The organism is Bacteroides sp. AM44-19, from assembly GCF_003603395.1.
Classification (GTDB): Bacteria; Bacteroidota; Bacteroidia; order Bacteroidales; family Bacteroidaceae; genus Bacteroides; species Bacteroides uniformis.
Genome location: NZ_QTNB01000008.1, coordinates 1 through 218,397 on the forward strand (window position 1 = coordinate 1; position 218,397 = coordinate 218,397).

The window sequence follows — 218,397 nt, forward strand, 5'->3', positions numbered from 1 at the left end:
ACGCGGACGATTGGCGGGTGGAAAATAGCTAAAGCGGATTAGAAGAAGAAACTGTTTTGATTTTATTTCCTTCTTTCTCAAGTCATTTTCCCTTTTCCTTTATATTATTACTTAATTTTGGCGCTATTAAGGAGATGCCTTTTCGAGTGCATGGGCAGAAATGAATAAGATACAGAAGTGAAAAAGAAGATGAAACGCCGTAATAAGATTACTGTAATATGGACATGTGCCATTGTAGTAGTGGCACTGTTTTGGGGAGTAGCATTGTATAATAATGCCCGGAAGGGACAAGCTGTGGCCAAAGAGGTCGCGTTGCAAACTTTGCGGAAGGTTGCGGAGCTGGTGGTGAATCGGGAGTTTGACAACCTGGGGACTTATCATGTATCATCCGGTAGTAATGGAAAGAAGTATACCAAGAGACAAGTAATAACAGAAGAAGGCGAATTTGAAGTGACGATAGATTCACTGAAAGAGGCACAAGGGTTATATTTGTTGGAAGTTGTAGGGTATAAAGCCGATATTCTGAATTGCTATGGGAAATTTCCATTGGGAAAGATTAGGTCCGAATGGCAAGAGGAAATGGATGCGCGGTACCGTGGCACAGTGTGTGTGCTTTCTTTGAAGATTACCCCATTAGGGAAAGATGTTTTTCAAGAAACATTTGCTGGAAATGAAACAATTTGTACTTCACAAAACAATTTGGGTACCTACTATCTGGACAACATGTATACGATGAGTCTGACTGCATACATGCAACCCGTTTTTTTGTATTGCATTGATTGGAAAGATAATGTACTGCTGATACTATCCTGCTTTTTGTGTATTTTACTGTTCGGATTGTTTTTTTATGTAAGGATTCAACTGCATAAAAAGGAAAAGGCAACCGATGTATCGGAGAAGAACATCTACCTAATCGGAGAATCCAGTTTCGATGCCATAAACCATACTCTAACCAATAAAGAAGAAGTGAAATTTTGCCCTCCCCAAGCCGCAAAACTATTGCTTGCTTTTATAGCTACATCCGATTATTTCCTGACGTACGATGAAATAGCCGTAGTTTGCTGTTGGGCCTTATCTGATACGGGATTGAAAGAACGTCGCAGAAAAGCAATTAACTCATTGCGCAAACTATTTGAAACGGATAAATCTGTCAAAATACTCGCTGTATCAGAAAAGCAGGGGTATCAAATTGTTATCTCTAAGTAGCTGAAATGTTAACCAAATAGGTGTTAAGGGGCGTGAAATTTTTTTCACGCCCCTTTTTGGTATGTTTGTTTATTATTTAGTTGCTGTTTTCCAATTTTTCCTTTTACCTTTATTGGCATAACAAAAAACAAAAATGCTATGAAACGCAAAATGAAGTTATTGGGAATTTTGGTTGTTAGTGCCATCGCGATTTTAGGTTATGCTGAAACTACTCATTCAGAAAGCTTGGATAATTTATTGTTGGAGAATATAGAGGCATTGGCGGCCGGTGAGACAGGATCTGGTGGTGCGTGTGTCGGAAGAGGTTCAGTTGTTTGTCCGCTTACCAAGGAAGGAGTCGAACATGTGTACATTTATTATAGCCTGCCTCATTAGCCTATCCGCACTATCCCTTTCCTCTTGTACGCAGAAAAAAGTAGCAACTTCTGTCGCCTACATGGATTTTCCGCAAACAATCGAGCTGAAAGCGAGGGTGCAGCCATTGGACACCGCTTTGTTCCGTTATCCGTTCCGCGTTCGGGTGCAGGGTGATAAGGCTGTGGTAATGGATTTGCATGGCACGGACTACTTTTGCCATGTTTTCCACTATCCGGGTTTCCGCTATTTTGCTTCGTTCGGCAAGCGGGGCGAGGCTCCCGAAGAGATGCTTTCTGCTGAAAATATCCGATGGCATGGTCAATCTCTGTGGGGACTTGATGCTGGTAAGTCCGTATTAACCAAGTATGATTTTACTTCGTCGGGTTGCTCAATCGTTCCTCAGAAAGTGATAAATATGGATGCTGACATGCTTCGCGTTTTAGACTTTGTGATGGTTGACGACTTTACCTTCATTGTTCCGGACGGATCTGGCAGTAGCCGCTTTTGCTGGGTAAACTATCAAGGGAAATTATTGCGCAGAACCGGTCAAATACCGTCAGCCAACGCGGAGGCTTTACAGAATGCCCGTCCTGCATTGGCTCAGGCATGGCGTAGCTTCATCGACTATAATCCCCGAAATGGAGTGCTGGCAGCAGTAACCCAGTTGGGCGAAGTACTTGAAGTCTTTAATTTGAAAGATAGTACGCATGTGGTACGCATTGGTCCGCACGGTGAACCGGAGTTTAAGATTTCTCAGGGTTATGGTATTCCTACGGGTATCATGGGATTTAGCGATGTCCAAGTGGCAGACAGTGCTATCTATGCGGTTTTTCATGGGCGCTCTTTTAAGGAAATTGCGCAAAATGTACAGCAAGGTGTCTATTTGCCGGATGGAGGACGGTATATCTATGTTTTTAGTCTGACCGGCGAACCTCTCTGCAGGTATGTGTTAGATCATTATGTTTATGGCATATCGGTAGATGAACAAAAAGGAATAATCTTGGCAACGGATGTGAATAAGGATGAGCCGATAATAGAATATAGCATGAAATAAAGTAAACTATAATATGGATGGAGAGGAACGGACGGTTCACGTTTTGTTGGTGCATCTCGTACCGTCCGTTCCATAACCCACCAAGAAAGGAGGTCGAGGCAAAGATAGTAATTTGAATTGAAAACAGAGTGTGTTTTCTGCCATTTCGATAGGTATGGCAAGAAAAGAGTTCTCCAAGATTTTTATATCTTGATTCTGGTACGCAAGCATTATGCTTGTGGTAAATGATAAAAAAAAGAATAATCTTATACTAATAAAACTGAAGAGTAGTATGAAGAAAATGATTAAGATAGCTTTTGTTGCAGCATTTGCAGCGATTGCAGGATATGGAGTTTATGCAAATCAGAAATCTGAAGTATTATCTGATTTGACATTGGCTAATGTGGAAGCATTGGCAGGTAGTGGTGAAACAACTATAGAATGTTGTTTGGCACTTTGGGGCACTTGTAAGGGGGATATTAAAGCCCCATATGTGTGTGCTTCAAGATGATTTGAGGTATGATGAATTAGTGTTATCTAATTTGTATTGTTGATTTTCGTTGTAGTCATCTATGACATTCTTGAATATAGATTAGATATACTTATGAGATAGGTAAGGAATCATTGTCATGTAATTAGGACGTACTTAATAAATGCTTTGATTCCTTATTTTAAAAATCATTGCAGATGTATTTAATGCTTTGAATGCAGCGTTTTTATTAGTGATTATTTTGATGTTGATTGTTTTACGTTAAGTGAAAATATTATGAAAATAAAATTTCTTTTATTATTGATTGTAATGTGCTCTTGTGAAAATAAGCCTCAAACATTCTTGGACTTGTTTTCAAATAGCATAAGTAAAGAAATGGTGGTTCAAGACTACGTTCCAACTGATTCATTAAGCATGCCAGAAGCTATATTGTCGGATGGTGATTATCTTGTGTTTTTAGAACCGGCGTTACCTCAACTGCTGACTTTTTATGATTGCGAAAAGAAAATATTTTCTCATGGATTGAATAAAGGGCAGGGACGAGATGAAGCCATAAGTGTTCAGACTATAGGTGTTGGCAAGAGTGCAGGAGAAGTGTATGCTTCGGATTTAGCAACTCAGTCTGTTTTTCTATTATCGCTTAATAATAAAATAAAGAAAGTAAGGAAAGATTCTATCAGTATCGATACTCGATTCTGTGAAGTTGCCTATGATAATGAATTGGCTTTCTTCTTATTGGTGGGCGATGAAAAACGTTTTCTGATGAAAGCAAACGGACAATATAGAAAAATTGGTGAAAACATCGTGATTCCTAATATCTCTCCGGAGATTGTTTCCCAAACATTGCAGGGCCCTTGTACTATTTCGAGTGAGAAAAAACGGATTGCTTGGTTTTCCGTCTACGGTGATGTTATGGAGATATATGATTACAGCGACTTAAACAATGTTGCTCTTGTAAAATCACATATTTGCACTCTTCCAGTGTTTAATAGTAGCGATGGATCATTGGGCTTTCAGACAAAGCTGAGTGTCTCATCGGTTACCTCGGACGATAATTATATATATGCTCTTTATAATGAGAGAAATTTGGAACAAGCCGCACAAAATAGAGCACAAGCTTTCTTCTCAAAGAAAGTTCTGTTATTTGATTGGAATGGTACTCCCCGTTTTATTGTTGAGCTGGATAGGCCGATAAAAAGTATAACGTATGATAAAAAGAGAAACATGGTATTGTGTTTAGGATTAAATAATGATTTGGAATATGCCGTTTTCGGCTTTCCTGTAGATGTGTAATTTTGCTCTTTTTGAAGTGATAGAATATGAATTTGAGAAAATGTGGTTAATGAAATAATTTGGTGATGAAGGATGGGTATTTATTTATAATATTGTCGATTATTGTATTGTTCTTTTTTGCTTGTACGAGAAGAAAAAATGATGATATGACACATTTAGTAAAAGAGTGGGAAAAAAAAGAAATTATTTTCCCAAATAATCTATATTTTACATTATATGGAAAGGATACTGTTCAATATCCGGCTCATTTGCAATATACAATTCTTAGCTATGTGGATTCGGCTGGATGTTTCAGTTGTAAATTGCAACTGCCTATGTGGAGGGAGTTTATACATCGGTTGGATTCAACTTATCCAGGAAAGGTTTCTGTATTACTGTTTTTACATTCAAAAAGTGAAATAGAATTATTGTATGCTTTAAAAAAGAATGGCTTTGACTATCCAGTTTGTATAGATGAAAATGATAAACTTAATCGCTTAAATCATTTTCCATCTGATATGGCTTTCCAAACTTTTTTGCTGGATAAGGATAATAAAGTGTTAGCGATGGGGAATCCAATTCTTAATCCTAAAATAAAAGAATTGTATCTGAAAATTATTCGTGGGAATGATATTGTATCAACTGCTGGAAAAGGCATTACCCAGACTAAAGTCCATATAGATGTCTCATTTTTGCATTTAGGTAACTTTGATTGGCAGGAGGAACAAAAAGCAACTTTTATATTGAAGAATGTGGGTGACAAACCATTGGTTATACAAGATGTTGCCACTTCTTGTGGTTGTACTACCGTAGCTTATTCAAAGGAACCGGCATTACCGGGTAAGGAAATAGCTTTGGAAGTGGTTTATAAAGCCGAACATCCGGAGCACTTCGACAAGACGATAACGGTATATTGCAATACAGAAAATTCTCCGTTGGTTTTGAAGATTAGTGGGGATGCAAAATAACTGATTGATGGGATGAAGGAGCGGCTGCAATTGAAAAAATGGTTGAATGGAATAACAAACGTATTATTCTGTCTGTGCCTGCTTGTTGTGATACTGATAGTATTGCAGGTGTTTGTGGTGACCTCCTTCAAGATACCGTCGGACTCGATGGAACCGTCGTTGCTGGCGGGTGATTATATTCTGGTGGATAAATGTTCGGGTGGAGCACGCCTATTCAATGTGCTTGATGCCGTGGAGAAAAAGGAGGTGAGGATGCACCGTATGTCCGGATGGAGAAATTTTCAGCGGAATGATGTACTAGTGTTCAATTTTCCTTATCCGGGCAGGTGGGACAGCATTGCGCTGGACGTGATGTTGTATTACGTGAAGCGCTGTATCGCCGTGCCGGGTGATACGTTGGAGATAAGGAATACACATTATCGTGTGTCCGGATTTGATGGTATCGCAGGAAATGTGCAGGCGCAGGAGGAATTAGGTAAATTGATATCTTCGGGCATGATGGAGGAACGGGGCCTTGTTCTTAAGAGCTTTCCCGATGGTGGCTGTAATGGGTGGACTATCAGCGAGTTTGGGCCTCTTTATATACCGGCCAAAGGCAGCGTGGTAGGAATGAATCCGGAAACACGGTTGCTGTATCGGAACGTGATAGAGTGGGAACAGAAAAAGAAACTGACATTGCATGGAGATTCGGTTCTGCTGGGGGACAGTGTGATACACAATTACCGCTTCTGTGAGAACTATTATTTTGTTTCGGGTGACAAGATGGTGAATTCAAAAGATTCCCGCTACTGGGGATTACTGCCGGAACCATTTATAGTGGGAAGGGCATGGCTGGTATGGAAGTCCGTCAGCCCGAATACTGGAAAAATGAGATGGAAACGTATCTTTAAAAGAATAGACTAAGATGAAAGTTCTGTTTAAATTGCTCTGGATATTATTGATTGCCGGGATATTGGAGGCTTGCAATGCTTCCGGCAGATTGGAGTACGCACTGGAGTGTGCTGCAACCAACAAAGGCGAACTGGAAAAGGTACTGGAACATTATAAAGATGAGCCTGAAAAATATAAAGCCGCTTGTTTCTTGATAGAAAATATGCCTTATCACTATGCCCTTGAAGGTGAAGAACTGGATTCTTTGAAAACAGTGCTGGCTTCGGCAGATGCTTATGGGGTGATGCTGAAGGATACTGCCGTACCGGATTGGGATTATTATACCCCTTCCGGATTGCAGAGAAAACCGGATGTACTGAATATAAGGGCTGAATTCTTGATAAATAACATTGATTTGGCTTTTGATGGTTGGAAAAAGCGTCCGTGGAATGCTTCCCTTTCTTTTGCAGATTTCTGTGAATGGCTGCTTCCCTATCGTATCGGAAATGAGACTCCGGACAACTGGCGGCAGATATACCATGACCGTTATTCCTTTTTGCTGGACGAGGTTTATACGGGTAGCGATGTGGTGGAGGCGGTCAGTGTGGTATGGGAGTATTTGCAGAAGGAAGACCCTTACCGGTTTACGTGGGTCTTTAACTATCCGCATTTGGGAGGAGAGTACTTGCTGCATAATCGTATCGGCAAGTGTCAGGATGCTTGTGATTTTATGATTTATGTGATGCGGGCCATCGGCGTCCCGGTAGCCTATGATTTCTATACTTTCAATGCGGAAACACGAAAAGGGCATGTGTGGAATGTGGTGAGGGATGTAACGGGTGTCTGCCTTCCTTTTACTTTCCCTTCCCGGAAGCCGGAACGGGGAAGTTTCTATATTGACAGTCGGCGCCCGAGCGTGGTTTACCGCCGGTGTTTTGGCAGACAATGGGACATGGATGGTGATTTTATGCGGAACCAGTCCGTACCGGCTGCTTTTAAGGATGTGTTTGCAAGAAAAGTGTCGGATAATTATTTTGATTCGAATCTGGAACTGCCGGTAGAAGGGATGGACGGGAATTATGTTTATGTGGGGTTGTTCAGTGCTTATGGGTGGCGGGGAATAGATTTTACTAAGGTAGAAAGTGGAAAAGCGCTTTTCAGGAATTTGGCTTCGAGGCAGGTTTATATATTGTTGGCATTCGCAAACGGGCAGTATCGCCCTATTGGAAATCCTTTTTATTTTGATGGCAAGGATATACATCCTTATGTTGCAGATACCTCCAAGTGCTATTCTGCTGAATTGTATCGGAAATACCCTCTTTCGGAACGTATCAGGAACTATATGGGAGGGATAAAAGACGGGCATTTTGAGGCGGCTTGTGATAAGGATTTTAAAAATGCGGAGTTGTTGTGTACTGTGAAAGATACGCCCGGTATCAATTATAATCACGTTATTCTTGAGAAACCGGTAAGGGGTCGCTATGCCCGTTTTTGTTCTTCGGCAGAGGGATATGCGGAAGTTGCCGAAATGCATTTTTATAAAGGAGAGGAAGAGATTGTCCCTATAGACAGTTGGGGAGATGCTCCGGCTACAGTGGGTACTTTTGCCCATCAGGTCTATGATAATGAGCCGTTGTCGTATTTCATTTCATCAAAACCCGGTGCAAGTGTAACGGTGGATTTTGGAAAGGTTGTTACTATAGACAATTTTATGTATATGCCCCGTAACGATGATAACTTTGTCAGGATAGGGGATTGTTATGAACTCTTCTATTGGGGAGAGGGCTGTTGGAACTCATTGGGGAAGAAAATGGCAGAAAAACCTTTTCTGCCATATGACGGGATACCATCGGGAGCTTTGCTCTATTTGCATGACAGTACCCGTGGAGAAGAAGAACTGATATTTCATATGGAAGATGGTAAGCAGGTATTTGTATCGGATTGTAAGGATTGATTGGATTGTCTTTCAGATTGGAATAGAAAAAAATGGAATAGTGATATGAAACATTGGTGTGTATGGGTATGGTTTACAGCAGGTCTGTTTATGGCTTGTTCTTCGGAAAATCAGTGGTTGGACACAGCTTTGAATCTTGCCGGTGATAACCGTGCGGAGTTGCAAAAGGTACTGGACCGTTACAAGGAAGAGGACGGTGACAAATATCGTGCTGCTTGTTTTCTGATAGAGAATATGCCTTTTCATGGTGCTTACGAGGGAAAGGCCTTGGAGAATTACAGGAAGTATTTCAGTGAATACGTTTCATTTCCTTATTCCAGGCATGTGCAAGAGTTGATTGATTCCTTGAAAAGAGCAGATGGAGAATTTTCTATAAATCAATTGACTTATAAGAGGGACATTATGACGGTGGATTCCGCTTTTTTGGTCAATCATATAGAATGGGCATTCAAAGTCTGGCGGGAGCAACCTTGGGGAAAGCATGTTGATTTTGATACTTTCTGCGAATATATATTGCCTTATAGAATAGGGGATGAGCCGCTTTCTCTCTGGCGCAAAGAAATTTATGAGTGCTATAGCCCGATTTTGGATGAATTCAGGAAGACAGATGAGGCTGATAATCCTAAGGTTGCCGCCCAGTTGTTGATGGATACGTTGCGGAAAGCGAACTACCGGAATACGGCTCTTTTTCCGGTGGGGCCTCATTTGGGACCGGATGTACTGAAATGGCATACGGGCAGTTGCCGAGAGTTTACGGATGCCATGATATATGTGTTGCGGGCATTGGGCATTCCGTGCGGAGTAGATAGGGTGATGGTATTAGGAGACAACAATGCCTCTCATTTCTGGAATTTTGTTTTGGATAAGGAAGGAAAGACATACATTGCAAATCTTCCTTATGAAGAAGTATGGAGCAAAGCGGAAGAATATAGCATTTCGAGGGGAAAAATGTACCGGGCAACCTATAGTATTGATAAGGAGGCGGTACGGAAACTGGGGAAATATTCCGATGTTTACCCGGCATTCCGACGTCCGTTCTTCCGCGATGTCACTGCACTTTATACCGGTAGCAGGAATTGGACTGTAGCTCTTCCGGATTCTTTGCTTTCCGGACAGTTTCGTGAGGGGGATATGGTGTATTTGTGCCTTGCCAACAGACTACAATGGCAACCTATAGGATATACTTTCTTTAAAAAGCGGGAGGCTCGTTTTGAGGATGTGGGAGGCGGGGCGGTCTTTACGCTGGCTGCCTGGAACGGAAAGGAATACGCTGCAGTATCTTCTCCTTTTCTTCTGGAGCGTGAAACCGGAAAGATACGGTTCATTGTTCCGGAAGCTGAAAAGCAGGAATTGGTCTTGTATAGGAAGTGCCATCTTACTTTGAGTGTTCTTTTCAATGACCGGATGATTGGGGGAGTAGTGGAAGGAAGCGACCGGGCAGACTTTGGGCGGAAGGATACTCTACTTTTGATAAAGGAGGCTCCGTATCGGCTATATACTGTGGCCCGGTTGAAGTCTGATAAACCGTATCGGTATATGCGCTATAAGGGTGCTGACGGATGTTTCTGTAATATCTCGGAACTGGCTTTTTATGAGAATACGGAAGATACCATACCTCTATATGGGGAAATCATAGGTACTCCGGGAAGTTTTGAAGACAATACACATGAATATTTGAACGCATTTGACGGTAATCCGGATACTTCATTTGATTATATACATCCGGATGGAGGATGGACCGGGATGGACTTTGGAAGTCCCCATCGTGTGGAGAAGGTGGTGTATACTCCTCGTAATGAGGTGAATTTTATTTATAAAGGTAATTTGTATGAATTGTTTTATTGGGGTGGAGGAAAATGGAATTCTGTCGGGCGGCAAATGGCTGTGTCAGATTCTATTGTCTATTCAGGGTTTCAAGGTGCTTTATTTTATCTGAAGAATCACACAGCCGGTAAAGATGAACGGATTTTTGAATATAAAGACGGGAAACAAATCTTTTGGTGAATTAAGAATACTATTGAATATTTGATAGATAGAATGAATAATGTACGTAATCTATTGACTGGAAGTTTGGTCTACATTGCTTGTATAGTTTTATTGTCTTTGGCATGTAACGTTTCTTCCGGACTTCCTGTAGCTGATGTTATAGGGCAATGGCTCTATTTCGATAAAAGTGCATTGGTAGTTGCAGGATGTCTGTTGATGGCTGGATTGATGATGGAAAAAAGGTATTTTCTTTTTATACCGGTTTCGTGGGTATTGGTAATGCTGGGGGGCATTGAGGCTGTTTGGGGATTGAGGCAGCTTTATGGTTATGCTGTGTCCAACCATTCCTTGTATGTATTGACAGGTTCTTTCTTCAATCCGGGGCCTTATTCCGGCTATTTGGCCATGATACTTCCGGTCTGTCTGCATCAATGGCTGACCAAGAGGGGGGAGATTCTCTGCTCTGACCGGAATGACGGGAAAGGATGGAAAAAGGTGATGGATAAAGTTGGAGCTATGATTGCCGGTGGTGTGATGCTGCTTATCCTTTGTGTGCTTCCGGCAGGAATGAGCCGTTCGGCATGGTTGGCGGCAGGAGTTTCCTGTTTGTGTGTATATGCTTGGCATATGGATTGGACGGATAAGTTCAGATTATTATGGCAGCAGCAAAGGCAGCGTGTGCTGATGGCAGTGGTCGGTGGGTTCTGTGTCCTGCTATTGGCGGGCTATTTACTGTTTGTCTTGAAACCCGATTCTGCACGTGGCCGTCTTTTCATGTGGAAGATAACTTGTCGTGCCATTGCAGAAAAGCCGTTGACCGGATATGGGATTCATAATTTCGCAGCAGCCTACGGAAATGCGCAGGAAACTTATTTTGCAGCAGGTGATTATGAACCGTGGGAGGAACGTGTGGCGGGAAGTCCGGAATATGCATTCAATGAATATCTGCAGGCTGCGGTCGAACTGGGCATTCCTTTGGCGGTATGTCTATTGGTTGTGGTCGTGCTGTGTTTGTATAGGGGAGTCCGTAAAGGACGTTATGGTATCTGTGGGGCTATTCTTTCTTTGATGATATTCTCTTTTTCCTCCTATCCGCTACAACTTCCGGTATTTATCGTTACATTTGGAGGATTGCTTGTGGCGTGCTTGTCCGGTGCCGACCGTTGGCAATGGTTGGGGCTGGCTGTATCAGTAGGCATCATTGGCGGTTTTCGCCTGAAGAATGACTTGCAAGTGGAGCAGGCCTGTCGGGAGTGGATGAATGCGCGGGTGCTGTATAATGCAGGTGCGTATCAATCGGCAGAGAAAGAGTACGGGCGCCTTTATCCTCTGTTGAGAGACCGGGCATCTTTCTTGTTCGAATATGGGCATGGATTGCACAAGCAGCAGCAGTTCAGTAAATCCAACCGTATTTTGAAAGAAGCTTTACAGCGTAGTTGTGACCCCATGATACTGAATGTGATAGGCAAGAACTATCAGCAGATGGGTGATTGCTTGTCAGCGGAAGACTGGTTTATCCGTTCCACCCATCGTTTGCCGGGACGTATTTATCCCTATTATCTGCTTGCGAAGCTTTATGCGGAACCAAGCTTCAGGCAACCGGACAAGTTTGAAAAAATGAAGCGGATGGTATTGACGAAAGAGCCGAAAGTGCATTCTACGGCAATACGACAGATGAGGGAGGAAATAAAAAAGATTCAGCTTATTTTTGTCCATATCAAAAAAGATGAATAAAAACGGAAAGTGTTAATAATGAGCGAACTAATTGCTAAAGTGCTATGAAAAAAGTGTCCACATGCAAATATCGGTTCGTTTTTTTGAAACGATTAATTTTATCAATTTATAATTGAGTATGAATATGAAGACACAGAACTATCGATACCTGCTATGCATGGCCGTTGCCCTGCTTGCCGCCTGCTCCGATGCCGGAAAGGGAAAAGAGTCCGAGGAAGGGGTGGCAACCGTCCTGCCAAGTGAAAGCAATGAAGTGACCGTGAAAGTCCTGAAGCGGGCGACCTTTGAGCATGAACTGGTGAGCAACGGAAAAGTAACCGCCGGTGCCATGGCGGATTTGCGTTTTGAGACCACCGGTGTAGTGGCACACATCTACGTGAAGAACGGTGACCCGGTGCGCAAAGGGCAGAAACTTGCCGAACTGGATAAGTTCCGCCTGAAGAACAAGACCGCGCAGGCCAAGGATGCCTTGGAAAAAGCGGAACTTGAGTTGCAGGATGTATTGATAGGGCAAGGCTATCCGGTGGGGGATGCCTCCAAAGTACCTGCTGACATCATGAAGCTGGCCCGCGTGAGGAGCGGTTACGACCAGAGCCTCGCCCAGTATGAGCTTGCCGCGTATGAAGAGGAACACGCCACGCTGGTTGCGCCTTTTGACGGGGTAGTGGCGAACCTGTTCTCCAAACCGTTCAACGAGGCAAGTACCTCGGAAGCCTTCTGCTCCATTATCGGCACTCAAGGTATGGAGGTGGACTTCACGGTGCTGGAAAGCGAACTGCCGTTGATAAAGAGTGGCGACAAGGTGATTGTTACCCCTTATTCGGATGCCGGCTTTAGGCAGGAGGGGCGCATCACCCAAATCAATCCTCTGGTGGATGACAAGGGGATGGTTAAGGTGAAGGCTGCCGTCAATGGCAAGGGACGGCTGTTCAGTGGGATGAACGTGAGGGTGAACGTGCACCGCTCTCTGGGCGGACAGCTTGTAATCCCGAAGAGTGCCGTGGTGTTGCGTTCGGGCAAGCAGGTGGTGTTTACCCTGAAAGACGGAAAGGCGCAGTGGAACTATGTGCAGACCGGTCTGGAGAATGCGGAAAGCTATAGTATGGCCGACGATGCCCTGAAAGAAGGCGATACGGTCATTGTGACGGGAAATGTGAATCTGGCACATGAAGCATCGGTGAAGGTGGTTGATAGATAATGAGTGATAAGTGGTAATTCAAAATTCATAGTTCAATTGATAAAGTTTTTGATACAGCGGCCTATTGCCGTACTGATGGCATTTACAGCATGCTTCATTGTCGGGCTGGTGACTTACTTCACCCTGCCGGTATCCTTGCTGCCCGATATTGCCATCCCGGAAATTACAGTGCAGGTGTCGGCGCAGAATACCTCGGCGCGTGAATTAGAGAATACGGTGGTGAAACCTCTGCGGCAGCAGCTCATCCAGGTGGCGAAACTGAAGGACATGGACAGCGAGACGCGCGATGGTGCAGGCATCATCCGCCTGGGCTTCGACTTCGGTACGAATACCGACCTTGCCTTCATAGAAGTGAACGAGAAGATTGACGCCGCCATGAACTATCTGCCCAAGGATGCCGAACGCCCGAAGGTGATAAAGGCAAGTGCGACGGACATTCCTGTCTTCTACCTCAACCTGACCCTAAAAAACGACAGTGCATACGGCAAGACGGACGAACGTGCGTTTCTTGATTTGTGCGAGTTTGCCGAAAATGTCATAAAGCGTCGCATCGAGCAGTTGGCAGAAGTGGCAATGGTGGATGTCACGGGTTTGGTCGAACGCCAGTTACAGATTGTGCCCGACCCGGATAAGCTTGCTGTGTTGGGGCTCTCCATTGAAGACATAGAAAACGTGCTGGCGCAAAACAACGTGGAGCCGGGCAGCATGACTGTGCGCGACGGCTACTACGAATACAACATCAAGTTCTCCACCCTGCTGCGGACAGAGGAGGACGTGAAGGGCATCCTGCTGCGAAAGGAAGGACGTATCATCCGCTTGGGAGACTTCTGCCGGGTAGAGATTGTTCCTGCCAAGGAGAAAGGTGTCTCCATGAGCAATGGCAAGCGTGCCGTTACCCTTGCCGTCATCAAGCAGGCGGACGAGAATATGGAAGACATGAAGCTTGCCATCAACAGCACGATGGACTACTTCAAGAAAGTATATCCCGACATTGATTTTAGCATCAGCCGTAACCAGACGGAGTTGCTGGACTATACCATCTCCAATCTGCAGCAGAACTTGTCGTTGGGTTTCTTGTTCATCTGCATTGTGGCGGTACTCTTCTTGGGGGATGTCAAGTCGCCGTTCATCATCGGCCTGAGCATGGTGGTGTCCATTGTAATCTGTTTCTTGTTCTTCTATCTGTTCAGGATGTCGCTCAATATAATTTCTCTGTCCGGATTGATTCTGGCGTTGGGTATGATGATTGACAGCAGCATCATTGTCACGGAAAATATTTCGCAGTACCGCGAACGGGGTTATTCGTTGAGGCGGGCTTGCGTGGCGGGTACGGGTGAGGTGGTGACGCCGATGCTGAGCTCATCCCTGACCACGGTTGCCGTGTTTGTGCCGCTGATATTTATGAGCGGCATTGCGGGAGCGCTTTTCTATGACCAGGCATTCTCTGTTACGGTGGGGCTGCTGGTTTCCTACTTCACGGGTATCATGCTGCTGCCGGTCCTCTATATGCTGGTCTACCGGACGGGGTTGCGCGGCAGGTCGTGGTTCTCCCGCATCCGCATCAACAATCCGTTGAAGGAACATACGCTGGACCGTTTTTATGATGTGGGCATCGACTGGGTATTTTCCCACAAGACGGTAAGTATCATATTCTGTGTGGTTTCTATTCCTCTTTGTGTCTTTCTGTTTTATTCCATAGCCAAGGAGCGTATGCCGCAGATAGACCAGAATGAACTGATAGTCCACGTGGAATGGAACGAAAATATACATGTGGACGAGAACCGGCATCGTGTGAATGTGCTGTTCGGACAGTTGTTGGACAAGACTGTGGAACAGACGGCTGCCATAGGCCAGCAGGACTATCTGCTGAACCGTGAGCAGGCTCTCTCTTCTTCGGAGGCAGAATTGTATTTCAAGACTTCCTCGCCTGACGGGATTGCTCCCTTGCAGAAGCAGGCGGGCGAGTGGTTGATGCGGGAATATCCGTTGGCGACAGTCTCCTTTTCTCCACCCGAAACCGTGTTCGAGAAGCTTTTCGTGACCGGGGAGGCCGATGTGGTGGCGGAACTTTATGCCCGTAACAAGGAGAAGGCGCCGGCGGCGGAAGAATTGCGCGGACTGGAACAACAGTTTGCGGAGCTTACGGGGACAGCGCCCGTAGGTATCGCTTTCGAGAACCAGCTTGACATAAGCATCCTGCAGGAAAAGCTGTTGCTCTATGACGTTTCGTATGACGAGCTTTACCGTACGCTGCGGACAGCGTTCAAGGAGAACAGCGTAGCTATGCTCCATTCCTACCAGCAATACCTGCCTATCAGCATTGTGGGCGAGGAGCGGACAGTGAACGAGGTGCTGCAGCAGACATTGATACAGACCCGTCCGGACAGTAAGGGCGAAGTGGAGCATATTCCGCTTCGGGAGCTGGTAAAGGTGCGTCCGGCCGAGGATTTGAAAACGATTACGGCAGGACGCAACGGTGAATATATACCGTTCCGTTTCTATGAAGTGGACGATGCTCCGGAGTTGATGGAAAAGGTGAAGCGGGAGGCAGATGCCACGGGTGACTGGGATACGGCCTTCTCCGGCAGTTTCTTCTCCAACCGCCAGATGCTGGACGAGTTGGTGGTGATTCTTTTCATCTCTATCCTGCTGATGTATTTCATTCTTGCCGCCCAGTTCGAAAGCTTCGTGCAGCCGCTCATCGTGCTGCTGGAAATTCCGATAGATGTGGCGTTTGCCCTGCTTCTGTTGTGGATATGCGGGCATACCCTGAACCTGATGTCCGCCATCGGACTGATTGTGACGTGCGGTATCATCATCAACGACTCCATCTTGAAGCTGGATGCCATTAATGAATTACGGAGGGCTGGTATGCCGTTGCTCGAGGCCATCCACGAGGCGGGGCGCAGAAGGCTCCGGCCCATCATCATGACATCGCTCACCACCATTTTCGCTATGGTTCCGCTGCTGTTCTCGTTCGACATGGGCTCGGAGTTGCAGAAGCCGCTTTCCATAGCGATGATTGGGGCGATGTTCGTGGGGACACTGGTCAGTCTGTTCATCATCCCGTTGATATATTGGTTTATTTATAGAAAAGAAAGAGCATGAAGAAATTAAGTCTTATACTTTTGTTCAGTCTGGGAGCCCTTTCCGCTTTTGCCCAGCAGCGGATAACGCTCGATTTGCAGCAGACCATTGCCCTGGCGAATGACAGTTCGCTGGAAGCCTTCCGCACCAAGAACATGTATCTGGCCGGTTATTGGGAATACCGCACCTATAAGGCAAACCGCCTTCCCAGCTTGACGCTGAACATGACTCCGGCACAGTACAACCGCGATATCACCAAGCGTTACGACTCCGAACAGGACCTTGACATCTATCGCAGCCAGCAATCCTTCTATGCATACGGCAATCTTGCCGTCAGACAGAATTTCGACTTGACGGGCGGTACGTTCTATCTGGATACGGAGCTGGGCTATATGCGGAGCTTCGGTGGAAACAAGTATACCCAGTTCACCAGTGTTCCGGTTCGTTTGGGCTACTCGCAGAGTCTGGTCGGTTACAATCCTTTCCGTTGGGAACGCAGGATTGAGCCGCTGAAGTACGAAAAGGTGAAGAAGGAGTATATTTACAATGCAGAGCGAGTATCCGAGCAGGCCACTACCTATTTCTTTGCGCTTGCCATGGCACAGGCGGAATATGACTTGGCCAAGGACAATGCCGTCTCCACCGATACCCTCTACCGCATCGGCATGCAGCGCTTGAAAATAGCCGCCATCAGCCGTGCCGACCTGCTGACGCTGAAACTCGACGTGGTGAACGCCCGCAATACTTTGCAGAATGCCGCCAGTGCCTTGAAGCGCGCCATGTTTTCGTTGGCATCTTTCCTGAATATGGAGAAGAACACGGATATCAGGGTGTCGCTTCCGGGACGTCCGAGGGCGCTGACCATACCGGTTGATGAGGCTTTGCTGGCCGCTCAAGCAAACAATCCGGAATTTCTGGGGCTTCGTCAGGAAGTGCTGGAAGCCGAGCAGACAGTAGACAAGACGAAGAAGGAATCGCGCTTCAACGCCAGCATCAACGCCAGCGTCGGCTTCAACCAGGTGGCGGAGAAATTCGGTGAAGCATACAGGCATCCCATGCAGCAGGAGATGGTGTCGGTCAGTGTCTCCATTCCACTGGTGGACTGGGGCGTGAGGAAAGGCAAATACAACATGGCGAGGAACAATCTGAACGTGGTGAAGACTTCTGCCCGGCAGAGTGAAATCAGCATTGAGGAGGAGGTTATCATGACCGTCAGTGACTTCAACGTCCAGCAAGCCCTCGTCGCCAGTGCCGAAGAGGCCCTCGACCTTGCCATCCTGGCGTATAACGAAACCCGCCAGCGCTTCATTATCGGCAAGGCAGACATCAACAGCCTGACCCTCTCGCTGAACCGCCAGCAGGAAGCGCAACGCAATTACATCTCCGCCTTGCAGGACTACTGGCTGAATTATTACAAGATACGGAAACTGACGTTGCACGACTTTGCCAGCGGATTTTCGCTGTCGGAAAAATTTGATTATAATAACTGATGAAACGAGTTTCTTCCTTCACCGTCATAGTGGCGTTTGTCTGCCTTGCTTTGGTAGGGGTGGCGTTGATACCGCTGCTCCCCGTCAAGCTGAATCCGTCACGCAGCCTGCCCGGCTTCACGGTGGGTTTCAGCATGCCTGGCACTTCGTCGCGGGTGGTGGAGATGGAAGTGACCAGCAAGCTGGAATCCATGCTGGCGCGTATCCGCGGAGTGAAGCGGCTGAACTCCACTTCGGGCAACGGCTACGGCAACATTACTGTGGAGCTGGACAAGCATGCCGATGTCGAGGCAGTCCGCTTCGAAGCTTCCACCATCATCCGGCAGACGTGGCCCCAATTGCCCGAAGGTGTCAGCTATCCCACCATTCACATGAAAGTGCCCGACGAGAACGCCTCACGCCCTTTCATGTCCTTCACACTGAATGCCCCTTCCACTCCGATATTGATTCAGCAGTATGCCGAGGAGCATATCAAGCCGCGGCTGGCAAATATTCCGGGTATCTATAAGGTGGAACTCAGCGGTGCCACGCCCATGGAGTGGAGACTGGAATATGACAGTGAACAGTTGCGCTTGCTGGGTGTGACCCTATCGGACATCAGCGAGGCAGTACAGCGGCATTACCGGAAGGAATTTCTGGGTACGCACAATGTGGATACAGGTAACGGTAGCCGGGAATGGATACGCCTGACACTGGTGCCGGAGAGCAACTCCCTTGGTTTTAATCCTGCTGCCATCACCGTGACGGCTACCGACGGGAAACTGCTCCGCTTGGACGAACTGGTGTCGGCTGTCCGTATGGAGGAGGAGCCGCAAAGCTATTACCGCATCAATGGGCTGAATTCCGTCTATCTATCCATTACTGCGGAAGAAACTGCCAACCAGTTGCAACTGAACCGTGCCGTGATGGACGAGATGGAAGCTGTTCGGCAGGTACTTCCTGTCGGATATGAAGTGCATACCAGCTATGATGCGACCGAGTACATACGGGAAGAACTGGACAAGATTTACTTCCGTACCGGTTTGACGGTACTCATCCTGCTTGTATTTGTATGGCTCATTACTCGTAAGTTGAAATATCTTTTTCTGATAGTTACCAGCCTGGCTGTAAATATAGCGGTGGCACTTATCTTCTACTACCTCTTCGGACTTGAGATGCAGCTTTATTCGCTGGCGGGTATCACTGTCTCGCTGAATCTGGTGATAGACAGCACCATTGTCATGACCGACCACATTCTGCATCGGCGTAATCTCAAGGCCTTCCTGTCGGTGTTGGCGGCAACCCTCACTACGATGGGTGCGCTTGTCATCATTTTCTTCCTTGACGAGAAGATACGGCTCAACCTGCAGGACTTTGCAGCGGTAGTGATCATCAATCTGGCTGTTTCCTTGATGGTGGCATTGTTCTTTGTTCCGTCGATGATTGAGAAGATAGGACTGGTGAGGCGGATTACGGGGAAGAAGAGGCGTCTTGTCTTGCCGGGGCTGACGCAAACATTCAAAACAAGGTTGGGACGGATTTTCAGACGTTTCCCCGTTTATTTCTCCTGCTGCTATTCTGCTCTCATCCGTTTTCTGTGCCGTTGGCGCTGGGCTGTATGCCTGCTGTTACTGTTGGGTTTCGGTCTGCCCGTTTTTCTGTTGCCCGGCAAACTGGAAGGAGGGGGAAAATGGGAAGCTGCTTACAATAAGGTATTCGGTTCGGATACCTATAAGGAGTCGGTGAAACCCGTTGTGGACAAGGCGCTGGGCGGCAGCTTGCGGCTTTTCATACAGAAGGTGTACGAAGGCAGTTACTTCACCCGTAATGAGGAGGTGGTGCTCTATGCCAACGCCAACCTTCCCAATGGCAGCACCCTTGAGCAGATGAACACTTTGATGAAACGTATGGAGACCTACCTCAGCCGGTTCAAGGAAATCAGGCAGTTTCATACTTCCATCTACAGCCCCCGGCGTGCCAGTATGCAGATTTATTTCAAGAAGGAAGCCCGGAACAGCGGTTTCCCCTATACACTGAAAGCCAATATGATAAGCAAGGCGCTGGAACTGGGAGGCGGCAGCTGGGGCATCTACGGATTGCAGGACCAGGGATTCAGCAACGATGTCCGTGAAAGTGCGGGTTCCTATCGCATCAGGATGTACGGCTACAACTACGACGAACTCTATGAGTGGGCGGAGAAGCTGAAGGCCAAGCTGCTGACGCACCGGCGTATCAAGGAAGTGCTCATCAATTCGGAGTTCTCCTGGTGGAAGGATGACTATCAGGAATTCTACTTCAACCTGAACAAGGAGCGCATGGCGCAAGAGGGCATCGACGCGCAAGTGCTTTTCTCTGCGGTGCGCCCCATCTTTGGCAAGAATCTGGAGATTGGTTCGGTAGCGGCCGAGCAGGGGATGGAGAAAATCAAGCTCTCTTCCCGCCAGTCTGCCGAATATGACATCTGGGCGATGCAGTTCTTCCCCTATGGAGTAGGAAACGGCAAGCATTACAAGCTTTCCGAACTGACTACTGTGGAAAAGGGACAGATGCCGCAGGAGATTGCCAAAGAAAACCAGCAGTACCGCCTCTGCCTGCAATACGAATATATCGGCTCCAATGAGATGGGCAACAAGATACAGAAACGTGACCTGGAGGAGTTCAACAAACTGTTGCCGATGGGTTATACAGCCGAGTCGGACAGCAACAGTTGGTCATGGGGCGAGAAGGACAACCGCCAATACCTGCTTCTGCTGGTGGTGATAGCCATCATCTTCTTTACGACCAGCGTTCTGTTCAACTCCCTGAAGCAGCCGCTTGCCATCATCTTTGTGATTCCGGTTTCTTATATCGGGGTATTTCTTACTTTCTATTGGTTCCGGCTGAACTTCGACCAGGGCGGTTTTGCCTCGTTCGTCCTGCTGTGCGGCATCACGGTGAATGCCAGCATCTATGTCCTGAACGAGTACAACAGCATCCGACGTCGTTTCCCCCGTCTTTCCGCTCTTCGTGCCTACGTCAAGGCGTGGAATGCGAAGGTCGTTCCTATTTTCCTCACGGTAGTTTCTACCATTCTGGGATTTATCCCTTTCATGATAGGTGAGGACAAGGAGGCTTTCTGGTTTCCATTGGCGGCGGGTACCATTGGCGGACTGGTGATGTCCGTCATCGGTATCTTCTTTTTCCTGCCGGTTTTTGTGCTGAAACAGCGTGATTTTCTTAGGAAATGATTACTTTTGCTCGATTTTGTTACCTGAATGGATACTTGAATTTTAAATATGGAAAGTGCGGAGTACTCTTTGGATGAGTTATTATGTCAGTCTCTTCTGTTGTTTCGTCAGTATCGGTTTTATGATGCTCCAGAATGTGGAGAAAAGGCATTCCGGATATTGGAGGAAGCCCATGTATGGATGGGGCGTACGCAAGAGTGTGTGGATATGGCGAAATGGGGGTGCGTGATAGAGTGTCTTGCGCAGAAATACTACATAGAAGATGATACGGATGCGATTCTGGAAGAAATTGATGCTGCCTTGGTTGCGCATTGGAAGAGGATAGAGAAAATCCATGCAGAAGTCACCACCGTTTATTTATGGCTGGGGTACTATTTCCTGCTACGTTTCAGAAACCGGGAATCCCGTTCCCATTCCCGTTGTAAACAGATAATGTCCAGCTTGTTGTGTGCTTTGGTCGAAATCTTCCGTAAGGTGGAGAAGGGGGGAGCCCCGACAGAAGTCTTGTCACATCTTTCGGTAGATGTTTGGGGAGAGACCGTCTGCTGGATGGAGCAGGTACATGATTCCCGTCTTTGCGAGAAGCAGTCGTCAGCTTTGCTGGCACAACTCTATAACCTGAAAAGTGTGGAGTTGGAAAAAGGTCTGGGAAAGCAGGATGCTTTGCTCCAGCAGATTCTGGAGTTTTATTGCTTTTAAGGGAAAATTATCTCTGCTTAGTTTTATCATTTCTGCTTCCACACTTCCACCTACTTCCTGCATCCCTTTATTCATCGGCATTACAAGTGCTGTGGAAGCAACTCAAAAAGGTGGAAGCAACTTTTGCTTCCACAGCGGAAATACGCCGAAAAGTAAGTTAATATCTTGTTTGTTAGTGTATTAATAGAATGTACAGCATTTTGCAAATATCTTGTTTACACGATATGCGTTTCGTGTAAACACGGTATTAACTTCGTAAAAGACCGTTTACCGATAGACTGCAGCTGGGCTCATAATAGGAATAAGATAGGTGCACAGTATGGGGAAACTATGAGTATAATAGGTGTTCAACGGTTATGAAGCACCTTGTTGACGGTCGTTAGTCGAGTGGTTGACGGCCGTTGGCAGAGCGCATCACGGCCGATAGGCGCTGATAACTCCGTACAGAAAATGGAAAGGAAGCCTATGTAAGGGGAAACAAGCTCTGAGCTATTTGTTTTGTTTGTCACATTTATCTTGTTTTTGTACATTGTTGAAGCGGTTTTTTGTATCTTTGAAGGGAGAGGCCGTAAAAAAGCTTATTCTCATCCAAAGTTTAATTATATATACATGGATTATGAAGCGATGTATAGTACTGTTCATAACATTCTGCTGTGCAGTTGTTTCTAATGCGCAGACAAATGGCATTGTGACTGATGGGGAAAAAGGATTGCCGTTGGCTGGTGTGAATATTTATCTCCAAAAGGATTCTGTGTATACGCAATGATAATCTGGTAAAGAACATGTTCATATGAAAAAACTGTTATATCTTGGGCTTTTGTCCGTTTGTGTACTGTTAGGTTCTTGCGTAGAGAAGAACGTATCCAATGTTTTTGATAAGGTAGAGAGGTATATGGATGTATATCCTGACAGTGCATTGCTGCTGTTGGAGCAAATTCCTCATCCGGAGGAGCTTCGTGGGAAGTAGCGGGCGGACTATGCATTGCTGCTAACGCAAGCACGTGATAAAAACTATCTGGATAGTTTGCAGTCGGATTCGTTGATAAAAATTGCGGTAGATTATTATAAGGATGATGGTGTAAAAGCAGGAAAGGCATTGTTTTATTATGGTAAAGTGGCAGCTTTGCAAGATAATGATACATTGGCTATACAAGCTTATTTGAGCGCTTTGGCTAAATTGGAGAAGACGGAAGAATATAAGTTGCAGGGATTTGTACATGAATATATCGGTGTTTTGAATACGGACAGAAAGCTATATAAAGATGCTCTCGACAATTATCAAAGTTCAGCGTATTGTTTTCAAAAGGCTGTTGATACTTTAGGAGTTATATATGTTTATCGGGATATTGCTCGTATTTATTATGTAGAACAGAAATATGACAGTGTTTATAATTACATTAATCGTGCTTTGTCCTTGTGTGAGAAAAAGAAAGGATGTATCAGTTTTGAACGGGTAATCCCTTCTTTATTACAAGTAAAAGGGATTGCCAAAAGAAATGAAGGGGATTTGGGAGATGCAATAGCCCTGTTGAAAACTGCGGTAGAGACTGAACAAGATAGGCATTCTATGCATCACTGTTCAATGTCATTGGGGAATATTTATTTGAATCTAAATAAGTTGGATGAGGCTGGAAGATGTTTCGCTTTAGCTTTGAATTCTGAAAATCCTCGTACTCTGGCGGGTGCATATCACTATTTGTATCTGTTGGAAAAGAAACAGAAAAAGTATGCAATGGCTCTCTATTTCAAAGAAAAGTCTGATTCGTTGTTAGTCATTGAACGGGATGCTAAACAAACATCTCAAATTTTGACTTTGCAACGTAAATATGAAAGAGGAAAACTTCTTTTAGAAAAGCAACAGGTTGAACGTGAAAAGCAAATACAGCTTTATTTTTGGATAGCAGTAGTCTTGTTTATTATACTGCTATGCATTGTTTTGTATTTTCTTTTGAGAAAGAGATATGAAGGACTGTTCCGGAAGAATATGCAAATAATAGAAGAAAATGAGTGCATGATTAAACGATATGTTTATGAACTTGATGTGTTGAAACAAAGGGCAGGTGAGATGGCAGAAACAAATAGAGAGAAGATTGCTAAATTGAACCAAAAGATTTTGCTATTGGAGAGTGAGAATAAAAAAATAAGTGAAAATGTATGTGTAAATGGCGTTTATCTCTTGGAACAATTGAAGAAGGAAAAGCTGATTGTGAAGAATATGACCAACCAGGAGAAAGAACAACTCCTTGAATATATAGATTTAATATATGGTAATTTTATTTCTCGGTTAAAGAAAGATTTTAAATTAACTAGTGGCAACTTGATGTTGTTGGCTTTGCTTAAAGTCGGTTTCACTTCCAGTGAATTGATGTTCACTTTTGACTGTGAGATGAATTCCATTTTTACGAAGAAACGGAGGTTGAGGGGAATCTTAAGTTTGGATACAAATGATAAATTGGAAGAATTTGTAGCTCTTTACTAGAATAATCGCTTGATTTTCGTCCACTAATTTAGAAATGTTTTTACTGTCATCTTATTGGTGTATAGAGTATTGACTTGTCTTGTGTTGTCCACTCGTATTTTCTCTAAGAAGTGATTGAATGGCTATCTTTGTAACATTCAAAACTAAAGATACTATGAAATCATTTTTTATTTTGTTAAGTTTATACTACTTTCTTGTAGTAAATGTAGTAAGTGCAGATTCAGTTACTTTTCCTTCGAGAGTAGAAATCGTCATGGATGAGGATTTTGATTTACCGGGTGGTCCGGGGAATGCTCATCGTTCTATTCCTTCAGCTACTCCTTTTTTAGCATTTTTGAATGATGACCATTCCATTGATTTGGAATTCTATCAATCGATAGGTGAAGTGGAAATTGCAATTTCTCAGAATGGGAATGTTGTTTACTCCTCTGCTGAGAATATAGACTCTCCTATATTAAGAAAAGTACAGTTACAGCAAGGTTTAGGTGGTGATTTTTTACTTGAGATAAAGGGCGCGGATGGGGCTTATGCATTCGGTAGATTTACTGTTCATTGATTTGATAATGAATATATAACACTATGAAACAAATCTCATTTTGCATCACTTGCATGAACCGGCTTATTATCGACGAAGTCATAGTGGGAATATGGTTTTTAGGTTAGCGAGTCGGTATGTAATCTGGATGCAGATAATTATCTGGGGAAAGGCTTTGCAGAGTTCGTGATGAAGAAGTTTGAGAATGAAGAAAATATATTCTATATCAGTACTCTTTGTAAACGTGATGTTTTTGGACGAATATGTTTGAAGAAGCGAGGCTTTATTGCAATGAAAGGTTATAATGAGGCTTTGGTAGGCTATGGATTTGAGGATGCAGAATTTTATGATGGTCTGGAGTCGTAATCAGGATATGAAGTCGGGTGAAACTTGTTCGTTTTTAGCTAAAGAAAAGATTGTATAACGCTTCTTTTTAGTAAGAAGCATAATAATTATTTACGTATGAAAAAAAAATTGTAGTGTATGTCTTGATGGCTTTTATAGCTCTATTTTTAATATTTAGATTCGTGTCTATATCAAATAACATAAGTCTGCAAAGAGGAATTGTTAGAAGTGTATCTGCTACAGAGCATAATGATATTGTAATAGAGTTGGAGAATGATTCTTTTTATTATATAAATAGAGGTATGGAAAGTGAAATAAATTATGAATGGTTTCAGAATTATTTGCCAGGCCATGAAATAGAGTTGTATATTCAAAATGAACATTTATTTGGGTCAAATAGTAATCGTATTGTTGAAGTAAGCATAAATGATTCTTGCATATATAAGAAGTGATTTATATTTATTCGCAAGAAAACAGTTGTATGCCAAGAAGGTGATAACTTGTTTGATAAAGAGAACAATCAGCATATTCAAATTCGGGGAGTTAGTTCGGATGGATGTTTTTTTGCTTTATTACAACCGGATGAACTTAGCGATGATAATCAACAGAGAATGGGAGTTGAAGAAGAAGGTAACCCCATAATAGCTGTTCTTTATTAAGAAGTTGATATAAAGATGAAACTGTTTTCCCATGAAGTGTGAAAAATATATCTATGAATAGTTCGTAATTCATTTGTTTTTAGTATGTTTGTGCTATTCGTATATATAGTATGAAATACTAAGGAAGAGAATGTTCTTAATGAAAGTATGAAAAGAAGAGTTAAAGCATTGACTGTTGTTTTGGCAATATGTCTTATAACTGTTTTTATTCGATGTCAGTCGAATGAAACTCCTATTCAGCAACTTGTAGTTGTTGTGAATGGGGATTCTATTGAGATGGTTTTTGTGAAAGGAGGTACATTTATGATGGGATGTACAGATGAGCAGGGATGTGACTGTGAGGATAACGAGAAACCAGCACGTAAGGAGTCGGTATCTGATTTTTACATAGGAAAATATGAAGTTACTCAAAGGCTGTGGAGGGCGGTTATGGATACTGATTCCATTTTGCCGTTTAATGGGGGATGCGGAGATTGCCCGATGGAAAATGTAAGCTGGAAAAATGCGCAGGAGTTTATCGGTAGATTAAATGCTATGACCGGTAAAACATTTCGTCTTCCGACTGAGGCCGAATGGGAATACGCAGCGCGTGGTGGACACAAAAGTAAGCACTATAAATACAGTGGCAGCAATCAGGTAAGTGAGGTGGCTTGGTATGTTGGGAATTCCTCTGGCGGACAATATGGAGAAGCTGGAACTACCCGTCCGGTAGGTCTGAAAAAAAGCAATGAATTGGGATTGTATGATATGAGTGGCAATGTTTGGGAGTGGTGCGGTGATTTGTACACTAAAGAATACAAGCAAGGTGGTAAGTCTATCCATCCGGGATGGCCTTTTGAGGGTACTTATCTTTTTTTCCGCCGAATATTGCGAGGTGGAAGTTGGGGAGGAACAGCAAAGGGGTGTCGGGTGTCGTACATTGATTACGACATTGAGAATTATAGTGACGAGTATGGAGGTTTTCGCCTTGTGATGGAGCCGGAATCGATTAAATAATGTAATTAATGATGATAAGTGATATTTTACTACTTTCAGAGTAATGAATAGAAATGGTATGAGATATATGTGGAAATTCTTTTTATTATTGATGTTGGTTGTAACTTCGTGTTCCGAAAAGCAGATTGATGGCAATGTAATTAATGTTGCGGAAGCAATGAGTAGATTGTCAGAAGGACAATCTGTACAAAATTTGTTTTCCAGCATAAGTTATATTCCTTTGGAGACTAATGAGCAGGCTATTATAGGAAAATATCCGGAGTGCATAATTATGGATAGTGCGATATTGGTATCTTCTGTCCATCAGAATCTGAAGCTTTTTGACCGTACTAACGGGAAGTATATTCGGGATATTGGACACGTAGGTACTGATCCGGAAGGATATGCAAAGGATTCATGGGGGAAAGTGAGCTTTTGGGCTGATACGGTTCGGAGAACCGTTTATCTATTGGGATGGAATAATGATTTCCTACTATATGGATTTGATGGGAAATATAAGGATAGAATTCGATTGCAAGATACAGTCAATTGTATTCTGTCCCAAAATTACTATTTGATGGATGCGGACAGAATTTGGGGACATAATAAAATGAAACTCTCTCCGGAGACGCCATCAGTCTTTTATATGGATAGAAATACGATGTCATTGACCGGTATTGCTACATGGAATTCAGCCCTGCTTCCCATGGATGAGGTTTTGTCGGTTTCAAATTTGTTGGGGGGCAATGTTGCTTATGGAGGTGACTTGGCAATGGCAGAATTTGTTGGTGACCGGAAATATTATACGGCAATCAATAGCCCTTCGTTATGGAAATCTAAGGATGCCATCCGAGTGAAACAAGCTTTTAATGATACTATCTATACTATTTCAGAGCAGGGACTTACTCCATATCTGGTTTTTGAACTGGGTGAGTGGCACTGGAATGAGCAGCAGCAATTGGATGTAGAAGGATGTGATAAAAAAATAGCCATAGACTATATTCTGGAGAATGCAGAGTACATCTATTTCCATTTTCATACAAGCTTATATTTAGAAGAAAGTCAGTCATATTGTGGATTTTACCATAAGGAAAAGAAAACTGTTGTTTGCCAAAAGGGTGATAGCTTATTTGATAAAATGAATAATCAGCATATCCAAATCAGGGGAGTCACTTCGGATGGACATTTTTTTGCTTTGTTACAACCGGATGAACTCAGTGATGATAATCAACGGAGAATGGGAGTAGAAGAGGAAGGTAACCCTATTATGGTCATGCTTTATTAAGTACTTATTCCGTCGTCTTCCCCCTTGCATCCAAATACCCTCTTTTAAACATATCCACGAACAGAAAGAATAGTGACAAGAGCAGTGGCCCGAAGATGACACCCATGAATCCGAAAAGGGACAAGCCGATTACAACTCCGAAGACAGTGATAAGCGGATGAATGTCTGCCATTTTCTTCTGGATGATGAAGCGTATCAGGTTGTCGAGCTGTGAAATGACTGCACCGCCATAGATAGCCAGGCCGATAGCTTGAACCCAGTTGCCTATCAATGCCATGTAGACAGCTATCGGAAACCATACCAGCGCTGTTCCTACCATTGGGATGATGCTGGCGAAGCAGGTCAGGAAACCGGCGAACAAGATGTTGGGAGCACCGAAAATCCAGTAGCCTATCATGGCTACTCCTCCTTGTATGACGGCGAGTAAGGGGATGCCGATGGCATTGGAGCGGACAATCATGTTGATTTCGTGGATGACGTTTTGTGTATTGTCATCGTTGAACGGTAGTAGGTCGTTGACGTACTGTTCCATCTTTTTGCCCCCTATCAGCATGAAGTAGAGTACAAAGACCAGTACGAAGATGTTGACGGCAAAACTGCTGATACCTCCCATGATGGCTTGCCCGATGCGGGGAAGAATTGAAATGACGTATGCCACCGTGTCTTTCCCCAAGATATAGTAGCCGGTTTTGGCTTTAATGATGTTGGCCGCTTCTTCGAAAGGAGCTATAATGGCTTGCGGGTCCAGATTGATGTTTTGAAGATTGACCACAGCCAGCCATACCACCAGCCCAAGCGGAACCAGAAAGCAGAGAATGGCCTCTGCCGTAATGAGGGTGGCAGCTATGCTGCGCTTCATTTTCCGCTTGTCGGAAAGATACATCATCTGCTTTCTCACCAGGATATAGATAGTCAAGGCTCCCAGCAGACCGCCCATGAATGGGGCTATTTGTCTGAAAAGAATGATTCCCAGCCCGATAATGATAGCTATCAGCGAATATTTCCAATATTGCTCTTTTGTGCTCATGAGATTCAATGTTTTAATTAAAAACATTGAAGTGGCAGAAAAGGTTTGTTGGTAAGATGCTTAAAAGTCAGATTTTATCCTTCGTCCAGCCAGCCTAACCCCTGGCGTATGATTTCCGGCTCCCCATTGGTGCAATCCACTACGGTAGAGCCTTCCGTACCGCCGATACCGCCGTCTATTACCAAATCGACAATATCACCGAATTTCTCGTCAATCAGTTCCGGGTCTGTGCAGTATTCAATGTCCTCATTGTCATCATGCGGCAATGTAGTTGTCATGATGGGAGCATCCAGCAGGCGGGCTATTTCCTGAATGATGGAATTGTCCGGCATACGGATGCCGACCTCCTTACGGTTACGGAATATCTTGGGCAGGCGGGTGGTGCCGTTCAGAATGAAGGTGAAAGCTCCGGGCAGATTACGCTTCATCAACTTGAAGGTGCTGTTGTCCACTTTGGCATATTCGCTGACCTTGCTCAAGTCGTAGCAGATGATGGAAAGATTGTTCTTCTTGGGGTCGATATTTTTAAGACGGCAGATGCGCTCGATGGCGCGCTCCTTCAGTCCGTGGCAGCCGATGGCATACATGGTGTCGGTAGGGTAGATAAGGATACCTCCGTCATTCAGTAGGTCGACCACCTGCTGCAGGTCGGCGGGATTGTTATTTTTTTCATAAAGTTTCAGAAGCATGGCAGAAATGGATTTGAGTTTTATATTACATGCAAAAATAGATAATAATCGGCTTATAAACAAGCGATTCACCTTTTTAGCATCTCTTTCTCCAGTTTCTTTATCTTCTTCCAGGCCTCTTTGAATTTGGGACAGAGGGTGACGGCTTTCTCATAGTTTTTCATGGCTGCCTCCTTCATGTCATGCTTCAGGCATTCGTCACCCATAAGGATGTATTCGCGGGCATACTTTACAAGGGCTTTCTCTTTCTCCAATGCTGCTTGTTTCAGTGCACGGTTTTCCTCTTTCAGACGGTTGATGATGTTCAGCTTCCGGCGGATGAGGCGCTGCACGTTGGGCTTCTCGATGTCGTAGCGGGAATGGATGGCTTTGAAAAACTCATCCAGGAAAGTGCCGAAATCCCCTTTGTCGAAGGCTTTGGCGGCGGCAACGTATTGAACGTCTGCCTGTGCTTGCTTCAAGGCACGGTCGATGGCGGTGCGGTTGTTGAAGCGTTCGGAGAAACTGACAATCTCCGGACGCACGAATACATCGGCACGGCTGATGGGCTTTTTCAGCTGGATGCCTTCCAGCGAGGTGCAGCGGCTGAGGGCTACGTATGCCTGCCCACCGGCAAACACGCCGCCGGTAAAGTCGATGACTACCCGGCTGAAGGTCAGCCCTTGGCTCTTGTGGACGGTGATGGCCCATGCCAGGCGCACGGGATATTGTGTAAAGGTACCCAGCTCTTCCTCTTCAATCTGTTTCTTTTCTTCGTTGTATTTGTAGCGGATGTTTCGCCACGACTCTCGTTTGACGTCACATTCCTTGCCGTCGTCGGTGATGACGTAGAGGGTCTCTTCAATAGGGTCGAAGCCGCTGATGACGCCGATGGTGCCGTTCACCCAGCGGCGGTCGAAGTCATTCTTGATGAAGATGATTTGTGCGCCCGGTTTCAGTACCAGTTCCTGCGAGGTGGGGAGGCTGCTTTCGGGAAAGTCTCCCATGATTTCGCCGTAGAAGGTGACCGGGTCACCGGGAAGTTCCGCCAGTTTCTTGTCGTTGATGTAGTCCACATTATCACGGCGGGTGGCGAGGGTGATGTACATGTCGGCTTCCGATTGCTCTATTTGGGTGCCATAGCGGGTGTTGAGCAGCTGAAGTTCGGTAGAGCCGACGGTATTGTTGCGGATGTGATCCAGCACATGGATGAACTTGCTGTCTGTTTGCCGGTATACTTTCTGCAGTTCGATGGAGACAAGGTCTATCTGGCCGAATACCCTGGCAGAGAAGAAATAAGGGGTAGGGTAGAATCGGTTCAGTATCTCCCGTTCATCTCCTTTGACGACGGGTTCCAACTGGAACACATCGCCCACCAATAATATCTGTTTGCCACCGAAGGGTTCGCGCAGGTTGCGGGAATAGACGCGCAGGATGCGGTCTACGGCGTCGATGATGTCGGCGCGTACCATGGAAATCTCGTCGATGATGACCAATTCCAGCTCTTCCAGCAGTTTGCGGTGGGGTTTGGTGTATTTGAAAAATTCGTGGATGCGTCCCCGTTGCAGACTGAAGTTCGGGTCGTCGGGCAGCAGGGGGTAGAAGGGCAGTTTGAAGAAGCTGTGCAGGGTACTGCCTCCGGCATTGATGGCGGCTATGCCGGTCGGTGCAAGCACCACGTGCTTTTTCTTTGTATTCGCGCAGATGTACTTCAGGAAGGTCGATTTGCCCGTACCTGCTTTGCCCGTCAGGAATACGGACTGACGGGTATACTGGATGAGGTTCAAGGCGTCTTGAAACTCTTTGTTTTGGGTATCGGGAACGAAGCTCAAAAGATTTCAGATTTATGATGGATTCCCGACTATGCCGAAATATTTCAGGGCGTTGGCGATACCGTCTTCATCAACAGAAGTGGTTGTGTAGTTACTGGCAGCTTTCACGTCATCATTGGCATTGCCCATGGCTACACCGATACCGGCATGGCGCAACATGCTGATGTCATTTCCTCCGTCGCCGAAGGCCATGGTTTCTTCCAGCTTGATGCCGAAGTGGCGGATAATCTGGTCGATACCGTTCTGCTTGGTGTTTCCTTTGGCTGTCACGTCTACGAAGGCGGGATGCCAGCGGCCCATCTCGCAGTGGGGGACGGCGGGCAGGATGATTGCTTCTTCCTCGGCGTTGATAAAGGGAGTCAGCTGGAAGAAGGCTTTGTCGGCATGGCTGTCGGTATAGGGCTTTGCTTCGATGGGGTCCACTTTGAGTTGGCGGTGGAAGATTTCCTCCACTACTTCGCCGGGCTGGTTCACGCAGATGTCGTGCTCTCCCACCAGGATGCATGGGATGTTGCGTTCGTGGCAGAAAGCTGTCAAGGCATCCACTTCCGCTGTCGGTATGGGGCTTTTGTAGATAACGGTGTCTTCTACAAAGCAATAGGCGCCGTTCATCGTGATGTAGCCGTCTATCAGATTCCGTTCCTGCAAGGCAGACAAGTTGTTGATGATGACGCGTGGACGTCCGGTAGAAATGAAGATATGTATGCCTTTGGCCTTGGCGGCAGTCAACGCTTCAATAGTGGAAACGGGAATTTCGTGGGTCTTGAAGCTGACCAAGGTTCCGTCGATGTCAAAAAACAGAGCTTTTATCATAAGGGGTTCTTTTATCTTGTGCGCGAAATTACTTAAAAAAGCGAAGATATTTCGTACTTTTGCGCACAAATAAATGATAAATAACAAATGAAGAAACATTCTTTGAAAGATTGGATGATAGCGGTGCGTCCGTGGTCATTCCCCGCCTCTTCGATGCCGGTGGTGGTGACGTTGGCATATCTGTATTGGATGCGGCAGGACATAAACTGGGTGAACGGCATCTGGGCATTGCTGAACATCGTCGTGTTTCACGCTGCCGGGAATACCTGGAGCGATTATTTTGACTATAAGCATAAGGTCGATGCAAGGGATACCTTTGGCGCCAAGACCTTGACCGACGGGATGTTTGCTCCGCGCGAGATATATGGCTTGTCGATGGCATTGCTGGCAGTTGCCCTTGTTGCGGGTGTCGGCCTGCTGTGGCGTACGGGGTTGCCGTTGCTGTACATCGGTATAGGCGGCGCGGCTTGCTCGTTGCTTTATCCGCCGCTCAAGTATCGTGCGTTGGGCGATGTCGTCATCTTTTTGGCGTATGCCTTGCTGCCGACGTTGGGCACCTGCTATGTGGCTACGGGAGTAGTTGACTGGAATGTCTTGTGGATAGCTCTGCCGGTGGGACTGATTACGGTGGCCATTCTGCATGCCAATAATACACGGGATATGCGTACCGATGCCCGTGCCGAGATTCAGACACTGGCCATGAAGCTGGGAGGAAAGGCGTCGATGTACGTTTATTGTGCCGAAGTCCTTTTTCCTTTTGGCTGGATAGCCGGCTTGATAGCTGCGGGAACTCTTCCTTTATGGACCCTGCTGGTGATGTCGGCACTGGTTCCTGCCATAGGCAATGTACGGGTGGTGTCCCGTTTTCCCGGAAAGGGAGAAAGTGCCATAGCCGGTCTGGATGAGATGACTGCAAAACTCCAGTTGTTGTTCAGTCTGCTGTTCACGTTGTCGTTCGTTGTAGCCGGTCTGCTGTCATGAAGAAGCTGATTTTTACCATTCTGCTGGCTGCCGTGCTGTGGACGGTCATGTTTTCGCCTTGGACGGCTCCTTTCGTGAATTTCTGGTGGATGATGACCGGTTCTGCGCTCACACTGTCCGTGTTTGCCACTTTGTTCAATCCCGGCTGGTGGCGGGAGGTGAAGTGGAGCTTGCCGAATGTCTTGCTGGGAATTGGCATTGCTGTTGCTTTGTGGGGCGTTTTCTGGTTGGGAGACAAGGTGTCATCTTGGATGTTCGATTTTGCCCGTCCGCAGGTGGACTCCATTTATGGGATGAAAGAGGGAGAGTCTCCTTGGCTGCTGGCAGCATTGCTGCTGTTGCTGATAGGGCCGGCGGAAGAGATTTTCTGGCGCGGCTATGTGCAACGCACGCTTTCCAAACGCTGGAATCCGAATGCGGGTTTTGTGGTGGCTACTTTGATTTATGCACTGGTGCATGCCGGTTCCTGTAACTTCATGCTGGTCATGGCGGCTCTGGTGGTGGGGGCGGCATGGGGGGCGCTTTACCGTTTCTTTCCGAACCGCTTTGCCGCTATTATCTTGTCTCATGCAGTGTGGGATGTGGCGGTATTTATATTTTTCCCGATATGATTATTATTTACAAAAATAAGGTGGCGGTAATGGATTGTATACTGAGCCCTATTCAGTCGTATACTGAACCTATTTCAGTATACGACTGAATAGGGCTCAGTATACGACAGAAATAGGATGTATTTATACATGTTGATAATCAGATAGTTGTAAATTCTCTTTCGGGCGGTATAAAAACAAGACAAATTGATGCGTTGAATTAGTGAAACTACAATAAAAAGACAAGCAAATGACTTACAATTTTGATGAAGTAATAGAGCGCCGTGGTACCGACTCCGTGAAATGGGACGGTGTGAAGAGTGTATGGGGACGCGATGACCTCCTCCCCATGTGGGTGGCGGATATGGATTTCCGCACGCCCCCGTTTGTGATGGAAGCCTTGCGGAAGCGTCTTGAACATGAAGTGCTGGGCTATACGTCTGCGTGTGAGGAATGGTATACTTCCATTTGTAGCTGGCTCAGTCGTCGCCACGGTTGGGACGTCACTCGCGAGATGCTGACTTTTGTACCCGGCATTGTCCGCGGTCAAGCCTTCGCATTGCAATGCTTCACCAATCCCGGCGACCGGGTAATGGTGATGACTCCCGTTTATCATCCCTTCTTCCTGGTGACGCAACGCATGAAGCGCGAAGTGGTTTACTCTCCGCTCGACCTGAAAGACGGACAGTATCAGATTGACTTTGAGCGTTTCCGTAAGGATATACAAGGATGCAAAGTATTGATTCTCTGCAATCCCCATAACCCGGGCGGGCGTGTATGGACGATGGACGAATTACGCCGGATTGCTGATATTTGTACGGAAAGCCATACGTTTGTCATCTCCGATGAAATTCATGCCGACTTGACTCTGCCACCTTACAAACACCATCCTTTTGCTACTGTTTCGGGGGCTGCCGCGCAGAATTCCCTCACCTTCATGGCACCCAGCAAAACATTCAATATGCCGGGATTGGGAAGTTCGTACGCCATTATCCTCAATGAGGACATCCGCCACCGTTTTCAGGAGTTCATGGAAGCGGGCGAGTTCAGCGAAGGGCACATGTTGGCCTATATCGGTGCGGCTGCTGCCTATATGCATGGTGAGGAATGGTTGGAACAGCTGCTGGACTATATAAAGGGCAATATCGATTTCACGGAGAACTACCTGCGCGAGCATATTCCGGGCATCGGCATGATACGTCCGCAAGCTTCTTACCTGATTTATCTGGACTGCCGGGGATTGGGGCTGACTCAGGAGGAACTGGTGAGATTATTTGTAGACCAGGCACACCTGGCGCTGAATGACGGTACCATGTTCGGTGAACCGGGCAAGGGATTTATGCGGCTGAATATCGGCTGCCCGCGTTCGGTGTTGGAGCAGGCGCTGAAGCAACTGGAAACTGCGGTTGCAGACAAATGATAGAAAAAACTATATCTCCTATATTATGAATAGATTACCTTTCCTTGGACTATTGTTTGCGTTGCTGTGCCTTGTTGCCTGCCGGCAGATGAATGAGGCACATCTGTTACATCTGGCAGAAAAGCAGGTGAATATGAATGTGGACAGCGTGTATGCCTTGCTGGTACAGATAGAGAGGCCATCGCAACTTTCGGATGAGGAGAGGCTGTTGTATGGATGGCTGAATGCTTATGTGCACTATAAGCGGCACAACTCGATGGCGGAAGATTCCTTGATATTGCCTGCTTCCGATTATTACGTCTTCCGCAACGACACGGCGAAGAATCTGTTTTCCTATCAGTTGAAAGCCTGGTACTGGTATTGGCTGAAAGAGCACGAACGGTGTATAGCTGCCATTGACAGCGGCGTAGCTTTGGCCAAGGCGCTGCAGGACACGGGAAGAATGGCTGATATGCTGATTGATAAGGCATACTGGTATGTGTATGTCTGGAAAGATTATGAGAAAGCGATAGAAACTTTCCGTACTGCCATAGCCTTGGATGCAAGAGCCGAAAGCTTCTTCTCTATGGGAATTGCCCTGGGGCTGAACAAGAATGATTCTGCACCTTACTACATGGAGCGTAGCATAGAACTGGCTGTGCAGGCAGGAGATACCAGTAAGATAGTGCATTATTTGCGTAACTATGCCCAGATGCAGGCTTACCTTTTTGATGAACCTTCCGGTGCGATAGCTACTATTCGTCGTATGGAGCAGTATGTCATCGATCCGGTGCAGTTGCGTATGGGAGATCTGGTGAAAGTGGAAGTGTTCTTGAAAGAAGGGCTGCTTGATTCGGCGGAATACTATTTGAATAAGGAGAGGAAACGTGGCGAGGGCCGGAACCGGTTTCTGACGGAAGAGAATATGGTGGCAGTATATAGGGCATTGATAGATTATACACGTCACCGTACGTTTGATGTGCTGGACGTGGCGCGCTATAATGATTCTGTTGCCAATGCTCTTGCTGCGCTGCAGAGTACCGTCCGGCGTAAGGACGAGTCGAAGGAGACGCTTTCGCAAGCCAACTTGATTCTGACGGTGGAACGGAAGCAGGCACAGTTGAATTTGTTGCTGGCACTGTTGGTACTGGTGCTTGCAGGTGGCGGTGTGTCCCTTTATGTCCGTAACCGGCGTAACCGGTTGATTGAAGCGGAAGAACGGGCGGAAACACTGACCCGGCTGTTGGAAGATGCGACCAAGAACCAGTCGAAGGAGGAAGACGGACAGTTTTTCCGGAAAATACTGTTGCAGCAATTAGGCATGATACGGCTGGTGGCTAAACAACCTACCTCGCAGAATCAGGAGCTGCTTCGCCGCATTTCGGGTATTACCAGCCATGAACTGCCGGTAGAGAGTTTGCTGGTATGGGAGGACTTGTACCCTATCATAGACCGGATGTATGATAATTTCTACACAAAGATGGACAGCCGTTTTGGAGATGTGCTCATTGACAAAGAAAAGCAGCTTTGCTGCCTGCTCTGTGCGGACTTCTCGACGAAGGAGATTAGTGTGGTGACACAACAAAGCATTCCTACCATTTACCAGCGAAAGACGAATATCCGCAAGAAACTGGGGATGGGGGAGAAGGAAGGCATTGTAGAGTTTATAGGCAGCATATAGACCGGAAAAGGCATAATATAGACTTTTGTAAAATTAAAGTGTTGATATGTAGTGATTTGTAGTCTTGGGGTATAGACTTTTTATTCCCCGATATAGACCGTTTGAGGCATGTTTTACCCCTATCTTTGTTTCAGCGAAATACAAAGAGTAAAACATTGAAATCAAACGCATAATGAAAGAAAATCTACTGAACAACGTTAGAAAAAGAGTGATGGTATGGATGGCCTTGGCAAGTATGGCCACTTTCCTTTCCGCCCAGACTTACCGGCTTTCCGGTTGTGTGCAGGACGAGAACCGCCAACCGGTAGAGGTGGCGAATGTGCTGCTGAAGCAGGCAAAAGACAGTACCTATATTACCGGTATGCTGACCGACACACAAGGTTGTTTTTCCTTTGACCAGCCACTGGGAGAATACTTGTTGCATATTACCCTTATCGGCAGCGAAGACCTCTACGTTCCCGTTGTGCTGCAAGGAAACAAAAACGTTGGCGAATTGACATTGAAATCTTCTTCCGCCTTGCTGGACGAAGTGACCGTTACGGCCGCGCGTCCCGTTATCAAGCGTCTGGTGGATAGGGTAGTGTTCGATGCACATAATACCATAGCCTCTGCCGGAGGCAGTGCACTCGACCTTCTGCGTGAAGTGCCCGGTCTGCAGGTTGGACAAAACAGTATTGGTATTATAGGTAAAGGGGGTATCAAGGTTTATATCAACGACCGTGAGACGAAGCTGTCGGGAGATGAACTGATAGATTACCTCCGTTCCTATGACGCCTCCCAGATACTGAAGGTGGAGGTGATTACCACGCCTCCGTCCAAGTACGATGCCGCCGGAAATGCAGGCATCATCAATATCCGCTTGAAGTCACGTCCCAAAGATTACGTGGGTGGTACGGCTTCCGCTTCCTACAGCGCTGGTGAAAAGGACAATTACGGATATGGCGGGGTAAGCCTGAATCTCAGCAAGGGGCGCGTGTCATCCTTCCTCAACGGGGGTACTACGCAGGGCAACTATGAGACGTGTGAGAAGAATTACCGCTATTTTCCGCAGAACACCTGGAACAGCCGTGCCGACTACACCAATTACATGAATAGCTTCTACCTTCAGGGAGGTGTGGACGTATCGTTGGAACGGGACTGGACTGTAGGTATGCAGGCCATCTATAATCACAGTGCTCCCAAACCGGGCAACGCCCTTTCATGGACGGAAGTTTACGATGCCTCTACCGCCGTATTGGATTCTTTGCTGTACTCCAACAGTGACAAGGATACCAGTTCCGACCGCCTCAATCTGAATTTTCATACCGATAAGGTCTGGGATGACAAAGGCAAGAAAATGACTTGGGATGTGGATTACCTGCGTGACAACCGGGACGAAAATATGGGCTTTCTCTCGAAAACCCTCCTGCCTGACGGTACGGAGATTCCGGGCACAAACTTCGATTACAACTATCTGCAACATCGCAAGGTAGATGTAGTCTCCTCCGCTCTTGATTTCATCCTTCCTTTTGAAAAGTACAAGATAACGGCAGGTGCCAAGGTCTCCTTTACCAACACTCGCAACGGTATCAATTACGATACGTCGGACCCTACGCTGGTGCAGGATGATTATTTCCGTTACAAGGAGCAAATCTATGCCTTATATGCTGATTATAGCCGTGAATTTTCCGAACGTTTTTCCATGCAGTTGGGCTTGCGTATGGAGCACACCCGCACTACCGGTATTTCCGAAGCGAAGGATACGGAGGACAAGCACGACTATACGCGCTTATTCCCTACTGTCTATCTGCTTTATTCGCCTACTGACGGGCATGCGCTGAACTTCAGTTTCTCCAACCGCATCTCCCGTCCGTCACAGAATATGGTCAATCCTTTTCCGTTCTATCAGAACAAGTACACTTACGCTTGTGGTCGTGAAGACTTGAAACCTAGTTATACTTACAATGTCGAGCTGGGATATACGTTGAAGAATAACTTCAATGTTTCTGCCTATTATTCTTATTCGGACGATGTATTCTTCCAGGTTGTGGACTTGGATGCCGAAACGAATGTGACCTCTTTTCTCTGGGAGAATTTCATGCAGACGCATGCTTTCGGGCTTAACAATTCGTACACTTTCCGTACCAAATGGCTGCAAGCTTACGCCCAGCATGGAGTGAGCTATCGCCGGACCACCTCCAGCGCTGCCACCACCTCTCCCGAGGAGAAAGGGTGGGCTTATGACGCCAGTCTGCGCAACACTTTCTTCTTCAATGAAAAGAAGACTCTTCTGGCTACGTTGTCCGGTTCCTATTCTTCCCGTCAGTATCAGGGCATCTATCTGATGAGCCCCACTTACAGTATCAGTGCAGGTATGCTTTACCGGTTGTTGGACAATAAGCTCAGCCTCAGCCTGAATGTCAACAATTTGTTTGTCAGCCATTCCAAATTGGAAACCATGTCCAACAGGCTGAAGATAATTGCCGACAATCAGTTTGCCTTTACCAGTTTCCATATCGGTGTATCCTATACTTTCGGTGGTGATATACGTAGCAAGGGTCAGCGGAACAGTAACGAGGATATTCAGAGGAGGCTATAACGCGGAAAGGGTGCTACCCGGTTTCCCCCTTTTGTTGCTAAGTGAGAGATTGTCGAACTTTCATTGTGGAGCGTTATTGTATAGGCTTTCTAATGTATATGAAGGGTCATTGGAGAAATACCCTTTGGTCATGACATCTATCACATCCTTTCCATTGTTGACATAAGTTCCTGTGGTGTGATTCATCAGCCCGGAACATTCCCGTCCGGCGCCGGCATTGCCGTTGTCCCAATAGAATACGGCCATGCCATTGGTGCGTGCAGCTTTGCATACATATTCCAGGTAGTATTTGCGGAATGCTTCAGAACGGTTGTTGTTGCGGTGTACGCACCCCATTTCTCCAATGTATACGGGAATCCCTTTTTCTACGTAAGCGGTTCTTAATGCTGCAAAGACTTTCTTAAGATGCTCTTCGTCTCCCCAGCTCTCTTTTTTACTGGGGGCGCCGGTGTGTCCCCACTCTGCAAATTTATCTTCCAATGCGAAGGTGGCAGGGTCGTAGTAGTGTACTGATATTAACAGACGGTCTTGTGCCGGGTCTGTCGGGAGCTGCAAGTGTTTTATAGTAAGATTAGGGCTTGTGCAATAGCCGCTGATACCCAAGTAGCGGGTTGCATTGTTGCCGCCGGTGGCACGGACGGCATCTACAAAAACTTGTTGCCATTCGTTGAGTATGGCATATTGTTTGCCTCCGTCGGTGGTATTGGTGCCAGAGCCCCATCTTCCGTCATGGATTTCATTGAGGCCTTCAAAAATGAGGAACTCGCCTTTGTTCTCGAAACGTTGGGCTATTTGTGTCCACATGGATTTGAGTTGCTCTTTGATAGCGGTATTCATGTCCTTGTTTTGTGCTGCTCCTACGATGTCAAGCCAGCGATGCTCGTCAAAACCGTCTTCGTGGATGTGGCGGTGTCCGTCATGATGGATGTTGATAATGGCTTTCAGTCCGGCTTTTTCAGCATATTCCACTACTTCTGCCACGCGGTTCATCCAGTCCGTGTCGATGTGATAGTGTGGGGCCTCGCCTACTTTTCCCAACCAGGTAACGGGGATGCGGACTGATGTAAATCCGGCTTGTTTTACTTTCAAGAGTGTTTCTTGTGTAACTTTGCCGTTGCCCCATGAGGTTTCGTCGGCTATTTCGTTTACATGGGCATCAAGCTGGTTACCCAGATTCCATCCGAGCCCCAACTCCTTTGCCACTTTTACAGCAGGGAGATTCTCGTCTATGGCAGGTTTGCTCTCTTGTTCATTATTTGCAGCCTGGGTGATGATGATGATGGTTTCTTTTTCACCGGCCGTGATAGTTATGCCGGCTTCACGGGCATTCCCTTTATTGGCTTTTGCTGTAAATGTAAATGACGTAAGGCTATCGGAAGAAGTATTTGATTTCAGTGTTATCCACCCGGCATCGGATTGGGCTGTTGCGATGGGATAGGATGAAACACGGATGGTTATTTCGCCACCGGCAGCTGCGAGATTCTGAGGGGATACACTTTTCACGGTGAGATAGGGCAACTCCTCTATGGAGGAATTGGAGCTGGAACAGGACAAAATGTTTATGGACAATAGTATTGCCATTACATTCTTCAAGCAGATGAATTTTGTGCTCATAAAATCAGTTTTATAGGTTTATGGCGACAAAGGTAGTGGCAATGGGGTTATGTATAGTTTGAAATCCTGCATATAGAGGTTTGAAATCCTACAAATCAGCCTATATTCATTCTTTGCCCGGTGTATCGGCTGGGTTGGACACCGAAATATTTCTTGAATAAGGTGCTGAAATATTTGGAGTTTACAAATCCCGTTTGTATGGAAACATCGGTCACCGGTATTCCTTGTTGCAGTAGGGCGGCAGCTTGCTCAAGGCGGATAATACGGATGAAGTCTTGCGGGGTATGCCCGGTAAGAGCTTTCAGCCGTTCGTGGAAGAGAGTCCGGCACATAGCCATGTGCCGGCAGAGCCGGTCAATGTCGAATTCAAAATCGCTTATGTTATCTTTCACGATTTGGGTTGCTTTTTCCACAAAGGCACTGTCCGCATTATTGGGCACGGCAGATTGTACAGGCATTTCCTTGATGGTCTTGTCTGTTGAAAGGGTATGTTGCAGAGCAATTTGCGTATAGTATTGCCGCAGGCGTCTGCGATTCTCTATTTGTGCCTGAATTTTGGCTTTCAGTATATCTATGTCGAAAGGTTTGGCTATGTAGTCATCGGCTCCTTTCTGCAATCCTTCTATGATGGATGTCCTGAAGGTCTTGGCGGTAAGTAGTATGACCGGTATACCTGAAGTGGCAGGAGTGCTTTTTATACGGTGGCACATTTCGTCACCCGGCATACCGGGCATCATTATATCAGATAACACTAAACTGGGATATTGCGTTTCCATATATTCCAGCGCTTCTTGCGCATTGGATTTGTCTATGACCCGGTAAACCGGTTCAAATATACGGCGCATATAGAGGCGGAGTTCATCATTGTCTTCTACAATGAGCAATGTATCCTTGTCCGAGTCACAAAGTGTGGTGTTTTCGGTGGTAGTGAAATCTTTCGTGATTGGAGTGGTAGTGGGCACGGCAGAGGCTGTGACTGCAGCCTTGTTGAGTATGAGCATGAACTCCGAACCTTGGTTTACGATGGAGTTGACTTTGATGTCCCCTTTCAGTAAAGTGGCAAACCGCTTGGCTTGTAATAGTCCCAAGCCGATGCCCGGAGTGCCGGAACTGATGGCATTGCTGGCACGGAAAAAACTTGTAAACAGTTTCTTTTGTTCTTTGGGGGAGATGCCGATACCTGTATCGCTGACGATAATCTGTACTTTGTCAGCTTCGGCTTTCACGTCGATGCTGATTTTCCCTCCAGCAGGAGTGTATTTAAGAGCGTTGGATAGAAGGTTGGTAAGTATCCGGTCCAGTAATTTACTGTCGGCCCACACCCCCAACTGGCAGTTAATGCTGCTTGCCTGCAATGTTTTCTGTTGCTGCTGGCAGAGCGGTTGAAAGATAGTGAAGAGGTTGTCGATATTCTGTTTTAGTGGCACAGCCTCCATTTTGGGGTTCATACTGGAATGGTCTATTCGTTCAAAATCAAGTAGCTGTGATAATATGTCCAGTAGCTTGTTGAGATTGGAATGTGCCAGCCCTATAGACCGGATGGCGTCTGCATGAAGTGTGGAATCCTGACGCAATTCGTCCAAAGGAGCTTTGACAAGCGTAAGTGGGGTACGGATGTCGTGGGCTATGCTTACGAAGAAGGCAATCTTTTCGTTCATATAGTGGCGCACCAACTGTTGCTGTTTGCTTTTGATAATCACTCCTATAATACCGCATAGGGTTATGGTATATAATAGCCAAGCCCACCAAGTGTTCCACCATGGCTGGCAGATGGTGATGCTTGTTGTCCGGTTGCTTAATATAAGCCCGCTGTTGAGGCTGTATGACCGTATGCAAAGTTGGTATTTGCCTGGTGATACATTCGTGTAGCGCAGTTGCTCATTGTTTTCCAACTTGTTCCAGTCACGGTCAAACCCTTCAAGCATGTATTCGTATGCAATGTCTTCCTGATAACGGAAACTTACTGATTCAAATCCTATTGTGAATGAATTGTGTCGGTATGATAAAGTGATGGTGCTATCTGCCAGCATTTGCATGAGCTCTGGACGCATGTCTGTGGATTCTCTGCTGTCTATATTGTCTATCCGGAAGTTGGTGAGCTGTAAAGACGGGGCCTGATAGGAAGTGAGTGAAATGTGGGGTTTGAAAATCAGTACTCCGGTGGTGCTTCCCAGTGCTACACGTCCATCTGCCAATAGGATAGCGGCGGAACGGTTGTAGAATCTCGACATCACATGCTCAAAGTTTTGGTTGTATATCTGCATGGACGGCTGTGGGGGAAGGCAGGCCAGTCCGTGGTCGGTAGTTATCCATAACATCTTGCTGTGGTCGATGAGCAAGGCACTTACACGATTGGAGGGCAGACGTTGCTCGGTAGAGAAAGCCCTTTTTTCAAGAGTTTGCAGATTGCACAAATAAAGGCCTCCGCCATCACTTCCCAGCCATGCTTGTTCATCGTCTATAAATGCTATGGATTGAATGAAAGCATTGAAATCCTCCCCTTTGTTGTCGGTGCTCTTAAATATATGTGCCTGTTTCCCAGTTTGTTTGTTTATCAGTACCAGCCCGTCCACTGTGCCTACAGCAATGGTATGTGCATCCTTTTGTGCTATGCAACGTGCTTTAATTACGTTGTACGATTTCCACTGCCGGGTAGGGTGCTCCAGTTGCAACAACTGGTTGTCCATTGTCCCTATCCATAAATCTCTGTCTGTATCAAACTGTACTGTAGAGAGGTAGTCGGAAGGCAAACTGCTGTTGGTGCTTAAGTAATGATGTAAAATTTCTCCCTGGCTGTTGAGAAGAAAGACTCCATTGCCATAAGTGCCTGCAGCGATGATATCCTGGGAATCGATGGAGATACTTAATACCACATTGCCTGGAAGTATCTGCCTGCATCGGTTATTTGGGGGATTGTATATGCTGATACCATTATCGGTGGCAATCCACAATTCACCGTTGCTTTGTTCGCAGAATGCATTTACATTGTCATCGGCTAAGGATGGTTCTTCTCCTTTGCGATGTCTCAGTAAAGTTGTACTGGTTTCCTCGGGCATCATGAGAAATGCCCCGCCGGTATAAGTCCCTATCCATATATTGTCTTCGCAATCTCGGCATAGGGAATACACTCCCATGGCAGTAAGCATCCGGTTGGTGCGCGTGAAGAGTGGCTCCGCTTCGCCGCTGGATAAGTTGTAGGTGTACACTCCATCTCCATCAAAACCCAATAAAACGGTGGACGGTGTCATTTCTATCATGGAACGGATAGGAGTGTGAGGGAGAGAACCGTTTTTGACAGGCTGCTCTTGCCATGAACTGAGACTGATACTTTTCACTCCACAGTTGAAAGTACCTATTAATAATATCTCCTTGTTTGGAAGTGGTAGGAGACTTTGTACATAGGTGTCCGGGCAGAGTTTTTGTAATAAATTCCTATCCTTGGAATAGATACGTAAGTCACATGTGGTACCTATGGCCATACTTTGAGGTAATTCTGTGATATAGGTCACATGGCAGTCGGAATCAATAAGTTGGGGCGTTTCACCTAATAGACAACAGTAGAGACCGCTATTGAGCCCTATCCACAACTGTTCCTGAGAGTCAATAAAAAGGTAATGGAGAACCAGGCCCATATAAATATGTTCGGCTAAATCAAGGTAGAGCTCAAATTGATCGGTAAGCAGGTTATATCTGTAAATCCGTCCTACGTTATTATAAGCATAAAGTGAATTGTTGGGGCTTATGGTTAACATGGTAGTACTTCCTGAGGCATCGGAAAACCTTTGGTTGGTCCCTAATTTATAGCTTTTCATCGAGCGCCCGTTGAAACGGTTGATTCCATCAAGTGTGCCCATCCATATAGCTCCTGACTTGTCTGTTGCGATGGAAAAGACCCGTAGGCTGTTCAACCCCTCTTCTGTACCAAATTGTAGGCTGGAAAAACGCTGGATATGCTTGTCTGCATGGGCTGTGATTGAGAACAGCATGAAGAAAAGCAAGACCAGAGTCTGTAGAGTTTGTTTAGTGCAGATATACATTTGCTATGCAATGTTGGTTAACGAGTACAAAAGTACATTAACTCTGTGAATGTTCAAAACAATAATCCAATAAGTTCGAATTGTTGAAAGTATTTGTATTGAAAATCAGTGCCTTGTGATAAAATGCAAGAATTCAAACCTGATATGTGGGGATTCAAACCTGATGAATGGATACTTTAATGAACTTTGCGGCCTAACCGAGAATCTGGTTTACAAATTTTATTATTAATATTATGAAAGTAAAGAAATGTAAAAACACGTTACTCTGCGGCACACTTACTCTCTGTTTGTGGGGAGGTTTTTCGCAAGTGAGGGCTGCTTCATTTGAAAATTTTGCAATAGAACAGCAAAGCAACAAAGTAACAGGTATTGTGAATGATGAGTTTGGTCCGGTGATAGGAGCCTCTGTTGTTGAAAAAGGAACCAGCAATGGTGTAGTTACTGACCTGGATGGTAAATTCAGTCTGAATGTTAAACCTGGAGCAACATTAATCATCAGTTTTGTAGGATACAAACAGCAAGAAGTAAAGGCTGGTAATGCTCCATTGAACATTGTACTTGAAGAAGACAGCAAGATGCTGAGTGAAGTGGTCGTAACTGCTTTAGGTATTAAGCGCGAGCGTAAGGCTCTGGGATATGGTGTGGCTGAAGTGCAGGGTGAAGCGTTGACCAAGGCCAAAGAAACGAATGTCATCAATTCAATGGCGGGCCGTGTTCCAGGTTTGGTAGTGACCCAGACTGCAGGTGGAGCTTCCGGTTCTTCCCGTGTGATATTACGTGGTAGTACAGAGATGACTGGTAATAATCAGCCTTTGTATGTGATAGACGGTGTACCTTTGGATAATACCAATTTTGGTAGTGCCGGTACTTACGGCGGTTTTGACCTTGGTGACGGTATTTCCAGTGTCAATCCTGATGACATTGAAAGCATGTCGGTGCTGAAAGGACCTGCTGCCTCGGCTCTTTATGGTAGTCGTGCCAGCCACGGTGTGATTCTTATCACGACCAAAAAGGCCAATAAGGATAAGGTTAGCGTGGAATACAACGGAACGCTGACTTTTGATACTCAGTTGGCTAAATGGGATGATGTTCAGCAGGTCTACGGTATGGGTGCCAACGGAACTTATCCCATTAACGCGGTGTCTAATACGAACATGAGCTGGGGTGCCAAAGCTGACGGTACCAATATGCTTAAGTATTTTGATGGTGTGGAACGTCCTTACCTGATAGTTCCTGACAATACTTCCCAGTTCTTCCGCACAGGCTTTACTGCAACTAACAGTGCTATCATCGGGGTGAATAATGGCAAGACCGGTATTCGTTTCACCTATACTGATATGCGCAATAAGGATATTGTGCCAAAGACTCACATGAGCAGGGACATCTTCAATTTGCGCGCCAATACCAGTGCCGGGAAGTTTGACTTGGATTTCAGTGTTAACTATACCCGTGAAGATGTGAAAAATCGTCCTGCATTGGGAGACAGCAAATCGAATATTGGAAAGAATTTAATGACTTTGGCCACCACTTATGACCAGGCATGGCTCAAGTCTTATCAGGATGCCAGTGGTGAATATGCCAACTGGAATGGTATGGACCCTTATAATGTGAATCCTTATTGGGATGTTTACAAGAACTCAAACAGCTCTAAGAAAGACCAATTCCGTTTCAATGGTAAGGTTGTCTGGAACATCACTCAACACCTGAAGGTACAAGGAACAGCAGGAGCTGAGCTTAATTGGTTTACTTTTGAAGACTACAAGGCTCCTACCACGCCGGGATATGAATCCGGTTACTTGCAGAATAATAATTTCCGTAATCGCATGTATAACTTCGAGCTTCTGGCCCTCTATAATAACTCTTGGGGGAATTTCGACTTTAATGCGACATTGGGAGGTAACTTGTACAAAGTGAATAACCAGACTATAGTCACTACTGCCAAGGACATGAAGATTCGCGATGTGGTGGCTTTGATGAGCTTCAATGAAGTAAGTGTAGAGCCTTACAGTTATCGTAAGCAGATTAACTCTATTTATGGTGCCGTTAACTTGGGTTGGAAGCACATGCTTTACTTTGATGCAACCCTTCGTGGCGACCAGTCTTCCACATTACCCATCAGTAATAACATGTATATCTATCCTTCTTTCTCCGGTAGCTTTGTATTCTCCGAGTTGCTGAAGTTGGGTGACAAACTTCCTTATGGTAAAGTGCGTATGTCATGGGCGCAAGTTGGTAGTGATACCGATCCATATCAGCTCGGATTGGTGTATACCAAGTCTAAGTTTGCTTATCCCGGTTATACTATTGGTTATATCAGTAACGGTACTATCCCCAATAAGGATTTGAAACCTACCAAGACCAATTCATTCGAAATGGGTCTGGAACTGAAATTCTTGAAGAACCGTATCGGCTTGGACTTCACTTATTACAGCCAGCTTAGCAAGAATCAGATTATGGGTATGGCCAGCTCCTCGACTTCCGGCTACGGCTATCGTTTGATTAATGCGGGTGAAATTGAGAATAAAGGTGTGGAAATAGCTTTGAACACTCGTCCGATTCAAACGAAAGACTTCTCTTGGGATTTGAATTTCAACTTCTCGAAGAATAGTAATAAGGTGAAGAAACTGGTGGACGACATGGATATGTTTGAACTGGAAAAGGCTACATGGCTTGACGTACAAGTGGCTGCCAAGGTAGGTGAGAATTTCGGCTCTATCGTAGGTCCCGACTTCCAGCGTAACGAAAATGGTGATATTCTTATCGATCCCTCAACCGGATTGCCTATGTACGACAAGAGCAACCATGTGCTGGGAAATGCATCTTGGGACTGGACCGGCGGTGTTTATACCAACTTCTCCTACAAGAATATTTCACTTTCTGCCGTGTTTGATGTGAAGGTAGGTGCTGACCTTTATTCTATGTCAGCTCGGGCCGCGCATGAAACAGGCAAGAGCATGGCCACTTTGGAAGGCCGCGAAGCATGGTATAAGTCCGAAGAGGCTCGTCAGGCAGCAGGCTATGCCAAGGATTCTCCTGACTGGATACCGACCGGTGGTTTCATTGCTCCGGGTGTGATTGACAATGGTGACGGCACCTATCGTGAAAACGACATTATAATTAATCCAGAAAAGTACTGGATGAATGTTTGCCGCAATGCGCCTTCTATGTTCATCTATGATAACTCTTATGTAAAGTGCCGCGAAATCACGCTGAGCTACACCTTACCTAAAACCTGGTTGAAGAATGTAATAGACGGACTGACAGTATCGTTTGTAGCCCGTAATCCGTTCATTGTCTGGAAAAATATTCCAAACATTGACCCGGACTCCAACTACAACAATACCACCGGTATGGGTATGGAGTATGGTTCACTGCCTTCACGCAAGAGCTACGGCTTCAATATTAATGTAAAATTCTAAGAGACCCCATACAATTTATCCAATACATTATTAAAAAAGATATATACAATGAGACACTATAAATCATATATCACAATGGCGTTGGCAGCATGTACTTTGTCTTTTGCTTCTTGCAGCGATGAGTACATGGAGAACATGAATACCGATCCCTCAAAGGCTGCAACCATTGACCCCAACGCACAGCTCACGACTGCCCAACTCCATACTTATGGTGACCTGGAGGTGAGTGAAACTTACCGTAGCTACATTTATGCCTTTAATCAGCAACTGATGGGCTGCTGGAATACTACGAATTATGGTGGCCGCCATACACTTGACCTTAACGAGATGGGGCATATCTGGCAGAACTACTATTTGAAAAATATCAAGGACCTTACCGATGCGCAGGCACGCACTACGGATGATGACGAGAAGGTGAACATCAATGCGGCTGTCCGCATCTATCGTGTCTATCTCATGTCTCATCTTACTGATATTTATGGTGATGTACCTTACTTTGAAGCGGGAAAAGGCTTTATTGATGGTAAGTTCACGCCTAGATATGACACGCAAGAAGAGATATACAATGACTTTTTTGCGGAACTCGACGCTGCCGTAACAGCTTTTGATGGTACCAAGGACCGCATCACCGGAGATGTCATTTATAACGGTGATATAAACAAATGGAAGAAGTTTGCCAATTCACTCCGCCTGCGTTATGCTATGCGTATCTCGGATGCCAACCCACAGAAGGCCCAGGAAGAGTTTGAAAAAGCTTTGGCTGCAGATGGTGGTATCATTGTCTCTGGTGCTGATGACGCACTGATTCCTTATTTGGATATTGCTTTTGACTTTGGTGGCGAAAGCTATTCCGACTATCGTCGCAACGCTTTGTCACAACGTCTGTATGGTAACGACCCTCGCAATAACCCCAGTTTTATCTGCTCTACTTTTTATAATCAGCTGTTCAATACTGGTGACCCTCGTTTCCTTGCTATCATACGGTTCTACTTTGACCAGATAATGAGCACAACCAGTACCGAAGGCCGCATTGATATCACTGAAGAGGTATTGGCTAAAAATATGGCGCATCCGCGCGATCCAGGTGCATTCTTCTATGAACCTTGGCCCGAAGCGTACGAGAGCGACCTTATAAAAGAATTGCAGGAAAGCAATCCTGCCATTGAAAAGATTTCCATGGATACAGAAACGGAACCCAAGTTGGCAAGTAACTTTCTTGAGGGCGAAAACCCGGGAGTGGTTATAACCTCGGCCGAAGTGGACTTCCTGCTGGCAGAAGCTGCTCTGAAAGGATGGAATGTGGCTGGCTCCGTAGAAGAGCATTATAGAAAAGGTGTACGTGCGGCTATGGACTTCTTGACGGACAATTACGGATGTGATAAAATAACTGATGAAGAGTTCGACAACTATATGGTCAATAACATCATTGGTTACACGGTAGAGCAGAAAAAGGCATCTATCAATACGCAGGCATGGATTCTGCATTTCACCAATCCGTTGGAGTGTTGGGCTAATTTGCGCCGTTCCAACTACCCACAGCTAAAGTCTCCTGCAGAGTATGGCTTCAGCCAGGTTCTTACTGGGGGGGCAGCTATCCCGGTCCGTCTGTGCTATCCTGTGCTGGAATCTTCATACAATAAGAAAAACTATGAGGAAGCGCTGGAGCGTATGGGAGGTAATAATAGCTGGAATACCCCTGTGTGGTGGGATAAAAATAATGTTCAATAATTTCTGTTCAACATCAAATTAACTATCAATATGAAAAAGATATATGTTATGCTGTTTGCCATATTGGCATTCAACGCCTTCTTGACAAGCTGCAGCGACGAAGAGCCGTTCTCTACGGCTACGCCCAATGATGAGCCTCGTATACTCGACCCTACCTTTCCGGACCGGGTCAATGGAAATCTGGCCACATTTGCCAATTTCAGTCGTGACGGCAAATTTTCGATGAAACTCACGGTGACTCCCGCGGACTATACTACCGTAACCTGGTTTGTGGATGGAGAAGAAGTGGCTACCGGTACTGAAATAGAAAAGGAATTTATGGCAGGAACTTATCACCTTAAAATAACAGCTACCACCACTGTTGGGAAATCCACTTACCGTGAGGGGCTTATCCAGGTAAATCCTTTAGCGGATGACCCCAGTGCCACTGAAGTGGCATTCGAACGTATTGTGGCTCCCGGTAATAAAGCTTGTCTTTACGGCGATAACCTGGATAAAGTGGAAAGCATTCTTATTGGTGGGATGGCTGCCACGGATATTACTTATGTGGAGTCGGAAGATGGCAATTATGTGGAATATACTGTGCCTGCCGGCTTGTCGGAGGGAGACTACCGGGCTATTTTTATCGATGCCGAAGGAAATGAATATGGCGCCAATAAAGTGAAAGTGACTAAAGGGGCTATGATTACAATGGGAGCCAACCGTGCTACCGTTGGTACGGCATGGATAATGACCGGTATTAATCTTGATGCTGTTGCCTCGGTTGCGGTAGCTGATGTGGAGGTAGTGGAATTTGCAGAGCAAACTACCACTTCTCTCACGCTGATTTGCCCGGAACTGGCAGAAGGGGAATATACAGTGACTGGTAAGACCAAGACTGGTGAGAGTATACAGTTCTATGCCAATGGTGAAGTTACTACAGAACAGAAAGTTACTATCTCTTCTGAGAAAGCCCTATGGGAAGGCCATCATTATGTGTCTTGGGACAAAGCGGACGGTGATCCGAACAAATCGTTCAACCTAATTCCTCAAGAAGTGATGACTGCCCTTAAGCCGGGAACTATTTTGCGGGTGTATTATTCGATAGAGCCTACAGCAGAATATCATCAGATGCAACTTGCTACCGGTTGGTGGACAGGGCTGATGGATAAGATAGAATTCAGTGAAGATGGTGTTTACGAACTGATTATCACCCAAGAGGTTATTGACAAGATAAATGCTGAGGCCGGATTCCTTTGTGTGGGACACGGTTACTATGTTGACTTGGTAACAGTTCAATAATTTCTAATAAAGAGTGAAAAAATGCATACTTACATTTTACGATTTTTTCTGCTGTTTGCTGCATCTGCCACAAATCTTAGTGCACAGATACCCATATATCAAAATCCTGATATGCCTATCGAAGTGCGCGTTGAGGATGCGTTAAGCCGTATGACACTTGAAGAAAAGGTGGCACTTTGCCATGCGCAGAGCAAGTTCTCATCGGCAGGGGTGCCCCGTTTGGGTATTCCAGAGTTGTGGATGAGTGATGGACCTCATGGAGTTCGCCATGAGTTTGAATGGAATACTTGGAATTATGCGGGTTGGACCAACGACTCTATTACGGCTTTTCCTGCTCTTACGGCTCTTGCCGCCACTTGGAATCCGGATATGGCTGCACGCTATGGCAAGGCTATTGGCGAGGAGGCACGTTATCGTAAGAAAGACGTATTGTTAGGTCCCGGTGTCAATATCTACCGTACTCCCCTTAATGGGCGTAACTTTGAGTATATGGGTGAAGACCCTTATCTTGCCGGTGTGATGGCGGTTCCTTATGTCAAGGAATTGCAAAAGAACGGTGTTGCTGCTTGTGTGAAGCATTTTGCATTGAACAACCAGGAGCTGTGGCGTGGTACCGTTGACGTTGAAGTGAGTGACCGTGCTCTTTACGAAATCTATTTGCCTGCTTTCAAGCAGGCAATAGTGGAAGGGGGGGCATGGAGCGTCATGGGAGCTTATAACAAGTATCGTGGCCAGCATTGTTGCCATAATGCCCGTCTGCTCAATGATATTCTACGTGATGAATGGGGTTTTGACGGTTGTGTCATTACGGATTGGGGAGGAGCTCACGACACCAAAGAGGCTGCTCTTAATGGTCTTGACATTGAAATGGGGTCTTATACCAACGGTTTGACTTCGGATAATAGCTTGGGGTATAATCTCTATTATTTGGCAGACCCCTATCTGGAGATGTTGAAGAAGGGGGAATTGCCGATGGCGTCAGTGGATGCGAAAGCGAGAAATATACTGCGTCTGATTTTCCGGACTTCATTGAATCAGAATAAGCCGTATGGCTCACTCTGTACCAAAGAACATTATGATGTGGCTAAAGTAATAGGTGACGAGTCCATCGTACTGTTGCGGAACAATGGCATTCTTCCATTACAAGCTGATAAGTATAATCGGATATTGGTGGTTGGTGACAATGCTGTCCGTAGACTTACGGATGGTGGCGGTTCGTCGGAATTGAAACCAAAAGATATGATTTCTCCACTTGATGCACTGCGTGCCCTATATGGTGATAAGATAGAATACACCCAGGGTTATGCATGTGGCCGTCCCTTTTTTGGATATGAGGAGGAAATGCAACAGACGGTGATAGACTCTTTGCGTGTTGAGGCTGTGGCAAAGGCACGGCAGGCAGATGTTGTTATCTATGTGGGAGGTTTGAATAAAAATGCTTTTCAGGATTGTGAATCTACTGACCGTAAGTCGTATAATTTACCTTTTTCTCAAAATGAATTGATAGAAGAGCTTGTTGCTGTCAATCCAAATCTTGTGATAGCCAATATCAGTGGCAATGCTTATGCTATGCCGTGGTTGAAGAAAGTGCCTGCAATCCTGCATATTTCTTATTTGGGGACCATGGGAGGAGCGTCGATTGCAGATGTTATCAGTGGTAAAGTGAATCCATCGGGTAAACTGCCTTATTCTTTCCCGGTGAAGTTAAGCGATTGTTCGGCGCACTCTTTTGGTGAAGGGGCTTATCCGGGTATCGATACTGGCAAGGAAGATGTGTCTTTGACGGATTATCAGCGCAATGTCGGTGTCAACCCTAAAGAAGAGTATAAAGATGATATTTTAGTAGGTTATCGTTGGCACGATACAAAGAAGATTCCGGCTCTTTTTAGTTTTGGCCATGGATTGAGTTATACTTCTTTCAAATACGGCAAGTCTCGGCTGTCATCGAAGACGATGGATGAAAAAGGAAGTATCAAGGTGACAGTACCCTTGACTAATACGGGTACGAGGATTGGTAAAGAAGTGGTACAACTTTATCTTGGAGATCCGGTGTGTAGCGTTATCCGTCCATTGAAAGAGTTGAAGCATTTTACAAAAGTAGAGGTCGAACCTGATGAAACTGTTCAAGTGGAATTTGTTATCACTCCTGATGATTTGAAGTTTTTTGATGAGGCAAGCCATCGATGGGTAGCTGAATCGGGAGTGTTCAATGTGTATGTCGGGACTTCATCTGCAGATATTCGTTGCATGCACTCCTTTAAATATATATGTGATTGACGTAATAATTCAATGGCAATTAAACATATATGTGAAGAAAACGTACTGCCTTTTAGGCAGTACGTTGCATAATGAATCATTCTTTTGAAGCTTGAAATTTAATCAATATCCATTATCTTTGTATATTTGGATAGATAATTGCTAATATAAAACCATGATGAAACAGAAACTTCTTTGCCTTTTGCCATTCTTCCTATTGTCGGGATGTGGACAGGCTACTTACAAGAATGCATCTCTGCCGGCAGAAGAGCGTGCCGGACTTTTGCTGAAGGAACTGACGCTCGAAGAGAAGGTGTCCTTGATGATGGACAGCTCCAAACCAGTGGAACGTCTGGGCATCAAGCCCTATAACTGGTGGAATGAAGCGTTGCATGGAGTGGCGCGTGCCGGGCTGGCCACAGTGTTTCCCCAACCGATTGGTATGGCGGCATCCTTCTCGCCGGAGACTGTATACGAGGTATTTACTGCTGTTTCTGATGAGGCCCGTGCCAAGAATGCCTACTATACATCCCAGGAAAGCCATGAACGCTATCAAGGATTGACGATGTGGACGCCTACAGTGAATATCTATCGCGACCCCCGCTGGGGAAGGGGTATAGAGACTTATGGGGAAGACCCTTATCTGACCAGCCGTATGGGTGTGATGGTTGTAAAAGGTTTGCAGGGTACGAACGATGGAAAATATGACAAGCTGCATGCTTGTGCCAAGCACTTTGCCGTACACTCCGGTCCGGAATGGAACCGCCATGAGTTTAATGCGGAAAATATCAAGCCCCGTGATTTGTATGAAACTTATCTTCCTCCTTTCGAAGCTTTGGTGAAAGAAGGAAAAGTGAAGGAGGTGATGTGTGCCTACAACCGTTTTGAGGGCGATCCTTGTTGCGGTAGCGACCGCCTGCTGATGCAGATTTTGCGCGATGAGTGGGGATTTGACGGTATTGTCCTTTCGGACTGTGGAGCTATTGCCGATTTTTACAGAGATTATGGTCATAAGACGCATCCTGATGCAGAGTCCGCTTCGGCGGCTGCGGTGCTGAGTGGGACTGACTTGGAATGCGGTTCGAGTTACGAGGCCCTGGTAGAAGCGGTGAAGCAGGGAAAGATTGATGAAAAGGCAGTGGATGTAGCAGTCAAGCGCCTTTTGACGGCTCGCTTTGCCTTGGGTGAAATGGACGAGCCGGAGAAGGTGTCCTGGACCGGCATTCCTTTTTCTGTGGTGGCTTCTGCCGGACACGACTCTCTGGCGCTCGACATGGCTCGCAAGTCAATGACACTGCTTATGAACAAGGATAATACCTTGCCGTTGAAGCGTGGAGGGCTGACTGTAGCCGTGATGGGTCCGAACGCCAATGATTCTGTGATGCAGTGGGGAAATTATAACGGTATGCCTCCGCACACAGTCACCATTCTGGACGGAATTAGAAAAGCCTTGGGGACTGATGACCGGCTTATTTATGAACAAGGCTGCGGATGGGTGGAGAGAGCTCAGATACAGAGCGTCTTCAACCGTTGCAAGACTGCCGACGGGAAACCCGGATTCAGTGCACGCTACTGGAATAACGTGACTCGTGACGGTGAGCCAGTCACTACTGCCCAAGTGACCACTCCTTTCCATTTCTGTACATCCGGTGCCACGGTTTTTGCTCCGGGTGTGAACCTTACCGACTTCTCGGCTACCTACAACAGCGTATTCACTCCCGACCAGTCGGGAGAGGTGGTCTTTGACATCTATGCTTATGGCTCAGGGAGATTGCGGATAAATGGGGAGGAAGTGAGAGGATTCTCCAATCAGCACGGTGGGCAGAAGAGTGCTTATACTTTGCAGGTACAAGCAGGAAAAACGTATGACGTTGAATTGGATTTTGAATATTTCCGTAGCGATGCACAGCTGAACTTTGACCTTGGATTTAAGAATGAAGTGGATGTGAGGAAATCTGTGGAGCGTGTAAAGGATGCTGATGTCGTGGTCTTTGTGGGAGGAGTCTCTCCGAACCTCGAAGGCGAGGAGATGGGTGTTGAGCTTCCCGGATTCAGAGGAGGCGACCGTACTGATATAGAGTTGCCTGCTGTCCAGCGGGAACTGATTGCCGCTTTGCACCGTGCCGGTAAAAAGGTGGTGTTGGTGAACTGTTCAGGTTCTCCTATCGGCTTGGAGCCGGAAGCCGGGAGGTGTGGAGCTATCTTGCAGGCATGGTACCCCGGTCAGGCAGGTGGTACGGCTGTAGCCGAAGTCTTGTTCGGTGATTACAATCCGGCAGGACGCTTGCCGGTAACCTTCTACCGTAATGTGTCACAGCTTCCTGATTTTGAGGATTATAATATGACCGGCCGGACTTACCGTTACATGACCCAGGAACCGCTTTTCCCCTTCGGTCATGGATTGAGCTATACCTCTTTCAGCTATGGTGCTGTGGTGCTTGGTTCGGATAATATAAAGTCCGGTGAGAAATTGAGATTGAGTGTCCCCGTAACCAATACCGGCAAATGTGACGGTGAAGAGGTTGTGCAGGTCTATTTGAAGAAAAACGATGATGTAGAAGGACCGAGCAAGGCATTGCGTGCTTTCAAGCGGGTACATATCCCGGCAGGAAAGACGGTCGATGTAGAGTTTGATTTGGGTGATAAAGAGTTGGTGTGGTGGAATCCGCAAAGCAATACCATGTGCGTTTCCGAAGGCAGTTATGAACTGATGGTGGGCGGTAGCTCGCAAACTGCTGATTTGCTGCGCCGGTCTTTTGTCATTCAGCCTTGATACATCACTGACAGAGTCAAAAAAAGTTTTCCGCTTGAGGGTGAGTTATGACCCTCAAGCGGAATTTTTATATACTGGGAATACATGTTCTTAATAATCCTTAATACTATATGTTAACTCCCTTGTTTCTTTGTACTTCTCTAATTTTAATTGATATATTTGTGATATCATTATGATATCAATTAAATTTATAGAATATGGAAACAAAAGAGTGTGGTTTCAGTGGTTTCAAGATGAATGGCTTTCTGGCCTTGTTCCTTCATTTGGTAGTGCTTACGGCGGTGATAATCTTTGGATTTCTCATTTCTGTGCCTACCTTGATCCTTTCGGTGTGTTTGTGTTTGGTATGGTTCATTCTGTTTGCCGGCTATATGGAGCTGGAGCCGAACGAGGCGCGTGCCATGGTGTTCTTTGGCAAATATAAAGGGACGTTCAAGGAGACCGGCTTTTTCTGGGTAAACCCTTTTCTTAATAAGAAGAAGCTTTCGCTTCGTGCACGCAATCTGGATGTGGAGCCGATAAAGGTGAATGATAAGATTGGCAATCCCATACTTATAGGATTGGTATTGGTGTGGAAGTTGAAAGATACTTATAAAGCCATGTTTGAGATTGACTCGCAGACGATGGCTGCATCCACTCCCACAGCAGGCAATGCCAACCAGGTGAGCCTTGGTAATGCGGTGGCCAACCGTATGAATGCGTTCGAGAACTTTGTGAAGATACAGAGTGATGCCGCCCTTCGTCAAGTTGCCGGTCAGTATGCCTATGATGATAATGAGGCTGATACGGAGGAACTGACGCTTCGCTCCGGTGGCGAGGAAATCAATGAGCAGTTGGAACAGAAGTTGAACGAGCGTCTGGCCATGGCGGGTATGGAAGTGGTGGAAGCCCGCATCAACTATCTGGCGTATGCACCCGAAATTGCTGCTGTGATGCTGCGTCGCCAGCAAGCATCCGCCATCATTACGGCACGCGAGAAGATTGTGGAAGGGGCAGTCTCTATGGTAAAAATGGCGCTCCATAAACTTTCTGAAGAAGAAATTGTTGAACTGGACGAAGACAAGAAAGCGGCAATGGTCAGCAATCTGTTGGTTGTGCTTTGTGCGGATGAGGCTGCACAACCGGTAGTCAATACGGGAACGTTGAACCATTGATAAAGGATACGGATGAAAGAGATGGGGGTTATAGGACGATGGGCTCTTATACTGCTCTTGCTGGGCAATGTATATGGGGGCTTTGCACAAGATGCGAATACTGCGCGCGCGCAGCACATTTATGAATTGTTTGTGGCAGGGCAAGGTGACAGTATCCATGCGGCATTGAACCGGGAGTTGCAGAAGAAACTAGCTCCGGCACTCTTCAATGATTCTTTCCGGCAAGCAGAGAAAATGTTTGGTAAATCCATATCAAAAGGAGAATGGAAGACCGATTCTGCCCAGGGAATTACTATCTATTATTCCGATGTGGAATTTGAACGTTATAATCTCCGTTTTCTGGTGGCTTTTGATGCTGACGGGGCACTGAATACAATCCGGCTGGTCCCTGCACCTGCTGTTAGCACTGCCCAACCGGTAGCCTATGATAAGACAAAAATGGATGAAAGGGATATTACGCTGGGAGCCGACGGCTACAAGCTTCCCGGAACGTTGACTTTGCCCAAGTGGGCAGTCGGTCCGGATGCATGCAGGGTTCCTTGTGTTATTTTGGTACATGGTTCCGGTCCTCACGACCGTGACGAGACGATAGGTCCCAACAAGCCTTTCCGTGACCTTGCCTGGGGATTGGCGAAACGCGGCATTGCTGTCGTCCGCTATGAAAAACGGACAAAGGCATATGGTGCGGCTTGCGTTCCTGCCGGTCGCGAACTCGATTATGATACTGAGGCCGTGGACGATGCCGTTGCCATAGTGGAGCAGGTAAGGGCTTTGCCCGAGCTGGCTCCTGACAGTGTGTATGTGTTGGGGCACAGCCTGGGAGGTACATTGGCTCCCCGTATTGCCGGGCGTTCGAAAGGTTTGGCAGGTATCATTATCCTTGCCGGACTGGCAAGATCGCTTGAAGATGCTCTTGAGGAACAGTTTTATTATACCTCTTCTTTGACGGATTCTTCAGTCAATGTAAAGGTTCAACTTGATGAGCTGAAACAACAGTTGGCTAATGTCAAAAAGCTTGGTACGGAAGAGTTTGATGAAACGATTTCCTTGCCATTGGGGCAGCCCCGCTCATATTGGCTGTTTGCCAATGCTTACAAACCGGTGGAAGTTGCCGCTAAACTAAAGCTGCCTATATTTGTTCTTCAAGGGGAGAGAGATTATCAGGTGACTATGGAAGACTTCGGTTTATGGCGTTCCGGTTTGTTGCGCTGCAAGAATGCATATTTCAAATCTTATCCGAAATTGAATCACTTGTTGCAGGAAGGCAGCGGCAAGGCGACTCCGTTTGAGTATAGCCATGCTTCGCCCGTCCCAGCATATGTTATGGATGACATTGCCTCCTTCGTGCGGGGCAAGCAGAATACTCTTTGATTGGTACTTGGTTATATCAAAGTAACTTCAATCGTAAATCGTAAATTGTTAAATAGTAAATAAATAGTGGCTAAAAAAGAAACTTCAACCAAAAGCTTTGTCCTCCGTGTGGATGCTGCAACGATGGATGCCATTGAAAAATGGGCAGCCGACGAGTTCCGTAGTACCAATGGACAGCTTCAGTGGATTATCGCTGAAGCATTGCGGAAGAGTGGGCGGATGAAGAAGTCCAAGAATCCTCCTCCGTCTGAAGAGAAAGCAGAGGAGGATTCGTAATAACAGATTCTAAATCGCAGATAGTATGATTAATCTTGGTCCTTATTCCGGCAAGAATTGCCCTAATGTCCGTTTTCAACCCACTGTGATTGACCGTATTCTGGAAGGTACGGCCCTGCTTATCGTGCTCGTTACGTGGATTAGCATTTACTGGCTGTATACCCAAAGAGAAGGTGCCCTGCTGCCCGCCGTCTGGGTGATGGGTGGCTGTTCCATTTTCTGTTTCCTTTTGATGGGGGGATTGGCGTATCTTCCCGTCCGTTTCATCAATTTCCCTATTCGGGTCACCGAGCGCAATGCGGCTGTTCAATATTTGTTTGCCATACGCCTTACCCGGGTGATGAACATCATTCTGTTATTAGTGCTTTTGGGCAGTGTTTGGGGCTTGTATTATGCATTCGGCAAACTCCTGCTCCTTGTCTCGTTTGTTTTGTTGGGGGTGGCATTTATAGGATACTATATACTGGCGTTTAAATATAAGTAGCCTTACAGTCTGTTTAATAGTCCTTTTTACCACTTACCCTCCTTTCTCATCTTTATTTGTTGTTATAAATCTGCCATTACCTACTAATGGTTACTCTTTCTCTTCTTTTCGTAATTTTTAGGTATTGTTCTCCTTTTTAACTACCTCTACCTTTGCCCCAATAAAATTTAAGATAAAAGATGAGAAAATTAACAGGCTTATTCGTTTTATGTTTTCTGCTTTCTGCCAATGCTTTGCAGGCTGCTGAACCTGAAAAAGTTACTTCTGCAGCAGAGAGTACGGAAATTTCAACGGACAAAGAGAAAAAGGAAAAAGTAGCGAATGATGGCGACAACTACAAGAAATTCCGTTTCGGTGGATACGGAGAAATGGTTGCAAGTTTTAAGGATTATGGTATTAACCGTTTCTATGGTGCGCCTGAAGGCAATCCAGACAAACATAGGAATACAATTTCTATACCCCGTTTCGTGTTGGCTCTGGATTACAAGTTCAATTCCAAATGGATACTCGGTGCTGAAATCGAGTTTGAATCCGGTGGTACGGGTACTGCTTATGAACTTGAGAATATGGAAAACGGTGAGTATGAAACGGAGGTGGAAAAGGGTGGCGAAGTGGCTATCGAGCAATTCCACATTACCCGTTTAATTGTTCCACAATTCAACATACGTGCCGGTCACGTCATTGTCCCGGTAGGATTGACCAACGCCCATCATGAACCAATCAATTTCTTTGGAACTTATCGGCCGGAAGGAGAGACAACCATCCTTCCTTCTACGTGGCATGAAAACGGACTCGAGTTTTTTGGTTCTTTTGGAAAAGGATATGCCAGCTTTGATTATCAAGCCATGATAGTGGCCGGTCTGAATGCCAATGGTTTTGACCGTAACACCTGGATAGCAAGTGGCAAACAAGGCATCTTTGAAGAAGACAACTTTACTTCACCGGGCTATGTGGCTCGTCTGGACTACAAGGGGGTTCCGGGGTTGCGTATAGGCGCTTCGTTTTATTACTGCGCTGATGCCGGTTCCAATTCTGACAAAGCGGATACTTATTCGTCTACCGGTAAGATTCCGGTAAGAATCTACACGGCAGATGCCCAATACCGTAATAAATATGTGATTGCCCGTGCCAATATGGTATACGGAAATTTGGGCAATTCAGCGAAGCTTAGTGAGGCAAATACCAAATTGTCGAATAAATCTCCTTACAGCCGTATAACCCCCATTGCAAAGAATGTAGTCAGTTATGCAGCCGAGGCCGGTTTGAATATCAGCGCTTTCTTCAAAGGAAACAAGAAAGTTCCGGTTATCTACCCCTTTGCACGTTATGAATATTACAATCCGCAAGAAAAGGGAGAGGCTAGCCAGATAATGGAGAAACGTTGTCAAGTAAGCATGTGGACTGCTGGATTGAATTGGTATGCCTTGCCTAATCTGGTGGTAAAGGCTGATTACACCACCCGCCAAATCGGAACAAACAAGGTTTTTGGAACTGGCAAGTATAATAGTGAAAATGAGTTTTCGATCGGTATTGCCTATATCGGTTGGTTTGTCAAGAAGTAGATGAATAGTAATCAATTAATTTTATACAGATGAAGAAAAATTTCTTTTATGCGACAGCTTTGGTATTAGGGCTGGCATTTACGGCTACTGCTTGTAGCGATGATGATGACAACAGTACAGTTAATCCTGCTGACATTGAGTATAATTCGGAGAATGCGGCAAGTTGGCACAACTACATGAGAAATGTGGCGGCTTTGTTGAAGACAGATGCCACCAATCTTTATGATTCTTGGAATACGAGTTATAAGGGTGGGGCAAGTTTTGCAACTTCCTTCAAAGCTCATAATGGTGCCTATAACTTTTCAAGTGCCTGGAACTGTATAGAGCAGGTTATCGACGGTTGTGTTGAAATCTCCAATGAGGTAGGTGAGACGAAGATTGGTGATCCATATAATAAATATATGGCAAACAATGTTACAGAGGCCCTCTATGCTGTTGAGTCATGGTATAGCTGGCATTCCCGTGATGATTATACCAATAATATTTACTCAATCCGCAATGCCTATTACGGCTCTTTGGACGGTAAGGTGAGCGACAAGTCTATTTCAAAATTGGTGGCTGGAGCCAATGCGGAGTTGGATACGAAAGTGTCGGCAGCTATCACTACGGCAGCATCGGCTATTCAGGCTATTCCCCAACCTTTCCGTAATAATATCAACAGTCAGGAAACGGTAGCTGCTATCAAGGCTTGTGAAGAACTGGAAAGTGCATTGGATAAGGAGTTGAAACCTTATATCAGGGACAATAGCACCATTAACAGCAATGAAGCACTTGACCCGATTGTTGAAAATTATGTCAATGTTGTGGTTTTGCCTACCTATAAGGATTTGAAGGAGAAGAATAGTACGCTGTATGACGCTGTGGTGGCTCTTGCCAACAATCCCTCTAACAGTGCTTTTGAGACGGCATGCAATGCTTGGATAACAGCCCGTGAACCTTGGGAGGAAAGTGAGGCGTTCCTATTTGGGCCGGTGGATGAGCTGGGGCTTGACCCGAATATGGATAGTTGGCCTTTGGACCAGAACGCCATTGTCCAGATTCTGAATTCCCAGAAATGGGGCGATTTGGAATGGAGCGAGGGTGATGATGATGCAAAAGTTGAATCTGCCCAAAATGTACGCGGATTCCATACTTTAGAATTCCTGCTTTTCAAGGATGGCAAGCCTCGTACAGTTAAATAAGAATTATTTATAAACAATACTCAAGAAGTAAAGGGGGGGATTTGGAGAATCCTGCCTTTACTTCTTTGGCATGTTTGGATATGCCATTATTAAAAAGTAGATAAAGATGATGAATCATTTAATGAGATATTCATGTCTTCTCCTTTGTTTGTCGGCAGGTTTGACTGCTTGTGATGATGATGGGATTGACGTGTTGGATATAGAGATTCCTGAAGGATACGCTCTGTCTGCCGGAACGTCCACAATCTTCATGAATTCATCCAAGGCCTATGATTCACCGGCAGATTGGGTGTCGGGTGTTTACAACAGTCGCTTTAATGATGGTGACGGGCTTTACGATGATGTGCGTACGAGTAGCAATGGCATGGGAGGGGGGCTTGGCCCGGTCTATGCGGGGTATTCTTGTGGCAGTTGTCATCGTAATGCCGGCCGTACCAAACCGACGCTGTGGAGTGAAGGCGGATCGGGTAGTTACGGGTTTTCCTCGATGCTGGTTTATATAAGCCGCAAGAATGGTGCGTTTTTTCAGGATTATGGCCGTGTTCTCCATGACCAGGCCATTTATGGAGTGAAACCGGAGGGAAAGCTTTCTGTGGAGTATACTTATGAGACTTTTACCTTTCCCGACGGAGAGAAGTATGAACTTTGCAGACCGGCTTATTCCATATCCGAATGGTATGCTGACAGTATAAAGCCTGAAGATATGTTCTGTACGGTGCGTATCCCGTTGAGACATGTCGGTATGGGGCAAATGATGGCTTTGGAACCTACGGAGATTGAAGCGCTTGCTGCAAAAAGTAATTATCCGGAGTATGGTATAAGTGGCCGTTGCAATTACATTACCGAACGTGGTGTGAGAAGCTTGGGGCTGTCGGGAAATAAGGCTCAACATGCGGATTTGACTGTTGAACTTGGTTTTTCAAGTGATATGGGTGTTACCAATAGCCGCTATCCGGAAGAGATATGCGAGGGGCAGGCCCAGGTGAATCAAGGCAGCATGATGGGGCTTTCTTATGCCCAGTTGGATGTTTCTACAGAAGATATGGAAGATGTTGACTTGTATATGCAGAGTCTTGGTGTTCCTGCACGGCGTAATGTGAATGACCCGCAGGTGATAAGGGGAGAACAGAATTTCTATAAAGCCAAGTGCCATCTTTGCCATGTCACCACGTTGCATACCAAGCCTCGGGGCTCCGTGCTGTTGAACGGTACCCGTTTGCCATGGTTGGGAAGTCAGACAATTCACCCCTATTCGGATTTTTTGCTGCATGATATGGGCTCCGAAATTATGGGAGTCGGTCTGAATGATAACTATGTAAGTGGGTTGGCGCGTGGCAATGAATGGCGCACTACTCCGCTTTGGGGTATCGGGCTTCAGGAAAAGGTAAACGGACATACCTACTTCTTGCACGATGGCCGTGCCCGCAATCTTGTTGAAGCCATAATGTGGCATGGGGGAGAGGGAGAAGCATCGAAAAATCTCTTTAAGAACATGAGCAAGGATGACCGTGATGCCCTGATTGCATTTTTAAATTCACTTTAGAACTAATAAGCTTTATATAAAAAGTAATTATGAAGAAATTTTTATATGTCGCCATGCTGGCTGTTTTGCCTTTGACCGCTATGGCGCAACATGAGGAAGATACGGAGAATGGTGTAGTGTCATTGGCCGGAAGAGAAGGTTTTACCATTGAAACAAAGAAAGGTGACTTTGTTTTCAAGCCTTATCTGTTGGTACAAACGAGTGCTAATTTCAATTGGTATGATGATGAAGGCTTGGATAAGGCTTATAACCAAGATAATATTGCCAATTCGGGTTTTTCCATTCCTTATGCCGTACTTGGCTTTACTGGCAAGGCTTTTGGAAAAGTAGCTTTCAATCTGTCCATCAATGCTGCTGCAAGTGGAGGAGCGCTGTTACAGCAGGCGTGGTTTGATGTACAGCTGAAAAAACAATTTGCGATTCGTGTCGGAAAGTTCAAGACTCCATTCTCGCATGCCTATCTGACAACTCTTGGCGAAACACTGCTTCCCCAGTTGCCGGTTTCTCTGACGTCTTCTGTAATTTTGCCTTATTCGTTGAATGCCGTGACGCCTAATATCGGTACGGGATTTGACCTGGGTGTTGAAATTCACGGTCTGGTGGCAGATAAGTTCGGTTATGAAGTCGGCTTGTTCAATGGAACCGGAGCTTCCGTGAATACAGCTTCAAAGACGATGAGTGATGACTGGCATATCCCTTCATTGCTGTATGCCGGACGTCTGACTTATATGCCCAAGGGGGTGATGCCTTCCACACAAGGTAATCCTAACCGTTTGAACGAGGATAAGATATTATTCGGTCTTTCGGGTTCTATCAATGTGGAGAGTGAAAATGAGAGTACCAATGATACCCGTGTGGGGTTGGAATTTGCCATGTTGAAGAACAAGCTCTATCTGGCGGCTGAAGCTTATTATATGAATGTAGGTTTCACCAAACGGCAAAAGATAAATGAATCGTATAGCTTTTTAGGCGGTTATGTGCAAGGTGGTTACTTTGTCGCTCCCCGCCTACAGCTTGCCGCACGCTACGATATCTTCAATCGTAACGGTACGGATGACGACGGTTTCCTGAATATGCCTGCTGTAGGTATGAATTACTTTTTCAGAGGATGCAACTTGAAATTGCAGGCAATGTATCAGTATGTAGCCCGTTGGGGACACGACACGCAGCTCGACCGTGATAATGATAATTTAGGTCTGGCCACTCACTCTGCCACGGTGATGCTTCAATATACATTCTAAATGAAGTCAGGAAAGGATTCGTCTATGAAAAAATACATTCTTTTCTTTTTTCTGCCCGTGCTTCTTATAGGTCTGCATGCATGCGATGAGGGGAGAATTTATGAGAATGCCGTAGTGGCCACGGGTGAAGGACGCACAGTGAAGATGACAGGCCGGATTAGTGGTGTGGATAAGTGGTCGGGCGACTATAGTGTGGTAGTGGCAGGATTTGATGATGAAAGCGATTATGCCATTGTTTCAAAGGTTGTTCCGGCATCCGAATCGGATAATGATGAAATCCAGTTGACAATGTCCGGCATAACGGATGAGGTGACAACTGTCGAGCTATGTGTAATCAATAAGTTGAGGAAGCGCATTGTCAGTTTGGTGGCAATGGAATGTACTGAAATCGCTGATACTATACTTATGGATGCAGGAACAGTTGATGCAAGTATGTACAATGCCATTCAACAAAAAATATTCAATGCCACTTGTACGGCTTGCCATGGTCTTAGCACCACTCCGGGTGGTGGCTTGAATCTGCTGGAAGGACATAGCCATGCTGATCTGGTCAACCGGGCTTCAACGACGGTGGACGGTAAAATGAGGGTTATGCCCGGTAATGCGTCAGAAAGTGTCTTGCATCTCATATTGGGTACGGACATCAGCTCGGATTGGCGTATAGACCATTCTCAGATGATAACCTCATCTGATATGCAGTCTTTGATTGGCAACTGGATTGACGATGGTGCACAGCAGTAATAATGATGGGCCTTACTGGTAATACCGGTACTTTTTTGAACAACAACGACTAATTGATATTTAATATGAAAAATAAACAACAACAAACTAATCAATTGGAGAATACCTTAACCGAAATCTTTAAATATGAGGTAGAAGCGGGTGTTTCAGAATATCATGTAATGATTCATGCCACCAGACCGGAAGCGACTTATGAAGAACAGCTGAATGCGGTGGTCGACACTTACTGCCAACTGCGTGAAAGTGAACTACAAGGTGCTGTTGCCATCTTTAAACGCTACTTTCTAAGTGACGCCGCCAATCAAGCAGATATGCTACTGGCGCTTTCGGCAGAATGTTCGGATTGTGCACTCTCCGTGGTAGAGCAGCCGCCGTTGAACGGTACAAAGATTGCACTGTGGGTCTATCTGCAGAAAGGTGTAGAAACACAGGTGCTTCATAACGGATTGTTCGAAGTGAGACATGGCGCCTACCGTCACCTTTGGGGAGGCGGCTCTTTCAATCGTGCTGCCAATTCGGAATACCAGACCCGTCTGCTGTTGAATGACTATGTGATGCAGCTGATGGAACAGGGCTGTAAGCTGGCTGATAATTGCATACGTACCTGGTTCTTTGTACAGAACGTGGATGTGAATTATGCCGGAGTGGTGAAGGCGCGTAATGAGGTGTTTGTTACCCAGGACTTGACGGAGAAGACTCATTATATTTCCAGTACCGGTATCGGTGGCCGTCATGCCGACCCCAAAGTGACGGTTCAGATGGATACTTATGCTGTAGATGGTTTGAAATCTGAACAAATTCACTACCTTTACGCACCGACACATCTGAATCCCACATACGAATACGGTGTGAGTTTCGAGCGAGGTACGTATGTGGATTATGGCGACCGTCGCCAGGTGTTTATTTCGGGTACTGCGAGCATCAATAATAAAGGTGAGGTGGTATGTCCCGGAGACATTCGCAAGCAGACGGAACGTATGTGGGAGAATGTGGAGGCTTTGTTGAAAGAGGCTGGCTGTACGTTTGATGATTTAGGACAGATGATTGTTTATCTGCGGGATGTTGCAGACTATACCGTGGTCAAAGGAATGTATGACGAGCGTTTTCCGGATACTCCGAGAGTGTTTGTATATGCTCCCGTATGTCGTCCGGGTTGGCTGATAGAGATGGAATGTATGGGAGTCAAGTCTTTAGAAAACAAGGAGTTTGCTCCATATTGATTTTTTACTTTTAATTGATAGCTCTTAATTGAAAAAGTTTCTCATAGCTGTTTATGGTTGTTTGCTGCTCTTACTTGCTGCAACTACGTTTGTAGAGCAGACATACAGTACGGATTTTGTAGAAAAGCATGTTTATCATACGATTTGGTTCTGTTGTTTGTGGGGAGCCCTTGCTGCGATGACTGTTGTTGTGCTTGTAAGACAGCGGTTGTGGCGGCGTCTCCCGACGTTGTTGTTGCATGGCTCCTTCCTCGTGATTTTGGCGGGAGCCATGACTACGTTTCTTTGTGGCCGAAAAGGATATGTGCATCTTACTGTCGGCAGTGAGGTGAACTGCTTTTTGGAACAAGACGGCAGGCAGGTTGTAGAGTTACCGTTCACCTTACGTCTGGACAGTTTCCGGATTGAGTACTATCCGGGTACGGATGCTCCTGCAGATTATATCAGCTATATTCACGGTGAGACGCCCGTCTCCATGAACCGTATTCTTTCACGGCAGGGGTTCCGCTTTTATCAGTCTTCCTTTGATGAGGATATGCAGGGGAGCTGGCTGACAGTGAATTATGACCCGTGGGGGATAGGGGTTACCTATAGTGGATACTTCTTGTTAGGTGTCTCCATGCTCTGGATGCTGGTCAGCCGGGGTGGAGAGTTCCGCAGGCTGCTGAGGCATCCGTTGTTGAAGAAGGGAGGAATGTTTGTTCTATTGTTGCTGTGTCTGGGAAGTGGGGTACATGCGCAGAAGAGAAGCCTTCCGGCACTGGCACGCAAGCAGGCGGATAGTCTCGCCCGTAAGCAGGTGATTTATAATGACCGTGTGGTTCCTTTCAATACCCTTGCGCGCGATTTTGTACTGAAACTGACGGGAAAACCGTCTTATGGAGGCATGACGCCGGAGCAGGTGATTGGTGGATGGCTTCTGCGTCCGGAAGTTTGGCAGAATGAGCCGATGATTTATATCAAAAACGAGGCACTCCGTCGCCTGCTTCATTTGGAGATACCCTATGCATGTCTGGCTGATTTGTTCGACGGTGAGAAGTATCGCTTGCAGAAGTTCTGGAAGGGGAAGCAAGACCATCATCAGAAAATGACTTCTCTGGAAAAGGCCATTGTAGAGGCGGATGAAAAGGTGGGACTGATTTTGATGCTCCAAAATGGTACATTGATTCGTCCTTTGCCGGAAGACGGGAGTGTGGAGCCTGTTTCCGATACTAAAATACAAGCCGAATTGCTGTATAACCGTATTCCTTTCAGCAAATTGCTGTTCATGTTCAACCTTACGGTGGGGATGCTGGCTTTCTTCCGTCTGCTGTATCGCGGCCTGCGCCGTTCGTCGGCATTGTCAGACTCTTCCGGTAGGATTGTAGCGCTCTCTTTCTCTTCGCGTTTGGCAGATACTTTTTTCCCGTTTTCTCTTTATGCGGCGTTTCTCTTTCAGCTCTTCGGGTATGGCCTGAGGTGGTACATCGGTGGGCGAATACCGTTGGGCAACGGATACGAAACGATGCAGTTCATGGCATTGTGTGCGCTGTTCCTGGCTTGTCTGTTTCGGCGGCGCTTCCCGTTTATGGTGCCTTTCGGTTTTTTGCTGTCCGGTTTTGCCTTACTGGTGTCCTATTTGGGACAGATGAATCCCCAAATCACTCCCTTGATACCCGTGCTCGTTTCTCCGTGGCTCAGTACGCATGTGTCGTTGATAATGATGTCTTATGCTTTGTTTGCCTTTATGATGCTGAACGGCATACTGGCATTGTGTCTTCGCCGTTCAGCTCGGATGTTGATGCTGCTCAGCCGATTGCTGCTTTATCCCGCCGTTTTCTTTTTGGGAGCCGGCATTTTTCTGGGTGCGGTTTGGGCCAATGCTTCTTGGGGGCGTTATTGGGCTTGGGACCCGAAGGAAGTATGGGCGCTGATTACCTTTATGGTTTATGGAGCGGCGTTCCATGCGCGCAGCCTGCGCATTTTCCGCAGTCCGTTATTCTTCCATATCTATATGGTTGCCGCCTTTCTGACAGTCCTGATGACCTATTTCGGGGTGAACTACATCCTTGGAGGAATGCACAGCTATGCCAATGCCTGATTTGTGGGTGGTTCTACCTATTTATGATGACTGACTTGTTTTATTATACCTAATTTAAGTGATTGCGTACTGTCTGCCGATGCCTTATCTTTGCAACATCAGATTTGAATGAATTAGTTAGTCATAATTACGTAACCACTTTTATGAAGATAAAAGGATCCCCGCTTCCCGATGTGATATCGTGAAGCGGGGATTTGTGTATGGCGTGACGGATACTGTGGGTAAGGTTGGATAAGGATACTTGTGGGGCATAAAGAGTCATAGGATGGGGAGGGATGACATAGGGGATGAGCTTTGTCTTCAGGCACAAGATAAACCTTAATCAATAGGCAGAGGGCTTTTCCCGTATGGAGGAGCATACTTTTGCAAGGGATTCATCCGGTTTTTCCCTATAGGCCGCAGCGGGTAGGGAAACGGTTGCCGGAAGAATCTTATAGAGAGTCCTTGATGTCGCTCAATTCTACCAGCTTGTTGACAATAGCGTAGATGGTGAGCCCTGCCGGAGAATGTATCTGCAGTTTGCGTGCAATGTTACGGCGATGGGTAATGACAGTATGGATGGAGAGGTAGAGTTTGTCGGCGATGGCTTTGTTGGTCATGCCCTTCACAACGCAGGTGATGATTTCCTTTTCGCGCTGGCTCAGGGTTTCTTGTTCGCTGTCTTTTTCTTCTTCCTCCTCGGTGTGTAGCAAGTGGTTGATTTTGGAGGCGATGACATCTACGTCATCGCACATGGCGAAGTTCTCGTCATATTCCTTCAATATGTTGTTGTCGATGACGGAGCATACCATAGCAATGTACTTGATACCGGATTTTCCGTGTTCTGCCTTGAAGGCGGGCAGGTCGAACCAGCCACCGAAAGTGGGGTTGATGATGATAATGTCTGCCGGATGCATGTGAATGTAGTTTTGCAGCGATTCCGGAGAAGAAACTTCAATAGGGTGTGCATTCAAGTTGGGAATACGCTTCAAAACAGCCGTCAGACCACTCCGGATGATGACCGAAGTTTCTGCAATGACAATCTTCAAAGAAGTATTATTGTTCATTTTTCAGTTTCCTTTCTATTTGCGCTACGGCGGGAACAAACATATAATCTTCTACCTGGCAGTGGGTGGCAAGGTCTTGTTCGCAGTTGAATATATCGAACAAGACCGCATTCAGGAGATTGTTGTTCTCCTTTTCCGGGTAGTATTTGATGATGATGTTCTTCAGCTCTTTCAGTTTGGTGTCTATCTGATTATGTTTGCTGGCAAAAGTGGCGATGTTGTATTCGTCCGATAGTCTGCCTTGGAGCAATTGCTCTACATAGGTGAATACGGCCTGGTTTTCATATTCCATGTGGCGGCGTACCTCCTTGGCATATTCATCGAAGAACTTCAGGATGAGGTAGGCTACATCGTTTGTACTGGAACAATCGATGGCTTCGATGAGTTTGCGGCGGATGGCCGGCAGGTTGAAGTCGAGGAAATACGTGTGGGCACGCTTCAGATAATCCATAAGGGCGGGAATGGAAAAGTCACTTTCATTGCCGCTGTAAGAGTATTGTTCTTCGCTGATAAAGTTGGCTACGGCGAGGAATGTGGGGCAATCTACGCCTTGCGCTTCGCAGACGTCCTTCACGCTCTTGTCTCCGAATCCTAATGACAGTCCGAAGCGGCTCATCACCATTAATAAGGAGTAATTGTCACAGATGAGGTCACTCATCTTGTCCGTGGAGCGGTACTTATGTTGCTCATTCATTGTATGTTATTGTTTTTAATTCTTTAATTCGTGCGCAAAGTAACGGCTTTTATCCGAGAACTGCAATCGCTATTAGTAGGTATTTTGCTTGTCGGGAGATGGTTGGAGAGTGGTGTTTGCCGGATAAACTAAAAGCTTTAGTTTTATTTAACGAGAGAAATTAGTTTTTGAACTAAATAATTTAGTTATTTGCAGAAAACAAAGAATGTTATGAAAGGATTGACTGCAAAAGAAGAAGAAATCATGGGCTTTTTCTGGGAAAAAGGACCCTTGTTTGTGAAGGAAATGCTGGCATTCTATGAAGAGCCGAAACCCCATTTCAATACTTTGTCCACCATTGTGAGGGGATTGGAGGATAAGGGATTCCTGAGCCATCATACATATGGTAACACCTATCAGTATTATGCGGTGGTCAGCGAGGAGGATTTTCGCAAGCGGACACTGAAGAACGTTATCAGTAAATATTTCAATAATTCCTACCTCAGCGCAGTGTCGTCTTTGGTGAAGGAAGAGGATATATCCTTGGAAGAATTGAAGCAGTTGATACAAGACGTGGAAAAGGGAAGGGACTGAGATTGTTGAGACTCTAATAACTCTGGCTTATGAAAAATATCGGATTGGTTTGTTTGCTGCTGGTAAGTATTTGCTGCGGATTGCAGGCAAAGAAAATCGTAGAGGTACCCTATTTCATGGCATGCAATACGCGTAGCATTGAAGTGGAGCAAGTGACGCTTGGAAAAGATACGACCTGGCTGGCGGTAAGGCTTTATGGTATGCAGGGCGATAAGGTCAGGATTGATTCGACAGCTGTGTTGCGGGCATCCGGAAAGGATTACGGATATTTGGGAAATACCGGTTTTGCCAGGGATGAGTGGACGCATATTCCCGCTTCCGGTGAAATGGCTGCTGTTTTGAAGTTTAGTCCGCTTCCGATGGATACTGAGAGCTTTGATTTCGTAGAGATGCCGGGTAGTGATGAAGGATGGATAATTTATGGTATACAGCTCAACGGAGAGAAACCTCGGGTGGATATTCCCGAACGTTTGCGGAATAAGAAACCGGATGAGGTTTTGCCATTGCCCGGACCGGAACTGAATGTGGGAAAGACTGTCATAAAGGGGCGGATATTGGGGTATAAACCAGAGTATGGAGTGACGTTACGCTACTATGACTCGCCTTGGTTCTTCATGTATTTCACCGGTAAGGACTTGAAGATAGCGGAGGATGGCACGTTCCGCTATGAGACGGAGGTGCTGTTGCCGAGCGGTGCTACGCTGTGGATATCCCGTTCGAAAATAGAATTGTTTCTCGTTCCGGGTGGAGAACTGGATGTCACAATCAATCTGCCTGAAATATTCTATTCGCAAAGCCGTCTTTTAAGCCGGAAAAGGGATGGTGTAACGGATAGCCGTGTTTGGTTTGAAGGAGACTATGCCGGTCTGAATACCGAGTTGCTGCGGTTCGGTGAAATGAAAAGCTTATCGGGAACTGATGATTTTTATGCAGATATTTGTGGGATGACTCCGCAGGCATATAAAAAGTATCTGTTCAGGCATTATGAAGATGTGCAAAAGAAACTTGTAAAAAACAAGGATATGAGCCAGGCTTGCCGTACTTATATCCGGGCAAATCTGGATATGAATCTGTTCAGCCTTATCTATAATTACAAGAGTAACCTTAGTTATGCCCCGATGTTTTCGGGCAGGAAGGGGGTGAAAAGGGCGGACATGACGGTGGACAGTACCTCATACTTCAAGGAAATACTGCAACTGGATATTCTGCATACCCCCGAACAGAAATATTACAATTATTATACGGACTTTGTGAAGACCGCTACCGGAAATTTCCGGGATAAGTTTGTGCAAGACCCTCTTTGGCCGGACATGCTTCTTGCCGGGCGTGCTTCCCGTAATCTGAGCAAGTACATGCCTTTGACTGAGGAAGAGCGTCGGACGGTGGACAGCATCGCTTCTCCCGACCTCAGGCAATTGTTCCTGATGAGAAACGGGAGGATTGAAGCCGAACTGAAATCAGAGTTGGAAGCTACTAAGGGAAAGACCGGATATAAGATTGTTGAGGTGGAAAAGGAGGTAGCGGCAGACAGTTTGTTGCAGGTCATTACTCGTCCTTATCGTGGCAAGATGGTACTGGTGGATATGTGGAACACCTGGTGTGGTCCTTGTATGCGGGCCATGAAAAGCCTGAAACCGTTGAAAGAGGAGCTGAAAGAGGTGGTTTATCTATATATTGTCGACGAAACATCTCCTGAAGGAAAATGGAAAGTAATGATACCGGATATACCCGGTATTCACTGTCGCATTAGCAATGAGCAAAGTACGGCATTGGCAAAGCTGTACGAATATCCGGGTATCCCGACCTATTTCGTCGTGAACCGTGAAGGAGATATTTCCTACAAAGCAACCGGATTTCCCGGAGTGGAGATGCTACGGAATGAACTGACCAAGTAACTGTAAATAGTAAATCGTAAATCCCTAAATAGTAAATAATACCATGGGTCTGTTTTTTGTTTATATACTCAAATCTTCTGTTTGCCTGGCGATATTCTATTTGTTTTATCGCTTGTTGCTGGCACGCGAGACGTTTCATCGTTTCAACCGTTTTTCATTGTTGGGCATTTTGCTGTTGTCCTGCCTATTGCCTTTGGTAGAGGTAAGTGTGAAGCAGGAGACGGAAGTGCACCAGACGATGCTGACATTGGAGCAGTTGCTGATGATGGCGGATGCAGTGAATGCCACTGAGGCCGGAGCAAGGACTGAAACGGCAACAGTCACCTGGATACAAGTGGCGCTGCTTGTCTATCTGGCAGGAATCGTTTTCTTTGCCTTCCGCAACGTATATTCGTTGGTACGGTTACTGATGTTGCTGAAATCGGGTAAAAAAGAGGATATCGGCAGCTACTTACCGGGCAGGAAAGAGCGCGTTACTTTGATTGTACACAACTGTGACATCGCTCCGTTCAGTTGGATGGGATATATTGTCATTTCACGGAAAGACTTGGAGGAGAACGGACGGGAAATCCTTATCCACGAGCTTGCCCATATCCATAACCGCCATTCCTGGGACTTGCTGGTGGCTGATGTCTGCATTTTCTTTCAGTGGTTCAATCCGGCATCATGGCTCCTGAAGCAGGAATTGCAGAATATCCATGAGTTTGAAGCGGATGAAACGGTGATAAAGGAGGGTGTGGATGCAAAACAGTATCAACTATTATTAATAAAAAAAGCTGTCGGCACAAGGCTCTACTCTATGGCCAACAGCTTTAATCACAGTAAACTTAAAAAACGTATCACTATGATGTTAAAAGAAAAATCAAGCCCGTGGGCACGTTTGAAGTATCTTTATGTACTTCCGGTAGCTGCCATTGCAGTGACAGCTTTTGCCCGTCCCGAAGTCTCCGATAAAGTGGAGAAGATTTCAAGCGTCAAAGTTAACGATTTGGCTGCAATTGTAGAAACAAAAGTGGCGGAAAGTGCAGGTGACACTACGAAGCCTGCCGATGTGAAGTATGTACCGGCGGAAGTCCGCAAGCGGTTGAAGGGAACTCTGGTCTTCGAGGTGGCAGAGGAGATGCCGGAATTTCCTGGAGGTGGAATGAGTGCTCTTATGAGTTATCTGAAAGACAATATGCGCTATCCGGCATCTGCCAAAGAGAAAGGTACGCAAGGGCGTGTGACTGTCCAATTTGTGGTGGATAAAGATGGAAGTATCAAGGAACCGAAACTTCTCCGTTCTGTAGATAAGGATATGGATGCTGAAGCGTTGCGTTTGATAAGTAATATGCCGAAGTGGAAACCAGGGAGACAGAAGGGGCAGCCGGTGGCGGTGAAATATACGGTTCCGGTGATGTTCAGTTTGGATGATGACAAACTTGAGAAAACTTCTTCTGCCAATGGTATTACAGTTGAAGGATATGCAGGTAATGGGAAAGAACCACTGTATATTGTGGATGGAAAAGAGGTGACGCCATCTGTCATGAGTGCATTGGATCCTAATAAGATAGAGCGTGTAACGGTTTTGAAAGATAAATCTGCCACGGAATTATATGGAGAAAAGGGAAAGAATGGTGTTCTTTTGATAACCTTGAAACAAGGAACTCCAGGTATAGTTATCCGTCGGGATAAAGAGGTGACAGAGAACGCTAAAGTACAGCATAACGGTAGTCTTGATTTAACGAAGACTATTTATATTGATGGAGAAAAGGTTGATTTGGGTACTAAAACTATCGATGATTTAATACCTGCGGAGAATATTGAGAGCATTGAGGTGAAGAAAGAGGCAGGTGGAAAAGGTGAGATTTACATTGCTACTAAAAAAACTAAAGCTGTAGAAAAGACTTCCGTTCAAGGTAATATGAAAGTGGAAGGCAAAGTGGTGGATGAGCAGGGCGAGCCTATTATTGGTGCGGCTGTTCTGATAGAAGGTACCACTACGGGAAGCGTTACCGATGTCAATGGTAATTTTGTCCTTTCTGTACCTTCTAAGGATGCTGTATTGGTTGCTTCGTATATAGGCATGGCTACCGGCAAAGTGAAGGCACGACCCAAGCTTACGATTACACTAAAAAATGAATAGTCTCTAACAACTATGATAAAGAAAATTCTCTCTTTGTTTCTAATTCTGATAGCTGTGGGGGCAGGGCTTTGCTCTGCCCAGACAGCCGGTAAGAAATATTATTTGGTGGACGGGCTTTTCTTCGAAGGCATGCCGCCTTGTGTGAGTTCGGACAATGTGGCAACCTTCATTACACATGAGGACGGCGTGGGACACGAGGTTACGGAACTCCGTTTGCGCAAAGGCTTTGCGCTGCCTGAGGATGTAAGAAAATACGCCACTCCTGCCGAAGAGGTCCTTGGTGCGGAAGCCTTCTTGATGAGTTACCGCGGAGGGATGGGGAAGAAATGGCCGATAAGCGGTGCCGTGCAGACTTTGAAGAAGGAAGAATGGATAGGGAAGGCTTTCCCGGATTTTAAAGTGAAAGATACGGAAGGGAAGGAGTGGAGCAATACCGATGTGACGGGACGTCCTATGGTCCTGAACTTCTGGTATACCGGCTGTGGTCCTTGTATCCGTGAAATGCCGGAGCTGAACAAATGGATGGAAGTCTATCCTGATGTAACCTATCTTGCTACGACTTTTGACAGTGCTGCACAAATAAAGAAAATTGTAGAGAGCCGTCCTTTTCTCTTTACCCAGATAGCCGATGACTTGTTTTTCTTCGAGACCTTTCATGTGAGCGGTATGCCGGTCACTATACTGGTGGATAAGAAAGGCATTATCCGCCATATAGAACAAGGTACTGGAACTGCGAAACTTCGGTATATGCAGGATAAGTTGCAGAAACTTGTCAGCGAATAATTCTTTCTTGATGAATAGGGGATAAGGATTTCAGAGGATTTCTTTTGCTCTTTCACAGATTATCATACCTTTGCGAATATAAATCTAAGGAAGGGGAAGGTTATGATAAAACATCTTTTTTTAATATTGGGACTGCTTGCGGCACTCACTGCTGAGCCGGTTCTGGCTTGTACATCTGCCGTCGTTTCTGGAAAGGTTACTCCTGACGGCCGTCCGTTGCTATGGAAAAACCGTGATACGGACTATCTGCGAAATCATGTTGCTTATATAAAAGGGGAGAAGTATAACTTCATTGCCGATGTGAATAGTGCTAACTTTCCTGCCTTGAAAGAGGCATGGATGGGTACAAACTCCGTTGGTTTTGCCTTGATGAACACCCAATCCTACAATCTGGTGGAAGTGAAAGATGGGGAAGAACGGGGGGCAGCCAACGGGAGGATTATCTACCGTGCTTTGGAGGTTTGTGCCACGGTGGAGGACTTCTGCCATTTTCTTGATACCATCACCAAGCCCAGCCTGATAGAAGCCAATTTTGGCGTGATTGATGCCAAAGGCGGTGCCGCCATGTTTGAGGTGGATTACTATAAATATACGATGTATGATGCCAATGATCCGAAGGATGCTCCTTACGGTTACATTGCCCGTACGAACTTTTCTTTTGCCGGTGAGGTGAACCGGGGAGCGGGTTATGTACGCTATATGGAGGCAGACCGGGTACTGATGAGAGCTTCTGCAATGGGGGGAATTACGCCACAGGGTATCTTCAATGATCTTTCACGTTCGTTTCGCAATGGCATGCTCGATATTGATTTGAGGAGCGGGAAGTTTAATCGCCCGCAAGGTTCCGGTTGGTTTGTCGACCAGGATTTTATTCCCCGTAACAGCACTTCTTGTTCCATTGTGGTGCAGGGCGTAAAACCGGGTGAGAAGGCGGAACTTACTACGATGTGGACAATGCTGGGATATCCTCCTACGGGCATTGCCGTGCCACTTTGGGTGAAGGATGCGGATAAATTTCTGCTTTCGATGGTATGTTGGGACAAGGCGTGTGCTGCCGCTCCGCTCAGTGATTGGTCACTCCGGCTTTCCAATAATGTCTTCTGTTACAATCAGGGGATGGGAACCAATCGTTATCTGAATTGGGAAAAACTGTACAATATGGAGAATAACGGCTATATGCAACAGCTTGTTCCGGTGGAGGCGGAGGTGTTTCGCCGTACATGCCCATTGTTGGACAGTTGGAGACAGCAAGGAAGCATTGATTCTCAAGAAATGCAGAAGCTTTATCAAGATGTGGAAGCACTTGTCCGAAAGGCTTATACGCCTTTGATGGAGCAATGACAGTATTCCAGTATTTCCCTTTCCTGCTCCGGGTGGAACCAGCGGATTTCCTCGTCCCGTTTGAACCAGGTCATTTGCTTACGGGAATAGATGCGTGAGTTCTGCTTTATCTTCTCAATGGCAAAGGGTAATGTCCATTCGCCGTCCAGGTACTTGAATATTTCTTTGTAGCCTACTGTATTCAGGGAATTTAGACTTTTATGCGGATAGACCATGCGCGCTTCTTCCACCAAACCCTCTTCCACCATTTGGTCCACCCGGCAGTTGATGCGTTCATAAAGCTCTTCCCGGTCACGCGTTAATCCTATTTTGATAATACGGAAGGGGCGTTCTTTCTTTTGTTGGGTGCGGAAGGAAGTGTAGGTCTTGCCCGTCATATAGCAGATTTCCAAAGCATGGACTACGCGTTTTGGGTTTTTCAAATCTACTATTTTGTAATATTCCGGGTCCAACAGCTTAAGTTCCGCACAAAGTCTTTCCAGACCTTCTGTTTCGTATTTGTGCAGCATGAGCTGGCGTGTATCGGCATCTACGGTCGGAATGTCGTCAATGCCTTTACAGACTGCATCTACATACATCATTGAGCCTCCGGTCAGCAGTATGGTGTTATGCTTTGTAAACAAGTCTTCCAGCAGCTTCATCACTTCCGCTTCGTATTGGGCGGCACTGTAATAGTCTGTCAGCTTTAGGGTACCGACGAAGTGATGCTGTACCCGTTGCAGCTGCTCCGGTGTAGGGGCAGCCGTGCCTATCTTTAAATCTGCATAGAGTTGTCTCGAATCGGCCGAGACGATACAAGTATGGAAATGTTCTGCCAATCGGAGGCTTAATTCTGTTTTGCCTACTCCGGTGGGGCCGATAAGTACGATTAGGGTGTGCATGCGGGTATAAAATTCAGGCGCGAACCATAACAATCCGCGCCTTTCTGAAGGGGAATAATGTCTGTTTAATATTTTTCTTCTTCGAAGGAGTTCCCGGCTTCGTCCAAACCGCCGAAACCCTCTTTGTCGAAATCTTCCATATCGAAGTCTTGGTCGCCGTAAAAGTTTTCGTCCAAATCCAGGGAACCGCCGGCAGCTGCCATTTCTTCAAAGTCAACGGTCTGCTTGGGAGCTTCACCCGCTTTCTTGGTGCATTTGGCGCCTTTCATTTCTTTTCCGGTAATGATTTCAGAAAGCTCGATGAAGAAGCAGCGTTCAGTCATATAATCGAATACATAGAGAAGTTTCTGCTTCTCGTCTTCAACCAGTTCGCTCAGCTGGGTCTCTTTCATCACCCAACTGTCCATTTCCGGATTGTCGTCCATTTCTTCCAGCGTAATTTCTTTCTCTTTTTCCCAGTCATCATCGCAAATGAAGAAAGAAGTCATCTGGTCGTTGGTGTAGCCTGCCGACTTTAGAATCGCTTCATGGAAGTCATAAAAGGTAGCTTCCGGGTCTATCTGTATTTCTCTGACAAAATCGTCCACCTCATCAGAGATGATTGTAAATCTGTAGATCATGATGATTTATAATTTATGATTTCTGACTTCTGATTTTGTGTAAATCATACGTTTTTCATTTTCCTGCGGGGATAATGCCGCGGGCTGATTCACGTATAAAGTTTACGATATAGCTTATTTCCGGTGTCATTTCCATTTCATCCTCGATTTTCTTCAAGGCATCCGTATTGTTCAGACCGCCTTGATAGATAATACGATAGGCATCATGGATTTTCTCGATGGTCTCGTTGGAGAAGCCACGGCGGCGTAACCCTACCACATTGATTCCCGCATAGCAGATAGGCTCGCGTCCGGCAATGATGTACGGCGGGATGTCCTTGCTGAAACGGCAGCCGCCCTGTATCATACCATAACCGCCCACATGGCAGAATTGGTGCATCAGTACATTGGCGCTGATGATGGAATAATCGTCGATGACAATTTCACCCGCCATTTTTGTAGAGTTGCCAATGATACAGCCGTTGCCTATCAGGGCATCGTGCGCCACGTGCACACTTTCCATTAGGAGATTGTTATTGCCGACGATGGTTCTGCCTTTGGCAGCTGTACCGCGGTTGACAGTTACGTTTTCACGTATGATATTGTTGTCTCCGATTTCAGCAGTGCTTTCCTCCCCTCTGAACTTTAAATCCTGGGGAATGGCACCGATAACGGCTCCCGGGAAAATGGTGTTTCCATTACCGATGCGTGCACCGTACAGAATGTTGGCGTTTGCCATAATCTTGTTGTTATCACCGATTACCACATTCTTGTCAATGAAAACAAAAGGAGCAATCTCTACGTTTTCCCCGATTTTAGCTTCGGGATGAATATACGCTAAGGGACTTATCATATTATTTACGATTTAGCTATTTACGATTTACGATTGAGAATACTTGCGATTTACTGTATATACGATTTTATCCGAATGTGATAATTCTCACGAGTAATTTGAATCGTAAATCGTAAATAGTCTAATCGTAAATTTTATTATTTGTTCTTAACTATTTGTGCCATAAACTCTGCTTCGCAGACCACCTTTTCGCCTACGAACACATAACCTTTCATGGTGGAGATGCCGCGGCGTATGGGGGCCATCAGCTCTACACGGAAGATGAGCGTGTCTCCCGGTACCACTTTCTGGCGGAATTTCACACCGTCAATCTTCATGAAGTAGGTGGAGTAACGTTCCGGTTCGTCCACTGAATTCAGTACAAGCAAACCTCCCGTCTGTGCCATTGCCTCTATCTGCAACACACCGGGCATTACGGGTTCCTGCGGGAAGTGTCCCTGAAAGAAAGGTTCGTTGGAAGTTACGTTCTTGACACCTACAATGTAGTTGGCACCTATTTCTATGACTTTGTCCACCAATTGCATCGGGTAACGGTGAGGCAGAAGTTCGCGGATGCGGTTTACATCCATAATCGGTTCGCGGTTGCAGTCGTAGGTAGGGGCTTGTATTTCGTGCAAACGGATTTCCTTGCGCATCTGGCGGGCGAACTTATTGTTGATAGTGTGTCCCGGGCGGGTAGCGATGATACGGCCCTTGATGGGCTTGCCTATCAAGGCCAGGTCACCGATGACATCAAGTAACTTGTGGCGGGCGCATTCATTGGGCCACACCAAAGGTTTGTGGTTGATATATCCCAATTGTTTGGCGTCCATATGAGGAACACCCATCACGTCGGCCAGCTTGTCATAGTTCTCCTGGGACATTTCGCGTTCGTAAATAACAATCGCATTGTCAAGGTCGCCGCCCTTGATAAGACCGGCTTGCAGCAACGGCTCAATTTCGCGTACAAACACGAAAGTACGGCTTGCGGCGATTTCATCCTTGAACTTCGTCATGTCCTCCAGCGTTGCAAACTGGTTGGGGAGGATGTTGGAATCGTATGATACCAATACATTCAAGCTGAAGTTCTCGTCCGGCAACACGATGATGGAAGAGCCGGTTGTTTCGTCACGGAATTCAATTTTGGACTTGATGATATAGAAATCTTTTACGGCATTTTGTTCTACAGTGCCTACGCGCTCTATTTCGTTGACATAATATTGGGCGCTTCCGTCCAGAATGGGAAATTCCGGTCCGTTTACCTGTATCAAGCAGTTATCGATACCCAATGCATAGAGGGCTGCCATACCATGCTCCACTGTGCTCACCTTTACTCCGTTTTTGGAGATTACAGTTCCACGGGTAGTTTCGGATACGTTGTCTGCAACGGCATCGAAGGTAGGCTGTCCTTCCAAGTCGATACGTTGGATTTTGTATCCATGGTTATCCGGAGCAGGATTGAAAGTAACGGTTAGGTCAAGTCCCGTATGAAGACCTTTTCCACTAAGCGAAAAGCTATCTTTTAGAGTCTTTTGTTTTAACATTGGTTACTTATTTAATAGTTGTTTAAGTTCATTCAATTCTTTGCGGAGCTGGCGCAGTTCCACTTGCATTTCCGGCAAACTTCTTTGTGCGATGGATGCCTTGAAATATTGTTTCAGCTCCATAGGAGGGGTACCGATAAGCTGGCTACCGTCCTTTATGCTACTGGGAACACCAGACTGTGCGCCAAGGTTCACTTTGTTGCCAATATGAATATGACCTGCAATGCCTACCTGCCCGCCGAACATGCACCATTCTCCTATCTTGGTAGAACCTGCTACACCTACTTGCGCCGCCATTACGGTGTGGGAGCCTATTTCATCATTGTGTGCCACCTGAATCAAATTATCCAGTTTCACACCGCTATGTACGATGGTGGCTCCCATAGTAGCACGGTCCACACACGTGTTGGCACCGATTTCCACATGGTCTTCCAGGATAGTGATACCTATTTGCGGTATTTTTTCATAGCCCTCGGAAGTGGGGGCGAAGCCGAAACCGTCTGCACCGATAACGCAACCGGAGTGCAGGATGCAGTGGTTTCCTACCCGGCAATCGTGGTAGATGGTGGAGTTAGCGTAAATAATACAGTCATTGCCCACTTTGGCACCGCTGCCAATCGTGACGTGCGGATGAATGACCGTATTGTCTCCCACCTCTGCGTATTCGCCAATGCAGGCAAAAGGCGCAATGTAAACATCCTTGCCAATTTTAGCTGTCTCGGCAACAAAGGCCAGAGAGTCAATTCCCACCCGCTTTGGCTTGCTTTGCTCATAAAGATTTAGCAATTTAGCAAGACTTTCATACGCATTGTCCACTTTAATCAGGGTGGCTTTCACTTCTTGTTCCGGAACAAAGTCCTTGTTTACCAGAACAATGCTTGATTGGGTTTCGTATATGTAGGGGGTATATTTGGGGTTGGATAGAAAGGAGATGGCTCCCGGTATTCCCTCTTCGATTTTCGCAAAGGTGTGAACGGTAGCATTCTCGTCTCCAACAATTTCTCCTTGGATAAATGTTGCAATTTGTTTAGCAGAGAACTCCATGTCTTATTCTTGTTAGATGGTTTCAAAACGCAAATAACGGACTTTTTTTTTATATTTCCTTGTCCTGAGGTGAATATTTTATACTTATCTATGCAAACGTTGGTAGCATAAGTAGTACTTTTTTACTTTCTTGGACAGAAGAGAGATATTGAGCATATCCGATGCTTCGGCAATATTCTTGATGCTGCCGTCGTTGTAGAGGATGTCAATACTGTCATCTGCCTCGTCGTACATATTCTTCTCGATGCTGGGGGTAGAGATGAAATATCTCGCTTCGGAGAGAGGGATGTTCAGTTGTTCACTGATTTGCAAAGTTAGTTCTTTTTTCCGTTCCTCACTAATAGGTTCGGTAGAAATCTCGACTTTGAAGATGTTTCGGTTAATCATGCCGGCGCTCAAGGTGGACAAAACCTTGTCCGAATGGCGGCTCCATACCTTGAGGGCAGTCCAGATGTCATTATCGTCCAACTGAATGAAATTCTCCAAACATTCGGGATTGTTGTAGAATGCCTCCCGGCTGATGTCGTTGTATAGAAAGAATTTCAAGGCGGGTGAGGCAAAGAGGTCTATGCCGCGGCTTGCCAGTTCCTTGGCGCGGAGCAGGGTGCTAATCAGCATTTTCTCGTAGGCAACGGAGGTTTTGTGCAGATAGACTTGCCAGTACATCAGGCGGCGGGCGGTGAGGAAGTTCTCAATAGAATAGATGCCTTTGGACTCTACTACCAGGTGGTCATCCTTTACATCCAGCATCTTGATAATGCGGGCGGAGCCAATGTTGCCTTCGGTCACTCCGGTATAGAAGCTGTCGCGGCGCAGGTAGTCCAGGCGGTCCATATCCAGTTGCCCGCTTACCAGTTGGTGCAGGAAGCGCTTGGGGTATTCATCCTTGAAAATTTGAATGGCGAGTGTCAACTGTCCGTTCATTTCCTTGTTGATACGTTCCATCAGCATCAAGGAGATGTCTTCGTGGGAGACGCCCTGCACGATGGTATTTTCCAGTACGTGGGAGAAGGGGCCGTGGCCGATGTCGTGCATCAGGATAGCGGCTTCCACAGCTTCGGCTTCGCTGTCGAAGATAAAGTTTCCTTTGGTGGCAAGTTGCTGGATGGCCTCACTCATCAGGTAGAAGGCTCCCAAAGAGTGTTGGAACCGTGTATGCTGCGCACCGGGATATACGACAGAGGACAACCCCAGTTGCTTGATACGGTTTAGACGTTGCAAAAGAGGATGTCGTACAACATCGTACAACAACCCCTTTGGTATGTTGATGAACCCGAAGACAGGGTCGTTGATAATCTTTCTTTCGAACATTAAGCGTTAGTCGTTAATCACTTTTTTCAACTCTTCCGCCATCTGTGCCTGCACTTCTTGGGCTGCTTTTCGGCTGGCGGCGGCGAAGTTCTCTGTCTTGTCCACGTAGATGATGCCACGGCTGGAGTTGACAATCAGGCCGCAAGTCTTGTTCATGCCATACTTGCAGACTTCTTCCAGGGAGCCGCCTTGTGCGCCTACGCCGGGAACCAATAGGAAGTGTTCGGGAACAATCTTGCGGATATCTTCGAAGGCGCGGCCTTGTGTGGCGCCTACTACGTACATCATCTGTTCGTCACTGGCCCACTCCTGGGATTTGCGGAGCACTTTTTCGAAGAGGCGTTCGCCGTTGGTGTCTTCCGTCAGCTGGAAGTCGTGCGAGCCTTTGTTGCTGGTCAACGCAAGCAGGATTACCCATTTGCCTTCGTACGTAAGGAACGGGGTCACACTGTCTTCGCCCATGTAGGGAGCTACGGTTACGGAATCTATATCCAGCTCTTCGAAGAAGGTACGGGCATACATGGCAGAGGTGTTCCCGATGTCACCGCGTTTGGCGTCGGCGATGATGAATTGGTCGGGATAGTTCTGCTTGATGTAGTTTACGGTTTTCTCGAAAGCTATCCAGCCTTTCACGCCCATGCTCTCATAAAATGCCAGATTGGGCTTGTAGGCGATGCAGAGGTCGGCAGTTGCGTCGATGATGGCTTTGTTGAAAGCGAATATAGGGTCTTCCTCTTTCAGAAGATGTTCGGGTATTTTCTTGATGTCGGTGTCAAGACCTACGCAAAGGAATGACTTCTTGCGCTTGATGTTCTCGAATAATTGCTGTTTGTTCATATTATTTTTTAGTTACGGGTTACTTATCACTGCCTTACAGTTCGCTCTCTTTCAGTCTTTCTGCATTTTCCGCCACAATCAGGTGGTCGATGCAGTCTTGGATGTCTCCGTCCATGAAGGCGGCGAGATTGTAGATGGTGTAGTTGATGCGGTGGTCCGTGATGCGTCCTTGCGGATAGTTGTAGGTGCGTATCTTGGCGGAGCGGTCGCCAGTGCTGACCATCGTCTTACGCTTGGAGGCGATGTCGTCGATGTACTTCTGGTGTTCCTTATCGTAGATGAAGGTACGCAAGCGCGAGAGGGCGCGTTCCTTGTTCTTGGGCTGGTCGCGCGTCTCGGTACATTCGATGAGGATTTCTTCGACTATGCCTGTGTTGGGATTCTTCCAGTTGTAGCGCAGGCGCACGCCGGATTCCACCTTGTTCACGTTCTGACCGCCGGCACCACCGCTTCGGAAGGTGTCCCACTTGATTTCACCTTCGTTGATAACTACGTCGAACTCTTCGGCTTCGGGAAGCACGGCTACGCTGGCGGCTGAGGTGTGTACCCGTCCTTGCGTTTCTGTGGCCGGTACGCGCTGCACGCGGTGCACGCCCGATTCATATTTCAGTGTGCCGTATACATTGTCGCCCGTCACGGAGCAGACAATTTCCTTGAAACCGCCGGCTGCACCTTCGTTGGCGCTGGATATCTCCATTTTCCATCCCTTGGATTCGCAATACTTGGTGTACATGCGGAAGAGGTCGCCGGCAAAGATTGCCGCTTCGTCACCACCCGTGCCGCCACGAATTTCGAGGATGGCATTACGGCCATCCTGCGGGTCGGTGGGGACGAGCAGCAGCTTTATCTGCTCTTCCAGTTCCGGTTGGCGGGCTTGGCAGGCATCCAGCTCTTCGCGTGCCATTTCCCGCATCTCCTGGTCTGTTTCGTTGGCGATAATTTCTTTGGCTTCTTCTATGCCGCCCAGTACTTGCATGTACTCTTTGCGGGCATTCATCAGGTCGCCCAGTTCTTTATATTCTTTGGTGAGCTTGACGTAACGCTTCTGGTCCGCAATCACTGCCGGGTCTGTAATCAAGGTCGACACTTCTTCGAAGCGGGCGACAAGCCCTTCCAGCTTTTCGAGTATGGTATTGTTGTCTGCCATATATTTAATACTTGAACTCTCCGAATTCGCTCTTGATAATCAGTTCTTTCTTGTCGCTTTCTTCCACGCGGCCTACAATCTGTGCATCGATGTTGAAACTCTTCGAAATAGCAATCACCTCTTCTGCATGTTCGGGAGAGAGGTACACTTCCAGGCGATGCCCCATATTGAACACCTTGTACATTTCGCTCCAGTCCGTATCGCTCTGCTCCTTGATGGTCTTGAACAACGGTGGAACGGGGAAGAGATTGTCTTTGATGACACGGCAGTTGTCTCCCACAAAGTGCAGTACCTTGGTTTGTGCGCCGCCCGAGCAGTGTACCATACCGTGGATTTGGGGACGGAGCGCATCGAGCAGCTTCTTAACTACCGGTGCGTAGGTGCGGGTGGGGGAAAGTACCAGCTTTCCTGCATCCAGCGGACTGTCTTCGACACTGTCTGTCAGTTTTAGCTTGCCACTGTATACCAGCTCTTCGGGTACAGCCTTGTCATAGCTTTCAGGGTATTTCTCTGCCAGGTATTTGGAGAATACATCGTGGCGTGCGCTGGTCAGTCCGTTACTGCCCATACCGCCATTGTATTCTTTCTCATAAGTAGCCTTTCCGTAAGATGCCAGACCTACAATCACATCGCCCGGACGGATATTGGCATTGTCTATAACATCTGAGCGCTTCATGCGGCAGGTCACTGTCGAGTCTACGATAATGGTACGTACAAGGTCGCCCACGTCGGCTGTTTCGCCACCGGTGGCATAAACGCCTACTCCCATTTCGCGGAGTTCGGCAAGCAGTTCATCCGTACCGTTGATGATGGCTGAGATTACTTCGCCGGGGATGAGCAGTTTATTACGTCCGATGGTAGAGGATACCAGAATGTTGTCTACCGCACCCACACAAAGCAGGTCGTCGATGTTCATAATCAGTGCATCTTGTGCAATGCCTTTCCACACACCCAGGTCGCCGGTTTCCTTCCAGTACATATAGGCAAGACTGGACTTGGTGCCTGCTCCATCGGCATGCATAATGTTGCAATACTCCGGGTCACCGCCCAAAATGTCGGGGATAATTTTGCAGAAAGCCTGCGGGAAAATACCTTTGTCGATATTCTTGATGGCGTTGTGCACATCTTCCTTTGATGCGCTGACGCCTCGCATCATGTATCGTTGATTACTCATGAGATAATAGGTTTGTTCAATTGAATGTGCAAAGATACATCTAATCTTCTACAACACAAAGCGAGGCACAAAGTTTCTCGCCTTTGTGCCTCGCTATAGAGTTGTGTATTTATCAGAATTGTACCTGGGGAGCTTGTTCCGCTCCTTCTGCCGCTTCGAAATAAGCTCGTTTCTCAAAACCGAAGAGACCGGCAAGGATATTCTTGGGGAAACGGCGAATGGCTGTATTGAAGTTCTTGGCTGCATTGTTGAAGTTGGTACGTGCTACGTTGATACGGTTTTCCGTACCTTCCAGCTGTGCCTGCAGTTCCAGGAAATTCTGATTTGCTTTCAAGTCCGGATAGTTTTCTGTGATGGCAAGCAATTTACCGAGGGCGGAAGTCACCGCACCTTGTGCTTTCTGATATTCAGCCAGCTTTTCCGGAGTAAGGTCTGCAGCATCCACTTTGATTTGAGTGGCTTTGCTGCGGGCTTCTACTACACCTTCCAGTGTTTCCTTCTCGTGCGTGGCATATCCTTTCACGGTATTCACCAAGTTCGGAATCAGGTCGGCACGGCGTTGGTATTGGGTTTCTACGTTCGACCATTGTCCGCTGACATTTTCGTCCATGGTTACGAGTCCGTTATAGCCAGTTACCCCCCAAATGGCGAGAAGAGCTATAACAACGATAATGATAATGGTTGATTTCTTCATACTTTTCATTTTTAGGCCTCACCTCCGATTCCTCTCCGATAGAGAGAGGGGAGGAGGGGAAGGCAGTTATTAATCATTTAATTATATTCTATGTAAACGTTTTATTTTCTTCCAGTATCCTCGAAGGTGTGTCAAAACGGTTGATGGCACACAGATGACACATCCTCGGCGTTAGAACCGGGAACCGGCTCCACCGCCACCTCCCATACCGCCTCCGAAGCTACCACCGCTGAAGCCTCCTCCGCCACTTCCGCCGAAGAGACCTCCACCACCGAAGATGACCGGACCACCTCCGCCTCCTCCCCGGTAATTTTCATCGTATGACTGCTGGCGGCGCACTACTTTATGTCCGCAATTGCGGCAGGTGTAGGTCACATCTTCCGTTTTCACTCCATTGCGGCGTGAGATGAGTATGCTGCTGCTACGTTGCAATTTATGTTGTCCGCAGTTGGGGCATTTGTTGGCAGCGCGTTGGGCAAGGATGCCTATAATAGATGCCACTGCGAGGAAACCGATAAGCCCCAGTAGGATACCTCCTACGGAGAGATCATCCTCCTCTTCCGTGTCATTCACCATAGTGCCGTCAAGACGTGAACAGACTGCCTTTACACCCGCTACCATTCCAGCATCCCAATTACCGTCTTTCAGATAGGGAATCATGTTTTTGGTCTGTATACGTTTGCAGATGGCATCAGGAAGGTCCCCTTCTAAACCGTATCCCGTATAAAACTGGATGCAGCGTTGGTCGGTTACCAGCAGAATGACCAAACCGTTGTTTTTTTCTTTTTTCCCTACTCCCCATTCATTGAGCAGCTGATGTGAGAAATCAAAACAGTCTTCTTGTCCGATGGAGGGAACAACGGCAACTACCGTTTCAATACCAGTCTGCTGCTCCAATGCATAGAGCATACGGTCTATATTGTCACATGCCTCCGTTGATAGGATTCCGGCTGGGTTGCACACATAGCGTGTCTTGTCCTGAAGGTGTACTTTAGGAATATTCTTAGTGGTGTAGACTTCTTGTGCCTGCAAGGATAAGAGCAGGCATAAGAAGGATGCTATAGAAATAAATCGTCTCATACTACCAATATTTGCTGCGGCGAAGATAGGAAAAATCACGTCAATGTATGTATTTCCCTACGAATTTCTTTACATGCTCGGTGTATTCCTGCGGATAATCCTTGTAAGACATGGCATGTGTGGCACCGGGTACAATCCATAATTCTTTGGGTTCGGGCTTGGCTTCATAGAGGGGATAAACCATCCACGTCGGTACAAAGGTGTCGGCATCACCGTGGATGAAGAGCATCGGCAAAGTACATTTCTTTACTTGCTCCAGGGCAGAAGCTTCGCGGAAGTCCCACCCGTACTCCTGCCGGCAAAGCCAGCTTGCAGTATGCAGTAGGGGGAAAGCGGGCAGTCCGAACTGTTCTTTCAACTCCCCGCGAAACTCATCCCATACGCTTGTGTAACCGCAGTCTTCCACAAAACACTTGATGAATGGCTGTTGGTATTGTCCGTGTTCCACTTCGCCGGATACCATCATGGTGGTGGCGGCTCCCATGGAGATGCCGTGTACTACCATCTTTGTACTGCGGGACGCTATGCTGTCCGCATGGTTGCGTCCGAAAAGCTCATCGGCGGTCTCGGTCCATTGCAACACGTCGAGCCGGTCTTTCCAGCCCATCTGTACATGGTTCCCTTCGCTCATCCCGTGTCCGTAAAGGTCGGGCAGCAGGATGTTGAACCCCATCTCCTTGCTGTACAGATAGCCTATCATCAGCATGCGCACGGCATTATCCGTATATCCGTGTACGATGACTGCTGTTTTGAGGGTGGGGTGGGCGGCGGCAACGTAGAGTGCATGCAGCGTCTCTCCGCGGTCGTTCTCGATGTAGAAGTCCTTCAGTGCTCCTGCGGTCATCAGGCTATCCACCCAGGGGTGCAGTTCGGGATAGCGCTCGTACATGAAATCGTAGGATGCGGCTATGTTGCGGCTGCGTGAAACGAGGTCGTCCGGTTTCAGGGAATAGCCCAGCATATAGTACCCTCCGCACAACAGTACGGTGCAGAGGGCAGCCAGACCGAGAATCGAATATTTTATGGCTTTCTTCATTATTTATTCCAAATTTCCCATGCAGCAAAGGCCTGCAGCAGCAACATCTCCAGTCCGTTCTTGGTGACGGCTCCTTGTGCCTGGCCTTTCTTCATGAAGAGGGTTTCGTTTGGATTATATAACAAATCGTAGAGCAAATGGTTGGGAGTCAGTAGCTCGTAAGGAATGTTGGGGCAGAAGTCCACTTTGGGATACATGCCTACTGGGGTACAGTTGACAATCACTGTGTACTCTTGCATGATTTCCGGTGTCAGTTCCTCATAAGTGAGGTATTTATCCTCTTTCTTGGCGCGTGATACGAAGGTACTTTTTATACCCAGGTTCTCCAGCCCGCGATATACGGCTTTCGATGCGCCGCCGGTGCCCAGAATCAAGGCTTTTTTGTGATGTGGTTGCAAAAGTGGTTCTATGGATTGTGTAAATCCTATGATGTCGGAGTTGTAGCCAACCAGTTTCACTTTGCCTTTGGAAAGGCGGATAATCTTAATGACATTGACGGCGCCTATCTTGGCTGTGTCTTTGTCCAGTTCGTCCAGGTAGGGGATGACTTGCTCCTTGTAAGGGATAGTCACATTCAGTCCACAGAGGTTGGGATTTTCCTCGATAACTTCCATGAAATCCTCGATACGTGGAATTTCGAAATTTACATATTCTGCATCAATATTTTCTGCCTTGAATTTCTCATTGAAATATCCGATAGAAAAGGAATGTTTCAACGGGTAACCTATTAAACCGTATTTCTGCATAATATTTTAGTTATTGATTGAACTATATTCGTTTGTTTATGGAGTACATTATTGGTCGGAAGTAGTTGAGGAGGTGATTACCGGTTCTTTGATGATAACAAAACCTCCGAATTGCAATCCGTTGTCTTTTCCGTTCAAACAGAACTTTCTGTCGAATACGGGTTTATTTTTTGATTTCCAGATCAGTTTGCTAGAGAAGGTGATGACGTCTTGAGTACCATCGTTCCAGTCTATTATCACTTTTTCGTTATCGAATGTATCGTCGCCATTGAATTCTCCAAAAGTGAGAAAGTATTTGCCAGTTTCAAATTTCATTGTTTGCAGACCGTTGAAGTGTGCAAGGTAAGCTTTGGTTTGGCTTATTGGAACGTCCTTTTCATATATTTTTCCATTATAGATTGCCTTGATTCCTTGCTTGGCAATGTTGCCGGGAGTTTCAGGATTCAACAAATCATTACCTTGAGCATCTTGTACTGCGATATGCAGTTCGATAGGAGCAAAATCCCATATCATATCATCACTTCCCGAATCATCGCAAGCTGTGAAACCGGCAACGCAAAGGAGGGAAATAAATAATAAATAGAGGGTGTGTGTAGCTTTCATAAGGTCTCTTTTTTATATAAGTTTCTTCTTTTTATTTAGTTGCCACATAAAGTGTACATATCCCGAAAGTCAGCCGCTTGAAGTGCACTTCGCTGAAGCCTGCCTTGCGGATTACCTCCTGCATCACTTCTCCCTGCGGGAAGGCGCGAATACTTTCCGGTAGATAGGTGTAGGCGCTGTTGTCTTTCGAAATACATTTACCGAGCAGGGGGATGACAACTTTGGAGTAGATGGTGAACAACTGTTTCATCGGGAAGCGGTCTGGTGTGGAGAGCTCCAGTATGACGAGATGTCCGCCGGTCTTTAGTACGCGGCACATCTCGGACAGTCCCTTGTCCAGCCCTTCGAAGTTGCGGATGCCGAACGCTACGGTCACGGCGTCGAAGCTTTCGTCGGCAAACGAGAGGGAGGTGCAGTCCTCCCGGACAAATGAAATCTTGTTCGAGAGGTGCGCCTGCTTTACTTTTTCACGTCCCACGTTCATCATGCCTTCCGAGATGTCGGTGCCAATCAGGCTATCGGGTTGCAGTTCGCGGCATGCAAGGATGGCGAAATCGCCGGTGCCGGTAGCTACGTCCATAATATGCCGGGGGCGGAAAGGACGTAGGTACTTGATTGCTTTCCTACGCCAGCTGCGGTCGATGCCCATGGATAGGGTGTGATTCAGCTTGTCGTAGGCAGGAGCGATGTTGTCGAACATTTCTTCCACTTGTTCGCTCTTCTTGCCGTCATTACCGTAGGGCTTGATGTGTTCTTGGGGATAGTCCATTTACTTTAAATATTCGGTTACATTCTTTTCAATGCGTTCGGCAATGTTGCTGGTATCTTCCTTTACAAACTTCTCGCCGGTGATGTGTTCGTACAGTTCGATGTAGCGTTCGCTGATTGAAGTAACGATTTCGTCGGTCATTTCCGGTACCTGCTGTCCTTCCTTGCCTTGGAAACCGTTGTCCATCAGCCATTCGCGTACAAATTCCTTGGAAAGTTGTTTCTGCGGTTCGCCTTTGGCAAAACGTTCTTCGTAGCCTTCGGAGTAGAAATAACGGCTGGAGTCCGGGGTATGGATTTCGTCCATCAGATAAATCTTGCCGTCGTGCTTGCCGAATTCGTATTTGGTGTCTACCAGAATCAATCCGCGTTCCGCTGCAATCTCTGTACCGCGTTTGAAGAGAGCCATTGTGTATTTTTCCAATACGGCATATTCTTCGGGCGTGGCAAGTCCTTGTGCCAGGATTTCTTCTTTGGAGATGTCGGCATCGTGTTCGCCGATTTCGGCTTTGGTAGTCGGGGTGATGATGGGTTCGGGGAACTTCTGGTTCTCCTTCATTCCTTCGGGCAGCTTCACACCGCAGATTTCACGGACACCGCTTTTGTAAGCGCGCCATGCACTGCCGCAGAGGTAACCGCGTACAATCATTTCTACGGGGAATCCTTCACACATCACGCCTACCGTCACCATCGGGTCGGGAGTAGCCATTTTCCAGTTGGGGCAGATGTCGGTGGTGGCATCCAGGAACTTGGCTGCAATCTGGTTCAGCATTTGTCCCTTGAAAGGAATGCCTTTAGGCAATACTACGTCGAAGGCTGAGATGCGGTCGGTAGCTACCATGACCAACTTTTCACCATTGATGTTGTACACATCACGAACTTTTCCGTGGTACACGCTTTTCTGTCCGGGAAAGTTAAATTCAGTTGCTGTTAATGCTTTCATCTTTGTAATATTTACGATTTGAGAATTTACTGTTTCTGTTCAATCTTGCTATCAGCTTGTTCGGCTTTGCGTCGTTCACGCTCCGCTTTCGCTTCCTTGTCGAACTTCTCGTAGGCCTCCACAATCTGAGTTACCAACTTGTGGCGTACGATGTCTTTCTTGTTCAGCTCCACAAAACTGATGCCTTTTACGCCTTTCAGAATCTTCAGTGCCTGCACCAGACCGGAAGTCTGGGAAGAAGGCAAGTCAATCTGCGTCATGTCCCCCGTGACAATCATCTTGGTGTTCATGCCCATGCGGGTGAGGAACATCTTGATTTGCTGGGTGGTCGTGTTCTGCGCTTCATCCAGAATGACAACGGCATCGTTCAGTGTACGTCCGCGCATAAAGGCGAGAGGGGCAATCTGGATGATGTTCAGCTCCATATACTCTTTCAGCTTGGCGGCAGGTATCATGTCCTGCAGGGCGTCATAGAGTGGTTGCAGATACGGGTCTATCTTGTCCTTCATGTCGCCGGGCAGGAAACCGAGCTTTTCTCCGGCTTCTACGGCAGGGCGGCTGAGGATGATTTTCTTTATCTCCTTATTCTTTAGTGCCCGCACGGCAAGCGCGATGGCTGTATAGGTCTTTCCTGAACCGGCGGGACCGATGGCAAACAGCATGTCATTCTTGGCAAATGCCTCTACCAACTTCAGCTGGTTCTCGCTGCGCGGGATAATCGGCTTTCCGGTTACGCTGAATACAATGACATTGCCCGATTTTTCCGCTTGCGGGGCATTGCCTTTGATGATGTCTATAATGACCTCTTCTTTCAAAGAGTTGTATTCGGCACAGTATTTCTCCAGCTTGGTGATGTTCTCCTCGAATGCACACATTTCCTCCTCATCACCCAATACTTTGATGACATTGCCGCGGGCAACGATGCGAAGCTTGGGATACAAGGCCTTTATCAGCTGCATGTTGGCGTTGTTTACGCCATAAAATATTACCGGGTCAATATCTTCAAGAACAATCAGTTTTTCTATCATTGATATGTTTTAAAGTTCAATTCGTTCTTTTAGTGAAACGTTCTGCAAATGTAGTGAAACGTTTGGATACTTAAACAGTTCCATTGGGTATTTTTTTTGCAGTGGCTTCGGGTAGATTGTCGGTAATTGTTGCACGACGATGCCGTTTCCTTTTTTTGAGCATCCGATACGTTGTCGGTTCAGCGTCTGTTCCTTCATGTTGAAGATAATATTGGGGTCGAAGTGCTGCCCGTTGACGCGTGTCTCGAAGTGCAGATGCTCAGTAGAGGCGCGTCCGGTGCGTCCGGTCAGTGCGATGGGCTGTCCGGCTTTGACTGTGTCGCCACAATGTACAAGGTTTTTGAAGTTGTGGCTGTATATCGTTTCCAGTCCGAAGTCATGGCGTACGACGACGACATTGCCGTAGGCGCTATAAGGCTTGGACATCCGTACTACGCCGTTGAAGGCACTCCGTATGGTGTCTTTGGCGCAGGTCTTGATGTCTATGCCACTGTGGCGTCCCCGCCCCCGTCCGTAAGGGGAGATGACTTTTCCTCCAGGCAGGGGAAAGGAGTATTCCGTGTCCGGAATGTCCTCCAAAGGTAGCTCTATCAGTTCTCCTTGCGAAAACAGTCCCGGAGTGGCAACGCGGATATGGTTGGTTTCCATGGTGGAAAAGACCGTTTTCTTCCCTTGTGCCGTGGCACCAAGGGCTATAAGCAGGAGAGGGACAAGAATACGGATTCTCATTTATTCAAAATATTGTATAGTCCCACTGGTAGAGGAAGCATATTTCTCCAACAGTTCCAATATCATTTCGGCTGCTTCTTTCAGACCTTCCTGCCCGTTGTAGCCGTTGACAATGGCAAGGATATGGCGGGTTTCAAGTTTCATCTTGGTGCGTTCGTGGTCGCTGGTCGGGGTACCGATACCGCCTATACGGTCGCGGTAGACGGGCAGCCCTTCTATGTTCAGCATGCCGCGGCCTATACCCTCGAACGATTCCTCGGCACGTCCTATGCCCAGCTCAAGGTCGCTTCCTTGTATCTCGTCGGCATCAAATCCGCCGATAGAGTGGCCCGTACGTAGGGAGACAAGGTTGATAAGGTCTACCAACGTATCTATCTGATAGAGTTCCAATCCGCGCAGCAGTCGCCGTCTCAGTGCTTCGGCCGAGGGACGGTAGCGGCTGGGATCCTTGCCGCAACGTTTGTAGGCTTCGCGGGTGGCGGCAATGACGGGTTGGTACTTGATGCTGTCCGTGGTTTCACGGGCTCTTAGCTCTTGGGTGAAAGTTGCGATTTCCTGCCACAACCCTTCGCAATATGGGGTATTTGTCACTTCGGCAAATACGGCTGCACCGCGGAATTCGGGGCAATTCTGCTTGATTTCTTTAGAAAGTGCGATATGATACATTAATGCAATCCGTTTGAATGGGTTAACATGATTCCCGACAATATCCTTCCGGATTTGATACCCATCCGGCGTGCCGAGAAGAACTCTTCATATTGGGTAAAAGTACATATATTGGCTGTCTCCACTTGTGCGGAAGGTACTCCGAAGTCCAGCAGTTGCAGTCGGTTGGCAGCCCATAGGTCGATATGGTATTTGTGGGTGGCGGGTTTCCATTCGGAGATGTAATCCATCTGGAAACCGTTCTTGCGGAATGCTTCATAGACTTCGTCGCCTACCTCGAAGGCGGAAAGGGAGATGCCGGGGCCGATGCAGGCTATCACTTCTTTGCCCTCTGTACCATAGCGGGCACGCATCTTGTCGAGTGTGTGGCCGAGGATGTAATTCACAGTGCCGCGCCATCCGGCATGAACAGCGGCTATCACGGCATTCTTCCGGTCGTAGAGCAGGATGGGAATGCAGTCTGCCGTAGAGATACAGATGCAGTAGCCCGGTTCACGGGTTATCAGTGCATCAATGCCCTGCAACATGGAGTGGCGTTCTTCTGCTGTTGCTTGCAGGTAAGTTCCGTCAATGACAAGTGCCTTTGTCCCGTGGGTCTGAAACGGGATGACCAGTTCTTGGGGGCGTTGGGGCAGGGAAGAACATACTATTTCCTGGTTGCGGCGTACAGCTTCGGCTTCGTCTCCCGTGTAAGGTGTACAGTTGAGGAAGGCATAGTTACCTTGGCTGCATCCACCGTGGCGGGTGGTTACAAAACAAGAAATGCCGGGATATGAGGCAAGCAGCTCATATCCCAACATTTTCCTATCTTCTGTAAGAGGAATCATTTTTTATCTTCCTCCCAATCTTCTTCGTATTCAAAGTCCTCGAGGTCCTCTATGTCCTCGTCGTCGTTGACGTATTCATAGCTGAGGTCCTCGTCCTCACCCTCTTCTTTCAATTCTTCCTGCAGGTGGCTGAGGTCTTTGGCGCGGTGGGCAATGCTGTCCACTTTGCCTTCTATCTTATTGCTTTCCTTGTTCAGCTCTTCCCAAAGGATGTCTTTCAGCGTGGAGATGCCCATGCCTGCCACGGCAGAGATAAAGATATGAGGAATACCTTCGGGCAGTGTCGGCTCTATCTCGTCCATCAGTTCCTGGTCGAGCATGTCGCATTTGGTGACGGCAAGCACTCTCTGTTTGTCCAGCATTTCGGGGTTGAAAGTGCGAAGCTCGTTCAACAGGATTTCGTATTCCTTACGGATGTCGTCACTGTCGGCAGGCACCATGAACAGCAACAATGAGTTGCGCTCGATGTGGCGCAGGAAACGCAATCCTAAGCCTTTGCCGGCACTGGCTCCTTCGATGATGCCGGGAATGTCTGCCATCACAAACGATTTGCTGTCGCGATAGGACACGATGCCCAGATTGGGTTCCAGCGTTGTAAACGGATAATTGGCGATTTTGGGCTTCGCCGCAGAAACGGATGCCAGTAAAGTGGATTTTCCTGCATTGGGGAAACCTACCAGACCGACGTCTGCCAGCAGCTTCAGTTCCATGATTACCGTCAACTCCTGCATCGGTTCGCCCGGTTGTGCAAAGCGGGGAGCCTGGCGTGTGGCGGTTTTGAAGTGCCAGTTGCCCAGACCTCCGCGTCCGCCTTTCAGCAGGATGACTTCTTGTTCGTGCTCGGTGACGTCGCAGATATATTCACCCGTTTCGGCGTTGTACACCACCGTGCCGCAGGGCACTTCAATCACCTTGTCCGCTCCGTCTTTCCCGAAACTGCGGTTCTTGGAACCGGATTCTCCGTGACCTGCCAGGATGTGGCGATCGTACTTCAGATGGAGTAGCGTCCAGTAGTTGCGGTTACCCCGCAGGATGACATGGCCTCCTCGTCCTCCGTCACCTCCGTCGGGGCCTCCGTTGGGTATGTATTTCTCACGCCGCATATGCGTAGAACCTCGTCCGCCCTTTCCGGAGCGGCAATATATTTTTACGTAGTCAACAAAATTCGATTCAGCCATATTCTGTTTTATTGTTATTTCACTGCGTCAATAGCCTTGCAAACATCGGCAAAGATTTCTTCCAATACGCCGAAGCCCTGGATGTGTTGGTATTTGCCGTCCTGCTTGTACCAGTCAATCAGCGGAGCTGTCTGTGAGTGGTAAACCACCAGACGCTTCTTGATTGTCTCTTCATTGTCGTCTGCACGTCCTGATTCTTGTCCGCGCTTGATAAGGCGTTTCATCAGTTCTTCTTCGGGCACGTCGAGGTCGAGCATTACGCTGACTTCCTGTCCGCGTTCGGCGAGCATCTTCTTTAATGCTTCAGCCTGGGCGATTGTTCTGGGGAAGCCGTCGAAAATCACGCCTTTGCTATCCTTGAAGCTGTCGAATACGCTTGCCAGAATATCAATCATCAACTCATCGGGAATCAACTGGCCCTGGTCGATATAACCTTTAGCAGTCTTGCCCAGTTCTGTACCGTTTTTCATTTCAGCACGGAGCACGTCTCCGGTAGAGATGTGGTTGATGCCATACTTTTCTACAATCTTTTCACTTTGTGTTCCCTTACCTGAACCGGGAGCACCAAAAATTACAATGTTCAACATTTGCTTAGTTATTATTTAATGATTTACTATATTATGTCTGTATCAGTCTACTACAGTATAAATGTCGGGATAGTTGCGCCCGAAGCCGTCATAATCCAACCCGTAGCCCACGATGAAATCGTTCGGAATATTCATGGCCACATATTCTATGTTCAAATCAACTTTCAGCTTATCGGGTTTCACCAGTAGAGAGGCAATATGAATCTCCCTGGGACCGCGAGTGCCGAGGGTGTCCAGTAAGCGTTGCATGGTGAGTCCCGTATCTACGATATCCTCTACAATGACCACTGTACGGTCTGTGAGGTCTTCATTGATGCCTATTACTTCCTTGATTACCCCGGTAGAGGATACTCCTTGATAAGATGCCAATTTGACAAACGAAATTTCGCAGGGAATCGTGATTCGTTTCAGCAAATCGGAGGTAAACATGAACGAACCGTTCAGTACGCTGAGGAATAGAGGATTCTTTCCTGCCAGGTCGCGGTTGATTTCGTTCGCTACACGGGTTACTTCTTTCAGTATGTCCTGCTCCTTGATGGAGACTGTGAACATCTTGTCTTTTATTTGTATGGTATCCATAGATGGGATGTTTTTAGAAAGTTGCCGCAAAAATACGATTTTTATTCCACTCCATGCATCATCTTCTGTAATTTCTTTGAAAGCAGGAAGAGGATAAGCGATGCCGTGGCAGACATGACGACGAACACCATGAAGAAATCGTACATCGTCTCAATGCGATAGCCCAGTAGCGTCTTTACCTTTCCGGCTTCGGGGTAGAGCCCGCTCAGCGTGCCTGCAAACTTATTGGCAGTGGCGGTGGAGAGGTACCATATCCCCATCATCAGCGAGGCGAAGCGGATGGGCGTGAGCTTGTTCACCATGGAGAGCCCGATGGGCGAGAGGCAGATTTCGCCCATGGTATGGATGAAGTAGAGCCCCGTCAGCCAGATGAGACTCACCTTGATGCCCGGCTGAACATCTTTCACCCCAAAGCAGATGACGAGATAGCCCAGTGAAAGCAGTAGCAGGCCGATGGCTTGCTTGGTGGGCGAGGCGGGCTCCATGCCCCGTTTGCCCAGGGCGCCCCATACGCCCGGCATGATGGCGGCAAGTATCACCACAAAGAAGGGGTTGAAGGACTGAATCCAGGAGGCGGGCATTTCCCACCCCAGGATGACGCGGTCGGTCTGCTCGGAGGCGAAAAGCGTGAGCGAGGCGCCTGCCTGCTCGTAGGCCGCCCAGAAGAAAATGACGAAGAAGGCGATGATGTAGATGACGAAGATGCGGTCGCGCTCCGTCTTGGTGAGTGAGCCTTCCAGCAGGATGCTGACGGGAAACACGATGCAGGCGGTGAAGATGCCGATGCTTATCCAATCGCTCCCGAAACACCAGTAGAAGAAACCGGCAAGCGCGATGGCAAGCAGGGCGAGCAGCAGGTAGTTGCGCATGGGCCGTCCGTTGGCGTGGGCACTCTTCCGGGCGGTGTTGTCTGCCTGGGGCCGCTCCTTGCGGGCGTCGGGGATAATGCCGAGGGGCTTGCCATCGGGGCCGATGAGGTACTTGTTTTTCTGGGTTTCGAAGAGGACGACCGTCAGCACGGTGACGATGGCGGCAATGAGGAAGCCCCATCGGAAGTCGTGAGGGTTGCCCGTCTCGCCAAAATAGCCGCAGACCAGCGGGGCGAGGAAGGAACCCACGTTGACACCCATATAGAAGATGGTGTAGGCGGAATCCAGCCGTTTGTCACCCGGCTCGTAGAGCTGCCCCACCAGGGAGGAGACGGTGGGCTTGAAGCAGCCGTTGCCCAATATAAGGAAAGTCAGCCCGCCGTACATCAGCCAATGCGAAAGCTCACGCGCCTCCAGCATCGAGGCACTGGCAAACATCAGGAACTGGCCGACTGCCATCATCATGGCCCCCCAGAAGACGGAACGGCGGATGCCCCAGTATTTGTCGGCGATGTAGCCGCCGATTAAGGGTGTCAGGTACACCAGTCCGGTGTAGCTGCCGTAGATGGAGGCGGCGTGCTCCTTGTCGAAAAGGAGTGCCTGGGTGAGGAACAGAATGAAGATGGCACGCATGCCGTAGTAGCTGAAACGCTCTGCCGTGCTGGTGGCGAAGATAAGGTAAAGACCTTTCGGGTGTCGGGATGTACTCATTGAATATGCTTTTATTGTTTTGGCTTTTATTATATGTTGAGGGTACAAAATTAGTCATTATTTTGCGTAAGTTAATGGGTATAATTAGAAACTTGCCGACAAGCCTGCGGGAACTTGCCGACAAGCTTGTGCAAACTTATCCGTAAGCCTACGCAAACTTAAAACAGAATTTCTGTTTCTGTAAATAAAGCTTTTGTTTATAGAAATAGAGCTTTTGTTTCTAAGAATAAAGGCTTTGTTCTAAGAATCCTTTGCATTGAAGACAACTTTTCCTTACGGAGCAGATATTTTTTCCCGGGGGGCAAAGCAACTTGATAAAAAACGTCTTCTCTTTGTACAGTTGAAATCAAAGCCCTATCTTTGCTCTACGATTTTAAGATAATCCTATTATGAAGATATTTCCTACTACAAGCATCAAGCAACTGGATGCAGATACCATAGAGAATGAACCGATTGCCTCCATCGACTTGATGGAACGTGCCTCACGCGCATTGGCCCGTGCCATTGCCGAGCGTTGGGAGCCGGACACGCCGCTCACCGTTTTTGCCGGACCGGGGAACAACGGTGGCGATGCGCTTGCCCTGGCGCGACTGCTGGCCGGGAAGGGCTACCGGCTCGAGGTGTATCTCTTCAATACGAAAGGGACGCTTTCGCCGGACTGCGAGACGAACAAGGAGCGGCTGGCCGACGTGCCGGGTGTGGACTTCCACGAAGTGACCACCCAGTTTGTACCTCCCGTGCTGACGGCAGACCATGTGGTGATAGACGGTCTCTTCGGCAGCGGTTTGAACAAGGCTCTGAGCGGCGGTTTTGCAGCCGTAGTGAAGTACATCAACGCTTCGCCCGCCACGGTGGTGTCCATCGATATCCCATCGGGACTGATGGGTGAGGACAATACCTACAACGTACATACGAATATCGTCCGTGCCCATCTGACGCTGAGCCTGCAATTGCCGAAACTGGCATTTCTCTTTGCCGAGAACGAGCCGTATGTGGGCGAATGGCAGTTACTGGACATCGGACTCAGCGAGGATGTCATCCATGACATGGAAACGGACTTCTGCCTGCTGGAGCATGAAGATGTGTCTGCCCTGCTGAAGCCGCGCAGCCGGTTTGCCCATAAGGGGAACTTCGGCCGTGCACTGCTGATAGCCGGTTCGCAGGGAATGGCGGGAGCTTCGGTGCTGGCTGCGCGTGCTTGTCTGCGTTCGGGGGTGGGGCTGCTGACGGTGCATGTGCCGTTCTGCAACAACTTCATTGTGCAGACTTCCGTGCCCGAAGCCATGACGGAGCTGGACATCAGCGACACCTGCTTTGCCGCCGCTACTGATACGGACGATTACCAGGCCGTGGCGATAGGTCCGGGACTGGGAAAGGCGGCAGAGACCGAGGCGGCTCTGCTGGAGCAGATAGAGATATGCCAGACTCCGATGGTGGTGGATGCTGATGCCCTGAACTTGCTGGGCGAGAAGCGTAACTATATAGGGCGTCTGCCCAAAGGGAGTATTCTGACTCCGCACCCCAAGGAACTGGAGCGTCTTGTAGGCAAATGCCAGAATTCGTACGAACGCCTGATGAAGGCTCGCGAGCTGGCGAAGAGCGCCGGAGTGCATATCATCTTGAAAGGCGCTTATTCTGCCATTGTCACTCCTGCCGGGAAATGTTTTTTCAACCCTACCGGCAATCCGGGTATGGCAACGGGAGGCAGCGGTGATGTGCTGACGGGAGTGGTGCTTGCCTTGCTTGCCCAAGGCTATGAGCCGGAGAAGGCTGCCTGCCTGGCCACGTATGTGCACGGACTGGCGGGAGATGTTGCCTGCAAGAAGCAGGGGGCAGTGGGGATGACGGTGGGGGATATAGTTGCCTGCCTGCCGCTAGCGTGGAAGATGCTGGAAGAATAAGGAGAGAAGTGTAATTTGGATGGCTTGTCATGTCAACAGAAATAAGATATTTTGAAAACAGAAAAGATTGGCGGAAGTGGCTGGCTGACAATTTTGATACTGCCGATGGAGTCTGGTTTGTGTTTCCTACTAAATCTTCAAGCGAGAAAAGTATTGTATATAATGACGCTGTTGAAGAGGCCCTTTGTTTCGGGTGGATTGACAGCACGATAAAGTCACTTGACAAAGAACATAAAATTCAGCGTTTCACGCCCAGAAATCCTAAAAGCACCTATTCGCAAGCCAACAAAGAAAGGTTGAAATGGTTGCTGGAGCATAAAATGATACATCTTGAATTTGAGGATAAAATACGAACTGTCTTGTCGGTTCCTTTTGTTTTTCCAAATGATATAATCGACAGATTGAAAGAGGATGAAAGAATATGGAAGAATTATCAGAGTTTCTCTGACCCCTATAAACGTATCCGAATCGCATACATTGAAGCGGCGAGGAAACGACCGGAAGAATTTGAAAGGCGATTAAATAACTTTATCTGTAAAACGAAAGAGAACAAAATAATAATAGGGTTTGGCGGGATTGAAAAATACTATTAACGCTAATTCTTTTCCGCTTATTTCTCTCTTGTCGTAATGTGGAAGCATCCTTGCTTCAACTCGTACTTGATGTAGCATTTATCGGCTTTCCGCAGGTCACGGAGCACTTCCGAAAGAACCAGTTTTAAGGTATCTGCGCTGACATCCTGCAAAGGACGTCCATCCTCGTCTTCTATTTTCTGAAAGCGCTTCCAACTGACATCGAATGTCGTTCCGTAAAAATGTGCCGAGTTTGGAGAAGCATTGCCGTTACGGCGGCGCAGGCGTTTTACGTCGTCTTGGGTGCGGAGTACGGAAGTCACAATTATCTTGTTTGGATTCAGCCCCTTGGCGGTCAGTGAATCAAGGAAGTTGTGTCCGATGGTGTCCAGCAGGCTGGCGGCGCCCGGAATGAGATAAGGGATGGAATGCGTCAGTGAATCCACGGCATAGAGCTCGTTTGTCGTGATAGGTTGCAGTTGCTCTCTCATCTTTTCTGCTTCCTCGCGGGATGAAAGTACACGTATGCCGATGGCTTGGGCTACATTGAGATGTTTCTCATTCAAGTCTCCGAACGAGCGCTTGTAGCTGACAACACCCCGAATGTTGCGCGGTTCGTTCAACTTGAGCGACATGTCCTTCTTCTTACAGCCGGCAAAGGTGAATGTTGCGGCAGCTGCGACAATTATCAGTATAGGTAGGATTCTGGAAGAATATCTCATCTTATAAATGTACTATGTCTGTGAAAAATCTGCGTTAATCTGTGTAATCTGTGGTGAAAACCTTGCAAAGATAATTCAAACCTTCTTAAGTTTGCACTATCTTTGCACACAAAAAAGACCGTGCAACGATATTTTATATACCTGGCTTATGATGGCACCGCTTATCACGGCTGGCAAATCCAGCCGAATGGAGCGAGTGTGCAGGAGTGTTTGATGAAGGCGCTGAGTACCTTGCTGCGTCGCGAGGTGGAAGTCGTGGGAGCGGGGCGTACCGATGCCGGGGTGCATGCCTCACTGATGGTAGCTCACTTTGACAGTGATTCTCCTCTGGACACTGTTTTTATGACGGATAAGCTGAATCGTCTGCTTCCTCCCGATATTTCCGTATACCGCTTGCGGGCCGTGAAGCCCGATGCACATGCCCGCTTTGATGCTACGGCGCGGATGTATAAGTATTACGTCACTACTGCCAAGATGCCTTTCAATCGTCAATACCGTTGCCGTCTGTTCCAAACACCGGACTTTGAACGGATGAATGAGGCTGCCCAAACCTTGTTTGACTATACGGACTTTACCAGCTTCAGCAAACTTCATACGGATGTCAAAACCAATAATTGCAAGATTATGCATGCCGCCTGGACCCGGGTAGACGATGTGACCTGGGTGTTCACCATCCAGGCCGACCGGTTCCTGCGGAACATGGTACGCGCCATTGTCGGTACTTTGCTCGAAGTGGGTCGCGGAAAACTTTCTGTTGAGGGTTTCCGACGCGTCATCGAACAGAAGGACCGTTGTCAGGCAGGAACCTCCGTTCCCGGAAATGCATTGTTTCTAGTAGATGTAGCCTATCCGGAAACTACTTTTTTAGAATAAAAGAGGGATGCACTACAAAAACGTACCCCCCTCCTTTTAATTTTTAATTCTTAATTTTTAATTAACTCTATGTGGTTATTGCTTGCTTTCCTCTCTGCTGCCTTATTGGGATTTTACGATGTCTTCAAGAAGAAGTCGCTTCGTGACAATGCCGTACTGCCGGTACTTTTCCTGAACACGCTGTTCTCGAGCCTGATATTTCTTCCTTTCATTCTGGTATCTGCCTTTGCGCCGTCGGTGTTGGGAGGTACGATGTTTGATGTTCCCGTGGTGGGGTGGGAGGTGCATAAGTTTATTGTTGTCAAGTCGTTTATCGTGCTCTCTTCCTGGATATTCGGTTATTTCGGGATGAAGCATCTGCCGCTGACCATCGTGGGACCGATTAATGCGACGCGCCCCGTGATGGTGCTTGTAGGTGCCATGCTTGTGTTTGGCGAACGCTTGAACCTTTATCAATGGATTGGCGTGATGCTTGCCATAGTATCCTTTTTCATGCTGAGCCGTTCGGGCAAGAAGGAGGGAATCGACTTCAAGCATAACAAATGGATTCTTTTCATCGTGCTGGCTGCCGTTGCTGGAGCTGTCAGTGGGCTGTATGACAAATATCTGATGAAGCAGCTCAATCCGATGCTGGTGCAGTCGTGGTATAATGTCTACCAAGTCTTTATCATGTGCCCCATTATCTTGCTGTTGTGGTACCCCAAGCGAAAAGAAAGTACCCCGTTTCGTTGGGACTGGACCATTATCTGTATCTCCATTTTCCTTTGTGCGGCAGACTTTGTCTATTTTTATGCCCTGAGCTATGAGGACTCCATGATTTCCATCGTTTCGATGGTGCGTCGTGGAAGCGTTGTTGTTTCCTTCCTTTTCGGTGCGCTTTTCTTCCGTGAAAAGAATTTAAAAAGCAAGGCTGTCGACCTCATTTTGGTGTTGATTGGAATGTTCTTCCTATATTTGGGGAGTAAATAAACAAGAGATATATGGCAGAAGACCTATATATAAATGCTGTTAGCAAGACAGAGAAATATCGCGCTTTGCTTCCTCAACTGAAAAATCTGCTGGCAGGTGAAGATGACTTGATAGCCAATCTGGCGAATGTTTCGGCGGCGCTGAAAGAGACTTTCCATTTCTTTTGGGTAGGCTTCTATTTGGTGAAGGGTGAAGAATTGGTGTTAGGACCTTTCCAGGGACCGATAGCTTGTACGCGCATCAGGAAAGGCCGTGGTGTTTGCGGCACGGCATGGGATAAAGACGAGACGTTGGTTGTGCCCGATGTGGATGCATTTCCCGGACATATAGCCTGCAGCTCGCTGTCGCGTTCGGAGATCGTGGTTCCGCTGAAGCGTGAGGACGGTGAAGTGTGGGGAGTATTGGATATTGACAGTGACGATTTGGGCGGTTTTGATGAAACAGATGCCCGTTTCCTTGAAGAAATGATTAAAATGTTATGATAAGAAAACTGAGTGCTTTTTTGATTTTGGCTTTCATCGGATGGGGGTATTTGCAGGCCCAGGAAGCCAAGACGTGTTTTAAGAATATGCCGGATTCTATATGTCCGTTGCTTAGTGCCGTGAACCGTGCGGATTTTATAGACTTTCTGGAAAGTAAGATGAAAGCTGAGGTGACCAACAGCTTTGGTGGTAAATCGGAAATGACGGAACTTGCCCCGGATTATATACATGTGAAGATGACTCCCCAGAGCTCGTGGCAGATGAAGCTCTTGCCTGTCAACGACAGCACGAAAGTGGTTTGTGTGGTATCTACGGTTTGTGCTCCGGCTTGCGACAGCCATGTCAAGTTCTATACGACAGACTGGAAGGAGCTGGTTGCTTCGTCCTACCTGCCGGCATTGCCCGTTCTGGATGATTTTATCGCTGAGGCCGCGGATACGGTGGATGTCTATGAGTATCAGGATGCCCGTCGCCAGGCCGACATGCTGCTGATGAAAGCGGACCTTTCTGCGAAGGATGCCACGTTGGCATTCACTTTTACCACGACCGATTACATGGGTAAAGAAGCGGCGGAGAAACTGAAACCGTTTGTCCGCCGTCCTATTGTTTATACTTGGAATCAAGGGAAGTTCGAGAAATCCTCTACTTCACTTTGATTCTGTCGAATCCCTCTCCATAGACTCCGATGACTGCACTTTGTGATACAAAGGCATTGGGGTCTATGTCTTTTATGAGCCGGAAAATGATGGTGGACTCCCGCTTCTTGGCCAGCACGAACAGCATTTTTATCTCTTTTCCCGTATAGAAGCCCGAGGCGTTGATGACCGTTGCACCTCTGTGAGGATATACCTGGATGTGCTTGGCTATCTCCTCATATTTATCGCTGATAATAAAGAATTGTACGGACTGGCGGGCACTGTTCACCACTTGGTCGAGCACGAAGCTGCATATGTATAGAGTAACGTAGCCATACACCACCTTTTCCCAATCTTTTAGAACAAAGTAACTGGACGAGATGATGATAAGGTCACATATCAACATGACTCTGCCCAGCGTGATGTCGCGGTACTTGTTGATTACGGCGGCAATGATGTCCGTGCCGCCAGTACTGCCGTTGTTGGAAAAGGCGATGCCGATGCCGCTACCGCAGAAGGAGGCACCGATGACACAAGCCATGAAAGGCTGGTCGTGCAGGAGGACAACACCCTCGGTCAGTTTCTGGATAATGGAAAGGAAAAAGGTCAGGGTGAATACGGCAAAGATTGTCTTTACGCTGAACTTCCATCCCAACACACGTAGGGCAAGCAATAGAAGCAGAAAATTGATGGCGAAGTACGTATATTGGACGGGAAATCCAGTGGCAAAATATACGATGGATGCAATGCCCGGTACGCCACCGGTAGTAATATCGTTGGGAAGCAGGAAGACTGTCCAGCCGATACCATATAAGACCATACCCAGGGCAATCATCAGATAATCCCGCAGTTCGCGCATGGTGTTCTGTCGGGAGGGAACATTTACTATTGTTTTCATTATAATTTTATGTGGTTGTGAAAATGCGGGGACAAAGATACAAAAGATATCATTTGTTTGTTTGAGTATAAGATTGATATTTATATTTTGATGTTACTATGAGTTTTAACATACAATAGCTTGCTTTGATAAAATAATTGTCTATATTCGCTTTTATAATTAACGGTGATTATTGACTTAGATGACTATGAAACCACTTTACCAAGATCTGCCATTCCCAATAGACAGTCATATACATTATTATATAGAAGACTTGCCGCACTTCATTGTACCTTGGCATTATCATCCGGCCATAGAGATAATGTATATAACTAGAGGTATAGGAACTCGTTTTGTCGGGGATTGCATAGAACAGTATGAGGAGGGGGATGTATGTATGATTGGCCCTAATCTCCCTCATGAATGGCGTAATGATGATGCTTATTTTGATAAGGAGTCTGGTTTGCGTGCTACGTGTATCTGTCTGTTCTTTAAACGTGAGATATTTGATCCGAATTTTATCAGATTACCAGAAATGAATAATATTCGTGATTTGATAGAGAGATCACGGCGTGGACTGAAGTTTACCGGAAATTCGAAATTAGAGATAACCCGGTTTATAAGGAGTTCGGTGAATGATGTAGGGGTTCGGAAGGTAACGAATCTTTTAACACTTCTTGAGCTGATGGCCACATCGACTGAGTATGAGTTACTGGCCTCAGTGGGATTTACGAATTCTGTAAATTCAGAAGATTTTGAGAGATTTAATAAGGTATACAAGTTTCTCGTCAAGAACTTTGCGACTTCCATTAGGTTGGAAGAAGTTTCGACTTTGGTTGGATTGACCCCGACAGCTTTTTGCCGTTATTTCAAGGAGAGGACCAAGAAAACCTTTGTAGAATATCTGAACGAAATGCGTATCGGTTATTCGAAAAAACTATTACTGGAAAACAAAATGAAGATTTCTACTATCAGTGGGGAAGTCGGATTCCCTAACTTATCTAATTTTATATCCCAATTTAAAAAAGTGACAGGAATGTCCCCGTCGCAGTTCCAAAAGCAGTTTGGAGTAAAGGCTAAACAAGCCATTTGATTCTACTATTTTATCATTGAATATTTGGTGGTTAGAGCCTTGGTTTTCTACTTTTTTTGCAAGGTTTTATCCATTTGCTGCGAATAATGGTAAAATACCATAATTATCGGAAAATATAGAGGAAAGAGCGAGTTCCATATCAGCGTACTTTTGCAATATAAGATTTTAAAAGTATGATGCTGATGAATGATAAGAGAACAAATGAGTCGCCTTTGCTCTTTATAAAGGATTCTTTGATCGGTGAAAATGTGAAGAGGAGTTTGAAGACTTTGGCTGATTTACGAGGTGTTTTTCATAATTGTGAGGCTTATGAACAGATGTCTCCTGATACTTTATTGTATGAGGTGACTTGTCATCTGCCGGTTGAAGAAGGAACGCCAGGGGGACTCTATTTCGGAATCACGAGAATTTATCCAGGTAAGGTTGGTGATGAGTATTTCATGACCAAAGGACATTTTCATGCCAATATGAATCGTGGGGAGTACTATTGGGGAGTGGAAGGTGAAGGCAGATTGATTATGATGGATCAGAACCGAAGGGTTTGGAGTGAGCGGATGTTTCCGGGTAGTCTTCATTATATACCTGGAGGGGTGGCCCATCGTGTGGCAAATATAGGATATTCTGTTCTGTCATTCGCTGCTTGTTGGCCTTCGGACGCAGGACATGATTATCAAGTGATTTTGGAGAACGGGTTTTCTGCATCTTTACAGTGTGTGAATGGCAATCCCCAATTGATAGAAATATGAATATGAAGTATATCATAGCTGTAGATTTGGGAGGAACCATTACAAAAGTCGGTCTCTTACGCAATGGAGAACTGGTAGACTATGTAAAAATGCCTTCTCGTCAAGATTTGGATATGACAGCAAGTTTGCCGGAGATTGAAAATGCAATTGATTTCCTGCTAAATTCAAATGGTGTGAAGCGCCTCTTTGGAGTGGGTATAGCTTTTCCAGGGCTAGTAAATAATAAAAAAAGCATTATTATATCTACGAATGAAAAATATGATGATGGAGTGGAGCTTGATTTGGATAGATGGGCGGATGAACATTGGGGAGCCCCCTTTTACATTGATAATGACGCACGGCTTGCAGCAATTGGAGAATGGCAATATGGGAGCGGCAGAGGATATGATAGCGTTGTTATGATGACTATTGGTACGGGCATAGGATCGGGAGTCATTATGAATGGTGAGGTAATGTATGGAAAGCACTTTCAAGCAGGTTCGTTGGGTGGCCATTTTGTAGTAGACTACAAAGGAAGGTTATGCTCTTGTGGAAACAAGGGGTGTGTGGAGGCTTTGTCCTCTTCATTCTTCCTTCATAAAATTATAAAGGATCATGCTTGCCTGTCTCCTTCGTTTAAAATGTCATCTCAGAATTATGATTTTAAAGAAATCTTCCAATTGGCGGAACAAGGAAATAGAGACGCGTTATTGGTACGAAATGAATGCATTGAAATATGGGGAGCTGCTGTTATAAATTTTATTCATGCTTATGATCCTGAAGTGGTGATACTTGGAGGGGGAATCATGAATAGCCATAAAGTGATAGTGCCTTATATCGAGGAACGGGTGTCAAAGTTTGCCTGGACTCCGAGTGCAAAAGTATCTGTGGTAGTTTCTAGCTTGGGAGATTATGCAGCTTTGTATGGTTTGGAATATTGTTTAAGAAAAAAGATAAAAGATGAAGTATTCTGCTAATTACGATAAATATCCTTTTGTGCAGGTGTCCTATAATTCGGATGACTGTATTTCCGGTTGGTTTGCCATTACCGATAGTATCAGTGAACGTTTGAAGGTACTGGAGAAGCCGTTGAAAGTGGTTGCGATTGAGTGCTATCAAGGAGTGTTTGAGAATGATATACGTAATGCTTTTGCCGGTAGATTCAATAATGCTTTATTTGTTCATACAGATAGTGCGATGTTGCCGGAAGAGAAAATCAATGATTTTTTCTATCCTGATATTACCGATGATGAATTATTCGGCTATCTGACCCGGTATACAATGGAATGTTTTTTTGATTTCGATAAAGTTACTGGTATCCGGCAACAGATAGAAGATTTGCAGTCTGGTATTGTAATAGTCTATGGGGTTGGTGCGGCCTATCTTTGTGAACATCCTGATTTGTTGATTTATGCCGATATGGCAAGATGGGAGATACAGTCCAGATTCCGTAAAGATGAAATATCAAATATAGGTGTCAACAACAAAGAAGAACGAACCTCCTTGCAGTATAAAAGAGCTTTTTTCGTAGATTGGAGAATATGCGATAGGCACAAAAAGATACTGATGGCAAAGGTGGATTATGTTTTGGATACGAATCGGCGCAATCATCCTAAGATGATTACAGGCAAAGCGATGTTTGAGGGATTGGAGAAAGCGGTAAATGGCCCGTTTCGTGTAGTTCCCTTTTTTGATCCGGGGCCTTGGGGGGGACAGTGGATGAAAGATGTTTGCGATTTAGAACGGACGATGCCTAATTATGCTTGGTGTTTTGACTGTGTACCTGAAGAAAACAGTCTGTTGTTGGCCTTTGGGGATGAGAAAGTGGAAATACCGTCAATTGATCTGATTTTTGCTTATCCCCGACAGCTATTGGGCGATGCTGTGTATGGCAGGTTTGGTGATGAGTTTCCAATACGGTTTGACTTTCTTGATACGATAGAAGGCGGCAATCTAAGCTTACAAGTTCATCCTTTGACTGAATATATACAACAGAAATTTGGGATGCATTATACGCAGGATGAGAGCTACTATATTTTGGATGCTAAGGAGGGGGCAACTGTATATTTGGGTTTGAAGGATAATATTAAACCGGAGGAGATGCTTGATGAATTGGAAAAATCGCAAAGGACTGGTGAATTTGAAGTGGAGAAGTATGTAGGTATTTATCCGGCAAAGAAGCATGATCATTTTTTAATTCCGGCTGGTACGGTACATTGTTCGGGAAGGAATAGCATGGTACTTGAGATTAGTGCAACCCCATACATCTTTACATTTAAGTTGTGGGATTGGGGACGGATGGGACTGGATGGCAGACCGCGTCCGATTAATATAGCTCATGGGGCTAATGTGATACAATGGAATAGAACGGAGTCTTGGGTGAAAGAAGAACTGATAAACAAGGTCTCTGTTATTGGTGAAGGAGATTCTTGGCGTGAAGAAAAGACGGGACTTCATGAATGGGAATTTATAGAAACAAGAAGACATTGGTTCACGGACAAAGTTTTGCATAAGAATGAGTCGGGTGTTAATGTTCTGAATCTGATTGAGGGACGTTCGGTGATAGTGGAAAGTCCTATAGGGCAATTTTCTCCGTTTGTTGTCCATTATGCGGAAACTTTTATTATTCCTGCTGCCATAAAGGAATATACAATAAAACCTTATGGGGAGTCTGAAGGAATGGAATGTGGAACAATTAAAGCTTTTGTAAGACATCATGCATAAAGATAATTTTGATAAGGGGATTGATATAGGGATAACAGAAAATCCGTTAGGTTTTATTTATGGTAAGGACGTTTTTGGCCCGACAGTAGAAAACCGGCGGTTGGATGATATCCGGTCTAGTTTGTTGGATCCGAAATGTGAAGGACCGGATATTGTCTATTCTATAGCTATGGATGTGGGTAAGACTGTTCATAAAGCGCTTTTGCAAAAACAGCATTTGCTTTTTGGAGTAGTGGCTTATGCCAAAGGAAGTTTGGGAATGGAACCCATTCGCAGTCAGGGACATATTCATAAGGTCTCACCTTTTAGTCAATGGTCCACTCCAGAGGTTTATGAGATATGGAATGGAGAGGCGGTCATTTACATGCAAGAGTCGGCTACAGATGAACCGGGGAGGTGTTATGCTGTTTATGCACAGCCTGGCGATGTGGTGGTGGTCCCTCCATATTGGGTACATGCTACCATTAGTACGAATGCAGATGAATCTCTTGTGTTTGGTGCATGGTGTGACCGTGAATATGGTTTTGAATATGCTGAGATTCGTCGTCATAAAGGTATTGCATGGTATCCTGTTTTTGAGGGTGATGGATTGAAGTGGATCAGAAATACAAACTATCATTTTTCGGAACTGGTAAGAAAGGCTCCAAGAGAGTATCATGATTTAGGTATTGGGAAAGGTAAATCCATTTATAAAATTTTTGAAGATGCTCCGAATACTTTCTTATATGTTCCGAATCCGTCAGTGAAAAAGGAAGTTTGGATAAGTTTTGAACCCTAAAATATAAGTTTAATATGAAAAACAGACATATAATATTTTTAATAGCTACAGTTGTAGCAACAGGAGGATTGCTTTTCGGCTTTGATACTGGGGTAATTTCAGGAGCGATTCCATTTCTTCAGTCAGATTGGGGAATAGATAATAATGATGTTGAATGGATTACGGCGGCTGGTTTGTTGGGAGCTATGTTGGGGGCTGTATGTTGTGGGCGTTTATCTGATATATTTGGAAGAAGAAAAATCATATTGGTTTCTGCTGTGATATTTGCAGTGGGAGCGTTATGGTCAGGATTGGCAACGGATTTGACGAGCTTGGTTTTTTCTCGTCTGTTTCTTGGTATAGCTATAGGTGTGGCATCATTTACTGTTCCATTGTATATAGCAGAAATTGCTCCAGCTAAATCCAGGGGACGTCTGGTTTCAATGTTTCAGTTAATGGTTACAATAGGTATTTTACTTTCATACATGTCAGATACCTTTTGGGCTGATGAAAACAAGTTGGATTGTTGGAGATGGATGTTTTGGGCAGGTGTCGTACCGGCTTTGGTATTACTGGTAGGTATGTGTTTTGTGCCTGAAACACCTCGGTGGCTGTTGAGTAAAGGACGGTTGAAAGAATGTAGGAAAGTGTTGCAGAAAATAGAACCGGAAAATACAGTAAATGATTTAATTGGACAAATGGAGGTGGAAATAGAGAAAGATAGGAATAGTGCGGTAGGATGGCGATATTTGATGCAGCCTTGGTTGAGAACTCCTCTAATGATTGCTGTTTGTATTATGTTTTTTCAACAGTTTGTAGGTATTAACACAGTTATTTATTATAGTCCGAAGATTTTCCTGATGGCAGGATTTGAAAGTACACTCTCTGCTATTTGGACTTCTGTAGGTATTGGAATTGTAAATGTTGTATTTACAGTGATTTCTCTTTATTTAGTGGATAGAATCGGACGACGAAAGTTGTATTTTATTGGTCTGTCAGGAATTGCCTTTTCTGTTTTGTGCCTTAGTGCTTGTTTTATTTATGCTAATCAGTTGGGCGAAATCGGAAGGTGGTTAATGGTCATTTTTATGTTTGGATATGTTGCATTTTTTGCAATTAGTATTGGACCTTTGGGATGGTTGGTCATTTCCGAGATATTTCCGCAGAAAGTACGGGGATTGGGGACTTCGATAGGTTCATTGGCTGTATGGATATTTAATTGCATTGTCTCCTTTACTTTCTTTAAGATTATAGATTTTTTTTCTATACCAGGTACCGAAATTGTTGTTGGACAAACGACTTCTGAGAATCCGGCAGGTGCATTTTTTCTTTATGGATTTATTGCCGTGTTGGGTTTGGTATGGGGGTATTTATTCTTGCCGGAGACAAAAGGGTTATCATTGGAGGAGATTGAACAGAAATGGAGAAAAAATAGAGAATGTTGAAGGAATAAATCATTAAAAAAATGATATATGAAAAATGGATTTTATTTTTTAGGTCTATGTATCTGCTTGTGTTTATGGGCTTCTTGCTCCAGTATGGAAGAAGTACGTGATTATAATGAAAAATATACGGGAGAGTATACGAGCAGGATTGCTTTCCCTATTGGGGGATTGGGGACGGGAATGTTTTGTGTAGAAGGTAGTGGTGCAATTTCTAATATGAATATTAGGCATAAAACTGAGATGTTGAATGAACCGACAATGTTTGCCGGATTATATTTGAAAGGGGTAGATAATGGTAGTATTGTTGTGGAAGGACAAGTACCGGATTGGAAAAAATTTGGCCAACCACAGTCAACAAAAGGATACGGCGGCACGTGGGGATTACCTCGATTTAAAGATTGTGATTTTGAAGTAAAATTCCCTTTTGCCAAATTGAGAATGAGTGACGATGAACTGAAGATGGACGTGACAATGAAGGTTTGGAATCCATTTATTCCTACAGATGAAAATAACTCAGGGCTTCCAGTTGCTGGTTTTGAATATACGTTTAAAAATAAATATGCTAAAGAAGTAGAAGCCATATTTTCTTATAATTCAAAGAACTTTGTAGATATTCGTAATGGAGGAGCATCTATTAGGCCAATTGAAAATGGTTTTATAATATCACAGAAAGGAACAGAAACGCAGCCGTTTCATCAGGCTGATTTTGCAATCTTTACAGATGAACCGGAAACTAAGGTTAATTATTGTTGGTTTAGAGGATGGTCTTTTGACTCATTCACGATGTGCTGGAATGAGATGAGCAGTGGGGTAATTAAAGAAAATCCTGCTAATATGGCGGATGCTCCCGGAGCTTCCTTGTATGTACCGTTTAGATTGCAACCGGGAGAGTCAAAGACAATCCGTTTATATATGGCATGGTACGTTCCTTTCTCATTAGTTCGTGAGGGATTGGAACCGATTGATGATGTAGATGTACCTATCGTACCTGTAGTTAATGAAAGAGGAGAGCCCGCAGGCTATATTGATACTTCCATTCAGTTGTCCGATAAATACCGTCCCTGGTATAGCAGTAGATTTGCAAATATAGAGGAAGTCGCAGACTATTGGATGAAAAATTATAATACGTTGAAAGAAAAAACAGAGCTGTTTACTGATGCATTTTATGCTACAACTTTGCCTGCTGAAGTTGTTGAAGCTGTTGCTGCTAATCTTACTATATTAAAATCACCTACGATTTTTCGGCAATACGATGGTCGGATGTGGAATTGGGAAGGTTGCGGTAATGAATATGGCTCTTGCTATGGTTCTTGTACACATGTTTGGAATTATGCTCAAGCTATACCTCATTTGTTTCCTAAAATGGAAAGAACACTGAGGGAAACGGAATTTTTTGTTAGTCAAGCTAAGAATGGGCACCAAGCATTTCGCTCTGCACTTCCTATCCGACCCATCAGACATAATTTTCATGCAGCAGCTGATGGGCAGTTAGGTGGTATTATGAAAGTATACCGTGATTGGCATATATATGGTAATGACGAATGGTTGAAGTTGATTTATTCATACGTACAGAATAGTCTTGATTATTGCATTAATACGTGGGATCCTAAAAGGAAAGGTGTTATAGAGGAACCTCATCATAATACTTATGACATTGAATTTTGGGGGCCTAGTGGTATGATTAATAGTTACTATACTGGCGCATTACAAGCATTTGTTGCTATGGGTGAACATTTGGAGAAAGATATGACAGAATATAGAGAGTTGCTAGATAAGAGTATTGACTACATGGAAAATCAATTGTACGACGGTGAATATTTTATTCAAAATATTCGTTGGAAGGAGTTGCAGGCTTCTGATCCGACGAAAGTACAGTCTGTCAATTCTAATTATTCGAAAGAGGGTTTGGATTTATTGGAAAAGGAAGGGCCGAAATATCAATACGGAAAAGGCTGTTTATCTGATGGAGTAGTAGGAGCATGGCTTTCTTTGGTCTGTGGACTGGACGAGGCTATAGATAGAAAGAAAATATTAAGTCATTTATTGTCTGTTCATAAATATAATTTAAAGAGGAATCTCAGAAAACATGTAAATCCTCAGCGCTCGACTTTTGCTTTAGGTGATGAAGGAGGCTTATTATTATGTTCATGGCCCAAAGGAGGAAAGTTACAACTTCCTTTTGTTTACTCCAATGAGGTATGGACAGGTATTGAATATCAAGTGGCTTCTCATTTGATGTTTGAAGGTGAGGTTGAGAAAGGACTTGATATTGTCCGTACTTGTCGTGATCGGTATGATGGAAGAGTACGTAACCCATTTAATGAATATGAATGTGGGGCATGGTATGCCCGTGCAATGTCTAGTTATGCTATGCTCCAAGCTTTGACTGGAATACAGTATGATGCAGTGGATTCTACTTTATATATTGATTCAAGGATAGGTGATGATTTTACGTCTTTTTTGTCGACGGAAACAGGTTTTGGTAATGTTGGTCTAAAAGATGGTAAACCTTTCATTGAGGTGAAATATGGGAAGATTGATGTGAAAAAGTGCTTTGTTTCTGACATAGAAACAGATTTTGTTAATTGATAGAGAAAGGAGGAATAATGGAAATAAGAAGAAAGTAATTATACAGTGGTGAATCTAATAATAGTTTGAAACACAAATAATCAAAAAAAATGAAAACAATAGACATTAAATCTAATAGCAGGATATTACATTGGGCATTTTATATTTTCCTTTTTACTGTTTTGAGTGTGGGAAGTGTATATGCATCGGAAGATACTCCGTCTGTATTATCCACTAATCAATCAGAAAAGAAAACAGTAAAAGGAAATGTGATGGATGAATATGGACAACCATTGGTGGGGGTAGCTGTACAAGTTAAAGGAACTTCATTAGGTGTTGTTACTGATTTGGATGGAAATTTTAGTTTTAGTATTCCAGTTGATAGTCGTGCCTTGTTATTTTCTTATTTGGGAATGAAAACTCAAGAGGTATCTGCCAATAAGAGTAACTATAAAATAGTGATGGTAGAGGATGCCACCCAAATGGAGGAAGTTGTAGTCATTGGGTATGGTTCTCAGTCTCGTGAGAAGATTACGACATCTGTGACCAAGCTTGATAAAGAGGCTTTGAAGAATGTACCCTATGCAAATGCAGCTTCAGCCTTACAAGGTACAGTGTCTGGTGTACGTGTGCAAAGTATTTCAGGGCAACCAGGTGCAGAACCTCGTATTATAGTCCGTGGTGGTACTTCCATTAATAATCCTAATGGTGCTACTCCACTATATATTATTGATGGTGTTATGAGGGCGAATATGGTTCATATAGCTTCGGAAGATATTGAATCCATCCAAATTCTGAAAGATGCTGCTGCTACTTCTATTTATGGAGCCCAAGGTTCAAATGGTGTTGTAATTGTTACTACTAAAAAGGGGAAGGCCGGTAAAACCAGAGTTGAATATAGATATAATCTGACAATTTCTGATATTGGTAAAAAATATGAATTTGCCAATGCTGAAGAATTTTTGACCCTTATGAGGAAAGGTATGATTTCACCAGCGAAATTTGGAAAAGCTACCGAACAAAGATTGATAGGACATTTAGGTTATGGAACAGGAAATGATCTGACTAATAATACTGCCTTCTCTACTCAATACTTGACTGATGAGAATCGCTATAAATTAGATCAAGGGTGGAAATCAATGCCAGATCCAGTAGATCCGAGTAAGACATTGTTATACTCAGATACTGATTTTCAGGATAAAATTTATCGTACTGGTTTTTCTCATAATCACCATATTGAAGTTTCAGGTGGAACGGAAAAGGCTACCTTTAATATGGGATTAGGGTATATGACTAATGAAGGAACTGTTATTACAACTTCATATAAACGGTATAATTTTAGTTTGAATGGTTCTTTGCAAGCACGGGATAATTTGAAAATTTCAGCTAGAACTACTTATTCAAACTCGTTTACGTATGGTTCTCCATTAGCTGCAGATGCAACATTCTATCGTTCACCGGCTGCCTCACCTACCACTAAATTCAGATTTGAAGATGGTAGTCTGGCTCCAGGAGCTGCCCAGTATCTGGGAAATGCTGTATATCATATGAACAAGGCACAAAGAGAGTATGACTATCAGAATTTATCAATAGGAGTAGATGCAGATTGGACTATATTGCCAGGATTGTCTTTCAAACCAGCTCTTTCTTTATTTGAAGTGAACAGTAATAACTATACTTTTTGGGATGCTTTTTGGAATGGACCGAGAGATTATATAACTACAAGAAATGCAAATGCTGATACTTACAAATGGCGGCAATATCAGGCAGATGCTGTATTCAACTATGTTAAATCTTTCAATGAAAAACACAATTTGAATGTAACAGCTGGTTATGCTTATTATTTTAGGAAAGAGGCCCGTTTAGCAGCTGCTGGTAGAGGTGCTTCTACTGATTTGATTCCTACTTTGAATGCCTCAAGTGTTCCTGTAAGTGTGAGTAGTTCTATTACAGAGCGATCTATGCAAGGTATTTTTGCTCGTATAGGGTATGATTATAAGGATAAATATTTGATTTCTGTATCTGCAAGATATGACGGTGCTTCCAATTTGGGTACGAACAACAAATGGGGATTTTTTCCTGGCGTGTCATTAGGGTGGCATGTGGATAAAGAAAAGTTCTGGTCATTTATGCCTGAGAATCTAATGCGTCTGAAATTGCGTGCCAGCTATGGAGTAAATGGTAATATTTCAGGCTTGGGGGATTATACGGCTCAAGGTAGTTATAGTGTAGGATCTAAATATTTAGGTAATGCAGGTATCACTATGGGAACTATGGCAAATCAAGACTTGAGTTGGGAGGAGTCTAAGACATTTGATATCGGTACTGATATTTCCTTTTTTAATAATCGGTTAAACTTTATCTTTGATTATTTCAATCGTACCACAGATAATTTGCTGACAAATCGCACTTTACCTCATTCTACAGGCTTTGGCTCTATTTTCACTAATTTAGGGCGTTTACAAAATAGAGGTATTGAGTTGGAAATGAATGCAAGAATATTACCGGTATCCAGTTCTATTCAATGGTCATTAGGTTTTAATGCCTCGAAGGTGACCAATAAAATATTGAAGCTGCCAGATAATGGGGTTGAAAATAATCGGATTGGTGGTGAGTACATTTGGGATGCTAAACTGGGTAAACATACTTGGCAAGGTGGTTTACAGGAAGGAGGACGAATTGGAGATTTGTTTGCCTATAAGATGATAGGTGTATATTCTACTGATGAGGAAGCACAGAATGCTAATGAGCCGATAGATAATGTTATTACAGTCCCTGATAAAACCAAATATGGTGGTGATGCAAAGTGGCAAGATACTGATGGTAATGGTGTGATTGACAGTAAAGACCGTGTATATGTTGGTAATATTTATCCGGATTGGACTGGGGGTATTAATACTTCTCTATCTTATAAAGGGTTCGATTTGTATTGCAGACTTGATTTTACATTGGGTCATACCATATATAATTTTGCCAAAGGCTTTTTGGATTATAATTGGCAGGGTGATAATAATATGACGAAAGATGTCGTAAATCGCTCCTGGAAAGAACAAGGTGACAAAGCGGACATGCCGAGATTCTATTGGCATGGTGATCGTGGACAGCAGAATGCTATCCGAGGTAGCTCTTTGTATCATGAATCAGGAGATTTTCTAGCCATTAGAGAAGTTTCTTTAAGTTATACAGTTCCTGCAAATATCATACAAAAGATTCGTTTAAGCGGACTTCGGTTTACGGTTACGGGAAATAATCTGCACTATTTTACTAAATATTCTGGTCTTAATCCAGAAGAAGGTGGACAGGATAATGGTAGATATGCTATGCCGAGAAATATTATTTTTAGTGCAAATGTATCATTTTAATAAAGTAAAGTTATGAAAATTAGAAATATAATAAATAGTACAATAGCTTTGTTTATGGTCCTGACATTTGCTTCTTGTGATGCACTAGACCTTAAGCCAATAAGCTTTATAACGAATGAATCTTTCTGGCAGACAGAAGATGACGTGAAGGGTGCGTTAAATGGTATTTATGTCCAGTTACGAGGAGCTGCTGAACATGATTTGTATATATTGGGGGAAGCGCGTAGCGAAATACTGACTGTAGGTATCGGTGGATATGGCGGATATGATATTTATTATTATAATACGTTGACACAAGCTAATATGCCTATATCCTGGATACGTTATTATCAGATAGTCAATTCATGCAATCTTCTTTTAAAGTATGCTCCCAATGTGACTTTTAATAACGAGACTTCCCGCAATAAAATGTTGGCTCAAGCTTATACAATGAGGGCTTTCATGTATTTTGTGATGACTCGTACATGGGGGGATTTGATAATCCATACAGATCCTATTGAAAACACAAATTCAGAAGTCCTTTATAAAGAAAGAAGACCCCAAACGGAAGTTTTCCAACTGATAAAAGATGATTTGGAGAAAGCTTTGTCTTTATATCCGGATGACAATTTCGGTGATCAAAGAGCTATGTGGTCAAAACCGGCAACATTGGCTTTGAAAGCTGAAGTATATCTTTGGAGTGGAAAAAAAATGAATGGTGGAAGCAGTGATATTGAAACTGCATTAAATGCTTTGAATTCAATTAAAACGGATAAGCTTCGTTTACAGCCGGATTTTGCTGATGTATTTGCTTATGATAATAAGGGTAATGATGAAATCTTGATGAGTGTTAGATTTCAGGATTTGGAATCTGGTATTAACTATTTCAGATATATGTGGATACATGCGAGTGCTGTTCCTGGAGATGCTCCTCAAGAGGTAAAGGATATAGTTTATCCGATAGGGCCGGGACAAGGTATTATAGTAGCTTCGGACGAGTATAGAAAGCAATATACAGAAGATGATACTCGAAAAAATGCTTCTTTTCTTGAGATTTATTCTAAAGATCAGGAAACTGGAGAAAATAAATTTTATGTTAGTGTAGTATTAAAAGGTAAAGGCTTGGTGCGAGATGGTGATCGTATTTTTGCAGATGATATCATATTGTACCGTTATGCTGATATTTTATTAATGAAGGCTGAGGCTAAAAATGCTTTGGGACAAGATCCTTCTGCAGAAATTAATGAGGTCAGGAAACGTGCATATAAAGACAAGTATGAAGAGCATATTTATGTGAATAGCACAAAAGAGGCGAATGATGCAGCTATCTTGAAAGAAAGACTTTTAGAATTGGCTTTTGAAGGTAAAAGGTGGTGGGATTTGGTACGTTTTGACAAAGCCTTTGATTTGGTTCCTTCTTTGAGAGAGCATAAGGGGGAAGATTATATGATGCTGTTCCCCATTCCTTTGTCAACAATAAGCGTGGAGCCGAAAGTTACTCAAAATCCTGGTTGGGATAAATAAAGTATATTATTGAAATCTTTCCAATATGTTGTAACTTTACAGCATATTGGAAAGATTGATAAACGAACATAATAAAATTATATATGAAAAAGTCTATATTTCTCTTTTATTGTCTGCTTGTCCACTTGTGTTCTGCGACAACATTGTTTGCTCAACAGAATGACGTTTTGATACCAGGTGTCAAGAAAATAAAGGATGTAATAATATATAAGGATACCATGTTTTACTCCGCTTTTCCTTCAGCTGTAAAATTATCGAATGGAGAGATACTGGTATCGTTCAGAAGAGCTCCAGACCGTAAAGTCTTTAAGGAGAAGAAGAATAATCATTTGGACCCGAATAGTTATCTGGTAGTAGTGAGATCCAAAGATGGCGAACATTGGACCAAGGAACCGGAACTGCTTTATGCCCATCCGTTTGGAGGCTCACAAGATCCATGTTTGTTGAAGTTGAAAGATGGAACACTGCTATGTGCTAGTTATTTGTGGACATTTATTCGTCCGGATGGTTTAGCTGTTCTTAAGAAACCGTTCGTACAGAATACAGACGCTGTTTTTGCAGGAGGATATTTGCTCCGTTCTTATGATGATGGTAGAACTTGGAATGATTTGATTATACCTTGTAGCGTTCCGTCTGAAATAAATTATAGTGGATTGGGAGGTAAATTGCCGGCTTATAATCGTGGCGCTTTGTATGAAGGAAAAGATGGACGTATTTTTTGGGCAGTAGTAGCTTCTGATACAGAAGCTTTAAGAAATACGTCGGTCTATTTGCTTATATCCAAAGATAAAGGAAAAACATGGGAATACGGTACGAAAATTGCTAAAGATAAAAAGGTCTCGTTTAATGAGACTTCCATGTATGAAACGCCTAATGGGGATTTGATTGCTTTTATGCGTTCGGAAGCGTTTGGTGACCAAGCTTGTATTGCACGGTCCATAGATGGTGGGAAAACATTTGGTGAATGGAAAAGTATGGGGTTCAAAGGACATCCTCTCCAGGCAATGAGGCTGCCAGACAATAGAGTTTTGTTGACATATGGTTATCGTCATGAACCTTGTGGAGTTAGAGCCAGAATTCTTAATGCAGAATGTACAGATTTTGCCACGGCTCCTGAGATTATCATAAGAGATGATGCGGATGATGGAGATGTCGGATATACATGGGCTGTACAGCTGGATGAGAAGAGGGTATTGGTGGTATACTATATAAACTTTGACAGAGCCAAAGGTACTAGACATATACAAGGCTCTATTTTAGAGATTGAACCGCAAGGATAATTGTTAATACATAATATGATGAAGAGAAAACAAATTCCGGGCAATATGGATTCCAGCCCTCAAAAGATGTCTCGTCGTAAAGCATTGGCTACTATGGCAGGTGCCGTAGGATTGGCAGCATTACCTGGTGTAGGGCATGCATTGAATCCCATCAAGAAAGAACGGAGAGACATTCAAACCTCTGCTTTTACATCTATCCATACTATGCGTAACGCTGTATCTCGTCAGTTTACGACTTTTGACTTGAATACTAAGATTAAAGCCCATTTGGTTGGACCGGGTGAGAAATCTGTACTGGTAGATCACACTTCTCCTGGTGTAATTACCCGTATGTGGTTTACTATTAATGGTTGGTTTTGGGAAAATTGGGATTTAAGTAAGGAGCGGTGGCCTGATCCTACTATTTTGAAAATGCTGATTTTGCGTATTTATTGGGATGGTGAGGACTATCCTTCTGTAGAATGTCCGATTGGTGACTTCTTTGGTATAGGGCATTGTGAATATAAGCATTATATGTCCAAATATATAGGTATGTCCAGTGGAGGTTTCTATTGTTATTTTCCGATGCCATTTAAAAAGGTAAGGATAGAAGTGGAAAATCTTCATCACCGTTTGACTACAAGCGTTTTCTTAAATGCCAATTATGATCAATTGGAGAGTTTACCTGAGGGTATGGGACGATTCCATTGTTTATATAATGCTGGTACCAATCCTGGTTATGAACCATTAACCATATTGCAGACTAAAGGACATGGACATTTTATTGGCTGTTCCTTGTCCATGCAGAGTTGGCTTCCAAACTACTTGGGATATTTGGAAGCACCCGAGTTTATTTATATCGATACGGAAGACAAAAGTGTACCGACTATAGTTGGTTCTGGACTTGAAGATTATTTTAATGGTGGCTGGTATTTTAGGGAAGGTGAATTCTGTGGAGAGTTGCATGGAGTTCCTATAAAGGATCCGCTCCGTTCGATGGTGAGTATGTATCGTTATCATGAGCAAGATGCAATCTGTTTCAATGAAAGTTTTATTTTTGATTTTATAAATCCCCGTAAACCGGAGCAGACCCGGCCCTTTAAATTCTCTTCGGCGGCTTTCTGGTATCAAGACAAAGCTGTACCTCTGGCGTTCAAATTACCAGAGAAAGAAAAGTTGGTTGATTGGTATAGAATGCGTGATACAGACCATCAAGCTATACCATAAGATTGATATTTATATTTACTTTTTGAATTACTGAAATATGTTACTTGAAGATAGGATTTTGAAAAAATGGTTATTACCTTTTATATTGTCGGTTCTTATTGCCGTAGATTCCATGGCTCAATGCATTCCGGTGTACAAGGATTCTAGTATGTCTGTTGAACGACGGGTTACAGATTTATTGGGTAGAATGACATTACGAGAAAAAATAGCACAATTAAGTCATTTGCATGGTTATCAATTATACAATGGTCAAGAGGTGGATTACCAAAAATTAAGAGATGCAGCTGGTGATATTAGTTACGGCTGTATTGAGGGATTCAATCTTACTGGTGAAAATGTGCGGAAAGCATTTCATGCAATTCAGAAATATATGGTTGAAGAGACACGCTTGGGAATCCCAGTTTTTACAGTAACTGAGTCTTTACATGGCTCGGTACATGATGGTTCTACCATTTTTCCTCAATCTGTAGCCGTTGGTAGTACTTTTAATTTAGATTTGGCTTATCAGATGACTAAAGCAATTGCTACAGAATTAAGGTCCCAAGGGGTAATTCAGACTCTTTCACCAGGATTGGATGTTGTTCGGGATTTGCGATGGGGGCGTGTTGAGGAATCGTTTGGTGAAGATCCTTGGCTAGTGGGACAGATGGGGATTGCACAAGTGAAAGGTTATATTGACGGAGGAATATCTCCAATGTTGAAACCTTTTGGACCGGGAGGAGCTCCTTTGGGAGGGCTGAACTTGGCTTCAGTTGAGAGTGGAGAACGGGATATACGTAATATCCATATCAAGCCGTATGAGATGGCTGTTCGGAATACGGAAGTGAAGGCGGTGATGACCTCCTATAATTCTTGGAATGGCATCCCTAATTCTGCTTCTTCTTATTTACTGACGAATATTTTACGCAATGAATGGGGATTCAAAGGATATGTATATTCCGATTGGGGGGCAGTGGCTATGTTGAAGGATTTTCAGCATACAGCTAAGGATGATAGTGAAGCGGCTATCCAAGCCTTGACTGCGGGGGTGGACTTGGAAGCTTCCAGTAATTGCTATTGGGCTTTGGAGCAATTGATAGAGCAAGGCAGGTTTGATGAAAAATATGTGGATTTGGCTGTTGGACGTATCTTACGTGTTAAATTTGAATTAGGATTGTTCGAGAATCCATATCAGGGCGCTGACATGCCGGAAGTAGCCATGCGTACTAAAGAAGCGGTGGAGCTATCGCGCAGAGTGGCTGATGAATCGATTGTTTTATTGAAGAATGAAAATACTCTTTTACCCTTAAATTTGAATAAAATAAAATCATTAGCAGTGATTGGGCCGAATGCTAATCAAGTACAGTTCGGGGATTATACATGGAGCCGGAGTAATAAAGATGGGGTTACTCCACTTGAAGGCCTAAAGAAACGGGTTGGAAATAAGATAAAAATAAATTATGCGGCAGGATGTGATCTTATTACAGATAATAAATCCGGATTTGATGAAGCTGTAGCTGCTGTAAAAGCGAGTGACATGGCTGTTGTATTTGTTGGTTCTTCTAGTGCTTCACTGGCACGTGACTATTCAGATGCTACATGTGGGGAGGGGTTTGACCTCTCTTCTCTGGATCTGACAGGTGTACAAGAAGAATTGGTGGAAGAAATCTATGCAATAGGAAAACCTGTTATAGTTGTATTGGTTACAGGTAAGCCTTTTTCTATTTCTTGGATAAAAGAACATATTCCAGCCATAGTTGTACAATGGTACGGTGGTGAGAAAGCTGGAGATGCAATAGCTGATATGTTATTGGGAAATATTAATCCTTCAGCCAAACTTCCATTCTCGTTTCCGCAGAGCGTAGGACATTTACCGGTTTTTTATAATCATTTGCCAACGGACAAAGGATTCTATCGTCGTCCTGGTAGACCAAATGAACCTGGACGTGATTATGTTTTTTCTTCACCAGCTCCGTTATGGTCTTTTGGGCATGGATTGAGTTATACTACATTTGAGTATTTGAATGCTCATTATTCTGCAGAGTTATTACATCCATCTGATACCTTGATTGTCAGTGTATCTTTGAAGAATACGGGTAGTGTAGCGGGAAAGGAGGTAGTACAGCTTTATGTTCGAGATGTGGTCAGTTCGGTTGTGACTCCAGTCAAGCAACTGAAGGCATTCTCAAAACCATTCTTACAACCAGGCGAAATGCAGACAGTTGTTTTGAAGCTACCAATACAAGAATTGGCCTTATATGATTTGAGCATGAAAAAAGTAGTAGAAGAAGGGGAGTATGAAATACAGATAGGAACAGCCTCAGATGATATCAGATTACGAAGGACAATCTTTGTTGGCAGACAGCCGGTGACTAGTAATAGTCTTGGTCATAACGACTTCTGCATGGATGAAATTGTGAAGAATCCAGGAAGAAAGATAAAGGTTGCTGGTTGTGTCAGAGATGTACAAGCAACCCCTATAAGTGGAATTGAAATCAAATCTAATTATTCTGGTAGAACGGTTATAAGTAAGGAAGGCGGAAGATATTCCATTCTGACTGTAGAAAACGATGTGCTAACGATTTCTGCCAAAGGATTCGAGACAGTAAATATCAAGGTGAATAAACAAAAGGATATAGATATAAAATTGAATTACAGTCATGATTAAACACGAAATCAGATGGGAATACATATTGGTAATATGTATTATTCTCGGTACGTTACCTTGTAATGCACAGTCAGTAATTCCTATGCCAAAAGAAATGGTGATGGGAGAAGGTTCTTGGGATGTATCTGCCGATACACGTATAAATTACAGTAATGATGCGCTTACCAAAACAGTCAGTCTCTTTAATAATTATTTAGATGGACGGTTTGGGGTGACTTTGAAGAAAGGATCGAAAGGAAAGAATGCCATTCATTTGCAGATAGACAAGAAAATGCCTTTAGAGGCATATTCATTAGTTGTGGATGATAAGGGAGTAACAATCAAGGGAAGTGAAGCTGGAATATTTTATGGAATTCAGACATTGCAGCAGTTACTTGTTGATAAGGGAAATGGATGCATACAGCTTCCGTATATTATGATAAATGATGAACCCCGTTTTGGTTATCGTGGTTTGATGTTGGATGTTGCACGTTATTTTTACTCAGTGGAATATGTAAAAGAGTATATAGATTTAATGGCTCGTTATAAAATAAATAGATTCCATTGGCATTTGACAGAAGATGCCGGGTGGCGTATTGAAATAAAAAAGTATCCAGAATTGACCAAAATTGGGGCATGGCGTAATAGTACTCAGTGGGGGCATAATCCGACAGAACAAGATCGTATTCCACATGGAGGATTCTATACTCAGGAGCAGATTAAGGAGATTATCCAATATGCGGCAGATAGGTACATCACTATTGTTCCGGAGATCGATTTACCAGGACATACAATGTCTGTTTTAGCTACATATCCGGAGCTGTCTTGCACGGGCGGACCATTTCGGATACCGGAAACTTGGGGTATTAAGGAGGAAGTTCTTTGTCTCGGTAATGATAAAACCTATCGGTTTGTAGAAGATGTTTTATCTGAGGTGATAGATTTGTTTCCCGGTGAGTATATTCATATAGGCGGTGATGAGGCACCTAAAAGACGTTGGAAAGAATGTCCGAAGTGTCAACGACGCATTAAGGAAAATAAATTGAAAGATGAACATGAATTACAAAGTTACTTCATCCATCATTTGGATGAATTTGTAACGGGGAAGGGGCGAAAAATCATTGGTTGGGATGAAATCTTAGAAGGTGGTCTGGCACCGAATGCTGCTGTAATGAGCTGGAGAGGAGAAAACGGTGGAATTGCTGCAGCGGGAATGGGGCATAAAGTGGTGATGGCTCCCAATAACTATATGTATATTGATTATTATCAGAGTGAGGATTATACTAATGAGCCTTTAAATATAGGAGGACTGGTTACGTTGGAACATATCTACAGCTATGAACCTTATACGCCTAAGCTTACAAAAGAGCAATGCGGTTATATAATGGGGGTACAAGCTAATGTTTGGGGAGAATTTATACATCATCCTGATAAAGTGAACTATATGGCATATCCTCGGGCTATGGCCCTTTCAGAAATAGGTTGGTCACCTGCGGAAAAGAAGAATTATGCAGATTTCCGTGAAAGATTAGCGGGATGTTTGGCTGAACTGGATAGACAAGGGGTTACTTTCCGTATTCCCGAACCGATTGGTTGGGATAAAGCTATTGTTAGAGGCGGTAACGCGATAGTGGATTTGAAGCCGTCAGTAGAGGGTGCTGATATATATTATACCACAGATGGTACCGATCCTCGTTTATATGGAAAACTCTATACGGATACATTGCAGTTACCTTTATCTTTCAGTGGAGTAAATATAAAATGTTATCTCCGCCTTTCTTCCGGTAGAAGTAGTGCTGTTTATACAGTTGTAGCTCCTGATACAAAATAAAAAAATGATAATAAATACAGTATTTATGACGAAATATTTATTAATATGTCTGGTAGTTTGTGCACTGATTTTTCAAGGGTGCTGGCATCATGAGAGTGCGGTTGAACGTGGCTATAATGAGAAGTATATAGGTGAATATACGCGTAAAATAGCTTTCCCTATAGGAGGTATAGGCACGGGCATGTTCTGTATTGAAGGAACAGGAGCATTGAGTAATATGTCTATACGTCATAGACCGAATGTTTTCAATGAACCAACGATGTTTGCTGCAATTCATGTGAAAGGTTATGAGTATGGTACACGCATTCTGGAAGGGCCGGTTCCAGAATGGAAAAAATTTGGTGCTCCTAATTCCAGCCGTGGAGACGGCGGCTCATGGGGAATGCCCCGGTTTAAGGAGTATAGTTTCCAGTCACGTTTCCCTTTTGCGGAGGTAGAGTTGGCAGATCAGAATGTCCCTATAGATGTGAAACTGGTTGCCTGGAATCCATTTATACCAACGGATGAAGATAATTCAAGTCTACCGGTTGCTGGGTTTGAATATGAGTTTCATAATACCAGTAATGAGGAAGTACAAGCCGTCTTTTCATATAATAGTATGAATTTTATGCAAACTCCGGGTAGAGGTAAAGCGTATATAGATGCAGCAAAGAATGGATTCATTCTAAGACAGACAGGCACAGAGAATGAACCTTTCTGTCAAGGTGATTTTATGATTTATACTGACAATCCCCAGACGGTAGTTAATCATAACTGGTTTCGTGGAGGTTGGTTCGACCCATTGAGCATTTGTTGGGATAACTTGGAAGAGGGCAGAATGGAAGAGAATCCAGCAGGCTTGGAAGGAGCAGTGGGAGCTTCGTTATATGTGCCGTTTACTTTAGCACCTGGTGAGACTCGTAATATAAGGTTGTACATGGCTTGGCATGTCCCTTATTCACAAGAACGAATAGGTGGAATCCCACGTACAGATACTGATATCCCTGATGCACCAGTTTGTCCAGATGAATTGAGTAACTGTTATACTTATGAGAATAATTTTGAAGGGAATTACCGCCCTTGGTATAGCAGTAGGTTTGGCAGTATACAAGATGTTGCAAACTACTGGTTGGATAATTATGATGCATTGAAAAAGAATACTCAGTTGTTCACTGATGCTTTCTATGATTCTACTCTTCCACCTGAAGTTAAGGAGGCTGTTGCTGCTAATTTGAGTATATTGAAATCTACTACAGTACTTCGCCAATACGATGGGCGTATGTGGAATTGGGAGGGAAGTCATGATAATTGGGGCTCTTGTCATGGTTCATGCACGCATGTTTGGAATTATGCGCAAGCTGTATCTCATCTTTTCCCAAAATTAGAACGTACATTACGTGAAACAGAATTTTTTGTGAGCCAGGATAAAAGGGGACATCAAGTGTTCCGTACGAATCTGCCTATCAGTCCTACTGTCCATGATTTTCATTCGGCGGCAGATGGGCAATTAGGAGGTATAATGAAGGTATATCGTGAATGGAGAATTATGGGTGATATAAATTGGCTGAAGATGATGTATCCAGCTGTGAAGAAAAGTATGGATTATTGTATCCGTACTTGGGATCCGAGAGAGGTTGGAGCTGTTGAAGAACCTCACCATAATACGTATGATATAGAGTTTTGGGGCGCGAATGGGATGATTACCAGTTTTTATGTAGGAGCATTACAAGCTATTTGCTTGATGGGTAAAACGGTAGGCGATGATATTTCCCGTTATGAAGAATTGATGAATAAAAGTAAAGCATATTTGGAGAGCAAACTTTTTGATGGAGAGTATTTTATTCAGAACATTCAATGGACTGGATTGGACGCTCCAGACCCAGTTGATGCCCAATCGTTTGTGACCCATTATACGCCAGAAGCTTTAAAAATCCTACAAGAAGAAGGTCCGAAATATCAGTATGGTAAAGGTTGTTTGTCTGACGGAATATTGGGCTCTTGGATGACATTGGTATGTGGAATGCCGGAGGTGGTCGATCGTCTGAAAGTAAAAAGTCATTTGATTTCTGTCCATAAGTATAACTTTAAAAAGAGCTTAAGTAACCATGTCAACCCTCAACGTTCCACCTTTGCATTGGGAGAGGATGGGGGATTATTACTTTGTACCTGGCCGAAAGGTGGTAAGCTAAAATTGCCTTTTGTATACAGTAACGAAGTGTGGACTGGAATTGAATATCAAGTGGCTGCTCATCTTATGTTTGAAGGAGAAGTGGAAAAAGGGCTTGAAATAGTGAGAACTTGCCGTGATCGTTATAATGGTCGTGTTCGTAATCCGTTTAATGAATATGAGTGTGGAGCATGGTATGCTCGTGCAATGGCCAGTTATGCTATGCTAGAAGGCCTTACGGGAATACGCTATGATGCAGTAGACAAAATTTTGTATATAGATTCGCGGATTGGAGATGATTTCACTTCATTCTTGTCTACGGAAACGGGTTTTGGTAATGTTGGACTTAAGGAAGGAAAGCCGTTTATAGATGTGAAATATGGGGTAATAGATGTACAGAAATGTATCGTTTCCGGTAAGGAAATTCAATTATAGTTTGGATAAGGTTCTTGATTATATACAAATTGTGAAATTTGTAGTATTGTAAGATTTACATGTATAGATTAGATGGTTTTATGAGAGTTCTGTGGGGCTGTGATTGTTCCACAGAACTATTTTTATGTTATTTGCAGATTTTTGCAACCAAACTTCATCTTTCTGCGTCTAATAAATAAAAAGAGGAGATTATGAATATGAAAATGAATTTTTCTATGGACGAGATTCGTCTTAAAGTAGAGGAGTATATAAAGAAAGGTAGTCGGGCAGCTGGTCGTCCCGTACTGACAGCTTATTATGTCCTGACTGCTGATTCTACTCCAGAGAGTGAAAGGACAAATATCATGATTGCTTTGGTGGCCATTGTGTTTCCTGCCGGTATAGAAGACCTCTTGGGACAAGTCTTTATGGTAGGGAAGGGATTTGCTGCAATCTATGCTTATAAGAAAATGAAGAAATACATCACTCCACAGATAAAGGATAAGGTAGAGGCAAAATTGGATGAGTGGTTCCATGAGAATGTGATGGAAGTAGTGGAACCGCTTTATCTGGAATAACAGTTCGCCACAAAGATCATACTGATTTGCGCAGATTGAATTTATATCGGGAATTTGTATCTGTGCGAATCAGCATAATCTCCGTGACGGACTGTTTATTGTTTTTTGCTCAAGAAGCGTCTGGCCAGATATTTCCGTACCGGTTCATCATAGAATTTTAAGCATAGATAAGCCAATAATATGTTCCATGCGTAAACACACAAGGCAACCTGCCAAGTCTGCTCCAACGTGAAGAGCTGGTTCTTGATGAGCCATGCATAGAACAAGTACATAAATGGATAATGTATCACATAGACTGGATAGGATATATCTCCCAGGAACTTGCATATCTGGGTCGATTTTTTATCCGTTGTGGTACCGGAAGCTCCTAACCAGACGAGAACCGGAAAAGCGATGATTACACAGAACGCTTCATAAATGCCATTTGTACAGACCGGTGTTGCACCTTCCAAGTAGGGCACTGAAAACAAGGTAACCAATGCAATGGCACATATCCAGAAAGCACCTTTCACCTTGATAGGCTTGAAGTTGCGCGACAAAAGCATGCCCATGGAGAAAGGAAAAAGCATCCTCAGCAATCCGCCGCCAAAGTTTATTCCGTCCAGTGTCCAGCCTACCCCCATATTTCCGTATCCGGAGATGTCGAAAATGGCGAATGATGCCAATGCCACTCCCAGCAATATTGTCAGTACGGCAAGGGCTTTGTTTGATAAGCGGTGGATAAACAAGGCATAAAGGATGTTGCCTAAATATTCAAAAAACAAGGACCAGCATGGACCATTCAAAGGAAACATTTCGCCATTACCACGGACTTCATAACCTGCACCTGGCATTGCGGGAATAAAAAATATAGTGCAAAGAAGGGACAGCATAATCATGGAGAGGGCAATATGTGTTCCGTCCCATTGTACGCATCCTTGAAGACAGAAAGTAATGGCACCCAGGACAGCTCCCATAATGACCATCGGATGGAGACGTATCAGGCGCCGTTTAAAGAAGTTTTTCATTGTGAGGTTCCTGCCCCAACGGTCGTCATAAGCATACCCGATAACGAATCCCGATAGTATAAAGAAGAAATCTACAGCTAAATAGCCGTGGTTGAAGGTTTCGATAATGCTACCACCGGCAAAAGCATAGCCTTCGAATATATGATACCATATAACCATCAAGGCTGCTACGCCACGGAGCCCGTCGAGAAGGTCATAATGTGCTTTGGTGTCTGAAAAGGCAGAAGATGAAATGTGCGACATCTGTTTTTTTTCTGTTGTTTGGTTAATGTTTTCGGATCTCAAAGATACGCCATGCGAAGCGAAGTTCTTTTGCTTAAAAGCAAAAAAGAACGGCAATCTTCTATTTTTTTGCGCGTACCCGGCTGAGAGTATAGATGGAAATACCCAGGAAGGCTGCCACATATTTTAGCTTCACCCGATTTATCAGTCTGGGGTAACGGCGGTTAAATTGTTCATACCGCTCTTTGGGAGGCAGTTGGAGCCTTTCCACAAACATATGACTGAGCTCTTTGTTTACGTTCTGATGCAGTATTCTGCCCCAGTTGGCTATATCAATATATGTTTCGTAGAGAGCATTTAACTTGTCTATGTGGATGACGTAGATTTTGCAGTCCGAAAGAGTTTCAATGCTTTCTACTGACGGCTGCTGATAGTACAGTGAATCCATTCCGAAGGTTACATCACCTTCCTGGCTGAACCAAGTGGTGGTATCTTGTCCGTCGTGATGAAATACGGAACGGGTGACCCCTTCCTCAATGAAATAAACCAAACGGTCTGTCACTCCTGCTTGTACTATATAAGTTCCTTTAGGGTAGTGTCTTACCTGCATATTCATCAGCAATGCCTGAAGAGCTTCTTCGGAAACCGGATAAATCTGCCTGATTTTATGAATGATGTTGTTCATTGGAGGGGAGCTTTTTATTCGTTTACAAACTTACATAATTTTATTAACTAAAACTGAACTTTGATATACAAATGTGTGCGTTGCCTTATAAGCGTTTATGGTATAATGGAATTTTTCTTGTAAAAGAGATGTTTGTTCTTTGAATATTGTATCTTTGTAGAAAACGGTAGCCTATGAATAAAATATTGGTAACATTATTGGCTCTAATCGGAGGCAGCTGCATTTCATTCGCACAGATGGAGACTGGAAGAGTTTCCGATACAGCTGAGGATACATTGAGAATAGAAAATGAAATTGTCGCTGTTGATACCGGATTTTACCAGTCAGTAGTCCGCTATGATACGGTGCGCTATAATTTGAAAATGCAGAGTGTTTACAAAAAGGCTTTTCAACTAAAGAATGATGTTTTTGTGGAAAAGATGAAAGAGCCGTGGTTAGATGATATTCTCAGAAATATCTTATTTAAATAACCATGAATTTGTGCTTTGCGTCATTCGGTTGACTTCCTGGTTTAACTCACTCGGTTAAACCACACTAAATTCAGCATTCTCTAAAAACAAAAATCAGATAGAAATCTTGCGATAACTATCTGATTTTCAGAAGAGCGGAAGACGGGGCTCAAACCCGCGACCCTCAGCTTGGAAGGCTAATGCTCTATCAACTGAGCTACTTCCGCAATTTTTTGTGGGCAAAGATGGATTCGAACCACCGAAGGCGTAAGCCAGCAGATTTACAGTCTGCCCCATTTGGCCACTCTGGTATTTGCCCTTTTGCACTTAAGATTCTATCTCAATTCTCTCATTGAGTAGCTTTGTTTCTCAATTGCGGTGCAAAGATACGACTATTTTTGTAAACTCCAAGCAAAATCTATCATTTTTATTGCAGTAATTGCACATTCGTCTCCTTTATTACCCAGCTTGCCACCGGCGCGGTCTTCTGCTTGCTCCATAGTATTGGTAGTAATTAATCCGTAAATTACTGGTACATCGCCACTTGCGTTTAATTGGGTAATTCCTTGGGTAGCACCCATGCAAACATAGTCAAAATGTGGAGTATCTCCTCTGACTACACAACCAATTGCAATAACTGCATCGACTTCGCTGTATTCGATAAGTTGGTTGGCGCCGAAAGTCAGTTCAAAACTGCCGGGTACTGTTTTTACCAGAATATTTTCATCTTTGGCTCCATGTTTTTTTAAGGTGTCTATGGCACCTTTTAGGAGAGCACCGGTAATATTATAATTCCACTCAGATACAACGATGCCGAATTTCATTTTTTCCGCGCTGGGTACAGAACTGAAATCGTAGTCTGAAAGATTGTGATAAGCTGTTGCCATAAATAAGGAATTAAGAATTAAAAATTAATAATTGAAAATTAAAGGGAGAGGGGAGATAAAAGAGGCACGGACTACATGGATTCACGGCTATTGTGTCTTTCCGTGTTTTCCGTGTAATCCGTGCCTGAGATGTCTTTATAATAAGGTATATTACTTCTTCAACAGTTTGGCTTGTTCGATATACTTGTCGATATCCATTGCCTGGTATGAACGGAAGTATTTATCCTTGATAGTGGTATACGCCTGAATTGCATCGTCATACTTACCTTGCTTTACCAGGATTTCTCCGGCTTGCAGCAGGTAGATGGGGCTGAGGGAGTTGTTGTCGGCTGCGTTGGCGGCTTTCAGCAGCATGGAAGCGGCTTTGTCCAGTTGGCCGAGCTGCGCATAGCAGTTACCCATAGCACCTTTCATGGCAGGAGCTACCATTTGGTCGTCTCCGTCAAAGCTGTCCAATGCTTTCACTGCTTCGTCATATTTGCCGAGGTGTGCATAGCAGAGACCCATATAAGCTTTTGCAAGATTGGCTGCTTTTGTGCCGCTGTATTCGTCTGCCACTTTTACAAATCCGGCAAAACCGATGCTATCACCGTTCAGTGCTTGTGCATAAGCGTCTGCTTCGAAGTATTCTTGTCCTTTGAATAAGGCAGCTTGTGCTTTTTCTTCACGGGGGTCTGCATAAAGGTTCTTGTACATCACTACACCGGCAATGATGATGATTACTGCTACTACAGCGCCGATGATTGCTTTTTTGTTCTTAATGAAAAAGGCCTCCGATTGTGTCAGTGCATCCTCCACGTTTAAGGCTTCATTCGTCTTTTTTTGTTCTGCCATTTTTATATAATCTTTTTGTTATTATTCTTATTTATCTATTTCGACCCGCAAAAGTAAGTTTTTTATAGCTATCAACGAAATTTAGCGGCATCTTTTTTTGTTTTGTATCAGAAAACACCGAAATTATTTCTACTTTTCAATAAGCCGGGCTTCACCTCTATATTAAAAATAAGCAGGCTTATTTTGTACTGCTTTCGGTTTTGCATTATCTTTGTAACCGAACTCATCGTTACTATAATGATACTGAAACGTATATCTATACTCAATTATAAGAACTTGGAGCAGGTGGAGCTTTCATTCTCGCCCAAGTTGAACTGCTTTTTCGGACAGAACGGCATGGGGAAAACGAACCTGCTGGATGCGGTGTATTTCTTGTCTTTCTGTAAAAGTGCCGGTAATCCCATTGATTCCCAGAATATCCGCCATGATGCCGACTTCTTTGTTATTCAAGGGTTTTATGAGGCTGCCGATGGGACTCCTGAGGAAATCTACTGTGGTATGAAGAGGCGCCAGAAGAAACAGTTCAAGCGAAACAAGAAGGAGTATACGCGTTTGTCGGACCATATCGGCTTCCTGCCTTTGGTCATGGTCTCGCCTGCCGATTCGGAGTTGATAGCAGGAGGCAGTGATGAACGCCGACGTTTTATGGATGTGGTTATCTCGCAGTACGACAAAGAGTATCTGGATGCTTTGATACGATACAATAAAGCTTTGGTGCAGCGGAATACCTTACTGAAGAGTGAACAGCCGGTGGAGGAAGAGCTCTTTCTGGTCTGGGAGGAGATGATGGCGCAAGCCGGCGAAGTGGTGTTCCGCAAACGTGAGGCCTTTATCCGTGAGTTTATTCCTATTTTCCAGTCTTTCTATTCATTCATTTCGCAAGATAGGGAGAAGGTGGGATTAAGCTATGATTCCCATGCCCGCGATGCCTCTTTGCTGGAAGTGCTGAAGGAAAGCCGTGTACGCGACCAGATTATGGGCTATTCATTGCGCGGTGTGCACAAGGACGAGCTGAATATGCTTTTGGGAGATTTCCCCATCAAGCGTGAAGGGTCGCAGGGACAGAACAAGACTTATCTGGTAGCGTTGAAGCTGGCACAGTTTGATTTCCTGAAACGTACCGGGACCACTGTTCCCTTGTTGTTGCTGGACGATATCTTTGACAAGCTGGATGCTTCGCGTGTGGAGCAAATCATCAAGTTGGTGGCAGGCGACAGTTTTGGACAGATTTTTATAACCGATACCAACCGCGAACACCTGGACCGTATTCTGCATAAAGTGGGCAGTGATTATAAGATGTTCCGTGTGGAGCAGGGAACGGTTGCCGAAATGAAGGAGGAAGAGGCATGAAGCGCAATAATGCCGAACAGATAGGTGAACTTATCCGTCATTACCTCAGGCAGGAAAGTCTGGAGTCTCCGCTGAATGAACGGCGGCTTATCAGTGCGTGGCCCGAAGTGCTGGGGCCTACCATTGCCTCCTACACCCGTGAACTTTATATAAAGAACCAGGTGCTTTATGTGCATCTCACTTCTGCTGCTTTGCGCCAGGAACTGATGATGGGGCGTGAGTTGCTGGTGCGCAACTTGAACCGTCATGTGGGGGCTCAGGTCATCACGAATATCATATTCAGATGAGCATCCTCAGCTCATCTATTCTTTCAATCTTCAGTTCCTTCAATTCCCGGACTGCCCGGTCATAATACATCGGAGTTTCCAAATCCTTGTTGTCATGCGCATCCAGTCCGATGATAGCTGTACAGCCTTCATTGGCAGCGATTCGCCAGAACTCCGGGCACGGGTAGGTGGATAAGCCGTGCGCTTCATTGTAGGCTACATAGCCTATATTGTATTCCAACGGGACATTCAGGCGTGCAGCAGTACGGCAGATGTGCCGGCTTATGGTAGTGCAATGGTGGTCGAACTTCGGATAGGAGCGCATGAACAAGTCCGGATGGGCAAGGCAAGAGAATAATCCGCTTTCCATACCTTCGATGGCGCTCTCTTCGTAAAGGTCGAGCATGTCGCGGCTGTCTGTATGATGGCCGAAGTAGGGGAACTTTTCATCGGTGTGGTAATGATGGTTTCCGAAGATGATATAGTCCAGTTGGTACTTCTTGATTTGTTCTTTCAGCCAATGGATATATTGGGGGAAGTATTCACATTCAAGTCCTATCCTGATGTCTATCCGGTCGTGGTATTTCTCACGGAGCGTCTTGAGACTCTTCACGTAGCCGGGAAGCTCTTCGGGGAGCATCCGCATGTCGGCTACGTAGTCGGTACGGTATTTCCAGGGAGTATGGTCTGAAAAACCGAGTATCCGGTAACCGCCTTTGATGGCACTGAGCACATAGTCTTCGTCATCTCCGGTGGCATGCATGCAGCGTGTGGTGTGTGTATGATAATTAGTTTTCATTGCGTAATGATTTCATCCATGCGTATATCAAACGGTTCCGCAGGAACTTCTTCTACGAGTTGAAACGGGAAGCAGATGCCGGCTTTGTGGGCTGATGGGATGCGGGGCAGAAGCCGGTCATAGTAACCTTTACCGCGCCCCAGGCGGTTGCCGTTACGGTCGAATGCCACGCCGGGAACCACTATGAAGTCTATGTCTGCATAGTCGGTAAATAGCTCGCCGGTTGGTTCTTCGATGCCGTATGCGCCAGGTTTCAAGTCTTCGGGTCCGGTGTACAGCCGCAGTTCCAGGTCGTCACCTACAACTACCGGAAGCAGTATCCGCTTTTCGCGGCTCCACTTCCGGATAAATTCGTGTGTGTCCACTTCGTCTTTGAGAGAGTGGTAGAGCAGTACGGTTGTTGCCGCCCTGAAAGCGGGGTGTGCCTCGAGGGCGGCAAGTATTTCAGCAGACTGACGCGTAGCGGAAGAGCTGTGTCGGGTCTTCAACAAAGCTACCTGCCTGCGCAGTTCTTTTTTCCTTTCCATCATCTTTTTTATCCTCTATGATTGGTGTTGCTTCCGGAGCTTTGGGGAATGCCTCGCCACGTTCCAGAATATCCAATGCTTTCTTGACGGTAGCATCGCTCTGGTTGATGTAGCGGATGTATTGCTCCCTTCCCAGTATGTTATAGATAATGTTGCCGTAAAGACTTCTTTCCAGTAGCTTGTAGGACTTGTGGATAAGCAGGTTGCGCCGTTTTACTCCCTTGGAGTCTGCAAAACGTACAAACTGCTCCACAATACTCTGGTGGCGAAGGTACTTCAACAAGTCTTCTTCATTGTCGTATTCACTCAATTTCGCACGGTTGCGGTCGGTATACTGGAAGCTGAATTGCAGAATCAGTCCCTTGTTGCTTACTTCTATCAGGTAAGAAGATACTCCGGTTGTGTCTTGCGGAACGAATACGTCCGGCATAATGCCACCGCCGCCGTATACGGGTCTGCCTAAACCGGTAGAGTAACGCAGGTTTTCGTCCAGTTTGATGCTGTCTTTGGAGAAGAACTCGCCGTGTTCGTAACGGGTAATCCAGTCCATTTCGTATTTGCTGTCCTTGCCGTTCTCGTAGGGGCGCTGGATGCAACGGCCCGATGGGGTGTAATAACGGGCAATGGTCAGGCGGATGGCGGAACCGTCACTGAAGTCGATGGGTTGCTGTACGAGTCCCTTGCCGAAGGAACGGCGTCCTACAATGGTTCCGCGGTCATTGTCCTGAATGGCGCCCGCAAAGATTTCGCTGGCCGAAGCGGAACTCTCGTTTACCAATACCACTAGCGGCAGCTTCTGGCAACTGCCGGTACCGTTGGCATATTCCTCCATGCGGGGATATTTGCGGCCGTGGGTATATACAATCAACTTCCCTTCCGGCAGGAATTCGTTCACCATGCGTGTGGCGGCTTCCATGTATCCTCCGGTATTGTCGCGCAGGTCGATAATCAGGCCTTTGCACTTCTCGTGGCTCAGTTGGGCAATCGCATTCAGCAGCTCCACGTGTGTGGTACGTCCGAATTTGCTGATTTGTATATATCCGTAGTCATCGTCGAGCATATAGGCTGCATCAATGGTGTTTTGTGGGATGTCACCGCGTGTGATGGTGAAGTCGAGCAACTCCTTTTCCGTGGCACGCTTGACGCCTAACTTCACTTGGCTTCCTTTCGGACCTTTCAGGTTGCGCATGGCCTTTTCGTTTGTCAGGCCTTTGCCTGCAAACAGACTGTCGTTGACCATTACAATGCGGTCGCCTGCCATCAGGCCCACTTTCTCGGACGGTCCGCCGGGAATCACGCTGTTTACGTGTATCGTGTCTTCTTGAATGGTGAACTGGATACCTATACCGCTGAAGCTGCCTTCAAGTTCGGAGTTTACCTCTTCCAGCTTCTGTGCGGGGATGTAGGTGGAGTGGGGGTCGAGTTCCGCCAATATCTGTGGCATGGCCTTCTCTACCAAATCGGTCATGTTGACGGTATCCACATACTGGTCATCAATAACACGCAGCAAGGCATTCAGCTTGTTGGACGAGCTATTGATGATTCCCAGTTTATTACCGGCAAAATGCCTGGCATAAAACGTTCCGATAAGGATTCCCGCGACTACGCTGATTGCGATGATGAGCGGCATAAAGCGGGAAGTATTTTTTGTACTCATGATGTTTATTTACTATTAGACTATTTACAATTTACTATTTGGCTGCGCATGCAACTTTCAACTTTCCATTTTCAACTTTTCATTATCCATTGAAATAAACACTACCTCGATGCCTGCCCGTTTCAAAAGTTCGATACCATCTTCCAGGCGGTATTTCTCGGAGTAGACTACCCGTTTGATGCCTGCCTGGATAATCAGTTTGGAGCATTCTATGCAGGGGGAGGCAGTGACGTACATGGTGGCACCGTTACTGCTGTTGTTTGAACGGGCTATTTTGGTAATGGCGTTTGCTTCGGCATGGAGCACGTATGGTTTGGTGACGTTATTCTCATCTTCGCATACATTCTCAAAACCGGAAGGGGTACCGTTGTAGCCGTCAGAGATAATCATCTTGTCTTTTACAATCAGTGCACCGACCTGGCGGCGTTGGCAATACGAATTTTCGGCCCAAATGCTTGCCATACGTATATAACGCCTATCCAATGCTTCTTGTTTGTCTTTTGTAGAATCGTCCATCATATTTATGCTTTATCGTTGCGGGGTGAATCCCATGACTCTGGTTGTCGGTCCGTCTTTAAAATAGAGGGTCAGTGAATTGGCATCCCCTTCATACTTGTACACGTTTTGCAATCCGGAGATGAATGCCTTGGCCAGTGCATCGCTTTCTGCAGCCCCCGTAACCTTCACACTGATGCTGAGCGAGCCTGAAGCTCCGTCGGCTTTCCAAGTGCCGTTGACGCTTGAGTTGATGCCTTGTCCGTTGACGGTGGTGCCCATCAGTTCTCCATCCAGTTCAGTACCTTCAAAATTGAGGGTGAAGGTGCTTTTCTGATTATATAGCTTGTCCAGACTCTTCTTCATCTCTTCCTCATTGTTGTTCCAAAGGTTTGGATAGAATTGGGCATTGCTGCCTTTATTGGTGAGTCGGCTGAGCTTCCATGTCTTCCCGGTGAATATTCCGATAACATCGTCCTCGTTGTCGCAACCGCTTAGCAGGGGGAGCAGCGAAAACATGAGCAACATGCAAAAGATGTTCCTTATAAGTCTCTTCATTTCTTTATTCCATTTCTGATTAATAATGCGTCGATTGTAGGCTCTTGTCCGCGGAAGCGTTTATAGAGCGTCATCGGATGTTCCGTTCCGCCTTTGGAAAGGATATTCTCTCGGAAGGAGGCGGCAGTCTCCGGGTTGAAGATGCCCGTCTGCTTGAATAGCGAGAAAGCATCTGCATCCAGCACCTCTGCCCATTTATAACTATAGTATCCGGCAGAATACCCTCCGGCAAAGATATGGGAGAATTGTGTGCTCATGCAGGTTTCTGCCACAGAAGGCAGAATCTGTGCTTTTTCCCAAGCCTTCTTTTCATAGGCTTTCACGTCACCTTCAAACGGGGTGTTACGTGTGTACCAAGCCATATCGAGCAGGCCGAAGCTAACCTGGCGGAGGCAGGCGTATGCCGCGTTGAAGTTGGAGGAATCCACAATGCGCTGTACCAGTTCGTCCGGTATCAGTTCTCCGGTTTGGTAATGGCGGGCAAACGTATGCAGGAATTCCTTTTCGATGGCGAAGTTCTCCATGAATTGGGAGGGGAGTTCCACAAAGTCCCAATATACATTGGTTCCACTCAGGCTTCCGTAGGTGGAATTGGCAAACATACCGTGCAGGCTGTGTCCGAACTCGTGCAGGAAGGTTTCCACCTCACCGAAGGTCAGCAGGGCAGGCTTGTCTTGTGTCGGTTTGGTGAAGTTCATCACAATGGATATGTGGGGACGGCTGTTCTCACCGGTCTTTTCGTCAATCCACTGTTCCTTGTAGCTGGTCATCCAGGCTCCCGAGCGCTTGCCTGCTCTGGGGTGGAAGTCGGTATAGAACACGGCAAGGAATTTCCCGTCTTTGTCGAAGACTTCGTAGGCATCCACATCCTTGTGATAAACGGGAATATCCGGATTCTTCTTGAAGGTGATGCCATACAGTCTGGTTGCCAGGCCGAATACACCTTCCTTCACGTTGTTCAGCTCAAAGTAAGGGCGGAGCAGCTCATCGTCGATATTGAACTTCCGGTCCTTCAGTTTATGGGAATAGTACGCCCAGTCCCACGGCATCAGGACGAAGTCTTCTCCTTCCGCTTGGCGTGCCAGGGCTTGCACTTCTACATATTCTTGTTTGGCGGTGGGCGTGTAAGCCTCCAGCAGTTGGTCCAGCAGCTTATACACGGACTCACTGTTTTGTGCCATGCGCTCCTGGAGGTTGTATTCGGCGAAGTTGTCATAGCCTAGGAGTTGGGCAATCTCCATACGGACATTTGCCAGTTTCTTTACAATTTCCAGGTTATTGCTGGCGTTGTCATGCGTACACTTCGTATTGTAGGCCATATATAGCTCACGGCGCAGGTCACGGCTGTCTGCGTAGGTCAGAAAAGGGCCATAGCTGGGAGCCTGCAGGGTGAATACCCAGCCTTCGACGCCTTTTTCCCCGGCTGTCTCTGCAGCGGCTTCTACCGCGCTCTCGGGCAGCCCGGCCAGTTGTGACTTGTCGGTGATGACAAGCTTGTAGTCGTTCGTTTCTTTCAGGTTGTTTTCGCTGAACTGCAGCGTCAGCAGGCTGAGCTCTTTGCATAAAGCCCGGTATTTCTCCTTATCTTCTCCCAGGAGGTTGGCACCGTTGCGTACAAAGCCGTTATAAATGTCTTCCAGCAGTTTGTGCTGTTCCGGGCTCAATGTTTCTTTGTCTTGCTGTTCGTAAACAGCTTTGATACGTGCAAACAGCTCTTCGTTCAGGCTGATGTTGTTTTCATGCTCGCTCATCATCGGCATGATTTCTTTGGCCAGTTCCTGTAGGTCATCGTCCGTTTCGGCACTGAGCAGATTGCCGAATACAGTGCTGACACGGTGGAGCATCTCACCGGACTTCTCGTAGGCCAACACTGTGTTGGCAAATGTCGGGACTTCCGGATTGCGGATGATGGCCTCTATTTCCGCATTTTGGCGGCGGATGCCTTCGCGGATGGCGGGTACGTAATCTCCGGTCTTAATCTTGTCGAACGGGACAGTGCCGTGCAGCGTGGAGTATGTTTCAAAAAAAGGATTTTGAGACGATATAGTGTTCATAAAGCAAAGCAATATTAGAGTTAGTATAATCTTCATCATGTTTAAAGGGTCTGATAAAAAACGAACTAGCTGCAAAATTGCAAAAAAAATAGGCGACTTCTGCAGAAGTCACCTATTTTTTATTATTTTCTAACTGTATATTAGCAGTTAACTGATGCCATGTGAGCAATCAAGTCAAGAACCTTGTTAGAATAACCGATTTCGTTATCATACCAAGATACAACCTTAACGAAAGTATCAGTCAAAGCGATACCAGCCTTAGCGTCGAAGATAGAAGTGCGAGTGTCACCCAAGAAGTCAGAAGAAACAACTGCATCTTCAGTGTAACCCAGAACACCCTTCAATTCGCCTTCAGAAGCTTCCTTCATGGCAGCGCAGATTTCAGCGTAAGTAGCGGGCTTAGCCAAGTTAACTGTCAAGTCAACTACAGATACGTCCAAAGTCGGAACACGCATAGACATACCAGTCAGTTTGCCGTTCAATGCCGGGATAACTTTACCTACAGCCTTAGCAGCACCGGTAGAAGACGGGATAATGTTGCCGGAAGCAGCACGACCACCTCTCCAGTCTTTCATAGAAGGACCGTCAACTGTCTTCTGAGTAGCAGTTGTAGAGTGAACAGTAGTCATCAAACCGTCAGTGATACCCCATTTGTCGTTCAATACCTTAGCGATAGGAGCCAAGCAGTTGGTAGTACAAGAAGCGTTAGATACGAATTGAGTACCCTTAACGTAAGTCTTTTCGTTAACACCGCAAACGAACATCGGAGTGTCGTCCTTAGAAGGAGCAGACATTACAACATATTTTGCGCCGGCTTCGATGTGAGCTTGAGCTTTGTCTTTGCTCAAGAACAAGCCAGTAGATTCAACAACGTATTCTGCCTCTACTTCGTTCCATTTCAAGTCAGCCGGGTTTCTTTCTGCAGTGATGCGGATAGCCTGACCGTTAACGATCAGCTTGCTGTTTTCAACATCAGCTTCGATAGTACCGTCGAACTGGCCGTGCATAGTGTCATACTTCAGCATGTAAGCCAAGTAATCTACCGGGCAAAGGTCGTTGATACCTACGATCTGAATATCGTTTCTCTTCATTGCAGCGCGGAATACGAAACGTCCGATACGTCCGAATCCATTAATACCTACTTTAATCATTTTGTTTAAACTTTTAAGGGTTTTATAATGTTTAAAAATAAACTTTCGCTTACTAATTGCAATTCTTTCTGATTTGCGGTGCAAAAGTAAGAAAATGTTTTTATATTCGTAACCAAAATCATAATTAAATAATTGAAAAGATGGGAAAAAGTTCATTTTTACAGGAATTTAAGGCTTTTGCCATGAAGGGCAATGTGATAGACATGGCCGTCGGTGTGATTATCGGTGGGGCATTCGGAAAAATCGTCTCCTCCATTGTGGCAGATGTGATTATGCCTCCTATCGGGCTGCTGGTGGGCGGTGTCAACTTTACAGACTTGAAGTGGGTGCTGAAACCTGCCGAAATGGTGGACGGAAAAGAAATTGCTGCCGTGACCCTGAATTACGGTAATTTCTTGCAGGTCACCTTCGACTTCCTGATTATAGCATTCTCTATCTTCATGTTCATAAAGTTGTTGACCAAGCTGACTGAAAAGAAGAAAGAAGAGGCACCTGCCGCTCCTCCGGCTCCCCCTGCCCCGAGCAAGGAAGAGGTGCTGCTGACCGAAATCCGTGATTTGCTGAAAGAAAAGTAATATCGAAGCGGAACTTCATAGGGATGTCAAAACCCTCTTGACGCTTTTTTTAGGCGCGGAATTCTAAGACCTACACAAGTTTTTGCACAGGAAACTTGCGTAGGTCTTAGAATTCCGCGCCTAATATTATAACATGATGAAAGCGTTCATGGCTTTTGATACATTCCCTAATGCATTTAACTCTCCCCGGTACCGCCGGAAACTGTCCCTTTTTATACTAAGCAGTAATCTTACCACAGCCGTGGTAAGAAAATAACATTGCTGTGGTAAGCAAGTTGCATAGCTGTGGTAAGAAAACAGCACGGTTGTAGTAAGAATAGCTTTTAGTATCCTTGTGGATAGTTCTAGCCTGAAATTAAAGCTGTTTTTAGTAAAAAAACGTTTTTCTGTCACATTATCCCTGATAATTCCTTTACTTTTTCTACTTTTGCAAATCATTTATTAAAGTCTATACGGATTTATATGCAAGAGAAGATTATTATTCTTGATTTCGGTTCGCAAACCACGCAGCTCATCGGTCGCCGGCTGCGCGAATTGAATGTCTATTGCGAGATTGTACCTTACAACAAATTTCCATACGGAGATGAGAGTGTAAAAGGAGTTATCCTTTCGGGTAGCCCCTTTTCTGTTTATGATAAGAGTGCATTCAAGGTAGATTTGAGCGGGATTCGTGGGAAATACCCCATTCTGGGTATCTGCTACGGTGCGCAGTTTATCTCCTACAGCAACGGTGGACGGGTGGAGCCGGCAGGAACCCGCGAGTACGGACGTGCCCATCTCGGTTCTTTCGATTCGGAGAATGTCCTTTTCAAAGGGGTAAGGAAGAATACCCAAGTATGGATGAGCCATGGAGACACGATTACAGCCATTCCCGACAACTTCAAGATTATAGCTTCTACGGACAAGGTAGCGATTGCTGCTTACCAGGTGTCCGGCGAGGAGATGTGGGGAGTGCAGTTCCATCCGGAAGTATTTCATAGCGAGGACGGTACGCAGATGCTGCGCAACTTCGTGGTGGACGTATGCGGTTGCAGCCAGAGCTGGAGCGCCGCATCGTTTGTAGATACTACTGTGGCCGAACTGAAGGAGCAGCTTGGCAACGACCGAGTTATCCTGGGACTGAGTGGCGGTGTGGATTCTTCGGTAGCCGCCGTGTTGCTGCATCGTGCCATTGGCAAGAACTTGACCTGTATCTTTGTGGACCACGGACTGCTTCGCAAGAATGAGTTCAAGAATGTGATGCACGACTACGAATGCCTGGGACTGAACGTGATTGGCGTGGATGCCAGCGAGAAGTTCTTCAAGGATTTGGAGGGAGTGACCGAGCCTGAGCAAAAGCGTAAAATCATCGGCCGCGATTTTATCGAGGTCTTCGATGCCGAAGCGCACAAGATAACCGATGCCCGTTGGTTGGCACAAGGCACCATTTATCCCGACCGCATCGAGAGCCTAAACATTACGGGCAAGACCATCAAGAGCCATCACAACGTGGGCGGTCTGCCCGAGGAGATGAACCTCCGTCTGTGCGAACCGTTGCAGTGGCTGTTCAAGGACGAAGTACGCCGCGTGGGACGCGAATTGGGAATGCCCGAACATTTGATTACCCGTCATCCTTTCCCCGGTCCGGGACTGGCTGTCCGCATCCTGGGGGATATAACACCGGAGAAGGTGCATACTTTGCAGGAAGCCGACGATATTTTCATTCAGGGCTTGCGTGACTGGAAAGTGCAGGATGCCGACGGCAACGAGACATCGCTCTACCATCAGGTCTGGCAGGCGGGCGTCATTCTTCTGCCCGTACAGAGTGTGGGCGTGATGGGCGACGAACGCACCTATGAACGTGCAGTGGCCTTGCGTGCCGTCACTTCCACCGATGCCATGACAGCCGACTGGGCGCATCTGCCCTACGAATTCCTGGGTAAGGTGTCCAACGACATTATAAATAAGGTGAAAGGTGTGAACCGCGTGACCTATGACATCTCTTCAAAACCACCCAGCACAATAGAATGGGAATAAGACCTACTGAAATTATTAACTTAAAAACAATATAGAAGAATGAAGCAGGATATGATTGTGATTCTGGATTTGGGAAGCCATGAGAACACAGTGCTTGCCCGGGCGATTCGTGCGTTGGGAGTATATAGCGAAATCTACCCGCACGACATTACTGCCGCCGAACTGAAGGCCTTGCCGAATGTGAAAGGCATCATCATCAACGGCGGCCCCAACAATGTGGTTGACGGGGTGTCCATCGACGTGTTGCCCGAGATTTACGAAGCGGGATTCCCCGTAATGGCTGCCGGACACGACAAGGCGCTGTGCGAAGTGAAGCTGCCGCAGTTTACGGATGATGTGGAAGCCATCAAGGAGGCTGTGAAATCTTTCGTATTCGATACTTGCAAGGCTGAGGCGAACTGGAACATGACGAATTTCGTCAACGACCAGGTGGAGTTGATACGTCGTCAGGTGGGCGACCGTAAGGTGCTGCTGGCACTGTCCGGTGGTGTGGATAGCTCCGTGGTGGCCGCTTTGCTGCTGAAAGCCATCGGAGACAAGCTGGTTTGCGTACACGTGAACCACGGACTGATGCGTAAGGGCGAATCGGAAGCCGTGGTGGAAATCTTTGGCAAGGAGCTGAAAGCTAACTTGATATACGTGGATGCTACAGACCGTTTCCTCTCCAAGCTGGAAAACGTGGCTGACCCGGAAGAAAAGCGCAAGATTATCGGCGGAGAGTTTATCCGTGTCTTTGAGGAAGAAGCCCGCAAGCTGGACGGTATCGACTTCCTGGGACAAGGTACCATCTATCCCGATATTGTAGAGAGTGGCACAAAAACAGCCAAGATGGTGAAGTCTCATCACAACGTAGGCGGTCTGCCCGAGGATTTGCAGTTTGAATTGGTGGAGCCGTTGCGCCAGCTGTTCAAGGACGAAGTACGTGCATGCGGTGTAGAGCTTGGATTGCCGTACGAGATGGTTTACCGTCAGCCGTTCCCCGGTCCCGGATTGGGAGTACGTTGTCTGGGAGCCATTACCCGTGACCGCTTGGAGGCTGTACGCGAGTCGGATGCCATTCTGCGTGAGGAATTCCAACTGGCAGGCCTGGATAAGAAGGTATGGCAGTATTTCACTGTGGTGCCCGATTTCAAATCTGTGGGTGTACGCGACAATGCACGTTCGTTCGACTGGCCCGTCATTATCCGTGCCGTCAACACAGTGGATGCCATGACCGCTACCATTGAGCCGGTGGACTGGCCCATCCTAATGAAGATTACCGACCGTATTCTCAAGGAAGTGAAAACCGTCAATCGCGTTTGTTATGATATGTCTCCGAAACCCAATGCGACTATCGAGTGGGAGTGAGATTGACCAATGATAATGATAGCCTCACCTTAAAAACGGTGGGGCTGTTTTTTTTATAACAAAACAACAAAGAATAGAACAATGAAACTTTTATGTATGATTGCTGTCTTTTTGTGCATCCCCTGGGTAGCCTCTGACGCACAGAAGCAGGACTGGGGAAATTTGAAACGCTATGCAGAGGCAAACAAGGAACTGGTACGGAAGGGAAAACAGAAGGACCGGGTGGTTTTTATGGGCAACTCCATCACGGAAGGATGGGTGGCAAACGATGCCGCTTTCTTTGAAGACAACGGTTATGTGGGCCGTGGTATAGGCGGGCAGACTTCTTCCCATTTCCTGCTCCGTTTTCGCGAAGATGTCATCAAGCTTGCTCCGGCGCTGGTCGTGATAAATGCAGGTACCAATGACATTGCGGAAAATGCAGGCGCTTATAATGAAGAATACACTTTTGGAAATATAGTGTCTATGGTAGAGCTGGCACGGGCCAATAAGATAAAGGTGATTTTGACGTCTGTGTTGCCTGCCGCTGCCTTTGGCTGGAATCCTTCGGTGAAGGATGCTCCGCAAAAGATAATGCAGCTGAATGCCAGAATCCGGAAGTATGCCCAGGAAAACAAGATTCCTTATGTCGACTATTACAGTGAGATGGTGGAAGGCGACAATAAGGCTCTGAACTCCTCGTATACCCGGGATGGGGTACACCCCACTCTAGAAGGGTATAAAGTGATGGAAGCCTTGATAAAGAAAGCGATAGACAAGGTGTTGTAGGAAATCTCGGTTCAGGTGGCCTATAAGAGCTTTTCTGCGTCGGGAATCATCATCTCGCCTCTGTGCAGTTCGAGCAGGCCTTTCTCCTGCATGCTGTTCAACGCTCTTGATACTCCCATACGGGTATCATTGACCACCTGAGCCAATTCTTCCATTTTTATTTTCAGTATTTTCCTGCCTGACGGACGTTCGATATGTGTCAGGATAAAGTTGCCGATACGTTTCTCAAGGTTGTCGGTGCTTTCTGCCCAAAGACGGCTGTTTAGGCTTTGGGCGCGGTTGCTGATGATATTCATGTAATTCAGGCGGAATATGTCATATTTGAACAATTCGCTCATGACGAAAGCCTTGCTGATGCTCACTGTGTGGGTCTCGGTTTGGGCGGTATAGGCCGAGACGTAGGAGGTGCTCATCCCGAACAGAGATTGTGGCTCGATGACATAAGGTGCCTGAAAATATTCCGTGGAGCTGTATGATGTATTCGCAGATGAAGTACATGAGGAGATTTCACCTTTCAATACGAATATCAGTTGACTGCATGTGTCACCGGCTTTCACGATAACTTCGCCGGCTTTATGCTTTGTAAAGCTCAGCTTGACTTTCCCCAGGATATTGGTAAAGTCTTCTTGTGCGAGTCCTTGAAAGAGTGGCAGTTGCAGTAATGTATCAAACATTGTATTCATAATGCTTTTTCTTCTTGTTTTGAAACAAAAGTAGATATTATCAAGGTGTACTGTAAACTCTTTGCCCCTCTTTTTGTTTTTTTTATTGTTTCTTAAACGTGCTATTCAATCCTTGTAGACGAATCCTCATCCTTCTCCTCTTCCTTCTTATCGTCCTCATCCTCATTGTTTTCCTCATCTTCGTCTTCCTCTTCGTCTTCCTCTCCGGCAAACGGATCGGGCCGTTGGGGACCGTATTCCATAAAGCCTATGGCGCATAGCGTGCCTGCTATGGCTCCGCTAAGGTGTCCTTCCCAGGAAGTGGTGGCTTTGGCAAATTGTGGGAACATATTCCATACCAGGCCGCCATATAGGAACGTTATCAACAGTGAAATGGCGATAAGCGGTACATGTTTGCGCAGAATGCCGCTGAAGAACAGAAAAAAAGCCAGTCCGTATATGATGCCGCTGGCTCCGATATGCCATCCCGGTTTCCCTATAAGAAAGGTAAGCGCACCGCATCCTATCCAAATGGCAAAGAAGATGTAGGGGGCTATATGCCGGTAGAAATAGAACAGACACCACATCAGGAAAAAGAGTGGAATCGTATTGGCGAACAGATGCTTGAAACTGCTGTGTACCAGTGGATGTGCGAAAATTCCGAACACGCCCCGCTGTTCCATCGGATATACTCCCAGTCGTGTGAAGTTCCAATCCATGCCTGTCTCCAAAAACTTTAAAATGTATAAAATGAATAGCAAGAATAGGGGTATAACCGCCGCCAATGCCATTCTGCGTATATCATGCTTCATATTTCGTACAGTGATTGCTATTTTTGTACAATACTACGGAATATTTGACGAAAACCGAAAAAAAACTGACTTTTTATTTTGCCTATAAGCTTTAATTCGTATTTTTGGGCATCGCTACATGGCTTGTAGCGCATATACCGAAATAATTAACCTTTAAATAATGCACAACTATGAGTTATTTACGATTTGACAAGACCCTGATGATTAATCTGCAAGAATCTTTGCCAAGGGAGATATTGCGGACGAATAGGTCGGGAGCCTATCATTGTACAACAATTGTAGATTGTAACACACGCAAATATCACGGTCTGTTGGTGATACCGGTCCCCAACCTCGATGATGAAAACCATGTGCTGCTGTCTTCTTTGGATGAAACTGTAATTCAGCACGGTGCGGAGTTCAACCTGGGGTTGCATAAGTATCAAGGAAACCACTTCAGTCCTAACGGGCACAAGTATATCCGAGAGTTCGACTGTGAAAATATCCCCACAACTACCTATCGTGTAGGAGGCGTCATCCTTCGTAAGGAAAAGATTTTCGTACACCATGAAAATCGGATTCTGATTCGTTATACCTTGGTCGATGCCCATTCGGCAACCACACTTCGTTTCCGCCCTTTCCTGGCATTCCGCAGTGTGCGCGAGTACACGCACGAAAATGCGCAGGCAAGCCGCGACTACCAGTTGGTAGAGAATGGCATTAAAACCTGCATGTATCCCGGTTATCCGGAGTTGTTCATGCAGCTCAACAAAAAGAATGAGTTCCACTTCCAGCCTGACTGGTATCGTGGTATCGAGTATCCCAAAGAACAGGAACGCGGATATGACTTCAACGAAGACCTTTATGTGCCGGGATATTTTGAAGTGGATATAAAGAAAGGGGAAAGCGTTGTCTTCTCTGCCGGTATCTCCGAGATTTCTCCCCGCAAGCTGAAGCAGACTTTTGAGTCCGAGGTGGCCGACCGCACTCCGCGTGACAGTTTCTACCACTGTCTGAAAAACTCGGCGCACCAGTTCCACAACAAGCAGGGCGAGGAGCATTATGTGCTTGCAGGCTATCCCTGGTTCAAGTGTCGTGCCCGTGACTTGTTCATCTCCCTGCCGGGTCTTACTTTGGCCTTAGGCGAGCAAGATGAATTTGAAGACGTGATGAAAACAGCCGAAAAGGCTATCCGTGAGTTTATCAATGGAGAGCCTTCCTCTTATAAGATATACGAGATGGAGCATCCGGATGTGCTACTGTGGGCTGTCTGGGCTTTACAGCAGTATGCCAAGGAGACTTCGCGTGAAAATTGCCGGCAGATGTACGGTAATCTCCTTGAGGAGATTGTTGGCTATATCCGTGAACGCAGGCATGACAATCTCTTCCTGCACGAAAACGGACTGTTGTATACCAATGGCACCGAGAAAGCGGTTACCTGGATGAACTCTACCGCCAATGGCCGCCCGGTTATTCCGCGTACGGGCTACATTGTGGAAGTGAATGCGCTGTGGTACAATGCCCTGCGTTTTGTAGCCGATATGGTTCGGGAGGGAGGCAATGAAATTCTTGCCGATACACTGGACGCTCAGGCAGAAATCACCGGAAAGTCTTTTGTAGATGTCTTCCGCAATGAGTATGGCTATCTGTTCGACTATGTGGATGGTTATATGATGGACTGGAGCGTACGTCCCAACATGATATTTACCGTTGCCTTTGACTATTCTCCGTTGGATAGGGCCCAAAAGAAACAGGTACTCGATATTGTGACGAAAGAACTGTTGACTCCGAAGGGCTTGCGTACACTGAGCCCCAAGAGTGGCGGATACAATCCGAATTATGTCGGCCCTCAGATACAGAGAGACTATGCCTACCATCAGGGAACAGCGTGGCCATGGCTGCTGGGCTTCTACATGGAAGCATATCTGCGTATCTATAAAGTGAGTGGCGTGTCGTTTGTAGAGAGATACCTCATCGGTATGGAAGATGAAATGACTTCCCACTGTATTGGCGCATTGCCCGAACTCTTCGATGGTAATCCTCCGTTTGTTGGAAGAGGGGCGGTGTCATTTGCCATGAATACGGCGGAAATCCTGCGTATCTTGAAGTTATTGTCTAAGTATAATTTATAAAAGGAGGAACGAAGATGAAAGTTTTAATGTTTGGATGGGAATTTCCTCCCAAAATATATGGTGGTCTTGCGGTTGCTTCTTATGGAATAACTAAGGGATTGAGTTTGCAGGGTGATGTGGAAACTACTTTCTGCATGCCCAAGCCGACGGGCGAAGAAGAGGACTTCTTGAAGATAGTGGGCATGAACCAGGTGCCTATCGTGTGGCGTGATGTCGATTACAATTATTTGAAGTCGAGGCTGACGCGCAACATGACGCCGGAAGATTATTATTCTTTCCGCGACCATATTTATTCGGATTTCTCTTATATGCACGTCAATGACATAGGCTGCATGGACTTTGCCGGCGGTTATCCCGGCAACCTGCACGAAGAGATAAACAACTTCTCGGTGATTGCCGGAGTAGTGGCTCGCCAGCAGGAATTTGATATTATTCATGCCCACGACTGGCTGACGTATCCTGCCGGAGTGCATGCCAAGATGGTGAGCGGAAAGCCGCTCTGTATCCATGTCCATGCTACGGACTTTGACCGTTCGCGCGGAAAAGTCAATCCTACCGTCTATTCTATGGAGAAGAACGGTATGGATTATGCCGACTGCATCATGTGCGTGTCCGAACTGACCCGCCGCACGGTTATTGAGCAGTACCATCAGAACCCCAAGAAGGTGTTTGCCATGCACAATGCCGTCTATCCTCTCTCGCAGGAATACCAGGACATTCCACGTCCCGACCATTCCAAAGAAAAGATTGTGACATTCTTGGGCCGTATCACCATGCAGAAGGGGCCGGAATACTTTGTGGAAGCAGCTTCGCTGGTATTGCAGCGTGCCCGCAACATCCGCTTTGTGATGGCCGGTTCGGGAGATATGATGGATGCCATGATTAATCTGGCAGCCGAGCGGGGCATCGCCGACCGGTTCCACTTCCCGGGCTTCATGAAGGGAAAGCAGGTATATGAGGTTTACAAGAACAGTGATGTATTCGTTATGCCTTCCGTTTCCGAGCCTTTCGGTATCGCTCCGCTGGAAGCCATGCAGTGTGGAACTCCTTCCATCATTTCCAAGCAGTCGGGATGCGGTGAAATTCTTGATAAGGTCATTAAGACCGATTATTGGGACATTCATGCAATGGCCGATGCCATTTATTCTCTCTGCACCAATCCCGCTCTCTTCCAATATCTGCAGGAGGAAGGCAGGAAGGAAGTGGATGGAATCACGTGGGAAAAAGTAGGCTTGAGAATCCGCGCCCTCTACGAGGATGTGTTAAGAAACTATGGTAAATAACAAAAACAATAATAGAAATGAGAACTATCTGTCTTTATTTTGAAATACATCAAATCATTCATCTGAAACGTTACCGTTTCTTTGATATAGGTACCGATCATTATTACTACGATGATTATGCCAATGAAACCAGTATCAATGATGTAGCCGAACGCTCTTATATCCCGGCATTGAACACCCTGATTGAAATGGTGAAGAATTCCGGAGGTGCGTTTAAAGTGGCTTTCTCCATTTCGGGGGTTGCGCTGGAGCAGTTGGAAATATATGCGCCGGCTGTCATCGACTTGTTGCACCAGCTGAATGATACCGGTTGCTGTGAGTTCCTTGCCGAGCCTTATTCCCATGGCCTTTCTTCTCTGGCCAACGAGGATTGCTTCAAGGAAGAGGTGATGCGTCAGAGCGCTAAGATGAAGCAAATGTTCGGTAAGGCACCGAAGGTGTTCCGTAATTCCAGTCTGATTTATAATGACGAGATTGGTGCGATGGTGGCAGCTTTGGGATTCAAGGGTATGCTGACGGAAGGAGCCAAGCATGTTTTGGGTTGGAAGAGTCCGCACTATGTATACCATTGCTCCATGAATCCTAACTTGAAGTTGCTGTTGCGTGACTTTAAGCTGTCTGACGACATCAGCCTGCGCTTCTCCAACTCCGAGTGGAACGAGTATCCTTTGTTTGCCGACAAGTACATCAACTGGATTGATGCTTTACCGCAGGAAGAGCAGGTCATCAACATCTTTATGGAACTCTCTGCTCTGGGCATGGCACAGCCGTTGTCTTCCAATATTCTGGAATTCCTGAAGGCACTTCCATACTGTGCCAAAGAAAAGGGGATTACTTTCTCCACACCGACGGAAATTGTTACCAAACTGAAATCTGTTTCCCAGTTGGACGTTCCATATCCGATGTCTTGGGTGGACGAAGAAAGAGATACCAGCTGCTGGCTGGGTAACGTGATGCAGCGTGAAGCATTCAACAAGCTGTATAGTGTTGCCGAACGTGTCCATCTCTGTGATGACCGCCGTATCAAGCAAGACTGGGATTATCTGCAGGCAAGTAACAACTTCCGTTTCATGACTACCAAGCAAAGCGGTGTCGGCTTGAACCGTGGCATTTATGAATCTCCTTTTGATGCTTTTACCAATTATATGAATATTCTTGGTGACTTTATCAAACGTGTCGATTCTCTCTATCCGGTGGATATAGATAACGAAGAACTGAATGCATTGCTGACCACTATCCAGAACCAAGGTGCCGAGATAGAGGAACTGCATAAGGAATTGGAGAAAGCACAGGCCAAGTTGGAGAAGATAAAGGCTGCAGAAAAGAAAGAGAGCAAGGCTACAGCTAAATCTGCCGCAGAAAAACCGGCAAAGGCCAAGGCTCCTGCCAAAAAGCCTGCCGCAAAGAAAACAACTAAAAAGGCTGCTGAATAATATCGGCAGCTTGTCCCATCAATCAAAAAAGCCTTCCGCTCTACAATGAGCGGAAGGCTTTTTTATGGAATATCTGTCAGTTACTTGTTGAAACTGGTGTATGTAACTTCTATTTTCAGCGGAGATTCCACTTCGCCTTTTGCATTCTCTTTCGGGCCGCCTTTTAGTTTGGCATATCCCGGCTTGAGGTCGTTTTGGATACCGGTTATGGTTTTGTTGCCGCTGCTGCTTGTACTGCTGTCATAGGTAATGGAAACCGGAATCAGCAATACCTTATCCCAGTCTTCATTTTCTTTGTTCCAAGTTTTTTCCCACTCTGTCTCATTCCAAGAACTGCCGGCCTTTTCTTTGGCGGCTTTCTTGGCAGCTTGTTTTTCGTTGATGCAAGTGGTAACCAACCGGGCTATGTTGCTGAATACATATTGATTGGTAGCAAATGCATTGTGGGTGGTTGTAAATGAGGTAATATTATCCCTGACTTTGTTCTCTTCAAAGAAGCTCTTCAACTCCTGCTTACGTATCAACAGCACGTCATTGGGAGCACTCATGCTATATTCGTAGTCACTGTTTATATTGTAATTCGTGAAAGTCAGTTTCACGGCATTCAGGGTGTCATTGGTCAGTTTGTTGTATATTGAATCGTATGGCATGATAGCTTCGGTGAAGATACCGGCAGGAGATTTAATGTAAGTGTGCTGAGGTTCGGCAGCCTTTTCCTTTATCAAATCTGAATTCAGGAACTGGTTTGCCTGGATAACCTCTTTGGTAGAGGCAAATACAGTCTGCATGCTATAGAACAAAGAGTCTGTACCATCTTTTTTCTTCAGTGCTACACCGGTAGTATCATTTACGTGGTGGAAACGGAATTGCATATTCAAAGCCACATAATCCACATAGAGGATGGTTCCATCTCCGTAATCGCTCTTTACATATACTCCTTTGAAAATCTTGTCTATGAAAGTTGCGGCGTCTTTAAAGTATTCGGGATGCTCGCGATAAACCTTCAATATTCTGTCTTCGCCGAAAGTTTTCTTGTCCAATGGGAACGTCACATTGGGATAGAAAGTATAATAACCATTATTGTCCTTTTCAAATCTCACAGAATCCGGAACAGACGTATCGAAAGCTGAATAAGCCTTACGTCCGAGCAGGGACTTGGGGTCGTACTTGTTGTAGTATTCTTCTGGATTGATATTGGTATAGCGATTTTTGTCCAGCTTCTTGTCCAGTTCATAGATACTCATCCGGCATGCATTCAGGGAGTCGCCGAACCAACTGGAATAATAGACTGCCAGTTGCACTGAAACTACCGAGTCGGCAGTCATTGTACCAGTTGCCTTGATTGGATTTCCTTCACTGTCCCGTTCGGTCACTTTATACACTTCCGGAAGGGAGAAGTTTTCCGTACAGTTCAGCTCCGTAAGGAAACTTGTTTCGTAATAACCGAATTCCGGGTCGGAAAACTTGCCTATATAGCCGGTACTCGTTTTGGCAAATACGGAATCAACGGCAAATGAACGTGTTGTTACATTAAAAGTAGTAGTATGCGCTGACATGCCGTCAGAATCGGGCAACATACCCAGACCTAATGTTCCGGTGTTGTCATCGCATCCAAAGAAAGTCAGGACTGCCAAAAGCAATGTTCCCAGGTATCTTACTTTCATAGTTTTAACTGTCTAAATCGATTTTATTTTTGTTCTGTTTCCCATACCTTGTCGTAGAAGTCATTGCAGGCTTCAGCAAAGTTCTCGGGAGATTGATATTCCAATACCGGTTTTCCGGATTCGCGGGCATAGTTCAGTACTTCCTCATTGACGTGTTCGCTTTGCTGGATAATGCCGTCGGAGAAGTCAGCAGCCAGTTTGCAAAGTGCTGTGTAGTCAATGGGTTCCTTCAATCCTGCAATATCTTTCTTGGCGATGCCTTTCAACAATAGCTTGTTAGAGAAGTCTGCGTGGAAAGGTTGTTTGAAGTCATCTTCATAAAGGGAAAATATGACCTTGGCATCTCTGAAGGAAGGTTCGTCTTTATAGGCTTTTTTGATGTACAGAGGCGCTAAAGCGGTCATCCAGCCGTGGCAGTGGATGATGTCGGGACACCAACGCAGTTTCTTCACCGTTTCCAGTACGCCACGGGCATAGAAGATGGCACGGGCATCATTGTCTTCATACTCTTCACCATTTTCGTCTGTTACCTGCAAGCGGTTCTGGAAGTAGTCATCGTTGTCGATGAAGTATACTTGCATACGTGCAGACTGGATAGAGGCAACCTTGATGATGAGCGGGTGATCGGTATCGTCAATGATGAGGTTCATGCCGGAGAGTCGTATCACCTCATGCAGCTGGTTTCTGCGTTCGTTGATATTTCCCCATTTGGGCATAAACGTTCTGATTTCTCTGCCTTTTTCTTGAATAGCCTGAGGTAGGTTTCTGCCTACGAGGGACATTTCGGATTCTGAAACGTAAGGGGTAATTTCTTGGGTTATAAATAAAACCTTGTTCGCCTTTGTCATAATAACAATGTTCTCAATTATTCTGCAAAGATATAAAAAAAATCGGGCAATAAAGCAAACGGAGCCCGTCTATAATTCCTTATGAATTGTTAACTGCTTGTTATTCAGCGAGACAGCTGCTTCTGGAATTGCCGGAAAGTGTACTGAGTTTTGCATTAATTTGCGATATTTCTTCTTTATATGCTAAATAATGGTTTATTTTGCACCGCTTTTGCGAACAACCAAGTTATTATATAACCGATTAAAATGGAAATAGTACATACTATCAAGGACTTGCAGGCCGGACTTTCGGCTTTGAGAGCCCAAGGAAAGAAGGTAGGTCTGGTGCCTACGATGGGTGCCTTGCATGCCGGTCATGCCTCATTGGTGAAACGTTGTGTGGCAGAAAACGACGCTGCCGTAGTAAGCGTTTTTGTAAATCCGACCCAGTTTAATGACAAGAATGATTTAGTGAAATATCCTCGTACGCCGGAGGCTGACTGCCGTTTGCTGGAGGAGTGTGGAGCGGCATTTGTCTTTGCACCTTCAGTGGAGGAGATGTATCCGGAACCGGATACCCGCCGTTTCAGCTATGCGCCGCTGGACACAGTGATGGAAGGGGCATTCCGTCCGGGACATTTTAACGGTGTCTGCCAGATTGTGAGCAAACTGTTTGATGCTGTGCAGCCGGATCGTGCCTACTTCGGTGAGAAAGATTTCCAGCAGCTGGCAATTATTCGCGAGATGGTCTGCCAGATGAAGTATCCTTTGGAAATTGTAGGGTGTCCGATTGTGCGTGAGGAAGACGGGTTGGCTCTGAGCAGTCGCAATGCCCGTTTATCTGCCGAAGAACGTAAAAATGCACTGAAAATTTCGCAGACTTTATTTGAAAGTCGTACCTTTGGAGCTTCACATACGGTAGCTGAGACACAGAAGTTTGTGGAAGACACCATCGCAGCCGCCCCCGGATTGCGTTTGGAATACTTTGAGCTGGTGGATGGCAATACCTTACAGAAGATTACCGATTGGGAGGAAACTTCTTATGCTGTGGGTTGCATCACAGTATTCTGTGGGGAAGTCCGTCTGATTGACAATATCAAGTACAAAGAGCCTGCTGCCTTGTAATTTATAATTAGTAATTCGTAATTTATAAAGATATGATGATTGAAGTGTTGAAGTCGAAAATCCATTGTGCCCGCGTCACGGAAGCGAACCTGAACTATATGGGAAGCATTACGATTGATGAAGATTTGATGGATGCCGCCAACATGATTGCCGGCGAGAAGGTGTATATAGCCGACAATAATAACGGTGAACGTTTTGAAACCTACATTATTAAAGGCGAGCGTGGCTCTGGCAAAATTTGCCTGAACGGTGCGGCAGCCCGCAAGGTGCAACCTGATGACATCGTTATTATCATGTCCTACGCGCTGATGGACTTTGAAGAAGCCAAGTCGTTCAAGCCGACGGTGATTTTCCCCGACCCGGCAACGAACAAGGTGGTGAAGTAGTCTCTTTATTGAAATATGGAAATAAAGCCCTGTTTGCAATTTATTTGTAAACGGGGCTTTGTTTTACTTCTGATTCTTCTCCGCAGGGTTCGTATGAGAATGAGGAGCCGATTTAATCTTGTCGAGTAAATACAGAATCTCAGTTTGGACATCGAAATTATATCTTTGGTAATCCTGATAGGTGGGCATCAAGTCCGGATAAAGTGTGTGGGCACACCGGTCTTTGCCCGGAAAGCATATTTGTATGGAGTTGGAGATAGAGCCTTGCATACCGGTATAGGGTAGCCGGAATAAGGTTTGTTCCATGTAGGTATTGGGGGCTTGTCCGCTGGGTATTCCTACAAGGGTAGCACCCATTTTCCACAGATAGAAAGTGTAGTGGAAAGCTGCACTGAAGGTACGTTCGTTGGTAATGACGTAAATGTGTTCCGGAGTATAGAGCGCCTTTCCTTGTTGCTTTCTCAGTTCTTCCGGCACACTGGACATGCAGTTCTCGATGAAGTCGGTCCGTCGCTGTTCTATGTTTGTGGTGTCTGCTTCGTCCGTACTAAAAGTGTAGTCACCGTAGGCATAGTCTGTTCCGTATGCTTGGTTGAAATCCTGTAAGTTTGTCTGTAGTTTTTGCATGTAGAGGGGAGAGATGATACGATAGAATTCTATATCCATATCCGTTTGCAGGAAGTGGTCGCCGAACAGTTGGTAAAGTGTGGGTAGGACAATTGGAGTCCAGCCGCCGCTATTGTTGCGCAAATCTATGATGAGGGTGGAGGAGGCTTCCTTCTTCATCTCTTTCAGCATATGGGCGAAAACTTCGGAAAGGGACGGGAGTTGCCGAATGGCTTGCAGGGTATCGGCGGGCATATCTTGTTTCAGGATATCCCGATAATAGAATCCTATTTGCCGGTATAAATCTTTCAGCCCTTGTTTTTGCATATACTCAAAATTATCCCGTGCCATGATACTGTTGATATTGATGAGCATTATTTGCTTGTCGTTGTCTATGAACTGATAGGCCAGTTGTTTGTCTGTATAAGCTTTCCAACTGTTATTGTGTTGCATGGGTGTGTTTTGCACTTCCTGCCTTGACAATAAGGGAAGGGTTAATCCTCTTGATTTGCCGTCGGGAGTAAGAAGTGAGAGGTGAAGGTTGTCTTTCATTTCAGGGAAAAGCTGTCTCAAGAAATGTTCCGTAGGCATGGACCTGCATAGATTGGCATAACGGTCATATAGGTTTTCACTGGCTTGGATAGCGGCAGTGCGGGCCAGTACCTCTTCTAAAGAATCTCCGTTGATGGTTGTGATACGGCTACCTAACAAGTCTTTGTACGTTTCAGGGATTCCTTGAAGTATAATGCCGTCGGGGATGGTGCGTACTTCCAGTGCCAGGTAACGCTGATTTGCTTGTTGATTGGCTGTGGGAGGTAAAAGGTAGGTATGTCCGTCTTGCAGATTGGATAGGAAAATGCTTACCTTATCAAAAAAGGTCTGTTTCGTACCGGGAGTCCGGCGTAACTCGTTCTCCAGATGGAAAGCTTGTTCGTAGAAGAATACTTTTCCTCCGAAGCCGCTGTAAGGGTCGGGATGGGTTGCTGCCAGTTCTTTTACCAGATACCGAAAGTCTGAGGCAAGGGAATCCCCGTTTAGGGGCTCTTGGGCGCTTGCCAATAGGGAAGCCAGACAGGGAAGGAGGGATAGATAAATACGTTTCATATTCTTGAAATATTTAAATTGTATGCTAGAAGGGGAAAGTAGAGGAAGAGGTTGTAGTAGAATAAAAAAGGTGGAGTTCGTATGTCTCCACCTTTCATGACAGATTCTTATTTTTTTAGCTGTTCGTTCATCGCTGCTGCTGCCTTTCGTCCGTCTCCCATGGCAAGGATTACGGTAGCACCTCCGCGGACAATGTCTCCTCCGGCAAAGATGGTCGGGATGGACGACTGCATGTTATCGTTGACGGCAATCGTTCCCTTCCGGCCCAATTCCAATCCCTTGATGGAGCTTGGGACAATCGGGTTGGGAGATACACCTACGCTGACGATGGCAAGGTCGATGTCGATGGTTTCCGTGGCTCCGGGGATGGGTACGGGACTGCGGCGTCCGCTGGCATCCGGCTCACCCAGTTCCATTTTCTGAAGCACCACTTGTTTCACTTTTCCTTGTTCGTCGGCAATGTATTCGATTGGGTTGTGGAGGGTCAGGAATTCTACACCTTCTTCCTTGGCATGTTTCACCTCCTCGATACGTGCCGGCATTTCTTCTTCCGAACGACGGTAGATAATTAGGGCGCGCGCTGCACCGAGGCGGCGTGCAGTACGCACGGAGTCCATGGCAGTATTACCGCCGCCTATCACGGCTACACATTTGCCGAAGGGAACCGGTGTATCGGAATCTTCACTTGCCGCATCCATCAGGTTGACACGGGTCAGGTATTCATTGGACGAGAGGATATTGATGGAGTTCTCGCCGGGGATGTTCATAAAGTTGGGCAGTCCTGCACCGGAAGCTACGAATATGCCTTTGAAGCCTTCCTCTTCCAGTTGTTCCACGCTGAGCGTCTTGCCGATGATACAGTCCTTGACGAATTCTACTCCCATTTTGGCAAGGTTGTCAATTTCCACATCCACCACTTTGTTGGGCAGGCGGAACTCAGGAATGCCGTATTTCAATACACCACCAATCTCGTGCAGTGCTTCGAAAACAGTCACGTCATAGCCATACTTCGCCATATCTCCGGCAAATGACAGACCGGCGGGACCCGAACCGATGACAGCTACTTTGATACCGTTCTTTTCCTTGATTTCAGGTATGGAGATTTGTCCGCTCTCCCGTTCGTAGTCAGCGGCAAAACGTTCCAGATAGCCGATGGCTACCGGCTTTTCGTTCATTTTCAGATGGATACATTTGGATTCGCACTGTTTCTCCTGCGGGCAGACGCGACCGCAGACGGCAGGCAGTGCACTGGTTTCTTTCAGTGTCTTGGCTGCTTCGAGGAATTCACCGCGCTCAATGTTCTTGATGAAGCGGGGGATGTCGATACCTACCGGACAACCTTCCGTACATCCGGGGTTGGCGCAGTCCAAGCAACGTTTGGCCTCTGTCAGCGCTTGTTCTTTCGTTAACCCTTGGTTGACTTCCTCCTTGCGGCTGTGCGAGCGGTATTCTGCATCGAGCTCGTTCATCTCCACGCGTGGAATGGCAGTCCGTTCTTTGGCTTTCATGGATTTGCGTAACTCCTGACGCCATGCAGCATTACGGCTTTTCTCATCTTCCATGTTTTCACCGGTAGCTTGGCAGGTCTGAGGTTCTTCCAGCTTGTGCATCTCCTCGCGTTCGATGTTTTTAAAAGCGCCCATACGCTTCAGCATCTCGTCGAAGTCCACTTGATGTCCGTCGAACTCAGGGCCGTCCACACATACAAATTTGGTCTTTCCTCCGATGGTGATTCGGCAGGCGCCACACATGCCGGTACCGTCAACCATAATCGTATTCAGGGATACATCCGTGGGGATTTCGTATTTCTTTGTCAGCAAACAAACAAATTTCATCATGATGGCGGGGCCGATGGCGAAACACTTGTTCACCTTCTCGCGCTTGATGACTTCTTCTACGCCTTCCGTCACCAGACCTTTTCGTCCGTAGGAACCGTCGTCGGTCATGATAATGACTTCGTCGGAGCTTTCGCGCATCTCCTTTTCAAGGATGATCAGTTCTTTGGTACGTCCTGCCAGTACGGTGATGACGCGGTTGCCGGCAGCTTTCAGCGCTTGCACGATAGGGAGCATGGGAGCTACGCCTACACCACCTCCGGCACAGACCACAGTACCGAAGTTGTCAATGTGCGTAGCTTGTCCCAACGGGCCGACAACATCCGTAATATAATCGCCTTCGTTCAGTTCGCAAAGACGGGTAGAGGAGAGCCCGACTTCCTGAACCACCAGTGTGATGGTTCCCTTTACCGGGTCGGCTTCCGCAATGGTAAGCGGCATACGTTCGCCTTTTTCGCCCACACGTACAATGACAAAGTGCCCTGCCTTACGTGATTTGGCAATCAATGGTGCTTCAATGACTAACTTAAAGACCTTTTCAGAAAAGTGTTCTTTGCTAATGATTTTATTCATTATCTAATAATTTTGTTGGTGTAATTACGCAATTACTGTCAGATTGATAGATTTTGCAAAGATAGGGGTTATTTGGTAATATCAAAAGAAGAATAGGGTAAAACTGCATGTTGTCACTGGATAACATTCCTTTGTCACTATAATTTGTTCACTTTCTACAGCCTGCCTACTTTTGAAATAAAAAATGAGGAAGAGTATGTATCGAAATGTTTTTTTAGGGGCAATTTTATTGAGTATGCCTTTGGTGGTTTGGTCGCAGCAGGATACGATTGCCGACCAGCGTTTGGAAGAAATTATGGTAACTGCTAAACTCCCGTTGGTAGAAATATCTGCCGGTAAAACAAGTTACCGGATGGATGCGTCAGTCACTCAAAGTACGGGAAGTCTTTATGATGTTCTTGCTTCCCTGCCGGGAGTCGTGATAGATTCCAATGGTAATATCTTGCTGAACGGACAAAGCGGTGCGACGATTCTGATGGATGGCAAGCCTACTTATCTTTCGGGAGATGAATTGATGAGTCTGTTGAAATCTACTCCTGCAACTAATGCTGATAAGATAGACTTGATAACCCAGCCTTCCGCACGCCACGATGCGGCGGGAAGCTCCGGGTTGATTGATATCCGTACAAGAAAAATCAGACTGCGCGGTGTGAATCTGGCCTTGAACGGCAATGGCAGTCTTGGACGGACGGGTAGCGGTTATGGAGGTGCCTCCATGAATATTCGGGAGAATAAGTTCAATCTTTATTTGAACTATTCGTATTATCAGGGGAAGGATGTCATAGACTTGTTTATCGACCGTGCGTTCGAACGGGATGGAGGAAGGATGATGCAGGACTCTTACCGGAAGCGTAGGAATTATTCGCACTATTTTCGTACCGGATGTGATTATTATCTCAATGAGCGGACAGTTTGGGGAGTCTCATTGGGTGGAAACTTTTCCCGGCAAAGGGAAAATGCAGGCATGTTTACGGAAATCCGAGAAACCGGAGTTGCGGGAAATACTTACAGCCATGCGGAGCAAAACCGGAATAATGTTTCTGCCGGAACCAGTATGGTGCACAAGCTGAAAAGAGAAGGGGGAGAACTCAGCGCTTCTTTTGATTATTTCCATTACTACCGTGTTGGAAACCAGTTGATGGATAGTTTTAAGCCCGATACATTGAAAGGGGATATGAAGGGAAATACCGACTTATATGTCGGACAGATAGATGCGGTTTATCCATTGAGTGAGGTTTGGAAGTTACAGGCTGGAGTCAAAACCTCATTTGTTACGATAGACAATACGGCAGGTTATATGCGTCCGTCGGTTTCCGGCTGGCTGCCGGACGGGGCACTTGGTTCCCGATTCGTATATGATGAGAATATCAATGCCTCTTATCTACAAGTCGGCTATGAGAAAGACCGCTTGAAAATCTCAGCGGGTCTAAGGTTGGAACATACCCATGTACACGGGGATTTTGGAGGAAATACACAACAGAAAGACTCTTCGTTTACAACGAATTACTTCCATTTGTTTCCTACTATTGCTTTGCAATACGGTTTGACTTCGGAACATCTGTTTCAGCTTTCGTATGGCAGGCGTATTACCCGCCCCAATTATGGTGATTTGAATCCTTTTACCTATATATTTGATGACTATACCCATGAAGGGGGAAATACGAAGCTGCATCCTTCTTTCTCTGATAATATAGAGTTGGGGTATGTGTATCGTGACTGGTTTCAGACAGTGCTCTTTTTCTCGCGTACAGATGATGCTATCATGAAGAGCTATCGCGAACAGGAGGGGCGGCGTATCTATGTAATGCCCCAGAATCTGTCTTCCTATGTACAGACGGGTATGCGTGTACATGCCGCCAACCTCTCACCTGTTTCTTTTTGGAAGGTGAATCTGACCGCTATCGGTATTTATAATAATTATGGTTGGACGGAGCAAGGGCAGAAAATGAAAAACCGTATGTTTACCCCGATATTCGGCTGCATGAACCAGTTTGCTTTCACTTCCGTATGGTCGGCCGAACTTTCGGCAAATTATAATGGACGAATGGCCTACGGACAAGCCACAGTACATCCGGCGCTGGAAGTGAATGTCGGCATCCAAAAGAAGATGTTCCGTAACAGATGCACCGTTACCTTGTTTGCCAAGGATGTATTCAACACCAATTATCAAAAAGTAGATATTCAATCTCCCGGTGTGCAGGCGTTTGTTGACGAACGGCACAACAAACGTGTGCTGGGTATTGCTTTCTCTTGGCGTTTTCAAAAAGGCAGCGATACAAAAGAAAGCAGAAGGAAAAAAGAAATAGATGAAACAAAAAGAGTAAATTTGTAACTACTATGGGCAGACTGTGGAACAAATGGCTGATGCCGGCATTATTTGCCGTGATTCTTTTTCTATGTATTCGTGTGGCGAATGATATTCCGAAACATGAATACTATTGGGAAAGTAATGAGTGGAATTTCATGTTGAAGGATATGCTTGTGGTACTCTTCATGTCTTACCCTATCTTTTTTCTATTGAAGTATTGGCTTTGTTTGTGCCGGAAGCGGAAGTTGGTGTGGTGGCAGGAATACGGGGTGGTTGTCCTGACAGCTCCCGTCTGGTGTCTTCTGACGATGTGGGTTATCCGCTTTTTGATGGGGGTAAGTCTTGATTTATACGATGTGCCTATTCCCGCCATAGTCAGTATGTTGCTTGGCGGCTTCTTCTATATATTCTTGCGTAATCAGATGATACAGAAGGAAAACGAAGCTCAACGCCTGCAATTGGAGAAGATAAAAAATGACCAGCTCCAGACAGAGCTGAAATTCCTTAAAGCACAATATCATCCACACTTTCTTTTTAATGTACTCAATACGGTTTATTTTCAGATAGATGAGAATAATGAGGCTCCACGGCATACTCTTGAGCAATTGTCCGATTTGCTTCGTTACCAATTATACAATGACGGGGAGAAAGTGCAAGTTCGTGTGGAAGTGGAATATCTGAAACAATACATCAGCCTATGTAAACTTCGTGCTACGAAGCGGCTGCAGTTGCAGGTGCATTTCGATGAAATGGAGGCGCAGGTTGAGATTTATCCATTGTTGTTTGTACCGTTGGTGGAGAATGCTTTCAAATATGTGGGAGGGAACTATTTTATAGCTATGGATATGTGTCTGAAAGAAGGCAAGTTGTGTTTTAGTATTGAAAATTCTATACCGGAACCATTAGTGCACCAGAAAGGAAAACATGGAATCGGCATAGAAAATCTGAGGCGCAGGCTGGAGCTGCTATATCCGGAGCGTCATACGCTGGACATAAATAGAGGAGATACTTTGTTTAGAGTAAAACTTGTGATAGAATTATAGGATGAAACAGGTAAAATGTGTAATAACCGATGACGAGCCTACTGCATGTGAAGGATTGCAACGCTATGTGGAAAAGGTGGATTTCCTTTCTTTAATGGGTGTATGTGAAGATACTATGCAGTTGAACACTCTTTTGCAGACTGAGCAGCCGGACTTGTTGTTTCTGGATATTGAAATGCCTTATCTTTCGGGGCTTGAACTCTTGGCATCTCTTGCCCATCCGCCTCATGTGATTATCACTTCCGCTTATGAGCAGTATGCATTGAAAGGTTATGAACTTGATGTTACGGACTATCTGTTGAAACCGATTTCGTTTGACCGGTTCCTGAAAGCGGTGAATAAAGTACATGGTCTTTTGCAGCAGGAGAAATGGCCGGATGAAGCTAATAATTTTATATTTGTCCGTTCAGACCGTCAGATGCATAAGGTGTTGTTTAAGGATATTCTGGTGGTGGAGGGGCTGGAAAATTACGTCTGTATTTATACGGAAAGCACAAAGCTGCTTGTACGTTCTACCATGAAGCGTATGATAGAGGCTCTTCCTGGTGGAGTATTTCAGCAAGTCCATAAATCATATCTGATAAATTTGGAAAAGATTGAGATGATAGATGGCAATCGGATTATAGTTGGGAGGCATACTGTTCCGGTGGCACGTAATTTCCGCGAGGAGGTGTTTGCACGTATTTTGAAGAATACTTTGTAGTTGCGCAGGAGAAGCTTGTCATGATAAAACTCCGGGCACGAATTACATGGATTTCACGTTTTTTGCTAACCGCAACTGTGAAATTCATGTAATTCGTGCCCGAAAGAAAGTGTCAAAGGCGTATTGCTGCACGTGACTATTATGGCCTTAGTCTATTATTTCAAATCCCGTATACGGAACCAATGCCTTTGGTATGCGGATTCCTTCTGGAGTCTGGTTGTTTTCCAGCAAGGCGGCAACGATGCGTGGCAGAGCGAGTGCGGAACCGTTCAGCGTATGGCAAAGCTCTGTTTTCTTTTCTGCCGTACGGTAGCGGCATTTCAGACGGTTGGCTTGATAAGTGTCAAAATTAGAGACGGAACTTACTTCCAGCCAGCGTTTCTGTGCTTCGGAATACACCTCAAAGTCAAAACAGAGGGCAGCCGTGAAGCTCATATCGCCACCGCAAAGGCGCAGGATGCGGTAGGGGAGTTCCAGCTTTTGAAGCAAACCTTCTACGTGGTCCAACATCTCCTGGTGGGATTGTTTGCTGTGTTCCGGTTTGTCGATGCGTACCAGTTCCACTTTGGAGAATTCGTGCAGGCGGTTCAAGCCACGTACGTCTTTCCCGTATGAACCGGCTTCACGGCGGAAACATTGTGTGTATGCACAGTTCTTGATGGGCAACTGCTTTTCGTCCAGAATCACATCACGGTAGATGTTGGTTACGGGGACTTCGGCGGTAGGAATCAAGTAGAGGTCGTCCACTTCGCAATGATACATTTGCCCTTCCTTGTCAGGCAGCTGTCCCGTGCCGTAGCCGGAAGCGGCGTTCACCACTGTGGGCGGCATTATTTCCGTATAGCCGGATTTGCGTGCTTCGTCCAGGAAGAAGTTGATGAGTGCGCGTTGCAGTTGTGCGCCTTTGCCTTTGTATACGGGGAAGCCGGCACCGGTAATCTTGACACCCAGGTCAAAGTCTATCAAGTCATATTTCTTGGCCAGTTCCCAGTGGGGCAGGGCGTCTTTGGGCAGCTCGGTTTCCATACCACCTATTTTCTCTACTACATTGTCGTCGGCACCTACGCCTTCAGGCACGCTGTCGTAGGGAACGTTGGGGATGGTATAAAGCAAAGTCTGCAAATCGTTGGCAGCCTGGTCCATATTGGCTTGCAAGTCCTTGTTGACTTCTTTCAGCTCGGCCACGCGGCTTTTGGCGGCTTCTGCTTCTTCTTTCTTGCCCTCCTTCATCAGTTGTCCGATGGATTTGGAGAGTGAGTTGGCTTCTGCCAGGTTTTTATCTAGGATGGTTTGATTGGCTTTTCTTTTGTCATTGAAGTCCAGCACTTGTGCAATGGTTTCTTTTGCATTCTTGAAGTGCTTCTTTTCCAGTCCGCGGAGAACCGCGTCGGTGTTTTCTGTAATTTGTTTGATGGTAAGCATATCTTATACTTGTTTTTATGTTATTCGGTTTTGTGAGTGCAAAGATATGGAAAAAACAAATAAAGTGTTGCTTTTGACATAAAAGAAAGGGATGCAACCTATTCGGATTGCATCCCTTTTCCTTATTTCTTGTTCGGAAACTTATGCTTCTGCATTTTCTGCAGGGATAACAGAAACTGAACGTCTGTCTTCCTTGCCCACTTTGAACTGTACAGTTCCGTCTACTAAAGCGAAAAGAGTGTGGTCTTTTCCCATACCGATGTTATTACCCGGGTGGAATTCAGTACCTCTTTGACGAACGATGATGTTACCTGCTTTGCAAGCTTCGCCACCAAATATCTTAACGCCTAATCTCTTGCTCTGTGATTCGCGGCCGTTCTTAGAACTACCGACACCTTTTTTATGTGCCATTTCTTCTTACTGTTTTAATTGATTAAGCTACTACTTCTGTAATTGTTAACTCTGTGAATTGTTGACGGTGACCGTTCAACTTACGATAACCTTTTCTTCTTTTCTTGTGGAAAACAAGAACTTTATCGCCTTTTACCATGTTTGATACGACCTGGCAAACAACCTTTGCACCCTCTACTGTGGGAGCACCTACGGTGATGTTGCCGTCTTTGTCTACCAAAAGAACCTTGTCAAACTCTACTGTTGCACCGTTTTCTGCATTCTGGATGTGGTGTACAAACAGCTTTTTGCCAGCTTCTGCTTTGAATTGCTGACCGTTGATTTCTACAATTGCGTACATTTCTTATATATAATGTATAAGTTAGCTCCGTCGGGTGGTCTCTAATCACTTAGAAAGCACTTGGTCGAACCCGGTGCGGAATAATCGGGCACAAAAGTACTCTTTTTATTCTAAATAGACAAATGTTCTTTTGCTTTTTTGTTCTTTTAATGCAGATTGTACTTTTAGATTATTGGAGAAAAACTGTTTCATCAAGGAGAAACAGTCCGTGTAGGGATGGTTTCTGTTACAAAATGAATTTCAGAACATAGATACCGGCCAGCATCAGCGCCATTACAAGACACGCGAATATGACGAGTAGCACAAGACTGTAAGTCAGCATGAGGATAGTGCGCCAAAAGCTTCTCCACCAGGTGCAGCGGTACAATTGTTTGTAATCCCAACAGAATAGGACGAAAATAAGCCATAAAGGCAGCTCATACAAATCGTCTACCTTTGCGTACCCGTTGAAAGGCAGCACGATGATGCTCAGCAGGAGTATCTGGCAAGCTATGTAGGCTTGTATGAACACATGCTCCGTGGTATTGTAGTTTAACTTATATTTCCGGCGTCGGAAGGCAAGTTGGGTGGCAAGTGCAAACAAAGGCAGTGTGGCAATGATGCGGAATGCCTTGTTTCCGTGTCCCCAGCTCTTCATCAGATTCCATACTTTCATTAGGAAAGGAGAGTTCTGGAAGACTTTTTCCAGTCTGTCTCCCACTTCCGAGGTGTCGTTTACAAATTCATCGATGAGGTCGCCATCATCGCTGTTCTGTTCGGATACCTGTGTGGCAGAAGTGGAGTCGTTCTTCTCTTCCAGTTTGTTCAAGCTTTTCTCCAGGCTTTTTATAGTGATGGCGAGGGCTCGCTTTTCCTCTTTGCTATAGGTTTTCTCCATCTTTTTGGTAAGCTTCTCTTTAGCGGCAATGATTTCTTCTTTGTCTGTCTGCTCTGTCTTTTCCGTCTTTTCTTTTTTGCTCAGAGCTTCCGGGTCTACCAGTTGTACAGCCATGATATAAAGGGCTGCAAGAATGAAGAGTGTCTGGAACGGGCGAAAATACTCTACACGCTTACCGCCGATGAAGTCTCTAATCATGTATCCCGGACGGTAGAGGAGTTCCAGAAGGGTACGTCCAAAGCCATTATCTATATTGAAGAAGCCTCCGGCAATGTTTTTAAGCGCGTTGCTCAACCGATAGCGTGGAGTGTTACGGCTTTGTCCGCAACGGTTACAGTAGTTGCCGGTATAGGTGGTGCCACAATTCAGGCAGGTGCAGGTTTCGTTGCCAGCGGGAGGAGTTTTTCTCCCTTGTATCAGCTTGATGTGAAATGCGCGTAAGCGTACTGCGCAGGGGTGCCACCATGAGTCGATGAAAGTTTTTGCTTTGTTGGGTAGTATCCTTCTTTTTTGGAGGATACCCCACAATGTCAGTATGAAAACAACCGGGAAGAAGTTGCTGTCGTCGGTCATGTCCAGCTCTTCAATAGCCAGCCAGAAGAGTGTCACTAGAAGGAGGATTTGCCAGACGCTTATCCTTTTCTGTTTCCGGGGAGAAGTGGCATGCGCGTTTTCCGGCCGGATGGGATTTTCAATCTTGAATATGGAAGGATACTCCTCCTGAACTGCCAGCAGTTCTTCCAAGGTGTTCATTATTTTCCGGTGTGGGTACTTCTCCAATTCTTTGGCAGTGGTTACTCCGTGGGTGACTCCAGCAAAGTCTACTCCGGCCGCTTGGGCTGTTTCCGCATCTACCGTGCTGTCGCCTATATAGAGGGTCTCGGCTTTGCTGACATGTAGCCGCTTAATGGCAAGGAGTAGCCCTTCGGGAGATGGCTTGGCGGCTTTCACGTCTTCACCACCCACGATGATGTCCATAAAATCTTCAGGAAAATGCTGGTCGAGGAGTTCCTTGATGCGGAATCGGTATTTGGTCGAGATGATTCCGATGCGGGCGCCGGAGTCCTTCAGTGCAGTCAGTACGGACTTGGTTTCCAGGAAAAGCACCGTGTTGACAGTCATATGCGTATCGGCCTCTTTTCGGTATTCTGCCTTGAATCCTGCCAGTTGTCCGGCATCTGTCACGCCGGTGAGGATGGAAAAAGAGTCTTCCAGAGTCTTGCCGATAGTACGTTTGATGTCGTCATCCGTCACCTCTGTATATCCGTGACGGGTCAGTACGTTGCGGAAACAAGTGACGATTCCGCGGGAAGAATCAGCAAGCGTATAATCAAAGTCGAAAAGATAGGTCGTGTAATTCATTGTGACTTTTTGTGACAAAGATAGTGTAAAGTATATTTTTACAAAATAAAAAAGAGGATTAATCGGAATTTTGTATTACTTTTGTTTGCATGAATTCTGTAGAAAAGTGACAAGATGTGTAAGTGTTTTATCCGGTTAGGTTGTTATACTATACACGTTAACCCTATAATGTTATGAATTTGATAAAATCTTGTTGTTTGTTTGTGGTCTTTTCATCCTTTCTGGCATGCACCTCGCAGGTGTCGGATGTGAAGAGTGTGTCTTATACAGAGTTTGTGAATCCCTTTATCGGTACAGATTTTACTGGAAACACCTATCCGGGTGCCCAGGCGCCGTTTGGCATGGTGCAGCTCAGTCCTGACAACGGACTGCCGGGCTGGGACCGTATTTCCGGATATTTTTATCCGGACAGTACCATTACAGGCTTCAGCCATACCCATCTCTCCGGAACCGGCGCTGGTGACTTGTATGACATCTCTTTTATGCCGGTGACATTGCCTTATAAGGAGGCGGAAGCTCCGCTCGGCATTCACTCTTTGTTCTCTCATTCGGAAGAGTCGGCAAGCGCTGGATATTATCAGGTGCGTCTGAAAGATTATAATATAAATGTAGAGTTGACGGCCACCGAGCGTTGTGGCATTCAGCGGTATACTTTCCCAAAAGCCGATGCTGCCGTTTTCCTGAATTTGCGGAAAGCCATGAATTGGGATTTTACCAATGATTCTCACATAGAAGCCGTCGATTCGGTAACGGTGCAAGGTTACCGTTACTCTGACGGTTGGGCACGCGACCAGCGCCTCTACTTCCGTACACGTTTCTCCAAACCGTTTGCTGCGATGCAGCTCGATACAGCTGCCATAGAGAAAGAAGGCAAGCGGATAGGAACATCTGTCATTGCACGATTCGACTTTCAGACTAAGGAAGGAGAACAGATTCTTGTCAGTACTGCCATCTCCGGTGTAAGTATGGAAGGGGCGGCACGTAATCTAGCAGCAGAAGTACCTGATGATGATTTCGACAAATACCTGGCTGCTGTGCAGGATGATTGGAACGAACAATTGTCCCGGATAGAAATAAAATGCGATGACCGCGATGAGAAAGTCAAGTTCTATACAGCTTTATATCATTCGATGATTGCTCCTACCATTTACAGTGATGTGGACGGCGCCTATTACGGTCCCGACAAGCAAGTGCACCGGGTAGAGGGCTGGACAAATTACAGTACTTTCTCCTTGTGGGACACTTACCGTGCGGCTCATCCTCTCTATACTTTTATTGAGCCGGAACGGGTGAATGATATGGTGAAGTCCTTCCTCGCCTTCTTCGAACAGAACGGCCGCCTTCCCGTATGGAATTTTCAGGGGGGCGAGACAGATATGATGATAGGTTACCACTCTGTGCCGGTTATTGTAGATGCCTATCTGAAAGGTATTGGGGACTTCGATGCGAAAAAGGCCTTGGAGGCTTGTGTAGCTACTGCCAATATCGATTCCTATCGTGGCATTGGGTTATATAAGAAATATGGCTATGTTCCTTATAATGTGACAGATCAGTATAATTCGGAAAACTGGTCACTTTCTAAAACACTGGAATATGCATATGATGACTATTGTATAGCCCGTATGGCAGAGAAGCTGGGCGATAAGGAGGTTGCGGACGAGTTTTATAAGCGTTCCCGTAATTACCGGAATGTCTACAATCCGGTAAGTTCTTTCATGCAGCCCCGTGATGACAAGGGAGAGTTTATCCGGAACTTCTCGCCGGACGACTATACTCCGCACATCTGCGAGAGCAACGGCTGGCAATACTTCTGGTCTGTGCAGCAGGATATTGACGGTTTGATAGTTTTGACCGGAGGTAAGGAACGGTTTGCCCAGAAGCTGGACAGTATGTTTACTTACAATCCTTCTGCAGATGATGAGTTGCCTATTTTCAGCACCGGGATGATTGGCCAGTATGCGCATGGAAATGAGCCTAGCCATCACGTCATCTATCTGTTCAATGCTGTGGATCAACCTTGGAAAACCCAGAAATATGCAGCCCGGGTGATGCGTGAACTCTACCTGAACACTCCTGCCGGTTTGTGCGGCAACGAGGATTGCGGACAGATGTCCGCCTGGTATGTGTTCAGTGCGATGGGCTTTTATCCGGTAGACCCGGTTGGTGGAAAATATGAAATCGGTACCCCCCTATATCCGGAAATGAAGATGCACCTGCCCGGTGGAAAGACCTTTACGGTACTGGCGCCGGCGGTGAGCAAGGAAAATTGCTACATTCAATCTGTCAAACTCAACGGTAAGAACTATGACAAAAGTTATATTACGCATGAACAGATAATGGATGGAAGTGTTTTCGAATTTGAAATGGGGGATAAGCCAGGTCAGGCATGGTACAGTCCCCGATAACCGGCTAACATATGAATGAACATTTCGACTTGACATATAAATCCCTTTTCCGCAGGTATTATACCAACCTGCTGTTCTATGCCACACGCATTGTGGGGGAAGAAGATGCGGAAGATGTGGTACAGGATGTTTTCGTGGAGCTGTGGAAGCGGAAAGATACCATGAAGGTGGGAGAGCAGATTCAGGCTTTTCTGTATAGGGCGGTGTATACCCGTGCCTTGAACGTTCTGAAGCATCGGGACATTGTGAGTGGCTATGAGGCTGTCATGCTCGAAATCCATAAAAAGAGGGTTGAGTTCTATCAACCTGACAGCAATGATGTGGTGAAACGGATAGAGGATGCCGAACTCAGGAGGAAGCTGTCCGATGCCATCAATGAATTGCCGGACAAGTGCCGGATGGTATTCAAACTCAGCTATCTGCATGATATGAAGAATAAGGAGATAGCTGATACAATGGGAGTGTCATTGCGTACGGTGGAGGCCCACATGTACAAAGCTTTGAAGTTGCTGCGTGATAAACTGGGGTATCTGAACCTGATGTTGGCTCTGTTTTTCATCGGGAAAGTAAGTGTTTTTGCGAGCAGCGTTGTTTTATTATCATAATGAAGGAAAGAATGAATAAGTTGAATGAGGAGATATTGGCCAAGTTCCTTATGGGTGAATGTACGGAAGATGAACTTCGTGAGGTGAACGCCTGGCTGGAAGAGTCGGGTGAGAATGCACGCGAATTGTTCAGGCTGGAGGAGATTTACCACTTGGGGAGACTGGGGGATACTTCGAATACACAAGACATAGAAAAGGCCGAAAAGCGATTGTTTAAAAGGCTGGAACAAGAGAAGACGAAACAATACAAGGTACGGAGGATGGTTGGGTGGATACGGTATGCGGCCGTATTTGTGGGCTTCTTCCTTTTGGGTACTTTCGGCTATCTTTTTTATCAGACTTATAGCCAGCCGGAAACATTACTGGCTGTCACCACTCATGATAAGATTAAGGAACTGAAACTGCCGGATGGAACCAAAGTCTGGCTGAATAAAAACACTACCCTGAAATATCCACATGAGTTTGCAGGGAAGGGAAGAAAGGTTTATCTGGAAGGAGAAGGATATTTTGAGGTGATGAGGAATCCGGAAAAACCGTTTGTCGTACAGAGTGAGGTCATGCAGGTCAGAGTATTGGGAACTGTTTTCAACCTCAAGTCTGACAAGGCTAAGATGTCTGCAGTAGCTACCCTTTTGAAAGGCGAAGTAGAGGTGAAAGGTAATCATGGCGAGGGTATGATTATCCTTGCCCCCGGACAGAAAGCCGAGCTGAACGGAATGACTAGGCGTCTGGTGGTGAAGCAGGTGGATACGGGAATCGAAAACTGGCACAATAATGAGTTTGTCTTTGAGAAGGCTGACCTATACACCATTGCGCGTACATTGGAGAATTCGTATGGGGTGAGGGTAATTCTGGCACCGAACATAGATGTAAGCAAGACTTACTCGGGTACACTGAAGAAAAAAGAGAGTGTAGGGGCTGTGCTGAATCTGATAAAGAATGCCATTCCATTGGAGTATAAAATTGTGGGGAACAGTGTTTTCCTCTCCTCAATGAAGTAGGAAGGCCGCACAAATTCGAGATATGACGAGAAGAATTTATTTAATACTAACAACTTTCTAATATTATGCGAAAATTAATCCTATTGTTTTTTTTTGTGAGCAGTGCTTTATGGCTGCATGCCAAAGACTTTACCCGGTATGTCAGTCCTCTTGTCGGCACGCAGTCTACTTTCGAGCTTTCCACCGGTAATACCTATCCTGCGATCGCACGTCCCTGGGGTATGAACTTCTGGACTCCTCAGACAGGTAAGATGGGTGACGGCTGGCAATACGTCTATACCGCGAACAAGATCCGTGGTTTCAAGCAGACACACCAGCCCAGTCCCTGGATTAACGACTACGGGCAGTTCTCCATTATGCCGGTGGTTGGCAAACCCGAGTTTGATGAAGAGAAGCGTGCAAGCTGGTTCTCCCACAAGGGCGAAGTAGCACTTCCTCATTATTATAAGGTATATCTTGCCGAACACGATGTGGTTACCGAGTTCACCCCTACCGACCGTGCCGTATTGTTCCGTTTCACTTTCCCTGAAAATGATCATTCATACATTGTTGTCGATGCCTTTGACAAGGGCTCTTATGTGAAGATACTTCCGGAACAGAATCGTATTATCGGTTATACTACCCGTAACAGCGGCGGTGTTCCCGAGAACTTCAAGAACTATTTCGTGATAGAGTTCGACAAGCCTTTTACTTATAAGGCGTCTGTAGCCGATGGCGTCTTGACCGAGAATAAGGTTGAGCAGGAAGCCGGACATGCCGGTGCTGTTATCGGTTTCAAAACCCGTAAGGGTGAAGTGGTACATGCCCGTGTAGCCTCTTCTTTCATCGGTTTTGAGCAGGCTGACCGTAACTTGAAGGAGCTTGGCAATGACAATTTGGAAACACTGGTTCAGAAAGGTCAGGATGCCTGGAACAAGGTGCTGGGCCGTATTGATGTGGAAGGCGGAACCCTTGACCAGTACCGTACTTTCTACTCATGTTTGTATCGTTCCTTGTTGTTCCCGCGTGCATTCTATGAACTGGATGAGGCGGGAAATCCGATTCATTACAGTCCCTACAATGGGCAAGTGTTGCCCGGCTATATGTATACGGATACCGGTTTCTGGGACACTTTCCGCTGTCTTTTCCCATTCCTCAACCTGATGTATCCGTCGGTGAACAGGCAGATTCAGGAAGGTCTTGTCAACACCTATAAGGAAAGCGGTTTCTTCCCCGAATGGGCAAGTCCGGGTCACCGTGGCTGTATGATTGGCAACAACTCTGCTTCCGTACTGGCAGATGCCTATCTGAAAGGTGTGAAGGTGGAGGATGTGCAGATGTTGTACGAAGGTCTCATCAACGGTACAAAGAATGTCCATCCCGAGGTCTCTTCTACGGGTCGCCTCGGCTATGAGTATTACAACAAGCTTGGTTATGTTCCCTACGATGTGAAAATCAACGAGAACACTGCCCGTACTTTGGAGTATGCTTATAATGACTGGTGCATCTACCGCATGGCAAAAGAACTGAACCGTCCGAAGAAGGAGCAGAAACTCTTTGCGGAACGTGCCATGAACTATAGGAATGTATTTGATAAGGAAAGCAAGCTGATGCGTGGTCGTAATCAAGACGGCCAGTTCCAGTCTCCTTTCTCTCCTTTGAAGTGGGGTGACGCCTTTACTGAAGGTAACAGCTGGCACTATTCCTGGTCTGTATTCCACGACCCTCAAGGTCTGATAGACCTGATGGGTGGAAAAGAGTCTTTCGTAGAGATGCTTGACTCTGTATTTATTGTCCCGCCCTTGTTCGATGACAGCTACTACGGCCAGGTAATCCATGAAATCCGTGAGATGACAGTGATGAATATGGGTAACTATGCCCATGGCAACCAGCCCATCCAGCACATGATTTACCTTTATAACTACGCCGGGGAACCTTGGAAGGCCCAATATTGGCTTCGTCAGGTAATGAACCGCATGTATACTGCCGGTCCCGACGGTTATTGCGGTGACGAGGACAACGGTCAGACTTCCGCGTGGTATGTCTTCTCTGCACTTGGTTTCTATCCGGTTTGCCCTGGTACGGACGAGTATGTATTGGGCGCCCCTCTGTTCCGTAAGGCTACCCTCCATTTCGAGAACGGTAAGTCCCTGACAATTGACGCTCCGGATAACTCACCGGAGAACATGTATATCGAGTCTCTCAAGGTGAACGGCGTGGATTATTCCAGGAATTATCTGACGCATGGCGATTTGCTGAATGGCGGTACCTTGAGGTTTGATATGGGCAGCCAGCCTAATATGAAGAGAGGTACGCAGCCGGAAGATTATCCTTATTCTTTCTCGAATGAACTGAAGAAGTAAAGAATAGTAATAATATAGTAAGAAAAGGGTTGCCTCGAAAATAAGTTGATATATCATTTTGTTATTTACTATCTGTATTATAGGTGTTTTTCTTGAATCAGGTGGAAATAATTATTTACTTCGTTAGTAATATTGAGCAAAATGATATATCAACTTGTTTTCGGGGTAACTCTTTTTTTTAGGATTAATGATAAAAAAGATACTTTTTCAGTAAGTGTATTTTCATTGTCTGTTGTTTTATATAGGAATGCGAGAGAATGAATCTCTCGAAGTAATTTATTGTATAACCTATAAATTGTGTTTATGAAAGACAATTATGCTTTTCGGAGTTCGACGTTCATGCGGGCTTTATTAGTTTTGTTGTTCATGGCAGTTTCTATCCAGTGGGGCTTTGCCCAGTTAAACCTGAATGTGTCTCGCGGCACATTGGGGACAGTCATTGAACAAATCAAGTCTCAATCCAAGTATCAATTTTTTTATGACGACAAACTGGCTGCGTTGCCGGTAGAAAACGTCAAAGTGAACAATGCGTCTATAGAAGATGCTTTGAATGTTATTCTCAAAGGGAAAGACATTTCCTATAAAGTGGAGGATAACATCGTTTATCTTTCTGAGAAGTCTGCTGCTCCTCAAGAGGGCAACCAACAAGGGAAAGAACGGACGATTACCGGAGTCGTGTCAGATGACATGGGACCTCTGATTGGTGTGAATGTATTGATAAAAGGTACTAGCAACGGGTGTATTACCGACCTCGACGGTAACTTTACGCTGACCACTACGGAAACGAATCCGGTGATTGTATTCTCTTATATCGGTTATACTACGCAGGAAATCCCCGTGAAAGGTAATGCACCGATTAATGTAATGATGGCCGGAGATACCCAACAGCTTGAAGAAGTTGTGGTTACTGCACTCGGTATCAAGCGTTCGGAAAAGGCATTGTCCTACAATGTACAGCAGGTGAATACAGATGCCATTACTTCCAATAAAGATGCCAACTTTGTGAACTCATTGAGTGGTAAGGTAGCGGGTGTGAACATCAATGCTTCTTCATCCGGTGTAGGTGGTGTATCAAAGGTAGTGATGCGTGGTACGAAATCTATCATGCAGTCTTCCAATGCACTTTATGTAATTGACGGTGTGCCTATTTTCTCTGGCCGTGGTACTGCCGGAGGTAAGGAGTTCGACTCCCAGGGATCTTCAGAACCGATTGCCGATATCAACCCGGAAGACATCGAGTCAATGTCAGTCCTGACTGGTGCCGCCGCTGCTGCCTTGTATGGTTCGGAAGCTGCCAACGGTGCCATTGTCATTACTACAAAGAAAGGTAAAGAAGGTAAGGTGAGCCTTACTGTCAGCAGTAATACTGAATTCACCAATCCGTTTGTGATGCCGAGCTTCCAAAACCGTTACGGTACGGGAACCGGTGGTGTGATGAGCACTTCAGGAGCCATGAGCTGGGGAGCGCCTTTGTCTGCAGCCAATAACTACAATTACAGCCCGAGAGATGATTATTTCCAGACGGGTATTGTAGGAACAGAGAGCATTTCTTTGTCAACCGGTACAGAGAAAAACCAGACGTATGCATCGGCTGCTGCTGTAAACTCCAAGGGTATTGTTCCCAACAACAAATACAACCGTTACAACTTTACGGTACGTAACACCACTACTTTCCTGGACGACAAGATGACTCTGGATTTCGGTGCAAGCTATATTCTGCAGAATGACCAGAACATGACGAACCAGGGTACTTACAACAACCCGTTGGTGGGTGCTTATTTGTTCCCGCGCAGCAACGACTGGTCTGATATCAGCATGTATGAGCGCTATGACGCTGCCCGTAAAATTTATACGCAATACTGGCCGGTAGGTGACGAAGGTATGGTAATGCAGAATCCTTATTGGATTAACTACCGCAATCTGCGCCAGAACAAGAAGGACCGCTATATGCTGAATGCCGGTTTGAGCTATAAGATTCTGGACTGGCTGACTGTTTCAGGACGTGTACGTTTGGATAACTCCAACAATGATTATACAGAAAAGTTCTATGCTTCTACCAATACACAGCTCACCGAGAGCTCTTCACGAGGTCTTTATGGTATTACCAAGACGCAGGACAAACAGTTGTATGCAGACTTCCTGGTGAGTATCAACAAATATTTCGGTGAAGACTGGTCACTTCAGGCCAATGTCGGTGGTTCATTCTCCGATATACGTTCGGATGCAATGAAAACACGTGGTCCGATTGCTGATGGTGGCGATGCCTTCAGCGGCGAACCGGTAGGTTTGACCAACTACTTTGCCATCCAGAACCTGAGTGCCAGCAAGACACAGCGTTTGCAGGAAGGATGGCGTGAACAGACCCAGTCTCTCTTCGCTTCGGCTGAGCTTGGTTACAAGAACACTTACTTCTTGACGCTGACCGGACGTAACGACTGGCCTTCACAGCTGGCAGGTCCCAACTCCAACAGCAAATCATTCTTCTATCCTTCAGTCGGTGGTTCTGTTGTACTGTCTGAGCTAATGCCTAACTTGAACAAAGATTATCTTTCTTTTATAAAGGTTCGTGGTTCATGGGCATCTGTTGGTAGTGCTTTCTCCAGATATTTGGCTAATCCTCACTATGAATGGAATTCAAGTTCCGGCCAGTGGAGTATCACGACCCAATATCCGTTGTACAATTTGAAACCTGAACGTACCAATTCTTGGGAAATCGGTTTGAACATGCGTTTCCTCAAGAACTTTGAATTGGACGTGACATATTACAATGCCAAGACTATGAACCAGACATTCAACCCGCAGTTGCCTGTCAGCGGTTGGTCGGCTATGTATATCCAGACTGGTGCCGTACGTAACTCCGGTATTGAGTTGTCGCTGAATTACAAGAATACCTGGAAAGATTTTACATGGGATACCGGTATAACCTTCTCCAGTAACAAGAATAAAATCCTGACTTTGGCAGACAATGCCATCAATCCCGTTACCGGTGAGCTGTTCTCTTTGAGCACGTTGAATATGGGTGGCTTAGGTGATGCCCGCTTCTTGCTGAAAGAAGGTGGGAGCATGGGTGACCTTTACTCACTGCGAGATATGAAACGTGATGCCAATGGACAGATTTTTGTGGACCAAAATGGAACGGTTGCTACGGAAGCCATAACGGACCCGGATAAATACATCAAGTTGGGAAGCGTACTTCCTAAAGGTAATTTGGCTTGGCGTAATAACTTCATTTGGAAGAATTTCACAGCAGGTTTCTTGATTTCAGCCCGTTTGGGTGGTGTGGTTTACTCACGTACACAAGCTATGTTGGACTATTACGGTGTGTCCGAGGCTTCTGCCGATGCACGTGATTTAGGTTACGTGTTGGTGAATGGTAGAGATAAGGTAAACCCCGAAACATGGTACGGTGTAGTAGGTAGCGGCACGTCTGTTCCCCAATACTACACTTATTCTGCTACCAATGTTCGTCTGCAGGAAGTATCTTTGGGTTACACCATCCCCAGAAAGTTGTTGAATGATGTGTGCGATATCAAGGTTTCGTTGGTAGGCCGCAACTTGTGGATGATTTACAGCAAGGCTCCTTTCGATCCCGAAAGTGTAGCTTCTACCGATAACTTTTATCAGGGAATAGACTATTTCATGATGCCGGCTTTGCGTAACATCGGCTTTAGCTTGAGCTTTAAATTTTAATACCAAACGATATGAAAAAGAAAAATATTATAAATAAATTGATTGTTGCTCCGTTGGTTATGGGCTTTATGTCCTGTACCGGCAATTATATGGATATCAACTCCAATCCTTATCAACCGGGTGATTTGACTCCGGATGATTATGCACTGGGTTCTGCCATGAGTAACTTGGCAAGTACGGTTATCTCATCAGATGTCAATACGGCACAGTTTACTGATTGTTTGTTGGGTGGACCGTTGGGAGGTTATTTTGCCGATTCAAATGCCGGCTGGTCCAATACAATATCCAATTTTAATGCTACAAATGACTGGACGCGTGTGTTCTTGATAAGTGACCGTATCATTTCAACACTTTACGGTAACTTGAGCACAGTGAAACAAGTATCGGAGAATACCAATAATCCGGTTCCTTATGCCATTGCTCAAATCATAAAGGTTGCTGCCATGAGTCGCGTGACTGATGCGTATGGTCCTATTCCTTATTCTAAAATCGGTCAGGATGGCAAGATTACCATTCCTTATGATACGCAGGAAGAAGTATATAACGCATTCTTCAAGGAACTGGACGAATCCATCGAGGTGCTGACTGAAAACAGAAATGCGGCGTTGGTTGCTTCTGCAGATTTCGTGTACAGTGGTAATGTACAGAAGTGGGTGAAGTTTGCCAATTCATTGAAACTGCGTTTGGCTATCCGTATTGCCAATGTAAGCCCTGCTAAGGCTAAAGAAATGGCTGAAAGTGCAGTGAATCACGAGTTGGGTCTGATTGAAACAAATGCAGACAATGCTACATGGAAGTATTTCGGTACAATTAGCAATCCGTTGTTTGTGGCAGTACGTTACAATGAAGAAGCTTCAGGTGGTGATACCCATCCTGCTGCCGACATCATCTGCTACATGAACGGTTACAACGACAATCGTCGTGCCAGCTATTTTGAGGAATCAAAATGGCCTGGAGAGACTTATGTAGGATTACGTCGCGGTATCAACCTCAGTAAGATGAAAGAGTATTTCATCAATTATTCGCGTGTGAAGATTTCCTCTTCTGATCCCGTGCTTTGGATGAATGCGGCAGAAGTTGCCTTCTTGCGTGCTGAAGCCACTGCAATCTATGGTTTCAACATGAAAGGAACCGCTGCTGATTTTTATGAACAAGGTGTCCGTCTCTCTTTCGAACAGTGGGGAGCTACCGGTGTAGACAGCTATCTGGCTGATGAAAGCAGTGTACCTGCTCTTTACAAAGATCCCGCCGGTCTTAATACTTATGAAAAGAACCTTTCAGCCATTACTGTCAAGTGGAATGAAGGGGCATCCAAGGAAGAAAAACAGGAACGTATCATTACCCAGAAGTGGATTGCGAATTGGCCGTTAGGTAACGAAGCTTGGGCTGACTATCGCCGTACAGGCTATCCCAAACTGTTGCCTGCAACCAGTGAAGGTAACTTGAGTGGTGGAATTGTTGATAGCGAGAAAGGTGCACGCCGTATGCCTTATCCTTCTGAAGAATATACAAGTAATACTGAAAACGTGCAAGAGGCAGTAAACAGCTATCTGGGTGGACCGGACAACATGGCTACTGACGTATGGTGGGCACGCAAATAATAACAATAAATGCTGAATAATTATGAAATTATATAAGAAATCATTCAAAGGAATCGCGCTGGCAGCTTTTTCCGTATTGGCATTGTCTGCCTGCTCTGACTGGACGGATTCAGAGAGTATTAAACTGAAAGAACCCGGAATCGACGAACAGTCTCCCGAACTATATGCCAAGTATCTGAAGAACTTGCGGGAATACAAGAATTCTGACCATAAGATTGTATACGGCTGGTTTGATAATAGTGAGAAAGTTCCTTTCAGCCGCGGGCAGCACATGTCGGATGTTCCCGACAGCCTGGACGTAATTATCGCAACTACTCCCGATTTGGCGGAATTCGAATTGGAAGATATTGCAAATGTACATGAGAAGGGAACGAAAGTATTCTATTCCATCAGCTATGACAATATCTTGAAGGAACATACCGACAAGGTGAAAGAAGGAACAGAAACATCTGCATTCTCGGCTTATCTGTCGGCTGAGCTGAACAGACTGATAGCTCTTGAAGCACCTTTCGACGGTATTGTAGCCGAGTATCGTGGTAGCAATCCTATCTACATGTCCGAAGCCGACAAGGCTGAAGCAAAGGCAAATCAGGATACTTTCTTCGGTGTGATATCCAACTGGAAGAGTGCCAATTCAGGTAAGCAACTGGTGTTCCAGGGGTATCCTGCCAACCTGATAGGCCAGTCTGTGCTCTCTTCTTGTGACCATATCATCTTGATTACAAATGATGTCACGGATGTTGCCCAACTGGGGATAGAAGCGCTTCAGGCCTTGATGGCAGACGGTGTTCCGGCTGACCGCTTCATTGTATCGGCATCTACCGTCTCTCTGGATACAACAGATAAGACTACCGGATATTACAATGCTTTGAGAGCTCTGTCGGAAGCTGCTTATTGGGTGACAGAACCGTCTGCAGAGTTTACAAAAGCTGGTCTGGCTATTGAGAACATGCAGAATGATTATTACAATGCTACCAATACCTATCAATACGTGAGAGAAGCTATCAATATTATGAATCCTGCTCCTAAAAAATAAAAGAATATCATGAAACTGAAAAGTATATATTTAGTATCGATGGCATTATTGGCAGGTGTATTTGCTGCTTGTAATGATAATGACGTTGAGAATTTCGATAATCAGGTGTATATCAACGGCTCGGCGATGACCAGTACTGTGTTGTTGAAAAACACTGTTTCCGATACGGAAGGTTCATTCCGGATTTCAATGGCCCGTCCTGAATCGCAGGATATAACTATTGCCTTGAAGGCGGACCCTTCACTGGTGGCTACTTATAACGCTACCTATTATGACACAGCCGAGGCTCTGCCGGAAAACTATTATACGGTAGAAACTCCGCAGGCTACCATTTTGGCCGGTGCTGTCATTTCAGACGACATCACTGTCAGCTTCAAGAACTTGACGGAGCTGGACCGTGAGAAGGTATATGTATTGCCGGTTACGGTAGACCAGGCAAGCATCGGAGTCTTGAAGAGCTCCGGTACCATGTACTACGTGCTGAAGGGTGCCGCATTGATTAATACGGTTCCTGATATTACCAAGAATCTGGTTTACGTAACTTGGACCAATCCAGATGTAGCCAATAATATGAATAAGCTGACGGCAGAAGCGTTGATTCGTGTAAGCAAGTTTGACAAGATGCTGACTTCCATTATGGGGATCGAAGGTAAGTTCCTGCTCCGCATCGGTGATGCCGGAATTCCTCAAAACCAGTTGCAGGTGGCTACAAGTAGCGGCAATGTGACCGATGAGAGTCTGGTTATTCCGACAAACGAATGGACACATATCGCTGTGACCTACGATGCGGATGCAAAAACAGTTATAATCTACATCAATGGTAAGAATATGCTGGAGACTACTTTGGACTGCGGAGTCGTGAACTGGGGCCAGACCATGACCGATGAAGGTAACGGATTCTGGATTGGCCATTCATACAATCGTGACCGTTGGTTGGAAGGTAATATCTCAGAGGTGCGTATCTGGAACAAGGTGTTGACATCAGCAGAAATCAATGCAAAGGACCACTTCTACCAGGTAGAGCCGGATGCTGACGGACTGGTTTCTTACTGGAAGTTCGATGAGGGCGCCGGTACTGCCATTCACGATTATAGCGGAAATGAGAACAATGCTACTGCAGTGGAATCATTGACTTGGACTGCTGTGGAACTGCCCGCTAAATAATTTAGTTATACCTTAATTCAAATAAAAAGATATTGATTATGAAATATATGAATCATGTAAAATCAGGCTTGCTGGCAATGGCTTTTGCATGTGCAGGAATATGCTTCACCGGTTGTGAAGATGATGTTGTCATCAACACCGGCAACAGCGATAAGCTGGATACTGTGGATGGCGTGTATGGCTATGTAAAGTCTGCCGCCGGTGCACGTGAACTTACTCCGATTTCTGTTTTTGGCGACAAGGTTGCTACCGGACATCTCTATTTTGAACTGAGCAAAGCTGCAGAGCAGGATGTTACGGTGACCTTCAAAGTGGACGAAGACGTTTTGGAGGCTTACAATAAGAAGAATGGAACAAGCTATAAAATGTATCCCGCCGATAAGCTGAGCCTGGCGAACGGTGGAACTGCCACTATCAAGGCGGGCGAACAGAAGTCGGCTTCTGTGGAACTGAATATCAATGCCGGAGGCACAATCGGACAGACTTATGCTGTTGCCGTTTCTGCATCTGCCAATAACGGTGTGGAAGTTTCTACAAACAATCAGGAATATATTTACTTGGTAAAGCCTTTGGCTGCTATTCCTGAGAGTATCAGTAAGGGTGATATACTTACACATTGCTTTGTGGAAGTAAATGACGAGAACATCTTGAATATGGGTGAATATACCATGAAGAGCAACGGAAAGCCTTTCTTTGATGTAGTCAGCATTTTTGCTGCCAACATCAATGTGGATAGCAAGACCGGTCGCGTACATGTTTTCTGCAATGACCAGGTTTCCTTCTTGCTGAGAAATGCGGATAAGTTCATCCGTCCTTTGCAGGCTAAGGGCATTAAGGTGGCTATGACTATTCTTGGCAACCATGACGAGGCTGGTATGGGTAACCTTTCGGAAGCTGCCGCCAAAGACTTTGCCAAGGAACTGAAAGCTTACTTGGATATCTATGGCTTGGATGGTATTGACTTTGATGATGAGTACACCAGCTACAACAACTCCAATCCCAGCCCCGGCTTCGAAACACGCTCACGTGCCAACTTCGCGCGTTTGGTTTATGAGTGCCGCCAGGTATTTGGCAACAAGTTGATTGGTGTGTATGAATATGGTTCGCTCGACTCTCCAGACGGTGAGGTAGAGGGTATGAAGGTAGGTGACATTGTGGACTATATGACCTACGGTTACTACCAGAATCAGAATCCCGAGGGAGCCTTTGGCCGTGAAGAGTCTCATTTTGAGAACCTGCCCAAATCCAAGTATGCTCCGCTGCCTTGGAAGATTAATGATGAGTTGAACGGAGGTTGGAGTGGATTTGACAAGAGCAAATTCCAGAAAGTGAAAGATGAAGGTTATGGCATTCAGATGTTCTACAATCCCAAACCGCTGGTGTATCAGTATTATACGTTGCTTTCGGAAATAAGTAAAGTACTTTTTGATGATGAAGTGGAGTGGAGCGGCAAGTACTGGAGCCGTATCGGTGAAGCTTATCAGGGCAAAATGTTGGGTTATGAAGATTTGGTCGGCGAGTGGAAAGTAACTTCCAGTAACTCTCTCTTTACCTATGTGGATGAAGAAGGCAATCCTCGCTGGTGGGATTGGAAAGGCAGTCAGGAGTTTGAGAAGAATGTAATTATAGAGAAGGATGAAGAAGGTACCGGATATGTGGTTTACAACTGGGGTACTTTCCCCGAAATCACCGGTAAGTATCCGATGCATTGCGATTACTATAACGGTGCACTGCTCATCTATCCGCAAACCATTCATGAGGGCGATGCTGAAGACCCTGCTACCTACAAGATGCATTTCGGTACTTACAGCAAGAATTTCCAGTGGAAAGCATATCCTAACTATGATGATTACTATATGGATGGTGCTATTGCTCCTAACGGTGATATGCATATCTATGGCTTGGGCAACAGATGGGCTATCAATCCCTATAAGTATGTAGGCGGTGAGATTGAGACCGACATCTTCCCCGATGTTCCTTACTTCGTGAGTGAGAACTATACGATGAAGAAGGTACGCTGATGCCGTGTTTTCCGTAAACTGAGGTTTCGGAAAACGGATGCTTGAACCTTTTCATACATGAAACAAAGGAGGGCTTTGCTCAAAGTAATAGGGCGGCCCTCCTCAAGCATTCTCATATAACAAGATTCTATTATGAAGCTATACACCTACTTATACAATAAACAATATGAAGAAAAACATGAAATCTAGTTCCATACTGTTGGGCGGACTTTTTCTGCTGGGGGCGGTTTGCAGCTGTACCCAGACGGCACCGGACTATGCGTCTTACGTCAATCCGTTCATCGGTACGGGTGGACATGGGCATACCTATCCCGGAGCGGTAGTTCCCAACGGGATGATTCAGCCCAGCCCCGACACGCGTATCTACGAGTGGGATGCCTGCTCCGGATATTACTATGCAGATACTACTATCAACGGATTTTCACATACCCACGTCAGCGGTACGGGTTGTGCCGATTACGGGGATGTGCTGCTGATGCCCACTGTAGGTCGGCAGGATTACCACTCCATGGGCTCGAAGAGCCAGCAGATGGCGTACGCCTCTGCCTTTTCCCACGAGAATGAAACAGCCGAACCGGGATATTATTCCGTATTTTTGGACCGCTACGGGGTGAAAGCCGAACTGACCTCTACCAAACGTGCGGCGATTCATCGCTATACCTTCCCGAAAGCGGAAGATGCAGGTTTTATCCTCGACCTGGATTACAGTATCCAGCGCCAGAAGAATGAACAGATGGAGCTGGAAGTAATCAGCGATACTGAAATCCGTGGACGCAAGAAGACTGTATATTGGGCTTTCGACCAGTATATCAACTTCTACGCTAAGTTCTCCAAACCATTTACCTATACGCTGGTCACGGACTCCATGGCATTGGACGAAGGCGGTCCGCTTCTGCCTACAGCTAAAGCTTTACTGCAATTCCAGACGGAGCCCAATGAAGAGGTATTGGTAAAGGTAGGTGTGTCTGCCGTGGATATGGACGGTGCCCGCAAGAATGTGGAAGCCGAAATCTCCGGATGGGATTTTGACGGTGTGCGCCGTGCTGCCCGCCAGCAGTGGAACACTTATCTTTCCAAGATTGACATCGATACGAAGGACAACGACCAGCGTACCATGTTCTACACGGCACTTTACCACACGGGTATGCAGCCCAACTTGTTTACCGATGCTGACGGACGTTACTTTGGTATGGACTTGAAGCCCCATCAAGGCAGGGTGGACGAGCCTATCTACACCATTTTCTCTTTATGGGACACTTTCCGTGCCTATCATCCGCTGATGACGATTATTGATCCTGAACTGAACGAGGCTTTCATCCGTTCGCTCATCCAGAAGTCCCGCGAGGGCGGCGTCCTGCCTATGTGGGAACTGGCCGGAAACTATACGGGTACCATGATTGGTTATCATGCAGCCTCCCTCATAGCGGATTCTTATGTAAAGGGATACCGTAACTTCGACGTGCAGGAGGCTTACAAGGCTTGCCTCCGTACGGCAGAATACGATACGACGGGTATTATCACCCATCCTTTGGTTGTGCCGCATCTGATGCCGCAGGCCAAGTACTGGAAGAACAAGATTGGCTACGTGCCTTGCGATAAAGACAATGAATCTGTGGCTAAAGCGCTGGAATATGCTTACGATGACTGGTGCATCTCCGTACTGGCAGGTGCTTTGGATGATGAAGCCAACCGTGACAAGTATGCGGCTTTTGCCGAAGGATATAAAGTTTATTTCGACCCGAGTACTCGCTTCATGCGCGGACTGGACAGTGAGGGCAACTGGCGTACGCCTTTCAACCCCCGCGCTTCCAATCACCGTAATGATGACTATTGCGAAGGTACGGCATGGCAGTGGACTTGGTTCGTTCCCCACGATGTGGACGGACTGGTGGAACTGATGGGAGGACGCGACGCCTTCATCGGCAAGTTGGATTCTCTGTTCACGGCCGATTCCAAGCTGGAAGGTGAATCGACCTCGGTGGATATTTCCGGTCTGATAGGCCAGTATGCCCACGGCAATGAGCCAAGCCATCACATTGCCCATCTCTACAACTACGTAGGCCAGCCCTGGCGTACGCAGGAGATTGTGGATGAGGTGCTGCATACGCTTTACTTCAACAACCCCGACGGACTTTCGGGCAATGAAGACTGCGGACAGATGTCTGCATGGTACATTCTGAATGCGATGGGCTTCTATCAGGTATGCCCCGGCAAGCCGGTATATTCCATCGGACGCCCGCTGTTCAACGAGGCGACCGTTCATCTGAAAGACGGCAAGTCGTTCAAGGTGATAGCCCACAACAACAGCCGCGACAACAAGTATGTGCGGAGCATTGTGCTGAACGGCAATAAGTTGGAGACTCCATTCTTCACGCATCAGGATATAGTGGACGGCGGTACGCTGGAGCTGACTATGGGCAGCGAACCGCTGAAGTGACACAGATAATATACAGAAGGGATGAGCCGAAAAAATCATAATCCTATATCGTGGGTCCCCACCGTATATTTTGCCATGGGATTGCCGTTCGTGGTGCTGAACATGGTTTCTGTGCTGATGTTCAAGGGGCTGGGTATCGGTGACGCGCAGATTGCTCTGTGGACGTCGCTCATCATGATGCCCTGGACGCTGAAGTTCCTTTGGAGTCCGTTCCTTGAAATGTTCAAGACGAAGAAGTTTTTCGTGGTACTGACGCAGATGGTTACCGGGGCAGGCTTTGCTCTGGTAGCTTTGGCGTTGCAGTTGCCGGTATTCTTTGCGGTGTGCATTGCACTGCTGGCGGTGATTGCCTTCAGTGGAGCCACACACGATGTGGCTACGGACGGTGTCTACATGTCGGAACTGAGCAAGCAGGACCAGGCCAAGTACATCGGTTGGCAGGGAGCCTTCTACAATATAGCGAAGATTGTAGCGTCCGGTGGACTGGTCTGGTTGGCAGGTGCTTTGTTGGTAGGCTTCGGTGGAGTGGAGGGTGCCACAGAGGCAGTCCGCTACGAAGCTACCCGGCATGCATGGATGACGGTGATGCTGATATTGGCGGCGGTGATGCTGCTGCTTGGCTTCTATCACATACGCATGTTGCCGTCGGGCGGTGCGGCCGCATCCGGTGCCAAGTCGGCAAGGGAGACGTGGGAGCAGTTGGTGGCGGTAATCAAGGATTTCTTCTTGAAGAAGCACATCTGGTACTATATAGCGTTCATTATCCTTTATCGCCTTGCCGAGGGCTTTGTCATGAAGATTGTCCCCCTTTTCCTGAAGGCGGAGCGTTCGGCAGGCGGCTTGGGACTGAATGAGCAGCAGATAGGCTTGTACTACGGTACTTATGGGGCGGCAGCCTTTGTGCTGGGTTCACTGTTGGCAGGCTATTACATTTCGCACCGGGGATTGCGGCGGACGCTGTTCTCTCTGTGCTGCATCTTCAATCTGCCCTTTGTGGCGTATACCCTGCTTGCCATGTACCAGCCGGAAAGCGAATTGCTGATAGGCAGTGCCATCGTGCTCGAGTACTTCGGTTATGGTTTCGGTTTTGTGGGACTGACTTTGTTCATGATGCAGCAGGTGGCGCCGGGAAAGCACCAGATGGCACATTATGCCTTTGCTTCGGGCATCATGAATCTGGGGGTGATGTTGCCGGGCACAATCAGCGGTTTTGTCAGCGACTGGCTGGGATACGAGGCGTTCTTCACCTTCACGCTGTTTGCCACCATTCCGGCGTTCCTCATTACGTACTTCATACCGTTTACGTATGCCGATGAGAAGAAACAACAATAACCAATTAATAATATAGAGCAATTATGAGCAACAAAATCACAATGCCTTGGGAAGAACGGCCGGCAGGCTGTAAGGATGTAATGTGGCGTTATTCGGAGAATCCCGTAATAGACCGCTACCATATTCCGTCCTCAAACAGCATTTTCAACAGTGCGGTGGTTCCGTTTAGAGATGGTTATGCCGGTGTGTTCCGTTGTGACAACCGGGCGGTGCAGATGAATATCTTTGCCGGTTTCAGCAAGGACGGCATCCACTGGGAAATAGAGCATGAACCCATTCGGTTCAAGGCCGGGAATACGGACATGATAGAGTCCGAATATAAATACGACCCGCGCGTGACATGGATTGAGGACCGTTACTGGATTACGTGGTGCAACGGCTACTACGGTCCCACCATCGGTATCGGCTATACTTTCGATTTCAAGGAGTTCTTTCAGTGCGAGAATGCTTTCCTGCCTTTCAACCGCAACGGTGTATTGTTGCCTCAGAAGTTCGATGGCAAATATGCACTCTTGAGCCGTCCCAGCGACAGTGGCCATACGCCTTTCGGAGACATTTACATCAGCTTCAGTCCCGACATGAAGTTCTGGGGCGAACACCGCCATGTGATGGCTCCTACGCCTTTCCCCGAAAGTGCCTGGCAGTGTACCAAGATAGGGGCAGGTTCGGTACCGTTCCTCACGGACGAGGGTTGGCTGATGTTCTATCACGGCGTGATAACCACTTGCAACGGTTTCCGTTACTCCATGGGAGCAGCTATTCTGGATAAGGACAATCCTGCCAAGTTGCTCTACCGCACCCGTGAGTATCTGCTTGCGCCTGCTGCTCCTTATGAGTTGCAAGGTGATGTTCCCAACGTGGTGTTCCCTTGCGCAGCATTGCAGGATGGAGAACGTGTGGCTGTATACTACGGTGCAGCCGATACGGTAGTGGGGCTTGCCTTTGGCTATATCCGCGAGATTCTGGAGTTCACGAAGCGCACAAGTATTTTGTAAGTACCAAGCAGTTGGCGGGCGCTTGGTATTGCTGAAAAGCGTCTACCGTAACTGTCTTATATTTAGTGCAATATCACTGCAAAGATACTGCATGCTTTTTGCAGTGTTACTGCAAAGCTGTTGCAGTGCCACTGCAAAGCCGATGCAGCGACATTGCAAAGCCGTTGCATCGCCACTGCAAAAGGCATGCAGTAGCACTGTAGAGTGCATGCAATGACACCGGCATGGGCAGCGTGCTCACTAACTAATAAAGAACAAATCCTTACTGTATTATGAAACGACTGATAACTTTCTGTATCATCTCCTTTGGAATGCTCACGGCATCTATGGCTGCGGAGAAGCAGCCGACGGACTATGTGAATCCCTTTATCGGTACCACCAACTTCGGTACCACGAATCCGGGAGCCGTCTGTCCCAACGGAATGATGTCCGTAGTGCCCTTCAACGTGATGGGCTCGGAGGACAACAAATACGATAAAGATGCTCGCTGGTGGTCTACTCCCTATGAGTATCACAATTGTTTCTTCACCGGATATTCGCATGTCAATTTGAGCGGTGTGGGCTGTCCGGAATTGGGCTCTCTGCTGCTGATGCCCACTACGGGAGAGCTGTCCGTGGATTATAAGGAGTATGGAAGCCGCTATAAGGACGAGCAGGCATCCCCCGGATATTACAGCAACTTCCTGACCCGCTACCATGTGAAGACGGAAGTGACGGCAACCCCTCGCACGGGTGTGGCGCGTTTCACCTTTCCTGCCGGGCAAAGCCATGTGCTGCTGAATCTGGGCGAAGGTCTGACCAATGAATCGGGAGCTTTTCTGCGCCGGACGGGTGAATGCGAGTTTGAAGGGATGAAGTTGCTGGGAACTTTCTGCTATAATCCGCAGGCCGTTTTCCCCATCTACTTTGTGATGCGTGTCAACAAGCAGCCCTCCGCTTCGGGCTACTGGAAGAAGCAGCGCACCATGACCGGTGTGGAGGCCGAATGGGATCCCGATAACGGACGCTACAAACTTTACACCGGCTACGGGAAAGAGCTGGCAGGAGATGACATCGGCGCTTATCTTACATTCCATACCGAAGAGGGCGAGCAGGTGGAAGTACAGATGGGAGTCTCTTTTGTGAGCATGGAGAATGCCCGGCTCAATCTGGATACCGAACAGAAGGGCAAGGACTTTGCCCAAGTGCTGGAGGAAGCTCGCCGCCGCTGGAACGATGACCTCTCGCGCATCCTTGTGGAAGGAGGTACGGAAGAGCAGAAAACCGTCTTTTATACGGCACTCTATCATACGCTGATACATCCCAATATCCTGCAGGATGTGAACGGGGAATATCCCGTTATGGAGAGTGACAAGATTCTGACCACCAAAGGCGACCGTTATACCGTCTTTTCCTTGTGGGACACTTACCGCAATGTGCACCAGCTTCTTACGCTGGTATATCCCGAACGGCAGTTGCAGATGGTGCGTTCCATGCTCGACATGTACCGTGAACATGGCTGGCTTCCCAAATGGGAACTCTACGGACGTGAGACGCTGACCATGGAAGGTGACCCTTCCATCCCCGTCATCGTCGACACCTGGCTGAAAGGTCTGCGCGACTTTGATATAGAACTGGCCTACGAGGCCATGCGCAAGGGAGCCACCCTGCCGGGGGCGGAGAACCTGCTCCGTCCGGACAATGACGACTACGTGTCATTGGGATATGTGCCCCTGCGGGAGCAGTATGACAATTCCGTTTCGCATGCCCTGGAATACTATATTGCCGACAATGCCTTGTCGCGCATAGCCGCTGCGCTTGGCAAGAAGGAGGATGCCCGTCTGTTCCACGAACGTTCGCTGGGCTACAAGCATTATTACTGTAAGGAGTACGGTACTTTCCGTCCCATCTTGCCGGACGGAGAATTCTATGCTCCTTTCAATCCTATGGAAGGTGAGAATTTTGAGCCCAGCCCCGGCTTCCACGAAGGCAATGCTTGGAACTATACTTTCTATGTTCCCCACGATGTGAAAGGGCTTGCCCGGCTCATGGGTGGAAAGAAGCCGTTCGTAGACAAGCTTCAGCGCGTGTTCGACGAAGGACTGTACGACCCTGCCAACGAACCGGACATTGCATACGCCCATCTTTTCTCTTATTTCAAGGGTGAGGAGTGGCGCACGCAGAAAGAGCTGCACCGCCTTTTGCAGAAGTATTTCAAGAATGCCCCCGACGGAATTCCCGGCAATGATGATACCGGAACGATGTCCGCTTGGGCTATCTTCAATATGATGGGCTTTTATCCGGATTGTCCCGGAGAACCGGCATATACGCTATCTACTCCGGTATTTGATAAAGTAACCATAAAGCTCGACCCTAAGTATTGGGGACGCGACCAACTGGTGATAGAGACGGAACGCCCGTCGGCAGAGTCGCTTTATATCGGTGAAATGGAACTGGGAGGAAAAAAACTGTCCCGATATCGTATCACTCATGAAGAACTGGTGCAGAGTGGAAAACTGCGATTTAGTCTTCGATAGGTATTGTGAGTCAGGATAGCATCGGTGATGGTTTAGGTTGCCCGTCGTTGACAGAGTTCATGTCAGTGGCGGGCTTTTCTATGCAGGTTGGCTACCGGCAGGTTGATAGGGTATTTCGAACCAGAATTCGGAACCTTTCCCCGGAATAGAGCTGACGCCCACTTTTCCGTTCATTTTCTCGGCAATCATGGTGCAGATGGAGAGTCCGAGGCCCGTGCCTTGTTTAAAGCTGTTTAGCTTGACAAAGCGTTCGAATACATCCTTTTGCTTTTCGGGAGGAATGCCGCAGCCGGTATCACGGACAAAGAAGCGAATCCTGTCTTCTTGCGGCAGGTGATAACCAATGTCGATGAAACCTTCTTCCGTATGCTTGAGGGCGTTTGACAGATAGTTGTTCAGTACTTGTCTTACCCGTTTGGGGACTGTGTGAATAATACAGTAATCCGCACCGGGCAGGAGACGTATACTGACTTCGGACGGAAGTTTCAGTTTTGCCATCGTCTGCATTTCATCAAGCGTCTTGTTTACATCCATATCTCCTTCTGTGAATTCGAGAATGCCAGCTTCGATGCGTGACAGGTCGAGAATATCATTAATCAGTTGCAGCAGCAGTTGGGTGTTTTCTTCGATGATATGTATGTATTCCTTTGTATCTTCGTCTTGTATATAATCGGAAAGTATGGAGGAGAATCCGACGATGGCGTTTAGCGGAGTACGTATCTCGTGGCTCATGTTGGCGAGAAAAGCCGATTTCAGGCGGTTGGCTTTTTCTGCTTTCTCTTTGGCTGCCAGCAGTTCGGTGATGTCCAGTGCAGAACTGACAATCCACCTCTCTTTCCCTTTGTTGTAGGACACCAGCGTTTTGTGAAACGACAGAATATACTCTCTGCCTTTGGGATTGACAAAGTGTTTGATGTAGGACTGGGGAATTTCCGACTCTTCAACTTCTTTGTCTGTCTCCTGAATGAAATTATCTTGCATTAGGGGGTTGAACTCCTCTTCATAGTGTCCCACAATATCCTCAGCGGGGACTTCCATCATCTCTGCCGCTTTTTTGTTCCATATCAGGTAACGTCCTTCATCGTTTTTATCTTTTACTGTAGTGGCGATGGGGAGGTTCTCCAGAATACTTTCAAGGAAGAAACGGTATTTTTCGTTTTCCCGGCGTTGGACTTCATCTTCCGTAATGTCGCGTATGAAGGCTATGACATAATTTCTGTTGAGGTAGACCATGCGCACTGCGATATATAGTTTCTCACCACTTTCTATTCTTATCTTTAGGGTCAGGCTGTCCGAAGTGCGGGTATTCAGTACGCGTAACAGCGACGTCATGTATTTCCGGCATTCATCGGCGTCTGTCACTAAATTATTGATATTTAGAACTCCCGGATTCAGGAACGGAAGTCTGTTTGCCTTTTCGGTAGGTGTATTAAGTAGTTTTACGACAATACCTTGTCTGTTCAGCAGATATACTGGAATGTCTATTGCCCGGATAATCTGTCTGTTCAGACTTTTGTATTTATGATTTATCCAGTATAGAAAGCTTGCAGATGTAACGGCAATTAACAGAAATAACTGTACTTCTCCAAATAATGTAAGATGCATACGCGGTGTCTTTCATTTCGTCTGTCCCCATTGACGAAGGTTATTATATAAAAAGCGCGAGGACTGTTATTGTCTATCTGCATTCGAGGCTCTGGAAAATGCCCACACCGTTAATAGACAACAGCCCCCACGCCTAAGTATATAATAACATAGACGTGAAGAAACTGTTGCTATTATCCTGCGGTGTTTAAGAGAATTTTCCAGATTCCGAATAGCAGGGATAATAACTTTCGCTTCTTGCGTTCTTATCGAATCGAGTCAAAAGTGACCGTTATCACTATAACAGCCAAGACTTTGGTGCAAAAGTAGTATATTTTTCGGGATGTACGGTATGATGAGGGCAATAAAGTGTGTATGCAAACAAAGCGTGATGGTATTTGACCGTCACGCTTTGTATAGCTTGCCATTAAAAATTGTTAGAGAGAATTGTTAGAGGATTTATTTCATGGCTTCTATCGTATATCCTTGTTGTTTCAGAAGGTTCAACACTCCATTGTCTCCGGGCAGGTGTCCGGCGCCGACTACGAAAAGGGTAGGGGCTTCTGTCATGATAGCAGGCATCTTTTCAACCCATGCCTTGTTGCGGTTGTCCAGCATGGCTTCCATCTCTCCAGGCAGCGGGTCGCATGAATTGCCGTCGCGCTCTTCCATCAGTTGCAGCATGGCATCCAGGTCCTGCTTTTCATAAGCGGCAATCAGGCGCTTGCTTTGCTCGATACCTTTCTCGATGTCACTGATAGCGCAGTAGAGGAGGTTTGCCTGGCGTTGCAGCGTCTGGCTGTTGAACAGAATGTCTATTTGTGACTGGGCTGTTTCCAGACCGCCAACTTTCTTGCCTTGCTGTCCGGCCTGCTGCTGGAAGTAAGTGTCGAGCTGTTCTTGCGGGTTGAAGCCCGGAGTATGTTTCATGTAGAGCAGGACGACAAGCTGCTGGTTGATGGCAGCCGGTTTCAGTTGAGCAAGCATGGCGATGTCTACCATCATATTCTCTTTTACAACTTTGCCCACTTCTTCGTATTGTTCGGGAGTAAAGAGGCTTTGCAGCGTGGTGTCTTTGGGCATCATCATCTGCTGTTGCATGCTTTGCATGAAGGCGGGAGTCGCCATTTCGCTCATCACGACCTCACCGTAGACTTGGGTGGTTTCGCTCATGGCCTGCGGCATGGCGGCAATGCTGTCCTTTATACTGAGTGGAGAGAGGTGATAAGTACCGAAAATATAGGATGGTTTCTCTAATCCTTTACCGGATACTTTCCATAAAAGTTGTGCATTGGCGCTCAGCGCAATGCTGATGAATAAGAGGATGCCTAAAAGTTTCTTCATTGTTTTCTTCTTTTAATAGTTTCTGGACTATCAGTCGGGACAGAGTAAAGAAAATCACAAGAAGGGAAAAATTAGTATTATTTTATTCTTCCTCCGCAGAGCCAGTGTTGGGTGTAATATTTTTCCCGGAGGTTGCTGACTATGACTCCCTGGCTGGTGCTGGCATGTATAAACTTGCCGTCCTTGAGGTAGATGCCTACGTGTGCCACTTTTTTGCGGGAAGCACGGCTGGTGAAGAACACCAAATCTCCCTCACGCAAGTTGCGGCGGGAGATTTTGCTGCTCTCTTTCAGTTGCCCGTCTGTGCTTCTCGACAGACGGGTGTGATAAACTTTCTTATACAGTTGCGATACCAGTCCGGAGCAGTCCGTTCCACGCTTGCTGTCACCGCCTGCACGATAGGGGGTGCCTATCCATTCGGAGGCATGGATGTACAGCTTGTGGTTGTCCTGCAGTTCAATATCCACTCCCAAACGGACGGATGCCTGTGCCAGGGCTTTGTAGTCCAGGCGTGGCGCGGAGGTATGGCAGGAACTTAGACCTATCAATATGATGGTAAGAGCTACTATATAAGAAAGATATTTTTTCATGCTTCCGCGTTTTTTTCTTCTACCGTTTTTTCTTCTTTTTCCGTTATTTCTTCTACGGCTTCTTCTTCTACCGTTTCTTCTACTACGGCTTCTTCCTCCACGCCGACGTTGAAGTAAGCTTCCAGTTCCTGCTCGGCAGAGTTGTTCTCATTTCGTATATCGCGGATAATAACACCGTTTTCCAGCAATGCAATACGCGGGCAAACGTCCACTGTATGATTTAGGTTATGGCTGGAAATGATGACGGTGGCTCCGTGTTCTTCATTGTATCTTTTCAGCAAGTGTTTGATTACGGACTGTGAACTGGGGTCAAGGAAGTTGAACGGTTCATCCAGAATCAACAGTTGCGGATGGTGGAGCATGGCGGAGATGATGCCGATTTTCTGCTTGTTTCCGGCAGAATAGTTGCGGATGAATTTCTTCTGGCCCATTACTTCGCCGTTCATGAAGCGTTCGAAGGGAAGCAGGCGTTCGTCTACCTCCTCTTTCTTCAGACCATACATCTTACCGATGAAGTAGAAGTATTCTTCGGGGGTGAGGTAGTCTATCAGGAAACCGTCGTCTATAAAGGCTCCCGTGAAGTTCTTCCAGTCCTCACTTTTGCTGACGTCAATGTCATTGATGGTTACATTGCCCCGGTCTGCCTGCAGCAAGTCAAGAATCAGACGGAAGAGGGTGGTCTTGCCTGCACCGTTGTTGCCTACCAGTCCCAGCATATCGCCTTGCCCGATGGTGTAGTTCTCTATATCTACGGCTTTTTTTGTGCCGAAATTCTTTTGTAAATTGTTGATGCGTATCATGTTAGTGATTGATGTTTAATGATTTCTATTTCTGTCTACTGTCCCTGAAGCCTTCCATATTCTTGTAGCGGCGTTTCATGAGCCGGTGATATACATTCATCAGCCAGAATTTGGAAGTGGCGATAAATGCCACGCCGATGCCGATAAGTATCCAGGGGGTGACCTCTTTGCCAAAGATGGCATTCAGTGCAAAAAGCAGCAGTAAAGGTATGCCGAAAGCACCTCCTGAAATCAGATTCTGCAGACCGGTGCCTATATTCTGCCGGCTGGTCATCTTTGAATTCAGGTCGGTAGTCTTGTTGTTGTAGACTGCCAGTTGGAACAGACAGCAGTATACGGCTCCCGGAATGAATATCAGCCATGCAATGCAACCGAGTACGGATACCTTCCCGGTAACCATACCGGGAATCATCAGAATCGTAGGAATGAGCAATGCAATGCTGTACAGTATGTATTTGGCACGCAGCAGCGAGTAGATAGATTCCTTGCGGCTCATCAGTCCGTCAATGTAATTGCCTTCGTAACCCATCAGTGTGCTGAGGAACATGATGCCGAAGATAATGTAATTATAAAGGACGAAGAAATCTCTCAGACCTCCGTCATACACATCGGAAAAGCTAATGATACTACTGAACATTATCACTACACCGGTGATGGAATAGAGCGAACGCTTACAAATCTTGTTGCGTAGCAATAACTTGAGTTCCAGTCTCATGTATTCGCCTATTTCGCCGTAGCGGTCGAGGAATTTGTATTCGGATACATGTTTTATCCGTGTATCTTCCACTTTGTTCAGTTCATTGTAGATGAGTTTCTGCATCAGGGTGCGGTTGATGAACCACATGAGGGCGATGGCAGCCAGTACACCGATGAATGACAGTATATTACCGGTGATGAACCCTTCTCCCAGATTGACAAAACAGTCGAAAAGCGGACTGTTGTCCGGAATGAATAGTGCGGCGGCAATGCCACCATATACTACTACCGGTAGTGCCAGCCACCAGATGCGCTCACCCATCAGTGTGCGGCACAACAAGAACCAGTAGTTATTGAATACCATCAGCAGCCAGATGCCAATGCAATAGGTCAGCACACCACTGATTCCATAGAATTTGGTGACGGTGATGATGGAAAACGGAACAAACAGAAACAGCCAGAACAGATTGAAGCCATCCAGTCCGGAACGGATCAGCAGGAAGTCGATAAGACGGTTCCGCTTGATGGGAAGCAGCAGGTAGGGCTTCACTTCCTGGGTGGGTGTTTTTTGGAAAGGCAGGCGTATCAGGAAATCCAGCACAAGGACAAATATCAATCCGGAATTCATTACGTGATAGGCTTCTGTGGCACCACCGTCAAAGGCGAATGCAAAGGTCGTACCGAAGAATATCAGGTAACCGGCCCAGAAGACGAACATGAAGTACATCCAGAATTTTCCAAATTTACTTTTTTCGTACATCGGATTTCGTTTTTCCGCCAGTTTTCCGTGCTTGCGCAAATCTAAGAAAAGACTCATAGTATTTGTATATATAGAGTTTGTATAAAAAAAGCTGCGCTGCCTTTCATCGAACAACGCAGCCTTCTGTGTGTATGGCTCTCTTATTCTTTGTCAGGAGTTTCAGGACTGATCATTGATACCTCAATCTCATTCTTCTGCTTGAACAAGTCGTCGGTGAACTTTTGGATGTCCTTCACGGTGATGCTGTTGACAATCTGTTCGTAATCCTTTATCGGATTCATACCGGTGAACAGGTATTCGTCAATGCTTCCCAGCCAGTAGCTGTTTTCCTTCAAGTCTTCGGCGTGTTTTTTCAGCATGAACTCCTTCACTTTATTCAGGTCTCCTTCCGACGGACCTGCTTTGGCGATGTTGTCGAGTTCTGTAAAGATAATCTGCATCAACTTTTCTCTTTTTGCCGGAGCGGTTTCGAATATAATTTGCAGAAGGGCCTTTTCTTTCGGATATTTGCTTAACTGGCCGCCTACATATACACCGTAAGTGCCACCTTCGTCTTCACGTACCTTGGCTGTATAAACCAAGTCAAGAATCTGGCTGGTCATATCCAGCAGGATGTCATTTTTCAGGTCGTACTTGCAGTCACCGTTCAGCAGGACAAAATTTGACGCTTTAGCAGTTTCCTGCTTCCTTACGAACTCATTTTTATAAACTCCCTGGCGCATGTCGACTTTATTGTCCTTGAATGTTTCCTTGCGGTTGATGGCAGGCAGTGAACCCAGGTACTCGGCGATGAGTGGTTTCATTTCCTCCACATTCACATTTCCTACAAAGATAAAGGTAAAATCGCTGGCATCTTTGTAGCGGTCTTGATACATGGACAGAATCTTGTCATAATCCATCTTGTCAATCATGTCCGCCTTTATTCTGGCTCTTCTGGGATGGTGCATGTAAATACCGGCCGAGACAGAGTCACTGAACGCCACCTGGGGATTCATTTCCATATTCTGCAAAGCAGCTTTGTTGCGGTTCTTGTAGGATGCGAAGGCATCGTCGTCACGGCGTGGAGCGGTGAACGTCAAGTAAGTGAGCTGCATCATTGTTTCGAAGTCTTTCGGTGAACAGCTGCCATTGACGGTTTCTGTCTTGTCACCGATACCATAGCTGACGGAAGCTTTCTTGCCGGCCAGAACTTTTTCCAGGTCTACGGCACTGAAATTACCCAGACCACCGACACTCACTGCATCCAGTCCGTTGATGTTGATGATTTCCGAGTCGGGGAACAGGGAACTACCGCCTAGGCTGACTCCCTTCATGCGGATTTCGTCTGCCTTGAAGTCTGTCTTCTTGATAATGACCTTGACTCCGTTGGAGAGTGTCAGCGTTGTAGTGCCGAATGTATCATCTGTCTGCTCGGATACAATCTTTCCGCCTTTCGGGGCTTCGGCCATCAAAGGTTCATCCGACACCTTGTCTACGTAGGCAGTCAGTTTTTCAGCTTTAATATCTTTCAGAATCTTCTTGATTGCATCTTCTGTCGGCATTTTCAATCCTTCCTTATCCGGACCGAGAATTGCGACTACCTGGTTACTGTCTGTCACGAGGGCTTGCATCATCTGGTTCAGTGCGGCAACCGGAATGGCGGGAGCTATCTGATTGATGATGGCGTATTCGTTTTCGATGCCCGGAATCGGTTCGTTATCGAGGAAATGACGGACATATTCATCCACGTACTCTTCATTCTTGCGTTTGTCACGCTCGTTATAAGCAGATTCCAGTTGGCGCAGATATTCGGCACGGGCACGGTTGTATTCCGTTTCCGTAAAGCCGAATTGGCGGGCGCGTTCTGTTTCGCGCAGGAGAGTGGCTATTCCATTTTCTATGGCATCTTCCTTGCAGACAACGACACCGGTGAAGGCATCTTTGGTTTTGGCAACAAAGAAATCATCGTCATAAGTGGCGGCATATATATAAGGAGGATTGGCGGTTTGTACCAATTCGTTCAGACGCGCATTCAGCATATTGTTGATGAGCGTGGTTGCATAATTCTGTACCAGATAACCCATGTCGCCTTTCTGCTCGTCAGGAGTGGCTTCGTGCTTGTTGAAGATGAGGGCTTGTACATTGGACTGTTCCTTGTCCTGATAAACCAATACAATAGGCTCCTTGTTGTCGTTTACCGGATAGTACTCGCGTTTGGCAGCATTGGGCTGGGCGGGAATATCAGAAAACATTTTCTTGATTTGGGCTTCGATGGCGTCCACATCTATATCGCCAACTACCACAATACCCTGAAGGTCCGGACGGTACCACTTTTCATAGTAGTCTCTCAAAGTTTGCGGTTTGAAGTTCATAACGACCTCCATCGTTCCGATAGGGAAACAAGTGGCATACTTCGTTCCTTCGAACATGACTGGAAGCATCTTCTCCTGGAAGCGTTGTATGGCGCTCATACGGGTGCGCCATTCTTCGTTGATGACTCCGCGTTCTTTGTCTATTTCCTTCGGGTCCAGGGTCAAATCGTTACTCCAGTCGTGCAGAATCAGCAGGCAGGAGTCGATGGCTCCCGGAGTAGTGACCGGCACATTGGAAATGTTGTATACGGTTTCGTCTACGGAAGTATAGGCGTTCAAGTTCTCACCGAATTTCACCCCGATACGCTCCAGGTATTGCTTCAGTGCATCACCGGGGAAGTGGGTCGTTCCATTGAAACACATGTGTTCCAGGAAGTGGGCAAGGCCGCGCTGGTCGGCTTCTTCCTGAATGGAGCCTACCTTTTGGGCAATGTAAAAGTCGGCCCGGTTTGCAGGCTGGCTGTTCTTGCGGATATAATAGGTCAATCCGTTGTCCAACTTTCCGATACGGACATTTTTGTCGACCGGGATAGGCGGCATTTGCTGTGCAAATACCTGCTGAAAATTGCAGCAAAGAATTAACGCTACAATCCATAAACCACGTAATAGATGTTTCATATTATTATGAATTTAAATTGTTCTTGAACTATCTGTCGGACAGCCCTTGGATAAATCACAACTTCTGTTGTTTTTTTCGGATTCCATTCCGGATAAATGGAATTTATCTGACTGCTTCCCGGATGCGGACCAATTTGGTCAGCAGGTCTTCCAGCAGGTCGAGTTTCAGCATGTTGGCGCCGTCACTCTTGGCTACGGCGGGATTTTCGTGGGTTTCGATGAACAGTCCGTCTACACCTACGGCAACACCGGCTTTGGCTACGGTCTCGATAAGTTGCGGCATACCTCCCGTGACGCCACTGGTCTGGTTGGGCTGTTGCAAGGAGTGGGTTACATCCAGGATGACGGGGAAACCGAAGGTCTGCATTTCGGGGATGCCGCGATAGTCGATGACTAAATCCTGATAACCGAAAGTAGTTCCGCGTTCCGTCAGCATGACGTTCCTATTGCCTGCTTCCACTACTTTATCAGCCGCAAAGCGCATGGCAAGCGGAGAGAGGAACTGCCCTTTCTTGATGTTGATGGTTTTTCCGGTTTTGGCGGCGGCTACAAGCAGGTCTGTCTGCCGGCAGAGGAAGGCGGGAATTTGCAGAATATCCACATATTCGGCAGCCATGGTGGCTTCTTCGGCTGCATGAATGTCGGTCACGGTAGGTACTCCGAAGGTGGTGTGCACTTTTTGCAGTATCTTCAGCGCCTTTTCGTCGCCGATGCCCATAAAGGAATCCAGGCGGGAGCGGTTGGCTTTGCGGTACGACCCTTTGAATACATAGGGGATTTGCAGTTTTTCGGTGATAGTCACGATACGTTCGGCAATGCGCATTGCCATTTCTTCTCCTTCGATGACACATGGACCTGCCAGTAGGAAGAAGTTTCCGGCAGGATTATTCTTTAATTCAATCATAGGTTGTTACTGATTAAGTATTTTCAATTGGGTATAATCAATGTTATTGCTTCATGCAGTACGCTGATGTCCAGTGGAAAATGACGGTCAAGAATACGTCCGTCCAAATCGACAGAGGCATTTTGCGCACGCAGCACTTTTACTTTTTGCGTACGGTAGGGCATCACTACCTTATGGTTCAGAATCCGCCCTTGGATAAGCATCCACAATCCCGACCATAGTTGCAGCAATTCGGGACGGTAAATGACGGAAACATCCAGCCAGCCATTATAGGGCACTGCACTAGGCGCTTGTCCGTATCCCCACGCACTGCCTATGCAGACAGTCATGATGCGTCCACGTATGTGCTCGCCGTTTATCTTGAGATGCATGCGGTACAGCTTCCGTTCGAAGATAATAGATAGCAGTGCCATGAAGTAGGAGAGGAACTTCACTCCCCAGAAACGCTTGCACTGGTCGGTGATTTTCACGATACGGGCTCCCAGGCCTATGTTGATGGCATTGAGAAAGTAGCGTGTCAGATGCTTTTCACCGTCGTAATAATAGCAGGTACCCACGTCTATTTTCCGGCGGCGGTTGTTGATGATGCAATCCACCGCTTTCTTGTAGTCCGAACTCATTTCCCAATAGTCGGCAAAGTCATTTCCTATACCATTGGGGATGATGCCGATGGCTATATTCTCCTTGTCCGGTGCATTGGAAAGCATGATGCCGTTAATGACGTCATTCAGTGCGCCGTCACCGCCTACTACAACAATGGTGCGGTAGCCGTTGTTGGCGAGGATGCCTGCCAGACGCTCTACCGAACCGAACCCTTCGGACTGCACATAGTCGTAAGGCACACCTTTGCTGTCCATGTATTCTTTGATTTCTTTCCACCGTTTCTGCACTTTCCGTGTTCCGGCTTTGGGGTTGTATATCACTCCCAACTTTTCGGGTTCTGCACTCATGATTCTATTTACAATTTGACTATTTACTATTTACGATTTAAATCACCCGGTCACTTTATCATTTCATCATCCTTCCAACTTCTTCTTTACAAAAGCTATCTTTTCTTCCATCGGCCACCGGGCATTCATCCAATGGATGGTAAATCCACGCCGTTCCATACGGCGGAACCAGGTCATCTGGCGTTTGGCAAACTGGTGGATGGCTGTTTCCAGTTGCGTGAACATCTCTTCATAGGTCAACTTGCCGATGACATAAAGTGTCAGATACTTGTATTCCAGTCCGTAATAGATGAGGTCATCCGGTTGGATGCCTTGCTCTATCAGACGGCGCACTTCGTCTATCATTCCTTCTTCCAGGCGCTGGTGCAGGCGGCGGGTGATTTTCTCCCGACGCAATTCCCGGTCGATGTCCACACCTATGATGAGGCTGTTCATCTGGGGGAAGGAACGTTCGTCTACTGGGGTATGGGCATAGTACTCTTCGATTTCGATGGCTCGTATGGCACGTTTGGCTGTGTCCACGTCCGTAGTATTGTGCAGGCTTTTGTAACCTTTCAGTATGTCGGTCAGTTCTTCCAGCGATTTGTCCGCCAGACGGGTGCGCAACTCAGGATTCTCGGGTACGGGCAGCAGACGGTAGCCTTTCAGCACTGATTCGAGATACATTCCGGTTCCTCCACATACAACGGGCAGGCAACCTTTTTGTTTAATAGTCTCGTAAGCATTCAAGAAATCACGCTGATACTCGAAAACATTGTACTTATAGCCCGGGTCGGCTATGTCGATGAGGTGATAGGGAATCTGTTTCCCGTCGACGGTATAGTCGGCAAGGTCTTTGCCGGTGCCCAGGTCCATCCCCCGGTAGATTTGCCGTGAATCGGCACTGATGATTTCCGTATGGAGTTCGGCGGCCAAGGCGGCTGCAAATGGAGTCTTTCCTGAGGCGGTAGGCCCTAATATGGCGATTAAATCATAGTCTGGCATATATAAGTTCTTGTTAATCTCATTACAAAGATAGTGCAAACCGAATGCAGAATAAAATGAACTCGTTCATTTTTTATGCTGAGGTGCAGCTTATCTTCGTGTTAGTGCAAAGATAATGCAAACTGGGAGTATAATGGAAAGAACTTGCTTATTTTTTTACGTGATGCTATACCTCCTTTTCTATTTTGAAGCAGAAAAAGTGAAAAAGGACGTGAAAACGAGCATTTATCTTATTAAAATGTGTTATGAAACATGCTTTTTTTCTTGGAAAGTTTGTCAATGTCCCAAAAGTCCGTACCTTTGCAATGTGTTTTTCATAGTATTAGATTTAAGGTTAACAAAGGTTGGAGTACAGCGGTACTCCTTTTTTTATGCCCTAAACTGAACTTTGGCACATTTTTTCTGTACTTTTGCACTATATCTTGAATGAACAAACATATTCACCTTTTATGAAGCTCTGTATATAGCTACGCTCAACGAATAGCCCTGCTTGATAAAGCTATTCAGCTATCTGGCAAGCGATGACCCGTTTGCCACAGAGATTGTGTATCCTTTTATTCATGAATTTGCAGGATGGCATGCTGTACTTGTACAGTGTGTTGTTTTGTGCTATTTTATTGTTGAGCAATGCATTATACATATAAACAGATATGGCTTATCAACTTTCCGGTAATGATGAGCATTTTGATGGAGCAGCTGATAAATATAACCGATGCTGTTTTCTTAGGTCACGTTGGCGAGGTGGAATTGGGAGCATCTGCCATTGCGGGGATTTATTATTTGGCGGTCTACATGCTTGGGTTTGGGTTTAGTATCGGATTGCAGGTGATGATTGCCCGAAGGAATGGAGAATGTGACTATGGTAAGGCTGGGAAGATATTTTTTCAAGGTTTCTTCTTTTTATCGGGATTGGCCATTTTGCTTTGTCTGCTGATGCAGGCAAGTTCTCCTTTCATATTGGGAAGGTTGATTTCCTCGCCGGAGATTTATCGGGCTGTAATTCAATATTTGGACTGGCGCAGTTTCGGTTTGCTGTTTTCGTTTCCGTTTTTGGTTATCCGTTCTTTTCTTGTGGGAATAACATGCACTCGGGCATTATCGTGGGCTGCTGCCGTTGCAATAGTGATTAATATTCCTTTGAATTATATTCTGATAATTGTTGGAGGACTGGGAATATCGGGAGCTGCCATTGCTTCTTCTCTGGCAGAGATGGGTTCTTTGGTGATGCTTCTTTTCTATGTATGGCTGAAAATAGATAAAGGGAAATATGGATTGAAACCGGTATATGACGGAAAGCTGTTGGTGGATGTGCTGAGCTTGTCGGTATGGAGCATGCTTCATGCCTTTATCAGCGTGGCTCCGTGGTTCTTGTTTTTTGTGGCGGTGGAACATTTGGGTAAAACGGAATTAGCCATTTCCAATATTACGCGAAGTGTATCTGCTGTCTTTTTTGTAATAGTCAATTCTTTTGCGGTCACTACGGGTTCGCTGGTCAGTAATGCGATTGGGGCTGGAGAAAGGAGGGCTGTTTTCATTATCTGCCGTAAGATACTGAGGTTGGGCTATTCTGCTGGATTTCCACTGATAGGGGTAGCTGTATGCTGTAATCGCTTGATAATAGGAATCTATACAGATAACGAACTGTTGACGGAGCAGGCTTTCATTCCTTTTGTTGTGACGTTGCTGAATTATACCTTTGCCTTGCCAGGCTATGTATATCTCAACGCAGTTGGAGGGACCGGTAAAACCCGGATTACTTTTCTTTTCCAAGTGACTACCACTGTCGTGTATTTGGGGTATCTTTATTGGTTAAGCGCTTGCACTCATGCATCCTTGGCTATTTACTTAACGGCAGAATACCTTTTTGTGATTTTGCTGGCACTGCAATCGGTTTTCTATTTAAGAAGTAAACAATAAACCGTTGGCGGAATTGACTTGGCATATCTTTCATGTTACCGATGTGATGATTGTTTTAACTTGTTGTCAATCAGAGAGTAATTTTGCCAACCTATTGCCGTGCTTTTGGCAAACTTTTGCCAAGCCGATGGCAAAGTTTTGCCAATGCGGTGGCAAAGTCTTGCCAAGAAGGAGGCAAAACCTTGCCAACTTGTCGGCAAGAAAAGATACACTATTGATGAGATACGCCGTTGCTTGCCGCATCTTGTACAAGGCTGTTGGGATAGATTTCCTTAATAATCCATCATCAGTGAGTTGTCGGTCTTGCCTCGTGAAATGTCAAGGTTAGGCGGTGCATAGCTCTGGTTACAGCTACATAAAGCATACTCTTGTCAATCTCCGAACGGTAATTTCTCTCATCCGTCTGTGGAATAATGACTTCGTCAAACTCAAGCCCTTTTGCCATGTGGGCAGAGGTGATGACGATGCCTTGCACAAATGCGGAGCTTTGACTTGATAGGAAGCTGATATCATTGGCATATGATTTCAGCACGTCTGCCATCTCCCTGGCTTGCTGCTCCGTCTTGCATATGATGCCAAGAGACTTATATCCGGATTTCCGGTAAGTGGAGATTAGTCCCATAATGCCGGACAGTTCTTCTACGGCACTGCCGAACTGCAGGATTTGTGGCTTTTCTCCATGCCGGGCAACCGGTTCCAGCTCTGCGTTAGGATGAATCTTTTGCGCAAAATCCGTAATCTCGAAGGTGGAACGATAACTCTTACACAATTTCATGATTTCACTTGCAGTAAGTGACTTTTGGATAGTTTCTGCTGTGGATGAGCCATAAGGATTCACGGACTGTCCTGCATCGCCCAACACGGTTTTCCGGCATGGAAAGAGTTTCTGTATTACCTTGTACTGTATGGGCGAATAGTCCTGCATCTCATCTATCAACAGATGTTTGACTCTGAATGGCTGGTTCCCGCTTCCCTCCAATGCCAAGTGTAGGTATGCCAGCGGTGCCAAGTCTGAGTATTCGAGTGTATGTCCCTTTCGCATTTTGAACATTCCGGGATTATTTGTCCATTTAAAGAAATCTTTGTAGACTTGAATGTCGTTATTGCCTGCAAACATTAGTCTGATTTCTTTTTTCAAAAGGTTTCTGCCGGCGGTGGTTACCGTAAAGGCGTATTGTATTTTCAACATATCCAGCATATAATCAGCCATAGCATCAAATCGTCGGCGTATGGGATAACGGTTGAAACGTAGGTACTGTTCTTCAATAAACGGGGCAGGTATGGTGATGTATTTGGTCAGCTTCACGTCTGCTGCCTTGAAGTAGGTGTTCTCTATGTGGAGGATAAACTTGTCAAGCTCTGAAATGAAGCCGAAAGAGGCTTTATAGGCTATTCTGTCGATGAGGCTTGAGGATGGCTTCTCTAACAGTTCATTCACTAACCCGAAGTATGTTTGGTACTTGTATTTGTGTTCCAACACTCCGGAGAGTATTTGTTCCATACTGGTTTCGGGCACGGTTTCTTCTCCAAGTTCGGGGAGGACGTTGGAGATGTAATCGGAAAACACTTTGTTGGGGGAGACAATCAGAATATCTTTTGACGAGATGCTGTCTCTGAAGGTATAGAGCAGGTAGGCTATGCGGTGCAGGGCGATGGATGTTTTTCCAGAGCCGGCCACTCCTTGAATAATAAGCGTGCGGATATCTTCGTTACGGATAATCCGGTTCTGTTCCCGTTGGATGGTGGCAACGATATTTTTCATCTTGTCATCTGCATTGGAACTTAACTCCTTTTGCAGAATGTCGTCATGGACGGTCAGGGCACTTTCAATCATAAATTCCATTTTGCCGCCCCGAATTCTGTATTGGCGTTTTAGGGAAATTTCTCCTTTAATCTCTCCCGATGGAGACCGATAGCCTGCTTCTCCTAATTCATGGTCATAGAACATGCTCGAAACGGGTGCTCGCCAGTCATGGATAAGGGTAGCTCGACTTTCCGGGTCATAGAAGGTATGGATGCCTATATAGATAGGCATCACTTTGCTGTTTTCTTTCTTTTCCAAAAAATCAATTCGTCCGAAGTAAGGAATGGCAAGTATCTTGGTGAGCCGCTTACGCTTGTTGATTACACTTTCCCCCAAGGCAAAATGGTTTAGGATGCTTTCGCGCATGGAGCGTATCTCATGCGGGTCGATGTCTTTGTTGGACCAGATATAGTCTTTGTATTCTGCCAAGGTGTCGACGTGGTCTTTCACTGATGCGTCGGTATTACCGATAACCTTTTTCAGAAAACTGATTATTTGCTTTAAATATTCTTTCTCTTGTTTCTCTGTTTGATTGAATGCCATAATTAGTTGTTGCTAAAAGATAAGACAGTGTGCAAAATTAGTGTATTGTATCGGGAAGGGAAATGGCTATTTATAGCTATATACTGGGAAGTTTTATATCTTTGCACATTCAAAAAAGTGGAGGTAAATGGACATTCATGAGCTTGCAAGGCAGAATCAGCAATCTGCATGGAAAGTATTGGAAGATACCCGTATTATTGAAGCATGGGAGCGCATTGGAGCAACCGTTCATTTGGTGGGCTCACTCCGTACCGGGCTGTTGGCGAAAAGTAGGGATATAGATATCCATATTTATACCGATAGGTTGGATGTAGGAGAGAGCTTTTCGGTCATCCGGGAACTTGCGGAACGGTTGCCTTTGCAGGAAATACAATATAGGAACCTTATCCATACGGAGGAAGAGTGCATGGAGTGGCATGCTTTATATAAGGATAGAGAACAGAATACTTGGAAGTTTGATATGATTCACATCCGGAAAGGTTCCAGGTATGATGGTGTTGTAGAAAAGGTGACTGCCGCTATTGCGGAGCGCCTTACTCCTGAAATTAGGAAAACGATATTGCAAATCAAATTCGATGTGCCGGATGGTGTAACGATTCCAGGTATAGAGATTTATCATGCTGTCTTTACGGGAGGTGTCCGCACTTATAAGGAGCTTGAAGAGTGGCGCAAAACAAATCAGTTGGCGGACAGTCTCGGTTGGCTTCCGTAATCTTAGAGGTAGATACCAAGATTTTCTACTATATGGATGGCTTCCATTATATTGTTGGCATCTAACTTGCTTAGGATGTTTTTCCGGTGATTGTTCACAGTATAGATGCTCACTCCCAGCTGGTAAGCGATTTCCTTGCTTAGAAAACCTTGTCGGATGAGTCGTAATATTTCTTTCTCCCGGTTGGATAATTGTTTGTCGGGAGAAACAGTGCATGTTGGAAGCATCTCTCCCGTTTTTCTGTTCACCACCGTCCGTTTGATTCTTTCGATAGGGGTCTGGTCGGGAAGTATGTCCATTACTCCCATGATTATCCAGGCTTTACCATTCCGGTCTGTTTCTATGACTTGTTGCCGGCTACTTACATTGATATACTGTTGCCGTGCATTCAACATACGGAATTGAAATATTTGCCGGTAGTCATTTCTTTCTTCCGGTGGGAGTGAGTAGATGAACTGTCCATGCTCGATTTGGCATTCCGTGAGTTGCATTCTGTCATCAGGGTGTATTCTCTCTTCCAGTAAATCGCCTTGTTGCCTGATTGTCTTTATCCAAGTGGGATTGTATCCGAAAAGATGGGCAAAACTGTCGGATGCAAAATCGTATCTCTCTTTAAATACGTCAACTGTAAAAATACAGCTCTGACTCATTTGTGAGAACGCTTGCACGGATATTCTTTTCTTGTTCCATAAATCATAGTCCACATCGGGACCGCTAATCTGCTGTCTTGCCCATAATTCTTTGGGAGTTGTCTTGTTGGTAGTCATGGAACAAAGATAACTGATAATTTTCTTTTGAGTTTTATCTTTTACGGGATAATATTATTTCTAAGAATATGTTGTAGGGTTGGATTAAGTGGCTACCTTTGTAGGCCGTGTCATTGGGGACGCCGTGAATGAAAAGCAAACGAGTAATAAATTCAATATGTGATAAGATGAAAGATATACCGGCAGACAGCTTAATAAAGAATTATTTTCCTGTAGATTATATAGATTCTTTTTCTAAAGTGATGGTCACTGGGCAGGCTTTGACACCGGAAGATTTTCGCAATCTTGCCTTCAGCCGATTTCCTAAGTGGATTGGTTGGCTCATGAATTTCAGGAATGCGATTGTAAAGCCATTAGGACTGGATACAGCAACCAGATTTACAGATATGGTCTTGGATAAAAATCTGCATGAAGAAATTCTCGGAATGCCGGATAAGCATCTTGATTTCCATGTGTCCATGTGGTGCGGGGAATATCACGAAGGAAAACAAGAACTTCGGATTACTACTGTTGTGAAGTACAATAATTGGCTGGGAAGGGCATATTTCTTTATTATCAGACCTTTTCATGGGATAATAGTAAAGTCTATCTTAAAGCATGTTGCTGGGGATAGGGGGGAGTGGGTGTAAATAAATACTCCCATTGAAATATTATCATTTCAATGGGAGTATTTATTTGAGTGGTGCCACCAGGAATCGAACCGGGGACACAAGGATTTTCAGTCCTTTGCTCTACCAACTGAGCTATGGCACCATGTTTATCTCTTTTGCGGTTGCAAAGGTAGTGAAACTTTTGGACTATGCAATAGCTTTCATAATAAAAAACGCTGATAATTGGCTATATGGCTAATTATCAGCGTTTATGATTTGAGAAAAAATACTGAAAAAGTTTTATAGTTATGCTTTTTCCGCTTCTTCTTCCTTCAAAGGATTCCATCCTTGTGCTTTGAGTTCAAACTCTTGACCGTCACGGGTAATTAGGGCGCAGCCTAATTCCGGTTTGGTGATATGGCCAATCAGCTTGACGCCTTCCATTTCGGCAACCTTTTCATGGTCGGCAATGGGGACGGTGAACAATAACTCATAATCCTCGCCTCCGTTCAGTGCACAAGTGCTCAGGTTCATATTGAATTCTTCTGCCATTACAGCCGTCTGATAGTCGATAGGAATATGTTCTTCGTAAACTCGGCAACCCACTTTGCTTTGGGTACAGATATGCAGTAATTCCGAAGAAAGTCCGTCCGATATATCCATCATGGAGGTGGGTTGTATACCTTCTTCTGCCAGTTTCTGAATGATGTCACGGCGTGCTTCGGGCTTCAGTTGACGTTCCAGAAGATACTCCTTCCCCGAGAAGTCCGGTTGCAAGTCTTTGTCACCTCCTTTGAGCACCGCCTTTTCGCGTTCCAAAAGCTGTAGTCCCATGTAGGCGGCACCCAAGTCGCCGCTGACGCAAATCAGGTCGGTTTCGCGGGCACCATTGCGGTAGACCACTTTTCCTTTCTCACCCTCGCCTATGCAGGTGATGCTGATGGTAAGCCCAGTATAGGAAGCGGAGGTGTCTCCTCCCACGATGTCAACATCATATTCTTCGCAAGCCAAACGGATGCCGGCATAGAGTTCCTCCATGTCTTCTATACTGAAACGCTTGGATATGCCCAAGGAAACGGTAATCTGCTTCGGTGTGCCGTTCATGGCATAGATATCAGAGAAATTGACTACGGCCGATTTATACCCCAAATGCTTGAGCGGTACATACACAAGGTCGAAATGGACGCCTTCCATCAGCAAGTCGGTAGTAACGAGCACTTCCTTTTCGGCCGGGTAGGAGAGGACGGCGGCATCATCTCCGACACCATATCGGCTCGACTCGTTCTTTAGTTCAATGCCTTCGGTGAGGTGTCGGATGAGGCCGAATTCACCGAGGGTAGCTATTTCTGTTCTCATGCTTTCTTATGCTCTATTAATCAATTCACGCATAATCTCTGTCATTCTCGGTTGCGCCTCGTCCGCAGCTTTCTGCACTTCTTCGTGAGAGACTTCTACGATTTTACCTTCTACCCCCAAGTCTGTAATGACAGATACGCCGAACACTTTGATTCCGCAATGATTTGCCACGATGACTTCCGGCACGGTGGACATGCCCACTGCATCGGCACCCAGAATATGGAACATCTTGTATTCCGCAGGTGTTTCGAATGTGGGACCTTGCGTACCGATATAGACACCGTGCTGAACCTTGATGCCCTTTTCTGCCGCAATGGCGTCGGCCTTACGAATCAGCTCTTTGTCATAAGCTTCGCTCATATCCGGGAAGCGAGGACCGTAAGGTATGTTTTTGCCACGCAATGGATGTTCGGGGAAGTAGTTTATATGGTCGGTGATAATCATCAGGTCACCGATCGCAAAATCCGGATTTGTGCCGCCACTGGCATTGGAAACGAATAAGGTCTTGATACCCAGTTCGCGCATTACACGTACCGGGAAGGTTACTTCCTTCATGGAATAGCCCTCGTAAAAATGGAAACGTCCCTGCATCGCCATGATGTCTTTATGGCCCAGTTTGCCGAAGATAAGTTTTCCGCTGTGTCCCTCTACGGTAGAGACGGGGAAATTGGGGATTTCTTCGTACCTTATCTCATACTTTTCAGTGATTTCACCGGCAAGACTGCCGAGTCCGGTACCGAGGATGATTGCTGTCTCAGGCTGGGTGTGCATCTTTCCCTTCAGAAAGGCTGCTGTTTCTTGAATGCGCTCTAACATAGCCAATAATGTTTTGGTTAAATATATATTGTTGATTTTGTAAAATTTCTATTTCTATCGGCAGCACGTAGATGTACGGCTTTAGTGTTTCGTCCAGTGCGGGATGGAGTTTCAGCCTTGCCGCATCTTTCTCCGTGGTGATTATCAGTCTTTTCCACTCTTCCAGGTGCAGGAATTGTTCCTTTATTTGCAATAAATCCTTGGGAGTAAAGTCATGATGGTCATCAAATGACAGCAATTTGACGTGTGGCGTGTAAGATTCCACTTCTTTCTGTAAGGGGGCGGGGGAGGCGATGCCTGTCACCAGCAGTACTTGCTCGTCTCTGGTGAGGGAGGAGAGCACTTTCCGGCTGTTCGTTTTCTCGGGAAATAGCGGTGTCAACATTCCATAGCGGAATCTGGAGAAATACAGTTGTTGGTATGGATAGAGGTGGAGCCGTTTAGCTATGATGTTGAAGTCTATCGGCTTGATATCATCCGGACATTTGGTGACGATGACCATCTGTGCCCGGTTTTTACCGCTTGAAGGTTCGCGGAGTCTTCCGGCAGGGAGCAAGGCATCATCGCACAGTAACCGGTGAAAATCAGTTAGTAGAATGTTCAGCCCAGCTTTTACATGGCGATGTTGGAAGGCATCGTCCAGGATGATGGCTTCTACAGTGGGATTTTCCAGTTTCAGCAGTTGCTCAATGCCGTGGCAACGGTTTTCGTCTACCGCTACCCGTGCATTGGGGAATTTATTTTTAATTTGATACGGCTCGTCACCTATTTGGCGTACATTGCTCTTGTCATCGGCCAGTACATAGCCTCGGCTTTTACGCTTGTAACCCCGACTGAGGGTGGCTACATTCACTCCGTTTTTTTGTAATAGCTTTATCAGATATTCGGTATGTGGCGTCTTGCCAGTTCCGCCCACAGCAAGGTTGCCCACGCATATTACTGGAACGTCAAAACTCTTTGACCGGAGCCAGCCCCAGTCAAAGAGTTTATTTCGCAAGCATACCCCTATTCCATAAAGCCATGATAGGGGATATAGCCAATGATATATCTTGATAAAGTTTTCCTCCATTTATTGAATATTCAGTTCAAAGGGTACACGTGCTTGTATACGGTCACATTTGTCAAAATTCTCCAGGACGCTGAACTGCTGGTATATCTCGCCCATTGTGCCTTTCAGCATGCGTGCTTTGACGTAGTTACCCGGATTGGTGTTCATCAGGCTTTCAAAGAAACTTTCCTTTTTCGGATAGCTCATCACGGTATAGGTATCTACTCCGGCCTTTGCAATGGCAATGTCCAAAGCTTTGTCCAAACCACCCAATTCGTCGACCAGTCCTAGTTCCTTGGCCTTGCTTCCGGTCCATACACGACCTTGGGCAATTTTATCCAGGTCTTCCTTGCTGATGCCTCGGCCATCAGAGCAGCGGGTGAGGAAGAGGTCATATCCGTTGTTCACATACATTTGCATCAGCCCTTTTTCACCGTCATTCATCGGGCGTGTCAGCATGCCGAAGTCTGCGTATTTATTGGTTTTCACTACATCAAAATTTACCCCGATTTTATCAGTCAGCCCCTTTGCGTTGGGGAACATGCCGAAGATGCCGATAGAACCCGTCAGTGTGGTAGGCTCGGCCACGATGGTGTCTGCATTACAAGAAATGTAGTAACCTCCTGAAGCTGCATAGTCACCCATGGAAACAATGACTGGTTTCTCTTTCTTCAATTCGCTGACGGCATACCATATCTGTTCTGAACCATAGGCGCTTCCGCCCGGTGAGTTTACGCGTAATACTACAGCTTTTACATCTTCGTCATCTTTCAGCTTGCGCAGGTCTTTAATCACCTTTTTAGAGTCGATGCCTTCTTCGCTGGAGGCAGAAGATGAACCACCGTCAATTTCTCCATAGGCATAGTATACGGCAATCACATTTCCACTTTTGTCTTTGGGAACGTTCTTCTTTACGTTAATCATGTCCTGCAAACCAAGTACGGGCATGCGGTCGTCTTTGTCGATGCCTACCATCGCTTTCAGGTAGTTGCGCACATCATTCTTATATATTAATGTATCGACCAGTCCGCATTGCACACTTTCTTCTGCGGGATAGAACATCAACATGCGGTCGGCAATGGCGTTCAGTGAGTCTACAGATATTTTGCGTGATTCTGCAACATCATTGGTCACTTGTCCCCAGATGGAGGTCAGGTAAGCGTCGATTTGTTCACGGTTGGCAGGGCTCATTTCGGTAGAGATGAAAGGCTCTACAGCCGATTTGTAGGTACCTACTTTGAATATCTGCATTTCCACTCCGATTTTGGCCAGCAAATCCTTGAAGAACATGGGGGTAGCGGCCAAGCCCCTCCACTCGACCATACCTTGCGGGTTCAGCAACACCTTGTCGGCTACACTTGACAGATAATAAAGACCTTGGGAATAGCTGTCACCATAAGCTACGATGAATTTTCCCGATTCCTTGAAATCCTTCAATGCATTGCGTATTTCTTCGCGTGAAGCAAATCCTGCACCCAGCGAAGTTGCTTCTATATAGATACCTTTAATGTTGTCATTCTCTTTTGCTTTTTTGATAGAGGAGAGGACATCATCCAGGCCATAGGTCTTATAATTGTCTCCCATAAGGGCATCGAACGGATTGTCTTGGCTGCGTTCAGCCAGTGCACCATTCAAATCCAGCATCATAATGGAGTTTTTGCGTACTTGCGTTTCTGACTCCGAAGATGATACCATGCTGAAAACCACCAAAATACTGATGAAAACTAAAACAACGACTGATACGATGATGCCGGTAATGGTGGCAAACGTAAATTTCAGAAAATCTTTCATTGCACTTTATTGTTTTTAGTATGCTAACTTTTAAAAGCTAACAAAGATAAATAATTAGGTTGATATTTACCCTATCTGTCGCTGAGTTTTTCGGTTTGTCACAGTATTGTGGGAGATTTCATTCTCTTTTCTTTTATCTTTGGAGTATTTCATTTCGTTCTTTATGGATAGTTAGTTTCTAAAATGCCAGATATAATTGCTATCTCTTTACTTTCTGAGTCTGTTTCTCTAAAAACTAATCTTTCCACAGCAATGTTCTTTTCTTACCACAGCTGT

The 218,397-nt window shown here is 45.8% G+C and carries 169 protein-coding genes and 3 tRNA genes; 99 read left to right on the forward strand and 73 right to left on the reverse strand.

Features of this window, described 5'->3' with window-relative positions; translation table 11 throughout:
- Window positions 1-189: 189 nt before the first annotated feature.
- From DW947_RS12930 to DW947_RS13045, 21 genes are all read left to right on the forward strand, one after another.
- Window positions 190-1,206, forward strand: a complete 1,017-nt coding sequence (locus tag DW947_RS12930) for a transcriptional regulator (RefSeq protein WP_117963747.1) — start codon at window positions 190-192, stop codon at window positions 1,204-1,206.
- Between the two features lie 138 nt (window positions 1,207-1,344).
- Window positions 1,345-1,581: an NVEALA domain-containing protein gene (locus DW947_RS12935; protein WP_057088522.1), complete on the forward strand. Its 237-nt coding sequence runs from the start codon at window positions 1,345-1,347 to the stop codon at window positions 1,579-1,581.
- The gene (locus tag DW947_RS12940; protein WP_117963746.1) at window positions 1,550-2,617 is read left to right on the forward strand and encodes a BF3164 family lipoprotein; all 1,068 of its coding nucleotides are present in this window, start codon (window positions 1,550-1,552) and stop codon (window positions 2,615-2,617) included. The genes DW947_RS12935 and DW947_RS12940 overlap by 32 nt, the downstream gene beginning before the upstream one ends.
- Window positions 2,618-2,888: 271 nt before the next feature.
- Entirely contained in the window at window positions 2,889-3,107 is a 219-nt protein-coding gene (locus DW947_RS12945; protein WP_022402353.1) for an NVEALA domain-containing protein, read from the forward strand.
- A 255-nt stretch (window positions 3,108-3,362) separates the two neighbouring features.
- Complete coding sequence (locus tag DW947_RS12950) at window positions 3,363-4,379, forward strand: BF3164 family lipoprotein (protein ID WP_057097225.1); 1,017 nt, start codon at window positions 3,363-3,365, stop codon at window positions 4,377-4,379.
- 146 nt (window positions 4,380-4,525) lie between these two features.
- Entirely contained in the window at window positions 4,526-5,326 is an 801-nt protein-coding gene (locus DW947_RS12955) for a DUF1573 domain-containing protein (RefSeq protein ID WP_229075232.1), read from the forward strand.
- Between the two features lie 12 nt (window positions 5,327-5,338).
- Complete coding sequence (gene lepB, locus DW947_RS12960) at window positions 5,339-6,229, forward strand: signal peptidase I (protein ID WP_117963745.1); 891 nt, start codon at window positions 5,339-5,341, stop codon at window positions 6,227-6,229.
- A gap of 1 nt (window position 6,230) precedes the next feature.
- On the forward strand, window positions 6,231-8,150 hold the full coding sequence (locus DW947_RS12965) for a hypothetical protein (RefSeq protein WP_117963744.1): 1,920 nt from the start codon (window positions 6,231-6,233) through the stop codon (window positions 8,148-8,150).
- 45 nt (window positions 8,151-8,195) lie between these two features.
- A complete protein-coding gene (locus tag DW947_RS12970; RefSeq protein WP_117963743.1) occupies window positions 8,196-10,154 on the forward strand; it encodes a transglutaminase domain-containing protein in 1,959 nt (652 codons plus the stop codon).
- A 33-nt stretch (window positions 10,155-10,187) separates the two neighbouring features.
- Entirely contained in the window at window positions 10,188-11,870 is a 1,683-nt protein-coding gene (locus DW947_RS12975; protein WP_117962635.1) for an O-antigen ligase family protein, read from the forward strand.
- Between the two features lie 124 nt (window positions 11,871-11,994).
- Window positions 11,995-13,068, forward strand: coding sequence for an efflux RND transporter periplasmic adaptor subunit (locus DW947_RS12980; RefSeq protein WP_034529001.1), 1,074 nt, complete (start codon window positions 11,995-11,997; stop codon window positions 13,066-13,068).
- Window positions 13,069-13,104: 36 nt separating this feature from the next.
- Window positions 13,105-16,176 carry an efflux RND transporter permease subunit gene (locus tag DW947_RS12985; RefSeq protein WP_119958542.1) on the forward strand — a complete coding sequence of 1,024 codons (3,072 nt, stop codon included), beginning with the start codon at window positions 13,105-13,107 and terminating at the stop codon, window positions 16,174-16,176.
- Window positions 16,173-17,645, forward strand: coding sequence for a TolC family protein (locus DW947_RS12990; RefSeq protein ID WP_005823863.1), 1,473 nt, complete (start codon window positions 16,173-16,175; stop codon window positions 17,643-17,645). Before DW947_RS12985 ends, DW947_RS12990 begins: the two co-directional genes overlap by 4 nt.
- Window positions 17,645-20,851, forward strand: coding sequence for an efflux RND transporter permease subunit (locus DW947_RS12995; RefSeq protein ID WP_119958543.1), 3,207 nt, complete (start codon window positions 17,645-17,647; stop codon window positions 20,849-20,851). Before DW947_RS12990 ends, DW947_RS12995 begins: the two co-directional genes overlap by 1 nt.
- Window positions 20,852-20,899: 48 nt before the next feature.
- Entirely contained in the window at window positions 20,900-21,550 is a 651-nt protein-coding gene (locus DW947_RS13000; RefSeq protein WP_008665573.1) for a hypothetical protein, read from the forward strand.
- Window positions 21,551-22,340: 790 nt separating this feature from the next.
- Window positions 22,341-22,517 (forward strand): hypothetical protein, encoded by a 177-nt coding sequence (locus tag DW947_RS21845; RefSeq protein WP_016272559.1) that lies wholly within the window; start codon window positions 22,341-22,343, stop codon window positions 22,515-22,517.
- Between the two features lie 72 nt (window positions 22,518-22,589).
- Window positions 22,590-24,029, forward strand: a complete 1,440-nt coding sequence (locus DW947_RS13015; protein ID WP_229076145.1) for a hypothetical protein — start codon at window positions 22,590-22,592, stop codon at window positions 24,027-24,029.
- A 118-nt stretch (window positions 24,030-24,147) separates the two neighbouring features.
- Window positions 24,148-24,585 (forward strand): DUF3244 domain-containing protein, encoded by a 438-nt coding sequence (locus DW947_RS13020; RefSeq protein WP_016272561.1) that lies wholly within the window; start codon window positions 24,148-24,150, stop codon window positions 24,583-24,585.
- 168 nt (window positions 24,586-24,753) lie between these two features.
- Window positions 24,754-24,930 carry a galactosyltransferase-related protein gene (locus DW947_RS13025; protein WP_227224186.1) on the forward strand — a complete coding sequence of 59 codons (177 nt, stop codon included), beginning with the start codon at window positions 24,754-24,756 and terminating at the stop codon, window positions 24,928-24,930.
- A 785-nt stretch (window positions 24,931-25,715) separates the two neighbouring features.
- Window positions 25,716-26,564: a formylglycine-generating enzyme family protein gene (locus DW947_RS13040; protein WP_117962643.1), complete on the forward strand. Its 849-nt coding sequence runs from the start codon at window positions 25,716-25,718 to the stop codon at window positions 26,562-26,564.
- 67 nt (window positions 26,565-26,631) lie between these two features.
- On the forward strand, window positions 26,632-27,828 hold the full coding sequence (locus DW947_RS13045) for a 6-bladed beta-propeller (RefSeq protein ID WP_009037123.1): 1,197 nt from the start codon (window positions 26,632-26,634) through the stop codon (window positions 27,826-27,828).
- Window positions 27,829-27,832: 4 nt separating this feature from the next.
- On the opposite strand, the gene DW947_RS13050 is transcribed toward DW947_RS13045, so the two are convergent.
- The 4 genes from DW947_RS13050 to DW947_RS13065 form a co-directional block, all read right to left on the reverse strand.
- Window positions 27,833-28,855: an AI-2E family transporter gene (locus DW947_RS13050; RefSeq protein ID WP_005823830.1), complete on the reverse strand. Its 1,023-nt coding sequence runs from the start codon at window positions 28,853-28,855 to the stop codon at window positions 27,833-27,835.
- 74 nt (window positions 28,856-28,929) lie between these two features.
- Window positions 28,930-29,544: an L-threonylcarbamoyladenylate synthase gene (locus DW947_RS13055; protein WP_005823828.1), complete on the reverse strand. Its 615-nt coding sequence runs from the start codon at window positions 29,542-29,544 to the stop codon at window positions 28,930-28,932.
- Between the two features lie 68 nt (window positions 29,545-29,612).
- The gene (locus tag DW947_RS13060) at window positions 29,613-31,355 is read right to left on the reverse strand and encodes an ATP-dependent RecD-like DNA helicase (protein ID WP_009037121.1); all 1,743 of its coding nucleotides are present in this window, start codon (window positions 31,353-31,355) and stop codon (window positions 29,613-29,615) included.
- A 12-nt stretch (window positions 31,356-31,367) separates the two neighbouring features.
- Window positions 31,368-32,168, reverse strand: coding sequence for a Cof-type HAD-IIB family hydrolase (locus DW947_RS13065; RefSeq protein WP_016272569.1), 801 nt, complete (start codon window positions 32,166-32,168; stop codon window positions 31,368-31,370).
- 87 nt (window positions 32,169-32,255) lie between these two features.
- Between DW947_RS13065 and DW947_RS13070 the strand changes: the two genes are divergently transcribed.
- The 5 genes from DW947_RS13070 (at window position 32,256) to DW947_RS13090 (ending at window position 39,397) form a co-directional block, all read left to right on the forward strand.
- A complete protein-coding gene (locus DW947_RS13070) occupies window positions 32,256-33,149 on the forward strand; it encodes a prenyltransferase (RefSeq protein WP_117866230.1) in 894 nt (297 codons plus the stop codon).
- Window positions 33,146-33,760 carry a CPBP family intramembrane glutamic endopeptidase gene (locus tag DW947_RS13075; protein WP_005823820.1) on the forward strand — a complete coding sequence of 205 codons (615 nt, stop codon included), beginning with the start codon at window positions 33,146-33,148 and terminating at the stop codon, window positions 33,758-33,760. The genes DW947_RS13070 and DW947_RS13075 overlap by 4 nt, the downstream gene beginning before the upstream one ends.
- Window positions 33,761-33,989: 229 nt before the next feature.
- Window positions 33,990-35,159 (forward strand): MalY/PatB family protein, encoded by a 1,170-nt coding sequence (locus DW947_RS13080; protein ID WP_117866231.1) that lies wholly within the window; start codon window positions 33,990-33,992, stop codon window positions 35,157-35,159.
- A 25-nt stretch (window positions 35,160-35,184) separates the two neighbouring features.
- Window positions 35,185-36,819: a hypothetical protein gene (locus tag DW947_RS13085; RefSeq protein ID WP_117866232.1), complete on the forward strand. Its 1,635-nt coding sequence runs from the start codon at window positions 35,185-35,187 to the stop codon at window positions 36,817-36,819.
- A gap of 172 nt (window positions 36,820-36,991) precedes the next feature.
- Window positions 36,992-39,397 (forward strand): TonB-dependent receptor domain-containing protein, encoded by a 2,406-nt coding sequence (locus DW947_RS13090; RefSeq protein ID WP_117866233.1) that lies wholly within the window; start codon window positions 36,992-36,994, stop codon window positions 39,395-39,397.
- A gap of 60 nt (window positions 39,398-39,457) precedes the next feature.
- Here the strand turns inward: DW947_RS13090 and DW947_RS13095 are convergent, their stop codons facing one another.
- Window positions 39,458-41,011 (reverse strand): cellulase family glycosylhydrolase, encoded by a 1,554-nt coding sequence (locus tag DW947_RS13095; RefSeq protein WP_117866234.1) that lies wholly within the window; start codon window positions 41,009-41,011, stop codon window positions 39,458-39,460.
- 95 nt (window positions 41,012-41,106) lie between these two features.
- Window positions 41,107-45,048, reverse strand: a complete 3,942-nt coding sequence (locus tag DW947_RS13100; protein ID WP_098032540.1) for an ATP-binding protein — start codon at window positions 45,046-45,048, stop codon at window positions 41,107-41,109.
- Between the two features lie 233 nt (window positions 45,049-45,281).
- Between DW947_RS13100 and DW947_RS13105 the strand changes: the two genes are divergently transcribed.
- From DW947_RS13105 to ccsA, 16 genes are all read left to right on the forward strand, one after another.
- Window positions 45,282-48,467, forward strand: coding sequence for a SusC/RagA family TonB-linked outer membrane protein (locus DW947_RS13105; RefSeq protein WP_117866235.1), 3,186 nt, complete (start codon window positions 45,282-45,284; stop codon window positions 48,465-48,467).
- 48 nt (window positions 48,468-48,515) lie between these two features.
- Window positions 48,516-50,195, forward strand: coding sequence for a SusD/RagB family nutrient-binding outer membrane lipoprotein (locus DW947_RS13110; RefSeq protein ID WP_117866236.1), 1,680 nt, complete (start codon window positions 48,516-48,518; stop codon window positions 50,193-50,195).
- A 30-nt stretch (window positions 50,196-50,225) separates the two neighbouring features.
- Complete coding sequence (locus DW947_RS13115) at window positions 50,226-51,476, forward strand: hypothetical protein (protein WP_117866237.1); 1,251 nt, start codon at window positions 50,226-50,228, stop codon at window positions 51,474-51,476.
- A 21-nt stretch (window positions 51,477-51,497) separates the two neighbouring features.
- Complete coding sequence (locus DW947_RS13120) at window positions 51,498-53,753, forward strand: glycoside hydrolase family 3 C-terminal domain-containing protein (protein ID WP_117962645.1); 2,256 nt, start codon at window positions 51,498-51,500, stop codon at window positions 53,751-53,753.
- A 157-nt stretch (window positions 53,754-53,910) separates the two neighbouring features.
- Window positions 53,911-56,505, forward strand: coding sequence for a xylan 1,4-beta-xylosidase (xyl3A, locus tag DW947_RS13125; RefSeq protein WP_117962699.1), 2,595 nt, complete (start codon window positions 53,911-53,913; stop codon window positions 56,503-56,505).
- A 197-nt stretch (window positions 56,506-56,702) separates the two neighbouring features.
- Entirely contained in the window at window positions 56,703-57,659 is a 957-nt protein-coding gene (locus DW947_RS13130; protein WP_005835316.1) for an SPFH domain-containing protein, read from the forward strand.
- A gap of 12 nt (window positions 57,660-57,671) precedes the next feature.
- Entirely contained in the window at window positions 57,672-59,030 is a 1,359-nt protein-coding gene (locus tag DW947_RS13135; protein WP_117962647.1) for an alpha/beta fold hydrolase, read from the forward strand.
- Between the two features lie 66 nt (window positions 59,031-59,096).
- Window positions 59,097-59,306 (forward strand): hypothetical protein, encoded by a 210-nt coding sequence (locus DW947_RS13140; protein WP_005835322.1) that lies wholly within the window; start codon window positions 59,097-59,099, stop codon window positions 59,304-59,306.
- Between the two features lie 25 nt (window positions 59,307-59,331).
- Window positions 59,332-59,790, forward strand: coding sequence for a hypothetical protein (locus DW947_RS13145; RefSeq protein WP_009037112.1), 459 nt, complete (start codon window positions 59,332-59,334; stop codon window positions 59,788-59,790).
- A gap of 179 nt (window positions 59,791-59,969) precedes the next feature.
- Window positions 59,970-61,352, forward strand: a complete 1,383-nt coding sequence (locus tag DW947_RS13150; RefSeq protein WP_117962649.1) for a hypothetical protein — start codon at window positions 59,970-59,972, stop codon at window positions 61,350-61,352.
- Window positions 61,353-61,381: 29 nt separating this feature from the next.
- On the forward strand, window positions 61,382-62,533 hold the full coding sequence (locus tag DW947_RS13155) for an imelysin family protein (protein WP_117962651.1): 1,152 nt from the start codon (window positions 61,382-61,384) through the stop codon (window positions 62,531-62,533).
- A gap of 109 nt (window positions 62,534-62,642) precedes the next feature.
- A complete protein-coding gene (locus DW947_RS13160) occupies window positions 62,643-64,076 on the forward strand; it encodes a di-heme oxidoredictase family protein (protein ID WP_034523352.1) in 1,434 nt (477 codons plus the stop codon).
- Window positions 64,077-64,105: 29 nt separating this feature from the next.
- The gene (locus DW947_RS13165) at window positions 64,106-65,317 is read left to right on the forward strand and encodes a porin (protein ID WP_005823796.1); all 1,212 of its coding nucleotides are present in this window, start codon (window positions 64,106-64,108) and stop codon (window positions 65,315-65,317) included.
- Between the two features lie 24 nt (window positions 65,318-65,341).
- On the forward strand, window positions 65,342-66,058 hold the full coding sequence (locus DW947_RS13170; protein WP_005835332.1) for a hypothetical protein: 717 nt from the start codon (window positions 65,342-65,344) through the stop codon (window positions 66,056-66,058).
- Between the two features lie 65 nt (window positions 66,059-66,123).
- Window positions 66,124-67,278, forward strand: a complete 1,155-nt coding sequence (locus DW947_RS13175; protein ID WP_005835334.1) for a Rid family hydrolase — start codon at window positions 66,124-66,126, stop codon at window positions 67,276-67,278.
- Window positions 67,279-67,306: 28 nt separating this feature from the next.
- The gene (gene ccsA / locus DW947_RS13180; protein ID WP_117962653.1) at window positions 67,307-69,358 is read left to right on the forward strand and encodes a cytochrome c biogenesis protein CcsA; all 2,052 of its coding nucleotides are present in this window, start codon (window positions 67,307-67,309) and stop codon (window positions 69,356-69,358) included.
- Window positions 69,359-69,789: 431 nt separating this feature from the next.
- Here the strand turns inward: ccsA and DW947_RS13185 are convergent, their stop codons facing one another.
- Together DW947_RS13185 and DW947_RS13190 are read right to left on the reverse strand one after the other, a co-directional pair.
- Window positions 69,790-70,404, reverse strand: coding sequence for a response regulator transcription factor (locus DW947_RS13185; protein WP_005823789.1), 615 nt, complete (start codon window positions 70,402-70,404; stop codon window positions 69,790-69,792).
- Window positions 70,394-71,098 (reverse strand): hemerythrin domain-containing protein, encoded by a 705-nt coding sequence (locus tag DW947_RS13190; protein WP_005835338.1) that lies wholly within the window; start codon window positions 71,096-71,098, stop codon window positions 70,394-70,396. Before DW947_RS13190 ends, DW947_RS13185 begins: the two co-directional genes overlap by 11 nt.
- Before the next feature lie 210 nt (window positions 71,099-71,308).
- Here DW947_RS13190 and DW947_RS13195 point away from each other — a divergent pair, with 210 nt between their 5' ends.
- From DW947_RS13195 to DW947_RS13215, 5 genes are all read left to right on the forward strand, one after another.
- Entirely contained in the window at window positions 71,309-71,671 is a 363-nt protein-coding gene (locus tag DW947_RS13195) for a BlaI/MecI/CopY family transcriptional regulator (RefSeq protein ID WP_005823785.1), read from the forward strand.
- Window positions 71,672-71,700: 29 nt separating this feature from the next.
- Window positions 71,701-73,566: a TlpA family protein disulfide reductase gene (locus tag DW947_RS13200; RefSeq protein WP_005835342.1), complete on the forward strand. Its 1,866-nt coding sequence runs from the start codon at window positions 71,701-71,703 to the stop codon at window positions 73,564-73,566.
- 43 nt (window positions 73,567-73,609) lie between these two features.
- Complete coding sequence (locus DW947_RS13205; protein ID WP_117958574.1) at window positions 73,610-75,691, forward strand: M56 family metallopeptidase; 2,082 nt, start codon at window positions 73,610-73,612, stop codon at window positions 75,689-75,691.
- Between the two features lie 12 nt (window positions 75,692-75,703).
- Window positions 75,704-76,474, forward strand: coding sequence for a TlpA family protein disulfide reductase (locus DW947_RS13210; RefSeq protein ID WP_087332957.1), 771 nt, complete (start codon window positions 75,704-75,706; stop codon window positions 76,472-76,474).
- Window positions 76,475-76,576: 102 nt separating this feature from the next.
- Window positions 76,577-77,815 (forward strand): carcinine hydrolase/isopenicillin-N N-acyltransferase family protein, encoded by a 1,239-nt coding sequence (locus tag DW947_RS13215; RefSeq protein WP_117958573.1) that lies wholly within the window; start codon window positions 76,577-76,579, stop codon window positions 77,813-77,815.
- Here DW947_RS13215 and miaA (DW947_RS13220) read toward each other — a convergent pair.
- From miaA (DW947_RS13220) to DW947_RS13335, 24 genes are all read right to left on the reverse strand, one after another.
- Window positions 77,791-78,696, reverse strand: a complete 906-nt coding sequence (miaA, locus tag DW947_RS13220) for a tRNA (adenosine(37)-N6)-dimethylallyltransferase MiaA (RefSeq protein WP_087333005.1) — start codon at window positions 78,694-78,696, stop codon at window positions 77,791-77,793. The two genes, DW947_RS13215 and miaA (DW947_RS13220), sit on opposite strands and share 25 nt — an antisense overlap.
- A gap of 65 nt (window positions 78,697-78,761) precedes the next feature.
- The gene (locus tag DW947_RS13225) at window positions 78,762-79,316 is read right to left on the reverse strand and encodes an IS1096 element passenger TnpR family protein (protein ID WP_057282010.1); all 555 of its coding nucleotides are present in this window, start codon (window positions 79,314-79,316) and stop codon (window positions 78,762-78,764) included.
- Window positions 79,317-79,371: 55 nt separating this feature from the next.
- A complete protein-coding gene (lpxA, locus tag DW947_RS13230) occupies window positions 79,372-80,148 on the reverse strand; it encodes an acyl-ACP--UDP-N-acetylglucosamine O-acyltransferase (protein ID WP_009037103.1) in 777 nt (258 codons plus the stop codon).
- Between the two features lie 137 nt (window positions 80,149-80,285).
- Window positions 80,286-81,671: a bifunctional UDP-3-O-[3-hydroxymyristoyl] N-acetylglucosamine deacetylase/3-hydroxyacyl-ACP dehydratase gene (locus DW947_RS13235; RefSeq protein WP_005823709.1), complete on the reverse strand. Its 1,386-nt coding sequence runs from the start codon at window positions 81,669-81,671 to the stop codon at window positions 80,286-80,288.
- 3 nt (window positions 81,672-81,674) lie between these two features.
- Window positions 81,675-82,715 carry a UDP-3-O-(3-hydroxymyristoyl)glucosamine N-acyltransferase gene (gene lpxD / locus DW947_RS13240; RefSeq protein WP_005823705.1) on the reverse strand — a complete coding sequence of 347 codons (1,041 nt, stop codon included), beginning with the start codon at window positions 82,713-82,715 and terminating at the stop codon, window positions 81,675-81,677.
- 84 nt (window positions 82,716-82,799) lie between these two features.
- Window positions 82,800-84,026, reverse strand: a complete 1,227-nt coding sequence (locus DW947_RS13245) for an HD domain-containing protein (RefSeq protein ID WP_005835351.1) — start codon at window positions 84,024-84,026, stop codon at window positions 82,800-82,802.
- A gap of 6 nt (window positions 84,027-84,032) precedes the next feature.
- The gene (pyrF, locus tag DW947_RS13250; RefSeq protein WP_005835353.1) at window positions 84,033-84,863 is read right to left on the reverse strand and encodes an orotidine-5'-phosphate decarboxylase; all 831 of its coding nucleotides are present in this window, start codon (window positions 84,861-84,863) and stop codon (window positions 84,033-84,035) included.
- A gap of 34 nt (window positions 84,864-84,897) precedes the next feature.
- Window positions 84,898-86,010, reverse strand: a complete 1,113-nt coding sequence (prfA, locus tag DW947_RS13255; protein WP_057282011.1) for a peptide chain release factor 1 — start codon at window positions 86,008-86,010, stop codon at window positions 84,898-84,900.
- Between the two features lie 4 nt (window positions 86,011-86,014).
- A complete protein-coding gene (locus tag DW947_RS13260; RefSeq protein WP_005835357.1) occupies window positions 86,015-87,184 on the reverse strand; it encodes an AIR synthase-related protein in 1,170 nt (389 codons plus the stop codon).
- A 112-nt stretch (window positions 87,185-87,296) separates the two neighbouring features.
- Complete coding sequence (locus DW947_RS13265) at window positions 87,297-87,878, reverse strand: LemA family protein (protein ID WP_005835359.1); 582 nt, start codon at window positions 87,876-87,878, stop codon at window positions 87,297-87,299.
- A gap of 171 nt (window positions 87,879-88,049) precedes the next feature.
- Window positions 88,050-88,958, reverse strand: coding sequence for a TPM domain-containing protein (locus tag DW947_RS13270; protein WP_117962655.1), 909 nt, complete (start codon window positions 88,956-88,958; stop codon window positions 88,050-88,052).
- Window positions 88,959-88,998: 40 nt separating this feature from the next.
- Window positions 88,999-89,994: an alpha/beta hydrolase gene (locus tag DW947_RS13275; protein ID WP_016272586.1), complete on the reverse strand. Its 996-nt coding sequence runs from the start codon at window positions 89,992-89,994 to the stop codon at window positions 88,999-89,001.
- Complete coding sequence (locus DW947_RS13280) at window positions 89,994-90,740, reverse strand: shikimate dehydrogenase family protein (RefSeq protein WP_016272587.1); 747 nt, start codon at window positions 90,738-90,740, stop codon at window positions 89,994-89,996. The genes DW947_RS13275 and DW947_RS13280 overlap by 1 nt, the downstream gene beginning before the upstream one ends.
- 48 nt (window positions 90,741-90,788) lie before the next feature.
- Window positions 90,789-91,343: a hypothetical protein gene (locus DW947_RS13285; RefSeq protein ID WP_016272588.1), complete on the reverse strand. Its 555-nt coding sequence runs from the start codon at window positions 91,341-91,343 to the stop codon at window positions 90,789-90,791.
- Between the two features lie 31 nt (window positions 91,344-91,374).
- Complete coding sequence (gene ubiE / locus DW947_RS13290; protein ID WP_016272589.1) at window positions 91,375-92,112, reverse strand: bifunctional demethylmenaquinone methyltransferase/2-methoxy-6-polyprenyl-1,4-benzoquinol methylase UbiE; 738 nt, start codon at window positions 92,110-92,112, stop codon at window positions 91,375-91,377.
- Window positions 92,113-93,054 carry a phosphoribosylaminoimidazolesuccinocarboxamide synthase gene (locus DW947_RS13295; protein ID WP_057282012.1) on the reverse strand — a complete coding sequence of 314 codons (942 nt, stop codon included), beginning with the start codon at window positions 93,052-93,054 and terminating at the stop codon, window positions 92,113-92,115.
- 26 nt (window positions 93,055-93,080) lie between these two features.
- Window positions 93,081-94,082, reverse strand: a complete 1,002-nt coding sequence (locus DW947_RS13300) for a PhoH family protein (RefSeq protein WP_005823681.1) — start codon at window positions 94,080-94,082, stop codon at window positions 93,081-93,083.
- A 9-nt stretch (window positions 94,083-94,091) separates the two neighbouring features.
- Window positions 94,092-94,811: a M23 family metallopeptidase gene (locus tag DW947_RS13305; protein WP_117962657.1), complete on the reverse strand. Its 720-nt coding sequence runs from the start codon at window positions 94,809-94,811 to the stop codon at window positions 94,092-94,094.
- Window positions 94,812-95,477 carry a B3/4 domain-containing protein gene (locus tag DW947_RS13310; protein WP_117962659.1) on the reverse strand — a complete coding sequence of 222 codons (666 nt, stop codon included), beginning with the start codon at window positions 95,475-95,477 and terminating at the stop codon, window positions 94,812-94,814.
- Window positions 95,477-96,304 (reverse strand): peptidoglycan editing factor PgeF, encoded by an 828-nt coding sequence (gene pgeF, locus DW947_RS13315; RefSeq protein ID WP_044468572.1) that lies wholly within the window; start codon window positions 96,302-96,304, stop codon window positions 95,477-95,479. The genes DW947_RS13310 and pgeF overlap by 1 nt, the downstream gene beginning before the upstream one ends.
- The gene (gene obgE / locus DW947_RS13320) at window positions 96,301-97,482 is read right to left on the reverse strand and encodes a GTPase ObgE (RefSeq protein WP_117962661.1); all 1,182 of its coding nucleotides are present in this window, start codon (window positions 97,480-97,482) and stop codon (window positions 96,301-96,303) included. Before obgE ends, pgeF begins: the two co-directional genes overlap by 4 nt.
- A gap of 14 nt (window positions 97,483-97,496) precedes the next feature.
- A complete protein-coding gene (locus DW947_RS13325; RefSeq protein ID WP_005823672.1) occupies window positions 97,497-98,069 on the reverse strand; it encodes an adenylate kinase in 573 nt (190 codons plus the stop codon).
- 42 nt (window positions 98,070-98,111) lie between these two features.
- A complete protein-coding gene (hpt, locus tag DW947_RS13330; protein WP_005835372.1) occupies window positions 98,112-98,648 on the reverse strand; it encodes a hypoxanthine phosphoribosyltransferase in 537 nt (178 codons plus the stop codon).
- Between the two features lie 41 nt (window positions 98,649-98,689).
- Window positions 98,690-100,228 (reverse strand): peptide MFS transporter, encoded by a 1,539-nt coding sequence (locus DW947_RS13335; RefSeq protein ID WP_005835421.1) that lies wholly within the window; start codon window positions 100,226-100,228, stop codon window positions 98,690-98,692.
- A 389-nt stretch (window positions 100,229-100,617) separates the two neighbouring features.
- Here DW947_RS13335 and DW947_RS13340 point away from each other — a divergent pair, with 389 nt between their 5' ends.
- The gene (locus DW947_RS13340) at window positions 100,618-102,129 is read left to right on the forward strand and encodes an NAD(P)H-hydrate dehydratase (protein ID WP_005823666.1); all 1,512 of its coding nucleotides are present in this window, start codon (window positions 100,618-100,620) and stop codon (window positions 102,127-102,129) included.
- A 29-nt stretch (window positions 102,130-102,158) separates the two neighbouring features.
- Window positions 102,159-102,722, forward strand: coding sequence for a YdeI/OmpD-associated family protein (locus DW947_RS13345; RefSeq protein ID WP_005823665.1), 564 nt, complete (start codon window positions 102,159-102,161; stop codon window positions 102,720-102,722).
- Between the two features lie 17 nt (window positions 102,723-102,739).
- Here the strand turns inward: DW947_RS13345 and DW947_RS13350 are convergent, their stop codons facing one another.
- Entirely contained in the window at window positions 102,740-103,423 is a 684-nt protein-coding gene (locus DW947_RS13350; protein ID WP_005823664.1) for a DUF5715 family protein, read from the reverse strand.
- Window positions 103,424-103,543: 120 nt separating this feature from the next.
- Between DW947_RS13350 and truA the strand changes: the two genes are divergently transcribed.
- The 4 genes from truA to DW947_RS13370 all read left to right on the forward strand — a co-directional run bounded on the left by truA (window position 103,544) and on the right by DW947_RS13370 (window position 106,403).
- Window positions 103,544-104,296: a tRNA pseudouridine(38-40) synthase TruA gene (truA, locus tag DW947_RS13355; RefSeq protein ID WP_034523355.1), complete on the forward strand. Its 753-nt coding sequence runs from the start codon at window positions 103,544-103,546 to the stop codon at window positions 104,294-104,296.
- A 69-nt stretch (window positions 104,297-104,365) separates the two neighbouring features.
- On the forward strand, window positions 104,366-105,265 hold the full coding sequence (locus DW947_RS13360) for a DMT family transporter (protein ID WP_005823661.1): 900 nt from the start codon (window positions 104,366-104,368) through the stop codon (window positions 105,263-105,265).
- Window positions 105,266-105,276: 11 nt separating this feature from the next.
- The gene (locus DW947_RS13365; RefSeq protein WP_117962663.1) at window positions 105,277-105,747 is read left to right on the forward strand and encodes a GAF domain-containing protein; all 471 of its coding nucleotides are present in this window, start codon (window positions 105,277-105,279) and stop codon (window positions 105,745-105,747) included.
- A complete protein-coding gene (locus DW947_RS13370; RefSeq protein ID WP_035449988.1) occupies window positions 105,744-106,403 on the forward strand; it encodes a DUF3256 family protein in 660 nt (219 codons plus the stop codon). The genes DW947_RS13365 and DW947_RS13370 overlap by 4 nt, the downstream gene beginning before the upstream one ends.
- Here DW947_RS13370 and DW947_RS13375 read toward each other — a convergent pair.
- Complete coding sequence (locus tag DW947_RS13375) at window positions 106,390-107,280, reverse strand: YitT family protein (RefSeq protein ID WP_005823655.1); 891 nt, start codon at window positions 107,278-107,280, stop codon at window positions 106,390-106,392. The two genes, DW947_RS13370 and DW947_RS13375, sit on opposite strands and share 14 nt — an antisense overlap.
- 187 nt (window positions 107,281-107,467) lie before the next feature.
- Between DW947_RS13375 and DW947_RS13380 the strand changes: the two genes are divergently transcribed.
- The 15 genes from DW947_RS13380 (at window position 107,468) to DW947_RS13450 (ending at window position 131,517) form a co-directional block, all read left to right on the forward strand.
- Window positions 107,468-108,352 (forward strand): AraC family transcriptional regulator, encoded by an 885-nt coding sequence (locus DW947_RS13380; protein ID WP_016272606.1) that lies wholly within the window; start codon window positions 107,468-107,470, stop codon window positions 108,350-108,352.
- Window positions 108,353-108,534: 182 nt separating this feature from the next.
- Window positions 108,535-109,098 (forward strand): glucose-6-phosphate isomerase family protein, encoded by a 564-nt coding sequence (locus DW947_RS13385; RefSeq protein WP_009037083.1) that lies wholly within the window; start codon window positions 108,535-108,537, stop codon window positions 109,096-109,098.
- A complete protein-coding gene (locus DW947_RS13390; protein ID WP_005823650.1) occupies window positions 109,095-110,054 on the forward strand; it encodes an ROK family protein in 960 nt (319 codons plus the stop codon). The genes DW947_RS13385 and DW947_RS13390 overlap by 4 nt, the downstream gene beginning before the upstream one ends.
- A complete protein-coding gene (locus DW947_RS13395) occupies window positions 110,038-111,801 on the forward strand; it encodes a class I mannose-6-phosphate isomerase (RefSeq protein WP_117962665.1) in 1,764 nt (587 codons plus the stop codon). The genes DW947_RS13390 and DW947_RS13395 overlap by 17 nt, the downstream gene beginning before the upstream one ends.
- Window positions 111,794-112,579 carry a glucose-6-phosphate isomerase family protein gene (locus DW947_RS13400; RefSeq protein WP_117962667.1) on the forward strand — a complete coding sequence of 262 codons (786 nt, stop codon included), beginning with the start codon at window positions 111,794-111,796 and terminating at the stop codon, window positions 112,577-112,579. The genes DW947_RS13395 and DW947_RS13400 overlap by 8 nt, the downstream gene beginning before the upstream one ends.
- 14 nt (window positions 112,580-112,593) lie before the next feature.
- Window positions 112,594-114,003 carry a sugar porter family MFS transporter gene (locus DW947_RS13405; protein ID WP_117962669.1) on the forward strand — a complete coding sequence of 470 codons (1,410 nt, stop codon included), beginning with the start codon at window positions 112,594-112,596 and terminating at the stop codon, window positions 114,001-114,003.
- A gap of 27 nt (window positions 114,004-114,030) precedes the next feature.
- On the forward strand, window positions 114,031-116,592 hold the full coding sequence (locus DW947_RS13410) for a GH116 family glycosyl hydrolase (protein WP_008665498.1): 2,562 nt from the start codon (window positions 114,031-114,033) through the stop codon (window positions 116,590-116,592).
- Window positions 116,593-116,681: 89 nt separating this feature from the next.
- Window positions 116,682-119,933, forward strand: a complete 3,252-nt coding sequence (locus DW947_RS13415) for a SusC/RagA family TonB-linked outer membrane protein (RefSeq protein WP_005823644.1) — start codon at window positions 116,682-116,684, stop codon at window positions 119,931-119,933.
- Between the two features lie 12 nt (window positions 119,934-119,945).
- Window positions 119,946-121,436 (forward strand): RagB/SusD family nutrient uptake outer membrane protein, encoded by a 1,491-nt coding sequence (locus DW947_RS13420; protein ID WP_005823643.1) that lies wholly within the window; start codon window positions 119,946-119,948, stop codon window positions 121,434-121,436.
- Window positions 121,437-121,519: 83 nt separating this feature from the next.
- Window positions 121,520-122,716, forward strand: coding sequence for a sialidase family protein (locus tag DW947_RS13425; RefSeq protein ID WP_005823642.1), 1,197 nt, complete (start codon window positions 121,520-121,522; stop codon window positions 122,714-122,716).
- A gap of 15 nt (window positions 122,717-122,731) precedes the next feature.
- Window positions 122,732-123,922, forward strand: coding sequence for a glycoside hydrolase family 172 protein (locus DW947_RS13430; RefSeq protein ID WP_005823641.1), 1,191 nt, complete (start codon window positions 122,732-122,734; stop codon window positions 123,920-123,922).
- Window positions 123,923-123,959: 37 nt separating this feature from the next.
- On the forward strand, window positions 123,960-126,569 hold the full coding sequence (locus tag DW947_RS13435) for a glycoside hydrolase family 3 N-terminal domain-containing protein (protein WP_117962671.1): 2,610 nt from the start codon (window positions 123,960-123,962) through the stop codon (window positions 126,567-126,569).
- On the forward strand, window positions 126,562-128,379 hold the full coding sequence (locus tag DW947_RS13440) for a family 20 glycosylhydrolase (protein WP_005823636.1): 1,818 nt from the start codon (window positions 126,562-126,564) through the stop codon (window positions 128,377-128,379). The genes DW947_RS13435 and DW947_RS13440 overlap by 8 nt, the downstream gene beginning before the upstream one ends.
- Before the next feature lie 25 nt (window positions 128,380-128,404).
- A complete protein-coding gene (locus DW947_RS13445; protein WP_008665489.1) occupies window positions 128,405-130,960 on the forward strand; it encodes a GH116 family glycosyl hydrolase in 2,556 nt (851 codons plus the stop codon).
- Window positions 130,961-131,151: 191 nt separating this feature from the next.
- On the forward strand, window positions 131,152-131,517 hold the full coding sequence (locus DW947_RS13450; RefSeq protein ID WP_005823632.1) for a hypothetical protein: 366 nt from the start codon (window positions 131,152-131,154) through the stop codon (window positions 131,515-131,517).
- A gap of 95 nt (window positions 131,518-131,612) precedes the next feature.
- Here the strand turns inward: DW947_RS13450 and DW947_RS13455 are convergent, their stop codons facing one another.
- Complete coding sequence (locus tag DW947_RS13455) at window positions 131,613-132,767, reverse strand: acyltransferase family protein (protein ID WP_008665488.1); 1,155 nt, start codon at window positions 132,765-132,767, stop codon at window positions 131,613-131,615.
- A gap of 100 nt (window positions 132,768-132,867) precedes the next feature.
- Window positions 132,868-133,431 carry a Crp/Fnr family transcriptional regulator gene (locus DW947_RS13460; RefSeq protein WP_005823628.1) on the reverse strand — a complete coding sequence of 188 codons (564 nt, stop codon included), beginning with the start codon at window positions 133,429-133,431 and terminating at the stop codon, window positions 132,868-132,870.
- Window positions 133,432-133,604: 173 nt separating this feature from the next.
- Between DW947_RS13460 and DW947_RS13465 the strand changes: the two genes are divergently transcribed.
- A complete protein-coding gene (locus DW947_RS13465; RefSeq protein WP_005823625.1) occupies window positions 133,605-133,901 on the forward strand; it encodes a hypothetical protein in 297 nt (98 codons plus the stop codon).
- Window positions 133,902-134,034: 133 nt separating this feature from the next.
- Here the strand turns inward: DW947_RS13465 and DW947_RS13470 are convergent.
- From DW947_RS13470 to DW947_RS13485, 4 genes are all read right to left on the reverse strand, one after another.
- Window positions 134,035-134,107, reverse strand: a tRNA-Gly gene (locus tag DW947_RS13470).
- Window positions 134,108-134,116: 9 nt separating this feature from the next.
- Window positions 134,117-134,199: transfer RNA gene (locus tag DW947_RS13475), tRNA-Tyr, on the reverse strand.
- 73 nt (window positions 134,200-134,272) lie between these two features.
- A complete protein-coding gene (gene ribH, locus DW947_RS13480) occupies window positions 134,273-134,767 on the reverse strand; it encodes a 6,7-dimethyl-8-ribityllumazine synthase (RefSeq protein ID WP_005823623.1) in 495 nt (164 codons plus the stop codon).
- Window positions 134,768-134,917: 150 nt separating this feature from the next.
- Complete coding sequence (locus DW947_RS13485; RefSeq protein WP_008666105.1) at window positions 134,918-135,601, reverse strand: tetratricopeptide repeat protein; 684 nt, start codon at window positions 135,599-135,601, stop codon at window positions 134,918-134,920.
- A 237-nt stretch (window positions 135,602-135,838) separates the two neighbouring features.
- On the opposite strand from DW947_RS13485, the gene recF reads away from it, so the two are divergent.
- The gene (recF, locus tag DW947_RS13490) at window positions 135,839-136,951 is read left to right on the forward strand and encodes a DNA replication/repair protein RecF (protein WP_008666103.1); all 1,113 of its coding nucleotides are present in this window, start codon (window positions 135,839-135,841) and stop codon (window positions 136,949-136,951) included.
- Complete coding sequence (locus tag DW947_RS13495) at window positions 136,948-137,238, forward strand: DUF721 domain-containing protein (RefSeq protein ID WP_005823615.1); 291 nt, start codon at window positions 136,948-136,950, stop codon at window positions 137,236-137,238. Before recF ends, DW947_RS13495 begins: the two co-directional genes overlap by 4 nt.
- On the opposite strand, the gene DW947_RS13500 is transcribed toward DW947_RS13495, so the two are convergent.
- The 7 genes from DW947_RS13500 to gap form a co-directional block, all read right to left on the reverse strand.
- Window positions 137,231-138,016: a histidinol-phosphatase gene (locus tag DW947_RS13500; RefSeq protein ID WP_117866263.1), complete on the reverse strand. Its 786-nt coding sequence runs from the start codon at window positions 138,014-138,016 to the stop codon at window positions 137,231-137,233. The two genes, DW947_RS13495 and DW947_RS13500, sit on opposite strands and share 8 nt — an antisense overlap.
- Window positions 138,013-138,543, reverse strand: coding sequence for a 5-formyltetrahydrofolate cyclo-ligase (locus DW947_RS13505; RefSeq protein ID WP_035449971.1), 531 nt, complete (start codon window positions 138,541-138,543; stop codon window positions 138,013-138,015). Before DW947_RS13505 ends, DW947_RS13500 begins: the two co-directional genes overlap by 4 nt.
- Window positions 138,461-140,200, reverse strand: a complete 1,740-nt coding sequence (locus DW947_RS13510; protein ID WP_005835451.1) for a S41 family peptidase — start codon at window positions 140,198-140,200, stop codon at window positions 138,461-138,463. Before DW947_RS13510 ends, DW947_RS13505 begins: the two co-directional genes overlap by 83 nt.
- A gap of 57 nt (window positions 140,201-140,257) precedes the next feature.
- Window positions 140,258-140,716, reverse strand: a complete 459-nt coding sequence (locus DW947_RS13515) for a deoxycytidylate deaminase (protein ID WP_005835453.1) — start codon at window positions 140,714-140,716, stop codon at window positions 140,258-140,260.
- Window positions 140,717-140,728: 12 nt separating this feature from the next.
- Complete coding sequence (locus DW947_RS13520; protein ID WP_009037063.1) at window positions 140,729-141,253, reverse strand: DUF4847 family protein; 525 nt, start codon at window positions 141,251-141,253, stop codon at window positions 140,729-140,731.
- Entirely contained in the window at window positions 141,250-143,307 is a 2,058-nt protein-coding gene (locus DW947_RS13525) for a M3 family metallopeptidase (RefSeq protein WP_117866264.1), read from the reverse strand. Before DW947_RS13525 ends, DW947_RS13520 begins: the two co-directional genes overlap by 4 nt.
- 140 nt (window positions 143,308-143,447) lie before the next feature.
- Window positions 143,448-144,458 carry a type I glyceraldehyde-3-phosphate dehydrogenase gene (gap, locus tag DW947_RS13530; protein ID WP_005835458.1) on the reverse strand — a complete coding sequence of 337 codons (1,011 nt, stop codon included), beginning with the start codon at window positions 144,456-144,458 and terminating at the stop codon, window positions 143,448-143,450.
- Between the two features lie 140 nt (window positions 144,459-144,598).
- Here gap and mscL point away from each other — a divergent pair, with 140 nt between their 5' ends.
- The 4 genes from mscL to DW947_RS13555 all read left to right on the forward strand — a co-directional run bounded on the left by mscL (window position 144,599) and on the right by DW947_RS13555 (window position 149,164).
- Complete coding sequence (mscL, locus tag DW947_RS13535) at window positions 144,599-145,033, forward strand: large-conductance mechanosensitive channel protein MscL (RefSeq protein ID WP_005835461.1); 435 nt, start codon at window positions 144,599-144,601, stop codon at window positions 145,031-145,033.
- A gap of 462 nt (window positions 145,034-145,495) precedes the next feature.
- Window positions 145,496-147,049 (forward strand): glutamine-hydrolyzing GMP synthase, encoded by a 1,554-nt coding sequence (gene guaA, locus DW947_RS13545; RefSeq protein WP_005823593.1) that lies wholly within the window; start codon window positions 145,496-145,498, stop codon window positions 147,047-147,049.
- A gap of 39 nt (window positions 147,050-147,088) precedes the next feature.
- Entirely contained in the window at window positions 147,089-148,396 is a 1,308-nt protein-coding gene (gene guaA, locus DW947_RS13550) for a glutamine-hydrolyzing GMP synthase (RefSeq protein WP_005823591.1), read from the forward strand.
- A gap of 81 nt (window positions 148,397-148,477) precedes the next feature.
- The gene (locus DW947_RS13555; protein ID WP_005823589.1) at window positions 148,478-149,164 is read left to right on the forward strand and encodes an SGNH/GDSL hydrolase family protein; all 687 of its coding nucleotides are present in this window, start codon (window positions 148,478-148,480) and stop codon (window positions 149,162-149,164) included.
- A 20-nt stretch (window positions 149,165-149,184) separates the two neighbouring features.
- On the opposite strand, the gene DW947_RS13560 is transcribed toward DW947_RS13555, so the two are convergent.
- Together DW947_RS13560 and DW947_RS13565 are read right to left on the reverse strand one after the other, a co-directional pair.
- Window positions 149,185-149,847 carry a Crp/Fnr family transcriptional regulator gene (locus DW947_RS13560; protein WP_005823588.1) on the reverse strand — a complete coding sequence of 221 codons (663 nt, stop codon included), beginning with the start codon at window positions 149,845-149,847 and terminating at the stop codon, window positions 149,185-149,187.
- A gap of 101 nt (window positions 149,848-149,948) precedes the next feature.
- Entirely contained in the window at window positions 149,949-150,638 is a 690-nt protein-coding gene (locus DW947_RS13565; RefSeq protein WP_005823585.1) for a rhomboid family intramembrane serine protease, read from the reverse strand.
- Window positions 150,639-150,808: 170 nt separating this feature from the next.
- Here DW947_RS13565 and DW947_RS13570 point away from each other — a divergent pair, with 170 nt between their 5' ends.
- Genes DW947_RS13570 through DW947_RS13580 form a run of 3 tightly spaced genes read left to right on the forward strand, consistent with a single transcriptional unit; the run spans window position 150,809 to window position 155,465 of the window.
- Window positions 150,809-152,749, forward strand: coding sequence for a glycogen debranching enzyme N-terminal domain-containing protein (locus DW947_RS13570; RefSeq protein WP_016272624.1), 1,941 nt, complete (start codon window positions 150,809-150,811; stop codon window positions 152,747-152,749).
- Between the two features lie 14 nt (window positions 152,750-152,763).
- Window positions 152,764-154,032 (forward strand): glycosyltransferase family 4 protein, encoded by a 1,269-nt coding sequence (locus tag DW947_RS13575; protein ID WP_005823578.1) that lies wholly within the window; start codon window positions 152,764-152,766, stop codon window positions 154,030-154,032.
- Window positions 154,033-154,049: 17 nt separating this feature from the next.
- Entirely contained in the window at window positions 154,050-155,465 is a 1,416-nt protein-coding gene (locus DW947_RS13580) for a glycoside hydrolase family 57 protein (RefSeq protein WP_057256630.1), read from the forward strand.
- Window positions 155,466-155,545: 80 nt separating this feature from the next.
- Here the strand turns inward: DW947_RS13580 and DW947_RS13585 are convergent, their stop codons facing one another.
- Together DW947_RS13585 and DW947_RS13590 are read right to left on the reverse strand one after the other, a co-directional pair.
- Window positions 155,546-157,129 (reverse strand): DUF4270 domain-containing protein, encoded by a 1,584-nt coding sequence (locus DW947_RS13585; protein ID WP_016272626.1) that lies wholly within the window; start codon window positions 157,127-157,129, stop codon window positions 155,546-155,548.
- Window positions 157,130-157,152: 23 nt separating this feature from the next.
- Entirely contained in the window at window positions 157,153-157,977 is an 825-nt protein-coding gene (locus DW947_RS13590) for a glycogen/starch synthase (RefSeq protein ID WP_005823572.1), read from the reverse strand.
- A 246-nt stretch (window positions 157,978-158,223) separates the two neighbouring features.
- On the opposite strand from DW947_RS13590, the gene panC reads away from it, so the two are divergent.
- Entirely contained in the window at window positions 158,224-159,081 is an 858-nt protein-coding gene (gene panC / locus DW947_RS13595) for a pantoate--beta-alanine ligase (RefSeq protein WP_117749672.1), read from the forward strand.
- 32 nt (window positions 159,082-159,113) lie between these two features.
- Window positions 159,114-159,467 carry an aspartate 1-decarboxylase gene (panD, locus tag DW947_RS13600; RefSeq protein ID WP_005823568.1) on the forward strand — a complete coding sequence of 118 codons (354 nt, stop codon included), beginning with the start codon at window positions 159,114-159,116 and terminating at the stop codon, window positions 159,465-159,467.
- A gap of 63 nt (window positions 159,468-159,530) precedes the next feature.
- Here the strand turns inward: panD and DW947_RS13605 are convergent, their stop codons facing one another.
- Both DW947_RS13605 and DW947_RS13610 read right to left on the reverse strand, forming a co-directional pair.
- On the reverse strand, window positions 159,531-161,177 hold the full coding sequence (locus DW947_RS13605; protein ID WP_117703444.1) for a S41 family peptidase: 1,647 nt from the start codon (window positions 161,175-161,177) through the stop codon (window positions 159,531-159,533).
- A 107-nt stretch (window positions 161,178-161,284) separates the two neighbouring features.
- Window positions 161,285-163,585: a bifunctional dihydroorotate dehydrogenase B NAD binding subunit/NADPH-dependent glutamate synthase gene (locus DW947_RS13610; RefSeq protein WP_005835472.1), complete on the reverse strand. Its 2,301-nt coding sequence runs from the start codon at window positions 163,583-163,585 to the stop codon at window positions 161,285-161,287.
- Window positions 163,586-163,781: 196 nt separating this feature from the next.
- Between DW947_RS13610 and DW947_RS13615 the strand changes: the two genes are divergently transcribed.
- From DW947_RS13615 to DW947_RS13625, 3 genes are read left to right on the forward strand one after another with little or no spacing between them, the layout of a single operon-like run.
- Window positions 163,782-165,917, forward strand: a complete 2,136-nt coding sequence (locus DW947_RS13615) for a TonB-dependent receptor domain-containing protein (protein WP_243635090.1) — start codon at window positions 163,782-163,784, stop codon at window positions 165,915-165,917.
- A gap of 5 nt (window positions 165,918-165,922) precedes the next feature.
- Window positions 165,923-166,936: a sensor histidine kinase gene (locus tag DW947_RS13620; RefSeq protein WP_009037054.1), complete on the forward strand. Its 1,014-nt coding sequence runs from the start codon at window positions 165,923-165,925 to the stop codon at window positions 166,934-166,936.
- Window position 166,937: 1 nt separating this feature from the next.
- Window positions 166,938-167,639 carry a LytR/AlgR family response regulator transcription factor gene (locus DW947_RS13625; protein WP_005828898.1) on the forward strand — a complete coding sequence of 234 codons (702 nt, stop codon included), beginning with the start codon at window positions 166,938-166,940 and terminating at the stop codon, window positions 167,637-167,639.
- A 147-nt stretch (window positions 167,640-167,786) separates the two neighbouring features.
- Here the strand turns inward: DW947_RS13625 and serS are convergent, their stop codons facing one another.
- The 4 genes from serS to DW947_RS13645 form a co-directional block, all read right to left on the reverse strand.
- The gene (gene serS, locus DW947_RS13630; RefSeq protein ID WP_005828896.1) at window positions 167,787-169,061 is read right to left on the reverse strand and encodes a serine--tRNA ligase; all 1,275 of its coding nucleotides are present in this window, start codon (window positions 169,059-169,061) and stop codon (window positions 167,787-167,789) included.
- Between the two features lie 141 nt (window positions 169,062-169,202).
- A complete protein-coding gene (gene rpmA / locus DW947_RS13635) occupies window positions 169,203-169,472 on the reverse strand; it encodes a 50S ribosomal protein L27 (protein ID WP_005828893.1) in 270 nt (89 codons plus the stop codon).
- Between the two features lie 22 nt (window positions 169,473-169,494).
- A complete protein-coding gene (gene rplU / locus DW947_RS13640) occupies window positions 169,495-169,812 on the reverse strand; it encodes a 50S ribosomal protein L21 (protein WP_005828892.1) in 318 nt (105 codons plus the stop codon).
- A 226-nt stretch (window positions 169,813-170,038) separates the two neighbouring features.
- Window positions 170,039-172,051, reverse strand: a complete 2,013-nt coding sequence (locus DW947_RS13645) for an HAD-IA family hydrolase (protein WP_005828889.1) — start codon at window positions 172,049-172,051, stop codon at window positions 170,039-170,041.
- A gap of 173 nt (window positions 172,052-172,224) precedes the next feature.
- Here DW947_RS13645 and DW947_RS13650 point away from each other — a divergent pair, with 173 nt between their 5' ends.
- The 13 genes from DW947_RS13650 (at window position 172,225) to DW947_RS13710 (ending at window position 195,196) form a co-directional block, all read left to right on the forward strand.
- Window positions 172,225-174,456, forward strand: a complete 2,232-nt coding sequence (locus tag DW947_RS13650) for a GH92 family glycosyl hydrolase (protein ID WP_117866265.1) — start codon at window positions 172,225-172,227, stop codon at window positions 174,454-174,456.
- 11 nt (window positions 174,457-174,467) lie between these two features.
- Complete coding sequence (locus DW947_RS13655) at window positions 174,468-175,061, forward strand: RNA polymerase sigma-70 factor (RefSeq protein ID WP_005828885.1); 594 nt, start codon at window positions 174,468-174,470, stop codon at window positions 175,059-175,061.
- A gap of 11 nt (window positions 175,062-175,072) precedes the next feature.
- Window positions 175,073-176,062, forward strand: coding sequence for a FecR family protein (locus tag DW947_RS13660; protein WP_005835480.1), 990 nt, complete (start codon window positions 175,073-175,075; stop codon window positions 176,060-176,062).
- Window positions 176,063-176,127: 65 nt separating this feature from the next.
- Window positions 176,128-178,404: a GH92 family glycosyl hydrolase gene (locus tag DW947_RS13665; protein ID WP_057097194.1), complete on the forward strand. Its 2,277-nt coding sequence runs from the start codon at window positions 176,128-176,130 to the stop codon at window positions 178,402-178,404.
- A 303-nt stretch (window positions 178,405-178,707) separates the two neighbouring features.
- A complete protein-coding gene (locus DW947_RS13670; protein WP_016272633.1) occupies window positions 178,708-182,094 on the forward strand; it encodes a TonB-dependent receptor in 3,387 nt (1,128 codons plus the stop codon).
- Between the two features lie 11 nt (window positions 182,095-182,105).
- Window positions 182,106-183,695 (forward strand): RagB/SusD family nutrient uptake outer membrane protein, encoded by a 1,590-nt coding sequence (locus tag DW947_RS13675; protein ID WP_005828876.1) that lies wholly within the window; start codon window positions 182,106-182,108, stop codon window positions 183,693-183,695.
- A gap of 22 nt (window positions 183,696-183,717) precedes the next feature.
- Window positions 183,718-184,731, forward strand: coding sequence for a glycoside hydrolase family 18 (locus DW947_RS13680; RefSeq protein ID WP_057282035.1), 1,014 nt, complete (start codon window positions 183,718-183,720; stop codon window positions 184,729-184,731).
- A gap of 9 nt (window positions 184,732-184,740) precedes the next feature.
- Window positions 184,741-185,895, forward strand: coding sequence for a DUF1735 and LamG domain-containing protein (locus DW947_RS13685; protein WP_005828870.1), 1,155 nt, complete (start codon window positions 184,741-184,743; stop codon window positions 185,893-185,895).
- Between the two features lie 38 nt (window positions 185,896-185,933).
- Entirely contained in the window at window positions 185,934-187,916 is a 1,983-nt protein-coding gene (locus DW947_RS13690; RefSeq protein ID WP_044467815.1) for a BT_3987 domain-containing protein, read from the forward strand.
- Window positions 187,917-188,082: 166 nt separating this feature from the next.
- Entirely contained in the window at window positions 188,083-190,353 is a 2,271-nt protein-coding gene (locus DW947_RS13695) for a GH92 family glycosyl hydrolase (protein WP_005828868.1), read from the forward strand.
- Window positions 190,354-190,374: 21 nt separating this feature from the next.
- Window positions 190,375-191,685, forward strand: a complete 1,311-nt coding sequence (locus tag DW947_RS13700; protein WP_117962691.1) for an MFS transporter — start codon at window positions 190,375-190,377, stop codon at window positions 191,683-191,685.
- Window positions 191,686-191,708: 23 nt separating this feature from the next.
- Window positions 191,709-192,680: a glycoside hydrolase family 130 protein gene (locus tag DW947_RS13705; RefSeq protein WP_117962693.1), complete on the forward strand. Its 972-nt coding sequence runs from the start codon at window positions 191,709-191,711 to the stop codon at window positions 192,678-192,680.
- 272 nt (window positions 192,681-192,952) lie between these two features.
- A complete protein-coding gene (locus tag DW947_RS13710; protein WP_117962695.1) occupies window positions 192,953-195,196 on the forward strand; it encodes a GH92 family glycosyl hydrolase in 2,244 nt (747 codons plus the stop codon).
- Between the two features lie 78 nt (window positions 195,197-195,274).
- Here DW947_RS13710 and DW947_RS13715 read toward each other — a convergent pair whose 3' ends face one another.
- The 9 genes from DW947_RS13715 to miaA (DW947_RS13755) form a co-directional block, all read right to left on the reverse strand.
- Window positions 195,275-196,801 carry an ATP-binding protein gene (locus tag DW947_RS13715; protein WP_117962697.1) on the reverse strand — a complete coding sequence of 509 codons (1,527 nt, stop codon included), beginning with the start codon at window positions 196,799-196,801 and terminating at the stop codon, window positions 195,275-195,277.
- A gap of 438 nt (window positions 196,802-197,239) precedes the next feature.
- Window positions 197,240-198,124: a TraB/GumN family protein gene (locus tag DW947_RS13720; protein ID WP_057282037.1), complete on the reverse strand. Its 885-nt coding sequence runs from the start codon at window positions 198,122-198,124 to the stop codon at window positions 197,240-197,242.
- 77 nt (window positions 198,125-198,201) lie between these two features.
- Complete coding sequence (locus DW947_RS13725; protein WP_005828855.1) at window positions 198,202-198,714, reverse strand: C40 family peptidase; 513 nt, start codon at window positions 198,712-198,714, stop codon at window positions 198,202-198,204.
- Complete coding sequence (locus DW947_RS13730; RefSeq protein ID WP_057282038.1) at window positions 198,711-199,514, reverse strand: ABC transporter ATP-binding protein; 804 nt, start codon at window positions 199,512-199,514, stop codon at window positions 198,711-198,713. The genes DW947_RS13725 and DW947_RS13730 overlap by 4 nt, the downstream gene beginning before the upstream one ends.
- Before the next feature lie 25 nt (window positions 199,515-199,539).
- Window positions 199,540-201,027, reverse strand: coding sequence for a DUF5687 family protein (locus DW947_RS13735; protein WP_005835497.1), 1,488 nt, complete (start codon window positions 201,025-201,027; stop codon window positions 199,540-199,542).
- Window positions 201,028-201,110: 83 nt separating this feature from the next.
- Window positions 201,111-203,939 (reverse strand): M16 family metallopeptidase, encoded by a 2,829-nt coding sequence (locus DW947_RS13740; protein WP_009037041.1) that lies wholly within the window; start codon window positions 203,937-203,939, stop codon window positions 201,111-201,113.
- Between the two features lie 103 nt (window positions 203,940-204,042).
- Window positions 204,043-204,843 (reverse strand): 3-deoxy-8-phosphooctulonate synthase, encoded by an 801-nt coding sequence (kdsA, locus tag DW947_RS13745; RefSeq protein WP_005828848.1) that lies wholly within the window; start codon window positions 204,841-204,843, stop codon window positions 204,043-204,045.
- A 23-nt stretch (window positions 204,844-204,866) separates the two neighbouring features.
- Window positions 204,867-205,793, reverse strand: coding sequence for a diacylglycerol/lipid kinase family protein (locus DW947_RS13750; RefSeq protein WP_005828845.1), 927 nt, complete (start codon window positions 205,791-205,793; stop codon window positions 204,867-204,869).
- Window positions 205,794-205,859: 66 nt separating this feature from the next.
- Window positions 205,860-206,777 carry a tRNA (adenosine(37)-N6)-dimethylallyltransferase MiaA gene (miaA, locus tag DW947_RS13755; RefSeq protein ID WP_005835499.1) on the reverse strand — a complete coding sequence of 306 codons (918 nt, stop codon included), beginning with the start codon at window positions 206,775-206,777 and terminating at the stop codon, window positions 205,860-205,862.
- 627 nt (window positions 206,778-207,404) lie between these two features.
- Between miaA (DW947_RS13755) and DW947_RS13765 the strand changes: the two genes are divergently transcribed.
- On the forward strand, window positions 207,405-208,694 hold the full coding sequence (locus DW947_RS13765) for an MATE family efflux transporter (RefSeq protein WP_117703368.1): 1,290 nt from the start codon (window positions 207,405-207,407) through the stop codon (window positions 208,692-208,694).
- A 286-nt stretch (window positions 208,695-208,980) separates the two neighbouring features.
- On the opposite strand, the gene DW947_RS13770 is transcribed toward DW947_RS13765, so the two are convergent.
- Entirely contained in the window at window positions 208,981-211,041 is a 2,061-nt protein-coding gene (locus tag DW947_RS13770) for a HelD family protein (RefSeq protein WP_117703367.1), read from the reverse strand.
- 127 nt (window positions 211,042-211,168) lie between these two features.
- Here DW947_RS13770 and DW947_RS13775 point away from each other — a divergent pair, with 127 nt between their 5' ends.
- Entirely contained in the window at window positions 211,169-211,753 is a 585-nt protein-coding gene (locus tag DW947_RS13775; protein WP_117703366.1) for a nucleotidyltransferase domain-containing protein, read from the forward strand.
- Window positions 211,754-211,755: 2 nt separating this feature from the next.
- Here the strand turns inward: DW947_RS13775 and DW947_RS13780 are convergent, their stop codons facing one another.
- Window positions 211,756-212,520 carry a LuxR C-terminal-related transcriptional regulator gene (locus DW947_RS13780; protein WP_057097189.1) on the reverse strand — a complete coding sequence of 255 codons (765 nt, stop codon included), beginning with the start codon at window positions 212,518-212,520 and terminating at the stop codon, window positions 211,756-211,758.
- A gap of 167 nt (window positions 212,521-212,687) precedes the next feature.
- Between DW947_RS13780 and DW947_RS13785 the strand changes: the two genes are divergently transcribed.
- Entirely contained in the window at window positions 212,688-213,149 is a 462-nt protein-coding gene (locus tag DW947_RS13785; RefSeq protein ID WP_044468580.1) for a DUF2867 domain-containing protein, read from the forward strand.
- Window positions 213,150-213,200: 51 nt separating this feature from the next.
- Here DW947_RS13785 and DW947_RS13790 read toward each other — a convergent pair.
- The 5 genes from DW947_RS13790 to sppA form a co-directional block, all read right to left on the reverse strand.
- Window positions 213,201-213,273, reverse strand: a tRNA-Phe gene (locus DW947_RS13790).
- A 143-nt stretch (window positions 213,274-213,416) separates the two neighbouring features.
- Entirely contained in the window at window positions 213,417-214,466 is a 1,050-nt protein-coding gene (gene thiL, locus DW947_RS13795) for a thiamine-phosphate kinase (protein ID WP_005828671.1), read from the reverse strand.
- 6 nt (window positions 214,467-214,472) lie between these two features.
- Window positions 214,473-215,282, reverse strand: a complete 810-nt coding sequence (locus DW947_RS13800; RefSeq protein WP_005835556.1) for a purine-nucleoside phosphorylase — start codon at window positions 215,280-215,282, stop codon at window positions 214,473-214,475.
- Window positions 215,221-216,351, reverse strand: a complete 1,131-nt coding sequence (gene lpxK, locus DW947_RS13805) for a tetraacyldisaccharide 4'-kinase (protein WP_005828669.1) — start codon at window positions 216,349-216,351, stop codon at window positions 215,221-215,223. Before lpxK ends, DW947_RS13800 begins: the two co-directional genes overlap by 62 nt.
- Window positions 216,352-218,121 (reverse strand): signal peptide peptidase SppA, encoded by a 1,770-nt coding sequence (sppA, locus tag DW947_RS13810; RefSeq protein ID WP_117867336.1) that lies wholly within the window; start codon window positions 218,119-218,121, stop codon window positions 216,352-216,354. It abuts the gene before it with no gap.
- Between the last annotated feature and the right edge of the window lie 276 nt (window positions 218,122-218,397).

Bases quoted from the DNA above. Each gene is read 5' to 3' on its own strand.
- DW947_RS12930 (WP_117963747.1), top strand. From the start codon at position 190: ATGAAACGCCGTAATAAGATTACTGTAATATGGACATGTGCCATTGTA.
- DW947_RS12935 (WP_057088522.1), top strand. From the start codon at position 1,345: ATGAAACGCAAAATGAAGTTATTGGGAATTTTGGTTGTTAGTGCCATC.
- DW947_RS12940 (WP_117963746.1), top strand. From the start codon at position 1,550: ATGTGTACATTTATTATAGCCTGCCTCATTAGCCTATCCGCACTATCC.
- DW947_RS12945 (WP_022402353.1), top strand. From the start codon at position 2,889: ATGAAGAAAATGATTAAGATAGCTTTTGTTGCAGCATTTGCAGCGATT.
- DW947_RS12950 (WP_057097225.1), top strand. From the start codon at position 3,363: ATGAAAATAAAATTTCTTTTATTATTGATTGTAATGTGCTCTTGTGAA.
- DW947_RS12955 (WP_229075232.1), top strand. From the start codon at position 4,526: ATGACACATTTAGTAAAAGAGTGGGAAAAAAAAGAAATTATTTTCCCA.
- lepB (WP_117963745.1), top strand. From the start codon at position 5,339: ATGAAGGAGCGGCTGCAATTGAAAAAATGGTTGAATGGAATAACAAAC.
- DW947_RS12965 (WP_117963744.1), top strand. From the start codon at position 6,231: ATGAAAGTTCTGTTTAAATTGCTCTGGATATTATTGATTGCCGGGATA.
- DW947_RS12970 (WP_117963743.1), top strand. From the start codon at position 8,196: ATGAAACATTGGTGTGTATGGGTATGGTTTACAGCAGGTCTGTTTATG.
- DW947_RS12975 (WP_117962635.1), top strand. From the start codon at position 10,188: ATGAATAATGTACGTAATCTATTGACTGGAAGTTTGGTCTACATTGCT.
- DW947_RS12980 (WP_034529001.1), top strand. From the start codon at position 11,995: ATGAAGACACAGAACTATCGATACCTGCTATGCATGGCCGTTGCCCTG.
- DW947_RS12990 (WP_005823863.1), top strand. From the start codon at position 16,173: ATGAAGAAATTAAGTCTTATACTTTTGTTCAGTCTGGGAGCCCTTTCC.
- DW947_RS12995 (WP_119958543.1), top strand. From the start codon at position 17,645: ATGAAACGAGTTTCTTCCTTCACCGTCATAGTGGCGTTTGTCTGCCTT.
- DW947_RS13000 (WP_008665573.1), top strand. From the start codon at position 20,900: ATGGAAAGTGCGGAGTACTCTTTGGATGAGTTATTATGTCAGTCTCTT.
- DW947_RS21845 (WP_016272559.1), top strand. From the start codon at position 22,341: ATGAAAAAACTGTTATATCTTGGGCTTTTGTCCGTTTGTGTACTGTTA.
- DW947_RS13020 (WP_016272561.1), top strand. From the start codon at position 24,148: ATGGCTATCTTTGTAACATTCAAAACTAAAGATACTATGAAATCATTT.
- DW947_RS13025 (WP_227224186.1), top strand. From the start codon at position 24,754: ATGAAGAAGTTTGAGAATGAAGAAAATATATTCTATATCAGTACTCTT.
- DW947_RS13040 (WP_117962643.1), top strand. From the start codon at position 25,716: ATGAAAAGAAGAGTTAAAGCATTGACTGTTGTTTTGGCAATATGTCTT.
- DW947_RS13045 (WP_009037123.1), top strand. From the start codon at position 26,632: ATGTGGAAATTCTTTTTATTATTGATGTTGGTTGTAACTTCGTGTTCC.
- DW947_RS13050 (WP_005823830.1), bottom strand. From the start codon at position 28,855: ATGAGCACAAAAGAGCAATATTGGAAATATTCGCTGATAGCTATCATT.
- DW947_RS13055 (WP_005823828.1), bottom strand. From the start codon at position 29,544: ATGCTTCTGAAACTTTATGAAAAAAATAACAATCCCGCCGACCTGCAG.
- DW947_RS13065 (WP_016272569.1), bottom strand. From the start codon at position 32,168: ATGATAAAAGCTCTGTTTTTTGACATCGACGGAACCTTGGTCAGCTTC.
- DW947_RS13070 (WP_117866230.1), top strand. From the start codon at position 32,256: ATGAAGAAACATTCTTTGAAAGATTGGATGATAGCGGTGCGTCCGTGG.
- DW947_RS13075 (WP_005823820.1), top strand. From the start codon at position 33,146: ATGAAGAAGCTGATTTTTACCATTCTGCTGGCTGCCGTGCTGTGGACG.
- DW947_RS13080 (WP_117866231.1), top strand. From the start codon at position 33,990: ATGACTTACAATTTTGATGAAGTAATAGAGCGCCGTGGTACCGACTCC.
- DW947_RS13085 (WP_117866232.1), top strand. From the start codon at position 35,185: ATGAATAGATTACCTTTCCTTGGACTATTGTTTGCGTTGCTGTGCCTT.
- DW947_RS13090 (WP_117866233.1), top strand. From the start codon at position 36,992: ATGAAAGAAAATCTACTGAACAACGTTAGAAAAAGAGTGATGGTATGG.
- DW947_RS13095 (WP_117866234.1), bottom strand. From the start codon at position 41,011: ATGAGCACAAAATTCATCTGCTTGAAGAATGTAATGGCAATACTATTG.
- DW947_RS13100 (WP_098032540.1), bottom strand. From the start codon at position 45,048: ATGTATATCTGCACTAAACAAACTCTACAGACTCTGGTCTTGCTTTTC.
- DW947_RS13105 (WP_117866235.1), top strand. From the start codon at position 45,282: ATGAAAGTAAAGAAATGTAAAAACACGTTACTCTGCGGCACACTTACT.
- DW947_RS13110 (WP_117866236.1), top strand. From the start codon at position 48,516: ATGAGACACTATAAATCATATATCACAATGGCGTTGGCAGCATGTACT.
- DW947_RS13115 (WP_117866237.1), top strand. From the start codon at position 50,226: ATGAAAAAGATATATGTTATGCTGTTTGCCATATTGGCATTCAACGCC.
- DW947_RS13120 (WP_117962645.1), top strand. From the start codon at position 51,498: ATGCATACTTACATTTTACGATTTTTTCTGCTGTTTGCTGCATCTGCC.
- xyl3A (WP_117962699.1), top strand. From the start codon at position 53,911: ATGAAACAGAAACTTCTTTGCCTTTTGCCATTCTTCCTATTGTCGGGA.
- DW947_RS13130 (WP_005835316.1), top strand. From the start codon at position 56,703: ATGGAAACAAAAGAGTGTGGTTTCAGTGGTTTCAAGATGAATGGCTTT.
- DW947_RS13135 (WP_117962647.1), top strand. From the start codon at position 57,672: ATGAAAGAGATGGGGGTTATAGGACGATGGGCTCTTATACTGCTCTTG.
- DW947_RS13145 (WP_009037112.1), top strand. From the start codon at position 59,332: ATGATTAATCTTGGTCCTTATTCCGGCAAGAATTGCCCTAATGTCCGT.
- DW947_RS13150 (WP_117962649.1), top strand. From the start codon at position 59,970: ATGAGAAAATTAACAGGCTTATTCGTTTTATGTTTTCTGCTTTCTGCC.
- DW947_RS13155 (WP_117962651.1), top strand. From the start codon at position 61,382: ATGAAGAAAAATTTCTTTTATGCGACAGCTTTGGTATTAGGGCTGGCA.
- DW947_RS13160 (WP_034523352.1), top strand. From the start codon at position 62,643: ATGAATCATTTAATGAGATATTCATGTCTTCTCCTTTGTTTGTCGGCA.
- DW947_RS13165 (WP_005823796.1), top strand. From the start codon at position 64,106: ATGAAGAAATTTTTATATGTCGCCATGCTGGCTGTTTTGCCTTTGACC.
- DW947_RS13170 (WP_005835332.1), top strand. From the start codon at position 65,342: ATGAAAAAATACATTCTTTTCTTTTTTCTGCCCGTGCTTCTTATAGGT.
- DW947_RS13175 (WP_005835334.1), top strand. From the start codon at position 66,124: ATGAAAAATAAACAACAACAAACTAATCAATTGGAGAATACCTTAACC.
- DW947_RS13185 (WP_005823789.1), bottom strand. From the start codon at position 70,404: ATGAACAATAATACTTCTTTGAAGATTGTCATTGCAGAAACTTCGGTC.
- DW947_RS13190 (WP_005835338.1), bottom strand. From the start codon at position 71,098: ATGAATGAGCAACATAAGTACCGCTCCACGGACAAGATGAGTGACCTC.
- DW947_RS13195 (WP_005823785.1), top strand. From the start codon at position 71,309: ATGAAAGGATTGACTGCAAAAGAAGAAGAAATCATGGGCTTTTTCTGG.
- DW947_RS13200 (WP_005835342.1), top strand. From the start codon at position 71,701: ATGAAAAATATCGGATTGGTTTGTTTGCTGCTGGTAAGTATTTGCTGC.
- DW947_RS13205 (WP_117958574.1), top strand. From the start codon at position 73,610: ATGGGTCTGTTTTTTGTTTATATACTCAAATCTTCTGTTTGCCTGGCG.
- DW947_RS13210 (WP_087332957.1), top strand. From the start codon at position 75,704: ATGATAAAGAAAATTCTCTCTTTGTTTCTAATTCTGATAGCTGTGGGG.
- DW947_RS13215 (WP_117958573.1), top strand. From the start codon at position 76,577: ATGATAAAACATCTTTTTTTAATATTGGGACTGCTTGCGGCACTCACT.
- miaA (WP_087333005.1), bottom strand. From the start codon at position 78,696: ATGCACACCCTAATCGTACTTATCGGCCCCACCGGAGTAGGCAAAACA.
- DW947_RS13225 (WP_057282010.1), bottom strand. From the start codon at position 79,316: ATGATCTACAGATTTACAATCATCTCTGATGAGGTGGACGATTTTGTC.
- lpxA (WP_009037103.1), bottom strand. From the start codon at position 80,148: ATGATAAGTCCCTTAGCGTATATTCATCCCGAAGCTAAAATCGGGGAA.
- DW947_RS13235 (WP_005823709.1), bottom strand. From the start codon at position 81,671: ATGTTAAAACAAAAGACTCTAAAAGATAGCTTTTCGCTTAGTGGAAAA.
- lpxD (WP_005823705.1), bottom strand. From the start codon at position 82,715: ATGGAGTTCTCTGCTAAACAAATTGCAACATTTATCCAAGGAGAAATT.
- DW947_RS13245 (WP_005835351.1), bottom strand. From the start codon at position 84,026: ATGTTCGAAAGAAAGATTATCAACGACCCTGTCTTCGGGTTCATCAAC.
- pyrF (WP_005835353.1), bottom strand. From the start codon at position 84,863: ATGAACAAACAGCAATTATTCGAGAACATCAAGCGCAAGAAGTCATTC.
- prfA (WP_057282011.1), bottom strand. From the start codon at position 86,010: ATGGCAGACAACAATACCATACTCGAAAAGCTGGAAGGGCTTGTCGCC.
- DW947_RS13260 (WP_005835357.1), bottom strand. From the start codon at position 87,184: ATGAGTAATCAACGATACATGATGCGAGGCGTCAGCGCATCAAAGGAA.
- DW947_RS13265 (WP_005835359.1), bottom strand. From the start codon at position 87,878: ATGAAGAAATCAACCATTATCATTATCGTTGTTATAGCTCTTCTCGCC.
- DW947_RS13270 (WP_117962655.1), bottom strand. From the start codon at position 88,958: ATGAGACGATTTATTTCTATAGCATCCTTCTTATGCCTGCTCTTATCC.
- DW947_RS13275 (WP_016272586.1), bottom strand. From the start codon at position 89,994: ATGAAGAAAGCCATAAAATATTCGATTCTCGGTCTGGCTGCCCTCTGC.
- DW947_RS13280 (WP_016272587.1), bottom strand. From the start codon at position 90,740: ATGCAGAAATACGGTTTAATAGGTTACCCGTTGAAACATTCCTTTTCT.
- DW947_RS13285 (WP_016272588.1), bottom strand. From the start codon at position 91,343: ATGAAAGCTACACACACCCTCTATTTATTATTTATTTCCCTCCTTTGC.
- ubiE (WP_016272589.1), bottom strand. From the start codon at position 92,112: ATGGACTATCCCCAAGAACACATCAAGCCCTACGGTAATGACGGCAAG.
- DW947_RS13295 (WP_057282012.1), bottom strand. From the start codon at position 93,054: ATGAAAGCATTAACAGCAACTGAATTTAACTTTCCCGGACAGAAAAGC.
- DW947_RS13300 (WP_005823681.1), bottom strand. From the start codon at position 94,082: ATGATAGAAAAACTGATTGTTCTTGAAGATATTGACCCGGTAATATTT.
- DW947_RS13305 (WP_117962657.1), bottom strand. From the start codon at position 94,811: ATGAGAATCCGTATTCTTGTCCCTCTCCTGCTTATAGCCCTTGGTGCC.
- DW947_RS13310 (WP_117962659.1), bottom strand. From the start codon at position 95,477: ATGTATCATATCGCACTTTCTAAAGAAATCAAGCAGAATTGCCCCGAA.
- pgeF (WP_044468572.1), bottom strand. From the start codon at position 96,304: ATGATTCCTCTTACAGAAGATAGGAAAATGTTGGGATATGAGCTGCTT.
- obgE (WP_117962661.1), bottom strand. From the start codon at position 97,482: ATGGCTGAATCGAATTTTGTTGACTACGTAAAAATATATTGCCGCTCC.
- DW947_RS13325 (WP_005823672.1), bottom strand. From the start codon at position 98,069: ATGTTGAACATTGTAATTTTTGGTGCTCCCGGTTCAGGTAAGGGAACA.
- hpt (WP_005835372.1), bottom strand. From the start codon at position 98,648: ATGGATACCATACAAATAAAAGACAAGATGTTCACAGTCTCCATCAAG.
- DW947_RS13335 (WP_005835421.1), bottom strand. From the start codon at position 100,228: ATGAGTACATCCCGACACCCGAAAGGTCTTTACCTTATCTTCGCCACC.
- DW947_RS13340 (WP_005823666.1), top strand. From the start codon at position 100,618: ATGAAGATATTTCCTACTACAAGCATCAAGCAACTGGATGCAGATACC.
- DW947_RS13345 (WP_005823665.1), top strand. From the start codon at position 102,159: ATGTCAACAGAAATAAGATATTTTGAAAACAGAAAAGATTGGCGGAAG.
- DW947_RS13350 (WP_005823664.1), bottom strand. From the start codon at position 103,423: ATGAGATATTCTTCCAGAATCCTACCTATACTGATAATTGTCGCAGCT.
- DW947_RS13360 (WP_005823661.1), top strand. From the start codon at position 104,366: ATGTGGTTATTGCTTGCTTTCCTCTCTGCTGCCTTATTGGGATTTTAC.
- DW947_RS13365 (WP_117962663.1), top strand. From the start codon at position 105,277: ATGGCAGAAGACCTATATATAAATGCTGTTAGCAAGACAGAGAAATAT.
- DW947_RS13370 (WP_035449988.1), top strand. From the start codon at position 105,744: ATGATAAGAAAACTGAGTGCTTTTTTGATTTTGGCTTTCATCGGATGG.
- DW947_RS13375 (WP_005823655.1), bottom strand. From the start codon at position 107,280: ATGAAAACAATAGTAAATGTTCCCTCCCGACAGAACACCATGCGCGAA.
- DW947_RS13380 (WP_016272606.1), top strand. From the start codon at position 107,468: ATGAAACCACTTTACCAAGATCTGCCATTCCCAATAGACAGTCATATA.
- DW947_RS13385 (WP_009037083.1), top strand. From the start codon at position 108,535: ATGAATGATAAGAGAACAAATGAGTCGCCTTTGCTCTTTATAAAGGAT.
- DW947_RS13390 (WP_005823650.1), top strand. From the start codon at position 109,095: ATGAATATGAAGTATATCATAGCTGTAGATTTGGGAGGAACCATTACA.
- DW947_RS13395 (WP_117962665.1), top strand. From the start codon at position 110,038: ATGAAGTATTCTGCTAATTACGATAAATATCCTTTTGTGCAGGTGTCC.
- DW947_RS13400 (WP_117962667.1), top strand. From the start codon at position 111,794: ATGCATAAAGATAATTTTGATAAGGGGATTGATATAGGGATAACAGAA.
- DW947_RS13405 (WP_117962669.1), top strand. From the start codon at position 112,594: ATGAAAAACAGACATATAATATTTTTAATAGCTACAGTTGTAGCAACA.
- DW947_RS13410 (WP_008665498.1), top strand. From the start codon at position 114,031: ATGAAAAATGGATTTTATTTTTTAGGTCTATGTATCTGCTTGTGTTTA.
- DW947_RS13415 (WP_005823644.1), top strand. From the start codon at position 116,682: ATGAAAACAATAGACATTAAATCTAATAGCAGGATATTACATTGGGCA.
- DW947_RS13420 (WP_005823643.1), top strand. From the start codon at position 119,946: ATGAAAATTAGAAATATAATAAATAGTACAATAGCTTTGTTTATGGTC.
- DW947_RS13425 (WP_005823642.1), top strand. From the start codon at position 121,520: ATGAAAAAGTCTATATTTCTCTTTTATTGTCTGCTTGTCCACTTGTGT.
- DW947_RS13430 (WP_005823641.1), top strand. From the start codon at position 122,732: ATGATGAAGAGAAAACAAATTCCGGGCAATATGGATTCCAGCCCTCAA.
- DW947_RS13435 (WP_117962671.1), top strand. From the start codon at position 123,960: ATGTTACTTGAAGATAGGATTTTGAAAAAATGGTTATTACCTTTTATA.
- DW947_RS13440 (WP_005823636.1), top strand. From the start codon at position 126,562: ATGATTAAACACGAAATCAGATGGGAATACATATTGGTAATATGTATT.
- DW947_RS13445 (WP_008665489.1), top strand. From the start codon at position 128,405: ATGACGAAATATTTATTAATATGTCTGGTAGTTTGTGCACTGATTTTT.
- DW947_RS13450 (WP_005823632.1), top strand. From the start codon at position 131,152: ATGAATATGAAAATGAATTTTTCTATGGACGAGATTCGTCTTAAAGTA.
- DW947_RS13455 (WP_008665488.1), bottom strand. From the start codon at position 132,767: ATGTCGCACATTTCATCTTCTGCCTTTTCAGACACCAAAGCACATTAT.
- DW947_RS13460 (WP_005823628.1), bottom strand. From the start codon at position 133,431: ATGAACAACATCATTCATAAAATCAGGCAGATTTATCCGGTTTCCGAA.
- DW947_RS13465 (WP_005823625.1), top strand. From the start codon at position 133,605: ATGAATAAAATATTGGTAACATTATTGGCTCTAATCGGAGGCAGCTGC.
- ribH (WP_005823623.1), bottom strand. From the start codon at position 134,767: ATGGCAACAGCTTATCACAATCTTTCAGACTACGATTTCAGTTCTGTA.
- DW947_RS13485 (WP_008666105.1), bottom strand. From the start codon at position 135,601: ATGGCAGAACAAAAAAAGACGAATGAAGCCTTAAACGTGGAGGATGCA.
- recF (WP_008666103.1), top strand. From the start codon at position 135,839: ATGATACTGAAACGTATATCTATACTCAATTATAAGAACTTGGAGCAG.
- DW947_RS13495 (WP_005823615.1), top strand. From the start codon at position 136,948: ATGAAGCGCAATAATGCCGAACAGATAGGTGAACTTATCCGTCATTAC.
- DW947_RS13500 (WP_117866263.1), bottom strand. From the start codon at position 138,016: ATGAAAACTAATTATCATACACACACCACACGCTGCATGCATGCCACC.
- DW947_RS13505 (WP_035449971.1), bottom strand. From the start codon at position 138,543: ATGGAAAGGAAAAAAGAACTGCGCAGGCAGGTAGCTTTGTTGAAGACC.
- DW947_RS13510 (WP_005835451.1), bottom strand. From the start codon at position 140,200: ATGAGTACAAAAAATACTTCCCGCTTTATGCCGCTCATCATCGCAATC.
- DW947_RS13515 (WP_005835453.1), bottom strand. From the start codon at position 140,716: ATGGACGATTCTACAAAAGACAAACAAGAAGCATTGGATAGGCGTTAT.
- DW947_RS13520 (WP_009037063.1), bottom strand. From the start codon at position 141,253: ATGAAGAGACTTATAAGGAACATCTTTTGCATGTTGCTCATGTTTTCG.
- DW947_RS13525 (WP_117866264.1), bottom strand. From the start codon at position 143,307: ATGAACACTATATCGTCTCAAAATCCTTTTTTTGAAACATACTCCACG.
- gap (WP_005835458.1), bottom strand. From the start codon at position 144,458: ATGATTAAAGTAGGTATTAATGGATTCGGACGTATCGGACGTTTCGTA.
- mscL (WP_005835461.1), top strand. From the start codon at position 144,599: ATGGGAAAAAGTTCATTTTTACAGGAATTTAAGGCTTTTGCCATGAAG.
- guaA (WP_005823593.1), top strand. From the start codon at position 145,496: ATGCAAGAGAAGATTATTATTCTTGATTTCGGTTCGCAAACCACGCAG.
- guaA (WP_005823591.1), top strand. From the start codon at position 147,089: ATGAAGCAGGATATGATTGTGATTCTGGATTTGGGAAGCCATGAGAAC.
- DW947_RS13555 (WP_005823589.1), top strand. From the start codon at position 148,478: ATGAAACTTTTATGTATGATTGCTGTCTTTTTGTGCATCCCCTGGGTA.
- DW947_RS13560 (WP_005823588.1), bottom strand. From the start codon at position 149,847: ATGAATACAATGTTTGATACATTACTGCAACTGCCACTCTTTCAAGGA.
- DW947_RS13565 (WP_005823585.1), bottom strand. From the start codon at position 150,638: ATGAAGCATGATATACGCAGAATGGCATTGGCGGCGGTTATACCCCTA.
- DW947_RS13570 (WP_016272624.1), top strand. From the start codon at position 150,809: ATGAGTTATTTACGATTTGACAAGACCCTGATGATTAATCTGCAAGAA.
- DW947_RS13575 (WP_005823578.1), top strand. From the start codon at position 152,764: ATGAAAGTTTTAATGTTTGGATGGGAATTTCCTCCCAAAATATATGGT.
- DW947_RS13580 (WP_057256630.1), top strand. From the start codon at position 154,050: ATGAGAACTATCTGTCTTTATTTTGAAATACATCAAATCATTCATCTG.
- DW947_RS13585 (WP_016272626.1), bottom strand. From the start codon at position 157,129: ATGAAAGTAAGATACCTGGGAACATTGCTTTTGGCAGTCCTGACTTTC.
- DW947_RS13590 (WP_005823572.1), bottom strand. From the start codon at position 157,977: ATGACAAAGGCGAACAAGGTTTTATTTATAACCCAAGAAATTACCCCT.
- panC (WP_117749672.1), top strand. From the start codon at position 158,224: ATGGAAATAGTACATACTATCAAGGACTTGCAGGCCGGACTTTCGGCT.
- panD (WP_005823568.1), top strand. From the start codon at position 159,114: ATGATGATTGAAGTGTTGAAGTCGAAAATCCATTGTGCCCGCGTCACG.
- DW947_RS13605 (WP_117703444.1), bottom strand. From the start codon at position 161,177: ATGAAACGTATTTATCTATCCCTCCTTCCCTGTCTGGCTTCCCTATTG.
- DW947_RS13610 (WP_005835472.1), bottom strand. From the start codon at position 163,585: ATGAATAAAATCATTAGCAAAGAACACTTTTCTGAAAAGGTCTTTAAG.
- DW947_RS13615 (WP_243635090.1), top strand. From the start codon at position 163,782: ATGTATCGAAATGTTTTTTTAGGGGCAATTTTATTGAGTATGCCTTTG.
- DW947_RS13620 (WP_009037054.1), top strand. From the start codon at position 165,923: ATGGGCAGACTGTGGAACAAATGGCTGATGCCGGCATTATTTGCCGTG.
- DW947_RS13625 (WP_005828898.1), top strand. From the start codon at position 166,938: ATGAAACAGGTAAAATGTGTAATAACCGATGACGAGCCTACTGCATGT.
- serS (WP_005828896.1), bottom strand. From the start codon at position 169,061: ATGCTTACCATCAAACAAATTACAGAAAACACCGACGCGGTTCTCCGC.
- rpmA (WP_005828893.1), bottom strand. From the start codon at position 169,472: ATGGCACATAAAAAAGGTGTCGGTAGTTCTAAGAACGGCCGCGAATCA.
- rplU (WP_005828892.1), bottom strand. From the start codon at position 169,812: ATGTACGCAATTGTAGAAATCAACGGTCAGCAATTCAAAGCAGAAGCT.
- DW947_RS13645 (WP_005828889.1), bottom strand. From the start codon at position 172,051: ATGAATTACACGACCTATCTTTTCGACTTTGATTATACGCTTGCTGAT.
- DW947_RS13650 (WP_117866265.1), top strand. From the start codon at position 172,225: ATGAATTTGATAAAATCTTGTTGTTTGTTTGTGGTCTTTTCATCCTTT.
- DW947_RS13655 (WP_005828885.1), top strand. From the start codon at position 174,468: ATGAATGAACATTTCGACTTGACATATAAATCCCTTTTCCGCAGGTAT.
- DW947_RS13660 (WP_005835480.1), top strand. From the start codon at position 175,073: ATGAATAAGTTGAATGAGGAGATATTGGCCAAGTTCCTTATGGGTGAA.
- DW947_RS13665 (WP_057097194.1), top strand. From the start codon at position 176,128: ATGCGAAAATTAATCCTATTGTTTTTTTTTGTGAGCAGTGCTTTATGG.
- DW947_RS13670 (WP_016272633.1), top strand. From the start codon at position 178,708: ATGAAAGACAATTATGCTTTTCGGAGTTCGACGTTCATGCGGGCTTTA.
- DW947_RS13675 (WP_005828876.1), top strand. From the start codon at position 182,106: ATGAAAAAGAAAAATATTATAAATAAATTGATTGTTGCTCCGTTGGTT.
- DW947_RS13680 (WP_057282035.1), top strand. From the start codon at position 183,718: ATGAAATTATATAAGAAATCATTCAAAGGAATCGCGCTGGCAGCTTTT.
- DW947_RS13685 (WP_005828870.1), top strand. From the start codon at position 184,741: ATGAAACTGAAAAGTATATATTTAGTATCGATGGCATTATTGGCAGGT.
- DW947_RS13690 (WP_044467815.1), top strand. From the start codon at position 185,934: ATGAAATATATGAATCATGTAAAATCAGGCTTGCTGGCAATGGCTTTT.
- DW947_RS13695 (WP_005828868.1), top strand. From the start codon at position 188,083: ATGAAGAAAAACATGAAATCTAGTTCCATACTGTTGGGCGGACTTTTT.
- DW947_RS13700 (WP_117962691.1), top strand. From the start codon at position 190,375: ATGAGCCGAAAAAATCATAATCCTATATCGTGGGTCCCCACCGTATAT.
- DW947_RS13705 (WP_117962693.1), top strand. From the start codon at position 191,709: ATGAGCAACAAAATCACAATGCCTTGGGAAGAACGGCCGGCAGGCTGT.
- DW947_RS13710 (WP_117962695.1), top strand. From the start codon at position 192,953: ATGAAACGACTGATAACTTTCTGTATCATCTCCTTTGGAATGCTCACG.
- DW947_RS13715 (WP_117962697.1), bottom strand. From the start codon at position 196,801: ATGCATCTTACATTATTTGGAGAAGTACAGTTATTTCTGTTAATTGCC.
- DW947_RS13720 (WP_057282037.1), bottom strand. From the start codon at position 198,124: ATGAAGAAACTTTTAGGCATCCTCTTATTCATCAGCATTGCGCTGAGC.
- DW947_RS13725 (WP_005828855.1), bottom strand. From the start codon at position 198,714: ATGAAAAAATATCTTTCTTATATAGTAGCTCTTACCATCATATTGATA.
- DW947_RS13730 (WP_057282038.1), bottom strand. From the start codon at position 199,514: ATGATACGCATCAACAATTTACAAAAGAATTTCGGCACAAAAAAAGCC.
- DW947_RS13735 (WP_005835497.1), bottom strand. From the start codon at position 201,027: ATGAGTCTTTTCTTAGATTTGCGCAAGCACGGAAAACTGGCGGAAAAA.
- DW947_RS13740 (WP_009037041.1), bottom strand. From the start codon at position 203,939: ATGAAACATCTATTACGTGGTTTATGGATTGTAGCGTTAATTCTTTGC.
- kdsA (WP_005828848.1), bottom strand. From the start codon at position 204,843: ATGATTGAATTAAAGAATAATCCTGCCGGAAACTTCTTCCTACTGGCA.
- DW947_RS13750 (WP_005828845.1), bottom strand. From the start codon at position 205,793: ATGAGTGCAGAACCCGAAAAGTTGGGAGTGATATACAACCCCAAAGCC.
- miaA (WP_005835499.1), bottom strand. From the start codon at position 206,777: ATGCCAGACTATGATTTAATCGCCATATTAGGGCCTACCGCCTCAGGA.
- DW947_RS13765 (WP_117703368.1), top strand. From the start codon at position 207,405: ATGCATTATACATATAAACAGATATGGCTTATCAACTTTCCGGTAATG.
- DW947_RS13770 (WP_117703367.1), bottom strand. From the start codon at position 211,041: ATGGCATTCAATCAAACAGAGAAACAAGAGAAAGAATATTTAAAGCAA.
- DW947_RS13775 (WP_117703366.1), top strand. From the start codon at position 211,169: ATGGACATTCATGAGCTTGCAAGGCAGAATCAGCAATCTGCATGGAAA.
- DW947_RS13780 (WP_057097189.1), bottom strand. From the start codon at position 212,520: ATGACTACCAACAAGACAACTCCCAAAGAATTATGGGCAAGACAGCAG.
- DW947_RS13785 (WP_044468580.1), top strand. From the start codon at position 212,688: ATGAAAGATATACCGGCAGACAGCTTAATAAAGAATTATTTTCCTGTA.
- thiL (WP_005828671.1), bottom strand. From the start codon at position 214,466: ATGAGAACAGAAATAGCTACCCTCGGTGAATTCGGCCTCATCCGACAC.
- DW947_RS13800 (WP_005835556.1), bottom strand. From the start codon at position 215,282: ATGTTAGAGCGCATTCAAGAAACAGCAGCCTTTCTGAAGGGAAAGATG.
- lpxK (WP_005828669.1), bottom strand. From the start codon at position 216,351: ATGGAGGAAAACTTTATCAAGATATATCATTGGCTATATCCCCTATCA.
- sppA (WP_117867336.1), bottom strand. From the start codon at position 218,121: ATGAAAGATTTTCTGAAATTTACGTTTGCCACCATTACCGGCATCATC.